208 protein-coding genes, 1 tRNA gene, 3 pseudogenes and 1 riboswitch (2 of these 213 only partly in view) are annotated in these 230,686 nt (G+C 56.1%); of the genes and pseudogenes, 107 read left to right on the top strand and 105 right to left on the bottom strand.

Translation table 11 applies throughout. The features are described 5' to 3' along the window. Positions 1-142, bottom strand: partial view of a winged helix-turn-helix domain-containing protein gene (locus ACO6TI_RS17680; protein WP_029066470.1) — the 5' end (the start) only. Its footprint begins 242 nt before the window's first position; 142 of the gene's 384 nt are visible here — the first part of the coding sequence; the start codon lies at positions 140-142; the stop codon falls past the left edge of the window. Positions 143-1,158: 1,016 nt separating this feature from the next. Here ACO6TI_RS17680 and ACO6TI_RS17675 point away from each other — a divergent pair. Further along, positions 1,159-1,890, top strand: coding sequence for a VPLPA-CTERM sorting domain-containing protein (locus tag ACO6TI_RS17675; protein WP_422382994.1), 732 nt, complete (start codon positions 1,159-1,161; stop codon positions 1,888-1,890). 497 nt (positions 1,891-2,387) lie between these two features. Here the strand turns inward: ACO6TI_RS17675 and puuE are convergent, their stop codons facing one another. Next, positions 2,388-3,308, bottom strand: coding sequence for an allantoinase PuuE (puuE, locus tag ACO6TI_RS17670; protein ID WP_422382993.1), 921 nt, complete (start codon positions 3,306-3,308; stop codon positions 2,388-2,390). 181 nt (positions 3,309-3,489) lie between these two features. Between puuE and ACO6TI_RS17665 the strand changes: the two genes are divergently transcribed. Further along, on the top strand, positions 3,490-3,639 hold the full coding sequence (locus tag ACO6TI_RS17665) for a hypothetical protein (RefSeq protein ID WP_158705682.1): 150 nt from the start codon (positions 3,490-3,492) through the stop codon (positions 3,637-3,639). Positions 3,640-3,690: 51 nt separating this feature from the next. Here ACO6TI_RS17665 and ACO6TI_RS17660 read toward each other — a convergent pair whose 3' ends face one another. After that, positions 3,691-4,047 carry a hypothetical protein gene (locus ACO6TI_RS17660; protein ID WP_104705109.1) on the bottom strand — a complete coding sequence of 119 codons (357 nt, stop codon included), beginning with the start codon at positions 4,045-4,047 and terminating at the stop codon, positions 3,691-3,693. Between the two features lie 321 nt (positions 4,048-4,368). Between ACO6TI_RS17660 and ACO6TI_RS17655 the strand changes: the two genes are divergently transcribed. The 5 genes from ACO6TI_RS17655 to ACO6TI_RS17635 all read left to right on the top strand — a co-directional run bounded on the left by ACO6TI_RS17655 (position 4,369) and on the right by ACO6TI_RS17635 (position 12,163). Continuing rightward, entirely contained in the window at positions 4,369-4,920 is a 552-nt protein-coding gene (locus tag ACO6TI_RS17655) for a PadR family transcriptional regulator (RefSeq protein ID WP_055118654.1), read from the top strand. A 24-nt stretch (positions 4,921-4,944) separates the two neighbouring features. Beyond that, positions 4,945-6,048 carry an efflux RND transporter periplasmic adaptor subunit gene (locus tag ACO6TI_RS17650; protein WP_055118656.1) on the top strand — a complete coding sequence of 368 codons (1,104 nt, stop codon included), beginning with the start codon at positions 4,945-4,947 and terminating at the stop codon, positions 6,046-6,048. Next, positions 6,045-10,004: an efflux RND transporter permease subunit gene (locus tag ACO6TI_RS17645; protein ID WP_281927122.1), complete on the top strand. Its 3,960-nt coding sequence runs from the start codon at positions 6,045-6,047 to the stop codon at positions 10,002-10,004. Before ACO6TI_RS17650 ends, ACO6TI_RS17645 begins: the two co-directional genes overlap by 4 nt. 153 nt (positions 10,005-10,157) lie before the next feature. Continuing rightward, the gene (locus ACO6TI_RS17640) at positions 10,158-11,066 is read left to right on the top strand and encodes a fatty acid desaturase family protein (protein WP_422382992.1); all 909 of its coding nucleotides are present in this window, start codon (positions 10,158-10,160) and stop codon (positions 11,064-11,066) included. Positions 11,067-11,212: 146 nt separating this feature from the next. Next, a complete protein-coding gene (locus tag ACO6TI_RS17635; protein WP_196878676.1) occupies positions 11,213-12,163 on the top strand; it encodes a GNAT family N-acetyltransferase in 951 nt (316 codons plus the stop codon). Positions 12,164-12,297: 134 nt separating this feature from the next. Here ACO6TI_RS17635 and ACO6TI_RS17630 read toward each other — a convergent pair whose 3' ends face one another. The 5 genes from ACO6TI_RS17630 to ACO6TI_RS17610 all read right to left on the bottom strand — a co-directional run bounded on the left by ACO6TI_RS17630 (position 12,298) and on the right by ACO6TI_RS17610 (position 16,653). Further along, complete coding sequence (locus tag ACO6TI_RS17630; protein ID WP_348317897.1) at positions 12,298-12,672, bottom strand: DUF805 domain-containing protein; 375 nt, start codon at positions 12,670-12,672, stop codon at positions 12,298-12,300. A 206-nt stretch (positions 12,673-12,878) separates the two neighbouring features. Beyond that, positions 12,879-13,628, bottom strand: a complete 750-nt coding sequence (locus ACO6TI_RS17625; RefSeq protein WP_108872708.1) for an SDR family oxidoreductase — start codon at positions 13,626-13,628, stop codon at positions 12,879-12,881. An 84-nt stretch (positions 13,629-13,712) separates the two neighbouring features. After that, complete coding sequence (locus tag ACO6TI_RS17620; RefSeq protein ID WP_082442850.1) at positions 13,713-14,519, bottom strand: CDP-alcohol phosphatidyltransferase family protein; 807 nt, start codon at positions 14,517-14,519, stop codon at positions 13,713-13,715. Positions 14,520-14,593: 74 nt separating this feature from the next. Beyond that, complete coding sequence (locus tag ACO6TI_RS17615) at positions 14,594-15,298, bottom strand: phosphatidylserine decarboxylase (RefSeq protein ID WP_422382991.1); 705 nt, start codon at positions 15,296-15,298, stop codon at positions 14,594-14,596. A 443-nt stretch (positions 15,299-15,741) separates the two neighbouring features. Next, a complete protein-coding gene (locus ACO6TI_RS17610) occupies positions 15,742-16,653 on the bottom strand; it encodes a LysR family transcriptional regulator (protein WP_108872710.1) in 912 nt (303 codons plus the stop codon). Between the two features lie 96 nt (positions 16,654-16,749). Here ACO6TI_RS17610 and ACO6TI_RS17605 point away from each other — a divergent pair, with 96 nt between their 5' ends. Further along, positions 16,750-16,941 carry a hypothetical protein gene (locus ACO6TI_RS17605; RefSeq protein WP_055118675.1) on the top strand — a complete coding sequence of 64 codons (192 nt, stop codon included), beginning with the start codon at positions 16,750-16,752 and terminating at the stop codon, positions 16,939-16,941. Between the two features lie 154 nt (positions 16,942-17,095). Continuing rightward, a riboswitch (FMN riboswitch) is annotated at positions 17,096-17,239 on the top strand. Positions 17,240-17,313: 74 nt separating this feature from the next. After that, positions 17,314-17,748, top strand: coding sequence for a 6,7-dimethyl-8-ribityllumazine synthase (locus ACO6TI_RS17600; protein WP_055118677.1), 435 nt, complete (start codon positions 17,314-17,316; stop codon positions 17,746-17,748). 45 nt (positions 17,749-17,793) lie between these two features. On the opposite strand, the gene ACO6TI_RS17595 is transcribed toward ACO6TI_RS17600, so the two are convergent. The 3 genes from ACO6TI_RS17595 to ACO6TI_RS17585 all read right to left on the bottom strand — a co-directional run bounded on the left by ACO6TI_RS17595 (position 17,794) and on the right by ACO6TI_RS17585 (position 22,127). Then, a complete protein-coding gene (locus ACO6TI_RS17595) occupies positions 17,794-19,746 on the bottom strand; it encodes an ABCB family ABC transporter ATP-binding protein/permease (protein WP_104705101.1) in 1,953 nt (650 codons plus the stop codon). A gap of 37 nt (positions 19,747-19,783) precedes the next feature. Further along, the gene (locus tag ACO6TI_RS17590) at positions 19,784-20,167 is read right to left on the bottom strand and encodes an ArsR/SmtB family transcription factor (protein ID WP_422382990.1); all 384 of its coding nucleotides are present in this window, start codon (positions 20,165-20,167) and stop codon (positions 19,784-19,786) included. A 139-nt stretch (positions 20,168-20,306) separates the two neighbouring features. Then, on the bottom strand, positions 20,307-22,127 hold the full coding sequence (locus ACO6TI_RS17585) for a LysM peptidoglycan-binding domain-containing protein (RefSeq protein WP_422382989.1): 1,821 nt from the start codon (positions 22,125-22,127) through the stop codon (positions 20,307-20,309). Positions 22,128-22,305: 178 nt separating this feature from the next. Here ACO6TI_RS17585 and ACO6TI_RS17580 point away from each other — a divergent pair, with 178 nt between their 5' ends. After that, positions 22,306-22,941, top strand: a complete 636-nt coding sequence (locus tag ACO6TI_RS17580; protein WP_235808857.1) for a TIGR00730 family Rossman fold protein — start codon at positions 22,306-22,308, stop codon at positions 22,939-22,941. Positions 22,942-23,100: 159 nt separating this feature from the next. Next, a complete protein-coding gene (locus tag ACO6TI_RS17575; protein ID WP_104705100.1) occupies positions 23,101-24,354 on the top strand; it encodes a GGDEF domain-containing response regulator in 1,254 nt (417 codons plus the stop codon). Between the two features lie 18 nt (positions 24,355-24,372). On the opposite strand, the gene rarD is transcribed toward ACO6TI_RS17575, so the two are convergent. Genes rarD through cysS form a run of 4 tightly spaced genes read right to left on the bottom strand, consistent with a single transcriptional unit; the run spans position 24,373 to position 28,859 of the window. Then, positions 24,373-25,284 (bottom strand): EamA family transporter RarD, encoded by a 912-nt coding sequence (gene rarD / locus ACO6TI_RS17570; RefSeq protein WP_196892883.1) that lies wholly within the window; start codon positions 25,282-25,284, stop codon positions 24,373-24,375. A gap of 23 nt (positions 25,285-25,307) precedes the next feature. Continuing rightward, positions 25,308-26,903, bottom strand: coding sequence for a citramalate synthase (gene cimA / locus ACO6TI_RS17565; protein WP_422382988.1), 1,596 nt, complete (start codon positions 26,901-26,903; stop codon positions 25,308-25,310). A gap of 55 nt (positions 26,904-26,958) precedes the next feature. Next, complete coding sequence (locus ACO6TI_RS17560; protein WP_422382987.1) at positions 26,959-27,447, bottom strand: GFA family protein; 489 nt, start codon at positions 27,445-27,447, stop codon at positions 26,959-26,961. Continuing rightward, a complete protein-coding gene (gene cysS / locus ACO6TI_RS17555; RefSeq protein WP_196998597.1) occupies positions 27,444-28,859 on the bottom strand; it encodes a cysteine--tRNA ligase in 1,416 nt (471 codons plus the stop codon). Before cysS ends, ACO6TI_RS17560 begins: the two co-directional genes overlap by 4 nt. Positions 28,860-29,133: 274 nt before the next feature. On the opposite strand from cysS, the gene ACO6TI_RS17550 reads away from it, so the two are divergent. The 3 genes from ACO6TI_RS17550 to ACO6TI_RS17540 all read left to right on the top strand — a co-directional run bounded on the left by ACO6TI_RS17550 (position 29,134) and on the right by ACO6TI_RS17540 (position 31,546). Further along, positions 29,134-30,801, top strand: coding sequence for a L,D-transpeptidase family protein (locus ACO6TI_RS17550; protein ID WP_422382986.1), 1,668 nt, complete (start codon positions 29,134-29,136; stop codon positions 30,799-30,801). Between the two features lie 140 nt (positions 30,802-30,941). Further along, a complete protein-coding gene (locus tag ACO6TI_RS17545; protein ID WP_029066496.1) occupies positions 30,942-31,130 on the top strand; it encodes a hypothetical protein in 189 nt (62 codons plus the stop codon). 74 nt (positions 31,131-31,204) lie between these two features. After that, complete coding sequence (locus ACO6TI_RS17540) at positions 31,205-31,546, top strand: ArsR/SmtB family transcription factor (RefSeq protein ID WP_422382985.1); 342 nt, start codon at positions 31,205-31,207, stop codon at positions 31,544-31,546. Positions 31,547-31,582: 36 nt separating this feature from the next. Here ACO6TI_RS17540 and ACO6TI_RS17535 read toward each other — a convergent pair whose 3' ends face one another. After that, positions 31,583-32,098, bottom strand: coding sequence for a CreA family protein (locus ACO6TI_RS17535; protein WP_055118692.1), 516 nt, complete (start codon positions 32,096-32,098; stop codon positions 31,583-31,585). 154 nt (positions 32,099-32,252) lie between these two features. Next, complete coding sequence (locus tag ACO6TI_RS17530; protein WP_104705140.1) at positions 32,253-33,479, bottom strand: MBL fold metallo-hydrolase; 1,227 nt, start codon at positions 33,477-33,479, stop codon at positions 32,253-32,255. Between the two features lie 632 nt (positions 33,480-34,111). On the opposite strand from ACO6TI_RS17530, the gene ACO6TI_RS17525 reads away from it, so the two are divergent. Together ACO6TI_RS17525 and ACO6TI_RS17520 are read left to right on the top strand one after the other, a co-directional pair. Then, a complete protein-coding gene (locus tag ACO6TI_RS17525; RefSeq protein ID WP_055118695.1) occupies positions 34,112-34,612 on the top strand; it encodes a MarR family winged helix-turn-helix transcriptional regulator in 501 nt (166 codons plus the stop codon). Between the two features lie 426 nt (positions 34,613-35,038). Continuing rightward, a complete protein-coding gene (locus ACO6TI_RS17520; protein ID WP_350185971.1) occupies positions 35,039-36,091 on the top strand; it encodes a DUF2865 domain-containing protein in 1,053 nt (350 codons plus the stop codon). On the opposite strand, the gene gltX is transcribed toward ACO6TI_RS17520, so the two are convergent. The 6 genes from gltX to ACO6TI_RS17490 all read right to left on the bottom strand — a co-directional run bounded on the left by gltX (position 36,054) and on the right by ACO6TI_RS17490 (position 44,307). Beyond that, entirely contained in the window at positions 36,054-37,415 is a 1,362-nt protein-coding gene (gene gltX / locus ACO6TI_RS17515) for a glutamate--tRNA ligase (RefSeq protein ID WP_422382984.1), read from the bottom strand. The genes ACO6TI_RS17520 and gltX overlap by 38 nt on opposite strands. Before the next feature lie 55 nt (positions 37,416-37,470). Continuing rightward, positions 37,471-38,685 (bottom strand): MFS transporter, encoded by a 1,215-nt coding sequence (locus ACO6TI_RS17510; RefSeq protein ID WP_055118700.1) that lies wholly within the window; start codon positions 38,683-38,685, stop codon positions 37,471-37,473. A gap of 60 nt (positions 38,686-38,745) precedes the next feature. Beyond that, positions 38,746-40,413 carry an NAD+ synthase gene (locus ACO6TI_RS17505; protein ID WP_422382983.1) on the bottom strand — a complete coding sequence of 556 codons (1,668 nt, stop codon included), beginning with the start codon at positions 40,411-40,413 and terminating at the stop codon, positions 38,746-38,748. A gap of 262 nt (positions 40,414-40,675) precedes the next feature. Beyond that, entirely contained in the window at positions 40,676-42,010 is a 1,335-nt protein-coding gene (locus ACO6TI_RS17500; RefSeq protein ID WP_422382982.1) for a flavin monoamine oxidase family protein, read from the bottom strand. Between the two features lie 216 nt (positions 42,011-42,226). Next, complete coding sequence (locus ACO6TI_RS17495) at positions 42,227-42,760, bottom strand: response regulator (protein WP_208992810.1); 534 nt, start codon at positions 42,758-42,760, stop codon at positions 42,227-42,229. A gap of 164 nt (positions 42,761-42,924) precedes the next feature. After that, entirely contained in the window at positions 42,925-44,307 is a 1,383-nt protein-coding gene (locus ACO6TI_RS17490) for a class II 3-deoxy-7-phosphoheptulonate synthase (protein WP_055118702.1), read from the bottom strand. A 274-nt stretch (positions 44,308-44,581) separates the two neighbouring features. Here ACO6TI_RS17490 and ACO6TI_RS17485 point away from each other — a divergent pair, with 274 nt between their 5' ends. Then, a complete protein-coding gene (locus ACO6TI_RS17485; RefSeq protein ID WP_029066505.1) occupies positions 44,582-45,313 on the top strand; it encodes a VIT1/CCC1 transporter family protein in 732 nt (243 codons plus the stop codon). Between the two features lie 25 nt (positions 45,314-45,338). On the opposite strand, the gene ACO6TI_RS17480 is transcribed toward ACO6TI_RS17485, so the two are convergent. Continuing rightward, complete coding sequence (locus ACO6TI_RS17480) at positions 45,339-45,932, bottom strand: gamma-glutamylcyclotransferase family protein (RefSeq protein ID WP_055119056.1); 594 nt, start codon at positions 45,930-45,932, stop codon at positions 45,339-45,341. Positions 45,933-46,025: 93 nt separating this feature from the next. On the opposite strand from ACO6TI_RS17480, the gene ACO6TI_RS17475 reads away from it, so the two are divergent. From ACO6TI_RS17475 to ACO6TI_RS17465, 3 genes are all read left to right on the top strand, one after another. Next, the gene (locus tag ACO6TI_RS17475; protein WP_422382981.1) at positions 46,026-47,219 is read left to right on the top strand and encodes an aminotransferase class V-fold PLP-dependent enzyme; all 1,194 of its coding nucleotides are present in this window, start codon (positions 46,026-46,028) and stop codon (positions 47,217-47,219) included. Positions 47,220-47,304: 85 nt separating this feature from the next. Then, positions 47,305-48,843, top strand: coding sequence for a diguanylate cyclase domain-containing protein (locus ACO6TI_RS17470; protein WP_422382980.1), 1,539 nt, complete (start codon positions 47,305-47,307; stop codon positions 48,841-48,843). A gap of 201 nt (positions 48,844-49,044) precedes the next feature. Then, positions 49,045-50,589, top strand: a complete 1,545-nt coding sequence (locus ACO6TI_RS17465; RefSeq protein WP_422382979.1) for a diguanylate cyclase domain-containing protein — start codon at positions 49,045-49,047, stop codon at positions 50,587-50,589. 57 nt (positions 50,590-50,646) lie between these two features. Here the strand turns inward: ACO6TI_RS17465 and gor are convergent, their stop codons facing one another. The 3 genes from gor to rpiA form a co-directional block, all read right to left on the bottom strand. After that, the gene (gene gor, locus ACO6TI_RS17460; protein ID WP_055118711.1) at positions 50,647-52,023 is read right to left on the bottom strand and encodes a glutathione-disulfide reductase; all 1,377 of its coding nucleotides are present in this window, start codon (positions 52,021-52,023) and stop codon (positions 50,647-50,649) included. Between the two features lie 218 nt (positions 52,024-52,241). Beyond that, complete coding sequence (locus tag ACO6TI_RS17455; RefSeq protein ID WP_209003842.1) at positions 52,242-52,757, bottom strand: DUF2059 domain-containing protein; 516 nt, start codon at positions 52,755-52,757, stop codon at positions 52,242-52,244. A gap of 56 nt (positions 52,758-52,813) precedes the next feature. Beyond that, complete coding sequence (gene rpiA, locus ACO6TI_RS17450; protein ID WP_422382978.1) at positions 52,814-53,506, bottom strand: ribose-5-phosphate isomerase RpiA; 693 nt, start codon at positions 53,504-53,506, stop codon at positions 52,814-52,816. A gap of 222 nt (positions 53,507-53,728) precedes the next feature. On the opposite strand from rpiA, the gene ACO6TI_RS17445 reads away from it, so the two are divergent. From ACO6TI_RS17445 to ACO6TI_RS17430, 4 genes are all read left to right on the top strand, one after another. Further along, positions 53,729-55,513: a methyl-accepting chemotaxis protein gene (locus tag ACO6TI_RS17445; protein WP_422382977.1), complete on the top strand. Its 1,785-nt coding sequence runs from the start codon at positions 53,729-53,731 to the stop codon at positions 55,511-55,513. A 94-nt stretch (positions 55,514-55,607) separates the two neighbouring features. After that, positions 55,608-56,279: a phosphoglycolate phosphatase gene (gph, locus tag ACO6TI_RS17440; RefSeq protein ID WP_196892935.1), complete on the top strand. Its 672-nt coding sequence runs from the start codon at positions 55,608-55,610 to the stop codon at positions 56,277-56,279. A gap of 543 nt (positions 56,280-56,822) precedes the next feature. Then, complete coding sequence (locus ACO6TI_RS17435) at positions 56,823-57,302, top strand: toxin-activating lysine-acyltransferase (protein WP_422382976.1); 480 nt, start codon at positions 56,823-56,825, stop codon at positions 57,300-57,302. Between the two features lie 56 nt (positions 57,303-57,358). After that, positions 57,359-60,514, top strand: a complete 3,156-nt coding sequence (locus tag ACO6TI_RS17430) for a calcium-binding protein (RefSeq protein ID WP_422382975.1) — start codon at positions 57,359-57,361, stop codon at positions 60,512-60,514. 155 nt (positions 60,515-60,669) lie between these two features. Here the strand turns inward: ACO6TI_RS17430 and ACO6TI_RS17425 are convergent, their stop codons facing one another. The 3 genes and pseudogenes from ACO6TI_RS17425 to ACO6TI_RS17415 all read right to left on the bottom strand — a co-directional run bounded on the left by ACO6TI_RS17425 (position 60,670) and on the right by ACO6TI_RS17415 (position 65,212). Beyond that, positions 60,670-62,631 (bottom strand): DUF4139 domain-containing protein, encoded by a 1,962-nt coding sequence (locus ACO6TI_RS17425; protein WP_196899108.1) that lies wholly within the window; start codon positions 62,629-62,631, stop codon positions 60,670-60,672. 286 nt (positions 62,632-62,917) lie between these two features. After that, a complete protein-coding gene (locus tag ACO6TI_RS17420; RefSeq protein WP_144436148.1) occupies positions 62,918-63,808 on the bottom strand; it encodes a hypothetical protein in 891 nt (296 codons plus the stop codon). Positions 63,809-64,405: 597 nt separating this feature from the next. Continuing rightward, positions 64,406-65,212 (bottom strand): annotated as a pseudogene (locus tag ACO6TI_RS17415) (ATP-grasp domain-containing protein). A gap of 265 nt (positions 65,213-65,477) precedes the next feature. Between ACO6TI_RS17415 and ACO6TI_RS17410 the strand changes: the two are divergent. Continuing rightward, positions 65,478-67,328 (top strand): tetratricopeptide repeat protein, encoded by a 1,851-nt coding sequence (locus ACO6TI_RS17410; RefSeq protein ID WP_422382974.1) that lies wholly within the window; start codon positions 65,478-65,480, stop codon positions 67,326-67,328. Between the two features lie 22 nt (positions 67,329-67,350). On the opposite strand, the gene ACO6TI_RS17405 is transcribed toward ACO6TI_RS17410, so the two are convergent. The 6 genes from ACO6TI_RS17405 to ACO6TI_RS17380 form a co-directional block, all read right to left on the bottom strand. Continuing rightward, positions 67,351-68,235, bottom strand: coding sequence for a class I SAM-dependent methyltransferase (locus tag ACO6TI_RS17405; protein WP_104705077.1), 885 nt, complete (start codon positions 68,233-68,235; stop codon positions 67,351-67,353). A 36-nt stretch (positions 68,236-68,271) separates the two neighbouring features. Further along, entirely contained in the window at positions 68,272-69,456 is a 1,185-nt protein-coding gene (locus ACO6TI_RS17400; RefSeq protein ID WP_422382973.1) for a cytidylyltransferase domain-containing protein, read from the bottom strand. Between the two features lie 32 nt (positions 69,457-69,488). Then, positions 69,489-70,238: a class I SAM-dependent methyltransferase gene (locus ACO6TI_RS17395; RefSeq protein WP_104705075.1), complete on the bottom strand. Its 750-nt coding sequence runs from the start codon at positions 70,236-70,238 to the stop codon at positions 69,489-69,491. 75 nt (positions 70,239-70,313) lie between these two features. After that, positions 70,314-71,177 (bottom strand): N-acetylneuraminate synthase family protein, encoded by an 864-nt coding sequence (locus ACO6TI_RS17390; RefSeq protein ID WP_055119059.1) that lies wholly within the window; start codon positions 71,175-71,177, stop codon positions 70,314-70,316. A 244-nt stretch (positions 71,178-71,421) separates the two neighbouring features. Further along, on the bottom strand, positions 71,422-72,234 hold the full coding sequence (locus ACO6TI_RS17385; RefSeq protein ID WP_029062334.1) for a ferredoxin--NADP reductase: 813 nt from the start codon (positions 72,232-72,234) through the stop codon (positions 71,422-71,424). A gap of 179 nt (positions 72,235-72,413) precedes the next feature. Then, entirely contained in the window at positions 72,414-73,154 is a 741-nt protein-coding gene (locus tag ACO6TI_RS17380) for a TylF/MycF/NovP-related O-methyltransferase (protein WP_422382972.1), read from the bottom strand. Positions 73,155-73,492: 338 nt separating this feature from the next. On the opposite strand from ACO6TI_RS17380, the gene ACO6TI_RS17375 reads away from it, so the two are divergent. Further along, a complete protein-coding gene (locus tag ACO6TI_RS17375; protein ID WP_055118741.1) occupies positions 73,493-74,527 on the top strand; it encodes a GlxA family transcriptional regulator in 1,035 nt (344 codons plus the stop codon). A gap of 178 nt (positions 74,528-74,705) precedes the next feature. Here ACO6TI_RS17375 and ACO6TI_RS17370 read toward each other — a convergent pair whose 3' ends face one another. Together ACO6TI_RS17370 and ACO6TI_RS17365 are read right to left on the bottom strand one after the other, a co-directional pair. Next, positions 74,706-75,365 (bottom strand): transglycosylase domain-containing protein, encoded by a 660-nt coding sequence (locus ACO6TI_RS17370; protein ID WP_422382971.1) that lies wholly within the window; start codon positions 75,363-75,365, stop codon positions 74,706-74,708. 31 nt (positions 75,366-75,396) lie between these two features. Further along, positions 75,397-75,534, bottom strand: a complete 138-nt coding sequence (locus ACO6TI_RS17365) for a hypothetical protein (RefSeq protein ID WP_196998576.1) — start codon at positions 75,532-75,534, stop codon at positions 75,397-75,399. Between the two features lie 65 nt (positions 75,535-75,599). Between ACO6TI_RS17365 and ACO6TI_RS17360 the strand changes: the two are divergent. Then, a pseudogene (locus tag ACO6TI_RS17360) lies at positions 75,600-75,968 on the top strand (transposase); the annotation flags it as partial. A gap of 23 nt (positions 75,969-75,991) precedes the next feature. On the opposite strand, the gene ACO6TI_RS17355 reads toward ACO6TI_RS17360, so the two are convergent. After that, positions 75,992-76,759, bottom strand: coding sequence for a sulfite exporter TauE/SafE family protein (locus ACO6TI_RS17355; protein WP_055118746.1), 768 nt, complete (start codon positions 76,757-76,759; stop codon positions 75,992-75,994). 429 nt (positions 76,760-77,188) lie between these two features. Beyond that, the gene (locus tag ACO6TI_RS17350; RefSeq protein ID WP_422382970.1) at positions 77,189-77,755 is read right to left on the bottom strand and encodes a cysteine hydrolase family protein; all 567 of its coding nucleotides are present in this window, start codon (positions 77,753-77,755) and stop codon (positions 77,189-77,191) included. A 76-nt stretch (positions 77,756-77,831) separates the two neighbouring features. Here ACO6TI_RS17350 and ACO6TI_RS17345 point away from each other — a divergent pair, with 76 nt between their 5' ends. The 5 genes and pseudogenes from ACO6TI_RS17345 (at position 77,832) to ACO6TI_RS17325 (ending at position 82,899) form a co-directional block, all read left to right on the top strand. Further along, a complete protein-coding gene (locus ACO6TI_RS17345; protein ID WP_422382969.1) occupies positions 77,832-78,803 on the top strand; it encodes a GlxA family transcriptional regulator in 972 nt (323 codons plus the stop codon). Positions 78,804-78,981: 178 nt separating this feature from the next. Continuing rightward, on the top strand, positions 78,982-80,211 hold the full coding sequence (locus tag ACO6TI_RS17340; RefSeq protein ID WP_422382968.1) for a winged helix-turn-helix domain-containing protein: 1,230 nt from the start codon (positions 78,982-78,984) through the stop codon (positions 80,209-80,211). Between the two features lie 201 nt (positions 80,212-80,412). Then, a complete protein-coding gene (locus ACO6TI_RS17335) occupies positions 80,413-81,126 on the top strand; it encodes an SMI1/KNR4 family protein (protein WP_422382967.1) in 714 nt (237 codons plus the stop codon). 166 nt (positions 81,127-81,292) lie between these two features. Continuing rightward, positions 81,293-82,058: pseudogene (locus ACO6TI_RS17330) on the top strand (IS5 family transposase). Between the two features lie 115 nt (positions 82,059-82,173). Continuing rightward, positions 82,174-82,899, top strand: coding sequence for a hypothetical protein (locus ACO6TI_RS17325; protein WP_422382966.1), 726 nt, complete (start codon positions 82,174-82,176; stop codon positions 82,897-82,899). Between the two features lie 326 nt (positions 82,900-83,225). Here ACO6TI_RS17325 and tdh read toward each other — a convergent pair whose 3' ends face one another. The 4 genes from tdh to ACO6TI_RS17305 all read right to left on the bottom strand — a co-directional run bounded on the left by tdh (position 83,226) and on the right by ACO6TI_RS17305 (position 87,089). Next, complete coding sequence (gene tdh, locus ACO6TI_RS17320; RefSeq protein WP_196878807.1) at positions 83,226-84,263, bottom strand: L-threonine 3-dehydrogenase; 1,038 nt, start codon at positions 84,261-84,263, stop codon at positions 83,226-83,228. Continuing rightward, on the bottom strand, positions 84,263-85,219 hold the full coding sequence (locus ACO6TI_RS17315) for a PLP-dependent cysteine synthase family protein (RefSeq protein WP_196892968.1): 957 nt from the start codon (positions 85,217-85,219) through the stop codon (positions 84,263-84,265). The genes tdh and ACO6TI_RS17315 overlap by 1 nt, the downstream gene beginning before the upstream one ends. After that, positions 85,216-86,403 (bottom strand): glycine C-acetyltransferase, encoded by a 1,188-nt coding sequence (locus tag ACO6TI_RS17310; RefSeq protein WP_422382965.1) that lies wholly within the window; start codon positions 86,401-86,403, stop codon positions 85,216-85,218. Before ACO6TI_RS17310 ends, ACO6TI_RS17315 begins: the two co-directional genes overlap by 4 nt. Before the next feature lie 125 nt (positions 86,404-86,528). Then, positions 86,529-87,089, bottom strand: coding sequence for a helix-turn-helix domain-containing protein (locus tag ACO6TI_RS17305; RefSeq protein ID WP_029062348.1), 561 nt, complete (start codon positions 87,087-87,089; stop codon positions 86,529-86,531). Positions 87,090-87,605: 516 nt separating this feature from the next. Here ACO6TI_RS17305 and ACO6TI_RS17300 point away from each other — a divergent pair. Further along, the gene (locus ACO6TI_RS17300) at positions 87,606-89,276 is read left to right on the top strand and encodes a formate--tetrahydrofolate ligase (protein WP_422382964.1); all 1,671 of its coding nucleotides are present in this window, start codon (positions 87,606-87,608) and stop codon (positions 89,274-89,276) included. Between the two features lie 74 nt (positions 89,277-89,350). Here the strand turns inward: ACO6TI_RS17300 and ACO6TI_RS17295 are convergent, their stop codons facing one another. Further along, positions 89,351-89,746 (bottom strand): hypothetical protein, encoded by a 396-nt coding sequence (locus ACO6TI_RS17295; RefSeq protein WP_422382963.1) that lies wholly within the window; start codon positions 89,744-89,746, stop codon positions 89,351-89,353. A 58-nt stretch (positions 89,747-89,804) separates the two neighbouring features. Further along, positions 89,805-90,383, bottom strand: coding sequence for a hypothetical protein (locus ACO6TI_RS17290; RefSeq protein WP_196998570.1), 579 nt, complete (start codon positions 90,381-90,383; stop codon positions 89,805-89,807). A gap of 209 nt (positions 90,384-90,592) precedes the next feature. On the opposite strand from ACO6TI_RS17290, the gene ACO6TI_RS17285 reads away from it, so the two are divergent. The 6 genes from ACO6TI_RS17285 (at position 90,593) to ACO6TI_RS17260 (ending at position 96,427) form a co-directional block, all read left to right on the top strand. Next, positions 90,593-91,297 carry a corrinoid protein gene (locus ACO6TI_RS17285; RefSeq protein WP_055118764.1) on the top strand — a complete coding sequence of 235 codons (705 nt, stop codon included), beginning with the start codon at positions 90,593-90,595 and terminating at the stop codon, positions 91,295-91,297. Between the two features lie 25 nt (positions 91,298-91,322). Further along, positions 91,323-91,970: a DUF1638 domain-containing protein gene (locus tag ACO6TI_RS17280; protein WP_196998569.1), complete on the top strand. Its 648-nt coding sequence runs from the start codon at positions 91,323-91,325 to the stop codon at positions 91,968-91,970. 103 nt (positions 91,971-92,073) lie between these two features. Next, positions 92,074-92,376, top strand: coding sequence for a virulence factor (locus ACO6TI_RS17275; RefSeq protein ID WP_055118768.1), 303 nt, complete (start codon positions 92,074-92,076; stop codon positions 92,374-92,376). Then, positions 92,369-93,259 (top strand): methylenetetrahydrofolate reductase, encoded by an 891-nt coding sequence (locus ACO6TI_RS17270; protein ID WP_055118770.1) that lies wholly within the window; start codon positions 92,369-92,371, stop codon positions 93,257-93,259. Before ACO6TI_RS17275 ends, ACO6TI_RS17270 begins: the two co-directional genes overlap by 8 nt. Continuing rightward, complete coding sequence (locus ACO6TI_RS17265) at positions 93,260-94,216, top strand: methyltetrahydrofolate cobalamin methyltransferase (protein WP_196914810.1); 957 nt, start codon at positions 93,260-93,262, stop codon at positions 94,214-94,216. It abuts the gene before it with no gap. Between the two features lie 177 nt (positions 94,217-94,393). Beyond that, positions 94,394-96,427, top strand: coding sequence for an ASKHA domain-containing protein (locus ACO6TI_RS17260; protein WP_422382962.1), 2,034 nt, complete (start codon positions 94,394-94,396; stop codon positions 96,425-96,427). Between the two features lie 67 nt (positions 96,428-96,494). Here ACO6TI_RS17260 and ACO6TI_RS17255 read toward each other — a convergent pair whose 3' ends face one another. The 3 genes from ACO6TI_RS17255 to ACO6TI_RS17245 all read right to left on the bottom strand — a co-directional run bounded on the left by ACO6TI_RS17255 (position 96,495) and on the right by ACO6TI_RS17245 (position 99,942). Beyond that, positions 96,495-97,730 carry an APC family permease gene (locus ACO6TI_RS17255; RefSeq protein ID WP_422382961.1) on the bottom strand — a complete coding sequence of 412 codons (1,236 nt, stop codon included), beginning with the start codon at positions 97,728-97,730 and terminating at the stop codon, positions 96,495-96,497. A gap of 96 nt (positions 97,731-97,826) precedes the next feature. Continuing rightward, positions 97,827-98,900 (bottom strand): thioesterase domain-containing protein, encoded by a 1,074-nt coding sequence (locus ACO6TI_RS17250; protein WP_422382960.1) that lies wholly within the window; start codon positions 98,898-98,900, stop codon positions 97,827-97,829. Between the two features lie 268 nt (positions 98,901-99,168). Further along, entirely contained in the window at positions 99,169-99,942 is a 774-nt protein-coding gene (locus ACO6TI_RS17245) for a DUF1194 domain-containing protein (protein WP_321205662.1), read from the bottom strand. Positions 99,943-100,155: 213 nt separating this feature from the next. On the opposite strand from ACO6TI_RS17245, the gene ACO6TI_RS17240 reads away from it, so the two are divergent. Then, entirely contained in the window at positions 100,156-100,977 is an 822-nt protein-coding gene (locus tag ACO6TI_RS17240; RefSeq protein WP_422382959.1) for an enoyl-CoA hydratase, read from the top strand. A 40-nt stretch (positions 100,978-101,017) separates the two neighbouring features. After that, positions 101,018-101,503, top strand: coding sequence for a DUF3052 family protein (locus ACO6TI_RS17235; RefSeq protein WP_422382958.1), 486 nt, complete (start codon positions 101,018-101,020; stop codon positions 101,501-101,503). Here ACO6TI_RS17235 and ACO6TI_RS17230 read toward each other — a convergent pair. After that, on the bottom strand, positions 101,485-102,348 hold the full coding sequence (locus ACO6TI_RS17230; RefSeq protein ID WP_422382957.1) for an AraC family transcriptional regulator: 864 nt from the start codon (positions 102,346-102,348) through the stop codon (positions 101,485-101,487). The two genes, ACO6TI_RS17235 and ACO6TI_RS17230, sit on opposite strands and share 19 nt — an antisense overlap. 185 nt (positions 102,349-102,533) lie before the next feature. Between ACO6TI_RS17230 and ACO6TI_RS17225 the strand changes: the two genes are divergently transcribed. After that, positions 102,534-103,064 carry a CoA-binding protein gene (locus tag ACO6TI_RS17225; RefSeq protein WP_422382956.1) on the top strand — a complete coding sequence of 177 codons (531 nt, stop codon included), beginning with the start codon at positions 102,534-102,536 and terminating at the stop codon, positions 103,062-103,064. 148 nt (positions 103,065-103,212) lie between these two features. Then, positions 103,213-104,493 carry an O-acetylhomoserine aminocarboxypropyltransferase gene (locus ACO6TI_RS17220; protein WP_055118785.1) on the top strand — a complete coding sequence of 427 codons (1,281 nt, stop codon included), beginning with the start codon at positions 103,213-103,215 and terminating at the stop codon, positions 104,491-104,493. 52 nt (positions 104,494-104,545) lie between these two features. Here the strand turns inward: ACO6TI_RS17220 and ACO6TI_RS17215 are convergent, their stop codons facing one another. Then, positions 104,546-105,646 (bottom strand): COX15/CtaA family protein, encoded by a 1,101-nt coding sequence (locus tag ACO6TI_RS17215; RefSeq protein WP_196892992.1) that lies wholly within the window; start codon positions 105,644-105,646, stop codon positions 104,546-104,548. A gap of 148 nt (positions 105,647-105,794) precedes the next feature. Between ACO6TI_RS17215 and ACO6TI_RS17210 the strand changes: the two genes are divergently transcribed. Beyond that, entirely contained in the window at positions 105,795-106,010 is a 216-nt protein-coding gene (locus ACO6TI_RS17210; RefSeq protein ID WP_055118790.1) for a DUF2842 domain-containing protein, read from the top strand. Here the strand turns inward: ACO6TI_RS17210 and ACO6TI_RS17205 are convergent. After that, positions 105,970-107,004: a polysaccharide deacetylase family protein gene (locus ACO6TI_RS17205; protein WP_208992812.1), complete on the bottom strand. Its 1,035-nt coding sequence runs from the start codon at positions 107,002-107,004 to the stop codon at positions 105,970-105,972. The two genes, ACO6TI_RS17210 and ACO6TI_RS17205, sit on opposite strands and share 41 nt — an antisense overlap. Positions 107,005-107,213: 209 nt before the next feature. Here ACO6TI_RS17205 and ACO6TI_RS17200 point away from each other — a divergent pair, with 209 nt between their 5' ends. Then, positions 107,214-108,422 carry a GNAT family N-acetyltransferase gene (locus tag ACO6TI_RS17200; RefSeq protein WP_422382955.1) on the top strand — a complete coding sequence of 403 codons (1,209 nt, stop codon included), beginning with the start codon at positions 107,214-107,216 and terminating at the stop codon, positions 108,420-108,422. A 66-nt stretch (positions 108,423-108,488) separates the two neighbouring features. On the opposite strand, the gene ACO6TI_RS17195 is transcribed toward ACO6TI_RS17200, so the two are convergent. Beyond that, positions 108,489-110,969, bottom strand: a complete 2,481-nt coding sequence (locus tag ACO6TI_RS17195) for a succinoglycan transporter (protein WP_422382954.1) — start codon at positions 110,967-110,969, stop codon at positions 108,489-108,491. Positions 110,970-111,165: 196 nt separating this feature from the next. On the opposite strand from ACO6TI_RS17195, the gene ACO6TI_RS17190 reads away from it, so the two are divergent. From ACO6TI_RS17190 to ACO6TI_RS17155, 8 genes are all read left to right on the top strand, one after another. Next, entirely contained in the window at positions 111,166-111,723 is a 558-nt protein-coding gene (locus ACO6TI_RS17190; protein ID WP_055118797.1) for a polysaccharide biosynthesis/export family protein, read from the top strand. Between the two features lie 105 nt (positions 111,724-111,828). Beyond that, entirely contained in the window at positions 111,829-113,058 is a 1,230-nt protein-coding gene (locus ACO6TI_RS17185) for a glycosyltransferase (protein ID WP_422382953.1), read from the top strand. After that, a complete protein-coding gene (locus ACO6TI_RS17180) occupies positions 113,058-114,665 on the top strand; it encodes an undecaprenyl-phosphate glucose phosphotransferase (protein WP_055118802.1) in 1,608 nt (535 codons plus the stop codon). Before ACO6TI_RS17185 ends, ACO6TI_RS17180 begins: the two co-directional genes overlap by 1 nt. After that, positions 114,662-115,942: an O-antigen ligase family protein gene (locus ACO6TI_RS17175; protein WP_209003797.1), complete on the top strand. Its 1,281-nt coding sequence runs from the start codon at positions 114,662-114,664 to the stop codon at positions 115,940-115,942. Before ACO6TI_RS17180 ends, ACO6TI_RS17175 begins: the two co-directional genes overlap by 4 nt. Before the next feature lie 54 nt (positions 115,943-115,996). Next, positions 115,997-116,073 (top strand) — tRNA-Pro (locus ACO6TI_RS17170). Positions 116,074-116,166: 93 nt separating this feature from the next. Then, positions 116,167-116,844, top strand: coding sequence for a hypothetical protein (locus tag ACO6TI_RS17165; RefSeq protein WP_422382952.1), 678 nt, complete (start codon positions 116,167-116,169; stop codon positions 116,842-116,844). 355 nt (positions 116,845-117,199) lie between these two features. Next, positions 117,200-117,640: a hypothetical protein gene (locus tag ACO6TI_RS17160; protein WP_196893002.1), complete on the top strand. Its 441-nt coding sequence runs from the start codon at positions 117,200-117,202 to the stop codon at positions 117,638-117,640. A 98-nt stretch (positions 117,641-117,738) separates the two neighbouring features. After that, on the top strand, positions 117,739-119,592 hold the full coding sequence (locus ACO6TI_RS17155) for an adenylate/guanylate cyclase domain-containing protein (protein ID WP_422385316.1): 1,854 nt from the start codon (positions 117,739-117,741) through the stop codon (positions 119,590-119,592). A 799-nt stretch (positions 119,593-120,391) separates the two neighbouring features. On the opposite strand, the gene ACO6TI_RS17150 is transcribed toward ACO6TI_RS17155, so the two are convergent. Then, positions 120,392-121,003: a PEP-CTERM sorting domain-containing protein gene (locus ACO6TI_RS17150; protein WP_055118813.1), complete on the bottom strand. Its 612-nt coding sequence runs from the start codon at positions 121,001-121,003 to the stop codon at positions 120,392-120,394. Positions 121,004-121,480: 477 nt separating this feature from the next. On the opposite strand from ACO6TI_RS17150, the gene ACO6TI_RS17145 reads away from it, so the two are divergent. Genes ACO6TI_RS17145 through ACO6TI_RS17135 form a run of 3 tightly spaced genes read left to right on the top strand, consistent with a single transcriptional unit; the run spans position 121,481 to position 122,429 of the window. After that, complete coding sequence (locus ACO6TI_RS17145; protein ID WP_196878731.1) at positions 121,481-121,690, top strand: hypothetical protein; 210 nt, start codon at positions 121,481-121,483, stop codon at positions 121,688-121,690. Between the two features lie 4 nt (positions 121,691-121,694). Further along, positions 121,695-121,907, top strand: coding sequence for a hypothetical protein (locus ACO6TI_RS17140; RefSeq protein WP_144436152.1), 213 nt, complete (start codon positions 121,695-121,697; stop codon positions 121,905-121,907). 9 nt (positions 121,908-121,916) lie between these two features. After that, entirely contained in the window at positions 121,917-122,429 is a 513-nt protein-coding gene (locus tag ACO6TI_RS17135) for a hypothetical protein (protein WP_104704611.1), read from the top strand. On the opposite strand, the gene ACO6TI_RS17130 is transcribed toward ACO6TI_RS17135, so the two are convergent. Together ACO6TI_RS17130 and ACO6TI_RS17125 are read right to left on the bottom strand one after the other, a co-directional pair. Then, complete coding sequence (locus ACO6TI_RS17130) at positions 122,350-123,060, bottom strand: hypothetical protein (protein WP_144436153.1); 711 nt, start codon at positions 123,058-123,060, stop codon at positions 122,350-122,352. The two genes, ACO6TI_RS17135 and ACO6TI_RS17130, sit on opposite strands and share 80 nt — an antisense overlap. A gap of 526 nt (positions 123,061-123,586) precedes the next feature. Then, complete coding sequence (locus ACO6TI_RS17125) at positions 123,587-123,775, bottom strand: hypothetical protein (RefSeq protein ID WP_196893008.1); 189 nt, start codon at positions 123,773-123,775, stop codon at positions 123,587-123,589. A gap of 271 nt (positions 123,776-124,046) precedes the next feature. Here ACO6TI_RS17125 and ACO6TI_RS17120 point away from each other — a divergent pair, with 271 nt between their 5' ends. The 4 genes from ACO6TI_RS17120 (at position 124,047) to ACO6TI_RS17105 (ending at position 129,560) form a co-directional block, all read left to right on the top strand. Beyond that, a complete protein-coding gene (locus ACO6TI_RS17120) occupies positions 124,047-125,282 on the top strand; it encodes a cytochrome P450 (protein ID WP_422382951.1) in 1,236 nt (411 codons plus the stop codon). 47 nt (positions 125,283-125,329) lie between these two features. Beyond that, positions 125,330-126,529: a glycerophosphodiester phosphodiesterase family protein gene (locus ACO6TI_RS17115; RefSeq protein WP_422382950.1), complete on the top strand. Its 1,200-nt coding sequence runs from the start codon at positions 125,330-125,332 to the stop codon at positions 126,527-126,529. Positions 126,530-126,673: 144 nt separating this feature from the next. Next, entirely contained in the window at positions 126,674-127,972 is a 1,299-nt protein-coding gene (locus ACO6TI_RS17110; protein WP_422382949.1) for a hypothetical protein, read from the top strand. A gap of 202 nt (positions 127,973-128,174) precedes the next feature. After that, positions 128,175-129,560 carry a hypothetical protein gene (locus tag ACO6TI_RS17105; protein ID WP_422382948.1) on the top strand — a complete coding sequence of 462 codons (1,386 nt, stop codon included), beginning with the start codon at positions 128,175-128,177 and terminating at the stop codon, positions 129,558-129,560. 13 nt (positions 129,561-129,573) lie between these two features. Here the strand turns inward: ACO6TI_RS17105 and ACO6TI_RS17100 are convergent, their stop codons facing one another. From ACO6TI_RS17100 to ACO6TI_RS17075, 6 genes are all read right to left on the bottom strand, one after another. Further along, entirely contained in the window at positions 129,574-130,161 is a 588-nt protein-coding gene (locus ACO6TI_RS17100) for a MerR family transcriptional regulator (RefSeq protein WP_196893019.1), read from the bottom strand. Positions 130,162-130,171: 10 nt separating this feature from the next. Next, positions 130,172-130,486, bottom strand: coding sequence for an integration host factor subunit alpha (locus tag ACO6TI_RS17095; protein WP_023003819.1), 315 nt, complete (start codon positions 130,484-130,486; stop codon positions 130,172-130,174). Between the two features lie 143 nt (positions 130,487-130,629). Further along, entirely contained in the window at positions 130,630-131,607 is a 978-nt protein-coding gene (locus tag ACO6TI_RS17090) for a beta-ketoacyl-ACP synthase III (protein WP_055118831.1), read from the bottom strand. Beyond that, positions 131,604-132,668 carry a phosphate acyltransferase PlsX gene (gene plsX, locus ACO6TI_RS17085; protein WP_055118833.1) on the bottom strand — a complete coding sequence of 355 codons (1,065 nt, stop codon included), beginning with the start codon at positions 132,666-132,668 and terminating at the stop codon, positions 131,604-131,606. Before plsX ends, ACO6TI_RS17090 begins: the two co-directional genes overlap by 4 nt. A gap of 214 nt (positions 132,669-132,882) precedes the next feature. Then, entirely contained in the window at positions 132,883-133,455 is a 573-nt protein-coding gene (locus tag ACO6TI_RS17080; protein ID WP_196899052.1) for a DUF177 domain-containing protein, read from the bottom strand. Between the two features lie 30 nt (positions 133,456-133,485). Further along, the gene (locus tag ACO6TI_RS17075) at positions 133,486-134,034 is read right to left on the bottom strand and encodes a ubiquinol-cytochrome C chaperone family protein (RefSeq protein ID WP_055119068.1); all 549 of its coding nucleotides are present in this window, start codon (positions 134,032-134,034) and stop codon (positions 133,486-133,488) included. A gap of 114 nt (positions 134,035-134,148) precedes the next feature. Here ACO6TI_RS17075 and ACO6TI_RS17070 point away from each other — a divergent pair, with 114 nt between their 5' ends. The 6 genes from ACO6TI_RS17070 (at position 134,149) to ACO6TI_RS17045 (ending at position 139,909) form a co-directional block, all read left to right on the top strand. Beyond that, a complete protein-coding gene (locus ACO6TI_RS17070; RefSeq protein WP_029062388.1) occupies positions 134,149-134,586 on the top strand; it encodes an outer membrane protein assembly factor BamE in 438 nt (145 codons plus the stop codon). 138 nt (positions 134,587-134,724) lie between these two features. After that, a complete protein-coding gene (locus ACO6TI_RS17065) occupies positions 134,725-135,432 on the top strand; it encodes a class I SAM-dependent methyltransferase (protein ID WP_348317994.1) in 708 nt (235 codons plus the stop codon). A gap of 203 nt (positions 135,433-135,635) precedes the next feature. Further along, a complete protein-coding gene (locus ACO6TI_RS17060; RefSeq protein ID WP_422382947.1) occupies positions 135,636-137,270 on the top strand; it encodes an LIC_10190 family membrane protein in 1,635 nt (544 codons plus the stop codon). A gap of 16 nt (positions 137,271-137,286) precedes the next feature. After that, a complete protein-coding gene (locus ACO6TI_RS17055; RefSeq protein WP_196893027.1) occupies positions 137,287-138,231 on the top strand; it encodes a GDP-mannose 4,6-dehydratase in 945 nt (314 codons plus the stop codon). A 5-nt stretch (positions 138,232-138,236) separates the two neighbouring features. Then, the gene (locus tag ACO6TI_RS17050) at positions 138,237-139,214 is read left to right on the top strand and encodes a glycosyltransferase (protein ID WP_196893029.1); all 978 of its coding nucleotides are present in this window, start codon (positions 138,237-138,239) and stop codon (positions 139,212-139,214) included. Between the two features lie 77 nt (positions 139,215-139,291). Then, on the top strand, positions 139,292-139,909 hold the full coding sequence (locus ACO6TI_RS17045) for a hypothetical protein (protein ID WP_196899046.1): 618 nt from the start codon (positions 139,292-139,294) through the stop codon (positions 139,907-139,909). A 129-nt stretch (positions 139,910-140,038) separates the two neighbouring features. Here the strand turns inward: ACO6TI_RS17045 and ACO6TI_RS17040 are convergent, their stop codons facing one another. From ACO6TI_RS17040 to ACO6TI_RS16965, 16 genes are all read right to left on the bottom strand, one after another. Continuing rightward, a complete protein-coding gene (locus ACO6TI_RS17040; protein ID WP_104704459.1) occupies positions 140,039-142,177 on the bottom strand; it encodes a sodium-translocating pyrophosphatase in 2,139 nt (712 codons plus the stop codon). Positions 142,178-142,394: 217 nt separating this feature from the next. Beyond that, complete coding sequence (locus ACO6TI_RS17035; RefSeq protein ID WP_422382946.1) at positions 142,395-143,618, bottom strand: MFS transporter; 1,224 nt, start codon at positions 143,616-143,618, stop codon at positions 142,395-142,397. A gap of 118 nt (positions 143,619-143,736) precedes the next feature. After that, entirely contained in the window at positions 143,737-144,735 is a 999-nt protein-coding gene (gene thiL, locus ACO6TI_RS17030) for a thiamine-phosphate kinase (protein WP_422382945.1), read from the bottom strand. Between the two features lie 2 nt (positions 144,736-144,737). Continuing rightward, positions 144,738-145,256 carry a transcription antitermination factor NusB gene (nusB, locus tag ACO6TI_RS17025; RefSeq protein ID WP_055118851.1) on the bottom strand — a complete coding sequence of 173 codons (519 nt, stop codon included), beginning with the start codon at positions 145,254-145,256 and terminating at the stop codon, positions 144,738-144,740. Positions 145,257-145,261: 5 nt separating this feature from the next. Next, positions 145,262-145,711 (bottom strand): 6,7-dimethyl-8-ribityllumazine synthase, encoded by a 450-nt coding sequence (gene ribH, locus ACO6TI_RS17020; protein WP_055118854.1) that lies wholly within the window; start codon positions 145,709-145,711, stop codon positions 145,262-145,264. 148 nt (positions 145,712-145,859) lie between these two features. Next, complete coding sequence (locus tag ACO6TI_RS17015; RefSeq protein ID WP_350186055.1) at positions 145,860-146,471, bottom strand: riboflavin synthase; 612 nt, start codon at positions 146,469-146,471, stop codon at positions 145,860-145,862. 1 nt (position 146,472) lies between these two features. Continuing rightward, positions 146,473-147,597, bottom strand: a complete 1,125-nt coding sequence (ribD, locus tag ACO6TI_RS17010; protein ID WP_422382944.1) for a bifunctional diaminohydroxyphosphoribosylaminopyrimidine deaminase/5-amino-6-(5-phosphoribosylamino)uracil reductase RibD — start codon at positions 147,595-147,597, stop codon at positions 146,473-146,475. Positions 147,598-147,616: 19 nt separating this feature from the next. Then, positions 147,617-148,093, bottom strand: a complete 477-nt coding sequence (nrdR, locus tag ACO6TI_RS17005; protein WP_029062401.1) for a transcriptional regulator NrdR — start codon at positions 148,091-148,093, stop codon at positions 147,617-147,619. A 28-nt stretch (positions 148,094-148,121) separates the two neighbouring features. After that, the gene (gene glyA / locus ACO6TI_RS17000) at positions 148,122-149,429 is read right to left on the bottom strand and encodes a serine hydroxymethyltransferase (RefSeq protein WP_422382943.1); all 1,308 of its coding nucleotides are present in this window, start codon (positions 149,427-149,429) and stop codon (positions 148,122-148,124) included. Positions 149,430-149,631: 202 nt separating this feature from the next. Further along, complete coding sequence (locus tag ACO6TI_RS16995; RefSeq protein WP_055118862.1) at positions 149,632-149,859, bottom strand: DUF6898 family protein; 228 nt, start codon at positions 149,857-149,859, stop codon at positions 149,632-149,634. A 98-nt stretch (positions 149,860-149,957) separates the two neighbouring features. Continuing rightward, positions 149,958-151,184: a L,D-transpeptidase family protein gene (locus ACO6TI_RS16990; RefSeq protein WP_055118864.1), complete on the bottom strand. Its 1,227-nt coding sequence runs from the start codon at positions 151,182-151,184 to the stop codon at positions 149,958-149,960. A gap of 452 nt (positions 151,185-151,636) precedes the next feature. Then, a complete protein-coding gene (gene ldtR, locus ACO6TI_RS16985) occupies positions 151,637-152,152 on the bottom strand; it encodes a transcriptional regulator LdtR (RefSeq protein WP_029062405.1) in 516 nt (171 codons plus the stop codon). Positions 152,153-152,308: 156 nt separating this feature from the next. Next, complete coding sequence (gene mmsB / locus ACO6TI_RS16980) at positions 152,309-153,199, bottom strand: 3-hydroxyisobutyrate dehydrogenase (protein WP_108872824.1); 891 nt, start codon at positions 153,197-153,199, stop codon at positions 152,309-152,311. A 98-nt stretch (positions 153,200-153,297) separates the two neighbouring features. Next, positions 153,298-153,717, bottom strand: a complete 420-nt coding sequence (locus ACO6TI_RS16975; RefSeq protein ID WP_029062407.1) for a DUF6163 family protein — start codon at positions 153,715-153,717, stop codon at positions 153,298-153,300. Positions 153,718-153,735: 18 nt separating this feature from the next. Then, the gene (locus ACO6TI_RS16970) at positions 153,736-154,770 is read right to left on the bottom strand and encodes an enoyl-CoA hydratase/isomerase family protein (RefSeq protein ID WP_108872825.1); all 1,035 of its coding nucleotides are present in this window, start codon (positions 154,768-154,770) and stop codon (positions 153,736-153,738) included. A 54-nt stretch (positions 154,771-154,824) separates the two neighbouring features. Then, positions 154,825-155,964 (bottom strand): acyl-CoA dehydrogenase family protein, encoded by a 1,140-nt coding sequence (locus tag ACO6TI_RS16965; RefSeq protein ID WP_350185267.1) that lies wholly within the window; start codon positions 155,962-155,964, stop codon positions 154,825-154,827. A 271-nt stretch (positions 155,965-156,235) separates the two neighbouring features. Here ACO6TI_RS16965 and hemB point away from each other — a divergent pair, with 271 nt between their 5' ends. Together hemB and ACO6TI_RS16955 are read left to right on the top strand one after the other, a co-directional pair. Continuing rightward, the gene (gene hemB / locus ACO6TI_RS16960) at positions 156,236-157,231 is read left to right on the top strand and encodes a porphobilinogen synthase (RefSeq protein ID WP_235808861.1); all 996 of its coding nucleotides are present in this window, start codon (positions 156,236-156,238) and stop codon (positions 157,229-157,231) included. 226 nt (positions 157,232-157,457) lie between these two features. Further along, a complete protein-coding gene (locus ACO6TI_RS16955) occupies positions 157,458-157,964 on the top strand; it encodes an RDD family protein (protein ID WP_082442810.1) in 507 nt (168 codons plus the stop codon). Positions 157,965-158,037: 73 nt separating this feature from the next. On the opposite strand, the gene ACO6TI_RS16950 is transcribed toward ACO6TI_RS16955, so the two are convergent. Next, positions 158,038-158,523 carry a TspO/MBR family protein gene (locus ACO6TI_RS16950; RefSeq protein WP_422382942.1) on the bottom strand — a complete coding sequence of 162 codons (486 nt, stop codon included), beginning with the start codon at positions 158,521-158,523 and terminating at the stop codon, positions 158,038-158,040. 276 nt (positions 158,524-158,799) lie between these two features. On the opposite strand from ACO6TI_RS16950, the gene ACO6TI_RS16945 reads away from it, so the two are divergent. The 7 genes from ACO6TI_RS16945 to ACO6TI_RS16915 all read left to right on the top strand — a co-directional run bounded on the left by ACO6TI_RS16945 (position 158,800) and on the right by ACO6TI_RS16915 (position 165,835). Beyond that, positions 158,800-159,951, top strand: a complete 1,152-nt coding sequence (locus tag ACO6TI_RS16945) for an ABC transporter substrate-binding protein (protein ID WP_051644765.1) — start codon at positions 158,800-158,802, stop codon at positions 159,949-159,951. A 62-nt stretch (positions 159,952-160,013) separates the two neighbouring features. Continuing rightward, positions 160,014-161,087 carry a FecCD family ABC transporter permease gene (locus tag ACO6TI_RS16940; protein WP_055119073.1) on the top strand — a complete coding sequence of 358 codons (1,074 nt, stop codon included), beginning with the start codon at positions 160,014-160,016 and terminating at the stop codon, positions 161,085-161,087. Beyond that, positions 161,084-161,857, top strand: a complete 774-nt coding sequence (locus ACO6TI_RS16935) for an ATP-binding cassette domain-containing protein (protein ID WP_104704469.1) — start codon at positions 161,084-161,086, stop codon at positions 161,855-161,857. Before ACO6TI_RS16940 ends, ACO6TI_RS16935 begins: the two co-directional genes overlap by 4 nt. Beyond that, positions 161,841-162,314 carry a pseudoazurin gene (locus ACO6TI_RS16930; RefSeq protein ID WP_422382941.1) on the top strand — a complete coding sequence of 158 codons (474 nt, stop codon included), beginning with the start codon at positions 161,841-161,843 and terminating at the stop codon, positions 162,312-162,314. The genes ACO6TI_RS16935 and ACO6TI_RS16930 overlap by 17 nt, the downstream gene beginning before the upstream one ends. Positions 162,315-162,322: 8 nt before the next feature. Next, the gene (locus ACO6TI_RS16925; protein WP_422382940.1) at positions 162,323-163,003 is read left to right on the top strand and encodes a class I SAM-dependent methyltransferase; all 681 of its coding nucleotides are present in this window, start codon (positions 162,323-162,325) and stop codon (positions 163,001-163,003) included. Positions 163,004-163,197: 194 nt separating this feature from the next. Beyond that, complete coding sequence (locus ACO6TI_RS16920) at positions 163,198-165,033, top strand: SLC13 family permease (RefSeq protein WP_055118883.1); 1,836 nt, start codon at positions 163,198-163,200, stop codon at positions 165,031-165,033. Between the two features lie 31 nt (positions 165,034-165,064). Then, complete coding sequence (locus ACO6TI_RS16915) at positions 165,065-165,835, top strand: arginyltransferase (protein WP_055118885.1); 771 nt, start codon at positions 165,065-165,067, stop codon at positions 165,833-165,835. 19 nt (positions 165,836-165,854) lie between these two features. On the opposite strand, the gene ACO6TI_RS16910 is transcribed toward ACO6TI_RS16915, so the two are convergent. Further along, entirely contained in the window at positions 165,855-166,520 is a 666-nt protein-coding gene (locus ACO6TI_RS16910; RefSeq protein WP_196998539.1) for a uracil-DNA glycosylase, read from the bottom strand. A gap of 9 nt (positions 166,521-166,529) precedes the next feature. Next, the gene (locus ACO6TI_RS16905) at positions 166,530-167,120 is read right to left on the bottom strand and encodes an NYN domain-containing protein (protein ID WP_029062418.1); all 591 of its coding nucleotides are present in this window, start codon (positions 167,118-167,120) and stop codon (positions 166,530-166,532) included. A gap of 378 nt (positions 167,121-167,498) precedes the next feature. Here ACO6TI_RS16905 and rpoZ point away from each other — a divergent pair, with 378 nt between their 5' ends. From rpoZ to recO, 9 genes are all read left to right on the top strand, one after another. Then, entirely contained in the window at positions 167,499-167,900 is a 402-nt protein-coding gene (rpoZ, locus tag ACO6TI_RS16900; RefSeq protein WP_055118889.1) for a DNA-directed RNA polymerase subunit omega, read from the top strand. A gap of 108 nt (positions 167,901-168,008) precedes the next feature. Further along, positions 168,009-170,255 (top strand): RelA/SpoT family protein, encoded by a 2,247-nt coding sequence (locus tag ACO6TI_RS16895; protein ID WP_104704473.1) that lies wholly within the window; start codon positions 168,009-168,011, stop codon positions 170,253-170,255. Positions 170,256-170,282: 27 nt separating this feature from the next. Beyond that, positions 170,283-170,864 (top strand): orotate phosphoribosyltransferase, encoded by a 582-nt coding sequence (pyrE, locus tag ACO6TI_RS16890; protein WP_055118894.1) that lies wholly within the window; start codon positions 170,283-170,285, stop codon positions 170,862-170,864. Between the two features lie 34 nt (positions 170,865-170,898). Next, positions 170,899-171,501, top strand: coding sequence for a DUF2062 domain-containing protein (locus ACO6TI_RS16885; RefSeq protein ID WP_055118896.1), 603 nt, complete (start codon positions 170,899-170,901; stop codon positions 171,499-171,501). A gap of 61 nt (positions 171,502-171,562) precedes the next feature. After that, positions 171,563-171,859: a hypothetical protein gene (locus ACO6TI_RS16880; protein WP_422382939.1), complete on the top strand. Its 297-nt coding sequence runs from the start codon at positions 171,563-171,565 to the stop codon at positions 171,857-171,859. Positions 171,860-171,973: 114 nt separating this feature from the next. Next, on the top strand, positions 171,974-172,726 hold the full coding sequence (lepB, locus tag ACO6TI_RS16875) for a signal peptidase I (protein ID WP_029062424.1): 753 nt from the start codon (positions 171,974-171,976) through the stop codon (positions 172,724-172,726). Between the two features lie 49 nt (positions 172,727-172,775). Further along, complete coding sequence (gene rnc / locus ACO6TI_RS16870; RefSeq protein WP_055118901.1) at positions 172,776-173,483, top strand: ribonuclease III; 708 nt, start codon at positions 172,776-172,778, stop codon at positions 173,481-173,483. A 109-nt stretch (positions 173,484-173,592) separates the two neighbouring features. Beyond that, positions 173,593-174,492, top strand: coding sequence for a GTPase Era (gene era, locus ACO6TI_RS16865; protein ID WP_196893276.1), 900 nt, complete (start codon positions 173,593-173,595; stop codon positions 174,490-174,492). A gap of 58 nt (positions 174,493-174,550) precedes the next feature. After that, positions 174,551-175,312: a DNA repair protein RecO gene (gene recO, locus ACO6TI_RS16860; RefSeq protein WP_055118903.1), complete on the top strand. Its 762-nt coding sequence runs from the start codon at positions 174,551-174,553 to the stop codon at positions 175,310-175,312. 3 nt (positions 175,313-175,315) lie between these two features. Here the strand turns inward: recO and lepB (ACO6TI_RS16855) are convergent, their stop codons facing one another. Next, entirely contained in the window at positions 175,316-175,927 is a 612-nt protein-coding gene (gene lepB / locus ACO6TI_RS16855; protein WP_208992813.1) for a signal peptidase I, read from the bottom strand. A gap of 391 nt (positions 175,928-176,318) precedes the next feature. On the opposite strand from lepB (ACO6TI_RS16855), the gene parC reads away from it, so the two are divergent. After that, on the top strand, positions 176,319-178,571 hold the full coding sequence (parC, locus tag ACO6TI_RS16850; protein WP_055118906.1) for a DNA topoisomerase IV subunit A: 2,253 nt from the start codon (positions 176,319-176,321) through the stop codon (positions 178,569-178,571). A 233-nt stretch (positions 178,572-178,804) separates the two neighbouring features. Here the strand turns inward: parC and ACO6TI_RS16845 are convergent, their stop codons facing one another. After that, positions 178,805-179,716, bottom strand: coding sequence for an AraC family transcriptional regulator (locus ACO6TI_RS16845; RefSeq protein ID WP_422382938.1), 912 nt, complete (start codon positions 179,714-179,716; stop codon positions 178,805-178,807). Here ACO6TI_RS16845 and ACO6TI_RS16840 point away from each other — a divergent pair. The 3 genes from ACO6TI_RS16840 (at position 179,715) to ACO6TI_RS16830 (ending at position 181,835) form a co-directional block, all read left to right on the top strand. Then, positions 179,715-180,122: a DUF2000 family protein gene (locus ACO6TI_RS16840; protein WP_029062431.1), complete on the top strand. Its 408-nt coding sequence runs from the start codon at positions 179,715-179,717 to the stop codon at positions 180,120-180,122. The two genes, ACO6TI_RS16845 and ACO6TI_RS16840, sit on opposite strands and share 2 nt — an antisense overlap. 94 nt (positions 180,123-180,216) lie before the next feature. Further along, positions 180,217-181,380, top strand: coding sequence for an iron-containing alcohol dehydrogenase (locus tag ACO6TI_RS16835; RefSeq protein ID WP_422382937.1), 1,164 nt, complete (start codon positions 180,217-180,219; stop codon positions 181,378-181,380). Continuing rightward, a complete protein-coding gene (locus ACO6TI_RS16830) occupies positions 181,377-181,835 on the top strand; it encodes an acyl-CoA thioesterase (RefSeq protein WP_055118912.1) in 459 nt (152 codons plus the stop codon). The genes ACO6TI_RS16835 and ACO6TI_RS16830 overlap by 4 nt, the downstream gene beginning before the upstream one ends. Before the next feature lie 186 nt (positions 181,836-182,021). On the opposite strand, the gene smpB is transcribed toward ACO6TI_RS16830, so the two are convergent. Both smpB and dapA read right to left on the bottom strand, forming a co-directional pair. Beyond that, positions 182,022-182,501 (bottom strand): SsrA-binding protein SmpB, encoded by a 480-nt coding sequence (gene smpB / locus ACO6TI_RS16825; RefSeq protein ID WP_029062434.1) that lies wholly within the window; start codon positions 182,499-182,501, stop codon positions 182,022-182,024. Between the two features lie 31 nt (positions 182,502-182,532). Continuing rightward, positions 182,533-183,411 (bottom strand): 4-hydroxy-tetrahydrodipicolinate synthase, encoded by an 879-nt coding sequence (gene dapA / locus ACO6TI_RS16820; RefSeq protein ID WP_108872836.1) that lies wholly within the window; start codon positions 183,409-183,411, stop codon positions 182,533-182,535. A 267-nt stretch (positions 183,412-183,678) separates the two neighbouring features. On the opposite strand from dapA, the gene ACO6TI_RS16815 reads away from it, so the two are divergent. Further along, the gene (locus ACO6TI_RS16815; protein WP_282045713.1) at positions 183,679-184,599 is read left to right on the top strand and encodes an alpha/beta fold hydrolase; all 921 of its coding nucleotides are present in this window, start codon (positions 183,679-183,681) and stop codon (positions 184,597-184,599) included. Positions 184,600-184,777: 178 nt separating this feature from the next. On the opposite strand, the gene ACO6TI_RS16810 is transcribed toward ACO6TI_RS16815, so the two are convergent. The 11 genes from ACO6TI_RS16810 to phnC all read right to left on the bottom strand — a co-directional run bounded on the left by ACO6TI_RS16810 (position 184,778) and on the right by phnC (position 202,863). Then, complete coding sequence (locus ACO6TI_RS16810) at positions 184,778-185,959, bottom strand: porin (protein WP_104704482.1); 1,182 nt, start codon at positions 185,957-185,959, stop codon at positions 184,778-184,780. A gap of 442 nt (positions 185,960-186,401) precedes the next feature. Then, entirely contained in the window at positions 186,402-187,613 is a 1,212-nt protein-coding gene (locus ACO6TI_RS16805; RefSeq protein WP_422382936.1) for a porin, read from the bottom strand. A 666-nt stretch (positions 187,614-188,279) separates the two neighbouring features. Then, positions 188,280-190,364 carry a penicillin-binding protein 1C gene (gene pbpC / locus ACO6TI_RS16800; RefSeq protein WP_422382935.1) on the bottom strand — a complete coding sequence of 695 codons (2,085 nt, stop codon included), beginning with the start codon at positions 190,362-190,364 and terminating at the stop codon, positions 188,280-188,282. A 53-nt stretch (positions 190,365-190,417) separates the two neighbouring features. Next, positions 190,418-195,955 carry an MG2 domain-containing protein gene (locus ACO6TI_RS16795; protein WP_422382934.1) on the bottom strand — a complete coding sequence of 1,846 codons (5,538 nt, stop codon included), beginning with the start codon at positions 195,953-195,955 and terminating at the stop codon, positions 190,418-190,420. A gap of 97 nt (positions 195,956-196,052) precedes the next feature. Then, positions 196,053-196,694, bottom strand: coding sequence for a ParA family partition ATPase (gene parA, locus ACO6TI_RS16790; RefSeq protein WP_422382933.1), 642 nt, complete (start codon positions 196,692-196,694; stop codon positions 196,053-196,055). A gap of 140 nt (positions 196,695-196,834) precedes the next feature. Then, a complete protein-coding gene (locus ACO6TI_RS16785) occupies positions 196,835-198,034 on the bottom strand; it encodes a lytic murein transglycosylase (RefSeq protein WP_422382932.1) in 1,200 nt (399 codons plus the stop codon). A 147-nt stretch (positions 198,035-198,181) separates the two neighbouring features. Beyond that, a complete protein-coding gene (locus ACO6TI_RS16780; protein ID WP_055112504.1) occupies positions 198,182-198,706 on the bottom strand; it encodes a cysteine hydrolase family protein in 525 nt (174 codons plus the stop codon). A gap of 77 nt (positions 198,707-198,783) precedes the next feature. Then, positions 198,784-200,121 (bottom strand): phosphonate ABC transporter, permease protein PhnE, encoded by a 1,338-nt coding sequence (gene phnE, locus ACO6TI_RS16775; protein WP_055112502.1) that lies wholly within the window; start codon positions 200,119-200,121, stop codon positions 198,784-198,786. A gap of 11 nt (positions 200,122-200,132) precedes the next feature. Beyond that, positions 200,133-200,981: a phosphonate ABC transporter, permease protein PhnE gene (phnE, locus tag ACO6TI_RS16770; protein WP_055112500.1), complete on the bottom strand. Its 849-nt coding sequence runs from the start codon at positions 200,979-200,981 to the stop codon at positions 200,133-200,135. Between the two features lie 76 nt (positions 200,982-201,057). Then, on the bottom strand, positions 201,058-201,975 hold the full coding sequence (phnD, locus tag ACO6TI_RS16765) for a phosphonate ABC transporter substrate-binding protein (RefSeq protein ID WP_029065201.1): 918 nt from the start codon (positions 201,973-201,975) through the stop codon (positions 201,058-201,060). Between the two features lie 54 nt (positions 201,976-202,029). After that, complete coding sequence (phnC, locus tag ACO6TI_RS16760) at positions 202,030-202,863, bottom strand: phosphonate ABC transporter ATP-binding protein (RefSeq protein ID WP_055112496.1); 834 nt, start codon at positions 202,861-202,863, stop codon at positions 202,030-202,032. A gap of 397 nt (positions 202,864-203,260) precedes the next feature. Between phnC and ACO6TI_RS16755 the strand changes: the two genes are divergently transcribed. The 6 genes from ACO6TI_RS16755 to ACO6TI_RS16730 all read left to right on the top strand — a co-directional run bounded on the left by ACO6TI_RS16755 (position 203,261) and on the right by ACO6TI_RS16730 (position 206,609). Next, positions 203,261-203,887: a DapH/DapD/GlmU-related protein gene (locus ACO6TI_RS16755; protein WP_055112494.1), complete on the top strand. Its 627-nt coding sequence runs from the start codon at positions 203,261-203,263 to the stop codon at positions 203,885-203,887. A 78-nt stretch (positions 203,888-203,965) separates the two neighbouring features. Continuing rightward, entirely contained in the window at positions 203,966-204,403 is a 438-nt protein-coding gene (locus tag ACO6TI_RS16750) for a GFA family protein (protein ID WP_055112492.1), read from the top strand. Then, the gene (locus ACO6TI_RS16745) at positions 204,400-204,810 is read left to right on the top strand and encodes a VOC family protein (protein WP_422382931.1); all 411 of its coding nucleotides are present in this window, start codon (positions 204,400-204,402) and stop codon (positions 204,808-204,810) included. Before ACO6TI_RS16750 ends, ACO6TI_RS16745 begins: the two co-directional genes overlap by 4 nt. 50 nt (positions 204,811-204,860) lie before the next feature. Beyond that, positions 204,861-205,433 (top strand): helix-turn-helix domain-containing protein, encoded by a 573-nt coding sequence (locus ACO6TI_RS16740; protein ID WP_055112489.1) that lies wholly within the window; start codon positions 204,861-204,863, stop codon positions 205,431-205,433. A gap of 49 nt (positions 205,434-205,482) precedes the next feature. Continuing rightward, on the top strand, positions 205,483-206,103 hold the full coding sequence (locus tag ACO6TI_RS16735; protein ID WP_055404373.1) for an HD domain-containing protein: 621 nt from the start codon (positions 205,483-205,485) through the stop codon (positions 206,101-206,103). A gap of 140 nt (positions 206,104-206,243) precedes the next feature. Then, entirely contained in the window at positions 206,244-206,609 is a 366-nt protein-coding gene (locus tag ACO6TI_RS16730; protein ID WP_055112487.1) for an STAS/SEC14 domain-containing protein, read from the top strand. Positions 206,610-206,622: 13 nt separating this feature from the next. Here the strand turns inward: ACO6TI_RS16730 and ACO6TI_RS16725 are convergent, their stop codons facing one another. Beyond that, complete coding sequence (locus ACO6TI_RS16725) at positions 206,623-207,411, bottom strand: class II glutamine amidotransferase (protein ID WP_055112486.1); 789 nt, start codon at positions 207,409-207,411, stop codon at positions 206,623-206,625. Positions 207,412-207,425: 14 nt separating this feature from the next. Then, the gene (locus tag ACO6TI_RS16720; RefSeq protein WP_422382930.1) at positions 207,426-208,892 is read right to left on the bottom strand and encodes an aminotransferase class V-fold PLP-dependent enzyme; all 1,467 of its coding nucleotides are present in this window, start codon (positions 208,890-208,892) and stop codon (positions 207,426-207,428) included. Positions 208,893-208,996: 104 nt separating this feature from the next. Between ACO6TI_RS16720 and ACO6TI_RS16715 the strand changes: the two genes are divergently transcribed. Continuing rightward, positions 208,997-209,458 carry an Lrp/AsnC family transcriptional regulator gene (locus tag ACO6TI_RS16715; RefSeq protein WP_055112482.1) on the top strand — a complete coding sequence of 154 codons (462 nt, stop codon included), beginning with the start codon at positions 208,997-208,999 and terminating at the stop codon, positions 209,456-209,458. 55 nt (positions 209,459-209,513) lie between these two features. On the opposite strand, the gene ACO6TI_RS16710 is transcribed toward ACO6TI_RS16715, so the two are convergent. The 3 genes from ACO6TI_RS16710 to ACO6TI_RS16700 all read right to left on the bottom strand — a co-directional run bounded on the left by ACO6TI_RS16710 (position 209,514) and on the right by ACO6TI_RS16700 (position 214,818). After that, entirely contained in the window at positions 209,514-212,195 is a 2,682-nt protein-coding gene (locus ACO6TI_RS16710; RefSeq protein WP_104704596.1) for an SH3 domain-containing protein, read from the bottom strand. A 751-nt stretch (positions 212,196-212,946) separates the two neighbouring features. Next, entirely contained in the window at positions 212,947-214,071 is a 1,125-nt protein-coding gene (locus ACO6TI_RS16705) for a Gfo/Idh/MocA family protein (protein ID WP_422382929.1), read from the bottom strand. Between the two features lie 36 nt (positions 214,072-214,107). Further along, on the bottom strand, positions 214,108-214,818 hold the full coding sequence (locus ACO6TI_RS16700) for a GntR family transcriptional regulator (RefSeq protein WP_422382928.1): 711 nt from the start codon (positions 214,816-214,818) through the stop codon (positions 214,108-214,110). A 229-nt stretch (positions 214,819-215,047) separates the two neighbouring features. Between ACO6TI_RS16700 and ACO6TI_RS16695 the strand changes: the two genes are divergently transcribed. From ACO6TI_RS16695 to dctP, 6 genes are read left to right on the top strand one after another with little or no spacing between them, the layout of a single operon-like run. Then, positions 215,048-216,202, top strand: coding sequence for an LLM class flavin-dependent oxidoreductase (locus ACO6TI_RS16695; protein WP_422382927.1), 1,155 nt, complete (start codon positions 215,048-215,050; stop codon positions 216,200-216,202). Then, positions 216,202-217,092 (top strand): aldo/keto reductase, encoded by an 891-nt coding sequence (locus ACO6TI_RS16690; RefSeq protein WP_422382926.1) that lies wholly within the window; start codon positions 216,202-216,204, stop codon positions 217,090-217,092. Before ACO6TI_RS16695 ends, ACO6TI_RS16690 begins: the two co-directional genes overlap by 1 nt. Further along, the gene (locus ACO6TI_RS16685) at positions 217,092-217,607 is read left to right on the top strand and encodes a flavin reductase family protein (RefSeq protein WP_055112471.1); all 516 of its coding nucleotides are present in this window, start codon (positions 217,092-217,094) and stop codon (positions 217,605-217,607) included. The genes ACO6TI_RS16690 and ACO6TI_RS16685 overlap by 1 nt, the downstream gene beginning before the upstream one ends. A 59-nt stretch (positions 217,608-217,666) precedes the next feature. After that, positions 217,667-218,257 (top strand): TRAP transporter small permease, encoded by a 591-nt coding sequence (locus tag ACO6TI_RS16680; protein ID WP_055112469.1) that lies wholly within the window; start codon positions 217,667-217,669, stop codon positions 218,255-218,257. Beyond that, a complete protein-coding gene (locus tag ACO6TI_RS16675) occupies positions 218,257-219,747 on the top strand; it encodes a TRAP transporter large permease (protein ID WP_196878772.1) in 1,491 nt (496 codons plus the stop codon). The genes ACO6TI_RS16680 and ACO6TI_RS16675 overlap by 1 nt, the downstream gene beginning before the upstream one ends. Positions 219,748-219,774: 27 nt before the next feature. Further along, on the top strand, positions 219,775-220,833 hold the full coding sequence (gene dctP, locus ACO6TI_RS16670; protein WP_422382925.1) for a TRAP transporter substrate-binding protein DctP: 1,059 nt from the start codon (positions 219,775-219,777) through the stop codon (positions 220,831-220,833). Between the two features lie 121 nt (positions 220,834-220,954). Here dctP and ACO6TI_RS16665 read toward each other — a convergent pair whose 3' ends face one another. Then, the gene (locus ACO6TI_RS16665; protein WP_235808849.1) at positions 220,955-221,350 is read right to left on the bottom strand and encodes a tetratricopeptide repeat protein; all 396 of its coding nucleotides are present in this window, start codon (positions 221,348-221,350) and stop codon (positions 220,955-220,957) included. Between ACO6TI_RS16665 and ACO6TI_RS16660 the strand changes: the two genes are divergently transcribed. The 3 genes from ACO6TI_RS16660 (at position 221,336) to metG (ending at position 225,808) form a co-directional block, all read left to right on the top strand. After that, complete coding sequence (locus ACO6TI_RS16660; RefSeq protein WP_422382924.1) at positions 221,336-222,760, top strand: cytochrome-c peroxidase; 1,425 nt, start codon at positions 221,336-221,338, stop codon at positions 222,758-222,760. The two genes, ACO6TI_RS16665 and ACO6TI_RS16660, sit on opposite strands and share 15 nt — an antisense overlap. A gap of 11 nt (positions 222,761-222,771) precedes the next feature. After that, positions 222,772-223,788: a YeiH family protein gene (locus ACO6TI_RS16655; RefSeq protein ID WP_422382923.1), complete on the top strand. Its 1,017-nt coding sequence runs from the start codon at positions 222,772-222,774 to the stop codon at positions 223,786-223,788. Positions 223,789-224,287: 499 nt separating this feature from the next. Next, positions 224,288-225,808, top strand: a complete 1,521-nt coding sequence (gene metG / locus ACO6TI_RS16650; RefSeq protein ID WP_108872855.1) for a methionine--tRNA ligase — start codon at positions 224,288-224,290, stop codon at positions 225,806-225,808. Between the two features lie 89 nt (positions 225,809-225,897). Here metG and ACO6TI_RS16645 read toward each other — a convergent pair whose 3' ends face one another. Together ACO6TI_RS16645 and ACO6TI_RS16640 are read right to left on the bottom strand one after the other, a co-directional pair. After that, entirely contained in the window at positions 225,898-226,185 is a 288-nt protein-coding gene (locus ACO6TI_RS16645) for a YciI family protein (RefSeq protein WP_104704502.1), read from the bottom strand. Between the two features lie 33 nt (positions 226,186-226,218). Continuing rightward, positions 226,219-226,821, bottom strand: coding sequence for a TetR/AcrR family transcriptional regulator (locus ACO6TI_RS16640; RefSeq protein WP_108872856.1), 603 nt, complete (start codon positions 226,819-226,821; stop codon positions 226,219-226,221). A gap of 537 nt (positions 226,822-227,358) precedes the next feature. Here ACO6TI_RS16640 and egtB point away from each other — a divergent pair. Then, the gene (gene egtB / locus ACO6TI_RS16635; RefSeq protein ID WP_422382922.1) at positions 227,359-228,624 is read left to right on the top strand and encodes an ergothioneine biosynthesis protein EgtB; all 1,266 of its coding nucleotides are present in this window, start codon (positions 227,359-227,361) and stop codon (positions 228,622-228,624) included. Next, positions 228,621-229,568, top strand: coding sequence for an L-histidine N(alpha)-methyltransferase (gene egtD / locus ACO6TI_RS16630; RefSeq protein ID WP_055112451.1), 948 nt, complete (start codon positions 228,621-228,623; stop codon positions 229,566-229,568). Before egtB ends, egtD begins: the two co-directional genes overlap by 4 nt. Before the next feature lie 256 nt (positions 229,569-229,824). Here egtD and ACO6TI_RS16625 read toward each other — a convergent pair whose 3' ends face one another. Next, positions 229,825-230,686: the 3' end of a GcvT family protein gene (locus ACO6TI_RS16625; protein ID WP_422382921.1), read on the bottom strand. It continues 1,538 nt past the right edge of the window; the window shows 862 of its 2,400 coding nt (coding positions 1,539-2,400); its start codon lies beyond the right edge, outside the window; its stop codon occupies positions 229,825-229,827.

Here is a 230,686-nt window from a genome sequence, read left to right as displayed (position 1 = left end):
TCTGAATGCGAGTGAGGTCCCACTCCGGCGGAAAGATCACCTGCTGATCGGCGATCAAACGCTCCAATTCGGCGATGCGGGCCTCTTTTCGCTCCAACTGCTCGCGCAGGTGAACGATCTCATAGTCAAGAGCAAGGCTCATCTCAGAACCTCCCGCAAGTCAGGGCATCGCATATCTTTTTCTGTTTCGCAGCCATTCGCATATTCAACAGTTCCAGAAACTGTGCCCTGATCCGAATGGTACCCACGATTTAATGTCTGCCGCATGATAGGTTTCATTGAGTTTCGTTCTCTTTTGTCCGTGACAAACGGTAACTCGACACAGGGCGATCTACCGGCACAGAGGTCACGGGTTTCAGTGTTGTTTTCTTTGAGAAGCGCTGTTTTTTCCATTCTGGAGAATTGATGAACGCACGTATCCAACAGCGTCGATACGCCCGTGTTACACCGCGCAGCATCAGCTTTGCAGCTGCGCATTACTGAACAGGTTGACGAGACAGGCAACGATTTGAAAGTCAGGTTATGCGCGTGAACTCTGCGCGCCGGTGTGCTTTCTGCCACCGAACCAGACCCGGGCACCGCAGCTCTGCTCCAATTGCCACGATGCAACTGGAGAGGGTCTTTCCCCCGGCCTCCACCAGGAGGTCTATATGCGTATATGCGGTTCGCCGCATTACGAACAGTTGAGAGGTCCACAGTCTATTTGCCCGACGTCCACCTGGTCCGACATAACCGTTTGAGCGGTCATGTACTGAGTGATCCGGATCAGTCAGAGACCTTTCCGGTGTTACTCCCCCACTGTTTTCAAAACACGTGGATCCGGTCGGCCTTCCCGAAAAAACATCAAAAACCACATAATTTCGGTTCAATTCCGAATTTGAAACCAAGCTGACAATATTTTCATGGTTAAAAATAACATAGCAATTTCAACAAGTCAGGCATCATTCCGCTTGCCACGCCCGGCACTGCGCAACGACAACGTGGCCACCCCCGAGAAGGATAATGGCGAACGAACCTCATTCAAGAAAGATGGCAAGACCGAACAATGCGCATGGCCTCAAACTCATTGTGATCACTAAGGATATTGCCCTGTTACAACCGGTGTGTTAACCATGCGTTGCAATCAAATCCTGATTTCTCACACTGGGGTATTTTACAATGAAGGGCATTCTTATTGGTAGTGCCATACTACTTGCAAGTGTCGGCACCGCCAATGCTGCGCCTGTCGCTTTCGATCTCTCTCTGAGCCCGGGGCAATCGACAAACTACAATGTATTGCCGAATTCGTTTTCACTGACAGTCGATGGCCTCACCGCAACATTCACGGCGGGAGCTTTCACGAACGGTCTTGACAGCAGCGGAGGCAACCGGAACATCTCGAACACATCGGGCGGTTACACGATCGGCGGTCCGAGCAACACCCTTAATCAGGCCAGTGATATCCGGATTGGTCGCTATTATGGTGGCGCAGGCGTTGTAACCCGACCAGGTGAAGAACACTGGGTTGACGGTTCCGGTTGGGATAATTTCGTCACCGCGTCATTCAGCTACATGGGCGAAGCGGTTGATGTGGCCATGACTTCCGTTTCTTTCAGCTTCTTTGGCGGTAACGATGACTTTCGCTGGGGCTACGATCTGAGCGGAGACGGAAGCTACGGAACCGGCGACTTCCTGAGCTACAAAAACGATGCCAACCCGTTTTCCGGTTTCGGCGGTGTTGAAAGCGGCCTGTTCATGATCGGTGCCTTCGACAGCAATGATGAATGGAAGCTGAAATCCATAACGGTGGACTACACGCCGACGACACCTGTTCCCTTGCCTGCTGGTGGATTGCTGCTCATGGGTGGCCTTGGCGCGCTTGTCATTGCACGCAAGTTTCAGAAAGCCTGAGAAACACCAAAAGAATGACATCAGGCAGCCTCCCCGGGGGCTGCCTTTTTTGTGGCTTGCGGCGGTGCTCTGCTCAAACGTCAGCATTGGACTCATCAGTGAATAGCCGGGACTTGGCGCTCCCGTACCGATGGATGGTTGTTCATCGGCCCGCCTGCCCTCGTTTCATATTCCTTGCCGGTTCATGCATCTGTTCGACCCCGGGATTGCTGACAAAAGAACCGGCGAAGGTTCTCCGTCAGAACAATCAATGCTCCGGCGCAGACACGCGCGAATTCGCGTCACTCCGGGTTCGAGGCGCCAATGAACACCTGTAGATTTGTACGTGGCGTCAGCCGTTAAGTATACTTGGCAGTTCGGGTGGGAATTCAATCTTAACGTTAAAATTAACGTCTTGTTTACTTATGCGTCCGGATGCTGTTTCTAGAGATTGTTGCAAGTAGATATTTTCAATACCCCGCGAGCTGCCCGGAAAACGGCTCGTGGGGTTATTTATTTCAAGCACTTTCCGACCGGCCATGATGGGCGTGCCAGTGCCAGGCAATGTCGATACGCCTTGTTACCCAGACATCCGCATGGCTGGCAATGTAGTCAAGGAAACTTGCAAGCGCAGCAGCGCGCCCCGGACGACCGGCCAGCCGGCAATGAAGACCGATGTTGAGCATTTTCGGCGATCCGCGGCGGCCCTCGTCGTAAAGCGTGTCGAACGCATCCTTCAGATAAGTGTAAAACTGGTCTCCGGAGTTGAAACCCTGGACAGACGCGAAGCGCATGTCATTTGTGTCGAGCGCATAGGGAATGACGAGATGATCGCCATTCGGACCATCGACCCAGTATGGGAGATCGTCCGCATAGCTGTCAGAATCGTAGAGAAACCCACCCTCCTCAAGAACCAGTTTCTGGGTCTGCATCGAACAGCGGCCCGTATACCACCCCATCGGGCGGGCACCGGTGACTTCTTCATGAATGGTGATTGCCTGCCGAATCTGCCGGCGCTCTTCGTCTTCTTCCATGTCCGCGTGCTCGACCCATTTCAGACCGTGTGAGGCGATCTCCCAATCGGCCTCTTTCATAGCCGCAACCGCTTCACGATTGCGCATCAGTGCTGTTGCAACACCAAACACCGTTACCGGAAGTGCGCGCTCCGTAAACAAACGCCACAAACGCCAGAACCCTGCACGTGAGCCATACTCGTAGATCGATTCCATGTTCCAGTGACGTTTTCCGGGCCAGGGCTCGGCGCCGACAATTTCCGAGAGAAACGCTTCGGACGCAGGATCACCATGGAGAATGTTGTTCTCGCCGCCTTCCTCGTAATTGAGAACGAACTGAACCGCCAGTCTGGCACCAGCTGGCCACGCGGGATCCGGCGGTGTGCGGCCGTAACCGATCATGTCGCGCGGATAGGAATCGTTCATGCTGCTCTCCAGAGATTGCCAATCATCGGACAAAAGACCGCAACGCTCCACGCCGCGCAAGCTCCGGCCACTCAAAGCGCGCAGAAAAAACCGATGCCTAAAATTTTAGGTATCGGATTATGCACGTTTTAGAGCCTTCCGGATTATTACTGATCCTGCGGAACATTGCTGGGTGGCGATCATGATCGCTAGGACTGATGAAATGAAGCTTTCGTCCGCCGGTTTGCTGTTGCTTCTTGCCGCCGTCGTCATGACGCTGTTTTCCGATGCGGGATCGAGCACTTCGAACGAAGCCAAAGCCAACGTCATGTATCGGGGTCTGGTCGAGTGAAGCCGATTGTTTCGACGACACGCGCCCGATCTTCACCACTTGGCGCGGCTGTCATTCTTGCGATCGGGTGGTGACGCGGACCGGCTGAAGCGCGCTCCCCTTGTCAACTTCCGGCAACCTGAATGCAGTCCCGCCACCGCGGTCTTCTTTTCCAAGCAGCATGATCGCTGAGCCGATGACCACCGAACCCAGCGTGATCACCAGCCCGAATGCCAGCATGAGAACGGGAAGTACAGGATCGTCCGCATTCAACACCAGGCTCCTCAGATTGCCGATATTGCTCCAGAAAATGCCGGCAAGAACCAAAATCGCAATGACAATGCCTGCAGCTCCGTTAATGGCAATGAGACGAAACAAGGGCTCATCGAATAGTCTGACCAATCCGAACGACCTGGTTTTGACCGCCATCGAATTTCTCCCGTTCGTTTCCATTTTGAACTGTTACCAAAGCTAACGCCCGGCAGGAAAACGACAACCTGTCAAATAGGACAGCTCCGACGCGGGTTGAGAACCTCGTTGCCTGACACCAACCAGGTCTGAAATCACTAATCCGGCAAAAAATTGTGCGGCGCACCCTTGATTCATTTCAGCATGATATATATTAGTTCGATATATCGAGCCAACATATACCCCTCGAATGCGATACAGCCGGAGATATCAACCGGGTCTGGGCGCCGGGTGTGGTAGGGCCGAAAATCCGGAAGGACGCTTCCGGGAACGGAGAGACCCATGAGCGTACGCAGCCTGTGCCTCGCAATCCTTTCATTCGGGGATGCGACCGGATACGAGATCCGCAAAGAATCCACGGACGGCCGTTTCAGCTATTTTGAGGATGCGAGTTTCGGATCAATCTACCCGGCGCTGGCGCGGCTTGAATCGGAAGGTCTTGTTACCGTGCGGGAAGAACCGCAAGCCGGAAAACCTGCCCGCAAGGTCTATTCGATCACCGAAGTCGGCCGGGCGGAACTTATCGATTACCTGTGCGAGCCACAGGCACGTGACACATTCAAATCCCCCTTTCTTCTGATCGCCCTGAATGCGGCTCAGCTTCCGCCGGATGTCATCCGACGCGCTCTTGAGCGCCGCAAGGCTCAGGTTCGGGAGGAACTGCAATTGCTGACAGATACGGACAAGGAATGCGGCCATCCTGGATCCAACTGGACCAGGAGCTACGGCATCGCCTGCATGAATTGCACACTCGACTATCTGGAAGAACACGGCGAAGCACTTGTCAAGATCGCTGAAGACGCGGCAAAGCCGGTTTCGGACGCCGCCGAGTAGGCCTGAGTTTCGGAGTATTGACCAATGAAAGTAAAGTTTTCCTATGTTCTGGCAGCATGTCTTGCTGCGGGTATCGGCGTCTGGATGTCGAGTGGAACAGTCGTCGTCGGAGGTGTCGGTGACGGAGAAAACGCTGTGCCACCGCCGGCAGAACGGGTGGCGGAGGGCGCTGACGCCACGTTCCGGGTGCAGGTGCTGAAACTCACGGCGCAGGAACGTCAGGCTGTCCTTGAGGTCAGGGGACGCACCGAAGCGGAAGCCAAGGTTGCCGTCAGATCCGAGACGACCGACGATGTGGTTCGCCGACCTGCCCGTGAAGGCGCGCGCGTGTCTGCCGGGGACATCTTGTGCGAACTGGATCGGGGTACCCGCGAAGCCAGGATACTGGAAGCCAAGGCGCTCATTTCACAGGCTGAACTCGATCACGCCGCTGCAACACAGCTTGCGGACAAAGGGTTCACGTCACAGACCCGTGCTGCGGCAACGCAGGCCGGTCTCGATGCTGCGAAGGCACGTGTAAAGGAAGCGGAACTCGAACTGGAACGCACGATCATCCGCTCACCGATCGACGGGGTGATCGAAAGCCCGATGGCCGAAGTCGGAGCGCAACTTGAAAGTGGCAGCATCTGCGCAACGGTCGTAAATTCCGATCCGATGATCGCCATAGGACAGGTTTCAGAACTCAATGTCGGACAGATTTCGATCGACATGCCAGCTGAAGTCGCACTTGTAACCGGTCAGACGATGGCGGGAAAGGTTCGCTATATTTCCCCGTCTGCGGACCCGGACACACGCACATTCCGCGTCGAAGTCGAGTTGCCGAATGCCGATGGCGCAGCACGTGACGGCGTCACCGCCGTGACCCGCCTGTCTCTTCCGCTCGAAAAGGCGCACAAGATTTCGCCCGCCATCCTGACGCTCAATGATGAAGGCGTTGTCGGAGTGCGTGCGATCGATGATGACAACAAGACCGCATTTTTCCCCGTCAGGGTCCTTGGCGGTGAACAGGACGGACTGTGGGTCGGCGGATTGCCGGAAGATGTCACTGTAATTGTTGTTGGTCAGGAATATGTCGGAGACGGCGAAACCGTTCAGCCAGTCTTTGAAACCGCGGAGCTCGGTAAATGATAAACATGCTTGAAGGCGTCCTGCGGCGTCCCAAGACAGTCTTCGTGTTGATGATAGCGCTCCTGGTTGCCGGGGTCTTCAGCTATATCAACATTCCGAAGGAAGACAGTCCGGACATCGATGTCCCTGTCTTTTATGTCTCCGTCGTCCAGCAAGGGATTTCACCGGAAGATGCCGAACGGCTTCTGGTCCGTCCGATGGAAACGGAATTGCGTGGCCTGGATGGTCTGAAGGAGATCACGGCCGTCGCATCGGAAGGTCATGCCGGTATCGTTCTGGAATTCGACATTTCCTTCGACAAGGACGAGGCTCTTGCCGATGTTCGGGACAAGGTCGACGCAGCAAAGGGCGAACTGCCTGCGGATGCCGAAGAACCGACGATTTCCGAAACCAACTTTGCTCTGGTTCCCACGATCACCATCGCCCTGTCAGGCAATGTGCCTGAACGCACGCTCTACCAGCATGCAAGGCGCCTGAAGGATCTGGTCGAGGCGATTGATACCGTTCGTTCCGCCGATCTCAAGGGTCACCGGGAAGAGCAGCTCGAAGTCCTGATCGATTCACAAAAGCTGGAATCCTACGCGATCACCCAGCAGGAACTCCTGACCTCTCTGTCGAACAACAACCAGCTTGTCCCCGCGGGCTATATCGATGGCGGTCAGGGCCGCTTCAACGTCAAGGTTCCGGGCCTTATCGAGACGGCTCTTGATGTCTATTCGCTGCCGATCAAGCAGGCCGGTGAAGGCGTCGTGACCCTGAGCGATGTGGCCGAAGTCCGCCGCACGTTCAAGGATGCCGATTCCTATACCCGGGTAAACGGCAGCCCTGCCATTGCGCTGGACGTAACCAAGCGTATCGGCACCAACATCATCGAAAACAACCTTGCCATCCGCGCGGTCGTCGATGAAGCGACCAAGGACTGGCCGGAGACGATCCAGGTCGATTACATGATCGACATGTCGTCGAACATTTTTGAGGTGCTGGGGTCCCTGCAATCCTCGATCCTGACGGCGATCTTCCTTGTCATGATCCTGGTTCTGGCCGCGCTCGGAATGCGCTCGGCGCTGCTTGTCGGTCTCGCGATCCCGACCTCGTTCATGGTCGGCTTCCTGATCCTGTCGGGGCTTGGATACACCGTGAACATCATGGTGATGTTTGGCCTCGTGCTGACCGTCGGTATGCTCGTCGACGGCGCAATCGTCATGGTCGAATATGCTGACCGCAAGGTGCATGAAGGCATGGAGGACCGCGAAGCCTATATCCGGGCCGCACGTCTCATGTTCTGGCCGATCGTGTCGTCCACGGCAACAACGCTTGTCGCGTTCCTGCCCATGCTGCTGTGGCCAGGTGTTGCCGGCGAGTTCATGAGCTACCTGCCGATCATGGTCATCATCGTCCTGACAGCGGCGCTGCTGACAGCCATGGTGTTCCTGCCCGTTACCGGTGGCATCTTCGCCATGGTCACGCATTTCATCGAACGGAATGCTGCCGGCGTTCTGGCGTTGGTTTTTGCCGCTCTGGCAATCCTTGCGACCTTGGCGGCTTTCGGCGCCAATCCGGGGGCACCTGGATTTGCAGAGGCGCTAGGTGCTTCACCACTCGCAATACCAACAGCAGCGCTTGCATTTGTTCTAGTTGGTGTCAGCTCGTTCCTTATCCTGCGCCCCTTCGTGCGTTGGAGGCGTGAGCGTGCTGCAAAACAGGGGCAAGTCGAAAACCAGAAACCGGTCAAACAATACCGGTCCGTGACGTTTGTCTCGCTCGCTTTCGAGATGGTTGCCGTCGGGTTTGCGGCCTACTTCGCCTATTTCCTCGCGACCAGCAAACCCGCGATCATCACGGATACGATCGGTTCCGTGTTCGGATATCTCTCCGGACTGGCTCAACCGCTCGCCACCCTTTCGCATCCCATAGCACTTGATACAGGGTTCTATCTTGTGGTTTTCGGATTTGCGATCGTGGCGGTATGGGCGGCTTACAAGACGATATCGCCACTCGTGCATTTGCTTGAATGGGGTTTTGACGAAATCCGCAGGACACTTGGTTTCGGCACGCGGAATGGCGGATCGAAGAGTGACAAGCCGGACGAACTCCGGTTCGACGCGAGCACCGTCAAAGGTCTGACAGGTCTATACGTCCGTCACCTGAAGCTGCTGGCCGGCAATCCGATCGGCAACGTCCTGACGCTCGTCGCTGTTCTCGGCACCTGTGCGTTGATCTTCATGTCATTTTCCTCCAATCCGACCGGTGTCGAGTTCTTCGTGGACGAGGAACCGGATCAGGCCGTGGTCATGGTGTCTGCAAGAGGCAACATGTCCGCAATGGAATCACTGGAGATCGTCAAGCAGGTCGAGGCTGAAGTGCTTCAGACAGCCGGTATCCAGAACGTCATCACGTCTGCGTTCCCACCAGGCGGTGGCAGCGGTCCCCAGTTCATTGGCGGGGTCCAGGACAAGCCGGCTGACGTCATCGGTGAAATGTCGCTTGAGCTGGCAAAATACTGTTGCCGCCGAAATGCCTCGGAAATCTTTGCGGAAATCCGCGACCGGACCGCCTCCATCCCCGGCATCAGGGTCGAGACCCGCAAGATCGAGGGCGGCCCTCCAACCGGCAAGGACCTCCAGCTGGAAGTCAAGTCGACCGACTATGACACGATGGTGGAGCAGGTAGCCCGCATCCGCACCAAACTCGACGAGATGAAGCATCTTCTCGATCAGGAAGACGGTCGGCCCCTGCCCGGCATCGAGTGGCAGATCGAAATCGACCGCGAACAGGCGGGCCGTTATCAGGCCGGGATCGGTTCCGTCGGTAACATGGTTCAGCTCGTCACCAATGGTGTTCTGATCGGAAACTACCGTCCGACAGACTCCGAGGACGAAGTTGATATCCGCGTTCGGCTTCCCGCCGACGAGCGGACGCTCGACCGCTTTGACCAGTTGCGCCTTCAAACACCCCTTGGCCTTGTGCCGATCGCAAACTTCATCGACCGCTCACCTGAGCAGAAAGTCTCGTCGATTACCCGGCGCGACGGTCTTTATTCGATGATGCTGAAGGCGACCGTCGACAAGACCGCGGTGGACGAAGACGGCAAACCTGTCACGGTGGACGCCAAGGTGCAGGAGCTGAACGAATGGCTGGATGCCCAGACCTTCCCGGACAATATCTACCTGCAGTTCCGCGGCGCTGATGAAGATCAAAAGGAGTCGGGTGAATTCCTGATGAAGGCGATGGTGGCATCGCTGTTCCTGATGTTCCTCATCCTGCTCACCCAGTTCAACTCGTTCTACCAGACGTTCCTGACCCTTTCGACTGTCGTCATGTCGGTCATGGGCGTGTTGCTCGGCATGATGCTGACTGGCCAGAAGTTCTCGATCATCATGACCGGGACTGGTGTGGTGGCGCTTGCCGGGATCGTGGTCAACAACGCGATCGTCCTGATCGACACCTATAACCGCTTCCGGCATGACGGTTTCGATCCGCTCGACGCGATCCTGAAGACATCGGGTCAGCGTATCCGTCCGATCCTGCTGACCACGGTCACGACAATTGTCGGTCTGGTGCCGATGGCAACTGCCGTCAACCTGGACTTCTTCACCCAGACCGTCGCGGTTGGCGGTATCACGGCGATCTGGTGGATCCAGCTGTCGACCGCGGTGATTTCCGGCCTCGCCTTCTCCACGATCCTGACGCTGGTCATGATCCCGGTGATGATCGCGGTGCCAAGCACCTGGGCCAATAGCGGCCGGGCTATCTGGGCCATGGTGTCCAGCAGGCCTGCCGAACAGGTCGCAGAGCAGCCGGAACAGGGAGAAGTCGATACCGACCTTGAACAGGATGTCGAGTGGACCGATCCGGACCTCGAAAAGGAACGTCCCGCCGCAAAGGTTGTGTCGATGCCCAAACCGGCGCCTCCCAAGGTCCCGTTGCAGGAAGAACCGCCGCTTGCCGCGGAGTAGAATTCCGGCAGACCCAAATGAAAACAAAAAAGGGCCGTGCATCGCACGGCCCTTTTTTTTTGTCAGGCCAGCTGTGACCGGAAGATCCGAAAATCAAGACTTGCAACGACGAACGGAGCCCTGCACGGTGAAGATGACCGACCAGGGGACCCAATGGATCATCGTGCTTTCATCGCCGGACTGACCGCGTCCCAACGCGCCGGATTGACTGAAAAATCGAATGCAAAAGGGCTGACCGGCCTCGCCCTTCATTTCGGCTTGATTGTCCTGGTTGGCGGTTTGATCGCGGTCGGCGTTCCCGGCTGGCAATTTCTCATGATGGTCCAGGGCATCCTGATCATTTTCCTGTTCACGTTGCTCCATGAAACCATCCACCGGACGGCGTTTCACTCGCCCCTGCTCAACGACCGGGTTGCGAGGCTCTGCGGTTTTTTGATCGTCGTGCCGTCGGACTGGTTCCGTGACTTTCATTTCGCGCACCACCGCCACACACAGGACCCGGATAACGATCCCGAGCTAGCTGGTGGAAAGCCGGATACCGTTTGGGAATACCTTGTTCATGTCAGCGGGTTGCCAACCTGGTGGAGCGAATGGAAAACCCTTTTTGAAAATGCATCCGGGCGCTGCGAAACTTCTTTCGTCCCGGTCAACGGCCGGGACAGGGTCCGGCGTGAAGCGGTTGTCTCGCTCCTGCTCTACGGGTTTCTGGCTCTGGTCTCGATCGTGAGCGGGTTGCACCTGCTGCTTTATGTCTGGGTAATACCCTGTCTTCTCGGCCAACCCTTCCTGCGACTATACCTGCTGGCCGAACATGGACGTTGTCCTTTTGTCGCCAACATGCTGGAAAACAGCCGGACGACCTACACGAACGCGCTTGTGCGAAAACTCGCCTGGAACATGCCCTACCATGCCGAACATCACAGTTATCCAACCGTACCGTTCCACAAGCTGCCCGATCTTCACAGCCTGATCAAAGAGCATCTGAACTCGACGTCTGACGGATACACCGCGTTTCATGCAGACTACCTGACGAACCTGAGGGATGTTTCGAGCAAGTCCTAGCTCATGTCACGCAGGTTCGCTGGTTGCGGGGTACCGTCATTGCCCGGTCAATTTCTGTCCCGCCCATTTTTTGAGAACCAGGGCTCTTGCCAGAAATTGATGTCGGCAATATAGTTGTATGATACAACTTTTATCTCAGGTGATCCATGACAGACGCGTCCCCTTCCCTCGTACAGGACATTCGTGCAGCCTCGCGGCAGCTTGTCAGGGAGTTCGGTTTTCTTGACCGAACAATCGCCGGAACAGATCTTTCAGGCTCCGGCGTCCATGCAATTCTGGAAATCGGGCACCATCCAGGCATCACCGCAAAAGATCTCGCGACCAGGCTAAAGCTCGAGAAATCGACAATCAGCCGCTTGCTCAAGTCGCTGGACCTGCGCGGGGAAATCATCCAGACCCGATCGGAAAAGGATGGCCGGGTCTTTGGTCTGAGCCTGACAAACACCGGTTGGGAGACATTTTCCAGGATCGACAGGTTCGGCAACGATCAGGCCGTCGGCGCACTTGGCCGGATCAGAAACGGCTCGGCCCGCTCCATCGCCGATGCCTTGACTTCCTATGCGGACGCGCTGGCCGGATCGGACGTAATTGACGCATCTCAGACACCTGGACACGACATCGTCGAAGGCTACCAGACCGGCATGATCGGTGACATCGCGGCACTGCATGCGCGCACCCACGGCGTCTTCATCGGCATGGGACCAACCTTTGAAAGTGTCGTCTCCCAGGCCATGGCCGAATTCATGCCCCGCATCGAGAACCCGGTGAACAACAGCTGGAGTATCGTTGAGAACGGCGAGATCATCGGGTCGATCAGCATCGATGGCGAGGACCTTGCAGGCAACATTGCGCACCTGCGCTGGTTCATCCTGTCGGAAAAGCTTCGTGGCCTCGGGTTCGGAAAAAAGCTGCTGCTGAAGGCTATTGACCATTGTGATGCTCATGGATTTGAGGAAATCCATCTCTGGACCCTCAAGGGCCTTGATGCTGCAAGAAATCTCTATGAGCGGAACGGGTTTTTTCTTGCCGACGAATATGTCGGCGACCAATGGGGCAAGTCGGTTACAGAGCAAATGTTCATTCGCAAAAGGCGCTGAAAGGTTTGCGGAAAAAATTTGCTTCCACCGGGGCAGTGCTATCGTTTTCTCATTGATTGCGCCGGTATTTCGGACCGCAGTGCCTCGCGTGAAGCCTCAAAGCGGCCGTTCGCCCGAATATTCTTGTCTGGAACCTATGAGAAAATTTCCGAGTTTACTTTTGGTTTGCCTGGAACGAACAAAAGGACAAAAACAAAAACGAAATTCACGACAGGCACAAGGCCCACGAGTGCCAAGAATGGTGACCAGCGCAAATCCTGTAGCCGCATGATATGAAAACGCTGGCTGAAATACCCGACCAAGAGACCGCAAATCAAAACTACAAGCGCGCCCAGATCGCTGTTACCTGCCTGACTTGAGGCCAAAAAACTGATGCCGATGCCGAAGACCAGCAAGATCAGCAAGCGAACAAAAAATTCCATCCTAGTCAGGTAGCGGTCGCGTGCTGTCGTGAAATACGCAACAACGAAGAGAATGAGTGCGACGGCGATAAACAGGATCTGCAACATGGATTTATTGTCCTTTCCTCGTCTCAAACAAACAATCGATCACAATGTTGAATTGTCATCACTCTGACGGCAGTCAGGAGCAGCCGAATGGTAGTAACCAAATAGATCTGAAGGGTTGGCTTCCACCGATCGGCTGCGCCTGGAGCGCAAAGGATTGCAGTTTACGGGCAAAGAGTATGCCCCGCAAACGACACACCGGCTCGCCGTTATGCCTTTGTGATTGAATTCCCACCATCGCACAACATTGCAGAACCCGTTACGAACGAACCAGCGTCGGACAGGAGAAACAGGGCTGCCCTTGCAATTTCGTCCGGCTCCGCCATTCGCTTCAAGGCATGCAGTCCTGCGATGTATTCATGAAAGGCCGGATCATCGCCGGCCATCTCGGTTTTGGTTCCGCCGGGCAGCAAAGCATTCACCCGAATTTTTTGCGGACCGCACTCCACTGCCAGAACCTGCATCAGGCCAATCAATCCGGCCTTCGAAGCAGCATAGGCAGACATGCCCGGAAAGCCGATCGTGTGACCGACAAATGTCGAGGTGAAGACCATCGATCCACCTCCGGTCGTCTTCATGGCCGGGATCTGATGCCTTGCAGCAAGAAAGGCGCTTGTCAGATTGGTTGCGATGACCTGATTCCAGTTTTCAAGGCTCAACTCCGGAAGCGGCCCCATCTCACCCATCATCCCGGCATTGTTGAAGGCCCCGTCGAGCCTGCCGAAGGTCTCAAGCGTTGCATTTACGGAGGCTTCGGCGAAGTCGGGATCGCAAACGTCTCCGGCAAATATGGCGACACGCCCGGACGCGTCAGGCAACGACGCCCTTACCTCCTCCAGACGTTCCCTGCGCCGTGCAGCAAGGACAAGATTGGCACCTTCCTCTGCAAAAATCTTAGCTGCAGCCGCACCGATCCCGCTGCTCGCGCCCGTAATCAAAATGGTTTTTCCGTGTAACATCTCTGCTTCCTCATGATTGTGAGGCCGCCTAAATGAACCAGAAAACTTCTTCGAAAAACCCGATTTGCGAGGACCGCAATCGCCTCAACCGCCATGATCCTTGTCGCGATCGGCAATGTTGTCGAGATCGGTATCACATTCGTCCCCGTCGTCATCGAGGCTGAGTGTTTCATCAGCCAGGACAAGTTTGCGATGTGCACGCCACGACATGGGGATGGACAGCAGATAGAGAACCGCAGCTCCTGCCAGCATGCGGAACGGATAGCTGACCGTAAGCGCAACGATCAGAACTGCAAGGACAATCAACGGCAAAACGAAATCGCGACGGACCCTGGTGCCGATTGTCTTTCCCGAATAGGTGGGCAACCTGCTGATGACCAGAAATGCAATCGCAATCGTGTAGGCGGCCACGAAGGCGGTATCTGCAAACCAGTGCGGAAACAGGCCCAGAAAATCGAGATACAGCGGGAGAAGAACCGTCAAGGCGCCTGCGGGAGCAGGAACTCCGGTGAAGAACCTGGAAGTCCATGCGGGTTTGCCGGGATCTTCCAGTGCAACATTGAAACGCGCCAAGCGCAACGCCATCGAAATGGCGAAGATCAGCGCTGCAATCCAACCCAGGTTGCCCGCATCCTTGAGCAGCCAGAGATAGAGCATCAATGCCGGAACGACACCGAAATTGACAAAGTCGGAAAGGGAGTCCAGCTCTGCACCAAACTTTGACGTCCCCTTCATCATGCGTGCAACACGCCCGTCGAGACCATCCAGGACCGCAGCAACGAGCACCGCACCGACAGCAAATTCCCAGCGATCGTCAAACGCCATTCGGACGGCTGTCAATCCGGAGCAAAGTGCCAGCAATGTCACCATGTTGGGTACGATCAGGCGCATCGGAACACGGCGGAACCGCGGCGTTCGGCGCTCTCGATTTTCCCCGTTTTCTGGACTGTCCGACACCGCTGACCTCAGCTCACGCGAGTCAAAGGTTGCGCCGGTGCCTGAGGTTGAGTCAGATCGGCCAGAACAGTTTCACCCGCGATCATGGTCTGACCGATCGACACTTTCGGCTGTGTGTCTGCGGGGAAATAGACATCAAGTCGCGAACCGAAACGGATCAGTCCGAAACGTTCCCCGGCAGAGATTGACTCACCTTCGCGAACAAAACACACGATCCGGCGCGCAACCAGTCCGGCAATCTGCACGACGCCGATACGGGTGCCGCCCATCTCGATTACCAGCCCGTTACGCTCATTGTCGTCGCTTGCCTTGTCGAGTTCAGCATTCAAAAACTTGCCTGCGCGATAGGCCACGCGCGAGATCGAGCCTCCCACTGGTGCACGGTTCACATGGCAGTTGAATACATTCATGAAGATGGAAACACGCATCAGCGGCTCAGTGCCGAGTTCCAGCTCTGCAGGCGGGAGGGCGTGTCCGAGAAGGCTGACAACTCCGTCTGCGGGAGAAATCACAAGACCTTCACCAACAGGCGTCACCCTTTTGGGATCGCGGAAGAAATAGCAGATCCAACCAGTCAACAGGAGGCCGATCCAGAACAGCGGGTCGATAAACCAGCCAACAACCAGCGTTGCGACGAGCGAAATTGCTATGAAAGGCCAGCCTTCCCGGTGAATCGGGACCATGGCTTTGGTGACGGAATCGACTATCGACATCAAGACTTTCCGAATTCAGAACGGGAACGGCTCATTCCCGGACAATTGCTGCCCGAAGTCGCGACGAGCCGACACGCACCCGTTGCGCTTCCTTGTTCCTCAGCTTCTAGAGACTTTTTCGGTCCCTGAGAACAGTTATTTCCCAAACGCGTGACTTATTCACTCACTCGAACGCTTCCAACATCCTGATGCAATTGGGCTTGACCTACCCGGTGCACGACACAGGCACAAATATCGCAGTGAAGGAAAAGGCAATGTTGCCGGAGGTCCTTGGTCTATTCGCCTATTCGAAACCACAAGCTTCCATGCTCGTTGCGATCGCTCGGAAGGCCTCGTCGACATTGAGGCAGCCGGATTCCCTCGGCCGACTGGGCGACAACCGAACAACCGATCGCAAGAACCTTGAGCCTTCGTCTCCTAACCGACTCTCGTTCCAGAGTTCTCTATTTTTCCCGGTATTCAGTTTCCCAATAGGCCGGTCTGCCGTATTTCGAGATCAGAAAATCAACCAGTGCGGTGACTTTGGGTGGAATGAACCTGGCGGGCGGATAGACAGCATAAATGTTGCCGGTGCGGGAAATCGGATAGTTCTCCATCACCGCGACAAGATTACCGTCACGAAGGTCCTCCCACACATGTGCCAGCGATTTCACGGTCAGGCCAAGCCCGTAGATGGCCGCGTCATAGGCAAAGTCGCCACTATCTCCGGAGATTACCGGATCCTCGAGATGATAACCGATTTCCCCTTCAGGGCCCTCGAAATACCAGACGGGCATCGGGTCAAAGCCAACACAGTCGTGGTTGCGCAGATCGTCCGGTGTCTTCGGCGCTCCCTTTCTCGCTATGTATTCGGGACTGGCACACAGCACTCTCGGGTTTCCACCCAGCTTTCTTGCAATCAGGCTGGAATCCGGCAACGGCGCTCCCCTGATCGCCATATCGTAACCTTCCGCCACCAGGTCCACGATCCGGTCGGTCATGTCGACTTCCAGCCTGAGTTCCGGATAAAGTTGCCTGAATTCAGGAAGATAAGGCAGAATGTGTTTACGGCCGAAGAATACGTTGAGCGACATGCGCAACATTCCGCGGGGCGTATCTTCCGCGGCGTCGATCAGTGCACGGGCGCGATCCATTTCACCCAGTGCGTTGCTGGTATGGCGCAAAAAGACCTGACCGGCCTCTGTCAGTCCCGTGCGCCTGGTTGTGCGGGCAACCAGTTGGGAACCGAGTTCCTTTTCCAGGTTGCTCAGGCGACTGCTGGCAGCTGAGGGAGACAAGCCGAATTCCCGGCCAGCCGCAGACAGGCTGCCGAGTTCAGCCACACGTTTGAAAAATTTCAGATCGTCAAGTCGCATTATTCGAAACTTTCGAAAGATATGTTCCAGATTACCCCAATTCTTCGAAACCTTGCAATATGAGAAAACAGGCTCACGAAACGAAAGGAGCCTGTCATGATGCATACTGGAGACATCTACGAAGAACGTGCCCGGACCGCCCGGCATCGGGAGTTGCGCGCTTTTGCAAGCGCCCTGTCGGGACTTCTCTTTCACGTTATTCCGGGCAGAAAAACCAAAAGAGTTGCCGGGTTCAGTTCCGCGGAACCTGCGAATGACCGGGTCTCGAACCGACGGCATGCCGCCTGATGGGGGCCTGCTCCACCCGGATACCGGATTGCCTGCCCAACCGACTTGTCCAGTCAACCTCACCGGAAGTGACAACACTGGTGCAAATAAACAAAACGTAAGACCATTTTTCTCATTCGGCGCTTGCCTTGAGACCTGCTGCCTGCCAGAAGAGCAGCATTCTCAGGGCGGGGTGGAAGTCCCCACCGGCGGTAAGCAGTGTGCTGCAAGCCCGCGAGCGCCTTCCATTCGGAAGGGTCAAGCAGATCAGGTGAGAATCCTGAGCCGACGGTCAAAGTCCGGATGAAAGAGAAACTGCGCTCAGACGGCATTCGCCGTCCGTGTCGTATGTGATCGCCTTGGGTGACGTGTCGCGAACCAGGGAGATCATCAATGACACACACCCGATATGCCTTCATCAAAGCCGGATGGCACTCCGATATCGTCGACCAGGCGCTCGTCGGCTTCCAGCAGGTCATCCCCGCGGACAGCATCGACGTGTTTGACGTGCCTGGTGCGTTCGAGATGCCGCTTGCCGCGAAAAATCTTGCGCAAACTGGAAAGTACGCAGCTATCACTGCGGCTGCCCTTGTTGTCGACGGCGGCATTTACCGGCATGATTTCGTCGCTCAGGCGGTGGTCAGCGGTTTGATGCAGGCTGGTCTTGAAACAGATGTTCCGGTCCTGTCTGTTTCGCTGACCCCACACCACTTCCAGGAAACGGATCATCACACGAAAATCTACAGGGAACATTTTGTGCTGAAAGGCCGTGAAGCGGCAGAAGCTGCCCTGAAGATCGGTTCGTTCCGTCAGCAGGTCAACGCCTGACGGATCTTCCGGGGGGTGGCCCAGGCCACCCCTTCCCCAACGCCGTTATTTGGCGGGAATATAGTCCGCAGTCTGACCTCTCGTCACGATCCCCAGATCATCGTTTTCGCGAGCGGCCCGTAACCGCTCTTCCGCTTCGTCGGCTTCACGCTGACGCGCCCACATGGATGCGTAGAGACCGTCCTTGTCCAGCAGCTCGGTATGCGTGCCGCGTTCGGCAATCCGGCCGGCCTCCAGAACAATGATCTGATCCGCATTGACAACCGTCGACAGGCGGTGCGCGATGACAAGAGTAGTCCGGTTTCGCGCCACCTGGTCCAGTGCGGACTGGATTTCGCGCTCCGTGTGCGTGTCGAGCGCAGACGTTGCCTCGTCCAGAATAAGGATCGGCGGCGATTTCAGGATCGTCCGTGCAATCGCGACACGCTGTTTTTCACCACCGGAAAGCTTCAACCCGCGTTCACCGACCTCAGACGCATAACCCTGTGGCAGATTTTCGATGAAGTCGTGGATCTGCGCCATTCGGGCAGCTTCACGAACCTCCTCATCAGTAGCTTCCGGCCGCCCGTAGCGGATGTTGTAGGCGATGGTATCGTTGAAGAGCACCGTGTCCTGCGGCACCATTCCAATGGCATCGCGAACGCTCGCCTGCGTGACGTCTCGCACATCCTGGCCGTCGATTTCCACTGCTCCGTCCGTCACGTCGTAGAACCTAAACAGCAACCGGGAAATGGTCGACTTGCCTGCCCCCGACGGACCGACAATGGCAATCGTCTTTCCGGCCGGCACCTCGAAATTGATGCCCTTCAGGATGTGACGGTCGGCGTCATAGTGAAATTTGACGTCCTTGAAGACAATCTTTCCAGCAACAGCCTTCAGCGGCTCTGCACTCTCCTTGTCCATTATTTCCGCAGGAACAAGCAACAGGTCGAACATGGCTTCTATGTCCGCCAGCCCCTGCCGGATCTCACGATAGAGAAAACCGATGAAATTCAACGGTATGGAGATCTGCATCAAAAGCGCGTTGATCAGGACAAAGTCACCGATATTCTGCTCACCGGTCATCACCGCCTTTGCCGAAAGGGCCATACAGGCGGCCATGCCGAAACCGAGTATTACCGTCTGACCCAGGTTGAGCCAGGCAAGTGATGTCCAGGTTTTTGTCGCGGCCGTTTCGTATTTCGCCATCGAGGCGTCGAAGCGCGAAGCTTCCATTTTTTCGTTGCCGAAATACTTGACCGTCTCGAAATTCAACAGGCTGTCGATTGCCTTGGAATTGGCCTCTGTATCGCTGTCGTTCATCTCCCGGCGAATTTCGATACGCCAGTTTGAACATTTGATGGTGAACCAGACATAGGCAACGATCATCACTGCCACGATCACGACATAGAAGAAACCGAACTGGTACCAGATGACAGCCGCCATGATGGCGAATTCGAATACGGTGGGAACGCCATTCAGGATCGTGAAGCGGACAATCGACTCGATACCCTTGACCCCGCGTTCGATAACCCGGCTGAGACCGCCTGTGCGGCGTGCCAGATGGAATCGCAGGGAAAGCCTGTGCAAGTGCCGGAAAGTCATGATCGCGAGCTGGCGCACGGCATGTTGCCCGACCCGCGCAAAAAGCGCATCGCGCAACTGGTTGAAGGCGACCGCCAGGACACGGGCTGCGTTGTAAGCCAGCACAAGCATGACCGGGGCGACCAGAAAGGAAGGAAGTCCGGCGGTTTCGCCCGTCAATGCGTCGGTTGCCCAGGCAAAGAAATAGGGCGAGAGAACCGTAATGAACTTTGCGATGATCAGGGCGAAAACAGCGAGCAGAACACGACGTTTGAGATCCGGACGATCGGAAGGCCAGATATACGGCCAGAGATTGGAAAGTGTCTCAAATGTGCTCCCCTCGTCCGCGCTGACGACCTTTTGAGAATGGGAACTTTGGCTGCCTGCAGCCGCATCGGCAGAGCCTTGCGGTGAGGTGGCTGATTGATCGGTCAAACGTTATCTCCAGGACCGCGAACGGCAGTCCATTTCTTCAGTCTTTTTTGAGTGGCACCGGCACGGCAGCGTCAGAGGGCAACGGTTTCAGAGAATTGAGATCCTGCCAGAATTCCTTCGAGCAATGCTCCGCCCGCTTCAGTTTCTCGCGGTTCAAGAGATAGTGGCAATTTCGGCCCCGGGCATCGCAGATCAACAGTCCGGCATCCTTGAGTACCTGCAGGTGCTGTGAGACGGTCGACTGAGCCAGGGGAAGATGATTTACGATCTCGCCGCAGCAAGCCTCTTCCTGCGTGGCCAGCTGCTTGATGATTGCAATGCGCGCCGGATGGCCGAGCGCACGAAAGATTGCGGCGAGCTCCTCACAATTCGACAGGCACTTCCTGTTGTCGTTTGTCGACGGACATTCCGTCTCGCTCATCGGCCTGCTCCCACGCTCACGCGTTCGTGTCTTATCGTAGATATGCGATGAATGGATCAAAAAACAAGGGGCTAAAGGAGATCGGCAGGAAACCCGTCAGGGCTCCCTGCCATTTCAACTTCATCGCCCAGACTGCGGCCTAGCCTCTGTTGGCGTTGCCACTGCTCCTGTCCGGCCAGTTCAGATCGCCTTCAGGGGTCAGGAACACCTGCCCGGGATAGATCAGGTCGGGATCTCTTATCTGGTCCTGGTTCGCCTGGTAGATCGTCGTGTAACGAACACCATCACCATAGAGCCGCCGCGAAATGCGCCACAGGTTGTCGCCCTTGCGGATTATGACGACCGGAAGAGACTTCTGGACGTCCGCGCCCTGGCTCCCCTGCCCGCTGCCCGCACCGGTGGCCACGACCTTGGTCAGAACAATCTGCTTGTCCTGTTCCTTTTCGAAGGTCACGGCTGCCCGCGCATCCACAGTGTTACCGTCTTTTGCAATCAGGTCGGCCCTGACTTCCACATTCCCTTCGGCAACATTCTTGGTGCCCTCGACCAGCCATTTGCCGCTGGAATTGACCTTTGCCTCTCCCTGAAAGTCTTCGCCAACATAGACACGAACCGAGGACCCCGGCTTGCCGGTTCCCGCAACGTAGACCTTGTCCGGTTCTGATTCGACCGCTTCAACCGTTACATCCGGCGATGATGCAGGTTGCTGCGAGCCGGTGACGGTGTCAGCAGATGCCGTGCTGGACGACGGTTGCTGAACAGTCCCGCTCCCTACTCCAGCGTCTGTTTCGGTCCGGGTCTGAGCGCTGCCAGCACTCGCAGTTACCGATGTACCTTCCGCTTCCGGCTTTGGTTGCGGGGTGCCGGCGGGATTCGAAGCCTGTGCCCCGCCCTGACCTTCTGCATTTTCCGGTGCTGTTGTCACCGCCTGCCCCGTGCCCGTTACGGATGCCTGCTCCCGGCCCGGTACATTCTCATCAGCCGCCGCGGCCTGGCCTTCGCTCAAGACAGCAACGTCGGTTCCTTCGGCGGTGTCGGAAGAATTCCGAGGCGTCGCAGGTTGCTCTTCGGCTGCCACCTCAACAGATGGTGCCTGTGCGCCTGATCCTGCCTTGACGCTTCCGGCGGTTTGGCCATCGGCACCACCTTCCGATTGAGCAGGCTGCTGCTCGGCAGGCTGCGAAGACCGGGAATCGCCGGTATTGTCCTCCACGGCAGTCTTGGGCAAGGCAGCGATAACGGTATCGTCACCGTCTGCAGTGCGCTTGCTTGTCGTGGCTGTCGCGGACTGGTTTGCAACAGCTTGTGTTTCTGAAGTTGCGTCAGCATCGGCAACCTGTATTTCCGTCTTCGGTTTTTGCAGAATATCAGACGGCCCTTCGGAATCGTTGAGCACGACCAGTGGCTTTTCCTGGCCGTCTTCAGGGACAGATACGGCAAGCCGCTGACCTGACTCCTCGATGGCATCGCCTTTTTCATCATGGACTTCCAGCCCGACGTCATAGTCGCCTGGCTTCAGCGGTTCCTCAAGAATGATTGTCCACTCACCCGCCTCATTGGCGATACTCTTGCCGACAACCTCGCCATTGGCAGTCAAAGCGACGATGGCACCCGCGTCGGAACGTCCCGCCACAACGGTTTCTCCCGTCGGCTCGACCCCGACAACATCAAAACTGGGGCCTTCAACCGGCGCCTGCTCAGTCGCCTGGGGTGTGTCTGTTTGCACGGAAGTTTCCTGCTCCTGCTGGCTGTCGCCAGTCTCAACGCCGATCGGTACGGACGTTGTCTGCTTTTCGACCTTGCCAGTCTTGTCTTCTCCCACCGTTGGTGCAGAAGCGGCTTCAACAGCTTCCTGAGCAGGCGGTAGAAGGGATCCCCGGTAAAAATATGCCGCTGCCAGCGCTGCCACGCCTACCGGCACTGCCACGATCAAAGTCCGGAACATTGTCTGCTTGTTCATTTTTTTCCCGTCAGAAGGCTTGCGAGCGACCCGGTCCATTACGCGGTCAGCTGCAGCATCTGCCCCTGTCACATATTCTTAGTCGCCCATCCATAGCCCCCTTTTGAGAGCACGGCAAGAAATCCGGCTTGAATCCCAAGGGACTTAAAACAGAATGCTTGACCTCATGGCAGTCTGAATGCCACATCTTTGCGTCATGAATACGGTTTCTCAAAATCAACTTACAAGCGTTTGTGTTTACTGCGGCTCCAGCTTTGGCTCGGACCCGGCCCACGAAGCGGCGGCCACACGGCTGGGCCAGATCATCGCGGAGGCGGGTCTGCGTCTTGTTTACGGCGGCGGATCGGTCGGCCTGATGGGCACTGTCGCCAACGCCGCGCTGGAGTCGGGCGGCAAGGTTACAGGCATCATTCCCCGCTTCCTGGAAAAACGGGAAGTCATGCTGGATTCTCTTGAAGATCTTGTCATCACGAACGACATGCACGAACGCAAGCATCTGATGTTTGAAAGGGCTGACGCCTTTATCGCGCTTCCCGGAGGAATAGGTACTCTGGAAGAAGCGGTCGAAATGATGACATGGGCCCAGCTGGGTCAGCACAAGAAACCTGTCCTGCTCGCCAATATCAACGGGTTCTGGTCACCTTTGCTGGAATTGCTCGACCACATGCGGGCGCAGGGATACATTCGGCCGGACACCGAAGTCCCCTATCTTGTGGCGAAGAAGATCGAAGATATTCTACCCATGCTGCAGCAATCGGTTTCCGAAAGGAAAACCGAGCAAGCAGGAAACTTCGCGAAGGTAACGGAACTCTGAGTTTCCAATCGAAGAAAAAGATCATCTACAAGGCACCACCCGGCTGCAGCAAGATTCTGTTTCGAAAAGCAGGTCTTGCAGCAATTGCTGCCTGGCACTCAGAGACCCCGCCACTGGGGTTGCGCGTTCGACCAAAAGCCACCGCCTACGGACCATTCCATGCAAACTACTCTCCTGGTTGAAGATGCATCGTTTTTTGAAAAGGCGATCGTCAAGAAATTGCATGATGTCGGCCGGCACCAGATCATGGTGGCGCGTAGCTACGCCGAGGCGGAAAACTGCCTGAATTTGCCCATTGGTGAACCTGATCTGGCGCTTGTGGACCTGACGCTTCCGGATGCGCCGGACGGTGAAATCGTGGATCTATGTGAAAAGCGAAACATCCCGACGATCGTTTTTACAAGCAGGTTTGACCCGAAGACGCGCAGCAAGATGCTGCAAAAGGGCGTAATCGACTACGTCTTGAAGGATTCTCCAGGCAGCTTGAACTACGTTGCGGACCTGATCCGGCGATTGGCAAAAAACCCGAAAATCGGCATCCTGGTACTGGATGATGCAGGTGTCGAGCGCGAAGCCATTTCGCGGATCGTCATGAAGCATTTGTACAAGGTCTACAAGGCAGCAAGCACCGACGAGGCACTCAAATGCCTGAGTGAAAACAGCGACATCAAGCTGGTGCTTGCCGACTACTTCCTGCCCGGAAAGGATGGCTTTGCCTTTTTGAAAGCCGTCCGCAGATCCCAAAGCGCCGAGCAGGTTGGCATCATCGGCATGTCGGCGGTCACCAACTCGGACAACCGGGTCCGCTTTCTGAAATACGGCGCCGCAGACTTCGTCGACAAACACTGTTCACCCGAAGAGCTGTTGCTCCGGATCTCTCAAAACCTCGACTACATCTACCGCATTGAAGAGCTGAACAACCTTGCAATGCGCGATTCCCTGACAGGGCTCTATAACCGGCGTTACTTGCTGGCAGAGGTTGCGGGCGAAATCAAATCCTGGTCTGGCGCGGATGACGACCGCAACTGGCTTGCACTGTTCGATCTCGATGGCTTCAAAGGTGTAAACGACAATCACGGACATGATTTTGGTGACGCCGTCCTAACGCGTTTTGCAGGAAACCTGACCAGTCTTTCAAAAGAGAACGATATTGTTGCGCGTCTGGGCGGTGACGAATTTTGTGTCGTGCTGCGCGACCAGTCGGAAAGCGAGATGCGAGAACGCTTGTCGGCATTTCTCAATGACGTTGAGAAATCTCCTATCGAGCACAGGGGCCTGTCGATCAACATCAGAACGAGTATCGGCGTTGCGCCTCTGCTGGATGGCGATCTCCATGAAGCTCTCAAGGCCGCGGATCTGAGGCTCTACTCGGCAAAGCGCACAGGGCCCGGTCAACTGGTGACAACGGGGTGAGCCCGCGCGATTGTTGTCTCACGACGCAGCGCGATTGCGATTCCAGCTGTCAAATGTGAAGATCACCAGCGCTCCCCAGATCATCGCAAATGTCAGAAGCCGGGTCGGGTCAAGCGGCTCGCCCCAGATATAGACCGCCATCAGAAAATGCATGGACGGTGCGATATACTGCATGAGCCCCAGCATGAAGAGCGGCAGCCTGCGGGCGGCAGCCGAAAAGCAGACCAGCGGCAGGGCCGTCACGATCCCGGTTCCAACAAGCGCGGCAAGAACGGGAAGATCGTCCAGTACAAGCGCGTCGGCTCCCCAACCGAGACTGAGCACCAGAAAACCTGCCGCAAATGGAAACAGAAGCAGGGTCTCAACGAGCATGCCCGGCGTGGCATTCACCGGTGTAACTTTGCGGACATATCCGTATCCGGCGAATGAAAAGGCAAGGATCAACGAGACCCACGGGACACCTCCCGCCAAAACCGCCTGTACCAGAACGGCCATTGCGGCAATGAAAACTGCTGCTTTCTGGCCGCGGGACAGGCGTTCGTGAAGTACAATCAGTCCGACCAGAATACTCACCAGCGGGTTGATGAAGTAACCAAGCGAAACATCAAGCACCCGCTCCTGCTCAATCGCCCAGACAAACACCAGCCAGTTCACACCAATGAATGCGGCCGAAGTCATCAGTCCCTTGAGAACCTTCGGCTGGCGAAAGGCATCGACAACTTCTTGCCAGCGGCCACGAAAGTAGAGGAAGAGGCCGACGAACAGCACAGACCACACGATACGGTGCGACACGACGATATCGGCCGGAACGGAATCCGTGAGTTTGTAATACGCCGGAAAGAAACCCCACATGCAGTAGGCGGAAAGGCCATAATACAGCCCCTGGCGCAGTTGTGCGCTGGTTTCGGCTTCCGAAACCGGATGGGACATCTGTTCTGCCTTTCTGGCGCGCCTCAGGCCAAGTCGGCTTTCAGCAGTGCAAATGTGATGGAATCGACCAATGCCTGGAACGAGGCATCGACAATATTTGGAGAAACACCGATCGTGAACCAGCGACGCTGTGTCTTTGTGTCGTGGCTTTCAATCAGCACGCGCGTGACAGCACCTGTACCTCCATTCAGGATTCGAACCTTATAGTCAATCAGTTCCAGACCCTCAATTGCCGTCTGGTACTTTCCGAGATCCTTTCGAAGTGCCATGTCGAGCGCATTCACCGGTCCGTTCCCCTCCGCGACCGACATGCGTGTCTCGCCATCGATATCAACCTTCACAACCGCTTCGGAAACTGTGATGAGATCGCCGATCGCGTTAAAGCGGCGCTCAACCATCACCTTGAAGGAATTGACGTCGAAGTAGCGCGGCACCTCTCCAAGTTCCCGCCGCGCCAGCAATTCAAACGACGCGTCGGCAGCCTCATAAGCATAACCTTCCGCCTCTCTTTCCTTCACGAGTGCCAGCAGGCGGTCGAGATTCGGATCGGACTTGTCGACTTCAATCCCGACCCGGGCAAGTTCGCCCATCAGATTGCTTTTGCCTGCCTGATCGGACACGAGAACCCTGCGCTGGTTACCGACAATCTCCGGTGCAACATGTTCATAGGTCTTGGGATCCTTCAGGATCGCCGAGGCGTGAATTCCTGCCTTGGTCGCAAAAGCCGTTTCTCCGACATAGGGAGCCTGCCGGTCCGGAGACCGGTTCAGGATCTCGTCGAATGCATGCGATATCGACGTGACATCCTTGAGCTGCTCCTCGCTTACGCCGATCTCAAAACGGCTTGAAAAGGCGTTTTTGAGCTTCAATGTCGGAATCAGCGTGATCAGGTTGGCATTGCCGCATCGCTCACCAAGTCCATTGAGCGTTCCCTGGATCTGTCGCACGCCGGCATCCACCGCGGCCAGCGAATTGGCGACCGCATGGCCGGTGTCGTCATGGGTGTGAATGCCAAGATGCGCACCCGGCACAACCTCCTGAACCCTGGTGACGATGTGATAGATCTCATCGGGCAGCGTTCCGCCGTTGGTGTCGCACAGGACAACCCAACGCGCTCCCGCCTGATACGCGGTCCGGGCACAATCCAGGGCGTAATCCGGATTGGCCTTGAAGCCGTCGAAAAAATGTTCGCAGTCGATCAGCGCTTCCTTGCCGGCCGCAATCGTGGCGGACACGGTGTCATGGATCGAATCGAGATTTTCCTCGTTGGTACAACCCAGTGCAATCTCGACATGATAGTCCCACGCCTTGGCAACAAAACAACAGGCATCGGACCGGCTGGCAAGAACCTGTTGCAGGCCAGGGTCATTGGACGCTGACCTCCCCACCCGCTTGGTCATGCCGAATGCGGTGAAAAGCGCCTGTTTGGTCCGTTTTTCGCCGAAAAATTCGGTGTCACCCGGATTGGCACCCGGGTATCCGCCTTCGATGTAATCAACGCCCAGCCGTTCCAGCAGTTCCGTAATGACAATCTTCTCGTTTACGGAAAAATCGATGCCGCTTGTCTGTGCACCGTCTCGAAGCGTGGTGTCGAAAAGATAGAGGCGTTCCTTGGTCATTTGGCGTTTCCTACCTGGTAACTGGCCGGGACTTTTGTTCTCATGTTGTGACGATTTACGCAGGTGGCCAATCGTCCGTATCGTGATCCGGGTGCTGATTGGAAATGATGGATTTCAGAAATACCGCCGCATCGCTGTCTTCTTCAGTGCGCCTTTCCGGTATTTCGGGCATCCGGTCGACATAGGGCAGTTTCCCCTCGACACCGTACTGGACCACCGGTACGATCTCGTGCGGATGATCGAAGGCACCAATGGCGATGCCGATATCACCCGGAGCCTCATAAGTGAGCGGTGTTCCACACCTGGCACAGAACCCGCGAGCAACGTGGTTCGAGCTCTGAAAACGTGTCGGTTCACCTCTGGTCCAGACGAGCTCTGCACCATCATGAAGACCAACGAGGGGAGCATACAATGACCCAAAGGCCTTCTGACACATCCGGCAATGACAGATCGAGGCGGTTCCCAGTTGCCCATCAACCCGAAACCGCACTGCCCCGCACTGGCAGCCGCCGACATGCCCGCTTGCAGGTTTGCCCACGGTCATCGCTTTAGCTCCCAGGTCGTGAGGCGTTCGCCAGTTTCTGAGTCTTTGGAATCCTTTAGAAGAATTCCTTGAGATGCCAGTTCAGCCCGGATGCTGTCCGCCTCTGTCCAGTCTTTCGTCTTCAATGCTTCGAGACGGCGGGTCACGGCGGCCTCGACTGCGGTCTCGTCGACACCCGACATATCCGCTTCGACCGGCGCAAGCCCCATCAGGTTGGCGGTCGCAGAATAGGTCGCAAGTCCCGACGGGTCCTTGCCGGCTTCAACCGCCAATGCGTGCAATGCCTGAATAGCCCCGGCCGTATTCATGTCGTCGGCGAGCATTTTGACAACATCGGCATCCGGGGCCGCGGTCGTCTCGACAAGCTTCGGCCATTTCGACAGAAGGTTCTCTGCTTCTTCCAGTTTGCGCACGGAGAAGTCGATCGGCTCGCGGTAATTTGTCATCAACATTGCCAGACGCAGCACCTCACCGGGCCACTTCCGACCACCGAAGTTTTCTGTTTCCAGCAGCTCCTGTATGGTGAAGAAGTTGCCCTCGGACTTGGACATCTTCTTGCCTTCAACCTGCAGGAAGCCGTTGTGAAGCCAGTAATTGGCCATGGTCCGTGTACCATGGGCACAGCGTGACTGGGCAATCTCGTTTTCATGATGCGGGAAGATCAGATCGAGCCCGCCGCCGTGAATATCGAAGACCTGCCCGAGGTGATGCTCACTCATGACGGAGCACTCGATATGCCAGCCTGGCCGCCCCCTTCCCCAGGGGCTTTCCCAACCCGGTTCCTCGTCCGATGACAATTTCCAGAGCACGAAATCGCCGGGGCTTTTCTTGTGCCTGTCGACAGCAACGCGGGCTCCGGCCTTCTGCTCATCGAGTTTGCGTTTCGACAGTCCCCCGTAATCCGGCATCGACGCGGTATCGAACAGCACTTCGCCGCCCGCCTGGTAGGCGTGCCCTTTTTCGATCAGTTGCCCGATCATCTTGACCATGCCGTCAATATGCTGGGTAGCACGTGGTTCGTGATCAGGCTGCAGAACGCCAAGCGCCCTGATATCCTTGTGGAACTGGTCCGCGGTCCTTTGAGTTACCTTTGCGATTGCATCATTCAAAGGCAGGTCAGGGTGATCCCGCAACGCCCTCGCGTTGATCTTGTCGTCGACGTCCGTGATGTTGCGCGCATAGGTCACATGGCCTGGACCGTAAACATGGCGCAGCAACCGATAGAGTACGTCGAAGACGATGACCGGCCGTGCGTTTCCGATATGCGCGAAGTCATAGACCGTCGGTCCGCAGACATAGAGGCGTACGTTCTCATCATCGATGGCCCGGAAGTCTTCCTTTTCCCGGGTCAACGTATTGGTGAACTTCAAGCCCTTGCTCGTGCCGGATCTCAGTGTCTCAGCGGCGCTCATGTCAAACGGTCTCCTGGCCGGCTGACCGGGCGATCCGTCTCAGGGAAAATCATGCCAAGAGGGAACGGCCACAGCCAGCGGTGTCGCTAGCTGCAAATAATGGTGATCGAAATGATGTTCCGTGTGGCCGTCATCATGGCCGCTTTATGGACCGGAACCGCAAACGCGGTCAAGGCTGCATTTGTTCCCCGCTTCCGACAAGGCCACGGTGTGGCGTTGGCGCCTCAGGTCACATCGACTACACTCAATCCGCCGGGAATCAGAGGGGGTTCATATGGTCTTGATGCGTTCCGTTCGTCGTCTTTCTGCCAGGTTCGGGTTGGCAGGTGCTTTCGCCTTTTTCGTTTTCACAACGCCTGCAGCGGTTTTGGCTCAAACGGCAGCGAGCCAGACAGACGCGCCACCAGGAGCAGACCTTGCAGCGACGGAGCCGCAAACTCCGATCGCGATCGCCATCCAGAATGCGATGCCGGCTGATCTCCCGACCGGCCTGCAGCAGTATTACGAACATCGTGTCTTTGCACCGGTCTGGTTCGACCAGACAGGTGTCAATGAGGACGCGCACCTGGCAATTGCCGCAATGGCCGGTGCAAATGAACATGCGCTCAATCCCAATAACTACGGCCCGCTTGAACTGGCCCAGCAGACCGAAACAGCAAAAACGCCCGAGGAATGGGCCCGGTTCGACCTTGAACTTTCGCGTCAGTTCCTGCGCTACGCAACGCATCTGTCGTCAGGGCGTGTGCAGCCGAACAAAATCAACAAGGCCCTGAACCTCTTCCCCGACCGACCGGAGCCGAAATCGTTTTTCGAAAACGCGGAGCAGGCTGTCGATTTCAGCGCGTTCCTCGACAGCCTTCCGCCCCAGTCCGACAACTACGCCAGGCTGAAACGCAGGCTCGCGCAGTACAGGGAAAAGGCGGAGGCTGGCGGTTTCACGTCCGTACCGGACGGCGACGTCCTGAAACCCGGAATGACGGACGCCAGGATCCCGTTCCTGCGCGAGCGACTGATCGAAGAAGATATTCAGATCGCCGCCAACCATTCGGGAGACATCTATGATGGAGACCTGGTTGAGGCGGTAAAGACCTTCCAGGACCACCACGGACTGGCTACCGATGGTGTCATCGGCAAAAACACGCTTGCCCGCCTGAATGTTCCAATTCAGGACAAGCTCATCCAGATGGAACTCAACATGGAACGCCGACGCTGGATGCGGGACGATCTCGGTGATTTCTATGTTTTCGTCAATCTTGCCGACCAGAACCTCAAGGTCGTTCGCGACGGCAAGACGGTCCATACAACGCGTGTTGTTGTCGGAAAGCCCTATCATGCAACGCCGGTTTTTTCAGACCAACTGGAATATGTGGAAATCAACCCGTTCTGGAACGTGCCCTATTCAATCGCGACCAAGGAATACCTCCCAAAACTGAAACAGAACCCGTCAGCGCTCAGCAGCAAGAAAATCCGGGTTTTCCAGGACGGCAGTGAAATCGCCCCCACACGGGTCGCCTGGAACAGCTATTCGGGAGGTAATTTTCCCTTCCGACTGCGCCAGGACCCGGGTGACGGCAATGCACTCGGCCGGATCAAGTTCATGTTCCCGAACGAATTCAACATCTACATTCACGACACTCCGTCCAAATCGCTGTTCTCACGCGCGGAACGTGCCTATAGCCACGGCTGCATCCGCGCATCGAACCCGTTCGCGCTGGCAGACATTCTTCTGGCTGACAACAATTCAACGGCTGGCCACTGGGAACAGATCCGCGACAGCGGTAAACGCACCGTCATAAAGCCCCGTGTACCGGTCGAAGTTCACCTGACCTATCTGACCGCCTGGATGAACAAGGACGGATCAACGCATTTCCGGAAAGATATCTACGACAGGGACGATGTGCTCCTGAAAGCCCTTCGCAGAGCGATGACAGACAATTTGTAAGAACATAAAGCTTTGTAATTTATAAGCTTTCAGAACCGTTAAGTAATCTGAACGGACGCTGAATACGACACTCAGGATGGGTTCAATCCGGTCCACATACTCTCCGGACAGTCGCTAAAGATTGTCATCAGGAGACACCCATGTTGAACCGCCTTTTTGTCGTCCTTTTTCTAGCCCTTATTCTCGGTGGTCCGTTTGCCGCGATCATTGCGATCACAGACGGTACCAAGGCTTTCGGCAGCGAAATGCAGCAGAAAAGCATGTGTCTCGTGACCGGCACGGGGTGCGGCAATGGAAACATCATTGTCACAGTGGCGGGCCGGTTATAAAAGAACTTGCAAATTTCAAGATGAGACCTGCTCACAATCTTGAAGTTTTCCCCGGTGTTTGGCAGAGTTGGATTATGGACTATAAATCTCTTGAAGATAAAGCAGAATCCGCGGCTGACTTTTTAAAGATGATGGCGTCAGCACCGCGTCTGCTCTTGATGTGCCTTGTCCTGGAAGAAGAACGCTGCGTAAGTGAACTTGCCGAGGTAACCGGCATGCGCATGCCGACCGTTTCTCAGCAGCTTGCCTTGCTGCGCGCCCAGGGGCTCGTGTCGACCCGTCGCGAAGGAACGACCATCTATTATCGCTTGGCCAGCGAGCCCGTGAAAGACGTTATGGCCATGCTTTACAAGCATTTCTGTGCCGATGCGGAGAGCCCGGTCGCAAAGCACCTGGAAAAGCTCGACGCAGGCTAGTTAACGCACGCCGAGATCTTTTCAAATCAGTTCAGATCAGTCCGTCACGTAGTCACCGCATTTTGGCGGCTCCTTGTCGCCCCAGGGCATGAGCGGAACGGTCGACGTTGAATTCTTCGGGCTGCCCTCAATCAACTTGTCCGAATAAACCAGATAAACCAGCACATTCCGCTTGGCATCACATCCACGCACGATGCGCATTTTTTTGAACACGAGCGAGCGACGCTGGCGGAACATTTCCTCGCCCTGCTCGAACTCTTCCTTGATTGTCACCGGACCGACCTGACGACAGGCCAGAGAAACGTCAGAAACCTCCTCCGCGACACCGAGCCATCCGGAAACACCGCCCTTTTCCGGGACGGTAAAGTGACAGGAAACACCCTCCACAAGCGGATCGTCGATCGCGTAGGTTGCCAGCTTGTGATCGGGCGTGAGGAGTTTCCAAACGGTAGATTTCTTGAAAATCAGGTCGGGCTCGTCAGCCGACAACGCTGTGCCAGCTCCTAGAACGCAAGCGGCCAGCGCAAGTGCTGCGGCATTGAGAAAACGCATCAAAGAACCTCCAAGTGCTGAATTTCCTGACATGTGGGGATCGCGCCCGGTTGATCAAGCAACCTGAGGACTTCTGCACAAACAAAGCGCGCGCCGTTCGGCGCGCGCAATTCGCAAAGCTGCTCCCGGACATGATCCGTCGCTGTTGTTCGGGCTACCGGACACCTTCCAGCAGTACTTTAGGCTCTTCAAATTCACCTTGATCTGTCAGCGTGTTCTCGAAATCCTGGTCTTCGTCTGCAGTTTCGACAATATCGTCCGCGGACAAATCGAGAATTTCTTCGTCGCCGGGTTCCTCTGCCCCCGGGCCGTCCAACAATGAGGCCGCAAAATCATTGTCGGAAACGAGTTCGCTGACATCCGTTTCGCTCTCAACGACTTCCTCGACTGGCTGCGGACTGATCTCGGCAACGCTCCGTGATGTCTCGACAAAACCTCCAAGGGCGTCCTGAAGATCGGCGCAGCGTTCGCGTGACCAGATTTGCGGCTGATCGAGGCCCAGGGCTTCGTCATAGGCGCGCGCGACATTGAACGGCAGGGACAATTCAAAATCAGCTCTGGATCCGAATTGCGGTTCCAGCGTGTCCTTGACGGCGGCAAACGTGTCCTTGATGCCCAGGCTTTGCTCAACGCATGCAGATGCCGCGTCCCGCAGTGTGGTTACGAAGTCGCGCGTGTTTTCGATTGCCTGAGCGACAGCCGCCACGTCTTTTGCCGACCGACCGCGACCTGGCATGAGCGACGTTGGCCGGAAGGCCATGATCCTGTCGAGCGCTCTCGGCCAATCGGCAAGATGCGCGTCGCCGCAATATGGTGCAGCGTTGGATTGAACGAGATCGCCTGCATAAAGCACACCTGTTTTCGGTACCCAAACGACAAGATCTCCCATCGTATGGCCACGCCCCAGATGCATCACCCGTACATCGAGCCTTCCGAGATCGATCGACATGGACGACGCGACGGTCATGCTCGGCAGGCTGACTGTCATGCCAGCAGGCAACGTGGAAAACAGGGCGGGTTGCCGATCCAGCGATACCAGGATCTCCTCTGCGCCCCGGGTGTCCATCATGCGCCGGGTCAAGTCGGATGCCACTATTTCGCCGGCTTCAAATGCACTTGCGCCAAGCGTGCTGTCGGCGTGAAAGTGGGTCAGCAAAACCTGCTTTACGGGTTTGTCCGTTATGTCTCTGATTTTCTGAAGAACGATTGCAGCAAGGTCGGGTGTCGCCTGGGCATCGACGATCAGGACACCCCGCTCACCGATGATCACACCGGTATTGGAACATCCGTCAGCGCTGAAAGCATAACAACCGCGACCAAGTTCCTCGAGCCTTGCATTTGCTCCGGGGACGACCTCGGCGTTGTTGGAATCGCTTGTCATTGCGGCCTCGCTTTCATGCCAGCTATCTGTTTGACTTCCAGGACCATTCGACTTGCCATACACCAACTTCCTGTTGACCTTAGCGTCTCAGTTTCCGTCTCTGATTCGCAATTTTTCACGCACCAAATCCTTGAATATTGCCTCGTTATCAACAGATAGGTCCGCAATTTACATCACTTCACGACTTCAAAGGCTCAAGCTCTCTGTCAAAATTGCTTTCTCTTCCCGCACGTTTACGAAGTAGCTGTCACTGTCTTTCGCGAACATTTCGAATGGCTATACTTGCCAGAGCTTTTTTTGAGAACACGGATTCACTTGATGAAACCAATTCGGCTGATTTCCGAGGCGCGAAGCGCTTCACGATGCAGGGTATCTGGCAAGCACCACAACGACAGAGAAGGGCTGAATTGTCCCACAAAAGGCCCGGTAGCCACGCCTGCGGACGTCGTTGTGCCCTGCTTGCGGTCAACAGCATCGCTGCACTCCTCGCACCCAACCGGCAATCCGGAAAACCGGGTCGAGCAGCTCCGTATTCACTAAAAAGGCTCTAGTGATACAAAATGGCCGGAAAACGGCATTCGTTGCCGCCAATACGTTTTGGCGGAAGGACGTCCTGAAGGCAGCAAAACCTCATGTCAGAAAACGACACACCAACTACTGTATCGGAATCCAGCGAAACCAAGGACAGACCAGTCCTGAAGCTGAACTGCTTCCTGCCGTATCAGCTCAGTCATCTCGCAGAGACGGTAAGCCGGTCATTTTCAAAGATCTACGCTGAAAAATATGGCATCGGCATCCCCGAATGGCGAGTGATAGCAACGCTTGGCGAATATGAAGTCGTCACGGCGCGCGATGTCAGCTCCTCGACCTCGATGCACAAGACAAAAGTTAGCCGCGCGGTTGCAGCGCTGGAAAAGCGCGGATTTGTGGCACGGGACAAAAACCCTGACGACATGCGTGAACAAACCCTTAGGCTGACGGAGACGGGTATCGCCGTCTACGAGGATATCATTCCAAAGGCCCTGGCTTATTCGGAAGGGCTGCAAGCTGCTCTTACCCCTGGGCAGCAAGAGTTGCTGAACGAGATTTTCAACCGGCTGCATCAAGCCGCTCGCGAGCGCGATATCGAATAGGCAATTCTCCGCGATGCCCCGGCGCATTAACCGAACGTGAGAGCTTTCGTTGCTATTGTGGGATGCAAGAGGGATACTTGACCGACCGTTGTTGACGGTTCGGCGCGGGGACAGCGTTGCAGGGGATGAGCGATGAGGCTTCGAAAAAAAGCCAAGTCAGTCATATTTTCTCAAGCCTTTTGCTTGGTTGCAGCAATTGTGCTGCCGATTGACGCTGCCTATTCGGCAAGCTGCTCCGCATTGAAATCCGAATTGCGAAAACTGGAATCAGCTTCCGGATCCCAAACGCCGGCAGCTCGAAAGTGGTCCTCCGCCAAAAGGCAACAGCAAAAAGCTATTACGGCTGCAACACGCGATGCGCGGCATTTCGGTTGCTCAAATACAAATTCGGCAAAGTGCAGAGATCTCAACGGCAAGATCAAACGCATGAATTCAAATCTGGCCGCGATCGAACGACAATTGGCGAGATCGGGTGGCACATCCTCAAAGAATACGAGAAAAGTGCGGCAGGTTCGAGCTGCGCTTGAGAAACAAAACTGCAATGCCCCGGCCAGATCACGTCAGGCAAGGGTGGAAAAGCCGGTAAACGGCGAAAAGCAGAAGTCGTTTTTCGCCCGTCTGTTCAATTCCGAGCCCAGGGTCGAAGAGGTGGCAGCCAAGACCGGTGACCGGGAAATCGCGTCCGTCAGATCCACGCGCAACACCGGTGCGAGCCCGTTGCGGCTGCCAGCCGGAGGGGCGTTCCGGACACTTTGCGTGCGCACCTGCGACGGATATTATTTTCCCGTCAGCTTTTCGACCGGGAGAAGCCAGTTCGCAAATGACGAGGCACGCTGTTCGGAAATATGCCCGGCGGCTCCAACCGAACTTTATGTTTATCGCAACCCAGGCGGCGACCAGTCCGAGATGATGTCTCTGGCCGGAGTTCCTTATGCCGATCAACCGTTCGCGTTTCGCTACAAGGCCGAATTCGTCGAAGGCTGCAGCTGCCGCCTCTCAAAGAAATCGAAAAACCGGTCTGCATGGTCTGAAGTGGGCACGTCATCGGAAAACCGGGTCTTCTTTTCCGATATCAGCAGCGGGCTTCCGCAACGCGACCGGCAGCCGGCATCGGGCACCACCTTTGAAGAGGCAACACCGGCTGCCTCACCGCTCTCAAGACTGCCGCTCAACAAGACCCAGTTGCCGCCCTATGAAGACCCCGGCACCCTTTTCAACATTGAAAAAGGGTTCGATGTGACGGCTGTCCTGGCATTGGACCAGAACTCCTCCGGAGCCGTCACCGACAATTCGACGTCGGACAAGGTATTGCAGGATGGCTTCCCCCTGCTTTCGCTTCGCACGCAGACGGAAGAGGGATCGGTTGAGACCGTTGCAGCTTCGCCGGTCTTCAAGGTTGACGATCCGGGATTCCGGCCAGCTCCGGAACGTTCCTCCCCGGTCAGGGTAGTCGGTCCAGAATATTTCGTCGCCCAATAAGGGGCAGCATCGCCTTCATATCCGGTCCATGGTCCATTCCGGTGAGCATCCGCCGGAGCGGCATGAAGAGACCACGCCCCTTGCGTCCCGTTTCCGATTTCAGTGCCGACGTCCACGCACTCCACGTTTCGGGCGTTATCTCCCCATCCGGAAGGAAATTGCGAGCTTTGGCGACAAATTCACGGTCTTCGTCTTCGATCCGCGAAACGACCGGCCCCGTCACGATCTGCCAGAAATCCGCAGCATCGTTTACCGTTTCGCAGTTACCGCGGACCGTTTCCCAAAAATCCGCGCCTGCTTCGATGCCCAGGGCGGCCAGTCGATCGCTAACAGCTTCATAGGGCAACTCATGAACCAGGCGAGCGTTCAGGTTCTTGAGTTCCTCGGGATCAAACTTCGCAGACGATCTCGATATGCTCGCAAGATCGAATTTTCCGATCAGCGCATCCATGTCCTGCACAGGTTCGACGGCCTGACTTGTGCCTGTCAGAACGGCGAGCGAGGCAACGGACATCGGTTCCAGACCTGCTTCGCGAAGCGATCCGATTGACAAGGCGCCCTTGCGTTTGGAGAGCCCTTCTCCATCTCGAGTGGTCAGAAGATTGTGGTGGCCGAATATCGGGGCAGCAGCGCCCAGCGCTTCGAAGATGGCGATTTGCACGCCGGTGTTTGCCACGTGATCTTCACCACGGATGACATGGGTGATCCCCATGTCGATGTCGTCGACAATCGACGGCAGGGTATACAGATAGGTTCCATCCGCCCGTATCAGGACCGGATCGGACATTGAAGACAGATCAACGGACTGCTCTCCCCGGCAAAGATCGTTCCAGGTGACATCGGTGCGCTTCGTCTCAAACGGATCCGCGTCGTGATTGGGCAGAATGAAGCGCCAGTGCGGCCTACGGCCTTCGGCCTCGAATGCCGCCCTTTCCTCCGCTGTTTGCTTCAAACCCGCCCGGTCATAGACAGGAGGTCTGCCGAGCGAACGCTGTCGCGACCTGCGCCGATCCAGTTCTTCCGGTGTTTCGTAACAGGGATAGAGCAGACCCGCATCTTTCAGTTTTTGAGAGGCCACGTCGTAGCTCGCAACGCGACGGGACTGACGCTCGATCACATCCGGAATAATGCCGAGCCACCTAAGATCCTTCTCGATCGATTCTGCATATTCCTGTTTCGAGCGCTCCAGATCGGTATCATCGAAACGCAGAACGAAACGTCCGCCTTCTTTCCTGGAAAAGAGCCAGTTGAAGAGTGCAGGACGGCTGTTGCCGATATGAATGTGGCCGGTCGGCGACGGCGCAAAGCGAACAGTTACGGTCATGAGGCTTCAGTTAGCCGCTGGCGGGACGCGCGGCAACCCAAAACTGCCGCCAAATTCAACTATGTTGATCCGACCGGTAGGCGCGCGCGGCCAATGCCAGAACAGCGGCGAAAACGAGACAGTAAATCCCCATTGCCGTCACCTGCGCATCGAACGAGACGCCGATGTCAATCAGCCAGCCGACGAGTCCGGGCCCGGCTGCGGAGGCAAAGACCATGATTGAAAAAGCGACAGCGCGTATCGCTCCCATATGACGCGTGCCATAAACTTCCGGCCAGAAAGCGCCGACAAGTGTGCCATTAAAGCCGTTTCCTATCCCGACCAGTCCCAGAAACACGAATGCGGCAATCTGTGCGTCGACATTTGCCAGAACGAAACAGGCAACGCACAAAGGCATCAGCGTATAGGGAAGCAACTGTCTCGCCGAGAACCTGTCGATCAGTGGCCCGATAATGAGCGATGCAATGACGACGCCGCTTGCCATGAGAAGAAACGCGCTTGCAAAAACTTCCAGAGACCAGCCGCGCAGTTCAACGAGATACACCTGGTGGAACAGGACCGCGGTGCCGATAAAGGCAGGCGCATTGACACCGCAGGACACCAGCCAGAAGCGAGGATCCCGGAGCACCTCTGCGCGTGTCCACTGCCGGCCCTCGGCCTTTGCGGCGGCGACCTCTGCCGTCGAGGGTATCCGGTCCTTTGCCAGAAGTACGAAAAGTACGGGCATGGCGACAAGGATCAGCACCAGCGACGAAACGGTCCAGGCGCCGCGCCAGCCGATAGTTCCACTCAGAATGACGAAGCAGAGCGGAAACAGCGCTTCGGCGGTCGGAAACCCGAGCATTGAAATCGAGACCGCCCTGCCCCGTTGCGCAGAAAACCACCGTCCGGCTGCGGTCACCGAGGTATGTGTCATCATGCCCTGCCCGCACAGACGCAGACCGTAAAAGGCAAACGCAACCATCCAGACTGCAAATGCGTGTGCCAGGGCGAGGCAGAACAATGCAAACCCGGCCATCACTGCCATTGCGATCTTCTGCACCGGATAATGATCAAGGCTCTTTCCGACATATGGCAGGGTTAGCGCACTGCCGAGCGTCGCCACCATGTAAAGCAGACCGAGATCACCGTGGCTCAACCCGAATTCTGCCCGCAGATCGCCGGCCGACAACGAAATGAAAAACGTCTGTCCGAAACCGGAAAACGTCGTCAACAAGTAGCTGGCCGACAGCCAGCGCGCATTGTCGCGCAGGAAAGTAAAGTAGGTCATATGCACGAAGCCGATGGCCCGTAACGGACCTCAAGGGAAGGATGTCGGCTCCGGATTAGTTCAGCTGCGGTCCCGGAACCGATTTGTGATGGGATAGCGGCGATCCTTGCCGAAATTTCGTTCAGTAATCTTGACGCCCGGAGGTGCCTGTCGCCGTTTGTATTCGGCAATATAGAGCAAATGCTCGATCCTGTGAATCAAAGCCCTGTCATGACCGCGCTTTTCGATTTCACTGACGGACATTTCCTCTTCAACGAGACACTCGAGAATATCGTCAAGCACATCATATGGCGGCAGGGAATCCTGATCGGTCTGGTTTTCCCGGAGCTCCGCCGTGGGAACCTTGGTGATGATGTTGGACGGAATTACCTCCCCCCCAGGGCCGAGCATGCCTGCCGGCATGTTTTCGTTGCGCCAGGCGGCAAGATGATACACCTGTGTTTTGTAAAGATCCTTGATCGGATTGTAACCGCCGTTCATGTCGCCATACAGCGTTGCATAACCGACCGACATCTCCGACTTGTTGCCGGTCGTCATGACCATGTGCCCGAACTTGTTGGAAACGGCCATCAAGATGATGCCGCGGGCACGCGACTGAAGATTTTCTTCCGTCGTGTCCTCGTTCGTCCCTTCGAACAATCCGCTCAACGTCGACCTGAAGCCCTCGACCGGTTCTGATATCGGAACCGTATCGTAACGAATTCCGAGTGCCGCAGCGCACTCGGCTGCGTCCTTGATGCTGTCTTCCGACGTATAGCGGTAGGGCAACATGATCGCGTGCACCTTGTCAGGCCCGAGAGCGTCGACCGCCATGGCCGCACAGATCGCGGAATCGATGCCGCCGGACAGTCCGAGCACCACGCCAGGGAAACCGTTCTTCTTGACATAGTCGCCGAGCCCGAGAACACAGGCGCGCCAGTTGGCTTCATCAAGATCAGGAAGCTTGACGGTCTCCCCCTGCTCGCAGATCCAGGTTTCCCCGTCGCGCTTCCAGTCACTGATGCCGAGAGCGGTCTCGAACTGGGGCATCTGGAAGGCAAGCGAGCGATCTCCCTGGAGGGCGAAGGATCCGCCGTCAAATACGAGTTCGTCCTGCCCGCCGAGCTGGTTGCAGTAAACCAGCGGCAAGCCGGTTTGCACAACGCGCGACACCACCACCTGCAGCCGTTCTTCAGCACGATTTTCCCAGTAGGGAGACCCATTGGGCACCAGCAGCAGCTCTGCTCCGGTTTCCTCGAGGCACTCGCATACCTCGTCGTTCCAGATGTCCTCACAGATCGGCAGACCTATCCGGACACCTCGAAAATCAACGGGCCCTGGAAGCGGTCCTGATTCAAAGACCCGTTTTTCATCAAAGACACTGTAATTCGGGAGATCGTACTTGTATCGAACGGCTCTAACCTCGCCCGCGTCCAGCAGGACGACGGCATTGTAGACCTTCTCGTCACTCCCCCGCCACGGGGTACCGATGACCAGCGCTGGACCGCCATCAGCGGTCTCACGGGCAAGTTCCTCGGCAGCATCCATGCACCGGCGAACGAAAGCGCGCTTCAACACGAGATCTTCCGGCAGATATCCGGCGAGAACCAATTCTGATGAGAGGACCAGATCGGCCCCCTCTTCAGCAGCTTTCCGGCGCGCCTTGCGGACGAGGTCCGCGTTGCCTGCGACGTCGCCGACTGTCGGGTTGAGCTGTGCGACAGCCAGTCTGAAGTGATCGGAAATCATGGAAGCAGCACCAGGAAGAGTCATTGTCCCTGATGTAGCCGCAAGATCAAAAGGTTGCAATCACTCAAATCGTATTGTGCCCGTTTCGGACCGGTCAGGTCCGATCGAATACAAGGCGACAAGCCGGGAAACAAAGCCAGATTGCCCCTATCCACCCGAGGGTATTTCGGCCGGACACGGCGTAAAACACGAGAACAACGCTGTTGCGTGTAGCTGTCTCCGTCCCGAACGAGCACCCGTCAGCGAAATGGATGGTCCTGAATCAGGCTTTCAATATGTCGCTTGCGGCCCTGCGACCTGACATCAAGGCTCCGTGCGTCGTGCCGTGATAGTCAAAATTCGTGTGCTCACCCGCCATGAACAATCGACCTGAAATCGGGGTTTCCAACCTTGTGAAGTCTGCAACAGAGCCACCCGTTCGCGGGAAGGAATAGGCGCCGCGAAAATGAGGTTCCTTTGACCAGTGGGTGGTGAGCACCGATTGCGGTGAAGTAACTTCATCGCCCCAAACCGAGCGAAGGACCGCCAGCGCGTCCCTGGTCATGACCTCCTTGCTCATATTGTCGGCAATTGGAGCATACCTGCCGAATGACAAACCAAGCAGGATATTCTCGTCACTGAACGTTCGGTAGTTCAGCCAATAGTTCCAACGTCCCCTGGGCTCTGTCATAACCCCGAAATACTGGGTTTCGGTATCCCAGAACGGCGTTTCAAACTTCAGAGCAATTTTCGTGACACTACCAAAACCGATCCGGTCGATCGACTTCTGAACGTCTTCCGGCAGAGAGGGTTCGAAAACGATGTCGCCCGTTTTCAAAATGCCCAGCGGCACCGCACAAACAACGTAATCTGCCTGCAGCCCGTCAATCTCAACCCCGTTTCCATCGTGGTAAACGCGCGAGACCGGCGTGTTCAGGCGAATATCCAGGTCAGCCGCCAGCGGCGCGATAACCTGATCATAACCTTCGGTCACAATTACATCCGCACCATCAAACGTATCCGATGCAAAGCCGTTTCGCGCAGAAATGTCTTCAATCCCGGCGCCGATATCGAATTCGAAAAACGTCGAAAGGGCCCAAATCCCAAGTGGGTCAGTCAGGATATCAGGTTCGATCTCCCGGAGCAGATCATGGACACTGCGCGTTTCCGAGCGAGCTGGAGAATAAAGCACCGTTTCCAGATGATCGTACATGTCATCGAGGCGAACGTATTCTGCATCGGTCAGCGGTCGTCCAGACAGGTCGAACACCTCGAGGTTGTCGTCGTCCGTTACGAAAGTGCCGACATCAAGGGCATCAGCAAGTCGTTTTACCGGATTATGTTGGCTTGGCCCATGTATCCACCCGGCCCCGAATTCAAATGGAGCGCCCAGGGACATGTCGGTGCGGATGCGGCCGCCCACATAATCGCCGGCCTCCAGCACAATGACTTCGGCACCCCGCTCCTGCAGTTGTTTTGCCGCCGCAAGTCCCGCAAGGCCCGCGCCTATCACGACCGCTTTGGTACCGGTCAGTTTACGCGCAGTTGCGTTGCTCGCGAGGCTTGTCAGAAAAGCCGTGATACCCAGTTTAAGTGCGTTGCGACGTGTGATGATCATCTGGGACCCTGAGCGAATATGCTGCAACAGTGCGTTCCGTCCATAGCATGCAACAATTCACGGGTTCAAAGCCTGCCGGTGGTGGGAAATGATTTTCGTCATGCCAGCGGACTTGCTGACCGCCGCCCAATTTTTTGTTTCCGTTCGTCCCAAACCATCTTCGGGAGGACCGCTTCGGAAACCTCCCGAGCGCACGCGAAGGCGGCCCCTGGCACGTCAGAGCAGTGCGAGCCCCGCTTCGTCGTCGGGTTGGGATTCCGGGGCCAAATTCGATATGTCTGTTATGTTGAGCTTGCGCGCCGGCTTCTGGAAGCCTGGCCCCATGATGCCTTTCGAGCGCCCATGCATTTCCTGGCGTTCCAGGATTTCACCAATATGCCGGTAAAGAATTGCGGGCGCGATCGGTTTGGCAATGAAACCATGGATACCAATTCCGATCGCCTCCAGGATTGTTGCGCGCTTGGCATGAGCCGTGATGACCAGAACAGGCATCGTCGAAATCACGAGATCCCGGTCGCCTCGCAGGATTCTCAGGAATTCGCTTCCACCAAACGGATTCATCACCCAGTCGAGCAGAACGACATCAGGCTTCCTGTCGACAACAAGTTCGAGTGCTTCGGCGCCGTCGCTTGCCTCAAAAACCGATCGGATACCGAATCCGGTCAATACCGAGCGCAAAATGGTGCGCATATGAGGATTGTCTTCCGCAATCAGGCAGGAAGCCCTGGACAGATCCCACTTCTCACGCAATGTCCCATCTCCTCCAAGCGAGCCTTTCTTGTTCACAGGTATGGGGAGCGAGCGTTAAACGAGACTTACCGTCCCGCTGCAATTTTCGTAAAAATTGTCAAAAATACCAAAAAGGGCGGTTCAAGCCGCCCTTTAGGTTAACGTCAAGTAAGCAACGCCGGTCGTTACGCGCTGGCAGCCATTGGCTCTGCCTTCCGGCCATCGCGCTCCTTCTTGAGATTTTCCGCGATGAGAAACGCAAGTTCAAGGGCCTGATCGGCATTCAGGCGCGGATCGCAATACGTATGGTAGCGGTCGCCAAGCTGTTCAGCAGTCAACGCACGGGCACCTCCGGTACATTCCGTCACGTTGCGACCTGTCATCTCCACATGCACGCCGCCTGCATGGGTTCCCTCGGCGCGGTGCACGGCAAAAAACGCTTCGACTTCCTTCAGGATGCGATCGAACGGACGCGTCTTGTAGCCCCCGGCAGTGATTGTGTTGCCGTGCATCGGATCACAGGACCAGATAACGGACTTGCCTTCACGCTCAACCGCCCGCACGAGTTGCGGCAAGTGATCGAACACCTTGTCGGCACCAAAGCGCGCGATCAGGGTCAGGCGACCCGGTTCGTTGTCCGGATTAAGGATGTCGACCAGTTCAAGCAGTCCGTCAGGTGTCAGGGATGGTCCGCACTTCAAGCCGATCGGGTTCTTGACACCGCGGAAGAATTCCACGTGAGCATGGTCCGGCTGGCGTGTCCGGTCACCGATCCAGATCATGTGTCCCGAAGTCGCGTACCAGTCGCCGGAAGTGGAATCAACGCGTGTCAGCGCTTCTTCATACCCCAGAAGCAATGCTTCATGGCTGGTGAAGAAATCCGTTCCGCGCATCTGCGGCACGTTATCGGACTTGATGCCACAGGCGCGCATGAATGCAAGCGACTCTGTAATCCTGTCCGCGAGCTCCTTGTAACGATGCCCCTGCGGGCTGTCGGTAATGAAGCCCAGCATCCACTGGTGTACCTGATCAAGGTTCGCGAAACCGCCCTGCGCGAACGCACGCAGAAGGTTCAGCGTTGCCGCTGACTGGCGATAGGCCATAGCCATGCGGCTCGGATCGGGTATCCGGCTGCCGGAATTGAAATCGATGTCGTTGATGATGTCGCCACGGTAACTCGGCAGCTCGACATCGTCTTTCTTTTCGATGTTCGATGACCGCGGTTTTGCAAATTGACCCGCAATACGCCCGACTTTCACCACCGGCTGGCTCGCTGCATAGGTCAACACGACGGCCATTTGCAGGAAGACGCGGAAAAAGTCCCTGATGTGATCCGGATGATGTTCGGCGAAGCTCTCGGCGCAATCGCCTCCCTGCAGAAGGAAACCGTTGCCCGCGGCGACGTCGGCCAACTGTTGTTTCAGCGCACGCGCCTCACCTGCAAAAACCAGAGGCGGATAAGTCGACAGGCGCTGTTCAACACTCGCCAAAGCCTCTTGATCCGGGTATTCCGGAACCTGCAAGATCGGTTTAGATCTCCAAGAATCCGGGCTCCACTTGTCCGCCATTTATTCTACTCCTACTGGACTCGCGACATCATTCAAACCTGAATGCGCAGTCCGCGACATTTTCATTCGTTTCCATTTGCCGGGTTAAAGCAAACGTGCGGCGTTATACACGCGGTTGGTCCGTTATGCCACAGGGGAATCTGCCAAAATTGCGGTGAACCGTAGAAGACCGATTCCTGACCGTTTGTCGCGTGGAAACCCTGCCTTGACACGGATCATGGCACGGCCGGGCCTTACTGATCACCCTAACGTAGCACAAGAATAGGACAGACCCATGCCAACTCCTAGACTGGAGCACAGCCACAGGCCTGACGACATCGCTTCAAGACTCGCTGTCAAGCCGACCGCGAGTTATCTGCGGGACTGGATATACGGTGGTATCGATGGCGCAGTCACGACCTTTGCGATCGTCGCGGGTGCTGTGGGCGCTGCGCTTTCACCGAAAATCATTCTGATACTGGGTGTTGCAAACCTTCTTGCAGACGGGTTTTCCATGGCGGCTGCAAATTACAGCGGCTCAAAGTCCGAAACGGAGGATTACGCCCGGCTGATGGCCATTGAAGAAAAACACATTGCCGTCGCGCCAGAAGGTGAAAAGGAAGAAATCAGGCAGATATTCAGGTCCAAAGGCTATCAGGGCAGCGACCTTGATGATCTCGTGCGTCTCGTGACATCCAACAGGACCACCTGGATCGAAACGATGATGCAATCCGAATACGGACTGTCGGCAGCGACCAGATCTCCTTTCAAAGCGGCTCTGGCAACCTTTGCCGCGTTTGTCGTTTGCGGCAGCCTGCCTCTTTTGCCCTTCCTGATGGGCCTTGGGGCCTCTGAAATCTACACGACCGCACTTACGGCACTTACATTCTTCCTGATCGGTTCGATCAAGTCGCACTGGTCTACCAAAAACTGGGTCTGGTCAGGACTGGAAACGACCGGCATCGGCCTTTCGGCGGCGGCAATTGCCTATTTTGTCGGTTACCTGCTGCAGGGCTTGATTGCCTGACAAGATCCGGTCCCCTGTTCAGGTCTCACGGCATATCCAGAAATGTGAGGCCGTGCCTTGCGGTCGCCTCGTCAAGGACACTCAGGACCTGTTCGGGCAAGGCAACTGCCCTCGGATAGGCGGGATTTCGCCGGTCCTTGAGAACTGGTACATGCCAGCCTTCAGTCGTGTCCAAAAAGTGCGCAACACCCTCTTCTCCCCAAAACCGGTAGAACCCGGCCAGAACACAATCGAGATAACTTTGCAGGATCGGGTGTGTTTCCGTTCCCCACCGGTAGTGATCCGGCGCTGCGACAAAAACAAACAAGTCTTCCGGGCCGTTCTTCTTTTCAGCATCGCAGCGAAAAGATCCGCCGACCTCTTCCACCTTGCGGTATCGTTTCTCGCGTTTTTCAAGTTCCTTCAGACCTGACCGGGGCTCGCGTACCATCACGCCCCTGATCTCGTTTCCCGGATCTTCCCGAACACTGAGTGCACAGCGGCCCTGACCGTCCGGCCCCATGCCACAGACCCGCCATTCCCTGACCCACCCTTTCAGCGTTCCAGGGGTCGCCACAGCGTCAGCCGGAATGGTGTCAAGATTGACGAGCGAGCCGTATCCAAAATATGTGATCGTCATCGCGTACAGGTCTTTTTTCCTTGGGGAGCCGTCTCGATATCTTTCGTGAGCCCGCATCCCATAACCAAACAAAATTCACATCCGAGGTTTGTCATGATCGTCCCATCCCTTTCCCGACAGGATATTGCGGTTCTGAGGGAAGACACCCCCGGTGTAAGTCAGCTGATCCACTTTAACAACGCCGGAACAGGACTGGCACTCAAGCCGGTTCTCGATGCCGTGAAGCAGCATCTGGACCTGGAAGCACAACTGGGGGGCTATGAGGCAGCGGCTGCAAACAAGCCACGTATGGACACTTTTTATACGAGCCTGGCAGCACTCATCGGCTGCAAGCCGCATTCGATCGCCTACATAGAAAACGCGACGCGTGCCTGGGACATGGCCTTTTACGGAATCGATTTTCGCCAGGGTGACCGGATCGTCACCGGCAGATCCGAATATGTCTCGAACTACCTTGCTTTTCTTCAAATGAAGCAGCGCAAAGGCATAGAGATCGATATCGTGGAAGATGATGCCAGCGGGCAAATCGATCTTGCTGCCCTGAAAGCTGCTGTCGGCAAGAAGACACGCCTGATTGCCCTGACGCATATTCCGACATTCTCGGGTCTGATCAATCCGGCAGAAGACGTCGGAGACATCGCACAGGCCGCCGGTGTTCTTTATCTGCTGGATGCGTGCCAGTCGACCGGTCAAATTCCCCTGAACGTCCACGAGATAGGCTGTCACATGTTGTCCGGCACCGGACGGAAATATCTGCGCGGCCCCAGGGGGACCGGGTTCTTGTATGTCAGTGACAATGTGCTCGATCAGCTCGATCCTCCTTTCATCGACCTGCAATCCGCGAACTGGACTGCCGACAACACCTATGACCTGGTTCCGCATGCCCGGCGATTTGAGACCTGGGAGCGATACGTGGCAGGCCAGATCGGGCTCGGCGTCGCGACGACCTATGCAATCGGGTTCGGAATGGAGCGGATCGGAAACCGGATTTGCGCGCTCGCAGCTCAATTGAGATCCGAACTGTCCGGACAGACCGGCGTCACGCTGCACGACAAGGGAGCGCGCAAAGGTGGAATAGTCACCTTCGCTCTGGCGGGCGAAACTCCATTGCAAACAAAAGCACGGCTTGGCGGGTCCAGGATCAACGTGTCCGTGAGTTCGGCATCGTCGGCCCGGATCGACCTGCCACACAGAGGACTAGATGCCGTGGTCCGGGCATCGGTGCACGCGTTCAACACGGAAAGTGAAATAGAACGTTTCGTTAAGGCTCTCGCCAGTTTGAGTTGACATCTCGCGCCACACCCGGGCTCGACCACCCGGCGTTAAGCTTCCTTTGCTATTTAAGGGACCGGATTACATCGGGGCGGTTATTTTGTTCTGGAACAGGAAAAGCGGCGACATTGCGGGTACCACGGACGGGAGCCGGGCGGCGACGGGGAGACAGATAAAGATCTGGATCTATGGGCTCGCGGCGATGCTGATCGTGCTCTCTACCGCCTCCCTGACCTTCATCGCGCATCTTGCCTGGTCCGAGGCGGACAGGCGTTCACTCGAAGGCGACAAACTCCGTTTCACAACGGCTTTGAAGCAGTATCAGAAACTCATTGCGCTCGACCAGATCGGACTTGCACAGTGGGACGAGACCTTTACGGCGCTGCAACACCCGCTGAACCGGGATTTCATCGAAGATCTCCTGGTTACAGATTTGTGGGAGCAGTTCGATCTCGAGCGAACATTTATTGTCAACGCAGATGGCAGCCTGATCGCACAGGCCATCGAAGACATCACCCTCTTTCCCACCGAGACAACTGCGGCCGATCCAGTTATCAAGCATCTGGCCGACCGGACTCGCGAGAGCTTTGACGCGCGCACGCGCAAGGCAAGCACGGGACTTGCCGATTGGTATTTGCCGCAATCCGTCCTGCTCGAGGTGTCAAACTCGGCATACGCGATCATTGACGGGCAGCCTGCTCTTCTTGTCGCGGTTCCTGTCCTGCCGGACGAAGGTCGCGTCAACTGGACTGAGAACAATCCTGCAGTCCTGATCAATGCAGTCTATTTCGACAATGAATTTCTCGCCGAACTGAACGAAGCCTTGAACTATCGTGATTTTCAGTTCTTTGCCGGGGAACCGGCGAGCAGACATCCGACAAATCATCTGGTCTGGGCTGCTGACGGTTCGGTGCTCGGATACTTCCGGTGGGATCATGAAAAACCCGGCCTGCACATCTGGTTCATGGCGTTGCCGCTCATTGTTCTGATCACGGCCATAATTGCAGTTGTCGCCTTTGCCATTGCCGCGAAAATCAGCCGTCTCTCGACATCACTTGAAGAAAGCGAGCGGAAAAACCACCACTTCGCCAATCACGATGCGCTCACCGGCCTGCCGAACAGGCATCACTTTTCCGACCGCCTCTCCTTTTCGATAGATAATCTCCCCGACAAGGGGTTCGCCCTGTTCGCATGCGACCTGGACCGGTTCAAGCCTATCAACGACACCTTCGGGCACGAAGTGGGAGACAAGGTCCTTTGCCGGGTTGCCGAACGATTTCAGAGCCATTTCGGCAATGACGATGTTGTGTGCCGGATCGGCGGGGACGAATTCATTGTCCTCATGACGAAATATTCGAATCTCGACGAACTGGAAGACCGGGCAAACAAGCTCAGAACCGAGATGTCCGCGCCAATCGAAATCGGCAACGGCGAGACGGTCCAGATCGGCGTGAGCGTCGGCATTGCAACGGCACCGGAATGCGGCACGAACGACAAGGACCTGATCTGGACGGCAGACATGGCGCTCTACCGAGCAAAAGAAAACGGACGAAATGTGGTTGAATTTGCCGTTCCCAGGTATTTGAAAAAGACAGACAGCGACAATCTTGCGGGTTTTCGCGTGCAATCGGGCAAGTAGAAGTTCTTTCGCCCCGATTCGATTCACTGCTATTTTTCACAATGAATAAATCGCTCACTTTTAAGTTATATCGTTAGTAACTACTAATATTTTGTCGAATTAATTACTATCAGAACTCCCTGTTAAGGCTTCACATCTAAAATTCCCGGAGATAACAGCAAGAAACACATAACCAACCGTAGTATTTAAAGAGACTGCAACTTGAGCGAATTCCGGCGTAGGCATAGCGATCAAGCTCCGAAACTTGCCAGACAGCATATTTCGCGTCTCGCGTTCATGCTTGCCGGTCTTCTGATCGCCGTTACGTCGATTTCCCTGATGTTTGTCGGTTTCATCGCCACGCGGGCATCAACGCAACAGACGATCGCCAACGAAGAGCGCCTGTTTCAAAGTGTCGTCTCGGATCGACTGCGCGCGATCGTGCGGGAGCAAATCAGGATAACGTCATCCGACACATCGGTCGAAAACCTGGTGCGAGGCTTCAATCCTGCCTTTGCGCGGCAAAGCTTCGATACGCTCTGGACCGACTACAGGCACGACAAGATCATGTTGATCTCCGGAGACAAAAAGGTCCTCGCGGAGTCCTTCGAAGACTATACGCACATCATCAAGCGGCCCCTGGACGAGACTCCCGAACTCGAGATCATTGTTCAAAAACTGACCGCGAAATACATGCGCAACCGGGTCCGTGTTCCAGGCGGCTTCGGGTATCGTTCGCTCCTTGATATTGATCCGAAGGACTATGCGTTGATGGGATATGTCCGCATCGACGGCAAGCCCGCCATATTCGGCGCAATGCCGGTCATTCCGGACAAGTTTCACACAACGCTTCCAGACGGACCTCCGACGATACTGCTATCCGCGCTCTACATCGACGAAACGCTACAAAAGCAGTTGAACGCTCAACTCGACTTCACTTCCTTTGCATTCATCGACACTGTTTCCGCTGACTATGATGGGCCCATCCATCCCGTCTCGGACCAGACCGACATCCCGCTGGGTGCGTTTCGCTGGGAAAGCGAATCCGCCAGCACATCCATCTGGCCAACGATCATTCCGGTCATCGCCATCTTGAGTGTTGCGCTCGGCGCACTCGCGTTCGGGATTGCCTGGCGCATAGGCCTGCTGACGACCTCTCTTCAGGTGAGTGAGCAACAAAACAGATATCTCGCCCTCCACGACACGCTTTCAGGCCTCGGAAACAGACTGCTGTTCAATCGGGTTCTGGATACGTCGGTAAAGGAACTTCCCGAAAAGCACTTTGCGGTTCTTCATTGTGACCTCGATAAATTCAAGTCCGTGAACGACACTTTCGGGCATGCTGCGGGAGATGAAGTCATAAGGGTGGTGGCGCACCGGATGCAGGAAACAGTGGGCAGACAGGGCCTCGTCTGCCGGATCGGTGGTGACGAGTTCATGGTGATCTACCGCAAGGAAACGGCAAAAACGCAGTTGCAGACGCTATGCCGTACGCTCGTTGCTTCCGCCCAGGAGCCCATTTCATGTGGCGACGGCACAAAGGTAAGCGTCGGCCTCAGCATCGGGATCGCCTGCGCTCCCGAGGATGGTTCCGAAGGGGAGCAGCTTGTCAGCCGATCAGACGCCGCTCTCTACCGGTCCAAAGCCATGGGCCGCAGCCAGTTCACGTTTTTCTCCGACATTCCGACACGGGACGCAGACGAATGCAAATCCTCTGGCCCCGATAAAGCCGGGCACGTGGAAACCTACAGCAAGGCGGCAGGCTAAGCCTGCATCCCATCCGCAGAGATTTGCCGGCAATGGCCGCATTTGCACGGACCGGTTTCAGCCACGCAGTTGTTCTGTCGGCTCACGCATCGTCACAAGTTCTTCGGCTGCTGTCGGGTGAACGGCAATGGTGCGGTCGAAATCCGCCTTGGTCGCACCCATCTGGAGCGTAACACCCAGAATCTGGGCAAGTTCGCCCGCATCAGGACCAACAACGTGCACGCCGAGCACTTTTTGCGTATCGGCATCGACGATCATTTTCATGAGCATCTTCTCATCACGTCCGGACAAGGTGTGTTTCATCGGCCTGAAGCTGGATTTGTAGATGTCCAGGTTTGGTGTGCGTTCCAGCGCCTGTTCCTGGGTCAGTCCCACTGTTCCCATCTCGGGTTGGGAAAAGACTGCCGTGGCGATCAGGCTGTGGTCGACCGTCCAGGGATTGTTGCCAAATACCGTGTCGGCGAATGCGTGCCCCTCACGGATTGCAACCGGGGTCAGGTTCGCACGGTTTGTGACATCACCAACCGCATAGATCGACTCAATGTTCGTTCTAGAATCGGCACTCACCTTGATAGCTCCGATCCGATCAATCTCGACACCGGCCTTTTCCAATCCCAGATCGCTGGTATGGGGATTCCGGCCGATTGCAAACATGATCTGGTCGGCAGCAAGGCTTTTGCCACCCTTGGTATTGCCGGTCAGCGACCCATCGCTTTCCTTCTCAATGGCGGAGAACGCATCACCCAAAATGACCTTGATGCCCTTTTTCTCCATTTCCTGGCGAATTGTGGTTCTCAGATCCATATCGAAGCCGCGCAGGATTTCCTCACCGCGATAAATCAGCGTCGTGTCCGCCCCGAGACCGTTGAAAATACCGGCGAACTCAACGGCAATGTAACCGCCACCGGCAACAATGACCTTGCGCGGAAACTCCGTCATGTGAAAGGCCTCGTTGGAGGTGATCACGTGTTGCATGCCCGGTACGCTGTTGTCGACATTGGGCGACGCACCAACTGCGATCAGAATGTACCTTGCGGTCAATGTCTGGCCGGTCGACAGCAGGCGGACGGTATGTGGATCCTCGAGCACGGCCCGGCTATCGTGGACCTCCACGTTCGTCCGCTCCAGGTTACGGCGGTAGATGCCTTCAAGACGCGTAATTTCCTGATCCTTGGCCGCGACCAGTTTGTCCCAGGAAAAACCACGTTCCCCGACGGACCAGCCGAAACCTTCCGCATCTTCAAATTCTTCGGAAAATTTTGACGCGTAGACAAACAGTTTCTTGGGAACGCAACCCCGGATGACACACGTTCCGCCATACCGGTATTCTTCGGCAATCCCGACACGAGCGCCATGTGTTGCTGCAATGCGTGCGGCCCTAACGCCACCCGATCCGCCGCCAATAACAAAAAGGTCGTAGTCGTAGTCGGTCATTTGTGCCTCTTTTGAAATCACCCGTCATACACCCGGCGGGTTCCCAGCCTGCCCGCACATAAGCGATGTAATTCGCCGTGCAAGCCGTCATCTGAGCCAGCGTTGGCGTTCCATGCCAGGAAAACCAGATATTGGAACGGTTTGGGCCGCTTCCGCGGCCCAAACGCCGGTCAGAATACCAGCTTCAATTCTCTGTGTGGTCCCCGTTATCGGAACGTTTATTCAACCTTGTTTCTCTTTTGCAGTTCCTGCTGGACCATCGTCACCATGTCAGTGGAAAGCTTGTCCTGCCATTCCCGGGCAGCACCCACGGAAAGCTGTGTCACGGCCGGCAGTGCGCTGGTGAGCTTTTGTCCAAGATCAGTGGTGTAGAATTCAGCCAACTGGTTCAGCTCTTCTTCGGTAAAATTGGTTGCCCAGGCCTGATAAACCAGTTTGTTCAGATCAGACCGGGTCGGCGCGAGCTGCAGCGCCACGTCCTGCGTGATTTCGATGATTTCCTCGGCACGAGTCGGTTCCGCCTGAATGAATGCGGTCCGCGTCTGTTCGGCAAGTATCGGCAGGATTTCGTCGAAAGGCTCCAGAACCTTTGTGACTTCGGCCACGTTCTTGGCCGCTGCCATATGGCTTTCGGAAATTGCGTCCTGTGCAATCGCCGCCGATGTAAAAATTCCAACGGCCGACATTACCGCACCCAATACGGCCGCCCGCGGAAGTGCTTTCATAAGTGTCATTTTTCTACTCCTACGCGGCACTCCGGAAATTTCTGCGGAGGCCAAATCCAAAACAGTCAGACAGGCAAGACGGTCTTTACCCCATCCGAGCCCGCCACGTAAGCTTTTGTTGCAAGTCCGATGAACAGACCATGTTCAACAACGCCCGGTATCGCCACGAGCCGGTTAGCCAGAGATTGCGCCTGAGGTATGGCCTCAAGATGCGCATCCAGGATGTAATGGCCACCGTCGGTGACAAAGGGCTGCCCACTGCCCCCTCTCAATTCCAGTTTCTGCGGCAGACCAAGGTCGTCGAATACGCTCAAGACAGCGTTGCTTGTGGCCTGCAGACCGAACGGGACGACCTCAATTGGCAAGGGAAACTGTCCAAGACTTGCCACTTCCTTGCTGCTGTCCGCGATCACGGTCATCTGTCCTGATGCAGCCGCAACGATCTTTTCACGCAACAGCGCGCCACCACCGCCCTTGATCAGAGCGAGTCCGGCATCAAACTCATCCGCTCCGTCGATCGTCAGGTCAAGTTCCGGAAGATTTTCCAGCGTCGTCAGGCGGATACCAAGTCCGGAGGCCAGCTCCCGCGTTCTTTCCGACGTCGGCACACCGATGACGTCCAGTCCCTCTCCCACACGCTTCGCCAGTGCGTGCACGAAGAATTCCGCCGTCGACCCGGTTCCGATGCCAAGCCGCATTCCCGAGGTCACATCATCCGCTGCACGCTCAGCTGCCTGCTGTTTAAAATGATCGCTCATCCACTATTCCTTCAGCCACCACCCCAGCGGATGGGCCGCGGCCGGTTACATATTCCTGATCGCCGGGTGCTTAACATGGCCAGCCTCCGCCGGTCCAGTGGCATTCCCGACTTCCGTGAGGAAACAGCTGGAGAACCGGAATAATGAATTTGTTAACCATGATTTTAGAATGAACTGCGATCTTGAACGCAATTTCCCGAGGTTTGAAAAGCATGGTCTCAAATGAATCTGTTTCGGCGCAAGAAATCCACGCTTGACGAACTGACCGACGCCAGCACCAACCCTGGGGAAGAAACCGGGGCTCAAGCCCCGGCGGACGATGCACGCGAAGGCCCGGACCAGAACAAGTCAGATCAGCTTGAGTTCGTGCTTGATAGTCTGGAAGACGATCTCCAGGTCGCAGCCAGGACAATCAATATTGCCGCGGACAAGGTTCAGGACCGGCTGGTCGGTCAAATGGATACACTTGAGGCAATCCGAAGCGATACTCAATTGCTTTCAGGCCAATCGGCCGTTGCAGATGAAAACGCCTCAAACCTGGCGACATCCATCCGGGAACTGTCAGCCTCCAGCGGCGAGATCGGATCACAGGTCGGTGTTTCCAACCAACTCGCTGATGAAGCGCGTGAAATCGCAGATCAGGCCAATGAAGGCGTACTTGAACTCAAGGGCGCCATTGATGACATTGCAAATGTTGTCAGCCTTATCTCGGACATCGCAAAACAAACAAACCTGCTGGCCTTGAATGCAACCATCGAAGCTGCCCGTGCGGGAGAGGCAGGTAGAGGCTTTTCCGTGGTCGCAAGCGAGGTCAAGGCCCTGTCTGTCGAGACGCAATCGGCAACGGAGCAGATCGTCTCCAATATTGAAAAGCTGAACCTGTCCGCGGAACACAGCCTGGGTTCGGTCAACAGGATCATCGACATAATCGGAAAAATCCGGCCGAGTTTTGCCACTGTCGAAGACGCGGTGCGCTCCCAGGTAAACACGACCAATCTGATCGGTGAACAAGCAAACAAGACCGCTGACTTTGCCCAGGAGGTAGTTCGCAAGGCACAGATAATCACCGAAAGCGCGGTCTCGGCAGAAGAAGGGGGCGCACTGGCCCGCGAATCCGGTGCGCAGATGAGTGCCGCCAGCCGATCGCTTCAGAACCGGTTCACAATGATGATCCGGCAGACGGGACTCGGAAACAGGCGGCAGCACGACCGTCTGCCGGTCAAGATCTCCGGGTCGGTCGCAAACGGCTCCGCGACAGGCCAGATCGAAACTCTGGATATTTCAGAGGGCGGCCTTCTCTTCAAGGCAAACAGTGACCTTGCCCTGAAGCAAAACGACACCGTTCAACTCGAGCTCAATGGACTTGGCAACGTCACCGCGAGACTGGTTGGCGTATCGGACAACGGATTTCACAGCTGTTTCCAGGATCCCGAACCGGCCTTCGAGCAAGCCCTGCGTCGCAAGCTCGCCTCCATTCACGAGAGCCACGCCCGCGAAGTGGACTGTGCACAATCCGGCGCTTCAAGAATAGAAAACACCATGCAGGATCTTGTCTCGCGAAATGTGCTGACCCTGGACGACCTGTTCGACACGGACTATCAACCGATTGAAGGAACGAATCCGCAGCAGGTCTCAACGCGGGCGTTGCAGCATCTGGAAAACGTGCTTCCGGAAATCCAGGAAGACATTCTCGCCAGTGGCACGGAACACGGCATGGCATTTTGTGCCTCTGTCGACCGAAACGGATACCTGCCGGTTCACAATCTGGTCTTTTCCAATCCGCAGCGTCCCGACGATCCTGTCTGGAATACCGCCAATTGCAGGAACAAACGGATATTCGACGATCGTGCCGGTCTCAGTGCGGCACGCAACACGCGGCCCTTCCTTATCCAGTCGTATGCACGGGACATGGGTGGTGGCAATATCGTCTGGATGAAGGAAATCGACGCACCGATCCTCGTCCAGGGCAGGCATTGGGGCGGCTTCCGCACGGCCTATAAACTTTAGGCGTCGTTTGAAGCGCCATCACGTCAGCGCACACTTGCAGTTCCCCTCCATTTCCGGGTACGCAGGAAGTTCATCTCACCGGTTCGAGGGTTTCATGTCAGTTCTTGTATTCGATCTGGATGGCACGCTGGTGTCGTCGATGGAAGATCTTGTCGTCACACTCAATGTCGTCCTGACGGCAAACGGCCACCGTGAAGTCCCCCAGGAAAAGGTCGTCCACATGGTTGGCATGGGCGCCAGGATCCTGTTGCAGCGCGGGCTCGAATTCAACAAAATCGAGTGGACGGACGAGATGGTCGACCCGCTGTTCCGTCACTTTCTGGACCACTACGCCGCCAATATTGCCGTGCATACCAGACCGTTCGAAGGTGTCGAGGCCTCACTGGAAACGTTCAGAAAGCAAGGCTGGAAACTCGCGGTCTGCACCAACAAGGCCGAGCGACTGACCCTTCCGCTCCTGGATGCACTTGATCTTGCGAAATATTTTGATGCTGTCGTCGGCGGTGACACTTATGAACGGTCCAAACCCCATGCGGATCCGGTCCATGGGGCGATAGAGCGCGCGGGTGGTACAGTCGAGGGCTCGATCATGATCGGCGACAGTGGCACAGATATCAACGCAGCCCGCAATGCCGGCATTCCAGTCATTGCAGTCGATTTCGGTTACACGCCTGTCCCCGTTTCCGAACTCGGACCGGACAAGGTGATTTCGCATTTCGACGAACTCGGTGCCGCTATTGAAACGCTTCCAGGCCTCAAGCACTAGAACAAACGGCAATACTCTTGTCACTATTGTGCACTCTCATCTTTATTACATAGAAATCTCGTAAAATATTAACTCGTGATAGAAATCACAATACACTTGAACACTCAGGGATTCATTTGTGCTTTAAGTCACAAACATTCAAAAAAACACTACTTACCACACTCATATTCTGTCGATATCCATTTTTACCAAACCTTTAGTGACGCCCGTCACTACTCGTTAACCAAAACTGCCCCAAGGTCACCTTGTCGCTAGGGAATGCCAACCGGCTGACCTTAAAAGCGACGGGGGCTTTGATTAGCAGTACCGAACATATTCGTCCGGATACTTCCCCTATTTTCAATACCTGGTGGGTCGCCACGGCGATTACATGAATATCAAGGCGATGTTTTCGCCTGAACTGCTTTTGCAAAACGCTAATACTTTGTCAGGTCGACCAACCTGGCTCTGAAAACCGCAACCGATAGATCGGAAAGATCCATCGGAAAGGCGCCGCTCGGCCTGTTTCAGCCAATGCCGGAGCGTCAGATAGTGAGCTAACGGATGCATGACAACACGAATACCAATCTGGAGCCTGGTCTCGATTTCACCGTCCTGGGAGAGAGTCTTGCGCTCATGGCCCAGTGCGATCTTTACAGGTCACGCAGTATCGACCAATTCGGCGCATTGGTTCTTCCACCCATGAAACTGGGACAGTTCCGGATCTGGCGCCGCAAGGGTCTGGCGGTGGCGCTGGCAACCTGGGCCTATCTCGACACGGATACGGAAAAGGCGGTTCTGGAGGACGACACTCCCCTGTCTCCGGACGAATGGTCTTGCGGAACCAATCCGGTTGTCATGGATCTCGTTGCGCCTTTCGGTGACGGCTTCGCCGCTTCAAGAGATCTGGTGCGTACGGTTTTTCCAGGCCTTGCCTTCAAGGCCGTGCGGCGTGCGGCGGACGGCCGTCCGCGCCGCGTCGTCCAATTCGCCGGTTTGAATGCCGACGGACAAAAAGTCAGCCGCTCATCCCGAATCTACTGACTGTTTTTCAAAAAACCTAAATTTAAACAATAGCTTGGACAAAAGGAATTTGACTCATGGGAAGTTCTACAAAATCGATTCATCAGACATACAAACTTTGGGGTATCAGCGTTTACAAGAATGCCGGCAGCGGCAATGACAAACTTTATGGTCACGCTGCAAAGAACCACCTTCTCGGCGGCTCGGGCAATGATACGGTTTACGGATACGGTGGCTGGAACAAGCTTGACGGCGGCAGCGGCAACGACCTCGTCAAGGGTTACGGCGGGTCCAACTATCTTTACGGCGGATCCGGACATGACCGCGTCTACGGATACGGTGCCTACAACTCCATGTCAGGCGGTTCGGGCAACGATTCCATGTACGGTTATGGCGCAAAGAACAAGATGTGGGGTGGTTCCGGCCACGACTACATGAAGGGAACCGGCGCATATAACTACATGAGCGGCGGCGATCACAATGACCGCATTTACGGCCATGGCGCCCGCAACGAAATGTATGGCGGCAATCACAATGACAAGCTCTATGGGTATGGCGCCTCCAACAAGATGGACGGCGGCGCCCACAACGACTCGCTTTATGGCTACGGTGCCCACAACGACATGCAGGGTGGCAGCGGCAACGACTTCCTGGAAGGCTGGGGAGCAGTCAACATCATGCGGGGTGGCAGCGGTAACGACGTTATCAAAGGGCGCGGCGCACTCAACACCATCTATGGCGACAGCGGCAACGACACGATCGAAGCCATTGGCGGCGTCAACAACGTGCATGGCGGCACCGGCGACGACAACATCAAGGGGATCGGCGGAACCAATGTTTTGCGCGGGAATGACGGCAACGACACGATAACGGCCGTTGGCGGCGTCAACACCGTTTTCGGCGATGCAGGCGATGACACGATGATCAGTGCCGGTGGCGTCAATGTCATGTTCGGTGGAACCGGCAACGACAAGATGATTGCCAGCGCCCTTCTGGCGACCAGCCAGAGCGGCGAAGCGGGTGACGACACGATGGTCGCTGTCAGCAACGCCAACCTTCAATGGGGTGGCGACGGCAACGACACCATGGTCGGCATCGGCAACCTCAACATCCAGTCGGGTGGAAATGGCGACGATCTCCTTCTGGCGGCCGGTCAGACCAATGTCCAGCTCGGCCAGGACGGCAAGGACAAGATGTTCGCCGTTGGCAGCCTGAATGTGCAGGTCGGCGGTGACGGTGAGGATCTGGCCGTCGCTGTCGGCAGCACCAATATCCAGTATGGCGGCAACGATGCCGATATCCTGGTCGCCGGTGGTGGCGCCAACATTCAGATCGGCGGCACCGGAAATGACTGGCTGATCGGCGCTGGCAGAGGCAACGTCCAGTTCGGTGCGGAGCTCTGGTCAACGATCCCCGATGGCGTCAGTCTTGCCGGGTTCGATCTCGACGCGGCGAAGGACAAGCTAGCCGATTACGCCAATTCAACCGGCTCCGACGGCACCAACGTCATGCTGGCTGGTGGTGAACTCAACATCCAGCTCGGCGGCGCAGAAACGGACATTGCCATCGGTGCCGGCAAGGGCAACATCCAGGCAGGCGGCGGTGGCAGCGACGTCCTTCTCGGTGGCGGCAAGGGTAACCTGCAGTCCGGTGGCGACGGCACGGACCTGATGATCGGTCTCGGCCGGGTCAACGTCCAGGAAGGCGGCGGTGACACCGATGTCATGATCGCGGTGGGACGCGGCAAGGATGCCGGTGTCCAGCTGCAGTTCGGCGGCGATGCGACCGACTTCATGATCACCCGCGGCGGTGACGGCGAAGCCGACCCGTTCAAGGCCTTCATAGATCACTTTAAGGAAAAGGCTGCCGAAAAGGCGGACGAAAACAAGGACGAGCAAAGCAACGACACGGAAGCGACCTCGACGACGACCGAAAACACCGGTTCCGATGACACCAAAAAGCAGAGCCTCACGGAGAAAATGAAGGAAAACGCCCCTTCGCTGAACCTGCAGTTCGGCGGTGACGGCGGCGACCTCTTCAACACCGGTGGCGATCTGGGCTTCCAGATGGGCGAGGAAGGCAACGATATTTTCCTTGGCGGCGGATCGTTCAACTTCTCCTTCGGTGGCAACGGCGACGACCTGATGATGATGACGGGTGAAAAGACGAACTTCGTCTTCGGTCAGGACGGCGGCGACTGGCTGATCGACACAGGGGCATTCTCGGACTTGTTCTGGTCGGCGGTCTTTCCGCAGCTGCCGGATTTCGGCACGGGCGACAGCTCCGATGCATCTTCCCTGCTGCCCTTCGATCTGTCGTTCGGCGAAACACTGTCAGGCATCAACGACAAGGTGGACAGCGTTAAGGCGTTCCTGGATGAGATGAACCCGCTTGACGACATTGTCGATGCGGTCGGTGACGTCGTCGACGATGCCAAGGAAGCTGTCGAAGACATTCACGACACGATTACCTCCATCTTTGACTATTCCAGCACTCAATATTTTGGCGGCAGTGGCAATGACTTCCTGACCGGAGGCAAGGCCGGTGGCGATGCGATAGGCGGCCAGGGCGACGACACTTACCTCTTCACCTTCGGCTCGACCGGTGAGATGGATGTCGACGAGGCTGGCCTCGACGCAGCGCGTGAACTCGGTGACTTTGTTGGATTGGCCAGCGACAAGCTGGACGCCATCTCCGGTGGCGGTGGCGGCTCCGATGTTCTGGAACTTCGAAACGCCGGCGAAATGGATGCCAGCGATCTTCGGTTCTTTGTTGAAGGCGGCAAAGACCTGGTGATCGAGGGCGATGGCGGCAGCGTCCGGATCAAGAACATGCACGAGGAAGCGACCAAGGTGGAAACCCTTCGTATCGTCGGTGAAAACGGGACGCAGGACATAGATATAGGGTCAGCCTTTGATGACGGACTTTTCGTCTTTACCTGGTCGGATCGTTCGGGAGCAACCGGGATCGAGGCACTCGATGATTTTGAAGAAACCTTCGACGATCCAACAGCCGGCATGATCGATTTCGACGGTTACTTCGGGGCACATAGTGCCGAAAGTTCAACCGAACTCGCCTTCGCAAACGCGTTTGACGGGTGGTTGGACACGATTGTCGATGCAGGTTCCAGCTTGCCTATCGTTGGCGGCACGATCGGCGCGGCAGGTGAGCTCGCCGAAAGCGTCTTCGCCTTCCAGACCCCCGAAGTGCCGGACGAGTTCAGCTTCCTCTGATCAGGGAATTCTCCAAACATCCTTCGCCGGGGAGTTATGTTGCGCGCGCAACTCAACTCCCCGGCGAATGTATTTCGGCTTCACTCGATCGCATGAGCCAGGATGGGTCACGTCTTTCTGGATCGCGACCAACCTGCCGGGCAGGCCTAAGCCCTTCAGAAGTTGTTGATTGCCGTCCCCAATTGCTTGCGCAGTTCGGCAAGGCGTGCTTCGAGCCGCAGAGTTTCCTTGTCGAGCTCCTCGATCCTGGTTTCGGAGTTATCCAGTTTTTGAAGCGAGCGCTTGTAAAGGTCCGACCCGGGAGACAGCGCCGAAAGGTTGGCACGGTGGCGCTGCTGATTGTTGATCTCCTCAGACTTTCCTTCGCGTGAATATTGTATTTGAGACTGTACCTGCGTCCTTTCGGCCTGCATGTCAGCGAGAGCCCTCAGCTTGTCGGCACTCTCCGTGTCAGGTACCCGTCGCACGAGGTTCAACAGGCCGATTTGGTCCGTGTTGAAAAGGGCATGCCTTTCTTCCAGCGTCCGCTCCGCTTCCACGGTTGCCGCAACCGTCTCGCCCATTGGTACAGTGAGTTTCAAGCGGCGGTGCGTTTTGGTGGAATCCAGGTACTCGGGCGATGAAAAGCGCCAGCCTTCCCGGCGGGGATGCTCAATGATAACCTGGCGGTCACCGTCGGGAGCGCCCCTGACGGTGTAGACCGTCTTCGATCTTTCCTCGACGGTTGCTGTCAGTATGCCACCGCTGACCTTGACCGACGTGATCTCCTGTGTCGGTTCGGTTTCCGTTGCCACCCTCACCTTGCGATCGGTCGCGAAACTCGCCATGCGAAGTTCACCGGCCGGCATCCCGTTGATCTGCGCATCGCCGACGTAACCTTCCTTTCTGTCGTAGACGGTCAGGATGCCCTTCGGCAGGCTGGAGTCTGTTTCATTCTTGATCAGGATCGCTGCGATTGGGTGGTCAAGGCCACTCTCGGGTTGGAAGACCGACACGCTCTCGGCCGAAACAACCGCATCGACGATCGGCGCCGAAAGCGTTTCGCCACTTTCCAGGTCAATCGCGTCAGGAAGCGCAAAGAACGCCGTTACTGCGCCTTCTTCCGCTTGTCCGACCTGAGCCTGCGCCATCGCCTCCTCCATTGGTGGTGCAGCGGCATAAGCCACTCGCGCGCGGGCTTCATTGGCTCGCTTCATCAAGGCGTTGCCTGCGAACCCGTCTTGAAACCCCTCGATTGCGCCGCTGTCTGCCCTGGGCACATAGCCGCCGGCAACATCGACGGGCACTTCCGGTCTTTGCCGCCAGTAAAGATCATGCAAGCGCTGTTTCAAGGTGACCGGCGCTCCGGACGACAATTTCACCCGCACATCGTCCCAGTCTTCGCCACTTGCATTTTCAAGCACTGCCCAGGCCTGAAGCCGGGCCTTGTCCTCCGGCAGCATGACAACCCGGTAGGCCGTCTTCCAGATCGGCGTCGGCACGACATAGGAGACGGAGACTTCGCGAGCCCCCTCGCCGGCAACCTTGATCGAGACGGTTCTTGCGCCATCCGACTTGCCGCTTCCGACGGCAGACAAGGCTCTCGAGACTTTCTGCTGGATATCATCGTCGAGAAACCGGATGACCGTGTCCGGTTCCAGATCGACGCCGAGAATGCCGCCATCGCTCAAGATAGACGCCACGCTGACCTGTCCGTCATTGCCCTTGTTCTGCACCGACACGCCCATCACCAGGCCCTCGACCAGGGTGCCCTGCTTTTCCAACTGGACACGTGTTCCCTGCAGTTTTGACAGCAGCCTCGCGGGCGATTGAAGATCTTCGGCGGCAAAGGGCAGGTTCTTGAACGTTTCGGCAAGCGGATTGGGACCCGGCAGAGAAAGGCCTTCGACAACACCCGTTGCATCGTAAACCACGATGCTTTTCAGAATATCGTTCACCTGTTCCAGCGGAACGGTCATCAATATCTCGCCGGTGCTGTCGATTTCCGCCTTGCGGACGATCTCGGCCAGACCGCCGGACGACAATGTAATGCTCGTGATCGGACCGTTTTCTTCCGCTTCGGCAAGGGCGGAAAAGGTGACACACAGAAAGGCAATTGCAGGCAAACGCATAATCATCAAAACACTCCAACGCAGCTATTGGTGGCAGAGCGTCCTTGATAATTGCGGCCATAGTGGGAATGGCCAACAAATGCTGGTCATCGTAACGGTGCCTATGGCTATAACCATTTGGAGCGGCATATCCGAGTAACCCGCAGCCTGGTTTCAAGGGCGATCAGCCCAATGGTGGCAATGCGTTGGTCGCGCAGACGCCCGATGCCTCGTCTCCCGTTGCGCGAACCACCAGGTCGACCGGGGCGTTTCTTTTTGCGAGATCGACAGGTCCCGTCTTCTCGAGCCACGACTAGTAGCTTCGATGAAGTCGCATGCGATCCCATTTGTAGTAGATGCCAATTTCGGTTCCACCCGAAACTCCCGGAATGTCGACCGCAGTCAGGTTTTTCTCCGAATAGTCGATCAGCGCTTCGCCATACAGCGTCTTGGCAAGACCCGGCAGTTCGGTCCGCAGGGCCTCAAAGGCCGGGTCACCACCCTTCGCCCAATCCGCAAGCTTGTCCATTCTCTGCACAACTCTAGAGTTCGTGGCCATGCCTTCTGCCACTTTCTTGATGATGTTCGGAAGGTTGCTTGATGCGATCTTTGCCGCCTTTGGATCAAGGAACGTTTTCCACTTTCCCCCGACACTCAAGGCCCAATCTGTCCCGGTGGACACATGGCCATCAAAGCTGGCCGCTGTCGGAAATCCCGTCGCCAGGACGATCGCCGCGCCGCCAGACACACCCGCAATTGCCCCCAGACGTCCCGAAGAAGTTGATATCACCGCTACCGCCGGGTTTTCGTCACCCACCTTGCACAATATGCCGATAGCAGCCTCGCCCGACACTCCGGCACCAACGCTTGCCTTGAAAAGAAGTCCACCCCAAGCGTGCGCTCTTCCTTTGGCCAGTTGAGGTTTCCAGGAGCTGAAATTACCGTAGACCGTGCCGCCAAAGAAACTCTGGCCGTCTCCCCAACGTGCCTCGAATGCTCCATCCCTGTCCCAGTTTCGGGACAAGCCACAGATCCTCTTTCCAGACCCTGATTCTTTCAGGTTGAATTTCCAACCGTTTACGTCCCCGGTCCAGGCGCCCATACCGGCGCTCGTGAAACGTCGAAACCCTGCCGGAATAGGCCGCACAATTCGCCAGGTTCCGCTGTAGTTGGTGTCCTTGTCTATCTGAAGAACAACCTTCATCTTCGGATTCTGTTTTGATGCCGGGATAATAATATCTATCAGGAACGACATGATTCAGCCTCTGCAATGACTACAAAAAATATCTACAACGGTGACAAGGATTTCTTTTTGCTAACTCGTAAAGCAAATACAGTTTCCCGAAACCAGTTTTACCATCACCACCAGACTGTCTCCGAGCGCATTAGTGTCATACTCACAATGAGACTGCGGCTTGCGTTCCGACCAGTTCGCGGTTCCCGGTCAGCCCCGACACGCCAATCCAGCATTATCCCTTTGCATTCAAGCGTCCGATCCGGTTTTCATGTGAACACACCTCACATCGGCTACGCATGATCTGCGTAATTTCAGAAGTAACTCGTTCGCTACTTTACTATTTTCGTTTTTAATTTCTAATTCGATTCAAATTTCTTCCGAATTTATCGCAAATACCAACTCTCTTCAACGATGGAAGCCTACACAGTGCTGGAGAGAGCTAAAACCAACTCCTGGAGATGCAGAAGGGTTTCCATTCACACACGAAGTTCGTTGGCTCAAATCCGGTCTTGACCTGCAACCGTCCAGCCTGGCAAGTGCGATACGCATCGACGAAAGCCGCATTCAGTCGTCTTCCGGTGTTGCCTCGGTTTTGCCAAGCCCATCAACCACCGAGGCAAGCTTGACCAGATTGGCCGCATAAAACCCCGCCGCGTTGATGCAGTTTGTTTCCAGCAACTTCAGTCCCTGCCCGGTTCTGCAGATGTCGAGCACATAGGCAGGTGAGTAGCCGGCATTGCGGTCCACCATTTCCTGCGCGAATTGCAACGCATCTTCATCAATCTCGTGCCGGTAGACGACCCTTGATCCTTCCTTGTAGAGCGACCAGGTGACTATCGTCCCGTTGATGGCCCATAACCGCCATTCCTTGAGAATACGGACGGGCTCGGTTAACATCAGCAACGTGTCATGGCGCAGCGAGCCGTTCGGGATTTCGTCTTCCTTCAAAGCGATTACATTTTCAGCCATGCGGAGTATTTCGTCCGTTGCCTTCACATTGCCGGGCTCTTCCTTGCTGTCATCAACCGGACGTATGAACCATGACCTTCCATCGTCAGCCAATTGCTCTGGAATGTCGCGAATTGTCAGAAAGAGCGCGTCGGCACCGTTCAGAAAAAAGTGTTGCCAGCTTTTTTCGTGAACGAACGGCCGCAACCGGAAGACGCCCGGCCTGTATCCTCTGGCTTTGGCGTATCGCCAAAGCGTATAGGACCCGAACATGACCACCGCATCCGTAATCGGGATGTCGGGCTCCGGAATGAGATCGCCGACAAAGGGCACGACCTTGTGCTATGAGTACGGAATGCCGAGCCTGTCAAGCGCTTCGGCCAGCTTGTGCGTATCTTCGAATTCCTGCAGCAGCCAATGCATTCCGTTACTCGCCTCTCAGGTAAGCGCGCAAGACGCTCAAGCCAACATCACCGGCCAATGTATTGCCCGCGGCGATTTTGGTGATCTTCCGAGCAATCATCAGAGATAACCAAACCGAGGAAGATAAAACCGATACCAATTCCGGAAATACACAAGTTTCAAAACCACTATCCCCAGACGAATTGAGGATATCAACTCCTCGGACTGCGCGTTGAATGACGGACTGATATGCTCAAAGCCGTGATTCCAAAGGGACTAAGACGAGATGGCAACGCAAACGGCGCCTAATCCGCTCCGCGATAAAATGCTGAAAGGACTTTCCTATCAAAAGTCCGGCGAGATCGAAAAGGCGCAACGCTGCTACAAGCAGGTTTTGAAAAAGGTTCCCAACAACGCCGACGCATTGCATCTGCTCGGAGTAACCTACCGGCAGATGGGTTATCCGAAACGGGCGGTGGAATACATTCAAAAGGCCATCGGTGCCAATGCAAACCAGGCCCCGTTTTATGCCAATCTTGCCCGGGCGATGATGGACATCGGCACGGATCCCGAAAGTCTTCTCGCGGTGTCGAACAAGGCCCTCTCACTCAATCCGAGAGAGAAGGAAGCGCTCAACATCAAGGGAATTGCCCTGACGAAGCTGGCTCAGCCCGAGGAAGCGGAAGAGATCTTTCAGCGTCTGCTCGTCGACCATCCCGATTTCGGCGATGTCTACCGGAACTACGGTATTCTGCTGCGCCAGAACAAGGACTATTCAAAGGCACTGGTGTTCTTCCAGAAGGCCATTCAGCTTGTGCCGGACAATCCGCAAAATTACATCGAACGGTCCCGCTGCCGGCAGGAACTGAAAGACTATGATGTTTCGCAAGAGGAATTGTCCGAGGCGCTGAAACGCTTCCCGAGTAACGCAGACATCAAACACGAGGCAGCCCGGCTTCTTTTCTCGCTCTCCCAGACCCACGTGGGCGTGACCTATGCCGAAGAGGCCGTCGCAGACAATCCCAAGGACTACCACCGCCTGGTAACGCTTGCGGTTCACTATCTCATGCTCGGTCGCGGCCAGCAGGCAATCGACACGTTCCTGAAAGCCAAGAAGCTCGCTCCGGAAGGGGCAGCAGGGATCGACTGGAACCTATCTCTTTCCTATCTGTCCGTCAGCGATCTCGACAACGGCTGGGCACTTCACCGGGCACGGTTCAGCGACAAGATGTCGAGTTCGACTGCCCGCGAATTCAGCGTTCCGGAATGGGATGGCGAAGACCTTTCCGACAAGACCGTGCTGGTCTGGGGCGATCAGGGCCTGGGCGATGCGCTAAAGTGCGGCACCATGCTACCTGACCTTGTCGGGCTTGCAAAAAAAGTGATTGTCGAGCTGTCGCCCAAGGCAGTGCCATTCTACGAGCGATCTTTTCCGGAGATGGTGTTTCGGGTCAAGCTGCCGGACGATGCCGTGTTGCCCGCCGACTACGATGTTACCGCAAATATCACCGATATCGCCCGTATTTTCAGACGGGACATTGAGCAGTTTCACCTCGCCAAATCACCCGTCTATGCGTTCGATCCGGTCCGTGCCCGCGACTATCTCAGCCGTCTTCCCGATGCCGGTGAAAAGCCTGTCATCGGGGTTGCCTGGCGGTCCAAGAACCTTCAGAAATACCGGGCACGATACTATCTTTCTGCGCCTGACTTCGCGCCGGTCATCGAGGCGGAGGACGCGATCTACGTCAACCTTCAGTATCTGGCGGTCCAGAAGGAACTGGAATTCCTGACGGCACGCGCCAGGGGAAGTTTCGTCTCTTTCGAGGATGTGGATCTTTTCGATGACCTTTGCGCGGCGGCCGACCTGACGGCGATCTGTGATCTCGTCGTTTCAGCCAATACCAGCGTTGCCGACATGGCCGGCATTCTCGGTGTCCCCTGTGTCCGGTTCGGCCCCGTGGAGCCGCCGCTATTGCTCGGACAGGCTTCGCCACCCTGGTATCCGAGCATGAAGTATGTCCATGTCGACGAAAGCAAGCCGACGTCGGAGATCCTCCCGGAGATTGTGGGTGTCATGAAGTCCGAATTGCAAGAAGTCTATCCCCAGTCGCGCCGCGAGAGACTGAAGCTCTCCTAGCGGCGCCGCCCGAAGCCATTGATCAGGGTTTTCTTGCGACAGCAACAAGCGTATCCGTTGCGTCAATCTTCCTGAGCGCAGCTTCATAGGCAGAAGAAAGCTCCGGCGTGTCGAGCGCAGACAACACTCCCTTATGACCACCCGGCTGGCCTTCAGCCAGCCACTTCAAATGGTTGGAAAGAGGATACCGCTGAACGCCGTCGATAACGATGTCGGTGAAGCCTGCGAATTTCAGCATACGATGAAGGCTGTCGCGCGTGTGCAGGATCAGGTGTTGGCTCCAGAGTGTGAATTTCCTGAAGGGATCCGATTTGAGCTGGGAGAGGAGGAAATCGTCGGCATGCGGCACCTCGACCACGATAATGCCACCCGATTTAAGGATTGCCGAAAGATCGGCAAGGACCTGAAGAGGATCTGGAATATGTTCCAGTACGTGAAACGCGAAGACAGCGTCCTGCGACGAGGATGCGATCGCCGCTGGATTGTCGAAACAACTGAACCCATCGGACATCAGGGTTTTGATAAAATCCGCCTGTAGTTCCACACCGCTTACCGCCAGTGTGTTTTCGGCAATATTCCTCAAAAACGCTCCTTCACCGCAACCGAATTCCGTAACCGTCTTCCCGGTGTAGAACTGGCTGTAGGCTTCGACGCGGCGGCGCGTATCCTTTTGGAGTTCGAAGTCCCGACTGCCCGCACGCCGGACGGTTTCCTGCCGATAGGCTCCGTCTTCATACGTACTGTCGCCGACATAAAATCCGTCGATATATACAACTCCGGACAAGCTGTCCCGGTAGACCGGCAGTCCCTCCCGATCCCTGGTCGACGTTGCAAACGTCTCACGCGTTTCAAGGCTGGCAAGCCCCAGTCTTTCTAGCGTCTCAAAGATACCGGTTTCAGTTTCCATACGGGTATTCCTCAGAGAAACATGCCGAGCTAACGGTCAGGCTTTGGCGAGCATGCCGCGGGAGATCAGCAATTCGCTGAATTCGTGCACAACGGCAGCCCCTCCAGCACTTTCAAGCACAATCGAGGCGCAGGCCTTCACCTCCGCCGGTGCGTTGCGCGGTGCGGCGCTCAGGCTGCACGCTTTCATGCAGTCGATATCTGCAATGTCTGCACCAATGAACGCCATTTCCGAAAAGCCGATGCCATGTGTCGTACTCCAGTCCGACATGATCTGAAGCTTGTCAAAGGGATGGGACTGATACTCCATGGCAAGCTTTCGCGCGCGCTGCATGGCAAGATTGTTCTCTTCACGGTCGAGCATCAAAAGACGGACATTGCGACCATGCAGGCGGTCCAGTCCAATTTCGTCGTATCGGTTGCAAATAATTGATTCCGTGCCGTCACGATTGACGAAAACCGAGTTGTCCGTGTGAACACCGTCGAAAGAGGTGACCAGCGCGCGCAGGGGTTTGATATGTTCGGGTGCAAGCTCGCCCGTGAACTGCTCGGTCCTGATGAAGGCCTCGGCCATGTCCCAGTCCTGAGAGGTATCGATCTCGATCCAGGTCGAGTCCACCGGCACCAGGATGGTCTTGCCGCAATACCGGTTGCCGGCTTCCAGAAACTCAGGCACGCGCGTGGCATAAACCGCGCCGTTTTCACGGTATCTTGCAGAAATGTCCTGACGTCGAACGCGCGGTTTGCTCGGATCGTGGTTGATGCCGACACCCTCGCCGTTTTCGCCGACTTCCCAGTAAAAGCCGTGGTCATCCACAACCGAAATAGCACTGGTCGCGCCCTTGTTCAAAAGGGCTTCCACCACCTGATCGACGTGATGCGCCTGCGTGAATGGCGCCGTACACTGCAGGAAGACCAGAATGTCGGGCGGTTCGCTTTGAAGTGATGGCTCGTTCCGTAACAGGTGCATCAAAGCCGATTCAGAACTTGCGGTCGGACCAGACAAGTCCAGGGGTCTCATGACGGCCCGGGCACCGTATTTGACAGCGACGTTCAATATGTCATCGGAGTCGCTGGAGACGAAGACGTCCGAGACGAACCTTGAGCCCCTTGCAGCGCGAACCGTTCTGCCCACAAGCGGTATTCCGTTCAAGGGTCTGATGTTCTTTCCAGGAAGTCCAACGGAGCCGCCCCGCGCGGGTATGGCCGCAACAATTTTCACAATTCAACTCCCGGAAACATGAAACCCGGTGGTCAGCCCGGTTTTCGTGCGTAAACGGTCACGAAAGACCCCCAAAATGCAGGTGACACTTCTGCGCTCGCCTGCACCATCGTTTCAAAGGCTGCAACCGAGGCAAACCGCGTTCCAAAAAACGGGTAGTCGACCTGCTCGATACGAAAGCCCTTGTCCCGCAACAGCCGGATCAGGGAATCATCCGTGAAAAGGCTGACATGCGTCGGGTCATGCAACAAGCGGAAACGGTCCCCAAACACTCTGGCTGCTGCACTGGCGAAATTGGGCGTGCCGCAAACAAAATCGCCGCCCGGCTTCAGGATCTCGAATATCGTGTCAACGAAAGGGACTGGCTCGTCGACATGCTCGATCACATGGTTGGCGACAACAACGTCGAAGCTGTCTGGTGAAAACGACCCCGGCTCCAAAACCCCGAGACGCAGGTCCGCATCGCAGCGCTGGCGGCCAATCTCGATTGCAAGTTCAGACGGGTCCAGGCCGAAGCAAGTATTCTTCTCTTCGATCTGCTCAATCAATTCACCCAGCCCGAAACCGATGTCCAGAACGGTACCCGGCGCCCGCGCGTTGACATAGTCGGCAATGTATCGGACATCGGCCTTGCGCATGTCTCTTTCGGATGCCGCATCTCTTACATTCCCGTCCGGGTCCTTCTTCAAGTCCCAATAGTCCTGGGGCAAGGGACGCGCCGGATAGGAGACGTAGTAGTTCTCTCCCCGATACAATTCCAGACAACGGTCGATGATCGACATGCTTGTTTTCAATCGCCCCTTGTTTCGGCTATCCGCGTTGTCCGTCAGATCATGTGCAAGGACAATGTGCCCGTCTCACGCCGCGGACAGCGTGTCATTGCGGCGCAGCTTTTCGGCGATCGGTTTTTCGTCCTCGTAGAAGCGAAGAACGCCATCGCCGCGGACAACCTCGAAACGACGAACCTTTCCAACCAGTTCCGCCATTTCCGCCATTTCAAGCGATGCCTTCTGATCGGACCCCCAGTCGGAGCGGTCGAGCGTCACGTGTCTTTCGACCGAGCAGGCGCCGAGTGTTGCCGCGCAAATGCTCGGCAGGATGCCTTGTTCGTGTCCGGAGAATCCGATTTCCAGGTGTGGGAAGGCTTTTTGAAGCGTCTTGATGCCAAGAAGATTTATCTCTTCATCAAGTGTCGGGTAGGTTGACGTGCAGTGATAGAGACACGCGATTTGGCCACCGGCTTTTTCAATGATATCGACGGACCTGCGGATCATTCCCAGGTCGCTCATTCCGGTCGACACCAGCAAGGGACGTCCGGCGGCGGCACAGTACTCCAGGAACTGCCGATCGGTCACCATGGCAGAGGCGATCTTGATGTAGGGTGTCTCGTAGGCCATCAGAAAATCGACGGATGGTTCATCCCAGGGTGAGGCAAACCAGTCGATCTGAAGGTCCCGCGCCGTGCGGTCAATCGCATCATACTCGGCCCTGCCGAATTCGAGTCCGCGCTTCAGATCACCGTTGGTCGGTCCGAAGACATTTTCTCGGGCCCGGGCCAGTTCTTCGGCCGTGTAGACTATTTCGACGGTTCTCTTTTGAAACTTCACTGCATCGCAGCCAGCCTGTTTTGCCTGGCGGATCATCTCCAGTGCCTTGTCCAGGTCACCGTTATGATTGATGCCGACTTCGGCAATCATGTAGGTTCCATTTTCAGAGATCATGGCATGGCACCTTGTTGTTCGGTCCGTGTCGGATGACGGTCCGTGCCGGACTTCGAATTTCCTAACCAAACTCTTGCCACTGCAAAACAGACCTGTCCACCCGGCAGCCCACATCGGGTGCAGATGCCCTGTGCTTTCTTTGGAAAACCCCAAAATGTACGTGAAAAACGATAAAGGGCTCGCGAGTACCGCAAGCCCTCATTAATTTTCCTTGAAAAAATAATGTTTTGCCGGCGCAGGCGACTCAGCCGACGAAAGCGCGCTCGACGACGAACTCGGCAGGCTTGTTATTTGCGCCTTCCGTCAGACCCGCTTCTTCAAGCAGTGTCTTGGTGTCCTTGATCATGTCCATGGAGCCACAGATCATGCCGCGATCAATCGCCGGATCCAGCGGTGGCACGCCCAGATCCTCGAACAGCTTGCCGGATTTGATCAGATCGGTGATCCGGCCCTGACGCGGAAAGTCTTCGCGGGTGACCGAGGTATAGTGCACCAGCTTGTCCTTTGCGAATTCGCCAATCAGCGGATCGTTGATCGTTTGCTCGACCAGATCCTCGCCATATTTGAGTTCCGCGACTTCGCGGCAGCTGTGCGTCAGGATAACCTGGTCGAACTTCTCGTAAGTGTCCGGATCCCGGATCAGGCTGGCAAACGGGGCGATGCCTGTACCGGTCGAGAACATGTAAACCCGTTTCCCGGGAACAAGCGCATCATTCACCAGCGTTCCGGTCGGTTTCTTCTTCATCAGAACCGCGTCACCGGGTTGTATTTTCTGAAGATGAGACGTCAGCGGACCATCCGGAACCTTTATCGAGAAGAACTCAAGCTCCTCGTCCCAGGCCGGGCTGGCGATCGAGTAAGCCCGATACAACGGCTTTCCGTCGATCATCAGGCCGATCATCACGAATTCTCCGGAGCGGAAGCGGAAGCTCGCCGGTCGGGTCATGCGGAAGCGGAACAGGCGGTCGGTATAATGCTGGACGGCCGTCACTTCTTCCACGAAGGCGCCTGCCGGAGCGGCGGCTTCAAGGTCGGCGGGTTTGGCAAGTACGTTCATTACAGTCGATTTCCGTGGGTCATTTCGCATGAGTAGTTATGCTCCATGTACCCCACAAACTCCTTGACTTGAAGCAACTCAAATCCACAAAACCGCCGCACTGCAAAAAAATCGTTCCAAAATGAGCCTGATTATTGGTGCAACGGCAATCGTTCGCACCCACTCGTGTTCGCCGTTGTTCATTCAACCACAAAATAGCTCACCCAAGGATCATAATAGAATTTTCTCAGCGAAATATTTTCTATTGCAACCTGTTCCTTGAGCGCAATTGTCTCACCCTGCCATTTCTTGCTGTTGATTTCGTCAAGCGCGACAATTCCCCCCTTGGGCACGAGAGGCAGCAAGTGTTTCAGGGCTACCCGTGTGGGCTCATAAATGTCGAAATCGAGATAAAGGAGCGCGACAATGAGGTGCGGGTTGTCTTCAACGAATTGCGGTATCGTGTCGAGTGCGTCCCCCTTGACCAGTTCCATCTTCGGAATGTGGGATACCGCGCGGTTTCCGTCCTGCAATTCGTGCCACGCGCACAGGCTCTCGTAATTCGTGTCGGCGAAATCGCTTTCCGAAACATCGCAGCTGTCTTTCGACGACAAGCTTCTGAACCCCTCGAAAGTATCGAACCCTATGATTTTTCGGTTAAAGTTGAAGGGCTCCAGAATTGTGGACAGGTGATAGTAGAGAAAGAGCGAATTTGCCTTGTGAACGCCGCATTCAACGATCGCCCCCTGCACTTCCAGCACCTTCCTGAAAAGATCGATACGCGTCAGAGAGCTGGTAACGGTCTGCCTCTCCGCATAGACAAAAGGAGCTGCTGCGACATCATGAGAAGGCGTCGAGGACAGCAGCCTGTCCCGTTTCTCCGCATAGGACTTTTCGGTTTCGGACCATTTTGATCCAGTCAATTCGGTCTTGGACTTCATCCGTGCCTCCCCGCGGGACTTTTAAGCGAATCCAGACTTACCAAAGATGCGGGACCCCTCACAGTGGATCTTGAGCGAAACCCCCAGGGCAAGTGCATTCCGTCGCGCTTCCAGGTTCGGCATTCCAGCACCGGATGAGCGATCAACGAGACTTCGTGAACCTTATTTCTTTCTGATTCAACCGCTCAAAACAATGACCGGCGAACCTCTTTGAAAATGACAATTTCGAGAAGTTGCTTGATCATGATCTTTTTTATTTGACAGACAAATAGAAAAAGCAAAAATTACTGGATGCTCAACAACAAAGCATAATAATACCTTCCAATGAGGCAAAGTAAATGTCCGGACGCGCGCACGAAGAAACAGGCCAATCCATAGCATTTGTGCTCATGGACCGGTTCTCTATGAACGCATTCGCCAGCGTCATTGAACCGCTCCGCCTAGCAAATCGACTTCTTGGTCGTGAATTTTACACATGGACAACTTACTCCCTTGATGGGAATTCAGTCATCGCCAGCAACGGCTGTGATGTCCTTGTAAACAAATCTATTCGAGAACTAATCGATGCCGACATTACTCTTTTGTGTACTGGCATTGACGTAGAGCGTCTTCCACTCAACAGCGACCTCGGCAACAAACTTCGCCGCCTGAACGCCATGGGACGAACGTTCGGAGCCATCTGCACAGGCGCCTATCTGCTCGCGCGTTACAATCTTCTCGACGGCCGGCGCTGCACCATTCACTGGGAAAACCTGCGCTCGCTTCGCGAGGAATATCCTGACGTCGAGGTTACGTCCGACATATTCGCGATCGACCGCAATTGCATCACCTGCGCTGGCGGCATGGCCTCGCTCGACATGATGCTGCGCCTGATTGCGATCCAGCACGGCGCCTATCTCGCCCACGAAGTGGCGGAAGTCGCGCTTTACCAGAACATGCGCTCCGGTGAATCGGCTCAACGGCATGACATCGAGGCACGGACCGGCATTTCCAACGCCAAGATCCTGGATGCGATCCGGATCATGGACCTTCATATCGAAGATCCGCTGAGCTGCCAGCAACTCGCCATGACCGTCAACCTGTCCCCGCGCCAGCTGGAGCGCCTGTTCCGCAGGCATTTCAACTGCACACCGGGTCAATATTACCTGCGCCTGCGCCTTGAAACGGCCCGCGACCTCTTGCGCCGGACCAGCCGTCCGGTCCTTGATGTCGCACTCGCCTGCGGGTTCGCCTCCACCTCGCATTTCACCAAGTGTTACAGGGAGCGTTTCCTGTGCACGCCGACGGAAGAGCGACAGTCCTATCAATGGGCGAATACAAGGACGACATCCGGCGTCGGCACGGCCACACCGATGCGGCTGGTGGCGAAATAAACTAGCAATCACAGATCAATCCGGAAAACGCCGCAACTATGCGGCGTTTTTTTTCCGGTCGTCCCCCACGGAGGATACTCATAAACGATTGGAAGTGGATGACCGCTTTCGGCGAGCGCGCCGTCGCCGTCCAATCGACTGCCTAGGGCGCCATAGAGGGACGTATCTGTCCTACGACCTACGACCTACAACCTTCAAGCCATACGTCTGAATTGTCGTTGGCGGCGCACTCTCCCGAAACAAGGCGGCGAATACGATCCGTCCGATCTTGAAGTGCTTCGTCGTCGGTGCCGAGGTTGTAGCGGCCCGGTGAGATTAGGACTGCAAGCAAGGATAGATACTCATCATCCGCTATTGTGTCGGGCGCGGCGCCGTAAACCGCTTCGCTCATACGATGGAACCCTGTGACCCAGCCATCCGGCCCGCGACCCATTTCAAGCGTATCGAGCCAAAGCGCCATGATCTGCTCTTTGCTCAATCGTGTCTCCAGACCGAGTGCGTAACCGGTCTGTCGGATCTTGCCGATCCCGGGTGTAAAATTCTCAAATCCAACCCGCTTGGCAAGCGATTGCGTCACTGTCGTGATACCGGCACCCGCTGTTGTCATATCCACGCCGCTGTGTTGCTCAAAGGCCGGATCTTGGACCACCAGAAGTTGACGGTAACGCTCTTGACCGAGCGATGAGCCGCCCAAATTTTCAGCGAGAAGGCTGTCGGCTCTTGCTTCAAGTTCTTCTGAAGCTGCGAGCGCATCAAAATAGCCATAGGCTCCGTATCCCAGCACCCCCGCGAAAAGCAGCAACACTGCAGCAGCGGTGATCTTAAAGTATCTTCTCATAAAAACATGACCCTAGAGCCGTTCGCATGCTTCAGTTTTTCCACCTGAATTGGGGCGGCGCGATGACGCGGCTCTCGATATCACCGTCTATGTTGGGCTCGAAACGGTCGGTCGATATTGCGGATTTGGTCAGCGTATCGGGAGCAAAGCAGACATTGATCTTTGGCATATCGGCGTGATTCAAGCTCCGAAAAGGAATGTGAGAGTGACTGCACCGAACCCTCTCGCGCCATGATCCATGCTGTTGTCTATGCCAAGGGCCTGCCACTCCGATCGGCACTCAGCGCCGGGAAAGAGCACGAAGGTCTACTCGCAGGAGATCTGCTGACAGAACTTCGTCACAACGGGTTGCTGCCTGCCGACAGAGCGTACGACCTTGATGCAATCAGGCAACTTGCTCGAGAGCTTGGTGCCTGGCCAAACATCCCGCCGAAACGAAATTGCAAAGACCCAATCTGCTTCTGCCCGCATCTCTAACGAGACCGCAATCACGTGGAGCGATTCTTCAATCACATCAGGCATTGCAGACGGATAGTCGCGCGATACGACAAGCTGGCGGCGAACTTCCTTGCCTTCATCAAGCTTGCGGCAATCTGCTTATAGCTGAAATTTTATGGGTCCACGTCCTAGAACAATCGCCAGAGCCCAAGCGGGACCAGATAGACACCGAGCCCGAAAATCGCGATCAGAATCAATCGCCGAAATGCCGTTTCCGAAACCTGGCGCCGGATCCGCTGTCCGAACCAGACTCCCGACAATGCCGGCACGATCAGGACAACGGATGCCAATGCCTCGCGGCCACTCATCAGACCGAAGCCACCGAGTGAAACACCAAGTGCAGTTGTCGAAAGCAGAAACAGAAGCCCCATCGCCTGAATGAGCTCATCCCGGCGTAATCCGAGCGCCTGCAGATACATGACACCCGGCACGGTGAATGCTCCGGTCAGGCCGGAGAAAACACCGTTCAGCAGGCCCGCAACAATCCCGACCGGCATGATGTTCTTCTCCTTGAGCGAGAGAGACAGCCCGGCAAGCATCGGGACGGCGTAGGCAACCATGAGCAAACCCAGGATCAGGTCGGCCGCCCCTTCCGGAACCTGGGTCAGAACGAAGGTTCCGACACCAAGCGCCAGGACGGCAGTTGTCAAAAACGGCCAGAGGCGTGTCACAAGTGGTCGAAGATATCCGCCGGAAAGGCCTTGCCAGGCATTGGTCAGAAAAGCGGGCCACAACACAAGCACCATAGCCTTTTCGACACCCACGAAAACGGTCATCAATCCGAGACCGATGGCAGGCAATCCGAAACCGACAAGCCCCTTGACAAACCCCGCGATGACGAACGCGATGCAGGCGATGGCCAGCAAAAATGGATCCAACCCCAGAATTTCTGTCACACCCGCATTCCATTTCTCAATCTTGTGTCATGTTGTTCGAGCCCGTGTTTTCAAATACCGTTCTAAGTGCCCTTAACTGGCTTGAAACAGTTCCGACATCCGGTCCAAGAACCAGTCGCAAGAAATGCAAGCATGCCCAACTCTGCTGCAAACTCCGTTTTTCCTGCCGAAATCCGGCACGATCCAGCATTGATTTCAATGCCCTGAAACCGAACGTCTGCCGGCGTGAGGGAGAAAAATGCGGGTATCGCGCTTTCATCCCACACTGCCTTGAACGACCACGGCATGCACTGTCCGTACCGCAACGTTACATGATCTCCGTAGCGGCGGAGCCGTGATCTTGCAACAACCGGGTTCCAGGGATCCGGGTTCACCGGTGTCGACAGCCGCATGCGTCCAGGGTGCTGATGCCGACGAAGGGCCTGCGGGTCAGTTCTGCGTTCCGGCGAGGCATTCCGAGGCGAGCAGAACATTTGCATAGCTGGCAGCCAGAGGCGCCATGATGGATGCGTGAACCATGTGAGACGGCACTCTGACACCATTGTGCTCAACATTGGCGGCAGCGCAGGCGTCATGTGCGACCATGACGGCAAAACCCAGATCGACAGCAGCGCGGACCGTGGCGTCAACACACATCTGGCTCATTGCACCACACATTATGACCCGCTCGATCTGATCCCGACGCAAGCAATCTTCCAAGTCTGTGCCAACAAAACTGTTTGGCCTGGTTTTTTCAATGACCGTTTCCGAGATGGACGGTTTCACGCTGTCATGAAGATCCGCACCAGGGGTACCCGGGCGGAAAAAAGGAGCCGCATCGGACGTCATGACATGTTTGACATGAATCACCGTCGTGCCGTTGCTGCGGGCGGCGGAGAGCAACCCTGCCGCTCTTGCAGCTGCCTCGTCCATGTCCGGAAGCGGCATTCTACTATTCTCAATGCTTGGAAAGTAGTCGTTTTGGATATCAATCAAGAGCAGGGCAGATCTGGTCATTTTGTCCTCGTTTCGTCAGTGCGTCCACAACGAGCCATGTTTACGGCGCTTCGCAGCACAGGTACGATTGGCGGATATGACAAAAGAAGTGCGAAATACGCCAACCGTTGCGATCATTGCCTATGAAGGTGCCCAACAGTCCGCCCTGTTCGGATTGGGCGAGATGTTCGATGTGGCGAACCGGCTGGTTGAAAAAGATGCAGAACAAAAGATCAGCCACAAGGTTCTGCCAGCCTCGCTGATCATTGACACCGACAGTGCAGATGCCATCATTTTGCCACCCAACCTGACGGGTGTTCGAGGAGACACAGATCCGCATCTGCACAACTGGATCCAAAAACAACATCTTGCTGGAACGATCGTTTGTTCGGCCTGTGCAGGCAGTTTCTGGCTGGGGCATGCAGGAATTTTGGACGGCCGGCAGGCAACAACCCATTGGGCACTCGAAGCCGAGTTCAGATCGGCTTTTCCGAAAGTGCAACTCCATGCGGAGCATATCCTGCTGGATGACCACGACATCGTAACCGCGGGAGGTGTCATGGCCTGGATTGACCTTGGAGTTCACCTGATCGGTCGCTGGCTGGGTCCAACTGTCGTTTCGCGCACCTGCCGCCAGATGCTTATCGATCCGACAGGCCGGGAACAGCGCAATTATCGGTCCTTTCGCCCGACCACGGCCAGAGACCAGACAATTCGCAGCTTGCAGCTTTGGATGGAGCGAAATGCGGACCGTGATCTGTCCGTTCGTGCGCTGGCCCTTGAAACCGGGCTTTCCGAGCGGTCGTTGCACCGCAAGTTTTCCTCCGAAACAGGATATTCGATAAATCGGTATGTGCAGGAACTCAGGGTGGAAAAGGCAAAAGGATTTCTGGAACTAACAACACTGTCGGTCAGCGAAATATGCTGGAAGGTCGGCTACACTGATGTTTCTGCATTCAATCGCCTGTTCAGGTCAATTTCGGGATTGAGTGCAGGCGCGTATCGAAAACGATTCAGGATTGATCCGCTCCAACGAAAACTTGGCATACGCCCAGTAAAAAACGGCTGACGACGAAACCAGCGCTGAAATCCTGAGCAGCCCGGTGACCCGCCTGGAAATTTTCGTGTGAGGAATTGTAGGTACCCGGCGGATAACAACACGACAGCCCTGGCCTCCGAAAAAAAAAAATTTCGGCCATATCTCTAACCAGATTTCCCTGCCCCAGTGATGCTGATAGTCTTTCGTCATGCCAGATTCCACGCTTCCGCGAGTGTCCAACTCGAAAGCCCGCCGCCTCTTTCTTCACAAACACGGACTTTGCACGCACCCGAAAGGGAGCGGCAAGGGAGAGGATTTGTCGGATGTCATCAACCAGCTTGGCTTCATTCAGGTCGACAGCATCAATACCGTCGCCCGCGCGCATCACATGATCCTCGCGGCCAGACGCCCAGCCTACAAGCAAAAGAACCTGAAAAGGCTTCTTGAGCGTGAACGCCGGTTGTTCGAACACTGGACGCATGATGCCTCTATCATTCCGACCAGTTTTTTCCCCCACTGGCAATTGCGGTTCCAACGGGACAGGGAACGTCTCGTCAACCGCTGGCGGGATTGGCACCAGAATGAATTCGAGGAGAAACTTGACGACGTCCTCAAGAGGATCAGCGATAACGGACCGGTGACATCTGCAACTGTCGGAGAAGATGAAAAACGCAGTTCCGGTGGCTGGTGGGAATGGCATCCGTCCAAGACGGCACTGGAGTTTCTCTGGCGTACGGGAGAATTGTCGGTTTGCCGCCGTAACGGCTTTCAGAAGGTATACGACCTGACCGAACGGGTGATCCCGGAAGCGCACAGGTCTCACCGCCCTGCTCCGGAGGAAACAATTGACTGGGCAGCGCGTTCCGCGCTTGAGCGGCTTGGATTTGCGACCTCTGGCGAAATTGCCGCGTTTTGGGATCTGATCACACCATGGGAAGCAAAAACCTGGTGTCAGGATGCATTGCATAACGGGCAGCTCGTCGAAGCCGAGATCGAGTGTGACGAGGGTTCATTCCGGCGCGTCTTCATGTTTGCAGATACGCTTGGCGATCTTGACAACACACCCGACCCACCGTCCAGGGTTCGTATCCTGTCGCCTTTCGATCCGGCCTTGCGGGATCGCAAGCGCGCCGAAAGGTTGTTCGGTTTCTCGTACCGGATCGAGATCTTTGTTCCCGAACCCAAGCGGCAGTACGGTTACTATGTGTTTCCCGTGATGGAAGGAGACCGGCTTGTCGGCCGCATCGACATGAAATCATTCCGCGACGATGGCTGTCTTCAGGTTCGTGCCTTCTGGCCTGAACGCGGCGTTCGAACCAGCAAGGGACGCCTTGCCCGATTGGAAGCGGAACTCAACCGAATGGCCAGGTTCAGCGACTGCTCGAAGATCAGCTTTGACAAAGACTGGCTGCGCCAAAGCACGCACTCGCCGGCGTAGAAGAGCTCGCACTTGTGTTTAGGGCGTGTACTCGTAAACGGGTGAGCGCCGATGACCGCTTTCGGCGGAACCTCCAAAGGAGATCAACAGAGCACGTGGGTCAGCATTGCGGACGAAGCAGCCGTTGGAGGCAACTGGATTGTCACTGTTGGCCAAGGCTAGTATCCAAGGCCCAGACAGGAGCTATAGTCGGTGGCGCCCTTGAAAGACGAAAAAGTGGCGAAGGTAATCCAAGACCTTGCGCAAGAAATACGCAGTAGATGGGACAGGCTGGGCTATCTAGAAACGGATAATGGTGCATTCGCTACCGGCCATATTCCAAATGTGGCCCCACACGCATATCTGTGTCGATTTTATGCGGGTCTTTCGGATGCTGGGCTTGATGATGCTGAGGCAGAGAGTGAACGATACTTGCCGCAACCCTATCGGGATTTTCTTAGGTCGTTCAACGGCGGGAGCATTATGGGCATCTCGTTGAACGGTGCAACTGGTGGGCAGAACGTCCGGGCTGCTGAAGGTATCGGCCAGCCGATAAGTATCAGATATCAGAATGTTTTCTACACCCGACCAGAGTTCATTCCTGAAAGCCACTTTGGCTTAGGTGCCATGAATGGCCCTCGATACTCGCAAGGCCATCTGTATCTCACGAGCGTTGGCGAAGTTGAACTGATCAATAGTGACCACGATTTGGTCGCTATGAGGTGGCCGTCGTTAACAGAGTTTCTCAATCAAGAAATTGCGAGACAACTGTCGCGGTACGATAACGAAGGCCAGGAAACTGGCGAAGTCGCAAGACTGCCAGGAAATACAGATAATTGGGAAGCATTGGGCAAAGAAACATCAGATAGAAGAAAGAAAGAAAATACAGTTTTGCACAAGACCCTCAGCAAGCTCAGCGCATATTGTAAGAAGTAGTCGCCGACGGTCCTGATGCTGAGTTCGCCCTGCTGAGACACACGGCAATGAGACACAAAGGGCTTTAGGTGGTAGTTCGACCTAGCGGACCATGCCGCAGTGTTTGAGGGCAAGGTAGACATTGACGTTTGGTATCCCGGCGTGATTCAAGCTCCGAAAATGAGCCTTGAACACGAGACACGCCTTTACCGACGCCGAATGGCGGTTGATAGCACCAATCCTTCGTTACAAATCGCAAGGCGTCCCGCGTGTAGATGACAGGCGTGCCCTGAACGGCATTTCCTGGATATCGAGATCGGGAACACCGTGACGTGATCTGCCCGCGCGCTACGGTCCCTACACCACCTGCTGCAATCGCTTCGTGCGATGGTGTTCCGCAGGCGTTTTGATCCGTTTCCTGCCTGCCATCTCGCATCGGGACGATGCCGAGGTGCAAATTGTCGACAGCACGATAATCCGAGCACGTCAGCACGCAAGTTGCATCCAGAATAGCACCAGCGAAAGCTTTGGATGTTCGCGCAGAGGGCCGACGACCAAAATCCACGAGGTTGTCGATGCGAACGGACCGCCACTCCAAGTCATGATTACCGGCGGTTAGCAGCATGACAGTCTGATGGCACATGCTCTATTTGAAGGCCTACCGAGCAGCGGGATGGTTCTCGCAGACAAGGCTTACGACGCGACCGAGATAAGAACATCACGAGTTTGCGTGGAGGCTGGGCGAACATCCCACCGCGCCGGAACCGGCGCGGTCCGATCTGTTTCAATCCCACCTCTACAATCGTCGAAACCACGTTGAACGGTTTTACAACCGGATGAAGCAATGTTGGCGCATCGCTACGCGATATGAGAAACACGCAGCCAACTTCCTTGCCTTCGTCAAGCTCGCTGCCACCCGACTTTGGCTACGCGTTAATGAGTCCGCGGCCTAGGCGGCTCTGACATCGTGTGCCCGTCCAGCACCAACCAGGTGCACGCCCAGGGGCGTGCTTAATCAAATCAACACCAATTCGGAGCAAATTAAATTCCTGAAACCGGAGATTGGCAATGCCGCCTGCAGCCAAAAAGACCGCAGTCCAATGGCCCAAACTCAGCGGCCCGCACATCTGTATGGGCGCAGGGCAGCAGGCCCTTGATCTGGCGCGCAAGGGCCTCTTGAGCGCCGCGGAGATGAGAGGCGGAAGTCTCAGTCAAGCCGAGATAGCGACGGTCTTCGAATTCATCGCCGCTTCGCAGAACCTCTTCGACATTTATCGTTCGAATTACGAAGCATGTGGTCAGATACACAAGAAACAACCCTTTGTCGGCGCGAACAAAGACTTCTTTGCAATGTCCGTCTTGCGCTTCCTCTGTTTCGACATCGTCAGGAAGGTTTTCGACAGACAGATCGCGCGAACGGACGATAATTGGGAAATCGAATTTCTGCACGCGTTCAGCCTGTATATCTGTCAAACGAGCAATGCAGGTTTTGTCGAGGATCTTTCTTCCGCCTATCGCCTGCTTGCGAAGGAGCACGGCAATTCAATCACCGCAGTCACGATTGCAAATGACAAGACCATTCGTGAGATCGTTGCCCGCGCGGCCGATGATTTTCCCTCCGATCATACCGACTTCGTGAACTTCTCGAATGCGGTCAACAAAGCGCTTTCCGACAGGTACAACAATTACGGCCCCTCTCCGATCAAGGTGTCGGAACCGCTTGTCGAAAAGTTCTTTTCTCAGCTCTGGTCGGATTCCAAACGAAATTACTTCCGCCAGATTGCGCTGGGCTGACATCGGACTGACTGACTGTCTTGTTGAGACTCAGGAAAGGCAGATCCGGATCAACTGCCCGGAATTTGATCCGGTTTTCGTAGCCGGAAGTCACCAGGCTGCCGCTGAATGACCGACAGGCAGAATTCGCCCCGGTGACCGACGATCTTCAACTTGCACCGGACTGACAGACTGACGCGTCGCTGTCCGCGCCTCGTGAACCGGTAATATCGGTTCCACGAGGACGAACCTCCGAGGGTTTCCGTCAAAGCGGCCCAAAAGATATCACGTGGAAGTTTCGCTGCCGGCTGCATCAATCATGCCGCAATACCGGGCAACTTTCTTTCTCAGGTCCAGCTCAGGACAACCTTTCCCGCCTCACCCGATTTCATTGCGGCAAAGCCGGCTTCAAAATCGTCGACGGCGAAGCGATGGGTGATCACGTTGCGTACATCCAGTCCATTTTGCAGCATCGCAATCATCTTGTACCAGGTCTCGAAGATCTCGCGCCCGTACACCCCCTTGATCGTGATCGCCTTGAAGACAATCCGTGACCAGTCAACGGGCGATTTTCCAGGCGGAATGCCCAACAACGCAATGCGACCGCCCATGACAAGGTTTTCGACCATCTGATCGAGCGCAGCCTGACTTCCGGACATTTCCAGCCCGACGTCGAAGCCTTCCCGCATTCCGAGTTTCTGTTCGATTCCCTTCAGATCTTCCCTGGCCACGTTTACCGGCACAACATCGACCACCTTTGCGGCCAGGTCCAGCCGCGCCTGGTTGATGTCGGTGATCACAACGTTGCGCGCGCCAACGTGACGGGCAACGGCAGCCGCCATGATGCCGATCGGCCCAGCTCCGGTGACCAGAACATCCTCACCGACAAGATCAAAACTCAGAGCCGTGTGAACCGCGTTTCCGAGCGGATCGAGGATTGCTCCGATTTCATCGTCGATTTCATCTGGCAATGGAACCACGTTGAAGGCAGGCAGACACAGATACTCGGCAAATGCCCCCTGCTCGTTCACACCGATCCCGCGCGTTTCCGGATCGAGATGGAACTTGCCGGCGCGTGACTGGCGGGACTGCTTGCCGATCAGGTGACCTTCTCCCGAACAACGCTGCCCGATCTCGAATTCCGTGACGTTCTTTCCAAGTTCCACGATCTCGCCGGCAAATTCATGACCGGTGATCAGGGGGACAGGCACAGTTTTCGCAGCCCAGTCGTCCCAATTCCAGATATGGATGTCGGTTCCGCAGATACCGGTCTTGTGGATCTTGATCAGAACTTCGTCCGGTCCGATCTCCGGCACCGGTGCCCGGGTCATCCAGAGCCCTTCGCGCGGCTCTAACTTGCTGAGGGCCTTCATCTGGTTGCTCATCATTCGGTCTCCCACAGATCGGTGGAAAGGTATTTCAATCCGCTGTCGCAGATGACGATGGCGACACACCCGCCCTTTTCCGGGCCTTTCAGAAGCTGAACGGCGCCGGCAAGATTTGCTCCGGCAGAGTAGCCCCCGAAGATGCCTTCCATGCGTGCCAGCAGACGGACATGTTTGCGCGCATCCTCGCCGGATACTGACAAATAGCCCGCGAGCGGAACATCGCGCAGGTGGTCGAGGTCATTCATGGCATAACCGCCTCCCTGGATAGGGTGCTCGGGTGATGTGACCGGCGAACCTGACAGGGCTTCCGCACCGGCCGGTTCCACTGCATAGGAATTCACTCCCTTTTGCACCAGGAAGCGGGTCACACCCGCCAGGGTGCCACCGGATCCGGCAAAATCACAAAACGCGGTCACCGTCCCTTCCGACTGTGCCCAGATCTCCGGACCAGTTCCGGTCTCATGCGCTTCCGGGTTGCCGAAATGACCGAACTGATCGGCCCTGAAGGCGTTGCGTTCGGCGGTTATCTCTTTTGCAACCTCATCCACCAACGCCAGATCCGCGCCGGAAACTTCACCCGGACGGCTGTTTTCAGACTGTGGAACGATGACGACTTCAGCCCCGAGAGCTCGCATCATCTTCGCGCGCTCGCTTGAGTTTCCCGCGCTCATGACGGCAACGAACGGATGTCCCAGCACGCCGCAGACAATAGCCAACCCGGTTCCCATGTTGCCGGACGTCAGTTCGACCACTGTCTGCCCGGGGCGCAGCGACCCGTTTTCGCGCGCCGCCGTCACGATCGACCGGGCCGCCCTGTCCTTCTTGGAAAAGCCGGGCAGCAGGTAGTCCAGCTTCGCGATTATCCGCCCGTCCAGATCCAGCGCCCGGCCGATCCTGGAGAGTTCAACCATCGGGGTCTGGCCGATGGTTTCAATGACCGAACCGAAAATCACGACAGGACCCCGGTCGCCTTGCCCGCCTTTGCGAATGCCTCCAGAGCGCGATCCAGATCGTTTCTTGTCAGAGCAGCGTTCATCTGGGTTCGAATTCGCGCCTGCCCACGGGGAACCACCGGAAAAAAGAAACCGGAAACATAGACCCCTTCTTCGAACAAGGCCGCTGCCATTGCCTGTGCCAGCTTCGCTTCGCCAAGCATGACCGGAATGATCGGATGCTCGCCGGGGAGAAGGTCAAAACCGAGAGTTTCCAATCCTTTGCGCCAGTAGTTCGCATTTTCGAAAAGGTTGCGGCGAAGATCGTCACCCTCTTCGACCAGGCGAATTGCTTCCAGCCCGCTCATGACGACGGCCGGCGGGAGTGAATTGGAAAAGAGGTAGGGGCGCGCACGCTGGCGAAGAAGATCGACAACAGGCTGAGGGCCGGCAATGTAGCCTCCGATACCACCGCCAAGCGCCTTGCCGAGCGTGCCTGTCAGAATATCGACATCAACACCAAAATGTGCCGGTGTCCCCTCACCCTTTGGTCCCATGAAGCCGGTAGCATGGCAGTCGTCAACCATGACCAGGGCGTCGTACTTCTGAGCAAGCGCCGTTACTTCCGGCAATTTCGCCAGGTATCCGTCCATGGAAAAAACGCCGTCGGTGGCAATCATGATGTGACGGGCCCCGCCCTCGCGCGCCTCTTTCAGTTTCGCTTCCAGATCCGTCATATCGGAATTTTGATATCGGAAGCGTCTGGCCTTGCACAAGCGGATGCCGTCAATGATCGAGGCATGATTTAGCGCGTCCGATATGATCGCGTCTTCCGGCCCCAGAAGCGGTTCGAACAAGCCTCCATTGGCATCGAAACAAGCAGCGAAAAGAATGGAGTCGTCCTTGCCCAGAAACTGTGCCAGACGCTGTTCCAGCTGACGGTGAATGTCCTGGGTGCCACAGATGAAGCGCACTGACGCCATACCGTAACCCTTGGGTTCCAGCGCCTTGCGCGCCGCTTCTTCAAGCGCCGGATGGTCCGCCAACCCAAGATAGTTGTTGGCGCACAGGTTGATGACCTCACGCCCGCCAACGGTAATCACCCCCCCTTGCGGTGAGGAGATCAGGCGTTCTTTCTTGTAGAGCCCTTCAGCCTCGATTTCCTTCAAGGTTTCGGCGATATGAGACAGAAAGGCATCAGACACGACAGGACTCCGGCAAAATGGAAATTTCATCCATTATACCGGATTTTTTTTCAAATAAAAGACGCTTCTTCCATTATGCCGGAATTCGCACCGCGTGCAGTTCGGATAGTTGCAGGAGTGGCGTCCTAGACGTTCACAACTAACAGGATCGCCCGTGCGGGCCCGCTGACGGCTTCGATGCAATGCGGCACATCGGCGGCGTATCGGGCCGTGTCACCCTTGTCGATGATGCCCTTGGCAACCCCCGAGGTCACTTCAAGACGCCCTTCCTCGGCAATCAGTTGCTCCCGGGTCCCACGCTCGTGCGGCTTGCTGTCCAGTCTGCCACCCTTGGCAAAGATGAGCTCGTAGACCTCCAGCTTTCCGGTGTCCTGTGGCGGCGAGAGTATTCGAATCTTGCATCCGTCGCCGGCACGGTCCAGCGCCGGGGTCTGGTGGTCGTGCAAGATCTCGACCCTGTCTTCCGCAGCTTCTTCCCCCAACAACCCGGCGAAGTCGACATCCAGCGCCCTTGTCAGGTTGAGCAATGTTGCAACGGTTGGATTCGACTCGCCGCGTTCAATCTGACTGACCATCGAGCGGGAAACGCCGGAGAGTTTCTCAACCGCTTCCAGTGACAGGCCTTGCGCACGCCGGGCGTTTTTCAGGCGTTCGGGAAGACGGGATAAGATGTCTGAATCTGTCATGCCGGAATAAGCCCGCGCCTTTGCAAATGAGGTCGAAATGGTGGAGGTGAATTGCCTGGATTCGAGACGCAAGCTCGCAGGAAAGCGTTCGATTTTCAAGTGCGGGCAGCATTGTAGCAGGGCAATTTCATCCCATAGCAAAGCGGCGTCAACGCGGCTTTGATTTGCGACATCAAGCCGCTAGAGCGAACGCCTAACCCGCTTATTGCGTTTTTAAGAGCCGATATTCGACGTGTCTGACACCACTTCAATCTCATTAATGAAGGTATGGCCATGGGCTCACTTCGTCGAATTTCACAATGTGCCGTTTTTTAAATGCCTGTTTCAGGACAGAAACCTGCTGATTCCACAACTGGTTCACCGCACCACTCGGCATCGTCGTTTCCGGAGTGCATCCTGTCGCATTCGGAACACATGCTGCAGTGCGCTCTCACATAGCGTGCCGTCAGTCGCCGGCGGGTACTTTACCTTGCCGGCCCAAGCCAGTTTTCAAGGACACGCCGCGGAGAAAAACCAATGGCAAGCGATATCGAAATTGCCCGTGCAGCCAAGATGAAACCGATCCAGGAGATCGGTGACCGGCTGAACATACCCAATGAATCCCTCCTGCCCTACGGCCGTACAAAAGCAAAGATTTCGGCGGAGTTCATCGAGGGCCTTGGTGGGCGCGAAAACGGCAAATTGATCCTCGTCACCGCGATCAATCCGACACCTGCCGGCGAAGGCAAGACCACGACGACTGTGGGTCTCGGCGACGGTCTCAACAAGATTGGCAAGAACGCCATGATCTGCCTGCGCGAACCGTCCCTGGGACCGTGCTTCGGCATGAAAGGCGGCGCAGCCGGCGGTGGCTATGCGCAGGTCGTCCCCATGGAAGACATCAACCTGCATTTCACGGGTGATTTCCATGCCATCACATCTGCACACAACCTCCTCTCCGCCCTGATCGAGAATCACATCTACTGGGGCAACGAACTCGGCATCGATCAGCGCCGCGTTGTCTGGCGCCGCGTGCTCGACATGAACGACCGTGCGCTGCGTTCGATAGTCTGCTCGCTCGGTGGTGTCGCCAACGGCTTCCCGCGTGAGGGCGGTTTCGACATCACGGTTGCTTCCGAGATCATGGCAATCCTCTGCCTGGCAACAGATCTGGAAGACCTGCAGACACGTCTTGGTGACATTATCGTCGCCTACCGCCGCGACCGCTCGCCGATCCGCGCACGTGACCTGGAAGCCGACGGTGCAATGACCGTGCTTTTGAAGGAAGCGCTGCAGCCGAACCTGGTCCAGACGCTGGAGAACAATCCGGCCTTTATCCATGGTGGTCCGTTCGCCAACATCGCCCATGGCTGCAACTCGGTCGTTGCGACCCAGTCAGCCCTCAAACTTGCAGACTATGTGGTCACGGAAGCCGGTTTCGGCGCTGACCTCGGTGCCGAGAAGTTCTTTGACATCAAGTGCCGCAAGGCCGGCCTTTCACCTGATGCAGTCGTGATCGTCGCCACGATCAAGGCACTGAAGATGAACGGTGGTATCGCCAAGGAAGATCTTGGAACGGAAAACGTCGATGCAGTCGCCAAGGGCTGTGCCAACCTTGGCCGCCATATCGAGAACGTCAAGCAGTTCGGCGTTCCGGCGGTCGTTGCCATCAACCACTTCACTGCTGACACGGAAGCTGAAGTCCAGGCCGTCAAGGACTACTGCGCCGATCTCGGCGTCGATGCGATCCTGGCAACGCACTGGGCCAACGGCTCTCCAGGCACGGAAGAGCTGGCGGTAAGGGTTGCAGAACTTGCTGAAAGCGGTGCGGCCCAGTTTGCTCCGCTTTACGAGGACGGACTTTCCCTGTTTGAAAAGATCGAGACCGTGGCAAAACGGATCTACCGGGCGGACGAGGTTCTTGCGGACAAGTCGGTGCGGGATCAGCTCAAGCGCTGGGAAGCTGATGGCTTCGGCGATTTGCCGGTGTGCATGGCCAAGACGCAATATTCATTCTCCACCGATCCGCAGCTTCGCGGCGCACCGACCGGCCACAGCCTGCCGGTCCGCGAAGTTCGGTTGTCGGCAGGCGCCGGTTTCATTGTCGCGATCTGCGGTGAAATCATGACCATGCCCGGTCTTCCGCGCGTGCCGTCAGCGAACCATATCCGGCTGGATGACAACGGCCAGATCGAAGGCCTGTTCTGATCTGTCCGGACCAGAGCAGTTGATTCGGGCGGGTCAATCGACCCGCCCTTTTCTATTGTGAAGATGATGGGCGGCTAGCACACTTTCATGATTGCCCGAAGCTGTTTTGTAAGGCCGAGTGCTGAAAAACTCACCACGGCCTTCGTCCCGAAGTCTGTTTCGTAAGTGATTTCAAAGCCGTTCGCACTCATCATGCCATCGATAAGGTTTGAGTAGTTCTTGTTGTAATTGTCTATTCTCAGACCGTCTTCGCCGACCAGCACGGTTCGTCCAAAAGCTTCCATCATCAAGTAAGTTCGACCTCTCACGCGCAATTGGGGAATTGTGTCCCGCTTCCAATTCCTGAGACGCACACTGATGTTGACCGAATTCCGTTTCCAGTCTGACCCGCGTATCAGAGCGACACCTGCGGGTGATGCACTGCCTGTGAAACCATCCTCGTGAATGGAGAAGGTCGATATTTCACACATGTCGTCGCTCCGGCTCTTCCAGAGACTCCAGTCTTTCGAGGCCGGTCGCTCTTCCGCATCAAAGTAGAGTTTCTGTGGCCGACGCGGTTCGCGAACGACCTGCAGTGGAATTGTCTTCGCCTTTTCGAACAACTCGGAATTCACGTAACCGTTGACGGTCAAACCAAATCTGCCCTGAATCCGCTTCAAGATTGCGGTGATCTTCACAACCCAAGTTCAGGTTCTCGAAAGCCGATTTGGCATTGTTGCCTGCCATGTGAGCACTCTGGCTCGATCGTCCTGCAGCACTGCGCAGCACCTCGACCTGGTCGCTGGTTAAAAACCCCGTTGCCGCGGCTCCGATTGCCCTTTGAAACTCCGCAACTGCATGGATTGTGCCTTTTCGCAATAGAAAATCCGGTATTTCAAGATCTTCGTTCGCATAGCCGAGCTGCCGCAAGGCGCGATAGACCTCTTGCTTTTCTTCCAGACCCAGCCCGAAGCCGGAAAAGGCCTGGCGCGCACGCCCAATTTCTTTTGCTTCAATCTGTTGAGCTTCGATCGGTTCTGCTTCCGGCGTATTCACCTCGGCGTGAACATGGAGTTCCGAATACCCAAAGAGAAAAAATACGAGCATTGCCAGATACGTCGATCTCATTCCTTAAATCCGATTTTGATACAAGACACGCTGAACACAACTCTTAATAGTGAAGTTTCCGGCAATCAACAAAGCTGTTCAACTCACGATCAACTCTTCGGCTGTCGCGTAAGCGACTAGCCGTGTCGCATTGGAGATATCGGCGAATCTGCCTTAAGGCATAACATTTTAGGTAGATTAGAGTTACTTGCGCCCAGTTGGAGCTGCCCATGTCCGATGAAGAAGATATCGATCTCGCGTCTCTCTCCGACGACGAGCTTGTCGAGCAGATGCATGACGACCTATATGACGGCCTTCAGGACGAGATCCTCGAAGCCGTGAACATTCTCCTTGAGCGCGGCTGGGTGCCTTATGACGTCCTGACCAAGGCACTCGTTGAAGGCATGCGGATCGTAGGCGTCGATTTCCGGGACGGTATCCTGTTCGTACCGGAAGTTCTGCTGTCGGCCAATGCGATGAAGGCCGGAATGAGCATCCTGCGCCCGTTGCTTGCTGAAACCGGTGCACCGAAAGTCGGCAAGATGGTCATCGGAACGGTGAAGGGCGATATTCATGATATCGGCAAGAACCTCGTCTCCATGATGATGGAAGGCGCCGGCTTCGAAGTCATCGATATCGGCATCAACAACCCGGTCGAGAATTACCTGGCCGCGCTCGAAGAGCACCAGCCGGAAATCCTGGGCATGTCCGCCCTTCTGACCACCACCATGCCTTACATGAAAGTCGTGATCGACGAGATGAAGGCGAAAGGCATCCGTGACGACTACATCGTGCTTGTCGGCGGTGCACCGCTGAACGAGGAATTCGGTGAAGCTGTGGGAGCGGACGGGTATTGCCGCGATGCAGCCGTCGCGGTGGAAATGGCAAAAGACCTGATCGCCCGCCGTCACAACCAACTCGCCTCCAAAGGCTGAGACGGTGTTTGAAGGGGCTGCCGACATGCATACCGGCGAGCCTCTTTTTCCGTTCGAGACAGATCAGGACGCAAACAACAAGATCGGCCGCGTCCTGATCATCGCTTGCGGTGCGCTCGCACGTGAGATTGTCGCCATTCGTGATCTGAATGGCCTCGACCATATCGACCTCACCTGCCTGCCGGCCAAGCTGCACAACACACCGGACAAGATACCCGACGAGGTCCGTCGCGCTATTCTGCTGAACCAGGACGTTTATTCCGAAATCCTCATCGGCTACGGCGACTGTGGAACCGGTGGCCTTCTTGACAAGGTGCTGGAGGAAACCGGCGCCAAACGCATCGAAGGAGCGCACTGCTACGCGTTCTTTTCCGGCCTTGAAGAATTCGAAAAAATTTCAGAGGAAGAACTCGGCACATTTTATCTGACCGATTTCCTTGCACGCCACTTCCAGACAATGGTCATCGAACCGCTCGGTCTCGACTGGCATCCGCATCTCAGGGACATGTATTTCGCCCACTACAAGCGGCTCGTCTATCTCGCACAGACGGACAATCCGAAACTTGAAACAGCTGCCCGCGAGGCCGCCGAGAGGCTCCAGCTGGAATTTGAAATCCGCCGAACAGGATACGGGATGCTTTCGACCTTTCTCGGCGGCACGAACGAACCTTGATACGGCTCATTGGACAGGTCGGTTTTCAGCACGCTCATGCCGCTATCAGGCGACCTGAAAATAGTGACTTCCGGCAAACATGCTCTCAGAGGAAAGAGAGAAAATGGCGCAGAAAATTTTCGTTTTTTGGCGTGATATCCCGGCGCAGATCCTGGTGAAAAAGGGACGCAAGTCGGCGCGCCGAGAATTGCCTGCCATGTTCATGGAGGCCATTGATGCCTGTGCCATGCGCGTCGGAGCCAAGGACAGCGAAGCTTACATGGCCGAATGGCGCCGAAGCGATCCCGTCGAGGTCTCTGACGACCTGGAGACGGAGGCGGAAACGGCATTGAGCGAATTGCTCGCCGCCTATCCGAAAGACCGATTGAAAACCCTTCTTGCAAGTGGAGGCACCGAGAATGACTGAGCAGCGCCTGTTGGCCAATGGGCGCCTCGCCGCCTCCACCGAGATGTCACCGAAACAGGTGGTCGAAAAATCCGAGGTTCTGGTGAACATTCCCACCGGCACACAGGTTTATGTGACCGACCTGGGCAACGCTTCGGAAGACATGATTGTCCAGGCGACGCGCACGCTGACGGACCGCAATCTCATTGCCGTGCCGCACATGGCCGCGCGTCGCTATCCGTCTCTCGAGGCTTTCGAACGCAGGATCACACGCCTGACACAGGAAGGTGGTGCGACCGAAGTACTGGCGATTGCCGGCGAAGCTGAAAAGGCCGGTCCGCTGACCTCGTCGGTTGCCCTGCTTGAGACCGGTCTGTTCGACAAACTCGGCATCCGGAAAATTGCGGTCGCAGGTCATCCTGAAGGCGCTCCCGACATCAAGCCGGATGCAATCAGGTCCTTCTTGATGCGCAAACACGAACTGGCTGCCGAAAGCGATGCGGACTTCCGGATCGTGACGCAGTTCGGCTTCGACCCGCACCGCGTCAGCCTCTGGCTGGACGAGCTGCGTGATTGGGGAAATGCCTTCCCCGTTCACATTGGCGTCGCAGGGCCGGCCAAGATGACGACACTTCTGAAATACGCCGCGTTTGCGGGTGTCGAAAACTCTCTGAACTTTCTGAAGAAACGCGGTGGTGCGGTGGTCTCCATGCTGGCCGGGTACGATCCGAACACAATGGTGGAGCCACTGGAGACACGTGTCACCAGCCAACCGGGAGCACAGCTCGAGCAGATCCACGTCTATCCTTTTGGTGGGATCCAGAAAACCGCGGACTGGCTGCACGGCCGCGGGAGCTGGTCCTTTCAACCCTCATCATCCCTGACTGCCAACGAGAGCGCCTAAATGACACGCACAGTCGTCGCATCCGCCACAAAGGAAATCATCATCGGTTTCGACCAACCGTTCTGCGTAATCGGCGAGCGGATCAATCCGACCGGACGCAAGAAACTGGCGGCCGAGATGGTTGAGGGCAACTTCGAAACGGTGAAGGCCGATGCCCTGGCACAGGTCGCCGCCGGCGCCACAATGCTTGACATCAACGCGGGAGTGACCGCTGTCAACCCGAACGAAACCGAGCCCCCGCTTCTGGTTAAAACCCTTGAGATAGTTCAAGGACTTACAGACATTCCTTTGTCTATCGATTCATCCGTAACCGAAGCCATCAAGGCCGGTCTTGAAACGGCCAAGGGCCGTCCGCTGGTAAATTCGGTGACAGGTGAGGAAGAAAAGCTCGAGGCAATCCTGCCGCTGATCAAGAAATACGATGTTCCCGTGGTTGCCATTTCGAACGACGAAACGGGTATTTCGGAAGATCCGGATGTCCGCTTCGCGGTAGCCAAGAAGATCGTGGAACGTGCCGCCGATTTCGGCATCCCTGCGCACGATATTGTCGTCGACCCACTCGTCATGCCGATCGGTGCCATGGGAACGGCCGGACTCCAGGTCTTCAAGCTGTTGCGTCGTCTACGCGACGAGTTGAAGGTCAACACGACTTGCGGCCTGTCCAACGTTTCCTTCGGCCTGCCGCACCGGCACGGCATCAACGCCGGCTTCATCCCGATGGTAATCGGTGCCGGCATGACGTCGGCAATTATGAACCCGTGCCGCCCGCAGGAAATGGAAGCGGTTCGTGCCGCCAACGTGCTGAACGGGACTGACCCGAACTGCCAGGAATGGATCATGACATACCGGGATCACAAGCCAGCCGCCGCAGGTGCAACGGCAGCACCGGCGGAAGGTGGTGCCCCTTCCGGTGGACGCCGGAGAGGAGGCCGTGCAGCGCGGCTTTCTGCAGGCTGAAGGGTTCGATACAAATCGGGACGGCTTCACTGTCCTGCCTGAAACAGCTGAAACGCCTCAATCCCCTTCCCCTTTTTCCGGGGAGGGGTTTTGTGCTCAGTGACCACGATATGCAGGAGATGTCCAAGACGGACGTTTTGAACTGCCGGATGTCCCAGACAGATATTTGAAGCGCTCATGACCGAAGACAGCAAAACAGCAAAAGTCGTTTTCCAGCCAAGTGGCCGGCGAGGTACATTTACCGTCGGAACTCCGCTTCTGGATGCGGCCCGGTCCCTGGGTGTCTATGTCGAATCCGTCTGTGGCGGGCGCGGTATTTGCGGTCGCTGCCAGGTGGCCGTCTCGGAAGGCACTTTTGCCAAGGAGAACCTGACAAGCGTCGCCGATAACCTTGAAGGTGCGACAGAGGCGGAAACACGTTACGCGACCCTGCGCAATCTGCCTGCCGACCGGCGCCTGTCCTGCCAGGCAAGGATTCTGGGCGACCTGGTCATCGACATCCCGACGGATGCTCAGACAAATCGCCAGGTGGTGCGCAAACGCGCCGAGGCCAAGCATATCGACGCTGACAGCGCCGTTACGCTCGTGACGGTCTCGATCGTCGAACCGGACATGGAAACGCCGCGCGGGGATATCGACCGTCTGCGGGAAGCGATTGCAGCAGAAACCGGAATTGGCGATCTCATAGTTGATCCGCTGCTGTTGCCCCGAGTGCAAACTATCTTGCGGTCCGGGAAATGGACCGTAACTGCGGCAGTTTATGTCGATGCGTCCATTCAACCGACTGTCACCGCACTGTGGCCGGGGAAAAAAAACGCCGTTTACGGCCTTGCCGTCGATATCGGTTCGACAACCATCGCTGCCCATCTGTGCAACCTCAGGAATGGCCGCACCGTCTCGTCTGCCGGAACTTCCAATCCGCAGATCCGGTTCGGTGAAGACCTTATGTCACGGGTGTCCTATGTGCAGATGAACCCCTCCAAGCTTCCCGATCTGACCAAAGCAGTGCGTGATGCCATCAACTCGCTGATCGGCAAGCTTGTTGGAGATGTCGGCGCTGAACGGTCAGATGTTATGGACGCAACGTTCGTCGGCAACCCGGTGATGCACCATCTCTTTCTCGGCATCGATCCGGTTGAGCTTGGTGGCGCCCCGTTTGCGCTGGCTGCTTCCGACGCAATGGTGTTGCCTGCCCGCGACCTCGATCTGGAACTCAATCCGGGTGCGCGCGTCTACATGTTGCCGTGTATTGCCGGTCATGTCGGTGCGGATGCCGCTGCCGCAACGCTCTCCGAAAGTCCTTACAGCCACGACGAGATCACGCTGCTTGTCGACGTCGGTACGAATGCCGAGATCGTTCTCGGAAACAAGGACCGGTTGCTGGCAGCCTCCTCACCGACCGGTCCGGCATTTGAAGGAGCCGAAATCTCATCGGGTCAACGCGCCGCTCCCGGTGCGATTGAACGCCTTCGCATCGACAAGGAAACACTTGAACCCCGTTTCAAGGTGATCGGCGTTGACGAATGGTCGGACGAGGAAGGATTTTCGGAAAAAATAGACAGTGTCGGTGTCACAGGCATCTGCGGCTCGGGCATTATCGAAGCTGTCGCAGAGATGTATCTTGCCGGACTGATCACCGAGAATGGTGTCATCGATGGGTCCATGGCCGAGCGAACACAGCGCATCAGGTCCAATGGACGTACCTTTTCCTATGTCATCGCAGACGAGAACATCGAGATTTCGATCCTGCAGACGGATATCCGTGCCATCCAGCTGGCGAAAGGTGCGCTCTACGCCGGTGTGAAACTTCTTCAGGACAAGCTCGGCACTTACGCGCTGGAGCGAATTCGCCTTGCAGGTGCATTCGGCAGCTATATCGATCCCAAATACGCGATGATCCTCGGCCTCATTCCCGATTGCCCGCTCGAAGGCGTTTCCGGGGTTGGCAATGCAGCCGGAACGGGAGCGCGCATGGCATTGTTGAATCGGGGACACAGGCGCGAAATCGAACAAACGGTTCGTGACATCGAGAAGATCGAGACTGCCCTGGAACCGAAATTCCAGGAACATTTCGTCAATGCCATGGCGCTGCCGAACAAGGTTGACCAATTCCCGAACCTCAGGTCCGCAATCGAATTGCCCGAGAGCAAGGAACAGCCAACCACCGATGCCTCAGGGGGTGAGCGACGCCGTCGGCGTCGCAGGGGATAGGCAACTGTACCCGGCTCGAATGAGGTGACCCTTTGCGTGCGTCTTGTGAACTGACAGTATCCGAAACTCAGTGCCCGCCCGCCAACCCGGCACCGAGCTGAAATGCGGCGATGCTCACGCAAAGAACGGCGCCAGCCAGCCCCCACCAGCGGCGGCGGTAAAGAACCCCCGTGCCGTCCCGCCTGCCGAGCAGAAACAGAGACAGGTTCACAAGTGCGAAAACGCCCAGTGTGACCAGACTTGTTGTTGCCGCAAGACGGACGAGCGGGAATGCCAGTGCCAGCACAAGAATGACGCTCGCGACAAGCATCGTGGCTCTGGCAGGTGTCTGTCTCAGCGGATCAACGATCGAAAGCCACTTTGGAGCCAAGCCTTCGTTGGCCATTCCGTAAAGAACGCGACTTGCCATGACGATCTGGACGAGAATGCCGTTGATCATGGCAATCGATGCAGCGGCGGCGACAGGTTTGCCCGACAATCCGGAAACCGACTCGAAAAGCTGGGCCAGGGGCGCAGCCGACGAAACGATTGCCTGTCGATCCGCCGCCAGTGCCGCGATGACGGCCAGCAGGACATAGATGACAAGCGTAATGCCCAAAGTCAGGTAAATCGACCGGGGAACAGTCTGTTCCGGCTGAACTGTTTCCTCGCACATGTTGATAATGTCTTCGAAACCGATGAAAGCAAAAAACGCCAGCACACCGCTGGACAAAACACCGGTCAGGATCGCAGCGTTCATGCTCGGGGTCATCGTTGTAACGACGTTGCCGGGGTCACCGAGCAGCGGAAGACCGAAGAAAACCACGACAAGCAGCGTTCCCAGTTCGAGTACGGTTACTGCCGCGGCAAAGAACACGCTTTCACGGACACCGTACCAGGCGATCGCGGACAAAGCCCCGATTACCAGCACAACAAGCAATAGTTGGGGTACCGGCAGCAATTCTCGAAGATAACCGGCAAAAGCGATGGAAATAACCGCGCTGGAAACAATTCCGGTAACGACAACACCGTAACCGGCCAGGCGCGCGAAGAAGCTACCCAGGCCCTGATTGACGAAAACGGCTTCTCCGCCTGCGCGCGGATATCGCCGGATCAATGCTGCATATGAAACACCGGTGACCCCGGCAATCAGTCCTGCCAGCAGGAACGCAAGCGGGGCGCGATCTCCTGCGAGCGCCAGCACTTCACCAATGAGCGCAAAGATGCCTGCACCTATCGTGACGCCGACACCGTAAAACACCAGCCACGGCAAGGTGATAGTGCGTTTCAGATGCTGACGAGATTTTCCGGTTTCATCTGCCATCCATCCATTCTGCGTGAGCTTCTCGCGACAGCCAATAGGGCGATACACGTACCTGGATGTTCACGAGGTCCCAAAGGCCCGCGCCCGCGAACTGAATCAGGCAACCAGTTTCCTGCTACCGGAATTTGTCAGTCTTCGGCTGATGTCGTGACCGATCGCTTCTCCGTTTCGACCAACAATCGAGCTCAGATGGTTACCACGAACATCGACCCATTCGGCATTCGGCAAAAAACGATTCCAGATCAGGTACGGATCACAGTCGTGCAAAGATGCACTGCTTGCGCGGTAAAAGACGAGGTCGCCGTCGTACCGCTTTGGACTGTAGAGCCCCTTCATGCGCAGCAGTTGCCGTCCGGAAGCCAAGTATCGCGGTGTATGATCGTAACACCATTCAGGTGCGAATTCGGGGTAGATGACGGCTTTCGGGCTCACGAAACGGAACACAAACAGTTTCAGTTTCTGAAGGACCAATCGATGTAATGGAACGGGTTGCCTGGCCGTCTCTTCTGCCCCGCGCTTTCTCGAGAACCTGCGCCTTGAAGCCAACCTCCGGAGCCGCCTGCGCACCCGTTTCAGGATCATCCCTACCCAGACCCTGGCCGGCCAGGTATGCTCGCTTTGCGGCGTATCGATCAGTCCCAGGAAGCGTATGTTTTGCCCGTTTTCCCGAAGTTTTCTGGCGACTTCCAACGCTAGCAGCCCTCCAAACGAATACCCGAGCAGACTAACGCCTTCATCGATACCGGATTTCCGCAACTCGCTGCAACTGGCCTCAACTTCATGAGCGATTGTTGCTGGAGATGAACAGGGCAAGTCAAAATCCGACATGCACATTCCGTAGATCGCACCGTTGTGCGAGATCCCTTCAATGATGCTCTTGATTTCAAGAAAGCAGCTGACACCGCCTGCATAGATGACCAGCGGGTTCTGCCTGTCGCCTTTTCGGAGCTCCAGCAACTTTGGAACATTGCAGTGGTCGCCCCTGTCGATCGCCTTCGACAGATCCGAAATCGTCTTCCATCGATAGAAGGCGTTGACGTTGATCTCAATTCCGAATTCGTCGAATACACTTCGGATGAAAGTCAGCAGTTTGTTGATATTGAGTTGTTTGTTGACGTGTTCATCGCGACCGACCGGCCCACCAACGGCCTTGGAAACATGTTCCAACAATCTGTCTTCCAGACAAGAAGAGCCTTGCATTTCTGAAACCGGTTTTCCGGACATGTTATCAGCGTCAGTGAGTTAAAACTTAGATTGATGCGTGTATCTGAACCAGACTCTAGTCAGAAACTCGTCAAATTACTGTAAATCTCACCAATGAATCGCTGATTTTCAGTTGCATTGCGCCGGTATGTTTCGAAGTGTGTTGAAGGTACCTGATGCTCGAGAAAAGCACTGTTTGCCACTGTCTGACATCGTTTTGCGCAGTCACAAATCTTCAGGGATCCCAGAAGAACTGTTCTCGCAGCTGCTGCCAGATTTTCTCGCCAACGAGACAATCGTATGGTTCTTCAAGCGTAAACTGAACAGGCTGCACCAATGGATTGTCCGGCACATAGCCGCCGATTTCCAGAATGAGCTTCCGCCTGACCGCGTCCGGAAACTGCGCCCATTCCGTGACCGGAATGACAAAACTTGCCGGGCCACCGGTCACGCAGCGATGGTAATAGACGTCAAGATCCGGAATGTTGAACTGTGATCCCGGGCCACCGGTCGTCATCAGCGGCAGTCCGTTGATCGTTATGCCGCTTTCCACCGCAACATCACGGGCAAGCGTTACGGGAGACCCGTGATTGTTCGGGCCATCGCCGGATATATCAATGACATGGCGGTCCGCTTCGTATGGCACCTCCTCCAGCAATTCGGCCGCATGCTTGATTGCTCCTGAAATAGAGGTTCGGCGCTGACTGTAGGATTCCTGCTTCAGAATACGGTCGGCAAAGTCCCGGGCATCTTCCGGCCCTTCGATCAGGGACCAATCGACAGTTACCCTGACGTAGTTGTCGTTGGCCCATTCAAACATCATCAAGGCGATTTTCCCGTGCGCACCGAGTTCGATTGCCCGCACGACATCAGAACTGGCAACCGCGGCGGCGTAGCCCCGACGCTGGATCCTGAGTTCTTCCGGCGACATCGATCGAGAGACATCGACGGCAAGAACAAGCGCGACGTCGACCTTTTCCTGTGCAGATGCGAGTGTCTGTGTCGCCACAAAAGTGACTAACGCGCACATAAAAGACAGCTGATGAAGTGGCCTCCACATGCGGGAAGGATACCCGAATACACAAAAACCGGAAGCGTGCCGGTTTCCAGGGGCGATAAACCATCTGTGAGGACGGAAGCCGACGTCGTTCAACAGCCCCTTTCGCAGAAACGACCGGTTCAGTTATAAGACCACTGCAAACAGATTTTTCAGGAAATGGACATGTCCGAAACAGTTGCCAACGATCAAGTCGAAAAACCGATGCTCGGAACACTCCTCCACGGGGGGGTCTACCGGATCGTCATGCAGAGGCCGGAACGGATGAACGCGCTGTCGAGCGAAATGATGTCGGCGCTTTCTGGAGAGCTCTCCAGGGCCGCAGAAGACCCTGCGGTCCGGGTTATTCTCATTGGCTCGGAAGGCAAGGTATTCTGCGCAGGCCATGACCTGAAGGAACTGACCGCAGCACGCGCTGAGAGCGACGGAGGCAAGGCGACTTACGAGCGGATCATGCGTCAATGCTCAGATCTGATGCAGCAGATCGTTCGTCTGCCGAAGCCGGTGATCGCGGTCGTGACCGGGGTCGCAACGGCGGCCGGCTGCCAGCTTGTTGCGTCCTGCGACCTAGCCATCGCAACTGACACGGCGACCTTCTGCACGCCAGGTGTCAATATCGGACTCTTCTGCTCAACACCCATGGTTGCCCTTTCGCGCAATGTCGCACCGAAACAGGCGATGGAAATGCTTCTCACAGGCGAAAGTATCGATGCTTCCACTGCCAAGGAATTCGGCCTGATCAACAGGATCATACCTGCGGACTACCTTGACCAGGTCGTCCAGAAATACGCCGAGGTGATCGCCTCCAAATCCGCTCGAACGCTGAAAATCGGTAAAGAGGCCTTCTATCGCCAACTCGAGATGCCGTTGTCGGATGCCTATGATTTCGCCGCCCAGACAATGGTCGACAACATGTTGGCGCGGGACGCAGAGGAAGGCATTTCAGCGTTCCTGCAAAAGCGCAAACCGGAATGGACGGATAGTTGACCAACTTTCTCCGTTTCACCTCCATTCACGAAAATCTTGAATGACACAGACCGGATATTCAGGCCGTCCCCTGTCGAGAAAACTGGGTTTGAAACCGGGCATGACCTGCTGGCGGGCCGAAATGCCGGAGGACATTGCCGATTTACTGAACGCGCAGGAACCAGGACAACTTGTCATGGCGTCCCCTGCCCCGATGCTTGATTGCGCACATGTTTTCGTTCGCGAAAAAGACGTGCTTTCTATCCATCTTGCTGACCTCAGAGATCTGCTTGCGCCCGATGGCATGATTTGGGTTTCCTGGCCCAAAAAGTCCAGCAAGATGCCGACAACCGTTACAGAAGACGTGATCCGTGACATTTGCCTGCCGATGGGGCTTGTCGATGTAAAAGTTTGCGCGGTCGATACGGTCTGGTCCGGGCTCAAGCTCGTGATCCGCAAGGAACTGCGCGCGGAGCAGAAGAAGAAGCTGGCCGTCCAGGCCAGCCGCTCAGCCGGGAACCAGTCAGGTCAGAGCAACGGCAAATAAATTTCAGAAACCGTTTCGTGCTCCGGGACATCCGGGAAAAACTTCAGGCGTTTTACGAACAGCGGGAAGTCGCGCAACTGTTCCCCACTTTGCGGAAGCCAGTCCCGATAGAGGAACCTGATCGCGTTTTCCGCAAAGTCGAGTGATCCCATATGCGACAGGACGGCACACCGTCCTCCGGGGATTATGGACGATCTGATGCCATAGCCGTTTTCGGGGACCGGACCGGCGACTTCGCAGCAAAACCCGAAGCGGTAGTCGCAGGGAGCAACCGCTTTCGGGTCATCATACAGAATGTTGAACGTTGCATGTTCCACCGGTGGCAGGTTGTTCTCCCTGCGCCAGGATATGAAACGCTGGACGGACCTCGAAAGCCCCGACTGCGGTCCCCTGTGCTCAAGTATGGCGATCCGGGTCTCCGGGAATTCCCGGACGTTGACGTTGTCAGGATCAGGTGTATCTGTCGGCATGAACCGGCCTTTCAACTCTGTAAGTGGATTGAAGGTTTCCTGCCAGATGTCCCAATTTGGATTTGCCCTGAAGTCAGATGGAGTTTGTCCGAACGCGCGTTTGAAGGCCCTGGAAAAGCTTTCAAGGTTCTCATATCCAGCGTCATAGGCGATGTCGGTGACCGGTTCCTCCGATCTGTAGACAAGTTGGTTCCCAGCACGTTTCATGAGCAAGTGACGTCGATATTCGGCGACACTCATGCCCAGGAAAGCCGAAAACTGACGCTGGAAATGAAATCGTGAAAATGCGGCTGCCTCGGCAAGCCTTGTGATGTTCAAGGGCCGATCCAGGGAATGATCAATTTCATCGAGCACCCTCCCAAATCTTCGCTGCATGTCGCACTTCACTGTTCTCGTTCCATTCGAACTCATCTGGCAGGCTCCTGCCTAGAATGCCCGCACGTCTTCCGCCTGACCGTGAATGCTCTTTCGAAACTGTGACTGGATAGCGCATCTGAAAGGCTTGCAGGCCGGACCCGTTTCGCATTGGATAGCGCGGCACTGACGAGGGTCCTCATTTCATGAATCACGACGACTATTCCGACGCCTACATCAAGGGCATCCTGGACGAGGTGAATACGGTTGCCATGATCGGTGCAAGCGCCAACACCGTGCGCCCATCGTATTTTGTACTGAAGTACCTCTTGTCAAAGGGATACGACGTCTGGCCGATCAATCCGGGTCAGGCCGGGAAGGAAATCCTGGGGCAAACCGCCTATGGATCGCTCGATGCCCTTCCGGACACCCCGGACATGGTCGACATATTCCGAAATTCCGAAGCTGCCGCCCAGATCATCGACCAGATCCTGGAAGGCGGTAAGCTGCCGAAGGTGATCTGGATGCAACTCATCGTCCGCCATGATGAGGCTGCTCGGCGTGCGGAAGACGCCGGAATCAAGGTTGTCATGAACCGTTGCCCGAAGATTGAATATGGCAGGCTTTCAGGCGAAATCGGCTGGGCAGGTGTCAATTCCAAAACACTTTCGTCGAAACGTCCTACGCTCAAATCCGGTTTTCAGCATCGCGGTCTGACCGGTAAAACGAGAGGGTAAGAGAGCTGACCCCGGTCGTGACAGCCGACATTTCACTTAACCCGTTGACATCGATATTCTAATGAGCGCGGCCAAATAGAAAAATCCTGCTTTGACCTCGCCCCTGCCTTCGGTCAAACTGCCCGCAATTCCAACAGGGAGGTGATTTATGAGCGATAATATTCCCGGGTTTTCCACGCTGGCCATTCATGCAGGCGCAGCACCCGATCCGTCCACGGGCGCGCGCGCCACACCAATTTACCAGACCACATCCTTTGTCTTCGACGATGTCGACCATGCGGCCTCCCTGTTCGGTCTGCAGGCCTTCGGTAACATCTACACGCGAATCACCAATCCGACGACCGCCGTTCTGGAAGAACGCGTCGCGGCTCTGGAGGGCGGCACCGCAGCTCTCGCGACGGCGTCCGGGCACTCTGCCCAGCTTCTTTGCTTCCACACCATGATGAAGCCCGGCGACAACATCGTCGCGGCAAACAAGCTTTACGGCGGCTCCATCAACCAGCTCAATCACTCCTTCAAGAGCTTTGGCTGGAGCGTGAAATGGGCCGATCCGGACGATCTCAACACGTTCGAAGCCGCGATAGACGACAATACCAAGGCGATCTTTATCGAGAGCCTCGCCAATCCCGGCGGTATCGTCATGGATATCGAAGCAATCTCCAGGCTCGCCAAGGCCAAGGGCATTCCGCTGGTCGTCGACAACACGATGGCAACACCGTATCTGTGCCGGCCGATCGAACACGGCGCCGATATCGTTCTTCATTCGCTGACCAAATTCATGGGGGGGCACGGCAACTCCATGGGCGGCATCATCGTCGACGGCGGAAGCTTCGACTGGTCGGCAGGTGGCAGGTATCCTCTCCTGTCCGAGCCGCGCCCGGAGTATCAGGGCATCGTCTTGCATGAGACTTTCGGCAATTTCGCATTTGCGATCGCCTGCCGGGTTCTGGGCCTGCGCGATCTCGGCCCTGCCATTTCGCCGTTCAATTCCTTCATGATCCTGACGGGTATCGAAACACTGCCGCTCCGCATGCAGCGGCACTCGGATAACGCCAAGAAGGTAGCCCTTCATCTTTCGGGACACGACAAGGTCAAGTGGGTGTCGTACGCGGCGCTGCCGGAAGACAGGCACCATGCCCTTCAGCAGAAATACATGCCAAAGGGCGCCGGTGCGGTGTTCACATTCGGCGTTGAAGGCGGCTATGACGCAGGCGTTGCGCTGGTGTCGAAAGTGGAACTGTTCTCGCATCTTGCCAATATCGGCGACACGCGCAGCCTTATCATTCACCCGGCCTCGACGACGCACCGCCAGCTCACCGACGAGCAGAAAACCGCGGCCGGTGCGGGACCGGACGTTGTCCGGCTTTCTGTCGGGCTCGAAGAAGTGGAAGACATCATTGCCGATCTTGATCAGGCGCTGTCCGGCTGATCACGCGTGCGCCATGAAAACGAATGCCCGCCACAGGCGGGCATTTTTTTGACTAGCCCCGGATCGGGAAGGCGCCCTTCAGCACGGCAAGGTGATCGACGGCCGCAGCCAGGACAATGACCGCAAAACCCTGGTGAACCAACGCGACAGACAGCGGAACGTGCCAGACCAGGGTCAGGACGCCGAATACCGCCTGGAGGAAAATGAAGGCGCCGATGTGAGCTCCGGCACGCCGGAGTTCCCTGCGCTGGCTCGCCCTGAATGTTGCCCACGTCAGCCATAGTCCGAGGGCGACCAGCAGATAGGCCGTTATCCTGTGCTGAAACTGGACCGTCAGGACGTTTTCGAAGAAGTTCAGCCAGACGGGTTTCATCATCAGAAGACCACCTGGAACGAGTTGACCGTCCATCAAGGGCCAGGTGTTGAACGTCAGCCCGGCGTTGAGGCCAGCGACCAGTCCGCCCAGGAATATCTGAACAATGACGACACCCAGAACCAGTTTGCTGAGCACACCCAGGCGGGTTTGTTCGCCCGGCACCGGATCTTTCAGGGGAGATAATCGACGTGCCAGCCAGAAAAGATAGGCGAAGATTATCAGCGCTAGCGTCAGATGCACCGCAAGGCGATACTGGCTGACATCGACACGATCGACCAGTCCGGAAGCTACCATCCACCAGCCGACAAATCCCTGCAGCCCCCCCAGCGCGAGCGCCGTCAGGAGACGTGGTTTCAGCCAGGGTTCGACACGCCCCGCCGCCCAGAAGACAACCATCGGAACAAAAAAGGCAACGCCGATAAAGCGCCCCAGAAGCCTGTGCCCCCACTCCCACCAGAATATGAATTTGAATTCATCAAGGCTCATACCCTTGTTGATGAGCTGGTATTCGGGGATCTGCCGGTACTTTTCGAGCTCTTCTTCCCATTCCACTTCGCTGAGAGGCGGGATCACCCCATGGATTGGCTTCCATTCGGTAATCGAGAGGCCGGATTCCGTTAGGCGGGTCGCGCCGCCGACAACGACCATTACGAGGATCAGCAGACAGACGAAATAGAGCCACCAGCGGATCATGGCCCTGCTGCGCCTGATCCGTTCCAGTTTCGCCGGCAGGATCTGTGTGTCCCCTGCCCTTGCACTGTCTGCAAATGCGTTCATGAAGCCATTCCGGTTATACCCGCAGTCGATTTGACCTTTGGTCTGCGGAGATATAGGTGCAGGAACAACACGGCAAGCGGTCTGAGACATTTTGTGTCAATCGGTGTCCCGTGCCGCGTTGGTCACTAAAAAACGGAAACTCGCTGCGATGGTTCCCTCGTTTCGCAAATTCATTGGAATGGTGCTTCTGGTCGTCTTTGTTGTCGTCTACGCGTTCACGGCAATGGTGATCGGTGACCTGACCCTGCAACAGTCATCAAATCTGGTGCGGTTTGCCTATTTCGCGATCGCGGGACTGCTTTGGGTCATCCCCGCTGGTGCAATTATCTGGTGGATGGAAAAAAGCGGGAAAAACCGGACCTGACACCAAATCCGGAGGCTGCCCATCGAGCTGCCCGGTAGAGCGCAAAAGGCGCGCCGGTCAGATATTGATCGACGATCGCCGGATCCTGAAACCGGCCGTTCAGCGAGACCCGAGGAAGCATCATCGGGTCTCGAGCGTTGACCGATTGCAAAACGCCGGGAAGCGTCGTAACCGATGAAGAAAAGCCGATATCACGAAGAATGTCGGCATCGCGCAGGCTGACCGCATGAGACTTGCCATAGGGATAAGCGAAGTGCTTTTGCCGGCGCCCCAGTTCCTTCTCCAGAAGTTTCATGCCCTTGGTGACGTCGGCACGTGCAGATGAACTGTCTAGTCTCGCCAGGGCGTAATGACTGTGGGTATGTGCCCCGATGGTTACCAGCGGATCGGATGCCAACTCGCGCACTTCATCCCAGTTCATCATCTGTGCATCTGCCAGCGCAGCCAGATCAACACCGTATTTTTCCGACAATGCCCTGACGATTTTTCTTTGATCCAGTTCGCCAACTTCCAGTGTCAGATAGTCAACGATGCGCTCGAAACAGGTATTCTTTTCGGCAGTGGTGCTGCAGGAAATACCGTTTTGTTCGCCGGCCTGCGTGAACACGACTTCTTCGTTTTCCGCAATAATCTCCTCAAGTGCGAGCCACCAGAGTTCTGTTGTCCGTTCAACCAGGCCAGTCGTCACGAAAACCGTGAACGGAGCCTGCAACTCCTTCAAGATGGGATAAGCAACTTCAAGATTGTCCCGGTAACCGTCGTCGAACGTCAGCACCGCGTATCGATGATGCCCGTATCCCGATTTCAGAAGATCAACCGCCTCGTCCAGAGAAATGATCTCATAGCCATTGGCACGGATGCGCTCGACAGCCAGGCGCAGGAATTCGGGCGTGATTTCCAGATGCGCATTGGGCTGAAAGTCGCCGGTTCGCGCCGGGCGCACGTGGTGCATCATGAACACCGCGCCGCATCCCTGGGTCAGAGGCGCCATCATGCGTCCGATCCCGGATCCCTTCAGAACCCTGAATGCACGCGAAACTGCTTTCTGACGTATGCCCATTCGGCCGCAATGCCCACTCATAAACTATGCACCAGTAAGGCACGTATTCTTTAACAATTGTTGCTAAGTCTATCGGGACAAAAACATCTCGGCCAGCACAACCATGAGCTTTTGTCGATGATCGTTTAAAATGGATTACCCGAATGTCACCGACAGCCGCAACCGCTTTGAAACCAGCACCGGACACCGAACCGACGCCAGATGCGGCATCGCTCGACTTCTCGATCCACTCAGATTTGCAGGAAGCGGCAGCGGAGTGGCGAGAGCTCATTTCCTCTGGTTTCGGCAACCCGTATCAGTCTCCTGAATGGCTCGACGCATGGATCAAAACGCTGGGTGCCGAACGCCATGTCGAGCCTGTCGTCGTGGTCGGGCGGTTCGGGGACAAACCGGTCGTGGTTTTGCCCTTTGGCCTGGAACGGGCAGCAGGAACGACATCGCTTTCCTTCCTCGGACATGAACATGGCAATCAGAACACCGGCATCTGGGATCCGCGGTTTTATGCGGAGGTCCCGGACGTGCAGATTGCCGCGTTGCTGAAAGATGTCTGCCACAGACACCAAGCAGACATGCTGGTCTTGCAGAATGTTCCTGAAGACTGGAAAGGACGGAAACACCCTCTCGTCCTTGCGGTGGCAACACCCAGTCCAAGCCCCATTTTCGTGCGCAACCTGTCGGCGGACTTCGACACGCTCTTCCGGGACACACACAGCAAATCCTCGCGAAAGAACCTCCTCAGAAAACAAAGGCATCTGCAGTCGGTCGACGGCTACAAGGTGATCAAGGCCGAGAGCGAACAGGATTTGAGACGTGCGCTTGATGCGTTTCTGGAACAGCGTTCCACGCGGGCGCGGGAAGCAGGCATCCCAAATGTCTTTTCGTCCCGGACCGCGCGGCGCTTTCTCGAAATGGTTCTCGGACTGGAAGCCGGCAATGAAACGTCAGCGCCACTGGATCTCTGGTTTCTGGAAGCTGATGGTAAAATTCGCTCCACCTATCTGTGCGTACGACATGGCGGAACTGTTTACGCCTATAGCAACAGTGTCGCTCACGACGAGTTGTTGGCGAACAGTCCGGGTCTGGTCCTGATCAAGGAGATCATCGAGCAGGCCTGTGCTGACGAGGGAATTTCCGTTCTCGACCTCGGACTTGGTGAGGAACGCTATAAAACAGCCTGGGCCGAACCGGTTCTTCTCAAGGACAGCCGCCTTGCAATGTCATTCAGGGGAAGCATCAGGAAAAACGCTGAAACGCTTCGTCTTCAGGCAAAGACCGCTGTCAGGAATTCCAAGGTCCTGTGGCCGCTGGTCAAACGGTTACGCAAATGGACATCGTCGGTCAGTCAATCCTGACCATGTCGCAGTGTCCTGACCCGGATCGATTTCAGGCTCCACAATCTCCGAAATGCATATAGCGGATCAGGCCGCGTGACCATCGCCGTTTCGGCGCGGATCCGGGCTCGTTTCACCGGCAATCAACACCTCGACGTGGGCCCCGGTATTGTGCGCAAGAAGATTGGCTGCACTTTGAAGTTCATGACTGTGGTCCGGGGCACTTGCGGCAATGAACACGCGGTCGGCAAAACTCAGCATCCTCGCGCTGGCAAGCGAACCGTCGATTGCTCCCAGATCGACCACGACCGCATCATATGTCGATCTGATGGCATCAAGCGCAAGCTTGAAACGATCTGAATTGACCATGCTGTCCGTTATCTCGTACCTGCCGGCCTCGATGATGTGGGCCTTGGACACAGCATCCTTGTAAACGACCTTAGCAAAGGGCATGCGCCCAGACACCACGTCAGAAAATCCTTCGGCAGCCCGGTCATTGGATTGATCCGGGAATACTTCCACAACCAGCGAAGTCCGCCCGTTTTTCGCGGCCTTGCGAACGAGATCGAATGCCAGATCATGAGACAGTGCTTCGTCGTCGACACTCAGAACAACTATACGTCCCCTCACATCTATGTCGCGCGAGAACGCTGCCTTGTAGCTTTTCTTGCCGGAAACGCTCGCCAGCCGCTCCCGTGAAAGCTCCGGTTTCCTTTCCCGTTTTTCACCGCGTTCGATGTCCGGTTCAGGCTCTGGCTTGACGTCATTCTTGTCTTTTTTGCCGCGCAGGCTGTCAATCCAGTCGGGAGCAACGTCCTGGTCATAGCCCCTGTCTGAACTCTTCCGTCCGGGTACGTCGGCCTGACGTTCTTGATCGTCTCTTGCAGGCAGTTCTTCAAAATCCGGTTCCGGCCGGATTTCTTCGATTTTTGACAAACCTTCTACTGGCGCTTCGAACGTTCCACCAGGGCTCCGGACATTTGGCCCAAAGCCATAGTTTGCAGAAGACAGGCCATAACCTTGGTTCCAGCCCAGCGGTTCCCGCGATGTGACAGCTCCGCTGACTGTTTGTGGGCCAGTAGCACTGCCGGGAAAGGCCTCTGACAGGCTTTCATCAGGTTTTCTGCCTTTCACCGGCGCGGTGCCACCACGGTCTGCGTTGACGTGATAAAGTGCCTCGCCGGACAGGAATGCGCGCATAAGGACAAAGGCACATCCGAGAATGAAAGTCGCAAGAGCTGCGATGATCGTGCTCGGGATGATTTTGGGAGAATAGGGCTCCAAAGGAACGCTCGCCCGGGAAATTATCCTCGCATCAGCAGGCAGAACCTGAGCTCGCAGACGCGAATCCGCTTCCTGAAAGCTCAACATGAGCTGATCAAGCTGGGCGGCCTTTGCATTTGCTTCGCGCTCCAGTTCGCTCAATCGGGCCTGATCTGCATTGCTTCTGGCCGCAGCAACCTTCAGCTCGTCAAGTCGCGCTTCCAGGGCAAGTGCCTGTTGATTGGCAACCTTCGCGTCGCTCTCCAGTCCCTGCAAGATCTTGCTGGCTTCCGACCGGATCTGGCGGTCGTAGTCCGCCAACTGCGATTGCAGCGACCGCAATTGCGGATGGTTCGGCAACAAGGTGATCGACAATTCTGCAATATTCGACTGGATTTCGACCTGGCGCTCCCGAAGCCGCTGAATCAGCGTGGAATTGAGAACGTCACTGGCTGTCTCCAGCGACCCGCCCGAGTTCAACAGTTCCCGCAGCAGATCCGCCTTGGCCTGCGACTCCGCTTTCGACGCCTGCGCCGCCGAATAGTCACTGCTTGTTTCGGCAAGCTGCTGCTGGCTCAAAGGAATGTTGTCCGCGCCAATCAGGAGATCCGCACGTGCGCGAAAATCTGCCACCGCCTGCCTTGCAGCCTGGACTTCCTTGCGCAATTCGGCAATCTGCGGCTCGAGCGCGGCCGACGCCAGTTCCGTCGATTGCCGCTTGGCGCTTGATTGCAGCGAAAGGTATTCATCCACGATCGTGTTGGCGACTTTCGCAGCCAGAACAGGATTTTGTGCGGAATAACCTACGGAAATCACACGTGATCCATCGACCTGGAAGATATCCAGATTTTCGTAAAAATGCTTGAGAACCCGCTCTTCCACGCTGTTGCCAGCCGCGTTGCTTTTCAAGCCGATGCTTGTCAGCAGGTTTCCGATCAAGGAACCATTGCCGTTTGCATCGAATTCGGGAATTGCGGCCAGATCCAGTTTCTTGGCGACACGGCGCGCCAGATCTGCGGACATCAGCAACTGAACCTGGCTGGCAACGCCCTCCTGGTCGAGCACCGCCCTTTCCTCTTCGATTCCACGTGACGCACCGGAAAAGGTGTTGTCGGTGATTTCGATCTGAACGCTTGCTTCACTCTTGTATTTAGGAGCAACGAATTGCAGCCCCAGGAAAACGGCAGCGGCAACAATCAGAGTGAGCGGCAGCAGCCAGCCCAGCGAACGGCCAATGGTCCGAAGCAGCCCGCCAAGGTCCAATGCCATGTCATCTTCGGGATATGTCTGCCGCTCTGCATTCATTGCGTTTAATCTCCACGTTCCGGCAAACTATGTCGAATTAGGGTAAGCGATCGGTTAAACCACGCGCAATTGCATGTTCTCTTGCGTTAATAATTTCCCCAGCGGTCTCCGACACACCGTATCGACAGGAAAAGTCTCTTCACCCTCAATTAACCATAACACGCGATGCTGTCCGGGAATTGTAGGAGAGTCGACGATGCGAAGGAGAGCGCTTCTTGTCCTGGGCTTGTGCCTGGGCCTTGCTGCGTGCAGTGGATACAGACAGCCCCCAACAGCGTTTCATGAAACGCTGACGGAACCATATCGTCTGGATTCGAGCGACCGGCTGCGCATCATTGTGTTTGGCCAGGAAGACCTTTCCAACACCTATGTTGTTGATCAAGCAGGTTATATTTCCTTTCCATTGATTGGCAGCGTTGCCGCCAGAGGCCAGACACAACAGGGTCTGGCCGCCGAGATTGGTGCCAAATTACGGCAAGGATATATCCGCAATCCGGATGTCTCGGTGGAAGTTGATACCTACCGGCCGATCTTCATCATGGGCGAGGTGCAAAGTGCGGGCCAATACAACTATGTTGCCGGCATGACCGTCCAGAACGCAATCGCCACCGCCGGCGGTTTCAGCTCCAGGGCACAGCAATCCAGCGTCGACATCACCCGCCAGATTAATGGTGAAATTCTAAACGGCCGTGTTCCCATTTCGGACCCGATCCGGCCCGGTGACACGATTTACGTCCGGGAACGCTACTTCTAGAGATCCGCAAATTAACGTAGGACTCATCTCCGTTTGTTAGGGTGCAGCCTCAATGCCTCACGGGTTCAACAAGAAACCCGGGGGTAAAAACAGGGAAATTGCACCATGACAACGACCCCCTTGCGGATCGTGCATTGTGTCCGTTCGCCTATCGGTGGCATTTTTCGCCATATTCGCGATCTGGCGACCGCACAGTCGGAAGCAGGACACAATGTCGGAGTGATCTGCGACAGCAGTACGGGCAGTGAATACGACAACAGGCTTGTTGAGGAACTGAGGCCACACCTTTCTCTTGGTCTGGCACGCTTTCCAATGCAACGTCAGCTGACCTTTCAGGATTTGTCCGCGACACTGGCACTTTACCGTCATGTCCGCGACCTCAAGCCGGATGTCCTGCACGGGCACGGAGCCAAGGGGGGCGCGTATGCCCGCCTGATCGGCACAACGTTGAGATTGCGCGGAAACATGGTCTCGCGGGTCTATTGTCCGCATGGTGGCAGCCTGCATTATGACCCCAACCGTTTCGAAGGCCGCGTCTACCACCTGCTGGAGGGGATTCTCAGTCGCCTGACGGACGGGATCGTTTTCGTGTCCGACTATGAGGCAGCCGCCTATGAAAGCAAGGTCGGACGCCCCAAAGCCCAAACGCGCATGGTCTATAACGGCTTGACCCCGGAGGAGTTCAACCCGCTCGAGGTGGGCACGGACGCCGCTGACTTTCTCTATATCGGCATGCTGCGCGATCTGAAGGGACCGGACCTCTTTATCGAGGCGCTTTACAATATCCGTCTGAAGACCGGCACCGCCCCGAGCGCGCATATTGTCGGTGAAGGGCCGGACGAAGCCAGATATCACAAGATGGTCGCCTCTCTCGGCCTAGAAAAAGCGATCTCCTTTCACGGCGCCCTTCCCGCCCGCGAAGCATTCAAACTCGCCAAAACCGTCGTCGTTCCCTCGCGGGCAGAAGCGATGCCCTACATTATTCTGGAAACCGTCGCAGCCCAGCGTCCGCTCATCGCAACCCGCGTCGGCGGCGTACCGGAAATCTTCGGCCGCTATGCCGATCGCCTGATCGAACCAGGTCATATCGGCAAGCTCACGGTTGCCATGGAGACTGCACTTACTGCTCCGGAAAGAATGAGTTCGGATGCCAAAGAGCTGCGCAGTTGTCTGGCGGAAACATTCTCGGTCGAGCTCATGAGCGATCGCATCACGACGCTTTACCAGGAGCTAAGGGGTCTCGCACCTGGAGAACCCTCCACTGCGGGAGCAAACAAGGCCACCAGCTCCCGTCCGCGAACCCAGTCCGTTTACGCCAGATCGAGCAACCGATAATGAACACCCCAGCTTTCAAGTCTGCAGAGATCGCCGAGCAACACCCGGTTGACGATCAGCAGCCCGATCTGCGGCAGAACCTGGAAAGACAGTTCAGGCACAGCGTCGATGATGCCATCGGACCACAGAATTTCCACACGTTGCCGTCGGCCAGCAGCGGTCTGTCTGCCGGAGCGCTACAGCTGGCTCAGAGCCTGGGTGGCAAAGGCGTATCGGTTCCTGTCCTGACGGGTTTCGTGCGATTGGCAGATATTCTTTTGATCGTTGCAGGCGCAGCGCTTGCGACGGTAAGCGGGGGTGAACCTTTCGCCGCTGGCTGGGCTCATGTCTTTTCGACATGCGCAGCAGTTCTGGTCACGCTTGCATTCTTCCAGGCCGCCGATGTCTACCAGGTCACGGTGATGCGCCAGGGGCTGTCACAGCTGGGCCGTGTGGCTGCCGGCTGGACACTGGTGTTTGCCATGTTCGCACTTCTGCGCTCGACGACCGGGATCGGTACCGGACTTTCGGATGCCTGGATCGGCTCCTGGTTCGCGCTGGGACTTGCGGGTCTGTGCCTGTCACGATTTGCGGTTTATTCGCTCGTCCGAAACTGGATGAATACCGGCCGCCTGGAACGGCGGGCCATCATCGTCGGCGGCGGGACTGCTGCTGCGGAACTCATTCACGAGCTGGAAGCACAACCGGACAACGACATCCGCATCTGCGGGATATTCGACGACCGGTCCAACGACCGCTCTCCACCTGTGGTCGCCGGCTATCCAAAACTTGGAAACATCAGCGCACTGGTCGAATTCGCACGGCTTGCCCGCATCGACATGCTGATCGTCTGCATTCCACTTCGCGCCGAGAAAAGGGTGCTGGAACTTCTGAAGAAACTCTGGATCCTGCCCGTCGACATCCGGCTTTCCGCCCATACCGACAAGGTAAGATTCCGCAATCGCGGTGCCTCCCTCATCGGAACCGTTCCGTTCGTTGATGTCGTTGAAAAACCGATAGCCGACTGGGACATGGTCGCGAAACGGATCTTTGATCTGGTTTTCGCTTCGCTCGCGATCGTCACGCTGTTTCCCGTGATGATCGCCGCCGCGATCGCAATCAAGCTCGACAGCAAGGGACCGGTCCTCTTCCGGCAGAAACGATACGGCTTCAACAACGAAATCATCGACGTCCTGAAGTTCCGGTCGATGTACACGGACATGTCGGATCCCGACGCCAAGCAGGTCGTCACCAAGGGTGATCCGCGCGTGACAAAAGTGGGCCGGTTCATCCGCAAGACTTCCATCGATGAATTGCCGCAACTCTTCAACGTCCTGGCCGGGAGCCTTTCGCTGGTCGGGCCCCGCCCTCATGCGGTCAACGCCCACACGGACAACGCGACCTGGGACGATGTGGTCGATGGCTATTTCGCGCGTCACAAGGTCAAGCCGGGTGTCACCGGGTGGGCGCAGATCAACGGCTGGAGAGGCGAAGTCGACACTCCGGAAAAGATCCAGAAACGTGTGGAATGCGATGTCTACTACATCGAGAACTGGTCCATCCTGTTCGATCTCAGGATCCTGTTCCTGACGCCCTTTCGCCTCCTCAACACGGAAAATGCCTATTGAGTGTCGCCGGCGGACATCCCGGCGATGTGCTGCGCGCACATGCGCCGATCGGTCTGCCGGTCAAAAGTCTTGGCAACGGCGCGCTCTGGCTGGCAGCCTTTCTCTCCGGATTCGTGATCGAGGAGCCGGCTCCCTATGAACTCTACATGGCGCTTCTGTGTGTGGTCTGGCTGGCCTGCGGCCTGAGGCTTCGCCGGGAATTCGGGCCGCTGATCATCTGCCTGATGCTGTTTGTCACCGGCGGCCTTGCCTCCGTTCCACTGGCCAACGAGTTTGGCGAGGCGGCCATGTATATCGCGGTGACCGGATTTCTTGCCATCACCTCGATATTCTATGCAGCGATCCTGGCAGACGATCCCGGACGATTCCGCATCATTCAGAACGGCTACACGATCAGTGCGGTCTTTGTCTCCGCCATCGGAATCGCGGGGTATTTTCACCTCTTTCCGGGTGCAGAGTATTTCACGCTTTACGACAGGGCCCGCGGCACGTTCCAGGATCCGAATGTCTTCGGACCGTTTCTGGTTCTGCCTGCCCTGCTGCTGATCCAGACCTTGCTGCGAAATTCTGTCCTGAAAAACCTTCACCTTCTTTTGCCTCTGACGGTCCTGTTGCTTGGAATATTTCTGAGCTTTTCCAGAGGTGCCTGGGGGGTGCTCTTTGCCGGCGTGCTTGTCGTCTATTTCCTTGCCCTGGTGACGGAGCAAAGCAACCGGCGCCGGACGCGTCTGGTAATGTTGGGGATTGCCGGCGTGCTGGCCGTGTTCGCACTGCTGGCAGCGGCGCTGTCAATCGACACGGTCGCGGCGATGTTCGAGCAGCGCGCGCGCCTGGTTCAGGACTACGACAGTTCGCGCCTTGGCCGTTTCGCACGCTATGCGCTCGGCTTTCAGCTAGTCATGGAACACCCGCTCGGGCTCGGACCACTTGGCTTTCGCAACTACTTCCCCGAAGATACCCACAACGTTTATCTCAAGGGGTTCACGACCTACGGCTGGTTGGGCGGGACCGCCTATATCGCGCTGGCGCTCTGGACAATCTGCGCGATGGTTCCACTTCTGTTCAAGTCCCGTCCGTGGACCGCCTTCACACAGAGCGTTTTTGCCGTTCTTGTCGCTCACCTGATCCTGTCTGCCATCATCGACACGGACCGCTGGCGTCACATGTACATGCTCTACGGTCTTGCCTGGGGGATGATTGCCACCGACAGGATCGAACGACGACGCTTTCGCCTTTCCGGGATCAAATATCAAAAAGGACGGGCAAGTGCCGATTAAGCACACAACAAGCCGCTTGCGCTCTCAAGACGAACAAGCTAGGTAGGACCCGTTCGGGCAGTAGCGCAGCCTGGTAGCGCACTTCACTGGGGGTGAAGGGGTCGTCGGTTCAAATCCGGCCTGCCCGACCACGAATTCTGCAGTCTTGATCCTGCAAGTTTCTCCTTGACACGTTTGGCATGTTAAAAATATCAATCCCTGATTGAAGAACAGGGGCAATGCAAATGCGTTTACAGGGACTAGTTATTGGTGCTGCACTTTCCATCATGGCTTTTGGAGCACAGGCGGCGCCGGTCACTTTTCAATTCACCGCCAGCGTGACCAAAGTCACGAATGACATAGGCCTATTGGGAGCCTTGAGCGCCGGTGATATCCTGACGGGGATATTTTCGGTCGATCCATCGGACACACCCTCAAGCACTTTCGGAGACTCGAGCACCTATAGCTCTCCGAACGCTTCTCTTTCGGCGACCGTGTCGGGTATTACAATTTCAAGAAAAATAGACCAAATTTCCGTAACTAACGATTCTCCAACGGTCTATGACAGGCTTGATCTGTCGGGTGGCGGAAACGATGATTCCGCCACGGGACTGGGATATGGCTCATCAAGCCTGTCAGTCCTTTTTCAGAACCAGACAAATCCGGACATGCTCACGTCCCAGTCTATCCCTTCGGACTTTTCTTTTTCGGATTTCGACGACAAGAGAAACCTCGCACTGTTCTACTTTACAGGGTTCCGCACACCGGGCGACTTCACTGCGTGGGATGGTATTAATGCCCATATAACTTCGCTTGAACGCGTCGCTCCCGTCCCGCTCCCTGCCGGACTGCCGCTGCTGGCCGCAGGTGTCGGGCTATTCGGCCTTGTTGGATGGCGCCGACAACGGGTATCCGGGAATTAACGCGCCTAGATGAAGACCTTGGAACCCACTCGTCGTTTTTTCACGAAGAGCGGGTTTTGACAGCACCAGTCTGCTCGTCAAAAGCAATTTTTCATTTATGCCGCGCATGTGGAACCCGTGATTACAGCGTTTTACGGGAGAAAATCCAGTTTCGACACCAACAACAAATATCGGCTAAACGCCAACGCCTGCCCTGCCAACCGCAATATTTTGGGTTGCCAAGGTTTTCTCAGTCATCGATGACAATGACGCACACCGCATCGCAGGCAACGACTATTTCGTGCAGCGCATTGTTGGAAGGATGTAAGGTGTTGTTGCGGTACTTCGACCGCGATCTGAATAAAGCCGCGAGATCTTGAAGACACTCGTTTCGATCAGCGATCTTACTCTCTCACCCCTGCCCGGCGACCAACCGTGCTCGGCAATAAGCCGTTGCGGAACGTCCTGGACGATCCCAGGCATTGTTCTCGAGGGAGCCTGGTCATTTGGAAGCGAGGTTCTGGTCAGTACAACGGAAGACATTCCTTATGAAGAAGCGCTGCATTTCTGTCTTCTTGGCGCAGACGGCAAGATTCTGGATCAAATACGGCTGGGCGGCATCTATCAGACAGGTATGTTCGCCCTTCTGAAGACCGGATCCGCAACGATCAGATTTCGGTTTTTCAACCATGCAGCCCATGAGCTTACCGTGAGCGAACAACCTGTCTGGCGGATGCCATTCTTCGGCGACCCCAAGGGGGTCGGTCGCTCCGTCGGCTTTTCAAAACGTCTTTTGGTAGATCGCTCCGAAACCTGAGCCCGCCGTTTCCGCGGTTGCCAAAAACCACTCATGCCAATAGGTTCTTCTTTGCGCACAATAATTTAGCGCGCGCCGCGGGGCGATGTTTGGTGGCGATGAAAGTAAAATCCAGATTTCCGATCACAATCAGCCTGTTCACCGTGACGTTGAGCGTGGCCCTGGCCCTTGCTGCGACAATCATATCCTATACCCATTTTGCCAACCGGACCGCAGCCCTGACGGCTGGGCGCGAGCTTATGGAACGGTCCGCCGAGGTCGTCCGCCTGCGTACCGGGTCGCTGATCGCACCGATCGACGCCATCGCACAATACTCCGGAGACTGGCTGGACGTGACTGCCGTTCCAATAGCCAGCGGCCACCCCGCCCGCAAGCGTCTGATCTCGTTCCTGTCCGCCATGCCGCAGATTGCGAATATCTATATCGGTTACGATGACGGCAGCAACTACCTGATCGGCGCGGCCCGCACGCGGTCCGAAGACCAGCTGAAAGAAAAAGGCGCACCGCAGGAAACGTCCGTTCTTGAACAGATAATACTGCGCGGTAACAGAAAGAGACCCATCCGCATCGAGCGATTTCTGGACGAATACGGCGACACGCTGTCGTCAAATTCCAGTTACGAAATTTCATATGATCCAAGGGAACGGCCCTGGTACCAACTGGCGCTCGAAAGCCCGCACGTGGCGCGCACCGACGTTTATATTTTCGCAGGCTCCAAGGAGCCCGGTTTCACGGTGAGCAAGCGGCACGCAAATGGTGTCGTGGGTGTCGACATCACGCTTGCCGACATCGACCTGTTTCTCGATTCCGAACCCCAGGCGGAGGCAGGAGTGCTTGCGATCATCAACGAGGACGGCACACTTCTGGCAAACTCGTCAATCGGCGACGGCAGCATGTCGGGAGATGACCGAAAGGCGGCCCTGTCAGCGCTTCGCAAGCAGGCTCTCAACCCCGACCACGACAAGGTCAGGACGATCGATGTGAACGGTCATCCCTGGATCACACACCTGTCTGCCATCGAACTCGGTGCCGGTACGCAGGAAAATCTGGCGATCGCCCTTCCCCTCCGGGAAGTTGTCGGCGACATCACCCGCGCGTCTCAGCGTACAATCGCAGTGTCCGTCTTCATTGCGCTTTGCAGCATCCCGCTGGTCTGGCTCGTCTCCCGGTCGCTGTCACGTCCGCTCAAGGTTCTTGCTGCGGGCACGCAGCGGATCCGGAACTTCGATCTCGATCAGCCTTTTCCGCGATCCTCGATCATTGACGAAATCTTCAAGCTGGAAACCGCGCTGGATCAGATGCGCACGTCGCTTCAGACTTTCGGCAGATATGTGCCGAACGCCCTGGTGCATCAGATGATCGAGCGCCAGGAAACGCCGGAGCCAGGCGGCGAAAGGCGTGACATCACGGTTCTGTTCATGGATCTGGAGAACTTCACCGCCATGTCTTCCCGGCTTCAGCCAGAGGAAGTCATGAACCGCATGTCCCGATACTTTGAAATTGTCACGCAGACCCTCCTGGCGCATGACGCAACCATCGACAAGTATATAGGCGATGCCGTCATGGCGTTCTGGAACGCGCCGAACAGCGTCGAAGACCACCCGGCAAAGGCGTGCCGGGCGGCTCTTGCCGTTATCGAGGCCTGCAAGGCCGAAACAGACTCATGGTCCGGCGAAGGACTGCCGCAGGTGCGAACCCGAATTGGTTTGCACACAGGAGATGCCATTGTTGGCAATGTCGGCAGCTCGGACCGATTGAACTACACAGCGCTTGGCGACACGGTCAACCTTGCTTCCAGGCTTGAGGCACACAACCGGCAAACCAAAACCAGCATCCTGATCAGCCCGGATCTCGCCAGACTCGTTGAAGGAGCCTTTTCCATCAGGTCGGTCGGTGAAGCGAAGATCAAGGGTTACGACAAAGCTGTGAGCGTCTTCGAACTCAGATCATGAAGTCAGCAGCCGGACCGTCACTCCGAAAACAATGCCTTCAGACAGAAAATCTTTTTGCTTTTCTTCAGATTTTTGTTCGCGTCCCGAGATGAACGATACAGCTTCCGCCGAAGCCAAGGAAGCTGGGGGTGGTTATGCGCCAACCCGTCTTTAACAAGCAGGTAATGTGCGATGTACCGGTTCATGTGTTTCCTTCCGAGAAGAAAGACAATGCACAGAGCGCAGCTTTTCAACAATTTCAGGATTTGAAGGCAAAGACCATGTTTTCGAGCCCAGCCAAGTGCCCGGAAAGGCAAAAAAAGAAAGCCTCGCAAATCCGGTTTCAATAGATTTGCGAGGCCAGTCAGGTTGCAAAGGCTACGCAACCATGCGCCTCCATAACGTAGGGGAACACAGCTGTAAATGACGGCGATGAGCATTCCGGTACGGAAGGAAAAAGTATGCGAACAAACCACATCCAACCGCTCGTGCCAGGGTTCTTTTTTCCAGTCAAACCCGAGTGTTTTCAGTAGACACGAGACGGCGCTTCACTTGAGCTTCACGATGCAAGTATCTGTGCACAAGTGTCTTTCAGGTCGATTTCGACGCAATTAATTGGCCCCTTTGCATGGGTTTCGGACTATCGCGCGAAATATAGCACCTCATGCAACCTTGAGAAAAAATCAACTTTCGCCGCTCAGATCCGCCAATCGGTGAAAACGGTCTGCAGCATCTCCATAAACGGCAAATCCAACACAAACGAAAACCCGCCCGCAACGTTGGCAGCGGACGGGCTCAAAACCAGGTTCAGAGTGTTGCGTCAGGCTTCTTCGCGTCGGCGCCATCCAAAGAAGCCGAGGACCGCGAGACCCGCGCCCAACAGCGGGAGCGCCGCAGGAACAGGCACCGGTGTCACACGAACGGCGTCGAGGTCAAACCCGCCGGTCGACCTGCCCCGCGTCGGAGACGTATCCAGAATACGGACGGTATTGAATGTCCCTGCAAGTCCGATCGGAACCATGCCGCCGCCCTGAGCAGCCGCGTTAGAAATGCTACCGATAGAAGTGAAATCAATGCCATCACCTACGAATACTTCCACCGATTCCGGCCAGCTCGAAACAGTTCCGAAAGTGACTTCGAACAATTTGACGCTCGTGTCGAACACCGCGCCGAAAGTAAGATCGATGTAGCTACCGAAACCGATTTCGAAAAAACTATCGTCGGCAGCGCCGAGCGCGTTCAAGGCATTGCCGCGATTGTTTGAAGTACCGCGCGCCGCATTCTTGTCGTAGGTGATCGTCGTGGCATAGCCATCAGCGAAGCCACCTGTGCCAACTGTTTCCCAATCAGGAGTGACGGGCGCAGCTGATACAGCCAACGTGCTCACAAGGAACAATGTGGCCGTCAGGGTGGAGCGTGCATATCCAAACATCAAATTTCTCAATCTTTATCGTAACTTAATTGAAGCAGTTGTCCGCATTGCTGGTAGCGTGTTCGTTGCAATTGTGTCAATAGCGTTCATGCATTCTTAACCGTGGCTGACAGCCTTTCCAATGTTCTGGTTAATACAGGAAGACCTTGCCGATTGTCAGGAACGACGACGGACAACCAGGGCTGAGGCCCACATCGTCCGCCAGTTGGAACCCAGGCAGTGTTCGTGTCCGGGTGTCGTCACCGCCGTTCAAATTCCATCATCTTCGCCAGGACATGCAGCTACTCCAAGCTGTGACTTGAAATTTTTCAAGCTTGCACCACAATATGGAAACGGTGTTTCAACAGGCAGCTTCCCGCACGGGCATTTGCAGTGACCGCCTTGAAAACAATTGTTAGTTTTCCTGATGCATTAATTGCCGCGACCATAAGCTACGTGCAATCGGCGCGGCGAGACTGTAACTGGACCGGGAAACATATGTCACCGATAGAAGACCTGCGTGATGAACTGATCGGGAAATATGCGCGCATAGCGAACACGGTGCAGGCATATTTCAGCGACGACGATCTGCTGATCGACCTGCGCAAGCAGCTCGATACGCTGTTGAAAAGCAGAAACGAGTCGCTTTCGATGGAAGTATACACGCTCGTTGTTTTGCGCGCCTTTCGAACACTCCGGGGGGCGTGAAGGTTTGACCGATCTGCAAACGTTCCTGGACAATGAGGCGGAAGCCTATGCGGACATGTTCGAAGGTGGATATGTTATCAGGGGATTTATACGATCGATCATAGAAGGATATGATGGGAAATCGGATTGGCGGGAGTTTACTCCCGAAGAACGTAGCGAGATTATTCTGAACTGCCACAGGATAGTGGAACTCCTGCGGCAGGCCGAAGAAGGATGAGGAAGGAAGATGCACATCAAGCGCGTTGACCCAGCCAACATGACAGGACTGGCTGGTCAGCACATACAGGAACTTGATGCATATCTGCGGCAGACAGACGGCGCGTTCCGTCCGGACATGCCGCAATTCAATCGCGTTGTCTTTACGTCGATCAAGGCAAGTGGCGACCATATCCCGCAAATCGGTTACGTCGGCAAAAACAGCTATATCAAGGAAGTGATGGAGGGTCAGTTCGGCAGCGACTTCGCTTCCGCCATCCGAAATCAGGACCCTCAGTTCGATCAGGCAGTCGCCGGTGGTTTCGCCAGGGCTGCCCAGGGTGACCGTGTCTTTGAACTGGTCGAAATGGAAGTCACACCGCCAGGAGCACTCACGAATATCCCGGTCAGCTACTACCGCCTGATTGAGCGGCTCTGGCTGGGTACGCCTCAACCGGTACTGGTCAATCTAACTCTTCCAACGTCAGCCCAGTTCCATGAGCATCTATTTTTGCTAGATAGAGCACATCTGACGGCCAATTGAAAAGGAACATGTCATCCTGCTTCCGGTCGGCCGGCGGGTTCACCCATCTTGTTGCATAAGGATAACGGTGAAACGCGCCGTAAACATCTCCAAGCGATTTTCGAATCCTGTCGGCCCGCGCCAGTCCCACGCAAACCGCGGCATCCTTCCAGGTTGCCAGACCGAGGTAAAGGTTCATCCTGGCAATGAGTGCAAGCCGTTCAAGCGACACTTTCGCCGACCCGAAGCCCGATACATTCAGCGCGTCGCCTGAGTATATGACCTTGCCCTGGATCTCTTCCATCGGCGGGCAGACCCAGGAATGGTCGACCTTATACGCGTCCCCGTAGATCCTGGACAGTTGCAGGCGGTGGTATTCAAGGTAGTTCATACCACCTGTGTCAAAGAGCTGACTGCAATAGAAGGAAACAGGTTCCTCGCCCGCAAACGCGACGTGGCAGAAACCGTTGTGGCCGTTGAAATCAAAAAACCTTGTCTGAAAAAACGGGGTTACATCCTTGCCGCAGGCTTCCAGCGTCGGAACCACTTCACGGAAGTCGCGCAGCACACGGACAGAACACCCAAGCGCATAGAGCCTGGTTCGACAGGCGGAATACGCATTGAACAAAATAGAAACGTCTTCAGGTCCCAAGGAACCCCCCATTACGCCACGTCGAAAGTCCGAATAGATGCGGTCAGTGAGAAATGAACTGGATGATCTTCCTACCGGTCACCGGCGAAACCCTAACTCCTGAAACCTATCAATCCGGCGATTTGGCTATTCCAGGCACCACGCGATCACTATTATTCGCTATCAGTTATTTTGCCTAGAAAAAATCGTACAATTTACCATAAATTGGAGCTTAACTGGATAACAGAACCCCACCAATTCCAGTAAAATTTTAATTAAAGTTTGAACAAATGGCCGCCGGTGAGTACGCAGATTGAAAAATGTGCCTTACACAACCTTCTCAACCTGTAATATACTATATTTGATTGTATTTTTGGATGTATTTGAGCGGAACGGTTAACCGACCAATCAGTGTAACTGGTTCGCATCGTTCGTTCTTTTTAACGTTGCTGGGAAATTACTGGCGAAAGCAAGCCGGTTCAGGCCTTCGCTTCAAACCGTCAGGTGTCAGAAGCCGCAACAATTGTGACAGCCAAAACGAAGAACGTTATGCGGCGCGAACGCTTGTGTGTTTCACTTTTCCAATGAACTCGGACAGCCAGGCAATCTCCCTGAAGTAGACTTCCATGCTAAGGGACGCAAGTTCCATAAGCAGTTTTTGCGGGTCAGGATTTTCGAACCCGGTTTGCTGAAGAAAGATCTCGTATTCCTTCCTGTAAGCCTCTGGTATCCGCATTCCCGCCTCGTAGACTCCGTTCGTTCCGTCACGGCGGAGCGCTCGGCGCCGCCTAAAGACATCGTCGGAGATTTCCGTTTCCTTTGGGTATCGTCATTCTTCTCCTTTCCTCGCTATCCCCAACTCAACATCGCCAAAATTCGAAAATTGCTGAAAAAAGCAGGAAACCGACCATTTGTCGCACCGTCCCCCTTGCGCTTGACGCGGTAAATCTTCGACGCTGACAGGAATCACAATTCCAGACGAACCAACGTCCCGCAACGAGCCCTTCATGAGCCAGTCCACAGCCCCTTCGTTCAATCCCCTGTCGGATTCATTCGCGCAAGACCCGCACCCCTTCTACGCGGCATTGCGGGCGCAACCGGGACTGACATATTTTGAAAATTTCGATGTCTGGCTGGCAGCCCGGTTCGAAGACGTTTCGCAAATCGTCATGCACGACAAGATGGTCCGTTCCATGGAGCAAATTGCGAGCGCGGAAGAAATCGATATCCAGAAACGGGCAGGCAATTGGCACGACATGCCGCATCATGCCCGCTTCGTACAGTTTTCCCTGCTCGACAGCGACGGGGAAATCCACGACAGACTGCGCAAGCAGGTTTTCAAGCTGTTCACACCCGTGATGGTCAACAAGCTACGCAGTGAAATCCAGGCTTATGTCGAAAACCTTGTAGAAGGCCTGTCTGACAGGCCGGTCATCGATTTCGTGGAGGATCTGGCCGCCCATGTCCCCGGGCACATTATCGGCCGCATTCTGGGTGTACCCGACGAGGACTGTCCGCAATTGCGTATCTGGTCAGAAAACATCGTCCAGTTCTTCGACATCGACCGCTCCGACGAGCGCAAGGAACTTGCCGAACGAAACACAACAGAATTCTATCACTATCTTCTTCAACTAAAGGCAAAGCGGGAAACGGAACCGCGTGACGACCTCCTCTCCACGATGATCGAGGCGGAACGTCAGGGCCACATGAACCACGACGAATTCTTCTCAACGGCGATGCTGATACTGATGGCGGGCCACGGGTCAACGATCGACGTTCTGGGGAGCGGCATGCATGCACTTTTGAAGTTCCCCACTCAAATGCAAAGGCTGCGGGAGGATCCCGGTCTCATGAAGACTGCCGTCCAGGAGATGTTCCGCTATGAATCTCCCCTGCCCTTCTTCCACCGCTACTGCACGGAAGACGTTGAGATCTCCGGCCAGTTGTTTCCACGGGGTACGAAGTTCGGTGTTCTTTATGGTTCAGCTAACAGGGACCCCAAACAGTTTCCGGACGCTGATCTGTTCGACGTCGGGCGTTCCCCCAACTGGCACATAGCTTTTGGGCGCGGCGCGCATTTCTGCCTGGGCAATCATCTGGCCCGGCTTGACATGGATATCATTTTCTCGACCCTGTTGAAGCGGTTCAAGATGATCGAGCTGTGCGAAGAACCTGTCAAATACAAGCACGGGCTGTCTGTGAGAGGCCCCGAAAAACTTCGGATCTCCTGGCAAGCAGCCTGATCTGCCCTATCTACCTAACGCTATCCCACAAATCATACGGATCTCCAATGCGGCATCTGACAATTGTTTTCGGTACTTTCCTGATCGCTTTTCCAACGGCACTTCATGCAGACGCAATCGAGCTGGGGCCGCGTCCCGCCTGGCTGGTCAGCCAGATGGCAGACAGCGATCTGAAGGACAAACTGAAAAGCTGCATCGGCCAACCGACAAAGCGCACATTGTTTTCCATCAGCCATCGAGGCGCACCGCTCCAGTTTCCCGAACATACCGAGGAAGGCTATCGTGCAGGTGCGTTGATGGGTGCCGGCATATTAGAATGCGATGTAACCTTCACCAAAGACAAGGAACTGGTTTGCCGCCACTCCCAGAACGACCTTCACACGACAACAAATGTTCTTGCAACGGACCTGGCTGCAAACTGCACGGCGGCTTTCACTCCGGCCAGCGGGGGCAGCCCGGCATCGGCAGAATGCCGCACGTCCGATCTGACGCTCGACGAATTCAAGTCCCTGCGCGGCAAGATGGACAGCGCCGACAAGACCGCGCAGAGCGTCGAGGATTATCTGAATGGAACGGCTCCCTGGCGGACCGAGCTTTACGGCCTGACCGGCACCTTGCTGACACACGCGGAGTCAATTGCCCTCTTCAAGGACCTCGGCGTCAAGTTCACACCGGAACTGAAAGCACCGAAGGTTGCAATGCCCTATGAAGGATTCACCCAATCCGACTATGCCCAGAAGCTGATCGAAGACTACAAGGCAGCGGGCATACCGGCAGAAGACGTCTTTCCGCAATCCTTCAACCTTCAGGATGTTCGCTACTGGATTGAAAATGAACCGGAATTCGGCAAGCAGGCTATCTATCTGGACGGCCGGCGTGATCTCAATCCCATGGACCCATCGACATTTTCACCATCGATGGCGGAATTGAAGGAAATGGGCGTGAATTATCTCGCGCCGCCGCTCTTTGTTCTGCTTGCGCTGGAAGACGGAAAGATCGTGCCCTCTCCTTATGCAAAAGCTGCAAAGGCTGCCGGACTAGACCTGATTACCTGGACGCTTGAACGCTCCGGGCCTCTTGATGCCGGTGGTGGCTGGTACTATCAGACCATAGGTGACGTGATCGACGGAGACGGAAGAATGCTCGAGGTGGTCGATGTCCTTGCAAAAGACGTCGGTGTAAAGGGGATCTTCTCCGACTGGCCCGCAACGACAAGCTTTTATGCCTCCTGCATGGGTTTGCCCTGAGGTTATTCCTTAAGAGCCTTCGAACACTCGGTTCTGCCCTGGAAGCCGGGCATGAATGTACCCGCACGCTGGAGTTGATAATCATTCCTTCACCAACTCCGACTACGTTCAGGAAAGTGTCTACGTCAAACGTGATCTAGCAAATTGAAAACCTTTCCACTTCACAGCGTCGATTGTCAGTTGCTTTACAGGGATCACGAGCCACTGCAGGGTTCAGAACTCGAAGAGCTTGTCCGCCAGTCGGCTGAAATGCTCGGTCTGCATCCTGACGGAAGTCAGCTCATCTCGATGAGTGCGGATCACGACATCCAGATGATGTGCGGCAACCTCAAGGTTCTGGTTACGCAAAGCCTTCCCCTAGAGGAGAAAGCACATCTCAAAGAGGCTGCCCGGTTCCAGATTGCGCAAGATGCCATCAGGCAAGGTCTCGAGCTCACAGATAACTGCCGGGCAGTAACGAGCATTTCGGTCCGCAAGGGAATGCTGGCGGATGTTGAGTTTCCGGAAGGAATGGCACGGCTGCATGGACCTGAAATCCAGTCCTTTGCCAACGCAAAGGAAACCGTAACGGCAATGAACCTTGCCAAGGTTATCTCGGTAAACCTGCTGCGCAAGACACCTGCGCTTGCCGTTTTCTGGGCTCCGAACCAGCATTTTCTGCCGCCGCAGACATTTTCCGAACTGGCAATTTCGGATGAGCCGACGATGCTCTACATCAGGCCGCACATTTATTCTCCGATTCAGGAAGTATCGGAAAAACGGTTGATTGGCGTCTCGGCTGCCGGATCCGAGTATATTCTTGGTTTCAAGGTAGGCTTCGAACCAAGCAGGTTGCCTGTCCAGTTCATGGTTCAGAACCTCATGGTGTTCGCCTCCTTCTGTCTCCAACGCGGCAGTGTTCTGCCTGACGGAGACGTTTTCGGAAAAAGCGAAAAGGAAAAAATCAGACTTGATTACCAGGAGACGAGCGAAGGCGAGCCTGACAAGATAGTCCTGGCAGTTCAATCGTCAGCAGAACTCGGGATCGTCGGAGAAGAGCGTCCTACGATCTATCATGCCTATAATGAAGACGGTGAACGTCTCTCCTCGACGGTTACCGATGTCGATGTTAGTGACCTTGACCCTGACGACCCGGTTGATGCGGCAATTCTGGAACGCCTTGCAGAACTCAAGAAGGCAACTCCACCGCCAGAAAATCGGAAGACCGCGTCAGACACCGCCCCACCCAAAGAGCCCGTCGAGACACCTTCAGCCTCGCCTGTCGACGAGATGCAACCGATAACGCCCCCACGCCACAGCACGGACCCTGCTCCAAGGCGTGCGTCCATGGAGGAACTGCGAAGCCTTGCGCGCCAGCATCAGGTCTCACGGGAAGAAACAGCGGAACGCAAAGGGAGAAAAGGCTTATTCGGGAAGATTTTTGGAAAAAAATCCGGCGAGTAAGGTATCTACATCCAGATACGCGACGCTTTGCTTGAAGACGAAATTGACTTAAATATTTGTTCTTACTTCAGGTTTTTTCAAAGTACGTTTAGCGCGCCGGCAACATTGTTGACTTGTGATCTTGCCCGAGCGCCGAGATCAGCTCGCTTAGCATTGCTAATCACTTCTTCATCCGTATCGTTTACGTTCGCTGAAGATTGAAATGAGATTTGTGGTCAATAAATTGAAGATACACCCTCTAGCGAGCGTAGACAGTCAACTCTTGTACCGGTCGTTTCAACCTCTGGACGGCAATTCGGTCTTTGAGGCCATCATCGACGCCGCGAAGTCCATCGGACTTGCAATGGATGGTGAACGGTTGGAAACGACCACGGAACACGACCTTTCCGTGCGGATCGGTGACCTTCTGGTGTCTGTGACGCAATCGATTCCGTTTTCCGAAGATGACTACCTCCAGGTCGCCCTCGATACATTTTCGTTCGAGAACTCCCTGAACGGAATCCCCTCGGTTGACGAGGCTGTCACGGCCTGTACGCACGTGTCGGTGCAAAAGGATACTCCGTCCACCGAAAGGACAGAGGCGAGTGTTTCCAACCTGACGGATCTGGATCTGGCGACGTTCAGCGATAGCGGGGAAGCTTTGCGCGCGATGGAGCTAGCCAAGTCACTTGCTTTGCTTCTTTCGAAAAAGTCGGAGCCCGATGCCATATTTTGGGGTCCCAGTACATTTCTTCTGGATCCCGGTAAGTTCAAACAGCTGGCCGCGTCAAGAAATCCGCTTTTGCTTTACCTGCACTGTCACGTCTACACAAAAGAGGATTCGGCGACCGACCAAAAGCTCGTCGGTGTCATCGCGTCCGGCGCGCAATGGCTTATCGGCAGAAGTGTCGAATTTAAACCGGCCTCGCTCCCGGCAGAGTATCTGGTCGAAAAAGTCTATGATTTTGTCGCCTATTCGCTCAAGAACGAAAAAACCGCCGACAATGGCGATGTTTTCGGCAAGGACGACAGCGAAAAGGTAGCGATCTTGGCACACCAGTCCGATGGGCACGGACCGGACAAGATCGAATTGAAAGTGGTCCATAATCCCGAATTTGGAATCTCCCGAGAAATTGCTCACGAGACCGATCATCCGCAAGACTTCGACCGGGAACTGACCGGTGCGCCGCGCAGCAATGAAGAAGATCCTGAACTGAACCCCAATGATCCTGTCGACGCGGCTATTCTGGAGAGGCTCGCGGAAATTAATGCGGAAGAACCCGAAATTGCCCGGGAGCCCGCTAATGAGACGAGGGTTGTTTCCTCGCCAGGCGTGTCAATTCCTGCAACTTCGCCAGAACCTGAAGCCCCTGTTGCCACTGTTCAGGACGAAGAAACACCTGAACCGGCGGCTGTAACGGAACCAACACAGGGCTTACCGGTGGAAGAGCAGCGGCCTGTGCGCAAAGCCAGGCCTGCCGCTCAACGAATGTCCATGGCAGAGCTGAGAGATTTTGCGAAGGAAGCCCAGGTTCCGCAGCCCGACAGGGACGTTTCGCACAAGAAGCGCGGTTTTATCGGCAAGATTTTCAGCAAGAAATCGGGTTGAACGGGCGACTGTGTCAGCGCGCCTGATCGAGTGTACGTTTGCACTCAAGCAATTCGAACAAGGTCGCCTGCAAACGGCGTATGTCTTCCCGTGTGACCGAAGACTGCTCGGCACTCGCACTCGGTGTCGGCTTCTCACCACGCAGCCTGTTGAGAATGTTCAATCCACCCGCTGAAGACTGGGGAACAGCCTCATGTCCAGTCTCGGGCAGAACACCGTTGGGCAAAGCCTCCGCCTCAACACCCATTGACTCATGGGCATCAACGACCCGCGGACTCTCTTCGATTTGCGGTTTCGTCACCACTTGCAGAGGCGATGCGTCCGCGCGCCAGATCTGCATGACAAATCGTTGTCCCTGCTCCTTCAGGATCCGCTGCACCCCCTTGATGGTATAGCCTTCGCCATACAGCAGGTGCCGGATCCCCTTGAGCAACTCAACGTCATCGGGCCGGTAGTACCGCCGTCCGCCACCCCGCTTGAGCGGTTTTATCTGGGAAAACCGTGTTTCCCAGAAACGCAGCACGTGTTGCGGCAAGTCCAGATCGTCTGCGACTTCGCTGATCGTTCGAAAGGCGTCCGGGCTTTTGTCGTGTGAGTTCATCCGGTCTTAGTTATTTGCTCGCCTGTCCTGTCAGCGCATCATTGATCCGCTGCTTCAATACGTTCGATGGTTTGAACACCATCACGCGGCGCGGCGAAATCGGTACTTCCTCGCCGGTCTTCGGGTTGCGGCCTATTCGCTCTCCCTTCGAGCGGACCACAAATGAACCGAAGCTTGATAATTTTACCGATTCTCCGGTGACAAGACAGTCTGAAATTTCAGAAAGTACACGTTCGACCAATTCAGATGACTCGGTCCGTGACAGGCCTACTTTTTGATAAACGGCTTCACACAGATCCGCACGGGTAATAGTCCGATTGCCCATAACCCCTCCCCAACGACGCCAGTGATCTGGCTGATTTTGCAAGAAAACTTCAACGCAAGGCCCTACGGTATTGCCTCACGGCTGGTCGGTCAACCGGAACTCGAGATCAAGACGAGATTTGTCAATTATTGCAGATTGCTCTCTTACCAGCGCAGCAGGACCGATCCCCAGGTAAATCCGCCGCCCATTGCCTCCAGCATCAAGAGATCGTTCTTTTTGACACGTCCGTCTCTTACAGCCGAATCAAGAGCGAGAGGGATCGAAGCTGCCGAGGTGTTTCCATGCGACTGTACAGTCGTGACAACTTTTTCCGGAGCAATGCCGAGTTTTCTGGCGCTGGCATCGATAATACGCTTGTTCGCCTGATGTGGAATGAACCAATCCAGATCATCCGATGTCAATCCGGTGGCTTCGTAGGCATCTTCGATCACATCCGTAATCATGCCCACTGCATGCTTGAACACCTCGCGGCCTTCCATGCGCAGGTGACCGACCGTCTGGGTTGTCGACGGACCACCGTCGACATAGAGCTTTTCCTTGTGCCTGCCGTCGGACCGCAGGTGCGAGGTCAGAATCCCGCGGTCATCATTGGTGCCTGCGCATTCGGTCCGTTCCAGAACAACAGCTCCTGCCCCGTCCCCGAAGAGCACGCAGGTTGTCCGATCCTCCCAGTCCAGTATGCGTGAGAAGGTTTCCGCGCCGATCACCAGGCAACGCTTGGACAGACCGGATCGGATATAGGCATCCGCCGTTGTCATGGCATAGACAAATCCGGAGCAGACGGCCTGCACGTCGAATGCAAATCCGTGTGTGATCCCCAGTTTCGCCTGAACCGTAACCGACGTCGCCGGAAAGGTATTGTCCGGCGTCGCCGTGGCCAGAATGATCGTATCTATGTCGGAAGCTTCCCGACCCGCGCTTTCCAGCGCTCTACGAGCGGCCTCAAGCGCAAGATCAGATGTGAACTGGCCTTCACCGGCAATATGACGCTGTTCGATACCGGTGCGCTGAACGATCCATTCGTCCGACGTATCGACCATCTTTGCAAGATCGCCGTTGGTCAGAATTTTCTCCGGCAGAAAGCTGCCGCAACCGGTCACGGTAGAACGGATTACGCTCACAAATCACCTTCCGTTGTCGGCGCATCTTCTGCGAAGCGGCCGCGATGGTAATGCACAAGATCCTGAGCGATCTTGTGGGTCAGTTCGTTCTTCACCATGTCATATGCCAGATCAATAGCAGAGGCATAGCCTTCAGCATCCGTTCCGCCATGACTCTTGATCACAATGCCGTTCAGCCCCAGGAACACACCGCCGTTGACCTTACGCGGGTCCATTTTTTCACGCAGCAGATCAAAGGCTCCCTTGGCGAACAGGTAGCCGATTCTGGACATAAAGGTCCGATTCATGGCCGAACGCAAGTAACTGCCAATTTGCTTGGCGGTTCCCTCAGCCGTTTTCAGGGCAATATTGCCCGCAAACCCTTCCGTCACGACGACATCGACAGTTCCCTTGCCCAGGTCATCGCCTTCAACAAATCCTGCGTAGTCGAGTGAACGCAGAGGTGTTTCTCTGAGAAGCCGTCCGGCGGTGCGGACTTCCTCCAGTCCCTTGACCTCTTCGACACCGATATTGAGCAGTCCAACACTCGGGCGCTGCACACCAAAAAGCGCGCGTGCCATCGCGCCGCCGAGGATCGCAAAGTCTATGAGCTGCTGCGCATCCGCACCGATCGTGGCCCCGACATCGAGCACAACCGATTCTCCGCGCGTCGTCGGCCAGATCGCGGCGATCGCGGGCCGTTCGATATTTGCCATTGTCCGTAGGCAGAATTTCGACATCGCCATCAGGGCGCCAGTGTTGCCGGCCGAGACAGCAACCAACGCGTCGCCTGACTTTACCGCCTCAATGGACCGCCACATGCTGGAGCGCCAACGTCCCTGGCGAAGTGCCTGGCTGGGCTTGGTGTCCATCGCGATCGAAACATCACAATGGTGCAGCACGGAGGCATCCTTCACCCGCGGATACTGTTCCAGCAGGGGGCGAATGACGTTTTCATTGCCGTACAGAAGGAAACGAATCTCCGGATGGCGGACAAGCGCAATCTCTGCCCCGGGAATGACAACATCGGCCCCGTTATCGCCGCCCATGGCATCCAAGGAAATCGGAATTGTTTTCGCCATTCAGAAGGTCTTTTAACGTTTCGCAAACTAGGACGGTACCGGTAGGCGCACCCAACAGAATGACGCCCTATCAACAGGTGCCCGGATCGGGCGCGAACATAACGGTTTTGGTCGGAGTGACAACCGTTTTCATGAACTCTTACAGAACTGGCGTTGAAAACCCGTACCGAAAACAGTTTTCATCGACCCGCCTCTTATCCTCAGAGCCATAATGTCAGTCTTCCTTGTGACTTTTTAAAGTCTCCAGGGCCGCGAACGGTGACGGTTTTTTTTCCGTTTCTTCCTGTGCAGTCTCTTCCAATTCGTCGCCGCGTTCGAATTCAACACCGGGTTTGCGAGGAAAAGTGTCCAGAGAAAGCGCGAGTTCTTCGCAGATGAGTGCACCAAGGTCCAGCACACCATCAATGATCACGTCAGGTGGATCAAGCGATTCCAGGTCGATTTCGATTTCTCCCTCGTCGTTCAGGTCCCTGATCCTGCGAGGTTTGCTCGAAACCGGTTCAAACGTCCGATCGACCTTGATAGACAGGCTGCTGTCGAATGCTTCAAGCGAAACACAGCAAGTTTGCGATAGTTCGGCATCGATCGATCCGACAACACGCATGCCTTCCTTGCGATAAGGCTTCAGCGTGAATTCAGCCTTCAATCCCCTGATATCCAGGATGTCATATGCGCTGGCAATCGCACGCAGGCTTTCGGCATCGGGCTCGATCACAAGTGCTTCGTCCTTGTCGACAACGCGGTTGGCGTTGACGGCATAGGAATAGGGAAAAGTTTCTGTCGCCATGGTTCTTCTTTCTTTTGATCTTTCCTGGCCTCAGACTTGAATGTTTGAAAAGTCTTCGGGTGCGGGCCAACCCAGTTTGCCGACGGTAAGTTCCCCGGCAGGCTGATCTGCCAACTTCTTTGCCGCTGCGAGCGTGTAAAGGGCGAGACGCTTCTGGGCGACCGGTTCCGGATTGTCCGGGTAGAGATTGCGCCCGAGCGCTGCAGCCAACTCATTCACGTCGGCGTTTTCTATCGCGGGAATGTAGGCATCCGCCCGACCGTAAAAAGCCTCACCCATCACCTTCACCTTTTTGGGAACACGGGTGTCACTGACCCCCATCTCCCGAAGAGACGCGTCCATGTCCTGAAAAAACAGATCGAACACTTCCTGCGTGAACTCCGCGATCTTAGGGCCTTCGCTGCGCATGCGCCGGAAATAGAGCACCGCGTGCACTACGATAAGATCGAACCTGCCATCGATCGTATCGGGTACCAGAAAGTCTGTATAAAATGCCGGTTGCCGTGCTTGAGCCACGATTTCACAATAAACCTTGTGTCCGGCTTCACGAGACCGGCGGCGGAATAGGCCTAATACCATGACCGTCTCCATTTAACTCAGGTGTTGCCTTGTGCCCTATCCCACGATAGTGACTTTGCCAAGCAACGAAATTCAAAAGCAGCCAGATCGTTCTGGCCAAACGGGACTTCTTAGATGAACTTCAAGGCGAGCGCCCTGATCCTTCCGCTTCTGGCCACGCTACCGCTCGGCGGCTGTTTTACATCGACCTATACACACGGTCATGTTGTCACGACATCCATGCTGAACCAGGTACAGGTCGGATCCAGCCGTGAACAGGTGGAACTCGTGCTTGGTTCACCTTCGACGACATCCAGCCTGAGCGGTGATGCCTATTATTACATTTCGCAAAAAACCGCGACGACCGCTTTCCTTGCGCCGGATATCGTCGAGCAAAGGGTTGTGGCCATCTATTTCGATGATGACGGTTTCGTTCAGGACATCGGCAACTATACGCTTGAAGACGGAAAAATCGTCGATATCGTGACCCGGAAAACCCGGACGGGCGGTGCGGATTACGGCTTCCTGACACAGATTTTGCGCGGAGCGACCAATCCTGGCCTTGGACTCTGATACGTTCTCCAGTAGAGAATCAGTATTGCGCGTTCATTCCACCGCAGACGCACCCATAAAATCGCCAATTGCACCAAAGCAATTCTGGTGCAATTGAGAAACTCGACTACATCGTCGCCTTTCAGTCGGATCGTTGTATTGCAAACCAAAGAGAAAACCGTCTACTCCGGCATAGAAGAGTTAGTGGCAATCGACAGATCCATGCCGCGCTACAACAGCTTCATCGCCGAAACGATAACCCGTAGCCTGAAACCCGGAACAAGGCCGGTCGATTTTGGCGCCGGCATCGGCACCTTGTCCGACTTGATTGTCGCCAAAACCGGCATCAAACCGACTTGTGTTGAAGTTGACCCCACATGCAGACAAGTCTTGCAGTCAAAAGGATACCGAACATTCGACAATATTGCCGATGCTGGAAAGTTCGATTTTGTATTCAGCTCAAACGTTCTTGAACATATTGAAAACGATCAGGAAATACTGAAACTCATCTTCAACAGCCTCGAAAAGGACGGGCGGATTGTCCTCTATCTTCCCGCGTTCCAAATCTTGTTTTCCAAACTCGATGCAAGCGTCGGGCACTACAGGCGGTATGACAAAAAGGCGCTTGTCACCAAGCTGACAAATGCCGGCTTTGAAGTGGAGGAGGTTTCCTACGCGGATTGTCTTGGTTTTTTCATCAGTTTGATTTTTCGTTTTTTCGGATACTCGTCCGACAAGGGCCTGGCTTCTCCGGGGAGACTTGAAACTTACGACAAGTACATTTTCCCCGTGAGCAAGGGAATTGACTCATTGGGCATCAAACACTTTTTTGGCAAAAACATTTTTGTTCGCGCGAAAAAGTCCTGAAGCCCAATAGAGACGATCCTGTGTGAAACACCAGCAACCGACGGCCTGCAGATCGATCAGATGCAAGTCTTCCGGAAATTGTCAGCGCATTGTTTTTCAAGCGCAACTCACGTGTAAAACGATATACGGGCGTTCAATATAAGTTGTCAGATCAGTGTGACGACTGTAACTAGTCAGCACAATTCAACAAAACAGCGTCTCAAATGCTTCTCGATATCATTTTGTTTCCGCTTTTCGCGGCAACCATTTCAATAATCGGTATCGGTTTTTGGGAATGCGTTCGAAAAGTCTCGGCGGTCGCTCCTGCGCCAATACCAGGCTTCTTGTTTCCGCTGCTTGGAGCGTTTGCGATCGGGTTTGTCGCGCTGGTGATCAATTTTTTCAGCGGCGTTGCGAACGCCTATTCGTTCGGAGTGATCACGGCGTTTTTTGTCTATGGCTGCTGCCTGATCAACAGGGACGTTGCCAAATCACTTGGGTTGATTTGTGTCTTGGCGGCTCTGTGCACTCCTTTGGCGGCAGACATGCAGGCTGGCCCGGATGCCGGCCTTTATCATTTGGCGCACCAAAGGTGGATCCGAGATCACGAAATCATTTTCGGTTTTGCCCATCTTCACGCAAGATATGGTTTCAGCTCTTTCCTTGAGTACACCAACGCTCTCCTCTGGATCGGAGAGACGTTCAAATTCCTCTCCTACATGTCTGCACTTTTCTTTGTCTCACTCCTTTGCTTTGTTTTTTACGCGATAAACTCAAGAAACAACATCCTCAAGATGTTCGCGTTTTATCTTGCTATCGGCATGATAATTTATGACAACTACTTCATTTGGAAATACGGTTACGCAGACAGCGCTGCAGGCGTGGCATTCGCACTGTCGATTGCAGTTGGACTTTACGTTCTTGTTCTGGACGAACAGCATAAAGAGAGCCGAAACTCGCTGCTGCTCGCATTCTTTATCCTGTCTGCCATGGCGGTCGCGCTCAAGGTCAGCAGTATACTTGCAGCCATATGGGCATTTTTTGTCTTCCTCGTTCTGCTCCATCGCAGACTGCTTTCGTTCAAACAGGTCCTGGGCGTGGTCGCCTTTCCCGCTGTCTTCACTTTGCTATGGCTGCTTCGCGGTGTGTTCACGACGGGCTGCCTCCTGTTTCCCGCGTCATGGAGTTGTCTGGACCTGCCGTGGGACAGCAAGGCCCAGGCACTTGAATACAGCAACGCCGTGACCGCCTGGGCAAGACACCCCCATACCGGTTTTTCCTCGCTCGACAGCTGGTCATGGCTCTCCGACTACTGGCTGGCAGCCAACTTGGAATTCTTGATTTTCTTCGGCGTTGCGGTCGTCATCACACTTGTCGTGGCAGCGGTGCTTCGACGTTTCTTTGAAACCGAAAGACTTGCCGCTTTTCAGGCCATCGTCCTTGCCGGCATTGTCTTTGCCGCGCTGGCACTCTGGTTCCTGAAAGCTCCGACCGAAAGATTTGGCATTGGTGTCCTGATGATCGTGGCTCCAACGATAGCCCTGACGCTGTTTGGCGCTCCTGTGATCAAAAACGGATTTCCCACCAAGGCAATAGGCGTGTTGCTGATCATCCTCATGGCGAACAATCAGGGCGGCTTTTCGATCAAGGGCCTGTCAAGATTTCACATCCTGACCGTGCCGCAGGATGAACTTGTTGAACACCCGGTTTTTGGGGTACACGGCAAGACCCCCGACGATCTGTGCTGGGCGGCGCCAAACTGCATTCTATCCGATCCACCTGCCCCCAAAACACGGTCAGGCTATCTGTTCTTTGAACAGCAGGATACTCAGGATGGCCAAACCGGTCTGCCGGACTGAAGCAAGGACGAAAAGAATGAAGATTGCCAACCGCAAGAGAGTGCTCGTTACCGGCGGCTCGGGGTTTCTGGGTTCTCATTTATGCGAACGTCTTCTTCGCGAGGGTTCCGACGTCCTGTGCATCGACAACCTCTACAGCAGCACGAAAGACAACATCGTACATCTGCTCTCGAACCCGAATTTCGAGTTTCAAAGACATGATGTGACGTTTCCTGTCTATCTCGAAGTCGACGAGATCTACAATCTCGCCTGTCCGGCCTCTCCAATTCACTATCAGCGAGATCCCGTGCAGACGACAAAAACCAGCGTTCACGGCGCCATCAACATGCTGGGGCTCGCAAAACGGACCAAGGCGCGTATTTTTCAGGCGTCGACAAGTGAAGTCTACGGTGACCCGGAAGTGCATCCCCAGACCGAAGACTACTGGGGCCGTGTCAACCCGATTGGCGTTCGCTCCTGTTATGACGAGGGCAAACGCTGCGCGGAAACACTCTTCTTCGACTATCACCGTCAACATGGGCTTGAGATCAAGGTGGCCCGGATCTTCAACACATATGGCCCGCGCATGCATCCGAACGATGGCAGGGTTGTCAGCAATTTTATCGTACAGGCGCTCCAGGGAAACGACATCACCATTTATGGTGATGGTCTGCAGACCCGCAGTTTCTGTTACGTCGACGACCTGATTGACGGTTTTGTCAGCCTGATGTCGTCACCAAGGGACCTGACGGGCCCCGTCAATCTTGGAAACCCATCCGAATTCACCATTCGCGAACTCGCGGAGACCGTGATTGAGCTTGTCGGGGGTGCGTCCAGACTGGTTTTCCGCCCACTCCCGCACGATGACCCGAAACAAAGGCAACCGGATATCTCGATCGCAAAAGAACAGCTTGACTGGACCCCGCAAATCCCGCTCAAAGAGGGACTGAAGAATACAATCGCCTATTTCAGGGATTTGTAAGCCCAATGATCCCTTCCGACACACGCATCGTCATCGTTACTCCGGTTTATGAAGACTTCGAGGCAAGCAGCCGGCTGTTCAAGGAGTTGCAGGCCGAACTTGGAGATAGCGTCTATATTGTCGCGGTCGACGACGGTTCGGTCAGGCAACCGCTCGATACATCCGGCCTTGACGAGGCTGGAGCAAGAGGCGCCGTTCTCAAACTCAGGAGAAATGTCGGGCACCAGAAGGCAATTGCAATTGGCCTCGGTTATGTTTCGACGCATGTTCACGCCGGTCAGTCCATTGTCGTAATGGACTCCGATGGCGAGGACCTTCCTGCCTCAATTCCGCAATTGCTCAAAAGTCTTCAACCCGAACAGGTCGATGTAGTTGTTGCCCGCCGAAAGAGCCGGGTAGAAACACTTCGCTTCAAGACGTTTTATGCGATCTACAAACGCCTGTTCCGCGTCGTGACGGGCAGAACCATCAGTTTTGGCAACTTCATGGCGATGAAATCCGCCGGCGTCAGACGACTGTCGGCCATGCCTGAACTGTCGATCCATGTTGCATCCGCGGTTCTTGCCTCGAAATTGCGCATTGACACCTGTCCGCTCGATCGTGGCCCCAGATACGCGGGTCAATCGAAAATGAATTTCGTCGGCCTGGCCCTGCACGGGTTCAAGGGGATGATGGTCTTTGCGGAAGACGTGCTGGTGCGTGTCGGCATCGCTTCCGCGATCGTCGCCATCCTGTCCGTGCTTGGCGGCATGACTGCCGTCATGCTCAAGACTATCGGTTATTCGACACCGGGCTGGTTTTCCGTCGCGCTGGGTATCCTGGTGTTGATGTTCATGCAGACCGGCGTTCTTTCGTTGATGACCCTCATGCTCACTGGCGTCGTGCGAAGTGGTACGGTGACATCCGAACTCGACTACAGAGATTTCATCGAAAAGGTGCTGTTCAGCGCAAAGGCCGACACCAAGCTCGAAGCTGCCTCCTGACCAACGCCTCTCGTTCACGATATCCTCGCAGGGTCGGCTGGGTCGCGAACGCTCAAAATCAAAAGGTAAGTGCACACGTGAAACTCGTTTCCAGCATAATAGCGACGGTGATGTTCATCGCGCTGCTTCTTGTCACCTACTGCATACACATCTGGTATTTCCCGGTAAACGTCGTCTTCTACGCCTCGATTACCGACGCCTTTATCGCAGCAATCCTTGCAGCTGCGGTCCTGTTCTTCACGGGCTTGTTCTCCAGGCTTGGAGGCTTTGAAAAAAGTCAGCTGGTCGCGATCTGGCTACTTGGCGGATACGCATTCGCGATATCCATCCCGACCGTAATAGACCGCTCGCTTTCCTTCTACATTCTGGAAAAGCTCGAACAGCGTGGCGGAGCAATTCTTGTCGACCGGTTCGAAGACGTGTTCACGAAGGAATTCATAGATGAACACCGGCTGGTCGATGTTCGCCTTACCGAACAGCAGCAATCGGGAACTGTCGAGATCGTCGACGGCTGTGCGATCCTGACTGACCGGGGACGCGCCATTGTCGCGTTCAGCAGCTACTTCCGGCTGAACCTGTTGCCGCAGCGCCGATTGCTCAACGGAGAGTATACGGACGACCTGACAAATCCCTTCAGGGAGAGCATCGAGGCTCCAGACTACTCATGTGGCCCATCGCTCGACAATAGCAACTAGAGCGCTCTCATTTCACGCAACACCTATCGGCACAAACAAAAAAGGCGCGGCAATCGGTTTTCCAACCAATTGCCGCGCCAATTTTTCAACTTTTTCGTGCCAGGGCCGTATCTGGCCCGGACAGCCGCGTCAGTGCGCCAGAATGGCCAGCAACAGCAGCGCCATGATGTTGGTGATCTTGATCATCGGGTTCACCGCGGGTCCGGCTGTGTCCTTGTAGGGATCACCAACCGTGTCACCGGTCACCGACGCCTTGTGCGCCTCGCTGCCCTTCTGATGGGTCACGCCATCCTTGTCGGTAAATCCGTCCTCAAAGGATTTCTTGGCATTGTCCCAGGCACCGCCGCCTGCCGTCATCGAGATGGCCACGAAAAGGCCCGTCACGATCACGCCGAGAAGCATCGCACCCAATGCCGCGAACGCATCAGCCGGTGTCGCCACCGCACGCACGACGAAGAAGACGAAAATCGGTGACAGGACCGGAAGCAGCGACGGAATGATCATCTCACGGATCGCCGCTTTCGTAAGCATGTCGACAGCCCGGCCATAGTCTGGCCGTTCCGTTCCCTCCATGATGCCCGGCTTCTCCTTGAACTGGCGACGGACTTCTTCCACCACCGCTCCGGCGGCACGGCCGACGGCCGTCATGGAAATACCGCCGAAGAGATAGGGCAGCAATCCACCGAAGAGCAATCCGGCCACAACATAGGGGTTGGACAGGGTGAACAGCGTATCGACGTTGATACCTGCAAAGATCGAGCCTTCGACAGCTGTGCTGGAGAAGTATCTCAGATCCTCCGTGTAGGCGGCGAACAGAACCAGAGCGCCAAGTCCGGCAGAACCGATTGCGTAGCCCTTGGTGACCGCCTTGGTCGTGTTGCCGACTGCATCGAGGGCATCGGTTGTCGTGCGCACTTCAGCCGGAAGATCAGCCATTTCGGCAATGCCACCGGCATTGTCGGTGACCGGACCAAAAGCGTCGAGTGCAACGACCATGCCCGCCAGCGCCAACATGGTGGTCACCGCAATGGCAATGCCGAACAGTCCTGCAAAGCTGTAGGTAACAAGAATGCCGGCGATAATGATGATCGCCGGGAGCGCTGTTGCTTCAAGCGAAACCGCAAGACCCTGGATCACATTGGTGCCATGACCGGTGACGGAGGCCTGGGCAATCGATCTCACAGGACGGTATTCAGTACCTGTGTAGTACTCTGTCACCCAGATAATCAGACCCGTAACGATCAGGCCAGCCACACCGCAGACAAAGAGATCAAATCCGGTGAAGGTTGTTCCGCCGGATGTTGTGTACTCCGTTCCGGCACCGAGCCAGCCGAAGACGATGATTGCCAGGGCAACCGCCGACAACACTGCCGTTGCGATAAAGCCCTTGTAGAGCGCTCCCATGATCGAATTGTTCGCGCCGAGCTTGACGAAGAACGTTCCGATAATGGAGGTGACAACGCAGCTCGCCCCGATCAGCATCGGCAAAAGCATCAGTTCCAGCGCCTGGGCGCCGGTGAAGAAGATCGACGCAAGAACCATTGTCGCAACGACGGTCACCGCGTAGGTTTCGAATAGATCGGCAGCCATGCCGGCACAGTCACCGACATTGTCGCCGACATTGTCCGCGATCGTTGCCGGATTGCGCGGGTCATCTTCAGGGATCCCCGCTTCGACCTTGCCGACGAGATCCCCGCCTACATCCGCGCCCTTGGTGAAAATACCGCCACCGAGACGTGCAAAGATGGAGATCAAGGAGGCACCGAAGCCAAGAGCGACCAGCGCATCAATGACGGTCCGGTCAGTGGATTCGTAACCCATCATTCCGGTCAGAACCGCGTAATAGACCGCAACGCCCAGAAGAGCGAGGCCTGCAACCAGAAGACCGGTGACGGCACCGGACTTGAAGGCAATTTCCAGTCCCGCACCAAGGCTCTGACTGGCGGCCTGTGCGGTGCGAACATTCGCGCGGACCGATACCATCATGCCGATGTATCCGGCGGCACCTGAGAGGATGGCTCCGATGGCAAAACCGATTGCCGCAGGCCCGGAGAGCAATATCCAGACGAGCACAAAAACGACGGCACCAACGATGGCGATCGTCGTATATTGCCTGTTGAGATAGGCGCTGGCCCCTTCCTGAATCGCTTCCGCAATTTCCTGCATACGGGCATTGCCCGCGTCCGCCGCCATGACGGATTGGATTGCCCATGCGCCATACGCAATGGACAAGAGGCCACAAACAACGATGATGACAAGCTCGATCATACTTCCTCCCAGGGCTGCGGCGAGCTGTTTTTATTGTTGTTTTCCCGCCAAACTGCACCTCACGCAATTTCCTCAGCGTGAGGAGAGCACACGATATCAACAAAGCAGAGCGCTTCGTCAAGCTCTCATATGGTTTAATTCAGCTCTTCCGTTACGGTAAAAAATGGTGCAGCGCGGTATTTTTGCTGCACTGACGAAATGGAATTCCAAAGAATCTTTAAGCGGTTGTAACTGCTTTCCTTTCACTCAGCACCAGCCAGACAAGCAATCCGATGCAAATGACAACAAAAGGAAAAACCAGCACATTTACCGTTCCCCAACCGAAAGCATTCAGCAGTGCTCCCGATGAAAACGAGGCAGCAGCAACGAATCCGAAGACCAGAAAATCGTTGACCGCCTGCACCAGATTGCGCTCTTCGGGCCGGTAAGTGTCGGTCAGCATCGCCGTTGCACCGATGAAACCGAAGTTCCAGCCAAGTCCCAGCAGAACAAGTGCGGTCCAGAAATGTGCCAATTCGATCCCCATCAGTGCCACGATCGAACAGCCTGCAAGCAGCGCCAGTCCGATGGAAACGATGCGTTCCTTGCCGAAGCGGGCAATCAGGTTTCCGGTGAAGAAACTCGGTCCGAACATGGCGAGCACGTGCCACTGGATCCCGAGCGCCGCGTCGGTTTCGGTAAGGCCGCAGGCAATCATGGCGAGCGGTGTTGCCGTCATGACCAGGCTCATGAGCGCGTAGGAGCAGATCCCGCAGGCTGCCGCGACAATAAACCTTGGCTGCGCCATGATTTGCAGCAGCGGGCGGCCACCGGCATGCGACCTGTTCCGGCGCGGCGGCTTGGGGATCTTGATGAAGGCAAGCAAGAAGAGCGCGCTGAGGCCGAGGCCTGCCTGCGCAAGATAGGTGCCGGCAAACAGGATCGGCGCAAACATGTCCTTTGTTGCGATCACCGTCTGCGGCCCGACGACACCCGCCAGAACGCCTCCGGCCAGAACCCAGGAAATGGCTTTCGGCTTGAAGGCATCACTTGCTGTATCTGCAGCGGCAAACCGGTACTGCTGAACGAACGCGCCGGCAAAGCCACCTATTGAGCAGGCCAGTGCAAACAAAAGGAAATTGTCGCGAAAGACGGCAAATGATGCCAGCAGGCCGGACAGCACGCCGAGAACTGCGGCTCCCGTGAACCCGGCCCTGCGGCCGAACCTGCGCATGATCATGCCCGCCGGTATCGTACCGAACGCAGTGCCTAGAACCATGGTTGATACAGGCAGGGTTGCGAGTGACTTGTCCGCATCGAGCATCATGTAGCCGATAAGCGGCCCCGTCGCGATCACGATGGAAGCCGATGCTCCGCCGAGTGCCTGTGCCAATGCCAGAAGCACGGCATTTCGTTTTGCCAGGCGATCATCGACAAAGGGTTCCGTCGTTGCGGTCGTCATTTTTCAGATCTCGGGATTGGCCGGTTGCGGCTCAAGATGAAGTGGAGACAACCGGTATCACGACTGGAGCGTTTCGTAAAACCCCGGGTCAGAACGATCTCAAAGCCGGAAAAAGCCGTCAGAAATGGCGGAAGCCGGACCCGCTCTCAAGTTTCATGGGGCGCCCGTTTTCAACGAGATTCACCTTGCCGGCGCTGCTCGTAACCACCCCAATCGCGGTGACAGGACAACCGGAATCCGCTGCTTTTTCTGCAAATTCCGACGCAACAGCAGACGGCACCGACGCAAGTATCTCATAGTCATCGCCGCCATTCAGACACTGGGCAAAGACATCCGGCACCGTCTTTTTCATCCGTTGCAGTGCTGAGGATATCGGGACACTTGACATTTCGATTTCAAACCCGACCCCGGAAGCCCGTGCCATGTGACTGCAATCGGCGAACAGGCCGTCAGAAACGTCCATGGCTGCAGTGGCATATCTGGTGAGCAGGCCGGAAAGGGCTGTCCTTGGCCGCGGCAATAGATACCTGTCCAGAATGTGACGCTCTTCTGCCCCGTCAAGCGATGCGATGCCGCAAAAACTATCGTCGAGCCGCGCCTTCAGGCCGGCGGCGGCGTCTCCGATGGTTCCCGAAACGAAAACCAAATCACCCGCATTCGCACCGGACCGACGTACTGTCTTGCCGGCTTCGGCTTCCCCAATGGCGGTGATCGATATCTGAAGGCCGTTTCCCGACCGGATGGTGTCGCCACCGAGCAGCTGGACATTGTAGGCTGACTGATCGGCGGTCAGACCCGAGCAGAACCGCCCCAGCCAATTCGCCGTCCAGTCGGACGGCAAGGCAAGACCCAACAGATATCCCCGTGGCCTGGCGCCTTTTGCCGCAAGATCGGAAAGGTTGACCCTCAACGCTTTTGCGGCGATTGCCTCAGGCGCGTCATGTGCGAAGAAATGAACGCCGGATGCAAGCACATCCTTCGTCAGGACAAGATCATAACCGGGTCTGGGAGAAAGTACGGCGGCATCGTCCGTCAACCCAAGGCTGCCCGGATCCTTCGCAAGCGGCGCGAAGTATGTCCTGATGAGTTCAAATTCTCCCGGCCGGTCGTCCGCCATGATCAGGAGGCGCCGTCCGCCTTGCCGGTATCGAACTCGGCGTTGCGCAACTCGTGAGCAAGCCTGTCCAGCACACCGTTCACGAGGCCCGGCTCATCATTTTCAAAGAATGCCTTCGCCACGTCAATGTACTCGGAAATGATGACTTTCGCCGGCACATCCTTGCGGCGCAGCAGCTCATAGGATCCAGAGCGCAGGATTGCGCGCAACAAGCTATCGATACGTTTCAGCGGCCAATCTTCGGTCAGTGCGGTGTGGATGAAAGGGTCCAGAAACTTCTGGTCCTCGACCACACCGGCGAGGATCTGCTTGAACCACTGTTCGTCGGCATCACGGTATTGCGCGCCATCAATCTCCTTGCCGAGACGAAAGGCGGTAAATTCGCTCACGACGTTTGCGAGCGATGCACCGCCCACGTCCATCTGATAAAGCGCCTGAACCGCAGCAAGGCGCGCAACGCCGCGCTTGTTGGCGGGGCGCACAGTCTTAGCCGGATTTTCCGGGTCGGCCTTTCCGGTCATTTTTCTTATACTCCAAGCCGTTCGCGCAGTGCGATCATGTCAAGGGCAGCCCTGGCTGCCGCCCCACCCTTGTTCTTGTCACCGACTTTCGCACGTGCCCACGCCTGCTCATCGTTTTCCACTGTCAGGATGCCATTTCCCACAGCAAGATCCGCATCGACAATGAGGTCCATGATTACCCGGTTCGATTCATTTGCCACGATGTCGTAGTGCGTCGTCTCGCCTCGGATCACAACTCCAAGCAATACGAAACCATCATATAGAATACCGTCGTTTTCCATCGCGGTCATTGTCATGGACAGGGCGGCCGGGATTTCGAGAACACCAGGCACCGCAATCCGATCGCAACTGGCGCCGGCGGCCTCGATTTCCTTGATCGCACCTTCTACCAATGCATCGGCAAGGTCGTCATAAAAACGGGCTTCAATGATCAGCAGTTTGGGAGCAGCGCTCATGGGTCATGTTTCCATTAGAGGGGCCGCGACAGGAACCACGTCCATCCCGGTTTGTCCAGTGTCAATCGTGCAGGGCTGCCAGAACCGGACAGCATCAGTGCTTCCGGCTGTCTATACCATTGACGCCGTCAAATACCCCGGGTCGGCCCTAGTCGGTCTTCGAGAATTCCGCAAGACGAGCAGCATACCGGGCCATCATATCCACTTCCAGATTGATTCTGTCACCGAGATGGCGATCGGACCAGGTGGTCACTTCCAGCGTGTGAGGGATCAAAAACACGGAAAACAGAATGCCGCTCACCTCATTGACGGTCAGCGAGGTACCGTCCAGCGCAATCGACCCTTTTTTTGCAATAAACCGTGCGGTTTCCCTCGGGGCTTCGAACTGGAAGTAAACCGAGTCCGGATGATCTTCGCGTTTAACCACTGTGGCGATACCGTCGACATGCCCGAGCACCAAATGACCACCAAGTTCCGCACCCAGGGTCAAGGATCGCTCCAGATTGATCCTCTGACCTGCACGCCAGTCCGAGACCGTCGTCAATGCCAGGGTTTCGGCGGCCGATTCGACATCAAACCAGTTTCCGTCATCACTGTTCGACTTTGCCGTTACCGTGTGACAAACACCTCCACAGGAGATCGAGGCCCCGATATCGAACGTGTCCGCGTCGTAAGACGTGCGAATTCGTGTCCGCTTGCCGGCCGGTATGTTCTCGACCGATAGAATTTCGCCTAGATCGGTCACAATCCCGGTAAACATGTCAGGCTCCTCGACGTCTGAGATAAATGTAACGATCAGCATTGAAACTGCCGGCGTCCATACGATCGAATTTGGGATCGGAAAATACATCCGCAAGAGCAAGGCCATGCAATGCGGGTATTCCCTCGTCGCCGATCTCCAGATCACCGGTCACCACACACAGGTCATCGACCAGATCCGCCTCCAGGAATGAAGACGCCATGCGAGCGCCTCCTTCAACCATAACGCTGGTGATTCCCCGTGTCGCGAGCGCGCTCAGAATGACGGCTGGCGCGATGGAACAATCTCCGGCAGGCACTCGAATGACGTTGACCCCCGCCGCGACAAGAACCTCGACATTTTCGGGATCGGCATCGTTTCCACAAACAAGCCAGACAGGAACATCAACGCAGGTCCGCACCAATTTTGATGCGACCGGAAGGCGGGCACAACGGTCAACGATCACCCTGACGGGCGAACGTTCGTGCAGCCCCGGCAATCTGCATGTCAGTTGCGGATCATCGGCCAGTGCCGTTCCGGATCCGACAAGAATGGCATCATGTTCCGCCCGAAACCCGTGAACCTTGCGCATGGACAGCGGACCCGAGATCTTGACCTGCCCCTCACCTGTGCGTCCGATATAGCCGTCTCTTGAGACCGCCAATTTCAGGAACACATGAGGGCGCTGCTTGAGCTGTCTCAGCGTGAAGCCGTGATAAAGAGGCTTGATTTCGCGTTCGCGCACGCCAACCGTAACGTCGATCCCGGCATCGCGGAGCATGCCGACACCCCTGCCGGCAACGCGCGGGTTGGGGTCTAGCATGCCGACCACCACACGTCCCACGCCGGCTTCGATCAGTGCCAGAGAACACGGCGGTGTCCGGCCATAGTGCGAACAAGGCTCCAGCGTCACGTAACAGGTCGCATCCTTTGCCAGATCGCCTGCTTGGCGGAGCGCATTCACCTCCGCGTGGGCCATGCCCGGGCGGGAAGTAACTCCCCTGCCGACCAGCACCGATCCATTCTCGCCCTGTCGGACTATCAACGCGGCAACCGACGGATTGGGCCAAACCCGCCCAAGTCCGCGCCGCGCCAACCGTTCGGCAGCGGCCATGAAACGCATATCAATCGTATTTTCGGAAATCATCTATGATCTACAAGAAACGTTACTGGTCATCCGGAACAGCGTTTTCAGAATCGCTGAGCTCGTCGAGAAGCGCCTCGAAATCCTTGGCTTCACGAAAGTTCTTATAGACGGACGCGAAACGCACATAAGCGACGTCGTCGATACCCTTCAAACCTTCCATCACGTGATTGCCGATTGTTTCCGCCGTAATTTCGCTCTCGCCCGAGCTTTCGAGCTGACGCACGATTCCGCTCACCATGCGCTCAATGCGATCTGGATCGACGGGCCGCTTTCGCACGGCGATCTGAACGGATCGCATGAGTTTTTCACGATCGAACGGAACTCTTCGCCCGGATCGCTTCAGAACCATCAGTTCGCGCAGCTGTACCCGCTCGAATGTCGTGAAACGACCGCCACAGGTATTGCAGATCCTGCGGCGGCGAATGGCGGTGTTGTCCTCGGTAGGCCGGGAATCCTTGACCTGGGTTTCCTCGCCCCCGCAAAACGGACATCTCATTTATCAAAGCTCCTGACCGAGCCGGCTGTTATCCCCCGTAGATCGGGAACCTGGCTGTCAGTGCTTCTACCTTGGCTTTGACGGCTGCTTCAACCGCCGCGTTGCCCTCTTCACTGTTTGCGGCCTTCAATCCGTCCAACACTTCCGTGATCAGCGCGGCAACTTCCCGGAATTCGGCCACGCCGAACCCGCGCGTGGTCGCCGCCGGAGTACCCAGCCGGATGCCGGATGTCACAAATGGCTTTTCCGGATCAAACGGAATTCCGTTCTTGTTACAGGTGATGTTGGCACGCCCCAAAGCCTTTTCAGCAACCTTGCCGGTTGCATTCTTCGGACGCAGGTCAACCAGCATCAGGTGATTGTCCGTACCGCCTGAAACGATATCGAGACCCTGTTCCTTCAATGCTTCGGACAAAGCCTTGGCGTTTTCGGCAACAGCACGTGCATAGGCCTTGAAATCAGGTTGAAGCGCTTCCTTGAAGGCTACGGCCTTGGCGGCAATCACGTGCATCAGCGGGCCACCCTGCAATCCGGGAAAAACCGCCGAGTTCATCTTTTTGGCAATCGTTTCGTCGTTGGACAGGATCAGACCACCGCGCGGGCCACGCAGGGACTTGTGCGTGGTGCTGGTAACGACATGCGCATGCGGAACCGGGGACGGATGGACACCTCCGGCCACGAGACCGGCGATATGGGCCATGTCGACCATCAGGTAGGCACCGATACTGTCGGCAATTTCGCGAAACTTTTTCCAGTCCCAGATACGGGAATATGCCGTGCCACCGGCGAGAATGAGCTTTGGCTTGTGTTCCTGTGCGAGGCGCTCGACCTCTTCCATGTCGAGTAGATGATCGTCTTCACGCACACCGTAGGAGACAACGTTGAACCACTTTCCAGACATGTTTACAGGCGAACCGTGCGTAAGGTGGCCACCGGAATTCAGGTCGAGACCCATGAAGGTGTCCCCGGGCTGCAAAAGCGCCAGGAACACCGCCTGGTTCATCTGGCTGCCCGAATTCGGCTGAACATTTGCAAACTGGCAACCGAACAGTTCCTTGGCACGTTCAATGGCGAGTGTCTCGGCGACGTCGGCAAACTCGCAACCACCGTAGTAGCGTTTGCCTGGATAGCCTTCTGCGTATTTGTTCGTGAAAATCGACCCCTGGGCTTCGAGAACGGCGCGGGAGACAATGTTTTCCGACGCAATCAGCTCGATTTCGTGCTGCTGTCGGCCGAGTTCCTGTTGAATGGTGCCAAATATGTCTGCATCGGCTTCAGCAAGACTGCGGGTGAAGAAACCGGAAGGGGTCTGTCCGGTGCTTTCCATCAAAGACATCGCTCGATCCTTGTTTTCGTATGCGAGGAACCTGGCCCCGGCATCGCGTCAGGTAGAGACACTCATTGCCCGTCGGCCGACATGGCGCGAGGAATTAGCACAGGCCCCCCGGCGAACCAAGGGGCATACCGACGCGGCCAGTTGGGAAAACGACGCACAAAGGCCCGTAACAAAATTTTTGCCAACGAAAAAAACAACCGGATCAGTAAAGTGTCGGGTCCTTCGCTGCACTCGAAGAGGCGGCAATCTGCTCGATCCGACGCTGCAACTTGCGAACGGCAACACGCTTCAGGTCTTCCTGAGCTGCCGAAGCCGGCCCGAAGGTGGAGACTTCAATACCGGTTGCAGCATCGATCGCAGTTACTTTGACCTGATGGCCGATCGGGTGAAACTCCAGATAGATTTCGCCCGCGCGCGGATTGCGACTCATCCAGACTCTCCAGATTGGATTTAGCCCAAAAAAGACACGAAACGCCGACCTGATCAAGGCCGGCGTATCGGTGTGTTCCATGCCCAGGCAGTTTTGCCCTAGAGGCGAGCCTGCGTTTCCGTGCCGGAAAGATCATCGCGATCATAAATGTCATCGCGGAAATGCACGACGCCATCCGAATTCGCCCAGGCAGTCACGTAGGTCATGTAAAGCGGGACGGATTTTTTCAGCTTTACATCTTCGCGTTCGCCGGTGCGGATGACGCTGTCAACGCGACTACGGTCCCAATCAGGCGTCGTCGACTGCAACATCCAGGTCACAAGTTCACGTACGTTCTGTACACGAACGCACCCGGAGGAGTGGAAACGCTGACTTTCACCAAAGAGTGTCTTTGACGGCGTATCGTGCAAATAAACCTGGTGTTTGTTGTGAAAATTGATACGCACCGAGCCCAACGAATTTTCCGCGCCCGGATCCTGTGTGAAGCGATACTGTGTCGCCTCGTCCGTGTTCCAGTCGATCTGCTGCCAGGCCAGCTCGTTGCCGCTCCAGTCGAAAATCCGGATATTGTTCTTTGAAAGGTACTCCGGGTCCTCTTTCATCTTGGGGATCAGGTCCTTGCGGATGATCGATACCGGAACCGTCCAATACGGATTGAAGTTGAGTTCGTAGATCTTGCTGTTCAGGATAGGTGTCTGCCGGTCGATCTTGCCAACAACGGCGGTGTGGCGCGAGCGAACCCGTCCGCTTTCAACGGCCTCGATTTCAGCAGCCGGAATATTGACCATCACATAGCGATCGCCAAGGAATCCGGACATGGACCGCATGCGCACAATATTCGTCTCGAGCTGCCCAAGACGCACATGGGCCGGGACGTTCAGGGCCTGCACCGTGTCATCGCCCATGACCCCGTCCGGGATCAGGCCATGACGCAGCTGGAAACGGCGAAGTGCGGCATCGACATAAGAGTCAAAGGCATCGGAAAGACCTGCTTGCTGTTCCAGATCTCCGGAGACGATCAACCTGCGGCGCAGTTCCACGACACGCGGATCCTTGGCACCAATGCGAAGCGCTTTGCCACCTCCGGTCACCGTACCCCAGCCACCGGCCTGAACTATGCGCTGATAGCGGTCGATCGCGATAGCAATATAGTCGGCTGTTTCAGGCGATAGGGTTGGCGCTGAAGAGTTGACTTCGGTAATGTTTTCCGTGGCGATATCGAAGTTGTCAGCCCACTCGACATTCTGGCGGTTCTGCTGCAGAGACTGCAGTGCAGTTTGTGCCTGTCCTTGAACACCGCTTGCCAGCAATGTGCCAATTCCCATCGCACACACGCTCAATAATGACTTGCGGGCGCCCCAATTCTGGAGACACTTTTTTCCGGACCGACCGGCTTCAAGGTGCATCGCCAACCTCATTTGCTGTGCCTAATGCTTTCGGTTCTGCTGGTATTTTCAATCGGACTTCCAAAATTTCGGTCCGGCTGACTTTTCCAAATCGAATTTCTAAATGACGGGAGTTAACAAATCGCTTGAATCTTTAACCATATCGCCGTCTGAAGCGCCGCACAAAGCCATTCCTTTGTGACCACAAGATGTCAGTGACCAAGCGACCGGCACAAATCCCGGGCTTCAGGGCCGTTTCGGCCGAACGGAGCTTCCACTACTGGTATGAAGAAAATCAAAAAGGATGAAACGCAATTTTGCGTGAGGAGCTCAAAAAAAGAAAAAGCACCGCCCGATGGGCGGTGCTTTTGTCATCTGGATTTGTCGCAAAATCAAAGACGGTAGAGAATCTGGTCTGTCCAGAACCGCTCGAGGCGGCGCAGCGACTTGTTGAGAACAACGAAGTCCTCCGGACCAATCTCGCCGACCTGCTGGACGGACAGGATGTGGCGCTCGTAGAGATCGTTGACGATCGTTGCGACTTCCTGGCCCTTGTCCGTGAGACTCACGCGGACTGACCGGCGGTCCATGCGGGAACGCTGATGGTGGATGTAACCGGTTTCGACCAGTTTCTTCAGGTTATAGGACACGTTCGATCCAAGATAGTAGCCACGGGTCCGCAGCTCACCGGCGGTCAGCTCTGCGTCACCGATATTGAACAGCAACAATGCCTGCACGCTGTTGACATCGGAACGGCCCATGCGATCGAACTCATCCTTGATGACGTCCAGAAGACGCCGATGCAGCCTTTCGACAAGAGTCAGGGCTTCGAGGTAAAGTGGCTTGATTTCCACTTCTTCCGCTTCGCCCGGTGAAACAGCGTCGACTGCCCTACTTGCGGTGATCATGTGATTGCGCCTCTTATAGTACCTGTTGTTGGGCGGATATTTTCCCGCCTTGATACGCAATCTAGCCGAGTGTTTCTAAAATCCGCTTAAGAGACACGCTGAATCATTCGTTAACAGTTGAAGGGCATTTTCGGCACCCGATTCAGACTTTGTTAATCATGATCCGCGCAGGAAGTTCACGATCCCCGAGAAGTCCTTTTCGTTGCCACCGGTGTTACAGAACAGAGCGTAAAGCGCTGCAGCTTCCGCACCCAGCGGCGTGGCTGCGCCAGATGTATTGGCCGCTTCCTGTGCCAGTTTGAGGTCCTTGAGCATCATGGCCGCCGCAAATCCCGGCTCGTAGTCCCTGTTGGCGGGCGACGACGGGAGCGGTCCGGGCACCGGGCAATAGGAAGTCAGCGACCAGCACTGGCCTGACGCTGTCGACGAAATATCGAACAGCTTCTGCGCGTCCAGGCCGAGTTTTTCAGCAAGCACGAAGGCCTCGCTCACGCCGATCATCGATATGCCCAGGATCATGTTGTTGCATATCTTCGCGGCTTGACCATTGCCGGCTCCGCCCGCATGGACGATCGTTTTGCCCATGATGTCCAGGAAAGGTCCGGCGGCTGCAAATGCTTCATCGCTGCCGCCAACCATGAAGGTGAGCGTTCCGGCGGTTGCCCCGCCAACACCGCCTGAAACAGGGGCATCGACCATCGGCATGTTCATGTCAGCTGCAGCTGCGCTGACAACGCGAGCGCTTTCGACATCAATGGTGGAGGAGTCAATCAACAGCGTGCCGGCTTTGGCGTTCTGCAGAATACCGCCCTCCCCCTGGTAGATCTGGCGGACATGTTTTCCTGCCGGCAGCATCGTGACAATGACATCTGAAGCAGCGGCAAGGTCGGAAACAGCGTCCGCTTTCTCGCCTCCGGCCTCGACATGCGCGGAAAGGGCTGCGTCCGACAGATCAAATCCGAGAACCCTGTGTCCCGCCTTGACCAGATTGACGGCCATCGGGCCACCCATGTTTCCAAGGCCAATGAAGCCGACTGTGCTCGCCATGTTCGTTCTCCCAGATGAATTTGGTATTGAATGTGAATCTGTTGGCGGTGATCGCTGAAGCGATGATTCAGCTTGTCGGAAACCGACAGGCCTCGTCTTCAGCCTGGTGCCGCACGGTTTTCCCTGTGCATGAGATAAGCCAGCGCGACATAGACCGCGATCGTAGCCAGATAAAAGGAGATCTCATAAGGACGACGGCCATAAAGATCGGAAAAGGCGGTGTGCATGACAATCTGGCAAATGCACCGGAAGATCCACATGACCGTTCCCCAGGATACGGTCAGCCAGAGACCTGTCGCCGCGACCAGGTCGAGAACGGCAAAAAAGACGGTCGCTCCCTGTAGTGCGACCGGCATGTCCCAGAAGAAATGGCCGCGCCATTCCACAATGCCGATAATGCGCGCCCAATAGATAACCCCGCCGCCGATCAGGATGATCGCTATGCAGCGCAAATACAGGATCAGAATCGTGCTCCAGGGTGGGCGGGCATCGATAAGGTCCTGAAAGCTTGTGATCATGGCCGGTCCGGTTGCGCGTTAAAGAGGAAGATCTCCGTCAGACGGTTCCTCGAAATACGACGCCAGCGACGCGCTGTCCACTTGTCCCAGTTGGTTAGGAGTCCATTTCGGGGCCTGATCCTTGTCAACAACAACCGCACGAATACCTTCGAAGAAGTCGTCACCATGGAGGATCCGTGAAACGATCCGGTACTCGAGCTTCATGCATTCATTGAAGGTCAATTGCGCCCCGCGCCGCATCTGCTCAAAGGCAATCAGAACGCTCGTCGGGGATTTCTGACGGATCGCGTCCGCGGTTTTGCTGGAAAACTCCTCATCCGCGGCGTCGAGCCTGTTCAGAATCTCCGTCACCGACGACGCTGAAAAGGCATGCTCGACAAGGGCTTCGTTCCGCTGCAAGACGCCGGTCTCCGGCGCGACGAGATACGGCCGAAGCGCCGCGCCGATGTCATTGGCCGTTTCCAGCGACGTCTCCAGATCGGGAAGACTGTCTTCTGAAACCGCGTGCGTCAGCACGCCCGAGGCAAGAGCGTCGGCCTGTTTGAGCCGGCTTGCACTCAATGCGCAATAGATGCCCATCTTTTTGGGCATGCGTGGCAGGAAATAGGTACCTCCCACATCGGGGAAGAAACCGATCGCGGTTTCAGGCATGGAAAAGAGCGTCTTCTCGGTGCCTATCCGGTGACTGCCGTGAACGGAAACGCCCACGCCTCCTCCCATGACGATCCCGTTGATCAGTGCGATATAGGGCTTCGGATAGGCCTTGATCGTGGCGTTCAGGGTGTACTCGTCCCGAAAGAACGGCTTGAGGCTCTCTACGTCGCCCGCCATCCGTGTGTCGTAGATGCTTCGGATATCGCCACCGGCGCAAAACGCCTTGCCACCCGCCCCCTTGATGACAATGTGCGCGACGGACGGATCACCGGCCCAGCGCTGCAACTGATCCGCAAGCGCCTTCACCTTTGCATGGGTCAATGCATTGAGAGCCTGCGGCCTGTTCAACGTTACGAACCCGGCTTTGCCGCGAACTTCAAAGAGGATTTCGTCACTCATGCGGACGCCTTGTCAAATGAGAGTCGTTTCAAGGGTTAAGTCGGGGAAATTCAATCAGTCCTTCAATAGCTGCCTGGCTATGATCAGGCGCATGATTTCATTGGTGCCTTCCAGAATCTGGTGCACGCGGACATCTCGGAAAAAACGCTCGATGGGATAGTCGCGCAGATATCCGTACCCCCCATGAAGCTGGAGTGCCTCGTTGACGACCTTGAAGCCCGTGTCCGTTGCCAGGCGTTTGGCCATCGCGGCAAGCCTGGTTGCCTCGTGGGTCTTGCCATCCACAGCAACAGCAGCCTTGTGCAAAAGCAGGCGTGCAGCTTCGAGTTCGGTCGCCATGTCGGCAAGACGGAACTGAAGAGCCTGAAAATCGGCAATCGGCCTGCCGAACTGCTTGCGTTCCCGCGTGTAGCCAAGAGCATGTTCCAGACAGGCCTGAGCCGCGCCGATCGAACACGCTCCAATATTGAGCCGTCCGCCATCAAGTGCCGACATGGCGATCTTGAAGCCCTGGCCTTCCTCGCCAACGAGGTTTGACTTTGGTACGCGACAATCCTGAAAATTCACTTGCGCGGTCGGCTGGCTCTTCCAGCCAAGTTTGATTTCGTTCGCACCGAAACTCAGTCCGGGCGTTCCCTTCTCCACCAGCAGGCATGAAACACCGGATGGACCATCGCCACCCGTGCGCACCATTACCGCATAGAGATCGCTGACGCCTCCGCCTGAGATGAAGGCCTTGGAGCCGTTGAGCACATAATGATCACCGTCGTCCTTCGCACTCGTGCGAAGACTGGCGGCATCGGACCCGGACCCGGGCTCAGTCAGGCAGTAACTCGTCAAGAGCTCCATCGTGCAGAGCCTTGCCAGGAACTTCTGCCGCAAGTCTTCGGATCCGAATGTGTCGATGATCCAGGCCACCATGTTGTGGATCGACAGGTAGGCCGCCGTGGAAGTGCAGCCTTTCGAGAGTTCCTCGAAAATCAAGGCCGCATCGAGACGAGAGAGAGCCGAGCCGCCCACGTCCTCCTTTACATATATGCCACCGAACCCGAGTTCGGCCGCCTTGCGCAGGGTCGGAATCGGAAAGATGCTGTCTTCATCCCAGTGCCGGGCGTTAGGGGCGAGCTCATCGCGGGAAAAACCCGCGGCCATATCCTGAAAGGCGCGCTGATCTTCGTTTGGTGAAAAGTCCACGTTTATCCTCCCAAAGGCGCAGGTGCGCCGAGTCGTTGAAGGCAAGTTGCCGTACCTGCATTGCGGCTGCACTAAAACATATTTGACGCAAACGTCAAACAATCTCTTTTTTGTTTTTATTTTCAGTTATTTTACAGAATGTTGGAGTGCGTCAATCTGCGTGATAGATTGGCGTTTCACTTCCTTCAGAATACAAGTCAACATTCAAAAAACCGAGCTCGCAGTTTCCATGTCGTCCAAACCGCCCCTTCCGCCGATCACATCCGACCATATGGATACGCTGCTCGCCGGCACCAGAATGCGCCGTAACAGGCAGAGCGACTGGTCGCGCCGGCTCGTGTGCGAAAACACATTGACCGTCAATGACCTGATCTGGCCGATCTTTCTCGTCGACGGCGAGAATGTGCGTCAGCCAGTCGCTTCAATGCCGGACGTATTCCGTCTTTCCGTCGATGAAGCCGTTCGCGAGGCAACGCAAGCCGCGGACCTTGGCATTCCGGCTCTCGCCCTGTTTCCCTATACCGATCCCGACCTGCGTGATGACACGGGTTCGGAAGCCCTGAATTCTGAAAATCTGACCTGCCGGGCTCTGCGCGCTATTAAGGCGGAAGGCCTGAATGTCGGTCTGATGACCGACGTCGCGCTCGACCCCTATACAAGCCACGGCCATGACGGGTTGATGGAGGGTGAAACGATCCTCAATGACGAAACAGTCGACCAGCTGTGCAGGCAGGCACTGGTCCAAGCCGACGCCGGGTCGGACGTTATCGCGCCTTCCGACATGATGGACGGCCGGATTGGTGCCATCCGGCAATCCCTTGACAGTCAGAATTTCCGCAACACGCAGATCATGGCGTATTCCGCAAAATACGCCTCCGCCTTTTATGGCCCTTTCCGGGACGCTGTCGGGTCTTCCGGGACCCTGAGGGGAGACAAGCGGACGTATCAGATGGATCCGGCGAACACCGACGAAGCCCTGCGCGAAGCTGAACTCGACATCGCCGAGGGTGCCGACATGGTGATGGTCAAGCCCGGCCTTCCGTATCTCGACATCGTTCGGCGCATCAAGGACGAATTCCAGGTCCCGACTTATGCCTACCAGGTCTCCGGAGAATACGCGATGATCAAGGCGGCGAGTGCCAATGGCTGGCTTGACGGTGACAGGGCGATGCTGGAAAGCCTCCTGGCATTCAAACGTGCAGGTGCCGACGGGATCCTGACCTATTTTGCGCCAAAGGTCGCGGAGATGCTGGCTCAAGGAAAATAGCAATCCTCTGTTCAGTCCAGACCTTGCAGTTAGTTGGCGCAGGCTGAAATGGCGGTGGTTTCCCAGGTCACATCCATACCAATACACATCACGTCGAGCGGATCTTCCGTCCAAATGGCCACCCCCGACTTGATCCGGGACTGCCTCTATTGCGCGCATGCCGGGAATTTGCGTTTTCAATGTTCAATCCCCACATGTGCGTCATCACATTTTTGGGAGCATGTTAATGTCCGCAGAAACCTCCGCCGACTATGTCCGTCAGGACGTCTTTGATCCTGTTCGCCACCCGGAACTGTTTTCCGGAGTGCGCAGCCGGCGAATATTTGCGTTCTTCATCGACGTGATCGTGATCGCCCTCCTGACCTTCGGCGCCGGCATCCTGGTATTTTTCCTTGGCGTCTTCACGCTCGGCCTCGGCTTTCTGCTTTACGGCATCCTGCCGGCAGCCGTCGCCCTGCTCTATGTGGCTTTCACGCTTGGCGGACCGCTGGCTTCCACTTTCGGAATGCGTGCCATGGGGCTGGAAATGCGCCTCTGGTACGGTGCCAAACCCTATCCGCTTCTTGCTTCAGTGCATGCGCTTCTGTTCTGGTTTTCCGTTTCGCTGTTGACGCCGCTCGTGCTTTTGGTGTCGCTCTTTTCGGACCGCAAGCGTCTACTGCATGACATGATCCTCGGAGTGGTCGTGATCAACTCTGCCTATCACCAGCAGTATTTTTACGAGCAGGAGTAGAGTGCTGCCCTCTGCAAGCAGACCGTGTCCGGGCAACGCCTGGCCCATTGCTTGCGCGCACTATCGATGAATTTCAATTCAGCAACGCCAGAGAAAAATTTAGCAAACCCGCGAACCCGACCCAGAGTGCGTAGGGGAGGAAGAGCGCCGCAGAAACACGGTCCGCACGCCAGTTTTTTCCTACAAACAGAACAATCAATATCAGCATCGCCGCGATCACGGCAAAGGCGGCCCACGTCAGGTGAAAAACAAAAAAGACCGGTGACCAGATCCAGTTCAGTGCCATCTGTCCGTACCAGAATTTCATGGCCATTGACCGAGGTGCTCTCAGAAAGGTCCGCCAACCGGCAACGGCAATGAACACGTACAGAACCGTCCAGACCGGAGCAAAGATCCAGTTCGGCGGGTTGAAAACCGGTTTCTCGAGTTCCTGATACCAACTGCCCGGTGCAGACTGGGTTCCAACAAAAATTCCCATACCGATGACAACGACAAGAAACAGCGCGAGCAACGCTGTTGATCGCGGTTGGCGGGGCTGGGTTGGATCGTCGATGGTCATATTAGGGCACACCAGGTTGCATTTGGTCCCAAACTGTCATGTCCCCGGCACCTTTTCCAGAACCGTGTCGCTGTTGATGAGAACCGATTCATATCCCTTGAATTGAAATCGGGTGAAAACACCTGACCGCTTCCGAAATCGAATGCGGAATATCGCCCTGTTTTCACCGCTCTATCGCGTTACCGCGTCTAATCACCGAAAAACCTGAATATTAGAGTCGACTTTAAATTTCAGATTTGGTATTGCTGCGACGCAATCTAACTATTGGAAAACGCTATGTCTTTCTTCAAACGCGTAGGCGCACTCACGTGCGTGTTCGTGGCCGGTAGCCTGTTGGCTGCTCACTCCACAACCGCTCAAGCGGAAGCTCTTACCTTCACCGATATTGCTGGCCGGGAAGTCACCCTGCCGGAGATGCCGGACAAGATCATTCTCGGCGAAGGCCGAATGATGTACGGGATCGCACCGCTCATCGAAGGCAATCCGTTCGAGAAGATCGTCGGCTGGAAAAGTGACCTGGTCCAGTACGATCCGGATGCGTTCCGCAAGTACCAGGGCGTATTCCCGGACGATACGGCGCGGATGATCGACTTCGGCAATCCTTATGCTGGTGATTTTTCCATTGAAGCCGTGCTGGAGGCGGAAACAGACCTGGTGTTGCTTGATGTCGGCAACCTCTTCAAGGCCGAAGAAACAGGCCTCATCGAAAAGCTCGGCAATGCCGGTGTTCAGGTCGCCTTTATCGATTTCCGCCGCAACGCCACGGAGAATGCAGTGCCTTCGATGCTGATCCTCGGCCGGATTTTCGGCGAGGAAAAACGCGCTGCAGAATTTATCGATTTCTACATCGCGCAGATGCGCAAGGTAACGAATATTGTCGACACGATCCCGGCCGAAGACCGCCCGCTTGTCGTCGTTGAAAATGCCGCCGGATGGCAGACCGATTTCTGCTGCCGGTCATTCGGCCCCTATAATTACGGCCGTTTCGTCGAACTCGCCGGAGGCAAGAACTACGGGTCCACGCTTGCCAATGCCTATTCCGTTGATCTGAACCTGGAAGGCATCATCGAAGCGGATCCCGATGTTGTGTTCGGCACAGGTGCAAACTGGAAAGAAGCCCGTCCGGAAGTCACCTCGACACTGCTTGGCTACGACGGCGATCCGGAAGTGAACGGCGACCGCCTTTCTGCGCTTGCCGCCCGCCCTGGTTTCGCTGATTTGCGTGCCGTGAAGGAAGGCCGATTCCACTCGATCTATCACCAGTTCTACAATTCACCGTATCACTTCGTGGCAGTCCAGGTCCTGGCGAAATGGCTGCATCCGGAGGATTTTGAAGATCTTGATCCGGAGGCAACCTTCAAGGAACTGCACGGCAGGTTCCTTCCTTATGAGCCTTCCGGTCAATTCTGGATCTCCCTGAACAACTAGAACCGACACACCCGATGGCCCCGCAATATCTGATTGCGGGGCCTGTTTTTCATGGAATTTTCATGTCTGACGGAACCTTGCTAACATCAGAGGCGTTGTCACTTGTACGTGCCTACAAACGACGCAGCATGCGCCGTGTTACCCTCGTAATTCTTGCCTTTTTTTGCCTTGCCGTCCTGGTCGTCATCGATGTCACCACCGGCCCGGCCGATCTGACAATCTGGCGAACGATTGAAGTGATCTTCGATCGCGCCAGCGCCACTCCCAAAGAAGACGTCATCATCTGGCAACTGCGCCTTCCGGTCGCCATCATGGCCGTCGCAGTGGGCGCAATGCTCGGCGTCGCCGGCGCAGAAATGCAGACGATCCTCAACAATCCGCTCGCCGATCCGTTTACGCTTGGGCTGAGTTCTGCAGCCGGATTCGGCGCTGCCCTTGCCATCGTGCTCGGCTGGTCTGTGATCCCGGGTGTTGGAGGACTGTTCGTTTCGGTGAACGCGTTTGTATTCGCGATGATTACGTCCTGCGCCTTGTTCCTGTTTACCAGATTGCGCGGCGTCACTCCGGAAGCCATGATCCTTGTCGGAATCGCAATGCTGTTCACTTTCAACGCGTTGCTGGCCTTTCTGCAATACGGCGCTTCGGAAATTCAACTCGCGCAGCTGATTTTCTGGCAATTGGGTTCCCTTGCCCGTGCCACGTGGTCAAAGGTTGGCATCTGCTTCCTGATCCTTGTACTCACCCTGCCCTGGTTCATGAACCGCTCCTGGGCATTGACCGCGCTGCGCATGGGCGAGGACAAGGCAGCCGCGCTGGGCGTCAATGTCTCCATATTGCGGATCGGAGTGCTTGCCGGCGTTTCTCTGCTTTCCGCCGTCGCGGTCTCCTTTGTTGGGGCCATTGCCTTCGTCGGTCTCGTCGGACCGCACATAGCACGCATGATCGTTGGTGAAGACCAGCGCGGTTTTCTGCCGTTGTCCGCCTTGTGCGGCGCCCTCATTCTCTCCGGCACGTCAATAGCATCGAAGGCAATCACGCCTGGTATCGTCTACCCGATCGGCATGATCACCTCGCTGATTGGCATTCCTTTCTTCATTCTGCTCATTCTCGGGCAGAGAAAGAGGCACTGGCAATGAGTGCGCTGTCTGCCGAGAACATCAGCTTCTCTTATGGTTCGAGACAAATTTTCGACGCCATCGCCTTCGAACCGATTGTCCCCGGACAGCTTACCGCTCTCATCGGGCCAAATGCGGCCGGCAAATCTACCCTGTTTCGTCTGATTGCAGGGCTTTTGCCCCTCCAGTCAGGCAAGGTCCACCTCGGCAATATCGACCTCGACAGCCTTTCGACTCGTGCGAGGCTTAAGCGTGTGTGTTTCATGCCGCAGTTTTTTACCGCGAATGCGGCTCTTACCGTCTTCGATGTAGTCATGATGGCGCACAAACAGTTGAAGGGTTGGCGCGTCAGCGATGCAGACATGATTGCGGTCGGTACGGCTCTGCATGAGGCCGGCATCGGTCATCTGGCCGAAGCCTATGTGAGCGAGCTCTCCGGAGGGCAGTCGCAACTGGTTTCGGTAACGCAAGCGCTGATCCGGAATTCGGATGTCTACCTGTTTGACGAGCCGACATCCGCACTCGACCTGCGCCACCAACTGGACGTGTTAGGTCAGATAAAGTCGGCGGTCGTCCGGCGCGGTGCCGTCGGTGTCGTCGCGCTTCACGATCTCAATCTGGCTGCTCGTTTCGCGGACAATCTGATCCTGCTCGGTGAAGGCCGAATTCTGGCACAGGGTTCACCCAGGCAGGTGCTGCGCGCGAATGCGATTGCCAAGACTTACGGGGTTGCGATCGAGACTTCACAGGGGCCCAGAGAGGAACTCATCGTCCATGCTTACGCGTCGTAATTTCATGTTTTCCGTGGCTGCAATGGCGGGCACCGGGTCTGCACTGGCCTGCCCGGCTCCAGCGTCGGTCGGTAGTGCGCACAGCGTCCTGATGCTAAATGCGGCTTGTGGGGATCCTGACACGCCGAATGTGTTTGAACCCGCGATTCTAAGGATCAAACCCGGTGACAGTGTCACGTTCGTCCCGACTGACGCAGGCCACAATTCTGCATCGAAACGCGGAATGATCCCGAACGGTGCGGACGCCTGGAACGGAGCAATGGACACAAATCTGACAGTCGAATTTCCGATACCGGGCATTTACGGGCACATCTGCCTGCCACACTACGAATGGGGAATGGTGGGTCTGATCGTGGTTGGAAATGATCTGTCGAATCTGCATTCCGTGAAAAAGGTCAGGCACCCGGGCAGCGCGCGCAAAGTCTTTCGTTCGCTCCTGAAAGAGCTTGAAGCATAGGAATTGTCGTGAGCGAGAATCTGATTGATACCTGGTCGAAACGTGATGCTGAAGAAGACAGCATGACAACAGAACACGCCTGGATCTGGCGAGAAATGATTGCAGCGGTCGGCGAGACTGATTTCACCAACGCAAAAGTTCTCGATTTCGGCTGCAATCAGGGTGGATTTCTGAGACTGCTTTATGACCTTCGTCGCTATGCCGCTGCCGTTGGAGTGGATATCGCACAGAACGCTATTGCGCGCGCCGAAGCTCAAAAGGGCGATCGGCCCATCACCTATCGCGCCACAGACCGATTGTCGGATATCGGAGACGGTTTTGACATCGCTTTCAGTCACGAAGTCATCTACCTCATCGAAGATCTTGAGCGGCACGCCGACGACATCAGGAAGGTTTTGAAACCGGGAGGGGATTATTATGCGGTCACCTGCTGTCACAGTGACAGTCCGCTCTGGCACTCCTGGCGACCCAAAATTCAGGAGTTTTCAAACGTTCCGGTCCCAAATCACAGTGTGTCGGATATTGCCGAGGCCTTTCGGCACGCCGGGTTTCAGGTGTCGGTTCAGCGATTTCTGGCAAGCGCCTTCGTGCCTCTCGGCGGCGCGAGTGACTATTTTCCGACGGATGTCGACCGCATTGAGACTTACAGTCGCTGGAAGCTCATGTTCCAGTTCACATCAGGCGCCTAGAAAGACACTGTTCGAATTCTGTCAGGGTGCCCCTGACGCCAGACATGCCGTCCTTCGCCAGTATTTTTTCCAACCTTATGTTGGCAAGAGCCAATCCAACGCGTATCAGACGCAAACACTATCATAAGCTCTTTCAATGAGCGGACCGCCTGTTTTAAACTGTGCGTTCGTCAAGACTGGCATTGGGCAGGTGAATGCACTCAGTTGATATTGCGATGGCGCTGACCTTTCTGGTGATCGCGTCGACCGTTATCCTGTACGCCTTGGAGCGCTATCCGATTGAAACGGTCGCTCTGGGGTCAGTGACCGCGTTCATTGTCATTTTTTCTGTTCTTCCGGTCGAAACACCTGACGGCAAGGCCGTAACCACCGCCGATTTTCTCACCGGGTTCGCAAATCCCGCGCTGGTCACCGTGATCTGCCTGCTGATCATCGGCCAGGGACTGTTCCAGACGGATGCGCTGGAAGGGCCGGCAAAGGCAATCGTGAGGATGACACGCGGCCGCTCGGCGTTTGCGACCATTCCGATACTGCTCGCTGTGGCCGTTCTCAGCGCCTTCCTGAACAACACTCCCGTTGTCGTCATGTTCCTGCCGATCCTGACCGCAGTTGCCGCCACGGTCGGGCAGTCGCCTTCCCGTGTCCTGATGCCGCTGTCGTTCATTGCGATTCTCGGTGGCATGATCACGCTGATCGGGTCGTCCACCAACCTTCTGGTCGCCAACTACGCCGCGCAGACCTCCGATCTCAGGCTGACCTTCTTCAGTTTCACGCCGATCGGTCTGATCGTGGCGAGCGCCGGAGCGGTCTATGTGTTCTTCGTCATGCCGTATCTGATGACCACACGGAAAACCATGGCAGAGGAATTCCAACCAACTTCGGGCAAGCAGTTCATTGCCCAGATCGAAATCACATACGGACATCCCCTTGTCGGGGTCGAGGCTGTCTCGGGCATGTTCCCCAATCTGAAGGACATGACCGTCCGACTGGTTCAACGCGGGCAAAAACCCATCCTGCCACCGTTCGAAAACGTGGTTCTGTCGCCGGGGGACACGGTCATCGTCGCAGCGACACGGAACGCGCTTGCAAACGCGCTGGCGCGCCGCCAGCCTCTGATGGAGACCGACGCGGAAAACAGTAGCGCCGGACGAGATCAGCAGCCGGTTCAGCCTGGCTCCATCAGCCTTGCCGAGGTGGTTGTCGCGCCCGCGTCCAGACTGATGGGCAGAACTTTGCCGCAATCGGGGTTTTATGCCGACACAGGCTGTCTCGTCATGGGCATTCAGAGACGCAGTCGCATGCCGCGCATGGCAATGAACGACATCCGGCTTGAAGCGGGAGACGTTCTGCTGGTCGCCGGAAATGAAGACGAGATCGGACGCCTGCGTGGCAACAGGGACGTCCTTCTTCTGGACTGGTCAACAACGGAGGTGCCGCGCCGGCGTTACGCGCCACGAGCACTGGCCATTTTCGCATGTGTGGTCATTCTGGCCGCTACCGGACTGGTCCCGATCGTATCGGCTGCCATCGGCGGCACATTTGCGATGATTGCGTCTGGTTGCCTCAACATTCGCCAGGCCATGCGGGCGATCGACAGCCGGATCTTCATGCTCGTCGGCGCATCGCTTGCCGCGGCAGTCGCGCTGGAAGCGACGGGGGGTGCAACCGCAATTGCCACAGGGCTCGTTTACGTGCTGCAAGGGGCATCGGCAGCGACAATTTTGTCGGCACTTTTCTTCATCGTCATGGTACTGACGAACTTTCTTTCCAACAATGCAGCCGCCGTTCTGTTCACTCCAATCGCCATCAACCTGGCTAACCAGATCGGACAACCGCCGGAAGCATTTGTGGTCTGCCTGATCATCGCGGCCAATACTTCCTTCGCAACACCGGTGGGCTATCAGACCAACCTGATCGTCATGGGTCCGGGTCACTACAGATTTAGCGACTTCATCCGGGCTGGAGCACCGCTTGCGCTTATTTTATGGTTGACCTTCTCGTTGGTCGCGCCATGGTATTACGGGATGTAGAACAAGATTTGAGGTATCTCGGGACAACACGGTGACACGCCACCCAACAGACCATCCGCAATTCTATCTTACCGCGCCTGCGCCCTGCCCTTATCTGGACGGCAAGCAGGAGCGTAAGGTGTTCACGCATCTGGTGGGACATGGTGCCCCGGCCCTCAACGAGGTTCTGACGCAGGGCGGTTTCCGGCGCAGTCAGAACATTGCCTACCGCCCGGCATGCGAACAGTGCCAGGCGTGCGTTTCCGTTCGGGTCCGTGTCAACGATTTCAAATGGAGCAAATCGTTCAAACGTGTCTGGAAAACCGGTTCAGAGCTGATCGGTGCACGGCTCCCGGCCAGCCCTTCTGCGGAACAATACGATCTGTTCAGGGACTATCTGCAGGAACGTCATGAAGACGGCGGCATGACTGAAATGAGCGTTCTCGATTACGCGATGATGGTCGAGGATACCCATGTCGAAACGTTGGTGATCGAGTATCGCCGAAGGGGACCAGACAGTTTCGTTACCGGAACCGGCGACGGCCCTCTGCTTGGCGTTGCGCTCAGTGATCAACTGTCCGACGGGCTTTCCATGGTCTATTCCTTTTACGACCCCAATTACACCGACACGGCGCTCGGCACCTACATGATCCTGGATCACATCGAACGCGCACGCAAAATGCGCCTTCCCTATGTCTATCTCGGGTACTGGGTCGGAGGATCAGCGAAGATGGCCTACAAGGCGCGCTTCAGACCTCAAGAGCATCTCGGCCCCAACGGCTGGACCATCGCAGACACCGAGGCAACGAACTCTGAAACCTGACCAGTCTGCAGACCGGTTGTCAGGCCTCGGGAATATGAGTGCGGATCTGGTCGAAAACCGACCGGAACATGTCTTCGGTCAGACGGCCGGTGTTGGTGTTGTATCTGGAGCAATGATAGCTGTCGAAAAGCGACATATCATGTCCCGGGAGGTCATGTTCCGCGCAATGAGCGAACGGAAAACTGGCGCGTCGCAATTCAAGGGCGGACAGGAAGGTCTCATGCGCGATCCGGCCAAGCGCAAGCACTGCGCGGATGGACGGATTGGCGGCCAACGTGGACAGCAGATAGGGCCTGCAGGTCCTGATCTCCGGTCCTGTTGGCTTGTTCTGAGGAGGAAGGCAGCGGACTGCATTGGTGATCATTGCGTCGCAAAGTGTCAGCCCGTCATCTGACCGTGCCAGATAAGTGCCTCGTGCAAATCCGTATTCAAGCAAGGTTTGATAAAGAAGATCGCCGGCATAGTCCCCGGTGAAAGGCCGTCCCGTACAATTGGCCCCTTTCATGCCGGGGGCCAGACCTATGATGAGCAGCCGCGGTGCTTTTGACGTAAATGAAGCCACCGGGGCATTGTGCCAATCAGGATGCACCGCCCGCAGTTCTTCGCGAAACGCCACCAGACGCGGACAGTCCGGACAATCCATGGGTGGATCGACCGGACCGGTATTTCCTTCAAGTCCAGACATCAGGGGAACTCAGTAGTCGTCCTCGTCGTCGTGGTCCATCTGCGGTGCCATTTGCGGGCGCACCGGACGCTCCGACGGATCCCGGCCGATCTTGTTGGCAAGACTTGCCAGATCAATAAAATGATCCGCCTGACGGCGAAGATCGTCGGCAATCATGGGCGGCTGGGTTTTCAAGGTGGACACCACGCTGACTTTGCGCCCCTTGCGTTGAAGCGCCTCTACCAGCGATCTGAAATCGCCATCACCCGAAAACAGAACGATATGGTCAACTGTTTCAACAAGTTCCATGGCATCGACAGCAAGTTCGATATCCATGTTGCCTTTGACTTTCCGTCTTCCGGCACTGTCGACGAATTCTTTTACCGGCTTGGTAATAACCTTGTAGCCGTTGTAATCCAGCCAATCTATAAGTGGCCGAATGGACGAGTATTCCTGATCCTCGATCAGCGCAGTATAATAATACGCGCGCAAAAGATATGCCTGTCCCTGGAACTCCTTCAACAGCCGTTTATAGTCGATATCAAAACCGATCGCCTTGGCCGTCGAATACAAGTTGGCTCCGTCAATGAACAAAGCAACTTTTTCTCGAGCGTCAAACATATTAGATGAAACCTTTCCGAGTTAAATGCGTCTTCAAGGAGAGTCACCAACGGTCCGGCACCCGCAGCCGCAGTCGTTCATGTCTACCAATAAGGTCAACGCATTTTTGCTGAGATGACACCTACCGCACATTGCCGCTTCACTCAGCTTATTGTTTTGTTTTTCCCACCGACCCTGTTGATTCTTGTAGGTCCGCTGTAGTGCCCTACACTATAATATTGGACCGCCGCAACGCAAAAGCGAGTGGAGCTAAGAAAAATCGATAAAAACCCTGCTAAAAGTGACGTTTTCCTCCCAAATCCGACAAGGGGTTGCTTTTTCGAATAGTGATCTCTATACGCTGTTTTTTCAAGTTCATTTAGCCTATGGAGACGTCGAATGGCGCGCGTGACCGTCGAGGACTGCATCGACAAGGTCGAAAACCGGTTTGAGCTGGTGCTGCTTGCTGCGCATCGCGCTCGCATGATCTCTAGCGGTTCGCCGCTGACAATTGATCGCGACAATGACAAGAATCCCGTCGTTGCGCTGCGCGAGATCGCCGAGCAGACCGTCAGCCCGGAAGACATGAAAGAAGACCTGATCCACTCGCTTCAGAAGTTCGTGGAAGTGGACGAACCCGAGACAGAGGCTGTGCCGGTTGTTCCGTCCGCCAATCAGCATCAGGTGACCCAGGTCAACAACGTGGACGACGGTGCGGTGGAATTCGACCGCATGTCCGAGGAAGATCTGTTGCGCGGTCTGGAAGGTCTGGTTCCGCCGGAGCGGACCGACGACGTCTGATTTTTCGTCCAGTTCCCGCCTGAATTGCGGATGTTTTCCCGCGTTGTTTCAGGCGGATTTTCTTTATCCGACTGATATCTCAGCCGGTTTTCTGGGTCGGTTGCGGCCATGATGCGTCAATATGAACTCGTTGAACGAGTTACGCGTTACAATCCGGAAGCTGACGAAGCCTTGCTCAACAAGGCTTATGTCTATGCCATGCAAAAGCACGGCTCACAGATGCGGGCATCCGGCGACCCCTATTTTTCACATCCCCTCGAAGTCGCTGCGATCCTGACCGATCTTCGGCTGGATGACGCAACCATCGCAGTCGCCCTTCTTCATGACACCATCGAAGATACGGACGCGACCCGGGCTGAAATCGACTCCCTGTTCGGTGAGGAGATCGGCAAGCTGGTCGAGGGCCTGACGAAGATCAAGCGACTTGATCTGGTCTCTCAAAAGGCCAAGCAGGCAGAAAACTTCCGCAAGCTGTTGCTCGCCATCGCGGACGATGTGCGTGTCCTGCTGGTCAAACTTGCAGACCGGTTGCACAACATGCGCACCCTGCAGCACATGCCGCAGCACAAGCGCGGCCGGATTGCCGAAGAAACGATGGAAATCTATGCCCCGCTCGCCGGACGCATGGGCATGCACGACATGCGTGAGGAGCTGGAAGACATCTCCTTTCATATCCTCAACCCGGAAGCCTACGAAACCATCACGGACCGGCTTGCGGATCTGCGGGAGAAAAACCGGGACCTGATTGCCGACATTGAAACGACGCTGACCGAACGCCTCAGCGAACGCGGCATGGCGGCCGAGGTCACGGGACGCGAAAAACGCCCCTATTCGATCTTTCGTAAAATGCAGCGCAAGGCCATTGGATTTGAGCAACTCTCCGACATTTACGGTTTCCGTGTAACGGTCGGAACCGTCGAAGCCTGCTATCGCGTCCTCGGCGTGATCCATACGACCTGGCCAACGGTTCCCGGGCGCTTCAAGGATTACATCTCCACGCCGAAGCAGAATGACTACAAGTCAATCCACACAACAATCGTCGGCCCTTCACGACAGCGGGTTGAGCTGCAAATCCGGACAATTTCCATGGACCGGGTCGCAGAATACGGCATTGCAGCCCACGCGCTTTACAAGGATGGCGAGTTCGGCGGCAGGAATATTGCGCGCCATACGGAAGACTGCCGTGCCTTTGAATGGCTGCGCCGCACCACGGAACTGCTGGCGCAGGGCGATACGCCTGAAGAATTTCTTGAGAACACCAAGCTGGAACTGTTCCACGATCAGGTGTTCTGTTTCACACCGAAAGGCCGGTTGATCGCCCTTCCGCGCGGCGCAACCCCGATCGATTTCGCTTACGCGGTTCACACCGGCATCGGCAACACCTGTGTCGGCTGCAAGATCAACGGCAAGATCATGCCGCTCGTGACAGAGCTTCACAACGGCGACGAGGTGGAAATTATCCGCTCGCCCGCCCAGACACCTCCTCCGGCCTGGGAAGCGATCGCAGTGACCGGCAAGGCCCGCGCCGCGATCAGGCGCGCGACCCGCGAATCCGTCCGCAAACAATATGGCGCTCTGGGTGAACACATTCTGATGCGGGCGTTCGCACGCGCGGACAAGGCGTTTTCAGAAGATCTTCTTGAAGCGGTTCTGGGCAGACACCATCAGTCGAGCGTCGCCGACCTGATGGCCGCCGTCGGCAGGGGCGATCTCAGTGCGCAAGCTGTCTTGAAGTCGACCCATCCGGACTATCAGGACGAGAGGGTTGCGATATCCGGTCCGCCAATGGAAGAAGGCTGGTTCGGCCTGAAGCAGGGTCACGGTCTGAAGTTCCGGATCCCTCCCGGTGACCTGGAAGACGGCAAATCCCGGTCAGACCAGGAAACCGATCTCGGCGAAGGTCCTGCCCTGCCCATCCGTGGATTGTCAGGTGACATTCCGGTCAGTTTCGCTCCCGATGGCGGTGCCGTTCCCGGAGATCGGATTGTCGGCATCTTGATCCCTTCGGACGGACTGACCATCTATCCGATACAATCGCCGTCGCTCAAGGAATTCGATGACCAGACCGAACGTTGGGTGGACGTGCGTTGGGACATTGATATCAACAACCCGGAGCGTTTTCCGGCGCGCCTGGATATTTCGGCTGCAAACGAGCCCGGCTCTCTGGCTGCAATTGCACAGGTCATTGGCGAGAACAGCGGAAATATCGATAATGTGAAGATGGTCCAAAGGGCCTCTGACTTCCACCAAATGATCATTGACCTGGAGGTCTGGGACCTGAAACACCTGAACCGCATTATCAATCAATTGCGTTCAAAGCCGAATGTTTCAAGCGTCAACCGGGTCAACGGATAAGATGCAGATTAACAGGGATCCTGATTCATGAACCGCGACGAAGTGTTGTCCTTATTCCGCGAAGCCGGCGCAATCCTGGAAGGGCATTTTATCCTGACATCAGGACTGCGCAGCCCCGTCTTTCTTCAAAAGGCACGGGTATTCATGTATCCGGACAAGACCGAAAAACTTTGCAAGGCATTGGCAGACAAAATCCGGGATGCCGGTCTTGATGATGTCGACTACATCATCTCCCCTGCGCTCGGCGGTCTGATTCCCGGGTATGAAACGGCACGTCATCTGGGTGTCCCGGCCATGTGGGTCGAACGCGAAGACGGCGAATTCCGGCTCCGCCGCTTCGATCTTCCCAAAGGGGCAAGAGTGATTGTCGTTGAGGATATAGTAACGACAGGTCTATCGAGCCGGGAAACGGTAACCTCGTTGAAAGCTCTTGGTGCTGAAGTCCTTGGCGTGGCCTGCCTGATCGACCGGTCCGGTGGCGAAGCTGACGCGTCGGTTCCGATCATCGCACTGGCCGAATACAAGGTACCGGCTTACGAGCCGGATAACCTGCCACCCGAACTGGCAGCTCTTCCGGCCATAAAACCGGGAAGCCGCGGCCTGAGCTGAACAAGAACGACCTGACAGGACAAGAAACCAATTCATGCTGTTCCAACGCAGAAATAGACCATCGCGCATCGAGCGCCTGCGCGTTGCGGTCTGGCCCCGGAACAGCTGGGCCCGCTCAACGAGATATTTCGGCAAACGGGTCCTCAGACTTACCGCAACCCCGCATGCTATTGCAGTCGGATTTGCTGCCGGTGCCTTTGCGTCTTGTACGCCCCTGGTCGGGTTCCACTTTCTGACGGCGTTCGGCGCTGCTTACATTGTGCGCGGAAACATGATTGCCGCCGCGCTCGGAACGTCAATCGGCAATCCCCTCACGTTTCCGTTCATCTGGGCGTTCACTTTCAAGATCGGCCAGTGGATCCTGCATGGAAGAGCTCCGAAAGCGGATCCGCATCAGGTTCACCAGAGGTTTCAGGAAGGTCTGTTCGAAAAGTCTTTCGATGCCCTCTGGCCCATGCTCAAGCCAATGTTTATCGGAGCAGTTCCTCTCGGTCTTGTTGTCGGCACGCTTTCATATGTCATCGTGTACAAGAGTGTGGAAGTCTATCAACGCCGCAGGCGCCAGACACTGGCAAACACCGACAAAACTCCTTATTCCGCACCTGCTTCAACCGTTGAAGAAGACGGCAATGGTTGAGTTTTCCCAAAACCTGCCCAAATAAAGCGTCGCAGACACTTCAAAGACGGATCAAAGACTGATGATCTTGGGAATCGGCGGCGACCTGATCGATATTCGTCGGATCGAAAAAACCCTGAAACGGATCGGCGACCGTTTCACAAACAGGGTCTTTACCGAAATTGAACGGACCAGGTCCGACAGACGCACCGAGCGGGCTGCGTCCAACGCCAAGCGTCTTGCTGCCATGACACCGAGTGGTTTCCGGACCACAATCGATCTGACCTTCCCGGACAAATTCCCGCTCGCGCAGGCATTTTCCGTCATTTCCGCCTGGCCGTCCCGCTGGCCAGAACTCCCATCAACAGGTTCTGCATGAACAGCGACTTTGACGGTGTTCGTCGCATTGCTTCCGCCGACGTGAACCGTTAAGAGTTCCGCTCGGGTACGGCCACGAGAATCTGAACCGCCAACAATTGCTTCAAGGGATATTATGAGCGTGTCTGAAAACAAGAAAGAAACGGACGGCGGTCTTTACGAGACTGTGAAGGTCGTAGTTCAGGCACTGCTTCTTGCCCTTATTGTGCGGACGTTCCTTTTCCAGCCATTCAACATTCCCTCCGGATCCATGAAGGATACGTTGCTGATCGGCGACTATCTGTTCGTCTCCAAATACAGCTATGGCTATTCGCGCTATTCGTTTCCATTCGGGATTGTTCCGTTTTCAGGAAGGATCTGGTCCGAGGAACCCGAGCGTGGTGACGTAGCGGTGTTCAAATTGCCGACAGACACCTCAATCGATTACATCAAGCGTGTGATAGGTTTGCCGGGCGATACGATCCAGGTTCTGGAAGGCGTGGTCCATATCAATGGAGAGCCCGTCAAGCGGGAGCAAATCGATGACTATATCGAGACTTCACCATCCGGTGCAGTCCGCCGCGTTCCCCGCTTCCGTGAAACCCTGCCAAACGGTGTTTCTTACGACACGCTCGAACTGACGACACGCGGGCAATTGGACAATACGCGTGAATATGAAGTGCCGGAAGGTCACTTCTTCATGATGGGCGATAACCGGGACAACTCGATTGACAGCCGGGTTCTGGCCAAAGTCGGATATGTGCCACTTGAAAATTTCATGGGACGCGCCGAAATTCTGTTCTTCTCGGTTGGTGACGGTAAGCCGGCGTGGCACATCTGGAGCTGGCCATGGACAGTGCGCTGGGATCGCATCGGCAGAACGCTCTGAGGAATAGCCGAGTGGAGGCCCGACTGCCCCATGGCCAAAAGCAGGCTGCATGACACAAAAGCCAAAACAAAATGCGGTATCGGCGCTCAAGGCGGCCTTGCAGTACGAGTTCAGGGATCTTGAGCTTCTCAGGGTTGCCCTGACACACGCAAGTGCCCTTGCCCCGTCAGAAACAGTATCAGGTAGCTATCAACGGCTCGAATTCCTTGGCGACCGTGTGCTCGGCCTTGCAATTGCTTCCATGCTGCACTTGCATTTTCCAAAGGCGGATGAAGGAGAGCTCGCTCGGCGATTCAACCACATGGTCAAACGCGAAACCTGCGCCGAAATCGCGCAAGAGCTCGGCGTCGGCGATGCCATGCGGATCGGACTAGCGGAAGCGCAGACCGGCGGCCGAAAAAAGACGGCACTGCTGGCCGATATCTGTGAGGCCGTAATTGCCGCCATTTACCTCGACGGCGGCTTTGAGGCGGCTGCGGACTTTGTAAAGCGCCTTTGGGAACCGCGTATGTTATCGTGGACGGGCCCGTTGCGCGATGCCAAGACCACGCTGCAGGAATGGGCTCAATCGAAGAGCCTGCCGACGCCACATTACGAAGTCACTGGGCGCGACGGCCCGGACCACGAACCCAGCTTTACCGTCTCGGTGATCGTGCGGGGGCTGGCGTCCGGCGAGGGCAAGGGCGGCTCGAAGCGTATCGCGGAACAGAACGCCGCTGAAGCAGTCTTGCGCCGGGAAGGCGTCTGGAAGGAATAACAGTATTTTGAGCGACGAGAACGACACAGGCGAACCGATTGACGAGGATGAAGGGTTTGTGCCGCCGAAAGGCCGGTTCGACATTCCCTTGCCTGAACCGCTTGCCCAGATGCCTAGCGACACGAAGGCCGGGTTCATAGCGTTGATCGGCGCTCCCAACGCGGGCAAGTCGACCCTGATCAATCAACTCGTCGGCACCAAGGTTTCGATTGTCACGCACAAGGTGCAGACAACACGCTCGATCGTACGCGGTGTCGCGATGCACGGCTCTGCGCAACTGGTCTTCATCGACACACCGGGAATTTTCAAGCCGAAGCGCCGTCTCGACCGGGCAATGGTCGACACTGCCTGGGGCGGCGCCCGCGACGCCGACCTGATCGCTCTGCTCATCGATGCGCGCAAGGGGATCGATGAGGAAGTTGAAAACATTCTCAAGCGCCTCAAGAGCCAGTCCGCGCCCAAGGTTCTGATCCTCAACAAGACCGATGTCGCAAAGCGGGAAAAGCTTCTGCAGCTTGCGCAAAGGGCCAACGAATATCTGGAATTCGAGGAAACATTCATGGTCTCGGCCCTTACCGGAGACGGTATCGCGACCATACTCGATCACTTCGCCTCGAAGGTACCTGAAGGACCTTGGCTCTACCCGGACGACCAGCCGTCCGACCTGCCGCTGCGTATTCTGGCCGCTGAAATCACCCGGGAAAAACTGTTCGAACGCCTGCATCAGGAACTGCCCTATATCTCAACGGTGGAAACCGAACAGTGGCAGACACGCAAGGATGGGTCCGCACGCATCGAACAGACCATCTATGTTGAACGGAGCAGTCAGAAAAGCATTGTTCTGGGCAAGGGCGGGCAGACGATCAAGGCAATCTCAAAGGCTGCCCGGGAAGAACTCTCCGACATCATCGAGACCCCCGTGCATCTGTTTCTTTTCGTGAAAGTGCGCGAAAACTGGGCCGACGATCCCGAACGCTACCGGGAGATGGGTCTCGAATTTCCGAAGTGATTGAGGGTAAGGTCGAATCCAGTCTTGAATCGGCCAAATCTAGCGCAGGGTATTGGACTTGGAGTGGACCAGCCGCGGCGTGGTACTGACCACACGCAAGCACGGCGAAAACGACATCATTCTGGAGGCCCTGACCCTCGATCATGGCCGGCACCTGGGCCTTGTCCGGGGTGGCCGCTCCCAACGCAACCGGCCCTTTCTGCAACCCGGCAACGAACTGGATCTGACCTGGAAAGCGCGCCTGCCGGATCACCTCGGGCATTTCCAGCTCGAAGCGCAGACACTGCGTGCCGGCGAACTCATGACGACAGCGATCGGCCTCGCCAGTCTGCAGCATCTCGCATTCCTTTTGCGATTATTGCCGGAACGGCACCCCTACCCGCATCTTTACGACGCCCTGAACGTGGTTCTGGAGCATCTTGACGAACCCGATGCCGCAGCCGCTCTGCTGATCCGTTTCGAACTGGAACTGTTGCGGGACCTTGGAACCGGCCTTGATCTGGAGGCTTGCGCCGCGACGGGCCAGAAGGATGACCTGGTCTATGTCTCGCCCAAATCCGCGCGTGCGGTCAGCCGGGAGGCCGGCAAGCCCTATCACGACAAGCTACTTCCCCTGCCCTCGTTTCTTGTCGATGGCCAGCGCCAGGCAGGAAGTGAGCTGACATGGACCGATGTCACGCAAGGCTTTGAGCTGACAAGCTTCTTCGTATCTCGCCATTTACGGGAGCGTGATGGTACCGACGGTGGCACACGCGAGCAGGTCATGAGCGCCCTGGAACGACGGTATCGCGAGAGTTTTCCCTGGAATTTCCTAGATTAGACATCAGTCATTCATGTGCGGTTTCAGCGAGCGCCAGACGATATCGTTTGTTTTTCCTGAAACGTATACGGTTGTTGCTCTCCCGATCAGATTTTCAGCGGGAACAAAACCAACGCGGGTCAAAACCCGACTGTCTACGGAATTGTCCCGATTGTCACCCATCAAGAAGTAGTGACCAAGCGGAACTTTGTATTCCCGCGTATTGTCCAACTGTCCCTGTTTCGTCAGGTCAAGCGTTTCATAGGACACCCCATTTGGGAGGGTTTCACGAAAGCGGGGAACGTGCCGAACCGCTCCCGATGAAGACATCCCGATATAGTCGTCGATACGTTCCCGTTTGATCGGCTTTCCGTCAATATGAACAACACCATCCAGAACCTGGATTGTGTCACCGGGCAAGCCGACTACGCGTTTGACATAGACAATCGTGAAGTCACTTGGCAATTTGAAAACCACGATGTCACCCTGATGCACTCTGAAGTTTGGAAGGTATTCAGGGCTGTAGGCGCTCGCGAGATCCCTGTAAAATTCTGCAATCGGCAACCGTACCAAAAAGCGGTCACCGATCTCCAGGGTCGGCAGCATGCTGCCAGAGGAACTGCTGAAAGACTTCATCCGGCTAGCGGTATCACCCAGCCAAGCGTTTCCAATTTCCCCACCGGCAACTGCAAACATAAACAGAAACGGCAGGCCAAACGAAAACAGTTTATGTTTCAAATTTCCCACTCATTGCTGCGATGAAAACCCTCAGTTTCTTCTCAAACTACAAGCCTAGGAAGAAATTCTCGAAAACTCCCAAGGGAAGCTGACATGTTCACCTCTTGCGAGCAACCGGACTTTTCGCTTCCTTCGAGTGCGGGATCTCGTGAGTTTGAGGCCGATCGAATTCGTTCACGTGTTCAAACAGCTTGTGACCATGTTAAAAACCGTTGAAAATCTGCGGTTTCGCACGCCAAATCGGCTCGGGCGAATTGCGCGGGCCATGGGAAACAGATAGCAAACAGACATGGGAAAAGAGACGACACCACCACCGAGCGGCATTGAGGGGATCAACCTTCGCGATGCGCTGGAAGAACGTTACCTGGCCTATGCGCTGTCAACCATCATGCACAGGGCCTTGCCGGATGTCCGTGATGGCCTGAAGCCGGTTCACAGGCGCCTGCTCTATGCGATGCGACTTTTGAAACTGGATCCAGGCGCAGGCTTCAAGAAATGCGCGCGTGTGGTCGGCGATGTCATCGGTAAATACCATCCTCACGGAGACCAGGCCGTCTATGACGCCCTGGTGCGTCTCGCCCAGGACTTTGCCCAACGCTATCCATTGATCGACGGTCAGGGCAATTTCGGCAATGTCGACGGCGACAATGCTGCTGCCATGCGGTACACCGAAGCGCGCATGACCGACACGGCCAAGCGACTGCTCGACGGACTTGACGAAAATGCCGTCGATTTCCGGGAAACCTATGACGGCGAAGACAAGGAACCGATTGTCCTGCCGGGCGGATTCCCGAACCTCCTGGGCAACGGCTCCTCAGGCATCGCCGTCGGCATGGCAACATCGATCCCGCCGCACAACGCCTTTGAGCTCTGCCAGGCATGCCTGCACCTGATCAAGAATCCGAAGGCGGAAGTTGACGAACTGCTGGAGCATATCAAGGGACCGGATTTTCCGACCGGTGGCCTGCTTGTCTCCGACCAGGGCTCCATCCGCGAAGCATATGCGACCGGACGTGGCAGTTTCCGCGTGCGTGCACGCTGGGAGGTTGAGGATCTTGGCCGCGGGCAATGGGCGATCGTTGTCACTGAAATTCCGTACCAGGTTCAAAAGTCGCGCCTGATCGAAAAGATTGCCGAACTGCTGACAGCCCGGAAACTGCCATTGCTCGACGACGTTCGCGATGAATCTGCCGAGGATATCCGCGTCGTTCTGGTTCCGCGCTCGCGCAATGTCGACGCAAATATCCTGATGGAGTCCCTGTTCAAGCTGACCGACCTGGAAAACCGGTTCTCCTTGAACATGAACGTTCTTTCCATGGGCAAGGTGCCCATGGTGATGGGCGTGAAACAGGTGCTGCGCGAATGGCTCGATCACCGCAAGGTTGTTCTGGTCCGCCGCTCCGAGCACAGACTTGGCCAGATCAACCATCGACTCGAGGTTCTGGAAGGCTATTTGATCGCCTACCTCAATCTGGACGAGGTGATCCGGATCATCCGTGAGGAAGACGATGCCAAGGCCGAACTGATCAGGACCTTTGAACTGACCGACGTCCAGGCGGAAGCCATTCTCAACATGCGCCTGAGATCCCTGCGCAAACTTGAGGAACTTGAGATCCGCAAGGAGCACGGAAAACTCACCGACGAAAAGGACGAGCTCACGAAACTTCTCGGCTCAGACGCCCGTCAATGGACCCGAATTTCCAAGGAAATTGTTGACATTTCCAAGGTCTATGGACCTGAAACGGAAATCGGCAGACGGCGCACCGACAAGTCGGAGGCTCCGGAAGCGGACCTGGTCGACATTCAGCAGGCGATGATCGAAAAGGAACCGATAACCGTCATCATCTCGGAAAAAGGCTGGATCCGTGCCCTCAAAGGGCATCAGAGCGATTTGTCATCCCTGACCTTCAAACAGGGCGACAAGCTGAAACTGTCTTTCCATGCCGAGACGACAGACAAGATCCTCGTGTTCTCGACCGGAGGCAAGTTCTTCACCCTCGGAGCTGATCGTTTGCCGGGTGGGCGCGGACACGGCGAACCGATCCGTCTCATGGTCGAGATGGACGAAGCGCAGGATGTGGTGAATGCCTTCGTTCACAAACCTGGGCGAAAGCTTCTTTTGTCCAACAACGAGGCGCGCGGTTTTGTCGTCAGCGAGGATGATGTCATTGCAAACACCCGCAAGGGCAAGCAGGTGCTCAACCTGACGGCCCCGGCGGAAGCAGCCCTTTGTGTCGATGCCACTGGAGATCAGGTGGCGATCATCGGCGAAAACCGGAAATTGCTGGTTTTCCCACTTGCTCAGATCGCGCAAATGGGCAGGGGCCGCGGCGTGCGGCTGCAGCGTTACAGGGACGGAAATGTGTCCGACATCAGGGTTTTCTCCGGCGAAGAGGGACTTACCTGGATCAACAGTTCAGGACGCAGCTTTACCCGTTCGCTGGAAGAACTTACCGATTGGCGCGGAGACAGGGGCCAGGCCGGGCGCCTGCCGCCGACCGGCTTCCCGCGTTCAAACAAGTTCGGTCCCGGCAAACTCTAGCGCGCATCGAGGGAATGTCGGATCGCTTACGCGCATTTTTCTGCTGATCAGTCGGTTTGTGCCCACGACAAACGGAAGCCGCCACAATCAGCGGGAGAAAGGACTGGCTAGGGCCTTCGGATGCCGGAAAACACGGCATCGTCTTTCGTGACACAGCTTGCCGAGTGAACAGCATTCAGGCACCAAACGATTCGACATTCATTGGATGCGCTCCAGGTATCTGAAGCCTGCAGTTAAGAAAGACCGTTGGTGGCGGTTAACTGCCGCCACATACCGGGTGTCATCCCAAATGCCCGTTTGAAGTGTCTCGTCATGTGACTTTGATCGGAAAAGCCACTTTCCACCGCCGCTTCCACAAGTGTTTTTCCCAGAACAAGCAGGCGTTTCACGGTTTCGAGCCGACGCATCACCAGATACCGGTGCGGGCTTGTTCCGAATACTCTTTTGAACTGCCTCGACAAGGTGAAGCGGTCGAGGTTCGTCATCCCTTCCAAATCACCTACCCGGACCTGTTCCTTATGACTTTCCCTGAGAAACTCGGCGCAGTTTCTGAGCGAAGGCAAGTCGATCGCCTGTCTGTTTCCCAAATCGGATCCGCCAAATTTGCTCAGACACTGTGAGAGTTCGGCAAGCAGATGACTGCGTTTCAATTCTCCCATCTCATGGTCGATGTCTTCAAGGCCCTCCGAAAGGCTCCGCCTGAAGACCGGGTCCGCCAAGACCGGTGTATCGACAAACGGCAAACCCATTGTTCCTGAACGCCCAAGTGCGGTTTGCACGTCCTCCGGCTGGATATAGATCATGCGGTATCGCAGCCCACGTTCAGTCCCTGCCCCACCATCATGAAGCTCGTCGGGATGAATCACGATTATCTGCCCGGGCAACGATGCGCGTGCCTCGCCGCGATATCTGAAAGTCTGCACACCGTTGAGCGTCAGACCGATCGCATAGGTGTCATGTCTGTGAGGGTTGAACCCGTTACCGCGGAACCTTGCCTCGATCCGCTCAACACCCTCCTCCGCAGGCGCCATGCGGATTGCATCAGTTCGTTCGCCGCACAAACGTTCAAGACCATCTGCTTCGATTGCCTCTAGGTTCTTGCAGACCTTCGTTTCTCGAATCCCCCTGGTGGAGTTTTCACCCATGTTTGCTACCAAATTCGTCGTTGTTGTACGGGATGACCTGGCCGTGTGGCAGAAACTAAACGTAACTGCATTTCTTTCAACAGGCATTGCGTCCGCGACCCCCGGGATTATCGGAGAGAACTACCGCGACGCTGCAGGCAACAGCTATCACCCGATGAGTGTTCAGCCGATCATTGTTCTTGGCGCCGATGAAGCTCTTCTGAAAAAGATCCATGCCCGATCTCTCCAGCGCGGCGTCCGGACGAGCCTTTATGTCGAAGAGATGTTTTCGACCGGACATGATGCCGCCAACCGGGAGGTATTCGGGAAATACACTCCCGAAGAGGCAAGTGTCGTCGGCCTGGCGCTTCATGCCGACCGGAAAACTGCCGACAGGATCACCAAGGGTGCACGCATGCATCCCTGATCAAAAGGCCAACCGCCCGATTCATGACGACTTCCCCCTCGACGGATCGTTTTCCAGCAGGCAATCTGTCTGTCTGGAAAAAATCGGGGAAGACATGACCGGTTCGTTCACATTCAACACCAGCCCACGCATCATTCTTGAAAATGGTGCGGCGTCGAAGATTGATCAACTGGCTGCACATTGCCTTGGTCCGCGCCCGTTTATCGTGACGGATCCCATCATCCTGTCGCTGGGACTACTCTCGCCGGCGGAGGCCATGCTGAAGGCATGCGGTTATGATTTTGGCCATTTCACAGACGTCGCAGCCGATCCGCCTCGATCACTCGTCGAAGCCGCAGCTGAAGCTGCAATGTCGCACGGAGCGACTTCCGTCATCGGTTTCGGAGGCGGGTCTTCCCTTGACGTTGCGAAGCTCGTCGCACTGCTTGCGAAAAGCAACGAAAACCTCGACGACGCGTGGGGCATTGGAAATGCAAAAGGTCCGCGCCTACCTCTCGTGCTTGTTCCGACAACAGCAGGAACGGGTTCGGAAGTCACTCCTATCTCAATCGTCACCGTTGGCGAGGAAGAAAAACGCGGTGTTGTCTCGCCGCTCCTGCTGCCTGACATTGCCATTCTTGACCCGTCCCTGACACTCGGGCTTCCTGCTGCCGTAACGGCCGCAACCGGTATTGATGCCATGGTCCATGCGATCGAGGCCTATGCATCCAAGTCGGCAAACAACAATCCTGTCTCAAGATCGCTGGCGATTGAAGCACTGCGCCTACTTGGGGCCAATATCGAGACGGCAGTCTTTTCACCCGGAAATGTCAACGCAAGAAGCGCAATGCTTGCCGGCTCAATGATGGCGGGAATGGCTTTTGCAAACTCTCCGGTTGCTGCGGTCCACGCGCTGGCCTATCCGCTCGGCGGCATTTTCCATATCCCGCATGGATTGTCGAACGCGCTTGTTCTGCCGCATGTCCTGAGATTCAACAACAGCGTCGCTGCAGACACTTATTCCGAAATCGCAACTGCGCTGTTTCCAGACCTGTCAGAGACTTCAGACGCAGCAGACCGTGCCGAGGCATTTGCGCAAAGACTGGCGGAACTTTCGTCGAAAATCGGATTGCAAACCCGGCTAAGCGACGTCGGCATCACGGAAAGCAATCTGCCCAAACTGGCGCAAAGCGCGATGATGCAGACCCGTCTTCTGGTCAATAATCCACGCGAACTGACGGAAACGGATGCTCTCGAAATTTACAAAGCCGCTTTATGAACTCCACAAGTTATCCACAGGCCGTGCGCCAACGCCCACTTTCAAGATCAGACTTCAAGGCGTTTCGGGATATCCCCACGCGGTGGATGGATGTGGACATCTACGGGCATGTCAACAACGTGCAATACCTGAGCTTTTTCGATACGGCCGTAAACGGCTGGTATGTCGCAAACGGTCTCCTGGATCCACGGACGAGCCCTGAAGTCTTTCTCGTTGTCGAAACAGGATGTCACTACTTCGCCGAGTTGACATTCCCTTCTGTCGTTTCCGCAGGCCTGAAAATTGAAAAACTCGGCTCCAGCTCTATCGTCTTCCGTGTCGGTTTGTTTGCCGGCGAAGAGCCGGAAACTGCGGCCCACGGCCGGTTCGTTCATGTTCTTGTGGATCGAAAAACCAGGCGCCCCATGCCCATTTCCGAAAACGCCCGGGGCATCTTATCAAGTTTGATGACGTAGGAAATCCAATCTTGCAGGGCCATTGATTATCCAGAGCCTGTTCTCAGGTAATCCACGGGAAAAGCCAAGGACAGTCCATTCGCGTCTGCACAACTAACTCACAGACGATCCACACGTTATCCGCAACTTTTCAACAGGCTGGGAAATCGAGCACATGGCCGGTTGTCAACATGTGGAAAACAACTCTCAACCCAAGTTCTTCATAAGGCGGGATTTCTCGCGCTGCCAGTCCCGTCTCTTTTCGGTTTCGCGTTTGTCATGCAGCTTTTTCCCCCGCGCAAGGGCGATTTCGAGCTTTGCCCGGCCTTGCTCGTTAAAATAAAGCTTGAGTGGCACAATTGTCTTGCCGTCCTTCTGCACGGCACCGGCAAGCTTGCCGATTTCACGTTTGTGCAGAAGAAGTTTTCTGGGGCGCCGGGGTTCGTGATTGAACCTGTTGGCCTGGAGATACTCGGGTATGTAGACGTTGTAGATCCAGATCTCACCGGCGTATTCAGCCGCGTAGGATTCGGCAATATTCGCCTTGCCGGTGCGCAGGGATTTCACTTCCGTGCCCTTCAGCTCGATCCCCGCTTCCAGCGTATCCTCGATTTCATAGTTGAATCGGGCTTTCCGGTTGTCCGAAATGATTTTTCTTCCCGGATCGCCGCCTTTTTTCGAAGCCATTCTCGTCCTTCAGGGGCAATCCCCCGCAAATTCAGTTGATCAGACCGGCATGTGCCATCGCATCTCGAATTTCGACTTTTGTCGGTTCGGTTACCGGCACGAGCGGCAGGCGAAGCTCTTCCTCGATCTTGTTCAGGAGCGAAAGAGCGTATTTCGCACCGGTTGGGCTCGGCTCCAGGAAAAGGGCGCGGTGCAACGGCGCCAAACGGTCCTGGTACTCAAGTGCTTTTGCAAAATCGCCAGCAAGCGTCGCGGCCTGGAATTCGGCACACAGGCGCGGGGCAACATTTGCTGTCACTGATATACAGCCGACACCACCATGTGCGTTGAACGCAAGGGCCGAAATGTCTTCGCCGGAAAGCTGAATGAATTCCGAACCGCACAAATGACGCTGACGGCTGGCCTTCGCCAGGTCGGCAGTCGCATCCTTGACACCCTTGATATTTGCGCAACTCTCAAACAGTTCCGCCATTGTCTCCGGTGTCATGTCGATTACGGATCGGCCGGGAATGTTGTAGATGATGATGGGCAAGCCAACTGAATCGTTGATGGCCTTGAAGTGTGCCTTGAGGCCCGCCTGATTTGGCTTGTTGTAGTAGGGTGTTACAACGAGCAAACCGTCCGCCCCTGCCTTTTCGGCATGTTGGGCAAAATCAATCGCCTCGACCGTGTTATTCGATCCTGCGCCGGCAATGACGGGCACGCGGCCAGCCGCAGCTTCAACACATAGTTCGATTACCCGCTTATGCTCATCGTGACCAAGGGTCGGGCTTTCGCCAGTGGTTCCAACAGGAACCAAGCCGTTCGACCCTTCGGCTATCTGCCAATCCACAAATTCCTGAAACCGTTTCTCATCGAGCGCTCCGTCCTTGAACGGGGTAATCAGCGCTGGAATGGAGCCTTTGAACATCTCGGTTTCCTCTTGGATGACTCTGGTGTTTACGATGAACGGAATTCGACCGGTCTCAATGGACGCGCAACATACTCACCTGCTGCAAAAGGGGCAATGCTTGCTTGGCGTTTCCTGCTGTTCCATGGTGTTTTCCTTGGCCGAATGCGCCCTTTAAGCGACACATTCAACGATCCTGAGGCTCTCACACCTGTCTCTCCTGTTGGCGGTCTTCCAAAAATCGGTACTATCTTTTGAAAATCGAGATGAGAACGTTTGGAGATTTTCATGGTCACTGCGCCACAAGAAGCGCAATCGAACGCCGTGCCTGCCACCCCCGAACCTATTGACTTCACGTGGCGGAGTTCCGACGGCCTTCAGTTGTACGGGCAGGATTGGCGTCCCACCGACACCGCTCCGGGCAACACCAAACCGCCGATTCTCTGCTTGCCTGGTCTCTCTCGAAATTCCCGTGATTTCAATGACATCGCACAATTTCTTCAATCAAAACATTATCGCGTAGTTGCTCTTGATTATCGTGGAAGAGGAAAAAGCGATTGGGACAAAGACTGGAGGAACTATGCCCTTCCGGTAGAAGAAAACGATATTGCTCTTGCGATCGAGGAACTCGGCCTGGGTCGTTTTGCCGTGCTTGGAACATCGCGCGGCGGACTGCATGCGCTTGCCATGACGTTTCGATTTCCGGCGGACCGCATGGCTGGCGTAATCTTCAATGATATTGGGCCTCACATCGAGATGAAGGCAATTCACCGGATCGCCGCAACACTCGGTCGCAATATGAAAACCAATTCCATGGATGAAGTTGCCCGGAACCTGGAGCGGACGATCGGCCAACAGTTTCCGTCATTTGGCCGAAAAGAATGGCTTAAACTAGCAGGACAACTGGCATCGGAACACGATGGCGAATTTGTCATGGACTATGACCCTGCCCTGGCGCATCAACTCGCAAGTCTCGATGACGCGACGCCGGCGCCTGATCTTTGGCCGCTTTACGAAAGACTTACAGATCGCCCGGTTTTCATTCTTCACGGTGAACATTCGGACCTTTTGAGCCACGAAACCTGCGAGCGAATGCTCCAGATGCATCCCAGTGCGCAACTCCAGACAATTCAGGGACAAGGCCATGCGCCGGTCCTTTGGGAATCCGATACTCATGAAGCCATTGGAAGTTTTCTGAAAAGACTCTGATTGGCAGTATCAAATGGCACTTTTCAGCGACCACGGGTCAGAACCTGCCTTCATTTGACCGCGCGGGCCTCGAAATCGCCGAATATTGTGTTGACCCGATCCGAAAACTCAAAAAAAATCAAAAGAAAAACCCGGCGTTTCCGCCGGGTTTTCCATCAAACCTCTTGAGGAGGATTGATTAGAAAGTGCGCTGCATACGAACACCGAACAGCAGTTCGTCGAAGTCGTTGCTAGCGTTTCCACCAGTGCCGTCGATCGAGTTGTTGGCGTAACCAACGTCAGCACCCATGACGAAACCGGAGACCGGCTCCCACTGTACCGAACCGTCGATTGCCCAGCGGTCAACGTTGCCGATGGCAGCAGAGCTGTCCATGTCAACATGTGCCCAAGATCCGTCAGCTGCCAGACCGATGGTCGGGGTAGCCTGGATGTACACACCAGCAGACAGTGAGTAACCGGAGTTGGTGTCCCCATCAGGTGCATAGTCAGCAACGCCGGTCAGGCCGGTGATGCCGTTACCGATGTACTTCAGAGCGCCGTCAGCATAGAAACCCTGGAAGAAGATGTTGGAACCGGAGTTTGCGAACGGCAGGTTGAAGTTCGCACCAGCGCCGATTGCCCAGCCGAGGCTGTCTTCGGAACCAGAAGCATTCGTGCTGTTGAATGCCGCGTCAGGATAAACCTGATGGATGGCACCGGAAAGCTGTGCGGAACCCCAACCCTGGGATACGCCGAGAGCAGCAACGAAATCAGGCATACGCGTTCCGCCGTAAGCGCCAACTTCGTGACCGGAACGATCTTCGATTGCGAGCGTTGCGGAGAAGCCGTTGCCGAATGCAGCGGTGTAAGCGATCTGGTTGACCGTGGTATCAGCCCAGTCACGTGTGACAACACCCATGAACACCTGACCGGTGTAGGTGTTGAAGTTAGATCCGAGGTAACCAGCTGTCAGGCCGCCCCACTGGATGTAACCAGAGTCCAGCTTGAAGCCGCTGGCGCCGTTGGTGATGTCCATGCGCAGACCGACATAAGCACGCAGGGTGCCGAATTCAGTAGCGTTACGAGCATCGAGGTATGCGTAACCGCGTGTCAGCCAGGAATAACCATCGGAATCACGGCTGGCCCAAGCACCAGGTGTGTTGTCATCGTCCAGAACGTTGTTGACAACGAACTGTGTACGAAGACGACCACCAACACGCAGGCAGGTTTCTGTGCCCGGGATGTAGTAGAAGCGTGAACCGTAAGCGTCACAGACGCGAACGTAGTCGACCGGCTCCGGAGCAACCGGAAGATCGGCTGCCTGGGCGGTGGTAGCGGTAGCAGCAGCTGCTACGCCGAGCATCAAGCTCTTGAGTTTCATATCTGACCTCCAATCAGTCATATCAATCGGCACTCAATCAGAAGCGCCACTTGTCCCCGCGAATTTTTTCTGCGTTTGCTTCCGACCGGAGGTTGGATGTCCGAGGCATGCAAACCAGTGCGGCTCGAAGCCGCTCGCAACATGACCATACGCATCCGCTTTCCCGGTTCAACATCGAATGTGCTCTGCCCCCGCTCCGGGAGCTGTTTTCAAAAACCGGTGTTGCGCGAATGTCACAAAATCAGGGTGGATCTTTAGAAACTGTTAGGAAATGAGCGCCCTAGCGACGCTTTGAAGGCCTGAAACAACAATAATCAAGGCTGAATGGTCAGCGAGAATCGCCGCCTTTATAAATGGGGACGGCCCGGCAGATTGGAGCCTGCCGGGCCGCATGACTGACTGGAGTTCAAAGTCACTCAGTCAGCTAACTAATCACGGATGATTAGAAAGTGCGCTGCATACGAACACCGAAGAGGAGTTCGTCGAGATCGTTGACGCTCTGACCGGAAATGTCAGCGCTTGTGTTGGAGTAACCAATGTCGGCACCCATGACGAAACCGGAGACCGGCTCCCACTGTACCGAACCGTCGATTGCCCAACGATCGATGTCTGCGTCGGTAGTGCCGACAAAGTCATTCTGGTCAACGTGTGCATAAGAACCGTCAACTGCCAGACCGATGGTCGGGGTTGCCTGAATGTACACACCAGCAGACAGGGAGTAACCAGTGCTCTTGTCGCCGTTTCCGCCGTAGTCGGCCACGGAGCCAAGCGTCGTACCGGTGCTGCTGACAACGGAAACGCCAGTGATGCCGTTACCGATGTACTTCAGAGCGCCGTCAGCATAGAAACCCTGGAAGAAGATGTTGGAACCGGAGTTTGCGAACGGCAGGTTGACGTTCACACCAGCGCCGATTGCCCAGCCGAGGCTGTCTTCATCGCCAGAAGCATTTGTGCTGTTGAATGCCGCATCAGGATAAACCTGGTGAAGAGCACCGGAGAGCTGTGCGGAACCCCAACCCTGGGATACGCCGAGAGCAGCAACGAAATCAGGCATACGTGTTCCGCCGTAAGCGCCAACTTCGTGACCGGAACGATCTTCGACAGCAAGCGTTGCGGAGAAACCGTTGCCGAATGCAGCGGTGTAAGCGATCTGGTTGACCGTGGTATCAGCCCAGTCACGTGTGACAACACCCATGAACACCTGACCGGTGTAGGTGTTGAAGTTAGATCCGAGGTAACCAGCTGTCAGGCCGCCCCACTGGATGTAACCGGAGTCCAGCTTGAAGCCGCTGGCGCCGTTGGTGATGTCCATGCGCAGACCGACATAAGCACGCAGGGTGCCGAATTCAGTAGCGTTACGAGCATCGAGGTATGCGTAACCGCGTGTCAGCCAAGAATAGCCTTCAGAATCACGGTCCGACCAGTTGCCACGCCCATCATTGTCAAGAACGTTGTTGACAACGAACTGTGTACGAAGACGACCACCAACACGCAGGCAGGTTTCTGTGCCCGGGATGTAGTAGAAGCGCGAACCGTAAGCGTCACAGACGCGAACGTAGTCGACCGGCTCCGGAGCAACCGGAAGATCGGCTGCCTGGGCGGTGGTAGCGGTAGCAGCAGCTGCTACGCCGAGCATCAAGCCCTTGAGTTTCATTTCTGACCTCCAAAAGTCAATTTCAATTCAGAGCCTTGAACTACCGGATTTTCGGCCTGCCGGGCTCTGTCCCCGCGATTTCTCGGAAAAACAGACCAAAACAACGTTACGTGATCCATTTCTACTGACGATTACTCGCCGTCGCACCAATGTTAAAACCAAATTTGCGCTCAACCGGCAAGCGCAAAACAACTCCAGAGCTCACAACCGGTACGCGCTGTGCCTTTTCTGCAACATTGTTTTTACTGGTTTTTTCCTGATTGTATATGAAAATCGAAATAGATTTTCTCATATTAAACCCTGGCTGCACGTATCCAATCAACCATTGAATGTAAAATCTGCGGTTGAATTTCAAGAATCAACAAAATAATCAATTCATATAAATAATTGCAAAATAGTTGTTTGAATCTAAAAAATACAATCTATTAAATTTTTACATGTATAAACTCTATTTTTATCTGACAATACTTTAAGTGAAAAAAATGACTCTGAGTCAGATTAAGTATTCACGTATAACGCGAGTTGCAAGTAGCAAAAAATACACTCCTTTTCTCGATCCGGCACCTGGCGCCAAATCCGCTTCCAACCAAGCAGCAGGCACGAAAATGCAGAGGACGCGTCGAATCGAGTCTCGAATTTTCGATAAAATCTTTTTAATACAATGACTTATTTGATCTTCACGGAAACGCTTGCGCTTTTCCCGCTGGCATCCTTGACCGTCACATTTGCAAATCCGGGTGACTCCGGCTGCCAGATCAGTTGTCGTTGAGTAGAATCGGTTTGGAACGGGGCTCCGTTGACAAGAACCGCATAGGGTGCAACGCCACCTTTGAATTTGACAACGAGCGGTTGGGAAAATTGCCGTCCTTCTTCCGACGGCTTCAGCCCCAGGTGCAGTTCCGCACCATCCGGTGGATACGAAATCAGCAGTCTGTCTTCCTGGTGGGATACACTCCGATTTCCAGATGTTCTGGCATATTGGAGCGGTAGCGGTACATCTCCGGCAAGTGCGGCAGCGACATCAGGCGGGTGTGGAGGAAATGGCACGCGTGCTGTACCCAGTTTTTGAAAGACTTCAAAAAGAATCGGTACAGAAGTCTTTTGTCCTGTCTGCCCCGGCACCGGTGATCCGTCTGGCCGTCCGACCCATACGGCGGCAACGTATTTTCCGTCGAACCCGAGCGCCCACGCATCACGATATCCATATGAAGTCCCGGTCTTGTAGGCAATATGCTGAGTCTCGGAGCCTTGAAGCTGTGGCATCCCGACCAGAATGTCGCTCACCATGACTGCCGCCTTTGCCGAAAGCACCTTCTGAGATTGCTGTTGCGGCCCCTGCGGAAGACATGACACCCGGCAATGCCTGAATTCGACCGGTTGGCCGCCCCGCGCCAGGGCTCCGTAAGCCTGCGCAAGGTCCTTCAGCGACAAACCCAGTCCACCGAGACTGATCGCCAATCCCGCTGGCTTGCCTTTTTCCAGAACCGGCCGGGCGCCCGCCCGTTTCAAACGCGCCAGCAGCCGCGCTGGTCCAACTGCTTCCAGTAACTGGACAGCCGGCGTGTTCAGGGAAAGCTGCAAAGCCTCCCGCAGTGTCACCGTCCCCTGGTAAGCGCGGTCGAAATTGGTTGGCTGATAACCCGCTATATTGGTCGGTCGATCCCTGATCAGGCTTTGCGGGACCCCAACGCCTTCTTCAAATGCAAGCCCGTAGATGAATGGCTTCAGCGTCGAACCGGGTGAACGCACTGCCCGGGTCATGTCGATATGACCCAATCGCGCTTCGTCCAACAGGTCCGGTGCGCCGAGCCGAGCCACAATTTCACCGCTTCGGTGGTCCGCCACGATGATTGCCAGGGAAACCGGCACCGGAAAGCTGTTGGCGCGCGTTCGTGCGAGTGCTTCCAGAGCCGACTGCAGGTCCTTGTCGATCGTCAGGTGATGTACAGCCCGCTTTGGAGCCATGATTCGCGCGTGGCGGCTTTCATGGGCAGCAATCAGCGGCATATTGTTGCGCCGTGTCCGCACGGGTTCCGCAGAGGCCGAAGCAGCTTCGGCCGGTGAAATGACGCCAGCGACAACTGCTCTGGCAAGAACCCTGTTGCGTGCTTTTCGGGCCCGGTCAGGAAAGCGGTCCGGCCGACGAGCTTCCGGGCTTTGAGGCAGCGCAACCAGAAGCGCGGCCTCGGCCACCGTCAAGCGCCCTGGCTCCTTGCCGAACCAGGTCAGGCTTGCCGCACGGACCCCTTCCAGGTTGCCGCCGAAGGGTGCTCTCAACACGTAAAGCCGGAGAATGTCCTCCTTGGAATAAGTCTGTTCGAGCTTCACGGCCTTCAGGACCTGCTCATACTTGCGCCGAGCACTTCTTGTCGGTGCTTCATCCAAAAGCCGTGCGACCTGCATTGTCAGCGTCGAACCACCGGAAACGATGCGGCCGTGCCGAACACCCTGCAAAATGGACCGGATCAGGGCGCGCGCATCAACGCCGTCATGCTCAAAGAACCGTTTGTCTTCGAAGGAAAGCAGCATCTGAACATAGAGTGGATCGATCTCGTCAAGCTCAACCGGTAGCCGCCATTTCTCATCGCGACTGGTAAACGCCCTGAGCAAACGATCTTCACGGTCAAGAACGACGACCGAAAGCGGCAACTCGGAGATTTGTGGTGGCGGCGCAAGGGCCTTGAAGTCAGAGAGTACTTTCCAGCTTCCAGCTCCCAGGAATGTGCAAAGGCAAACTCCGGCGATCGCCATCGATCGCCGGTTTCCTTGCCAGAACTGCCTCAACCGGATTGCCATTTCCAGTGTTACCGGGTCGGGCCCAGAACGTTGAAGCGGCCAGTTTCCGTGATCGCACGACGGTCAGGCCGGTACATGTCCTCAACCGAGGCCGGTGGATGAGCGAATGCGCCGGGTATCGCTGCACGTGCCAGATACGCAAACGTCAGTTCCTGGCCACCCTGCCGGGTCTGATCAACGGCAACCTCGAACCTGTCATCGTAAAAGGCAGCATGCTGCGGGGAGTCTATGGTTGACAGGAAGGAAAGCCCCCCAAGGTCACCGGAGCGCACCAGTCTCGGATTGTCGATGACGAGACCTGCCGGCAACCGGTCGACAACCATCAGCCGTCCTGGCTGATCTGTCAGTGCACGCACGGTGAGAACAACGGCGAGACGTGTATTGACCGGGACTGCCGACGGATCCACCAGATTGCCGTCCAGATCGTAGATCCGGCGCTCGACTGAGTAATCCTTGCCGCCGGCCGGCTCCGGTGTAACCGGCTGCCCGACAACAGAAACGAGAAGATCTGTCGCTGCCGCGCCGTTATTTGACACCTGAACCGGCACTCCTTCCAGTTCGCTGCCACTGAGCGCCCATGCCAGTCGGCCTGGGGTTTCTGCGCCGCCGACTGATATCCGGGCTTCGTCCGCTGACTCGTTTAGTGCCTGCGCCGCAAGAAGCAGCCACGCCATGTCCTGTGTTGATCGGTTCGACGTTCTGCTCTGCGCAGCCTTCAACCTGTCAATCGCGTCTTCTTCCAGCTGCGTTCCGGCCGAGGCAGAAACGATGTAGTCTGTTACGCCCGCGCTGTCGCGCAACGAAGAACCATAGTCACTGCGGTAGGTCTGGTTCTTTTCCCGAGGCAAAGCATTGAGAGCTGCGGTAAATCCGGTTGCGGCCCGTTCCCTCTCGCCGTAAAGCGCAAGTCCTGCGGCAACCTGCGCCTTGGCAAGCGGTGTCGCAAAGCTTTGCAGCTTCGCATCCAGGTAGTAGCGCAGATCACCCATCGACGCGCGACCGTTTCTTGCAAGCACATACAGCGCGTAGGCAATTCCCTCACCACCGTCCTGAAAGTCGGATGCATAGGCCATCCGGTTCTCCAGATTGTCCAGTGCCGTGGTAAACGCGAGGTCCGGGACCCGGTATCCCTTCTCCCGGGCACGGGTCAGGAAGTCGGTCACATAGGCGTCTAGCCAGGTGTCGCCATCGCCAAAGCTGTTCCAAAGGCCAAATTCACCTGAAGAGGACTGGTTGGCGAGCACAGCCGAAATGGCCTTGACCACCCGACCCCTGATCGCGTCGTCACTGCCAAGCCCGGCCGCTTCGGCGACTTCGCTCAAATAAAGCAACGGCAAGGCCCGGCTCGTGGTCTGCTCGGTGCAGCCGTATGGATACCGGTCGAGCGCGGCCAACAGGCCGGCAACGTCAATGCTGGCAGCACCGCCCGCCGTGAGCGTGACATCAACGGTTTGCGCCCTCAATCCGTCGAAACTGTCAGCGCTCAGGCTCAGGTTGTCTCCGGATGCGAGCTGGAAAGACGACCTTCGCACGACATTGGGTTGCGTGTCCCTGATCTCAAGCCCGATTCGCTTGACGGTGCTCTCACCGTCCGGACCCGTAAGCGACGCAACGACTTCACTGTCTGATGGATCGGAACCGGCGCTGACCGGCAGCAGTGCGAGAACCTTCTTGCCCTTTTCAATCTCGAATGAACGAACTTGCCTTGGAGCATTGTCGATCGACAACCCTTCACCAGCAGTGACCTCCAGTTCATAGGTTCCGGTCTCACCGTCCACATTGTCGATTTCGATCGCGAGACGCGAACTGTCCCCGGGAGCGAGGAACGCGGGTGCACTTGCCGTCATCACGACGGGCGACCTGACTTCCACTTCCTGATCGGCATGGCCTACGCCGTCAGGCGTCCAGGCAACGGCCATCAACTTGAGTGCACCATTGAAGGCTGGAACATCGAACAAAACCGTCGCATTTCCATCTGAATCGACGTTCACGAGCCCCGAAAACAGAGCGACCGGCTCCTCGTCGGGCGGCGGGGAATCAAGTCTGAGTGACATGGCATCACCGCCGGACCGGATCCTTCCCAAAGTACCGGCCATCCGGTCGATCAGCTGTCCGTAAAGATCCCTGATATCCGTTCCGAGCCGGCGCTGGCCAAAATACCAGGCATCCGGGTCCGGTGTCTTGAAATTTGTCAGATTCAAAATGCCGACATCAACGGCGGCGACAGTCAGATAGGCCTCGGTACCAGGCTGAAGATTGGCAAGCCTGACGGGAACCTCAAGCGTGGTTTCCGGCAGGATCCGTCCCGGTGCAGACAACTCGACATCAATCACGCGATCGCCCGGATCCACCTTGAGCCAGGACAGGCCGATTGCCCGCGAGGGCATGCGTTTCTGGTCGATATCCATGGGGCGGTAGAGGCTCGCGGTGACGTAAGCACCCGCCCCCCATTCGTCGCTGACGGGAAGCTCGATTTCGGTCTCTTCAGCAGACACTTCAATGGTGCGGCTCGCAAGAAGACCACCCGAGACAACGTTCACCACCGCAATCCCGGCCATCTGCGGCTTCAGCCGCAACTTCGCCGTCTCACCAGGCCGATAGCTTGCCTTGTCCAGTCCGACGTCGAGATAGTCCGGCGTTTCGGATGAGGCGTCCGCGGAGTACCAGCCAGCATTGAACGAAACACTTGTCGAAGTCTGAAGCGAACCCCTCCCCTTTACATCGAGCCTGTATTCACCCCATTCCACCGGCAGGGACAGTTCGGCGGGTTTCGCCGCTTCAATGCTCACTTCACCGCTGGCCACCCGCTCTGATGTGGTTATCGGCTCAAAGGACCAGCGTCCGTCAAGACGGTACCACTGGTATCTCCGGCTGACCTTGGAAAGTGTCCATGACAAGTCGTCCGCGTCCAGCTGCTTGCCGTCCGCACCGATGACAATCAGGGAAAAGGCAGCAGGTCCGCCCTCATCAACACCGCCATCGAATGCCGGTCTGATGCCGATACGTGGCCCATCCAGGGCAACCGGCAGGTCAAGATCGCGTTCGACATAGCGTCCACCCGCCTCGACCAGACGTGCAACCAGTTCAGCGTCATACAGGGTCGTTGTCTCGGGCAGGGTCGGCAGGGTCACGTCAAAAGAGAGTTTGCCATTCTCGTCCGTTTTCAGACCTGATGGGATCGCGCCGCGCTGGGAATAGGTCTCTTCATTCTCCAGTCCGAACAGATACCCCTGATAGGCCTTGAGCGTGCGAACGGGGCGCACGATGACATCGCCTTCCAGAGTCTGGCCGCTGGCGGGAGAACCGTAGAGAAACTTCGCCTCCAGCGTAATCGATGTCGGAGATGTCCGACTGAAGGCTGTCGCTCGGGTTTCCAGCTCGAAATCGACCCTTTCAGGTCGATAATCTTCCACAAGGAAAGTCTCCTGCGCGAGCGCTCCTCCCTTGGGATCGGCGAATACCTGCCAGGACCAGATCCCCTGTTGCACGGACCCGCCAAGATCGAGATCCTGCAAATGACCACCAAGACCGCTATCGGTCACGGTATAACGGGCATGTTCCACGCCGTCGGGACGGCTGAAAACGAATGTCAGCGGAAAGTCTTCCTGTGCCATTGCCTTCGAATTGCGAAGGAGAGCCTGGGCGTGAACCGTTTCGCCGGCCTTGTAGATTCCACGGTCAGTCCAGGCAAAGACATCCAGTGGTCCCGGGGCAGGCCTGCCTTCAACCCCGCGGTCGGAAAGATCGAATGCGGGTTTGCGCAGATCGAGGAACGAATAGTCGCCCTCCCCGGTTTCGGCGATGAGAACTCCCGGTGCAGATCCACCGCGACCACGCGTCAGGCCGGCTGCAAACTCGGCGAATCCCTCCGCGTTTGTCGTGGTCTCACCGAGCACTTCATTGTTCACTGCCAGGAGCCTGACGGTAACGCCATCGAGCGCTTTTGCTGTTGAGAGAGAACGGATATTCGCTGCAATGCCGCTGTCGCCTGCAAGTGCGGTCAGTCCGAGGTCCGACACCAGGAACCACTGTGTGGCAAGTGTGCCCCAACGGTTCTGCAAATCGAGTTTGGAGCGCGCCGTCATGGCATAGACACCGGGCTTCAGTTCGATCCCGGTTTCGGAAACGGGGAACGCCGTGGTGACGTCCTGGTTCAGCGTGTTTTCGGTTTCGAGAATTCCGGACCAGACCTTTTCGCCAAGCTCGTCCTCGATCTGATCTGCCTGCCACGAATCGAGCTGACGCAGGAAACGGTTGTCGCGCAGAACGTCCGCGACAGACCGGTTACCGACGCGATAGATCGCAGTTTCAACCTCGGTGCTGTTTACCGACACGATCGGAATGGTTGGATTGCCACCTGAGGGGAGAACGTAAGAGCGGCTGAGGAAATGGACCGATGGCGCACGATCCTTCACGTAGATCGACAATTCAGCCGTCTTTTCAAGCTTTTCGTCATCGGCAGCCGGCAAGCCACTGCGGGCTGTGACCTGATAGCGGGCTCCGTGCTCCAGACCGTCGGCACAGATCTGGTTCCCCTCGGTTTCGACCGAGACCGAGCCGGAACCCTTGACCCTGACATAAGGCCCGAGGTCTTCACCCAGAGGAAGCTTTTGCGAAAAGGTCAGACAGATTCTGGGAGAGACGCTGTTCGAATCAACCTGATGATCGACGATACGAAAGCCATGCTGTGCAACAAGGCCGTCGTAGCGGCGACGCAGGTCCGGATTTTCCTCGAGAGCGAGTGAAGCGCGCAGTGCCTTGATCGCCGGTTTGAATTCGTTGCGGCGTTCAAGCGCCCGTCCGAGCAGATCAAGTGCAAATGCCCTCTCCTGCGAATTGATCGCCTTCAGATAGGCATTGATGGCAGCGGATACCGCGTTTTTCTGCTTGGTTTCCCGTTCCTGCCAGTTGTCCGAATTTTGAAGCAGCAATGCTGCTGTCAGGCTTGTCCAGTCGTTGAAGTCGCCAGGTTCCAGAACGATCAACTGGACAAAGTCCGCCTCGGCGAGCGCTCCATTGCGATTGTTCAGCGCTGCAATCCCGTTGCGGCGTAGCTGTTCCACCGTTTGTGCCGTCGAGCGGCCGGAATTGGCGATGCTTTGCGTGTAGGTTGCCGCAGTTTCCAATTGCGAACCGGGCAGAAACGCCAGTTCCGCTTTCCTGTCCGCGCTCAGATCTGCGCGTGGCGCCCTGACTTCAACCACCCTGCCTGCAATGGCGCCAGCGAAACTCTGGAGTTCGCCGAAATCCGATTTCAAAAAACACCAGCCGGCCGACGTGTTGAATGTAAAGGCGCGGCACTGATTGTCAGTCAGACAGGCCGCCTTGCAGCCCTCCAGATCAACATCCTTCACGGTTCGGTAGTCACTTCCGAAGAAGTCGGCGTCATCGATCGTCACGATGCGCCGGTCCTGCGCACCTGCAGGCATTGCCAGTATGGCAGCCGCTCCTGCAACCAGAATCGGACGGAAAATCTTTGATTTTCGGCTGTTCCGATGCGCTGTTTTTGAATAAACGGATTTGAAAACTTTGGAAAAAAGAAACATGGCCTGTCCTCCCGGACCGATAATTTCCCCTATCAAGGCATCGGAACGTGACTAGGACAAGACAAAAATTTGCCCGTTTCGACCTCGAAGGGATCGATCAGTCAATCCGGCCGACCAGTTCATCAATGAGCAACACGATTTCCTGAGCGGCTTTGCTTGAAGGTGCTTCTTCGGTAACGGCAAGCCCCTTGCCCATCGCCGAGGCAAAAACGGTCCTGTTGCCCAGGCGGGAATTCAACGCATCATAGCCTGACGCAGCGATCGCATCGGCCATTTCACCGGTGAGTGATGCGCGCGGTGGAACACGGTTCAACACCAGCAAAGCCGGTGTACTCTCGCGCGCAGCGAGATCGATTGTCTGAGAGGTCGCCCAAAGATCCACAGGTGTCGGCTGGACTGGCACAATGACAAAGTCCGCCGCGTCTATAGCCGGTTTGGCATCTGTATCGGTTTTCGGTGCCGTATCAACAACGACATAACCATGTGATCTTGCCAAGGATCGGGCTTCACGCCGCGCGCCCCACCCCGATGCCGTCCGGAACTCAAGGCCGGTGCCGGCCTCTCCCAGATTTTCTTCACGTGCCTCGAACCAGGTACCAAGGGAGCCTTGAGGGTCAACGTCCAGAATCGCGACGGGCTCGCCTGATCGACCGGCAAGGGCAACCGCCAGATGTGCCGCCAGAGTTGTTTTCCCTGACCCGCCCTTTTGTTGGGCTACAGTCAATATTCGACCGGACATCGCAATCCTCCTGGAAACAACCGGTATATTGCGATGCCATTTTTCGCAGCGCAACAAAACAATGCTGCAATACGAAATATTCCCCTGTCGATTGCAAAGACCGACCTGTTTTGCAAGCAAAGAATGCCGGTCCTGCGTCCTTACTTGCCACCTAGAGAATTATAGACATTCCAGGACGGTCGCCCGGTAACAGGCAGCCCATATTTGGCTTCGGCCTTTCTGATCCCGGCCCGCGTAAGCGGCCCGACCTTGCCGTCCGGTTCGCCTACATTGAAGCCATTCCTGTTGAGGAGCTTCTGCAATTCCAGCCGCTGCACCCTGGAAAGACCCGGATTGTCTGTCGGCCACGGTGTCTTGAAAGGATCGCCATCCGACACGAGTTCGGACAGGAGCGCAATCGCCAGGCCGTAGGAGGTCGATGCATTATAGGAGCGAAGCGCGTTGAAATTCCGCGTTACCAGAAAACCCGGTCCGTTCGCACCGGCCGGGCGGATCAGTGCGGCCTCGGTCTTGCCGGAGATGTTTCCGCCATCGATCTTCTTCAAGCCCCGTTGACCCCAGGTTGACAGGGACGCCCGTTTCTTGAGACCGGCAGGGCCTGAGTATCCAGCGGGAACCTTGACCTCATAACCCCATGCGCGGCTGTCGCGCCAACCGGCATTTTTCAGGAAATTTGCCGTCGAAGCCAAGGCGTCGGGGACGGAATTGACAAGATCCTTGCGTCCGTCGCCGTCGAAATCAACAGCAAGACTGTTGTAGGTGCTGGGCATGAACTGCGTCTGCCCGAAGGCACCAGCCCAGGACCCCTGGAAGTCACTGGCCGGTACGTCACCGCGCGACGCAATCTGCAAGGTCTTGATCAATTCGCCGCGGAAATATTTCTGGCGGCGCTTCCCCGCGCAAACCAGGTTCGCGAGAGCATGGGGTGTATAGAAATCCCCCTTGAACTGACCGAAGTCGCTCTCAATTCCCCAGACAGCAAGAACGATATGACGATCGACGCCGTAGCGTTTTTCGATGTCGGTCAGGGTCTTGCGGTGTTTTTTCAGGTTCTTTTTGCCGTCCTTGATACGTTCGGCGTCGACAAGGAAGGCCATGTAGTCCCAGATTTCAGTCTTGTATTCCGGCTGGGATGTCGAAAACCGGATGACCTTTTCGTCGAAGGAAGCCCCCTTGAGCATCCGCTCCGCGATTTCAGGTCGAACCCCGGCGGAAACGGCCTGCTTTTTGAGCGCCGAAACACAGCTTTCAATGGCGAACGCTGCGCCGGTCATCGACCCGGCAAAAATCCCGGATCCGAGAACCACTGCAATAAGTTTCTTCCAGCCGCCTTGCTGCATCAGCCCCTCCACGTGCGTTGAATCATCCGCCGATCGTCGTGACCATGGCACGACGGAAATGCGGCGAAAAAGGGTTCTGAGAGAACTTAACCACATACAACGGCTGCCTGTCGCCGCAATCAGGGAAAATCCAGCGCACCGCAGCGGTCATGATCCATCGAAAAAACTGGTGCCGGACTGATCGGCCCAGACATTGTCTTTCCCGATCAGACGGCGCAATGCCACAAGTCCTGCCGCGTGCCCATCGGGCCCACCTCCTGATGCGCAGGCCCATTCCAGCACGACGGGTTTGAGGGAGACTTCAAAGAGTGCCGTGGCAGACGTCAGCACACAGATTTCCGTATCGATACCGCAAAGATGAACTTCCGAGAGACTGTTGAGATGAACCCACCGCAAAAGTTCAAACGAGACGGCCGAGTATTGTGGCTTGTCAAAAACGAAAGCTTCTCGTGACGGCTTGAATGCAAGTTCCGTTTCATTTGTGCCTGGCAGGAAACGGTTCCAACCCAGAAAGCAGCGATGAGGCGAGTTGACGTTGTTCAAGAACCTCGATGCCGCGACATGGCGATAGTCGTTCTGCACCTTCTCTACAATGCGAGGGATATGCGACGTCCCGGGTGCAACAAAGCCCCTTTGGACGTCAACAATCAGCAATCCGATGTGATCCAGCATGGTTTTTGCCTCCTGCAGGTCAAGCGGACCATAGGGGGCAAAAAAGCGCAACTGCCGCGCTTTTCTGTTTTCGCGGCTTATCTTCCTTCAATCAGCTTGCGGCGCAGCCAGCTTGAGGTCTGGTCCATCACGATCACGACGACGATTGTCAGAATGATGATGTAACTGGTGTTTTCCCAGTCACGCGAGGTCTTCATGGTCTCGACCAGCATCAGGCCGATCCCCCCGGCCCCGAGGGCACCGATCACGGTGGCCGAGCGTGTATTCGATTCAAGGTAGTAGAGCACCTGGGAAACGAAGACCGGCAGGATCTGCGGGATCACGCCAAAGCGGTATCTCTGGATCTGGCTGGCGCCGGTTGCCCTGACACCTTCGACCTGCTTGTTGTCTATGTTTTCCAGCGCTTCGGAAAAAAGCTTGCCGAGGGAACCGGTATCGGTGAAGGCAATCGCGAGTGCGCCGGTAAGCGGACCGAGACCGAAGGCACGAATGAAGATCAAGGACCAGATCAGCATGTCGATGCCGCGCAGGAAGTCGAACAGTCGGCGCGTTCCGAAGCGCAAGAACCTGGACGGCGTGAAATTCCGGGCGGCAAGAAAGGCCAGGGGCAGGCCGAACAGGGCTGCGGTGATCGTGCCGAGCACAGCCATCATGATCGTCTCGAAGAGGGCCACAAAGACCTCGCCATGCTGCCAGTCCGGATTTTCCAGAAAATCATGCATGATAAGCGACATGTTGGACCTGTTCGGATCCAGGCGCTCATTGGAGAGCGCTATTGCCCAAAGCTGGCTGAAGGACATGCCGTGGAGTTCGGAGTGAAACGGAAACCAGAAATTCTCCCAGCCCCCGAAATAGTTATGCACTTCAATTTTGGTCCGCGTAACCTGCACGCGGCGATCCAGCGTGGGTCTGGCATCGAGCTTTTTCGGGTTGTCCTTCAGCCAGTCGGGTACCGGACCGGCGGGAAGCTCGGTCTCGACACCACTGTTGGTCGCCGTGACCTTGATCGTACCATAGTCAGGAACGGTAAATTCCATCACCTTGCCGGCGATAGTGACCCCGTAGCCCTCGCCAAGATCGATCACGGCGTCGGTGCCGTCGACTTCAACCCATTCGGGCAAGTCTTCCTGTGAATAGGTTGCGCGACGTTCCCCTTCAATGGCGACTTCCATGATGTCGCGGCGCAGAAACTTGGTCACGTGAACCTTGTAGGCGACGGAATCGGTCGCAAGGATCGCCGCGCGCTCGGGCTGTGCCTTGGCAAGCAGGTTCGGCACATTGAAGGCAAACCAGGTGTAGGTCAGATATGCTAGGATCGCCAACGGTGCACCGACCGTGATCCAGGCTCTGCGACGTACATTCCTGAAGACCATATCCCGATTGAAGACCGGCTCATTGAGTGTGTCGATTGCCATCTCAGTTCTCCTCAATGAGCGCGACTGGCGCCGACAAGCTTGCCGCGCAGGAAGGAAGAAACCTGGTCAATCAGCATGATGGTGAGAAACAAAAGCACGAAGATTGCTGCTGTTTCGTCGCCTGCCCCCTTGCCCCAGCCGATTGTCCGGCGCAGTTCCTGGCCGATACCGCCGGCACCGACAAACCCCAGAATGGCAGACGCGCGGACGTTGATTTCAAGCCGCAACAGGAAATAGCTGAGATAGTTCGGCGCGACCTGCGGCATGACCGCAAACCGGATCCGCTGAAGCCAGCTGGCGCCGCAGGCAGACAGGCCTTCTATCGGCTTTCGGTCGATGTTTTCATTGACCTCGGAAAACAGTTTGCCGAGTGCCCCCGCTGTGTGGAAGGCAACTGCGATCATTGCCGGAACCGGGCTGGATCCGAGAACGAAGATCAGGAAAAGGGCAATGATCAGTTCCGGAAAGGCCCGCATAATGTCCATCATGCGCCGGACGACCGGGATGAGCGGGCCCCAGCTGTCGACGTTGCGGGTGGACGCCATCGCCAGAATAACCGCCATGGCGCCACCCAGAAGGGTCGCAACCCCGGCAATATTCAGCGTCTCCAGCATCGCAGGTACGTACTGAATGATCAGGCCGAAGAAGGCAGGCCCGGCCTGCCACGCTTCCACAACGATTTCGCCCGGATAGTCAAAGAACTTGGAAAGGCCTTGCAGGAATCCTCCGGAATTCATCTCGTTTGATTTCGAGTATCCGGAAACCAGCACCGCCGCTACCAGCAAAATTCCCATGAGAGAATAGAGCTGACGGCGTTTGCGCATGGACAGGATTTCCTGTTCGAGAGCGGCAACAGCCATTACCAATGTCCTTTGAAGCAGATCGCAAGAAAACGCGGGCCGAAATGCGGCCCGCGTTCCGGTTCGGACGAACCGATCAGTTTTTGTTTTTCGCCTTACGGGCTTCAACAATGTTGACGTAAGCCTCGTGAGTGATCGGCATGAAACCCTTGGTCTCGCCGGCAGCGATGTTGTAGGCGCAATCCGGATCGATGGAATTCAAGGACGCGACAAGGCCGGTCATCTTGATCTTGACGTCTTCCGGCAGCTTCTTGGAAAGAACAATCGGGCCTTCCGGAATCACCGGGGATTGCCAGATCTTGCGCAGTTCGGTCATGTCGACAAGACCGGCATCAGAGGCCTTGCGCAGGGCACCGGAGTTGTAGCCGTCTTCCCACTCGCCGAGGCCGTCAGCCCAGGTCACGCCGGCGTCGATATCGCCGTTGGAAACAGCAACAATGGTCTGCTCATGGCCACCGGTGAAGACCACGTCGCCGAAATATTCGCCGGCAGACATGGAGTAGCCTTCCTGCGGAATGGCGATGGAGGGGATCAGGTAGCCTGAAGTCGAGTTCGGATCGCCGAAGCCGAAGACCTTGCCCTTCATGTCATCCAACGAGTTGATCTCGCTGTCGTTGCGCGCAAAGCCGATGGAATAGTAGCCGTAGCCGCCATCCACGTTCACCTTGACCAGAACCGGATCCACAGCTTCCGGATCGGTAATGAAGACCTTCGCATAGCCGGAAGCGCCGAGCCAAGCCATGTCGAGATTGCCGCCGAGCAGACCTTCGATCACACCATTATAGTCGGCTGGTGCGAACAGTTTGACCGGAACACCAAGCAGGTCAGCGGTTTTTTGTTCCAGGCATTCGTAAGCACGCAGGCGGTCAGAAGCGTTTTCACCACCCAGAATACCGATGCGGAATTCCGTGATTTCTTCTGCTCCAGCAACTGAAGCGTTCAGAGCGATCATGCTGACAGCAGCAAGCGCAGCAATTTTGGAAACGATTTTCATTTGGGACACTCCCCGGGATCTGAAACTGATGACGTTTATCTGTGCGCAGGCGGATTAACCTGCCGCTGCCGCCGGGGTCATCGCACCGACGGATTCTCTTGTGCCGGTATTTCCGGCATCAATGGCTGTGGAAGTGGCGGCCTCGTTGAAGCTTTCGTCCGCGCCGTAAATTTCACGAGCAGCGGTAGTCGTGAGTTCTTCCGGCTTCCCATCAAAAACGATGAAACCGTCACGCATGCCGATCACCCGATCGCAATAGGAACGCGCCGTGTCGAGCGTATGCAGGTTGCAGATGACAACCTTGTTGTCGCGCTCATGAATTTGCCGAAGCGCGTCCATGACGATTTTCGCATTCATGGGATCGAGAGAGGCTATCGGCTCATCTGCAAGGATCATGTGGGGGCCTTGCATCAGCGCGCGGGCAATCGCTACCCGTTGCTGTTGCCCACCGGACAATTCTTCGGCACGTTTCGTTGCCTCCTGCACAATACCGAGGCGATCGAGAGCCTGGAGCGCATCCGCGACATCCGCTTCGCCGAAGATATTGAAAAGGCTCTTCAACGTGCCGTGGCCATTCAGCCGGCCCAGCATCACGTTGGTCGCGACGTCAAGGCGGGGAACAAGATTGAACTGCTGGAAGACCATGGCGCAATCGCGCTGCCAACGGCGCATCATCGCGCCTCGAAGGCGAAGTATGTCACGTCCCTCGAACAGGATTTTTCCTGAAGTCGCAGGTGTGAGCCGATTGATCATTCGCAGCAGTGTCGATTTACCGGCACCCGACCGACCGATTATGCCGACCATCTGCGGTTCGTCGATATTAAAACTGACCTTGTTGACCGCAGTCCGAGACCCGAAAGTCTTGGTGACATTCTGAAACTGAATCACGCGCCAGCCCTGTTCTTTTTCGATTGATAACGCTGGGCGACATGAGCCATCCGTCGATTACAGAAAGATGACGAGTTCTTGACAGTGAGGCTAAGAATTTACGTCAGTTCAATGACATGGATCTTTCGATCCTTGTTCCGGCTTTGCCGGTTAAGTGAATTCAATACGTTCTTACCGATCCTTAGCGCGATCGATTTACAGCTCATGAGCGCTGAACGGTTCGGCCTGATTTCGAGATGCTGTTTACGGGATTGTCCGATTTTTGTGGTTTTCCACGATGTTCAACAGGCAAAATTAGCGGCTGCCGTCATGACAACGTCATGAAAGCTTCACGCACACAGACTCTGTGCTCGCTAAAAGGCACTCGCCTGGAAGGTCAGCACTTGAAGGAGGTCCGATGTCCGCACCCACGCAAAAACCCTCGCTCACGGAAAGCCCGAATGTTCACCGGGACGCCAACATCATGAATTGCGAACTCGGCATCTGGACGGAGGTCGGCGCGCGAACCGACATGCGTGAGAGCCGGATGGACGACTACTCCTACATCGTACAGGACGGCGACGTCATCTGGACAAGCATCGGCAAGTTCTGCTCGATTGCACGTCGCGTGCGGCTCAATCCCGGAAACCATGCGACCTGGCGCGCTTCCCAACACCATTTCACCTACCGGGCGGCCGCCTATGGTCTTGGTGATGACGACGCCGAGTTCTTTCAGTGGCGCAAGGACGACTGGGTGACCATCGGAAACGACGTCTGGATTGGTCACAACGTCACCGTGCTTGCCGGCGTCACCATCGGAACGGGTGCCATCGTGGCTGCAGGTGCGGTGGTCGCGCGGGACGTTCCCCCATATACGGTGGTTGGCGGTGTGGCCGCCAAACCGATCAAGCGCCGTTTCACCGAAAATCAGGAAGACGCTTTGATGGAGATTTCATGGTGGGACTGGAGCCATGAGCAACTACGCGAACGTTTGCCGGATTTCCGCAACTTGCCGATCGATGCCTTTATTGAAAAATATCGATAGGTGTCTTCGACAACACCCCTATTGAACGCATCCAGCTCGAGTGCTTTGCTGCAGGTCGAAACGCGTTGGAGGCGATAGATGGTGAAACGAACGGCATCGTGCAGATGCGGACAGCTGAGCGCCGTGTGTGAAGGCGAACCGGTACGCATCTCCGCCTGCCATTGTCTTGAATGCCAGAAACGGACCGGCAGCGTGTTTGCCGTTCAGGCACGATGGCCGGACGAGCATGTCACGCTTTCGGGCAAGTTTTCAGAATGGCAACGGGATTGCGACAGCGGGCACACGGCCACTTATCGCTTTTGCCCCACCTGCGGGTCGACCCTCGCCTTTGTGATCGAAGGCTGGCCAGGCGTGACGGCTATCCCGGTCGGAGCGTTTGCCGATCCGGATTTTCCAAGTCCGCGTTTTTCGGTATATGAGCACCGCAAGCATCAGTGGGTCACGGTTCCGGGCGAGAATGTCGAGCATTCTTCCGATCCCTCGATCGCCTTCACACAAGGCGAACTCAAAAAATGAACGAAGCAGAGCAGACCGGTTCGCGGTGTGTCGAGACCCCGATTGCCGCCAGTCTCCATCGCATCATCCTTTACGTACGAGACGTGGATATCAGTACCTCGTTCTATGCATTCTTCTTTGGTTTCAAAGCCATCAGGACACCAACCGACCGGTTGACCGAACTGGTGCCGGAAAATGGCGGTGCGCACTTGCTGCTTCACAAGGCAGGCAAAGCGCAAAAGCTCGGCCAGGCTGCGGTCAAGCTTGTGTTCGATGTGGAGAACGTTGCAGCCTTTCATGAAAGTGCCTCGAACAAGGGATTGAAGTTCGGTTCCATTCACCAGGCAGACGGATATGAATTTGCAAATGCAAAGGATCCTGACGGCAACTCGGTTCAGGTGTCCAGCAGGGCATTCAAGTCAACCTGAATGCGAGCTGCCGCCTCCCCCTGCGCGGCATTTGGCGCTACAATCGAAGCATGACTATTGATACAGCCGTTCTTCAATCGAGCCTGGGCCCTTCACTCAGAAGGTGGCGCGTGCTCAACCGGGTCAAGCAGCATGCACTTGCGGAAGACCTGGGCGTTTCCCAAAGCAGGATTTCACGTTGGGAAAGTGGACGGTCCGAGCCCGACGACCGCGCCCGGCGGAAAATCACGCGTCTATTGCGTGCTCGTCCGGAAACCGCGTCAGATCGTGCTCTTCTGGACCTTGTCACGCAGGCCTCGACGCCTGTGCACCTTGTCTGCGACCTGACTCACCGGCTTCTTGCCGCGTCACCGAAACGCGTGCGGCTTTGGCACGTGCCTGTCTCGGAGCTGATGGACAGGCCCTTATGGCAATTTGCTTCCGAGAGCATTCGCCGTATCGAGCACCAGTTGGAGGACAAAGGCTGGTTCGAACCCTGCGGCGTCGACATTGTCTACCGCACGGAACGCGCGGAATTCACCGAACTGACAATACCGGAAAGCGATATCCGGATTTCGCGACTTGCCCTGTCAGACGGACGATTTGCGCGCCTCGTACGGGATGAGCCAAAGGCACCTGCATAAATTATTCAGACTGTCGAAAAGCTGCAGCGGGAACGTTATCATCGACACCATGTCGCTATCAGATCCCGAGATGCCAGCTGCGGCCATGCAGCCTCAACGACTGACCGGACTCCTGACCTTTCTCCAGGAGGCAGAAAGGTTGAAAGACACACTGCGGTCCGGCTCAACGCGCCAGGGCCGTCCGGAAAGCACGGCGGAACATAGCTGGCGGCTTGCACTCATGGTTCTTCTGTTTGAAAGGGAACTTGCGGGAGTCGACTTGTCGAGGCTAATGAAACTGTGCCTGATACACGACCTCGGTGAAGCAATTTCCGGGGACGTTCCGGCACCGCTGCAACGCGATGGCGATGATCGGGAGAAGCGGGAAAGAGCCGATTTTCAGACGCTTTGCGCCAGCCTGCCAGCAGACGTTTCACGAGATTTTCTTGTCCTGTGGGACGAATACGCTCAGGCTGAAACGCTCGAGGCGCGTCTTGCCAAGGCATTCGACAAGCTGGAAACCATTAAGCAGCACCACCTGATGCCGCCCCAAAGCGTTGAATTTCATGAGTTCAACCTGACATACGGACGCGAGCGCACGGATGTATTTCCCCTGACGCGGCAAATCCGCGATATCGTGGACGAAAATACGCTTCAGATTTTATCGGAGTTAAGGAAAAGTGCCGACTGAACCCGGAACGCATCTTTTCGGCGAAGCAATCACATACCCCCGGGTGTGGACCGGCCTGGTAGGCTTGATCACCTTTCCCGGATTGCACTAGGATTTTCCTCCTGCAGCGGAAATGCCCGCTCACTTCGGAGGATGCACCCATGTATACGATCCTGCCCCGCAGCAATGGCCCGGTTCTCGGCGTCGAAATCTCCGGCAAAGTCGATATCGAGCAGGAAACGGAATTGATTGCAAAGGCCGAAGAGATGATCGAAGCCTTTGACAAGATCAGTATCCTGGTAGTCCTCGGCGAGCATGTCGGCATTTCCTTCGAGGCAGCCGCGTCGGACATCAAGTGGGTGCTTACTCACATGAAACACCTTCACAAGGTTGGGATCGTGGCTGATGGCAAGCTTATGGCAGCCCTTGTCGCGATTGACGCGACATTCGCCAAGATGGTCGGTATCCAGGAAAAGCACTTCGACAGGGACGAGATAGAAACGGCCTGGCACTGGATCGAAAGCTGAACGCCAATTGAGCTCACGCGTGTGCGAGTTCTTCCTCGCTGAGGAAGGCTACCACTTCCACTGCGCCGTCACTTACCTTGATCATGTGGCCCTGCGGGACTTCAACCCAGCAATTTCTCGCTTCGTCCAGGGGCTCTGAAACGACCATGATGCCGTCTTCAAATTGCCGGTAATAGAGCGTCGGTGCAAACTTGTCCGACGCGTAGCGCGCTGCATAGAGCGTTGTTCCGTCAGACCAGGCCGATGCAAATCGCATGTGAGGCGCAACGCCCGAATACCGTGACAGGGCTTCCGCCTCGCGAACAGCCCTGGCCATGGCGGCCCGCGGATGCAAATTAAGACCATAAGCCAGCGCGACCAGAAACAGGCATTCGCTGTCCGTGCCACCCATGCGATGCCCGTAAAGGTCGTCCGGGATCATATTGTCCAGCCGGCGGCGAACCTTTTCATATCCACCGACCTGACCGTTGTGCATGAACGTCCAGCGCTCATGTGTAAACGGATGACAGTTGTCGCGTGTCGTCGCCGTCCCGGTCGAGGCACGCACATGCGCCAGAAAATGTCTTGAGCGGATATGCCGCGCGATCTGCAGGAGGTTGGGGTCCGACCAGGCCGGCCGCACGTCCTTGTAAAGGCATGGTGTCTCCCGATCTCCGTACCATGCGACGCCGAAGCCATCGGCATTGACTGCCGTTTTGCAGGACAAGGCATTGCGACTCTGATCGATCAGGGAATGCTCCGGATCGCAGATGACTTCTTCCAGATATCTCGGAGCTCCGCTCCAGGCTGCCCAGCGGCACATATCAGCTACTTTCGTTATGCGGCATCGCGAGCGGCATTGAACCGCGCGGTGGTTTCGTCACAAGTATAACGGTCTGCGATCGGATATGGCGCACGCGCCAGATGATCTACCGCAGTTATGATCTTATCCGCCTTTTCGCTGGTGAGCAGAACCGAAAAATTCAGCCGGGTCCATCCGGGCTTCTTCAGTTCCTCGCCGGACAGGATCCCCTGCCGGAGAATTTCGGACTCAGAGCGCTCAATACCGAGCAGACGGTGTGCGTAAGGTCCTGCGCAGGCGCAGCCGCCGCGCGCCTGGATACCGTAGGCGTCCGACAGCATGCGTGTCACGAGCTGCTGGTGAATGTATCCGCCCCGTTCAAGGTCCCGCATCCTGAAGGAGAAAACCGGCAGGATATGGCGGGCACCCTGGTTGCCCATGATCTCGATTGCAGGGTTTTCCTGCCACTTGGACAGCGCTTTTTCGCGCCACGCTGCGTTGCGCGCGTCCATGACGTCCTGACCTATGGCTTCCTTCACCAGAAATGCGAGCGCTGCACGTATGTCACCGATCACGTTCGGTGTTCCAGCCTCTTCGCGCGCCGCGATATCCGGTGTGTAGTCGTGCCCCCAGGGCGAGACAAATCGAACCGTTCCGCCACCTGGAAAAACCGGAGCATCCATTCTCACGGCAGACTTGCGCACAATCATGACACCGGATGCGGCAGGACCACCGATGAACTTGTGAGGCGATACGACAACTGCATCCTTTTGGGCATCCGAACCAGCGTGCATGTCGATCGGAAGGTAGGGTCCGGAACCGGCACAGTCCCAGACGCTCAAGGCCCCATGTTTCCTGAGGAGACGCGTCACAGCAATATCGTCGGTCACGATGCCCGTCACATTGGACATCATCGAGAACGCACCGACGGTGAGCCTCTCCGCCCCCGCTGCTTGCAAGACGATTTCCAGTTCGTCCAGGTCCGGGCCACCGGTGTCAGCCTCCCCTATCTCGATCACTTCCGCGCCACTTTCACGCCAGGGCAGAATGTCGGAATGATGCTCGTAGGGTCCAAGGACGACGAGGGGATTTTTCCCCTGCCGTGCCGCCGCATCGACACCAAGGAGATGAACAAGCCGGTTCAATCCTGCCGTGGCACCAGAACCACAAAACACCGTGGCATATGTTCCGTCCGCGCCGCAGATACGGGCGATCTCCGATCTCGCCGCTTCGCGCATCCGCGTCATGGCACTGCCGCAATAGGAGGCCTCGGTATGGCTGTTGGCATAGACGGGAAGAACTTTCTCCAGAACAAAATCCTCGATCTGACGCAGGGCCCTGCCCGAAGCCACGTAATCGGCGTAGATCATCTCGTGTTCACCCATGGGACCGGACACGTTTGTCCCTTCCCCGATCAGACCGGCCCTCAGGCGCTCTAACAGGTCAGGGCAATCAAGTGACCTGTTGAATTGATCAATCGCCGTTCCGGTTTTTTGTGTCATTTGTCTCTCCAGGATCCTATCCGGAGATCATATGACCAATCATGATTGGTATTCTTCACCTGATACTTTTGATTTTTTCATGTTTTTGTGTCATTTGATCGAAAATGAAAGAAAATCTCGATCAAATAGACAGATCACTGCTGCGTGCGCTTCAACGGGATGCACGTTTGTCGCAACGCGAATTGGCAGAAACTGTCGGCCTTTCCCAAAATGCCTGCTGGCGGCGGCTCAAGACACTTTACGAAGGTGGATTGATTGAGGGACACACGATCAGGCTGGACCCGGCACGCCTTGGTCTCAACCTCACCGTCTTTGTCATGATCCGAACAAGACATCACTCCAAGGACTGGCTCGCGACATTCCGGAAGGAAGTCTCGGCCATTCCCAACGTAATAGATTTTTACCGGATTGCTGGCGATTACGACTACATGCTGAAAGTCGTGGCCGAGGACATGAATGCCTTTGATCGCGTTTATCAGCGGCTGATCGAAAAAGTCGATCTGGACACAGTCACCTCCTACATGACCATGGAGGCGATCGCGGACGCCCGCGATCTGCCGATTTAGCGAAGCGGTGAAGTGGTGTTGGCACCTCTGTCACATTGCCTGACACCGCACGACCTTAACGCCTGCGGTGACCACCACCCCTGCGCTGCCCGCCGCCGCCGCCGCCACGATTCGGCCGTGCCTGTTGTGGCCGGGCCTGCTGTGGACGGTTTCGCTGGACATTCCGCTGACGGTTGACCTGCCGGTTTCCGGAGGTCCGGGCCTTCCGGTCCCTGTTCAGGTGCGCCGGCGCCTGTCTTGTCTGCTTGGCTGGACGTGTCGCCGGTCTTTGCGTATTCGGGCGCTGCGCAGCTGGCCTTTGTGCCGGTTTTTGTGCATTCGGCCGTTGCGCAGCCGGCAAGTTGGTCGGACGTTCGCCCGCCGGACGGTTCACATTGGGGCGCTGGCCTGCCGGGCGATTTTGCGGGCGCTGCAAATTGCCCTGCCCGGCATTCGGCCGGTTCTGCAGGCGATCGCCTGCCGGACGGTTGGCAATCGCTGCTCCGGCGCCGGCTCCAATTGCCGCGCCGGCACCAACATCTCCCAGACGGTTTTGAATGTTCTCCCTCGACGGCGCAGCAACTTCACCCCAGCGCCCGCCTTCGAACTTCTGCCAGTTCTCGCCATCACGCCGGTAGACCGACCCGTCACGCCCTGCAAATACGTCACCCCTGCGGTCGAGACTGCCGACGCGGCCGAGATTGCCGTCTTCTTTCCACCTCTTGGCGGCTCCTGCCTGTATATCCCGCGTGCGCGACCATTGTGGTCCGGACACCACCGCTCCCCCCCAGGAGCCATAGATACCGCGCGCGCCACCGGCGACGATCCGGTTGCCGGTGCGGGGATTATAGGCGGTGATGAAGCCGGCGCTGCCGCGCGGACCGCTGATAGCCGCTCCGCGGATGTATCCACCGGTGCGGGGATTGTAGATGCCGCCACCCGCGATGCCGCGCCGGGGTCCGTAGGCATATCCGTAGCGGCCGTAGACGCCGCGAACAGGGTTGTAGAAAGCTCCGATGCCGTAGGTAACCGGGCGCCGGAAATAGATCGGCCGGTAACCCGGACGGTACCACGGCCGGTAATACCAGCCCGTGCCGTAGACAAAGACGCCCCAGGCAAGGAAACCGGTCAGGTATCCCATCGTGTAGCCGTACCAGACGGCATTCGGTTCACTCTCGTAAACCCGGACATACGTCACGTTGTAGACCGGTGAAGACGGCGGGATGGTGTAGATCTCATCCGGAACGGCGGTCGCGACAACAAAGGGTCCTTCCGGGCTGTCGCCCACGAACCAGACACCGTCCTGAAGAACATAGTACTTGGCGCCGACCTGGATGACCTGGTCATTGGTGTTGACCGCATAAGACATGGATGTGCCGTCGATCGACTGGAATTCCGGGTCTCCTGCATACGCAATATCTGCACTGACAGAACCGACTTCCACGCGTGCCGTCGTCGGAATGCTCGCCTTTAAGCGCGCCTGCGAGGCTTCAGATGTTCCCGGAATGGAAGACCGAACCGAGTAGTAGGGCGCATTTTCGGGAATATTCTGGAAATCGGACGGCATGTCAGGTGTCGTGAATTCCCAGGGCCCGTCCAGTGAAGCCGATTTGAACCAGCGTCCCGAAACCAGAATGTACCAGGTCGAAGTTGTTTTCAGGAAAAACACGTCGCTGTCCGTGTTCGATGCCCATTCGAGATCGGTACCTTCGACCGGTTCCAGTTTCGGCTCCCCTTCAAAAACAATCATCTCGGCCGGTTTGTCGGAATAGATCACCTTGGGCGCCGTGTTGTCTGCAAACGCCTGCGGCGGAATGGCTGCACGGGTTTCCGACCAGTTGTCGTCATCGGGAAGTTTCGTGATCAGGTCCGGTAATTCGGACACGATTTCCCAGCCGGCGGAAACATCCTTGGTCTTCAGCCAGGACTTCTCGTCTCGCAGGTAAAATTCCTCGGTTTCGTCAATCTTGAGTATGTCCCAGTTGGTATTGACGACGAAACTCAGCCCCTGATCACCCTTGACCGGTGCCATGATGGGCGCACCCTCGGTCTGAACCAGGATAGCAGGCTCGGTCGATATGAATATGGGCGGTGCTTCCGCATTCAATCCCTTCACGTCTTCCATGCGCTTGTATTCCGCCAGACCGGCCGTGATCCTGTCCTCTTTCACGGTAATCGTTCCCGTCGGCATGATCTTTCCGACCTGAAGCGTCAGATCCGTCAGGGAGGTCCTGTCGAGTGAAGAGAAATCCAGCTGCGTGACCTGTATGTCGCTGACCTCGACTTCACCCTGTGCCGGATCGGCGAGCGTGCTCCCGCTGACACCGATCACGCCAAATACCGGCTGAGCTTCCTTGTCCTTGACATATTCGGCGGCAATCAGCGCCTTGAGCGTCTTGAAGTTGTCCCACTCGGTAAATTGCGGCTGGTAGAGGATCAGGGTCGCACCGCCGTCGGTTTCAAAAGACCGCGGCCATCCCGTCGTCTGCTCCGCTTCAGACAGTTGAAGATACTGACCGCTGATAAAACCGTTTTGACCATTGAAACTCACGGAGCACCAGGCCCCGGTGTCGTCGCAGTTCTCCAGTTCAACCTGGGATCCGTTCGGCACGGTCCCGAGCGACCCAAAGCCGGTTCCAGGTCCCTGCCGGAAATTCACATTTGCCGTCGTCACCGCTGGTGCGGCGAACGCGCCGTTCACGAATACGGTTTGAATGATCAATGCTGAAGACAAAATCACGGAAATAGTCTTGCGCATCAGGCCCTCCCAAAGGCGGAAAATGCATTTGTTTACAACACCAGCTGCGCCCTTTGACCACATGGCCAGATTTTGCAACCCAACAACCGGAGCACGAACTTGCGCCGCACATTTTCAGTGTGCCCAGCGTCACAGGCATGGAAAACGACGCCGCGTTAGTTCTGTCCTCACAGCACCATGACACAGATTTTGTAGAGCTGTAAGGCCCGGAGGTTTTGACAATGTTTCCACTTAGTCGCGCGATGAGAGTTTGCTTGAGCGGTGCAGGTTTTGCCCTGTTTGCAGCCCTCTTTGTGCCGTCTTCCGCGTCGGCGGAAGTTTTTCACTGCGAAAGCACGCGCACGCCGAACGGTAGCTCGAAATACTGTAATTTCCTGCTTTTCGATTCGAATTTCAGCCGCCATCGTCAGGTAGTTGTTGCCCAGGGAGCCCGGCGAAACATCGCAATAAACGGACGCTACGACGTCTTCTGCGTGCTCGTGCAAGACCACAGCGGCGTGCCCAACAACATTGCGCTGAGGACGAAGCAATGCCGAAAGTCGCACAGCGGTCGGAATTACCAGGTCGCGATAAAAAAATACAATTTGCGCCGGGGACGCGACGGCTTCAGCACCAATGCACCTCAGATCGTCCGACCGGTGGATCGCTGGTAGGAAAAAGGCCGGGGCGGCATCAGCCGCACCGGTAACAGGATTGCAAGGATTTGGTCTCCCGCGAAGTCGGCAATCGTCTTTCTGCTAAAAACGCCGGATCAGCAGGCAACCGAGGAAAGACCGGGAGAGGACAAGATCACGGCCTGCCCAGAGCGCGCGGATTGTTGGGCCGCGAGCCCCATTTCAACAGCGCGTCTGCCATCTTCCAGACTGACTTCGGGCGTTTCAATTTCGCCGCGCACCAGTGCCAGGAAGCGCTCATGCTGATAGTAGGTCGAGCCGTTGTGATCACCGGCGTCCAGAAGTGCCGGATCGACCGGAATATCCAGACTGCGCGGACCTTTCGGACTACGGGGCGACACGACCAGCTGTGCGACTGGAGGATCTCCGAGGTCCTCGGGCCAGAACCGGCCAGGTCCGGGCACAAAGGCCTCGATCTTGCCTTCCGGACCGACCGCGACAACCTCTTCCTGATATTTGGCACCTTCCGCGAACATGCAAAGATCCAGCAGCGCACGGGATCCGTTCTCGAAATCGACAATCACGAAACCATTGTCGAGTATGTCCGGCCGCTCGCCGTCATATACTTCATCCTTGTGATTGGCATCCTGACCCGCTGACGCCATCACGCGGACAGGTTCCGACTTCATGATCAGACGCATCAGATCGAAGAAATGGCAGCATTTTTCAACAAAAGTGCCGCCTGAATACCGATTGAACCTGTTCCAGGCGCCCACCTTGTCCAGAAACGGGAACCTGTGCTCGCGGATGGTCAGCATCTTGATGCCGCCCGTGACTTCCCCGGTCCTGGCGATCAGTGCCGCAATCGCGGGCATATAGCGATACTCCATCGCCACCCATATCGGTGCCGGATATGTTGCCTTGAATGTCTCCAGTTCGGCCTGCTCCCTGGGATCGGTAAAGAGCGGCTTTTCCACGAGCAAGGTCAAAGGCCTTTTCTGACGGATTTCCTGCATTTGCGGAACATGGCAATGGTTCGGACTGGCAATAAGGATGCAGTCCAACTCATCTACGTCCAGCAATTCGGAGACCGAACCCACGAAATTTGCAGCCGGTGCGATTTCCGCTGCCGCTTCAGCCATATGCGTGTCCGGTTCAAAAATGACCGTGACTTCGGTGTCTGGCAGCAGAGCGATATTGCGCAGATGCTCCTGCCCCATCATTCCACATCCGATCACACCGTATCTTACCTTCGCAGGCATTTATGTCTCCTTTTGCGGCCGGTTTCTGCGACCAGCCTATTTCAACCGCTGTACGTAATGTGCCCTGCCCGTGTCGAACCAGGTGCGTGAATATTCGACGGATTCGGGTCGGTCCGCCCAACTGAACCTTTCGATGAAGCCCGTGAGCGTGCCGGGTTTCAGAGTGAATTCTTCCGGCGCCCAGTCAGGCACCTTGCCGATCGTAACGCGGTCTTCCGCACGCACGATCCAAAAGCCGAGATGCTTTTGATAGAACCTGTAGAGCGAGTCCGAAAGCAGGTCCCGTTTTACAAATCCGGCATCTCCGTCAAGCCAGATTTCCTCGACCGCGATTATGGTCTCGTTGAGATACCGGAGCCGGCGGATCCGGGTGCCTTCCCTGCTGGTGCCGAAAGCCGGCAGGTCTTCCGGCTTGCGCGTACGCACAGCGTTCAGGATGTCGGCCCGGGGCAACCCGCCACCGGAAAGCAATTCCAGCCGGAACATCGCATAGATGCTCTCCTGCGTGCCGCCTTGCCGTATGTAGTTTCCCGAACCCTGAATGCGCTCGAGTAAGCCCTTTTCCGTAAGATCGGCAAGCGCCTTGCGCAGTGTTCCGATCGAGATACCCAACTCGTCAGCCATGTCGCGCTCAGGCGGAAGCCGCTCGCCGTCAATCAGGCGTCCCGCCGCAATATCCCTGATCAAAAGCTCACTGATCTGCAGATAAAGCGGCAGTGCATTTGAGGACTGCGACGTGGATTGCATGGTGGTCGGCGCTCTGTTTATTAAAATTGATACACTATTGATTTACATCAATGCGGATGATAAGCAAGAAGAAATCGACGGTAAAGTGAAGCTGTTCGAAATCAAATGAAACCTCGCCCATCGAATGCTCGGTCGCAGATGCTGCGGGTTTGAAAATACTGAATGACTAACAATGGGTTGAGCACATGATCGCTTCGGGAATGGCGCTGGATGCTCAGGGGAGTTTTTTATGACAGTTGTCCCAGTGACATCGCCGGATCTCGACGCAGCGGAAGTATCCTGGTTCGCTGCCTTGTGTTCTGACGACTATCAATTCCTGGGCGTCCCGGAAGGCCAATTGCGCTCATCCTGGGACCATTGCTCGACGATCGTCAAAACGGCGGAACAAGAAGGATTTCGCAATATCCTGTGCCCATCTTCCTACCAGGTGGGTCAGGACACGTTGTCGTTCGTCGCCGGTTGCGCACCGATCACCGACAAGATCAACCTTCTTGCAGCCGTTCGCTGCGGTGAAATGCAGCCGATCATGCTTGCCCGTACGATCGCAACGCTCGACCACATGCTGAAAGGCCGCCTTACGGTCAATATCATTTCCTCTGATTTTCCGGGCGAACAGGCCGACAGCGGCTATCGTTACCAGCGTTCACGCGAGGTCGTCGAAGTCCTGAAACAAGCCTGGACACGAGACGAGATCAACTATGAAGGCGAGATCTACAACTTTACGGGCCTGACCACCGACCCGGTGAGACCGTATCAGACCGGCGGTCCACTCCTTTATTTCGGAGGTTATTCGCCAGCCGCTCTGGAGCTGTGCGGTCAGCACTGCGACGTCTACCTGATGTGGCCCGAGAAGATTGAAGAACTCGAAGGACGCATGAAGGCTGTCAACACGGTCGCGGAAAAATACGACCGGACGCTGGATTATGGTCTGCGTGTCCACATGATCGTGCGTGACACCGAAAAGGAAGCGCAGGAATACGCCGACTACATTGTCTCGAAACTTGACGACGATCAGGGCACGGCCATCCGCGAGCGCGCGCTCGACGCGAAATCGCTCGGCGTGAGCCACCAGGCCAAAAACCGCGATGTTGCCGACGAGTTCGGTTACATCGAACCCAACCTCTGGACTGGCGTCGGCCGGGCCCGCTCCGGTTGCGGGGCTGCTCTTGTCGGCTCGACCGATCAGGTCATGTCCAAGATCGAGGCTTACCAGAAGTTGGGCATCAGAGCCTTCATCTTCTCCGGCTATCCGCATCTGGAAGAAGCGCGGCATTTCGGCAAGCGCGTGCTGCCGAACCTCAAGACCTGTTCGCTTCCCCACGCTTATGGCCGGGTTCCGGCCGAAACACCTGCAACCCCGCTTGGCAATGGAGTCCGCCGCTAATGCAGCGCGTATCGCTTACAGAATCCCTGGAATTTTCCCGCCTCATCTACGGCATGTGGCGGCTCGGTGACGATGCGGACACGACCCCGGCCTACGTGGAACGGAAAATCCAGCTGTGTCTCGATCAGGGGATCACCACGTTCGATCAGGCGGATATCTATGGCGGGTACACTGCGGAAGCGGTTCTCGGCGGTGCGCTCAAAGCCAATCCGGCCCTGCGCAACAAGATGGAGATCGTCACCAAGTGTGACATCGTCGCTCCCGTCGGTCGCCATGAGCAGGCAACGGTGAAGTATTACGACACCTCCCGGCAGCATATCGAGAAGTCGGTCGAAACGTCGCTGAGCGACATGGGGATCGACACAATAGATCTGCTTCTCATTCACAGACCCGACCCCCTCATGGATCACCATGAGACCGGCGCCGTGCTGGATGACCTGGTCAAGAGCGGCAAGGTCCGGAATGTCGGCGTGTCGAACTTCCGCCCGTGGGACTGGGACCTGTTGCAGTCGGGAATGTCCAACAGGCTCGTGACCAACCAGATCGAGGTCTCGCTGGCTGAAATCACGCCGTTTACAAACGGAGACATTGCCTTTCACCAGCGCCTGGGCACGAATCTGATGGCCTGGTCCCCGCTTGGGGGCGGGGCACTGATCTCCGAAACCGGCAAGCTTGGCGCGGTCATGGACGACGTAGCTGCCGGCTTCAATGTCGACCGGTCTGCCGTCGCCATCGCGTTCCTGCTTACCCATCCGGCAACCCTTCTGCCGGTTCTGGGAACAAACAATCCTGACCGTATCGCAAAGATTTCAGATGCACTGAAAGTCTCGCTTGATCGTGAAACCTGGTACCGGCTCTACGAAGCCGCCCTTGGAAATGAGGTACCCTGATGACCATGCAAAATGCCAATCATCCTGTTACCTTCGCACCGCACACGGACAACACCCGTTTGCTGCGCGACGCGTTCGGCCGATTTGCAACCGGCGTGACTGTCGTCACCACCGGATCGGATGACGGGCCGGTCGGCATCACGGCGAACAGCTTTTCGTCCGTATCGCTCGATCCGCCACTCGTGTTGTGGATGCCGGACAAGGGTTCGCGCCGTTTCCGCTACTTCGAAACCGCCGAAAACTACGCCATCCACGTTCTCAGCCATCACCAGGCTGAAGTGTGCAACGGCTTTGTACGCAATGCGAATGCCTTCGACCAGTTGCCGCACAGGATTGACGAAAACGGCGTGCCGTTGCTCGAGCACTGCCTCGCACGCTTCGAATGCAAACGGTTTGCCGCTTATGAAGGCGGCGATCACCTGATTGTTCTGGGACAGGTCATGCAGGCAGAAATGCGTCATGGGGAGGCGCTGACCTTTTTCGCAGGCAAACTTGGACAAATCGCTCCGAAATGAGAGCAAACGGCAGGACGGGAACCGCCCTGCCGACAGGAAGTAATTAGGGAGGAGCCCGAATGGGGGCATTGCTGGCGGTCCTTGCACCGCTCGCCTTTGTCAATTCGCAGCTATTGCGGATCGGCAGAGCGATAGGCATCGTAGCCGTGGCCTTGATGGTCGTTGCGATCCTGATTCAGGTCGTATTCCGCTATGTATTCAACAACGCGTTGCCCTGGCCAGACGAGGCAGCGCGTTTTTGCATGTTGTGGATGACGGGCCTGATGGCACCAACGGCGTTCCGTCGCGGCGGCTTCGTCGCCATCGACATGCTTGGCCACGCACTTCCTCAGGCTCTGGGCAAGCTGCTTTCCCTGCTCTTGCTCATCGTGTCGCTCCTCGTCCTTGCGATCGCGGTACAGATCGGCTTTGCCGAAGTCACCGGCTTTGGCGGCAAGTTTGCGACAGCGTCACTCTACGTTCCGGGAAATATTACACTGACCGAATGGATCCGTGTGCCCAGAAGCTGGATGATGATGTCCTTGCTCGTCGGTGTCGTTCTGCTGACCCTCGTCAATGTCGAACTCATCTTGCGCAATCTCATTTCTCTTATTGGCGGCAATGACCGACTGCCGGCCATACCCGATGCTGACATGGCGGGAGCGGACTGATGCTTATATGGTTTCTTCCTGTTTTTCTCCTGTTCCTGATGATCGGACTACCGGTCTTTTTCGGCTTGCTGGCGGCTCCCGGCATCCTGCTTTGGCTGAATGGCCAGGAACGCGACATCACGCTGCTCTACCGTAACGTCTACAACGGCATGGACAGTTTTCCTCTCATGGCGATTCCGTTCTTCATGCTCGCAGGCGAGCTGATGAACAAGGGCGGGATCACGACCCGCCTGGTAGAATTCAGCCAGGCACTCATGGGCCACCTGCGCGGCGGCCTTGCACATGTGAATATCCTGTCGTCGATGCTGTTTGCCGGTCTTTCCGGTTCGGCAGTCGCCGACACGTCCGCACTTGGCTCCATGCTTATTCCAGCGATGGAAAAACAGGGGTACACGCGCCGGTTCGCAGCAGCGGTAACAGCAGCGTCGTCTGTTATCGGTCCTATCATCCCGCCGTCCGGCATCATGATCATCTATGCCTATGTCATGGGCGAAAGTGTTGCCGCCCTCTTCCTGGCCGGTATTGTCCCCGGCGTCATGGTCGGCATCGGCCTGATGCTGGTTGTCCGACTGATGGCTGACAAGTACGATCTGCCCAAGGCCCAGCGGATCGTCAATCCCGGTCAGAAAATGGCTCCGGTCGAATACTGGGTGTCGTTCGCATTGCTCAGGATCAATCTCGCATCGCTCCTGCTGGCGCTTGCATTCGGCATTCTCAGTCAGACCTCTCTGGACGTGTCGGGTATCACGACTTTCGTCCTGTTTGTCGCCCTGATTGGAATGTCGCATCTGCTATTGATGGGTCTGCGCGGCGCAGTGTCCGAAGATTTCCGGATGGTCTGCAAAAAAGCCGTCGTGCCTTTGCAGACACCGATCATCATTCTGGGCGGCATCCTGATCGGTGTCTTCACGCCGACGGAAGCGGCCGCCGTCGCAGTAGCCTATGCGCTGATCATCGGCTTTTTCGTCTTGCACTCCATCAAGGTGAAGGAAGTTCCCGGCATCCTGAACAGGGCTGGCATCACGTCGGCAGTGGTTCTTCTTCTTGTCGGCGCTGCAATGGCCTTCAAGACCGTCGTCAGCCTTAGCCATGCTCCTGAAATCATGGCCGACTTCGTACTTTCGCTTTCCGACAACCCGCTGATCCTGCTGTTCCTGATCAACCTGCTCCTGTTCATTGTCGGAATGTTTCTCGATGCGGGGCCAGCGATCATCATCCTCGGACCGATCCTCGGGCCCATTTTCACATCGATGGGAGTGGATTCGATCCACTTTGCCATCATCATGAGCGTGAACCTGACCATCGGTCTTGCCACGCCGCCAATGGGCCTGGTGCTATTTGTCGCCGCCTCGGTTTCAAAGGAACGGGTTGAAACCATTGCCAAAGCCATTCTGCCGTTTCTGGCGGTAGAAATCGCGGTGATCTTCCTGATCACCTACATACCGGCACTTTCGATGACGATCCCTCGATGGACCGGATTTGCCAACTGATCTTGAGCTTAATATGGGAGGTACCTGATGCTCAAATCTGCTCTGAAAACACTCACCGTCGCGGCGATGCTCGCCGGTTCTTCGCTGAGTGCCGTTGCTGCCGACTATACGCTGCGTGCAACCGCCAATTCCAACGAGAATGACGAAGACTATCATGGTCTCGTTGTTTTCAAGAACTTTGTCGAGTCCGCTTCCAACGGAGCGATCGAGGTCGAACTCTTCATCGGCACACAGCTCTGCTCGAATGGTGCTGAATGCCTGCAGGGCGTTGCCGGTGGTGCGATTGACATCTACATCTCCACATCAGGCGGAGCCTCCGGCATCTTCCCTTATGTTCAGGTTCTCGACCTGCCTTACATGATGGCCGACGACCGGATCGCCGAACATGTCCTGTCCGGCAACTTCACGCGTACCTTGCGCAACATGGCGCTGGAAGATAGCGACAACACGATCCGTCTGATGACGGTTGGCAACACCGGCGGCTGGCGGAACTTTGCCAACACAAAGCGCCGTGTCGCCAATCCGGCCGACATGGAAGGCCTGAAGATCCGTACCGTTGTGGCTGACCTGCCGCAGGAACTGGTCAAGGCACTTGGCGCCTCTCCGACGCCAATCCCGTGGCCGGAGCTGTTCACATCATTCCAGACCGGTGTTGTTGAAGGTTCCAAGAACGGCATCACCGACATCATGAGCATGAAGTTCCCCGATGCCGGCCTGCAGTATGTGACGCTCGATGGCCACGCCTACATGGGTGCCCTCTGGTGGATGAGCAACGAACGGTTCCTTGCCATGCCGGAAGACATGCGCCGGGTCGTGGTCGATGGCTTCTATCATCTGCAACAGGCTACCTTTGCATCGCCAAAGCGTGAATCCATCGAAAAATATGAAGAGTTCGTTGCCGGCGGCGGCGATCTTTATGTTCCAACGCCGGAACAGAAAGCCGCTTTCAAGGAAGCAGCCGCACCGGTCTACGACTGGTTCAAGGACAATGTCGCACGCGGCGGCGAGATCTTCGGCGCACTGGAAGAAGCCGTTCAGGAAGCTGAAACCTCCGTCAACGGTGCGCGTGACGCCGACCTGAACTAAGCTGTTCTTCAATCAGACACGTCCGGCCAATTGCCGGACGTGTCAATTTTCGAGTTCGCCTCCACAACTCCGGAAAGACAACAAGCCGATTTTCGGATCCGGGGTTGCAAATGAGCAGGATTTACCGGAACGGGTACATCCAGACCTTGTAGTCATCGACCAGAACATGCGCCTTTTCAATTTCCTCTTTGGTCATTTTCTTCACGACTTCCTCAAGCGAGATCGCCGCATCGGGATCTCCTCCGATGGCGGAAAGCGTGTACCACATGTAAGCGCGAACAAGATCCGGCGCAGGCATTCCCCGGCCGACCTCGTAATACCAGCCGATACCGGATTGCGCGCCCGGATGCCCCTTCATGGCGCTTCTGAGATACCACTCGAAAGCGCGCTGATCGTCCCGCTCCACGCCGAGACCCATTGCATACATGACGCCGATCAGTTCCTCGGCATCCGCGTTGCCGGAACGTGCGGCGGGCCAAAGTTCCTTCCTGGCCTCCTCAAATTGTCCGGCCTCCATCAGATCGCGCGCGTTCTCGATTTCAGCCTGGGCAGGGCCCGCAGCCAGGAAAAGCCCAATCACGGCGGCTTTCAGCATTTTCGTCATTTTTTCCGGTCGTTCTTTCTTGGTGTTCTTCTGGCAGCACCAGCTCATTCCGCGGAGCTGCCCTCCCCGCTGACTGACGATGATTTCATCGCCTTCGACAGGAAACAGGCGGCCCTCGGTCAGCTTCTCTTTTACGACAGGATCCTTTCCGGGAACAGGAATATTGCCTGTTCGACATGTCATCATCCGGTCCTTGGAACAGGAGACGGCCTTTCCCTCGGCATTGGCGAAGGCGGAGAAGGCCTCGGACCGAACCGGACCGCACTTGTCGACGACAACCGAATTAAGAAAAGGATTCCGCGAAATGCGCCAGGCCTCTGGAATCTCGGGGCAAAAGAGCTTCACACGCTTTTCCACGACGGCCGTCTTTCCATTTCCGACGACTATGAAAACGGCTTCAACTCACCGGCGGAGGAATGGCTTCCCGAGGGCCTGAACAGCCTTCTTGCGGCCCAGGCGATTTTTCCGCTTGTTGCCCAGTTCGAAATGGCCGGCAATCCGAAAGAAAACGAGATCGCGGGCGCTGTTCACAACCGGATAGACGCCTCCTGGCCAATCCTTGCCAAGCGGGTTCGCGTCATTCCCGAATACGGCAAGATGTTTGTCGAGGCGTTCGATCACATCGATGAGCCTGGGCAAGTTTCGATTGCCGAGATCGGAAATGCACTTGCAGCCTTCCAGGCGATCGAATGGACGAGTTTTGACAGTCCGTTCGACCAGTATCTTTCCGGCAGGAAGACCGCGCTGACAGATGCGCAAGAGCGCGGCATGGGTCTCTTTTACGGAAAGGGCAATTGCTCCAGCTGCCATTCCGGCAAACTCATGAGTGACCAGGAGTTTCACGCAATCGGCCTGCCCCCTTTCGGACCCGGCCGGACGCGGCGTTTCGATCCAATGGTGCGGGATGTCGGCCGCATGGGCGAAAGCGACAGACTGGAAGATGCCTATCGTTTCCGCACACCGATGCTGCGCAATGTCGAGCTGACATCGCCTTATGGCCACAACGGCGCCTACCCGACGCTCGAAGGTATTGTTCGCCACCATCTCGACCCGGACGGAATGCTGGCAAAATGGCAACCGAAAACAGCTGCACTTCCCGACGCACCGTGGCTGGAACCAATCGATTTCGTGGTCTATAAGGATCAGCGTGAAATGGCCAGGCAGGCCCGGCTTCGGGATGTCGAGCGGATTTCACTTTCCGATCAGGAAGTTTCCGATCTCGTCGCGTTTCTCAAGGCGCTCACCGGTACGTCTTCGGTTTCTTCTCCTTCCTTCGGCATCCCCGATAGAGTTCCCAGCGGGCTTCCAGTCGACAGACCCTAAACAGGACAAACATGATCGAAACTTTGAAGACCCGGGCAAACCAGCTTTTTCCCGGTATCGCCATCGCCGGGCTTGTGGCCATTTCGGCTCAGTTTCTGAATGAGCACTACGGCGCACCTGCCATGTTGATGGCGATCCTGCTGGGCATGCCTTTGAATTTCCTCTCGGACGAACAGCGTACCTCGGAAGGCATTGCCTTTGCTGCAAGAACACTCCTGCGGGTCGGCGTTGCGCTTCTGGGCGTGCGCATCAGTATCGAGATGGTGCAGGCACTCGGCCTGCCCTTTCTGCTTCTTGTCATCCTCGGTGTTCTGGCGACCATCGTCTTTTCGCTGATGATCGGAAACCTTTTTGGCAAGGACCGGCTCTTCGCCTTCCTTTCCGGCGGCGCGGTCGCCATTTGCGGAGCATCCGCGGCGATGGCGATCGGCTCGATCCTGCCAAAACGACAGCATGCGGAACGAGACCTCGCCTTCACGGTAATCACCGTGACGGTCCTGTCCACACTGGCCATGATCGTCTACCCGATTCTGACAAGCAATCTCGGACTTTCCGTTGATGCCACCAGCGTGTTTCTCGGCGGCACCATTCACGACGTTGCCCAGGTGGTGGGTGCCGGATTTTCCGTGTCTGAAGAAACGGGAGATCTGTCCACGCTTGTAAAACTCATCCGCGTGACCCTGCTGGCGCCCATTGTGCTGGTCGCTGCCCTGATCCTGCGCGGCAGCGCTGAGCCAGGTGCAAGCCGTCCGCCGCTGATGCCTGTCTTCGTACTTGCTTTCCTGATCCTTGCAGCCTTCAATTCCTTCGGCCTGGTTCCGGAAACCGCAAAGGACCTTGCGGGCCAGATTTCCCGTTGGGCGCTGCTTGCCGCGATTGCCGCCGTTGGCATGAAGACCTCGATCCCGAAACTCCTGGAAGTCGGCGGCCCTGCAATCTGGATGGTGGTGTCCCAGACTGTATTCCTGGCACTGTTCGTGCTCGCGGGGATATGGGTGATCGGGTGGGCTATTTCCTCAGCGCCCTAACCGCAGCAGAGCGAAGATTTGGAATTGTGAGTGACATAGCCCCTTGAATCAGCTTTCAAGCAAGGCGGTTACTGGATCCCTGCTTTCGCAGGGATGACAAGGGATGTGAGGACATTTGCGCTTCTTGCTTTTCCCAGGCGATTGTCTTCCGGACACAGCGGAGCGGAGATCCGGGACCCAGTACACCACAGCGTTTCGGATTTCAGCCGGAGGTCTGCGGTTGTTGGTTCCCAAACGGAGCAAATGCCCGCGAAAACGGGTAAAGGGATGACGAGGGAGCACTTTGCCACTCCCTCACTCAAGACCTGCGTGTCTGGTCTGAACATTGCCAATCGCGCCGGAAACCCCACATTGAGGTCAGAAACCCGAAGCGGGGCTTTCCTTGATCCCTTGAGTGTGAAATATAGCTGCGGTCCCCTTCCCGGGAGCGCATCAGCTATCATGCCGCATATGTTTATATGCGTTTTGCTCGTGATACAGAAAATTCGAAAGCGTTTGGATGAAAAGCTACATCACAACCCCGATCTATTACGTCAACGGTTCTCCACATATCGGTCATGCTTTCACGTCCATCATGGCCGATATCCTGAAGCGCAACCGCCAGGCACTGGGTTATGAACTGATGCTGTCGACGGGCGTGGACGAGCACGGCCAGAAGAACCAGGAAGCCGCGCAGGAACTGGGTATGCCGGTCGAGGAATATCTCGACATGCGCTGCGCGGAGTTTCGCGACGTTTTCGAAAAACTCGGTGTCGAATTCGACTATTTCGTCCGCACAAGCCGCGAAGGCCACAAGAAAGCCGTCGCGGAGATGGAGCAGCGCATCTTCGACAAGGGACTGATCGTCAAGAAGCAGTATACGGGCACCTACTGCAAGGGCTGCGAGGAGTTCAAGAAGGAGAGCGACCTCACAGAGGACGGACAGTGTCCGCTGCATCCGACCATGCAGGTCGAGCAGACGGACGAAACCAATTACTTTTTGAAAATGGAACCGTTCCGTGAACAGCTCCTGAAACACATCGACGACAATCCGGATTTCGTCCAACCCGAGTCGTTCAGGAACGAGCTGAAGAAAATGCTGGCCGAACCGCTGGAGGATCTGTGCATCTCCCGGCCGAAATCCCGTGTGACCCTCGGCGTGGAATTACCCTTCGACACGGACTTCGTCACCTATGTCTGGTTTGACGCCCTGGCCAACTACCTGACCAATATCGGCTGGCCGGAAGATGGCTACCAGAACTGGTGGGCGGAGTGCGAGCACATGATCGGCAAGGATATCCTCAAGCCGCACGGTGTCTACTGGCCCCTGATGCTGATGGCCGCTGATCTGCCGCTGCCGAAAAAGCTCTCGGTGCACAGCCACTGGGTCGGCGCCGGCGGGGTCAAGATGTCCAAATCCATCGGCAACACAGTCGATCCGATCGAGGTCATGGACAAGCTCGGCGTTGACGCGTTGCGCTGGTATCTCGCCCGCCACATGCGTGCGGACAGCGACAGCCAGATTTCGGTCGAGCTGATTGCGCAGACTTACGAGAGCGAGCTCAACAACAAGCTTGGCAACCTGCTTTCTCGCGGTGCCAAGTTCGCCAGAAAGAACTTCGACGGAAAACTTCCGGTCAAGGGTCCTCTCACGGCAGAAGACGAGGCTTTGCGTCAAACGGTGCTTGATGCGACCGCAGGCATGGGTGAATGGATAGATCTCGCCGACATTCCGGCGCGGATGCAGTCCATCATCAATGCGGCGGCCGAGATGAACAACTATTTCGACAAGCAGGCTCCCTGGACGCTCTTCAAGTCCGAAGAGACCAAGGACCGCGCGCGAGATGTCGTCTATGTCGGTCTCGATTGCCTGCGTATCGTGATGGAAGCGTTGCAGCAGGTGATCCCGGTGTCGGCCGGCAAGGCCCTTGCCACGCTGAACGTCACCGACATTGCCCGTCCATGGAAACCGGAGCTGGACAGGCTACCGGGCGGCAGTGAACTGGACGAAATCGAGCCGCTTTTTCCGCGGGTTCAGTAAGGCCCCACCCGACAACATGTAAAAGCGCCCCTGCGGGCGCTTTACTTTTTTTGATCAAGGCCGATATCCAGCTTCAGTCGCTCAAGACCTTACGCCGCCAGAAACTCCAACCGCTCGTCCAGCCGCGCGGGCGTGATTTCCAGAATTTCGGCACTCACCACGCCTTCGGAAACGAATGGATCTTCTCCGACGAAGGCTTCGATTTCCTCTCGGGTCGTGTTGTGAGCGATGATGCCGCCACCCATGTTCGGCTGCAGGCTGCCAACCATCAGAAACAGGCCCTGATCGAAGCCGTCTTTGATCCATGCCTTGTGCCCGTCCATCAGGTCACCGGCACGTGCCTTGTTGTCAGAAAACTTCAGCGTCACGATAAACATTTCATTCTCCCTTGAAACAGAATTGAAGCTCTTTCAGATGCCGGCCGGACCGGGTTGCCGAAGACTGGAACTCGGTGACACCCGTCCGACCCAGTCGAGGATCTGATCCACTTCCCGCCGAACGAAGTCTTCATCCCTGAAAGCCTGCGCCAGTGTTGCAACCCCCTGGCTCCAGCTGAGGACATGAAGCGCCTGAGCCTCGGCGTCAGCTTCGCTGTCAAGTTCCGAAAACTGGCGGGTCAGCCAGTCGCGGAACAATCCCATGATGCGGTTGGCGTTGCCGCTGGAAGCGTGCTCAAGCTTGGCAAGTTCCATCGTCAGCGTCCCGACAGGGCAGCCATAGGCAAATATTTTCGTCTGATTGACGATGAGTATCCGCACGAAACAGGCAATTCGCTCTGCCGGGTTCCCGGACATCTTGTCCCAGTTTCGCAGCATGTCTTCCCGGTCGGACAAACGCTTTTCGATGACCGCGTCGAGGATCTCATCCTTGGTTTTGAAGTGGTAATAGAAGTTTCCGCGCGAAATGCTGACCGATTTCGCGATATCGGCGAACGAGGTTTCGCCAAATCCCTGCGCGTAGAACAGCTCATCCGCCGCATCAATGATCTGCTGCCTGGTGGAGCTGGATTTCATTTTGATTTTCCCGGCACATTTTTCATGTTTGATGTCAATCTAGGACAATTGACCTATTTTTAGTTAGGACAATTGTCCCAAAATGTCAATCAAGTGCGAAACGAGACCGGCAAAGACCTGTTTGCAACACAATTTAGAGACACCCTGTCTGCACATCTCATGGTTGGTGCGCACAACCCCTCACACGTTTGTGAAGTCAACTTCCCAACAATCCTGACAGGCAGCTGTCAGGAACAATTTCCTACTTTCAGCACCATCAAAAGCCGGATGACTCGTTCTGAAGGCGCGAACTTCTGACTGAAAATCAATGAATTGCGGATTAACTACCATGAAACCGGACGTTATGCTTTTTTTCAATCACATGGTGACTTTTGTCACCAAACTATTCTTTCACAGCTGCATGGCGCGTTTTTGCACCGGCATGGTGCAAATCCCAACGTTGGAATTCACGATCCGTCACTTACGTAGAGGCCGCTTGGTGGCAGTCACAGGGCCGGCTCGAGGCGTCAAAGCCGTTGCCTGCGTGGAGGGAAACATATGACCTACCTGGATGAGCGGAGCGAACCGTCTTCCGCTTCGGAACTCCTGGATCTATTTTACGCAACACGAACGCAAACGGAAAAGCTAACCGCCCCACTCAATGACGAAGACCTGGGTCTTCAATCCATGGAAGACGCCAGTCCGCCCAAGTGGCACCTGGCGCATACGACCTGGTTCTTCGAGGAATTCATCCTGAAACCATTCCTGCCCGGTTACCAGCCAAAGGACGACCGTTTCGCAGTTCTCTTCAACTCCTACTATGTTCAGGCCGGCCCCAGACACACACGCTCACGGCGTGGCTTGTTGTCCCGCCCGACGGTCACGGAAGTCCTTTCCTATCGGGCGCATGTCGAAGATGCATTGCGGGACGGTCTTTCGCGCGGCGGATTCACTCTTGACCCTGACAGGCTGGACGCACTGGTTACACTGGGGTGTCACCATGAAATGCAGCACCAGGAACTGTTGATTACCGACCTCCTGCACGCCCTTTCCTTCAATCCGCTGCTACCGGCCTACATTCCCTCGCAACCCGGCGCCGTTACCGCCATACGAGAGCAAGACTGGACATTGCATGAAGGCGGGCTCGTTGAAATCGGCCATGATGGCGACGGCTTTGCCTATGACTGCGAAGGACCGCGGCACAAGGTCTGGCTGGAACCGTACAAGCTTGCCGACCGCCTGGTAACAAACGGCGACTGGATCGCCTTCATGAATGACGGCGGATATGAAACCCAGACGCTCTGGTTGATGGAAGGCTGGGCGGTTCGCGAAAAGAACGGCTGGGATTCTCCCCTCTACTGGTGGCAACAGGACGGCCAATGGTGGACCTACACGCTGCAAGGTCCGCGTCCCGTCGATCTGTCTGCTCCCGTGGTCCATGTCAGCTATTACGAGGCCGATGCCTTCGCCCGCTGGAGCGGTCATCGGCTGCCGACAGAAGCGGAATGGGAAGCGGCGGCCGAAGCGACTGAAATCGAAGGTAACTTTCTGGAAAACGGCACACACATACCGCAGGGGCGCCACGCAAGCCTCTGGGGAGATGTCTGGCAGTGGACCAGCAGCGCCTTTTCTCCCTATCCGGGCTTCTCGCCTCCCGATGGCGCCATCGGGGAATACAACGGCAAATTCATGGTGAACCAGATGGTGCTGCGGGGCGGGTCCTGTGCAACCCCGAAGCTTCAGATGCGTTCTTCTTATCGAACCTTTTTCTATCCACAGCAGCGCTGGCAAATGCTGGGGCTCAGACTGGCGGCAGATCAATGACCAAACATGTTCCCCCTGTAAGAGCCGACAAAACCTTCAGGTCCGACGTCCTTGCCGGCCTGAAAGCGGCGCGCAAATCCGTCAGCAGCAAATGGCTTTATGATGATGTCGGCTCGCATCTGTTCGAAGCCATAACCGAACTGGACGCCTATTATCCGACCCGAACCGAACTTGGCATCCTGGAGACTGAAATCCGCCAATATTCGCGGCTGCCGGGAGCCCGGGGCGCAATGGTCGAACTCGGCAGCGGCTCCAGCCGGAAGACGAACCTGCTTCTCGGCGCCTTTCCAGACCTTTCGGTCTATATGCCGGTCGATATTTCCGCCAACCATCTGAAAGACGCTGCCGAACGCGTTCGCCGGGCCTACCCGTCACTGGCCGTGATCCCGGTCGCGGCCGATTTCACGCAGCCTCTCGGCAAACTGCCTTTGCTGCCCGAACTTCCCGTGCTGGTCTTTTTTCCCGGCTCGACAATCGGCAATTTCGAACGCGCCGAAGCCACGGCTCTTTTGCGGTCTCTCCGCGAGGCCATGCCTGGTGCAACGATGATTGTCGGCGTTGACCGTCCGAAGGAAGAAGAGGTGCTCCTGGAAGCATATGACGACCCTGCCGGAGTGACTGCGGCCTTCAACCTCAATCTCCTGCAACGGATAAACCGGGAATGCGGGGCAGATTTCGAACTCAATGCCTTTGCACACAAGGCTATATGGAACGCGGATGAGAGCCGGATCGAAATGCACCTGGAAAGCCTGACCGAACAGTCGGTCACGATCGGCGCGGATACCATCGCTTTCCAGAAGCACGAAACGATCCACACCGAAAATTCCCACAAATACGACGAAGAGGCTTTTTCAGAGATTGCGAACCAGAGCGGTTGGAGGGTCCTGGATCAACATTGCGATGCGCAATCCTGGTTCTCCGTCTACATCCTTCAGTCCGGATAAAGCTGATCAGGCGACCACTGCCCGGATCAACCTGACTGGTTGGCTTCGGGCAGGTTCCATCCCGATCAGTGACCGGCGATCGCAAGACGCAGGGCAAGCCCGGTGCAAACGCCAGGAGAAACCACGAAACCGGCAACCCGGCCCTGAAAAGCCGATTGGGTCAAAACGAGTTTGGCGTCCGATCCAGACGCAACCCCGGATACGACCGAAGCGACAAGGAAAGTTCAAGTCCAGGAAGGATCGAATTTGTTTGAAGTCAAGACGGCCGCATGCGACTGCCCTGAGGATCGAACAGCGGACCAATGGTGACAGTTGCCTTGAACAATGACCCGGCAATGTCGACATCGACCTCAGATCCGGACTCTAGCGACCTCTCCACGTGCGCCAGGGCAATCGGCCGTCCGATACGGTAGCCGTAAGCACATGTCGTCGTTTGCCCCAAAACCTCCCCTTCGAGCAGCAAAGGCTCGTGTCCGAGCGGAACCGCAGCCTCGTCCTCGAACGCGAGTGAAACCACCTTCGATACGCCACCACCTGCCTTGTGTTTCGCGATGGCGTCAGCGCCGATGAAACCACCCGACTTCCGGGTCATTGCATCAAGACCGGCCTCCACCGGTGTCACATCGCTGTCAAGTTCGTGTCCCATCGCGCAGAACCCTTTCTCGACACGCATCGATGTCTGTGCAAACAAGCCCGCCGGTTCGGCACCGGCATTCGTCAGCGCCGCGTAGATTGACCTGGCGTTTTCAGACCGGCAGGTTATCTCCCACCCCGCTTCCCCGACATAGGACAACCTTGCAGCCCGCACATGATGACCTGCGATATGTGCTTCGGCGTGTTTGAAGTACCCGATATCGTTGAGTTCGGGCGCGCCGACTTCTGCCGCAATACGGGCACTCTCCGGTCCCATGAGACCAAGAACGGCGTAGGTTTGGGTAGTGTCGGTGAGTGACACATCGAAGTCCGCGGAGTGTCTCCGGAGCCAGGCCAGGTCCTTCCTGATCGCGTTGGTTCCGACAAAGAGACGATAATGGGCATCCGAAAGGCGCTGAACGGTAATGTCGCTTTCGAATGTGCCGCGTTCGTTGAGGATCGCGGTATAGATGACCGACCCCGCA

The sequence above is a fragment of the Roseibium album genome, from assembly GCF_965233825.1.
GTDB lineage: Bacteria > Pseudomonadota > Alphaproteobacteria > Rhizobiales > Stappiaceae > Roseibium > Roseibium album.
This window is presented reverse-complemented; position numbering and strand designations above follow the sequence as displayed.

Coding starts and splice junctions, on each gene's coding strand:
- ACO6TI_RS17015 (WP_350186055.1), bottom strand. CDS start 146,471: ATGTTTACCGGGATTGTGACCGATCTAGGCGAAATTCTATCGGTCGAG.
- ACO6TI_RS17430 (WP_422382975.1), top strand. CDS start 57,359: ATGGGAAGTTCTACAAAATCGATTCATCAGACATACAAACTTTGGGGT.
- ACO6TI_RS16680 (WP_055112469.1), top strand. CDS start 217,667: ATGGGGGCATTGCTGGCGGTCCTTGCACCGCTCGCCTTTGTCAATTCG.
- ACO6TI_RS17620 (WP_082442850.1), bottom strand. CDS start 14,519: ATGCGCCTGATCGTACCCAACATGGTGACATTGCTGGCACTTTGCTCC.
- ACO6TI_RS16675 (WP_196878772.1), top strand. CDS start 218,257: ATGCTTATATGGTTTCTTCCTGTTTTTCTCCTGTTCCTGATGATCGGA.
- ACO6TI_RS16685 (WP_055112471.1), top strand. CDS start 217,092: ATGACCATGCAAAATGCCAATCATCCTGTTACCTTCGCACCGCACACG.
- ACO6TI_RS17520 (WP_350185971.1), top strand. CDS start 35,039: ATGAATTCAAATCTGGCCGCGATCGAACGACAATTGGCGAGATCGGGT.
- ACO6TI_RS17425 (WP_196899108.1), bottom strand. CDS start 62,631: ATGATTATGCGTTTGCCTGCAATTGCCTTTCTGTGTGTCACCTTTTCC.
- ACO6TI_RS17510 (WP_055118700.1), bottom strand. CDS start 38,685: ATGACCTACTTTACTTTCCTGCGCGACAATGCGCGCTGGCTGTCGGCC.
- ACO6TI_RS16665 (WP_235808849.1), bottom strand. CDS start 221,350: ATGGAGGCCGGACAATTTGAGGAGGCCAGGAAGGAACTTTGGCCCGCC.
- ACO6TI_RS17240 (WP_422382959.1), top strand. CDS start 100,156: ATGTCCGAAACAGTTGCCAACGATCAAGTCGAAAAACCGATGCTCGGA.
- ACO6TI_RS17395 (WP_104705075.1), bottom strand. CDS start 70,238: ATGTCGATCATCGACCGTTGTCTGGAATTGTATCGGGGAGAGAACTAC.
- ACO6TI_RS16830 (WP_055118912.1), top strand. CDS start 181,377: ATGAACTCCACAAGTTATCCACAGGCCGTGCGCCAACGCCCACTTTCA.
- ACO6TI_RS17635 (WP_196878676.1), top strand. CDS start 11,213: ATGACAGACGCGTCCCCTTCCCTCGTACAGGACATTCGTGCAGCCTCG.
- ACO6TI_RS17255 (WP_422382961.1), bottom strand. CDS start 97,730: ATGGCAGATGAAACCGGAAAATCTCGTCAGCATCTGAAACGCACTATC.
- ACO6TI_RS17525 (WP_055118695.1), top strand. CDS start 34,112: ATGTCAGAAAACGACACACCAACTACTGTATCGGAATCCAGCGAAACC.
- ACO6TI_RS17500 (WP_422382982.1), bottom strand. CDS start 42,010: ATGATCATCACACGTCGCAACGCACTTAAACTGGGTATCACGGCTTTT.
- ACO6TI_RS17295 (WP_422382963.1), bottom strand. CDS start 89,746: ATGTGTGAAATATCGACCTTCTCCATTCACGAGGATGGTTTCACAGGC.
- ACO6TI_RS16945 (WP_051644765.1), top strand. CDS start 158,800: ATGTCTTTCTTCAAACGCGTAGGCGCACTCACGTGCGTGTTCGTGGCC.
- ACO6TI_RS17165 (WP_422382952.1), top strand. CDS start 116,167: ATGCGTTTACAGGGACTAGTTATTGGTGCTGCACTTTCCATCATGGCT.
- mmsB (WP_108872824.1), bottom strand. CDS start 153,199: ATGGCGAGCACAGTCGGCTTCATTGGCCTTGGAAACATGGGTGGCCCG.
- ACO6TI_RS16920 (WP_055118883.1), top strand. CDS start 163,198: ATGCACTCAGTTGATATTGCGATGGCGCTGACCTTTCTGGTGATCGCG.
- rnc (WP_055118901.1), top strand. CDS start 172,776: ATGACACAAAAGCCAAAACAAAATGCGGTATCGGCGCTCAAGGCGGCC.
- ACO6TI_RS17610 (WP_108872710.1), bottom strand. CDS start 16,653: ATGCGACTTGACGATCTGAAATTTTTCAAACGTGTGGCTGAACTCGGC.
- ACO6TI_RS17410 (WP_422382974.1), top strand. CDS start 65,478: ATGGCAACGCAAACGGCGCCTAATCCGCTCCGCGATAAAATGCTGAAA.
- ACO6TI_RS17125 (WP_196893008.1), bottom strand. CDS start 123,775: ATGCGGATACCAGAGGCTTACAGGAAGGAATACGAGATCTTTCTTCAG.
- ACO6TI_RS17305 (WP_029062348.1), bottom strand. CDS start 87,089: ATGACAGATTCAGACATCTTATCCCGTCTTCCCGAACGCCTGAAAAAC.
- plsX (WP_055118833.1), bottom strand. CDS start 132,668: ATGGCGAAAACAATTCCGATTTCCTTGGATGCCATGGGCGGCGATAAC.
- ACO6TI_RS17155 (WP_422385316.1), top strand. CDS start 117,739: ATGAAAGTAAAATCCAGATTTCCGATCACAATCAGCCTGTTCACCGTG.
- rpiA (WP_422382978.1), bottom strand. CDS start 53,506: ATGAGCGATCATTTTAAACAGCAGGCAGCTGAGCGTGCAGCGGATGAT.
- ACO6TI_RS17225 (WP_422382956.1), top strand. CDS start 102,534: ATGAATCACGACGACTATTCCGACGCCTACATCAAGGGCATCCTGGAC.
- ACO6TI_RS16730 (WP_055112487.1), top strand. CDS start 206,244: ATGTATACGATCCTGCCCCGCAGCAATGGCCCGGTTCTCGGCGTCGAA.
- parA (WP_422382933.1), bottom strand. CDS start 196,694: ATGTCCGGTCGAATATTGACTGTAGCCCAACAAAAGGGCGGGTCAGGG.
- ACO6TI_RS17540 (WP_422382985.1), top strand. CDS start 31,205: ATGGACTATAAATCTCTTGAAGATAAAGCAGAATCCGCGGCTGACTTT.
- thiL (WP_422382945.1), bottom strand. CDS start 144,735: ATGGCGGACGACCGGCCGGGAGAATTTGAACTCATCAGGACATACTTC.
- ACO6TI_RS17205 (WP_208992812.1), bottom strand. CDS start 107,004: ATGATGGCGCCTCTGACCCAGGGATGCGGCGCGGTGTTCATGATGCAC.
- parC (WP_055118906.1), top strand. CDS start 176,319: ATGGGAAAAGAGACGACACCACCACCGAGCGGCATTGAGGGGATCAAC.
- ACO6TI_RS17300 (WP_422382964.1), top strand. CDS start 87,606: ATGGCAAGCGATATCGAAATTGCCCGTGCAGCCAAGATGAAACCGATC.
- phnE (WP_055112502.1), bottom strand. CDS start 200,121: ATGGCAATCGACACACTCAATGAGCCGGTCTTCAATCGGGATATGGTC.
- ACO6TI_RS17530 (WP_104705140.1), bottom strand. CDS start 33,479: ATGACAAGCGATTCCAACAACGCCGAGGTCGTCCCCGGAGCAAATGCA.
- ACO6TI_RS17590 (WP_422382990.1), bottom strand. CDS start 20,167: ATGAGCGAGACGGAATGTCCGTCGACAAACGACAACAGGAAGTGCCTG.
- ACO6TI_RS16895 (WP_104704473.1), top strand. CDS start 168,009: ATGATGCGTCAATATGAACTCGTTGAACGAGTTACGCGTTACAATCCG.
- ACO6TI_RS16975 (WP_029062407.1), bottom strand. CDS start 153,717: ATGATCACAAGCTTTCAGGACCTTATCGATGCCCGCCCACCCTGGAGC.
- ACO6TI_RS17190 (WP_055118797.1), top strand. CDS start 111,166: ATGCGAAGGAGAGCGCTTCTTGTCCTGGGCTTGTGCCTGGGCCTTGCT.
- era (WP_196893276.1), top strand. CDS start 173,593: ATGCCTAGCGACACGAAGGCCGGGTTCATAGCGTTGATCGGCGCTCCC.
- ACO6TI_RS17625 (WP_108872708.1), bottom strand. CDS start 13,628: ATGTTACACGGAAAAACCATTTTGATTACGGGCGCGAGCAGCGGGATC.
- ACO6TI_RS16780 (WP_055112504.1), bottom strand. CDS start 198,706: ATGCTGGATCACATCGGATTGCTGATTGTTGACGTCCAAAGGGGCTTT.
- ACO6TI_RS16910 (WP_196998539.1), bottom strand. CDS start 166,520: ATGTCTGGACTTGAAGGAAATACCGGTCCGGTCGATCCACCCATGGAT.
- ACO6TI_RS17665 (WP_158705682.1), top strand. CDS start 3,490: ATGATCGCTAGGACTGATGAAATGAAGCTTTCGTCCGCCGGTTTGCTG.
- ACO6TI_RS17650 (WP_055118656.1), top strand. CDS start 4,945: ATGAAAGTAAAGTTTTCCTATGTTCTGGCAGCATGTCTTGCTGCGGGT.
- ACO6TI_RS17660 (WP_104705109.1), bottom strand. CDS start 4,047: ATGGCGGTCAAAACCAGGTCGTTCGGATTGGTCAGACTATTCGATGAG.
- ACO6TI_RS17260 (WP_422382962.1), top strand. CDS start 94,394: ATGACCGAAGACAGCAAAACAGCAAAAGTCGTTTTCCAGCCAAGTGGC.
- ACO6TI_RS17035 (WP_422382946.1), bottom strand. CDS start 143,618: ATGACGACCGCAACGACGGAACCCTTTGTCGATGATCGCCTGGCAAAA.
- ACO6TI_RS17655 (WP_055118654.1), top strand. CDS start 4,369: ATGAGCGTACGCAGCCTGTGCCTCGCAATCCTTTCATTCGGGGATGCG.
- ACO6TI_RS17235 (WP_422382958.1), top strand. CDS start 101,018: ATGACACAGACCGGATATTCAGGCCGTCCCCTGTCGAGAAAACTGGGT.
- ACO6TI_RS17060 (WP_422382947.1), top strand. CDS start 135,636: ATGCTTCTCGATATCATTTTGTTTCCGCTTTTCGCGGCAACCATTTCA.
- ACO6TI_RS17605 (WP_055118675.1), top strand. CDS start 16,750: ATGATGCATACTGGAGACATCTACGAAGAACGTGCCCGGACCGCCCGG.
- ACO6TI_RS16785 (WP_422382932.1), bottom strand. CDS start 198,034: ATGCAGCAAGGCGGCTGGAAGAAACTTATTGCAGTGGTTCTCGGATCC.
- ACO6TI_RS16930 (WP_422382941.1), top strand. CDS start 161,841: ATGCTTACGCGTCGTAATTTCATGTTTTCCGTGGCTGCAATGGCGGGC.
- cimA (WP_422382988.1), bottom strand. CDS start 26,903: ATGACCAAGGAACGCCTCTATCTTTTCGACACCACGCTTCGAGACGGT.
- ACO6TI_RS16700 (WP_422382928.1), bottom strand. CDS start 214,818: ATGCAATCCACGTCGCAGTCCTCAAATGCACTGCCGCTTTATCTGCAG.
- ACO6TI_RS17095 (WP_023003819.1), bottom strand. CDS start 130,486: ATGGGCAATCGGACTATTACCCGTGCGGATCTGTGTGAAGCCGTTTAT.
- ACO6TI_RS16725 (WP_055112486.1), bottom strand. CDS start 207,411: ATGTGCCGCTGGGCAGCCTGGAGCGGAGCTCCGAGATATCTGGAAGAA.
- phnD (WP_029065201.1), bottom strand. CDS start 201,975: ATGAAAATCGTTTCCAAAATTGCTGCGCTTGCTGCTGTCAGCATGATC.
- ACO6TI_RS17615 (WP_422382991.1), bottom strand. CDS start 15,298: ATGTCGATAGTCGATTCCGTCACCAAAGCCATGGTCCCGATTCACCGG.
- ACO6TI_RS17100 (WP_196893019.1), bottom strand. CDS start 130,161: ATGAACTCACACGACAAAAGCCCGGACGCCTTTCGAACGATCAGCGAA.
- ACO6TI_RS16715 (WP_055112482.1), top strand. CDS start 208,997: ATGAAAGAAAATCTCGATCAAATAGACAGATCACTGCTGCGTGCGCTT.
- ACO6TI_RS17475 (WP_422382981.1), top strand. CDS start 46,026: ATGATCGTCCCATCCCTTTCCCGACAGGATATTGCGGTTCTGAGGGAA.
- ACO6TI_RS17285 (WP_055118764.1), top strand. CDS start 90,593: ATGTCCGATGAAGAAGATATCGATCTCGCGTCTCTCTCCGACGACGAG.
- ACO6TI_RS17185 (WP_422382953.1), top strand. CDS start 111,829: ATGACAACGACCCCCTTGCGGATCGTGCATTGTGTCCGTTCGCCTATC.
- ACO6TI_RS16950 (WP_422382942.1), bottom strand. CDS start 158,523: ATGACCATCGACGATCCAACCCAGCCCCGCCAACCGCGATCAACAGCG.
- ACO6TI_RS17195 (WP_422382954.1), bottom strand. CDS start 110,969: ATGAATGCAGAGCGGCAGACATATCCCGAAGATGACATGGCATTGGAC.
- ACO6TI_RS17420 (WP_144436148.1), bottom strand. CDS start 63,808: ATGAAGGTTGTTCTTCAGATAGACAAGGACACCAACTACAGCGGAACC.
- gltX (WP_422382984.1), bottom strand. CDS start 37,415: ATGACCGTAACTGTTCGCTTTGCGCCGTCGCCGACCGGCCACATTCAT.
- lepB (WP_208992813.1), bottom strand. CDS start 175,927: ATGAAGTCTTTCAGCAGTTCCTCTGGCAGCATGCTGCCGACCCTGGAG.
- ACO6TI_RS17550 (WP_422382986.1), top strand. CDS start 29,134: ATGGTCTTGATGCGTTCCGTTCGTCGTCTTTCTGCCAGGTTCGGGTTG.
- ACO6TI_RS17575 (WP_104705100.1), top strand. CDS start 23,101: ATGCAAACTACTCTCCTGGTTGAAGATGCATCGTTTTTTGAAAAGGCG.
- egtD (WP_055112451.1), top strand. CDS start 228,621: ATGACCAAACATGTTCCCCCTGTAAGAGCCGACAAAACCTTCAGGTCC.
- ACO6TI_RS16695 (WP_422382927.1), top strand. CDS start 215,048: ATGACAGTTGTCCCAGTGACATCGCCGGATCTCGACGCAGCGGAAGTA.
- ACO6TI_RS16755 (WP_055112494.1), top strand. CDS start 203,261: ATGTCCGCACCCACGCAAAAACCCTCGCTCACGGAAAGCCCGAATGTT.
- ACO6TI_RS17585 (WP_422382989.1), bottom strand. CDS start 22,127: ATGAACAAGCAGACAATGTTCCGGACTTTGATCGTGGCAGTGCCGGTA.
- ACO6TI_RS17055 (WP_196893027.1), top strand. CDS start 137,287: ATGAAGATTGCCAACCGCAAGAGAGTGCTCGTTACCGGCGGCTCGGGG.
- ACO6TI_RS16710 (WP_104704596.1), bottom strand. CDS start 212,195: ATGCGCAAGACTATTTCCGTGATTTTGTCTTCAGCATTGATCATTCAA.
- ACO6TI_RS17445 (WP_422382977.1), top strand. CDS start 53,729: ATGAATCTGTTTCGGCGCAAGAAATCCACGCTTGACGAACTGACCGAC.
- pbpC (WP_422382935.1), bottom strand. CDS start 190,364: ATGGCGATCGCCGGAGTTTGCCTTTGCACATTCCTGGGAGCTGGAAGC.
- ACO6TI_RS17115 (WP_422382950.1), top strand. CDS start 125,330: ATGCGGCATCTGACAATTGTTTTCGGTACTTTCCTGATCGCTTTTCCA.
- ribH (WP_055118854.1), bottom strand. CDS start 145,711: ATGAGCGCTGCTCCCAAACTGCTGATCATTGAAGCCCGTTTTTATGAC.
- ACO6TI_RS17350 (WP_422382970.1), bottom strand. CDS start 77,755: ATGACCAGATCTGCCCTGCTCTTGATTGATATCCAAAACGACTACTTT.
- ACO6TI_RS17535 (WP_055118692.1), bottom strand. CDS start 32,098: ATGCGTTTTCTCAATGCCGCAGCACTTGCGCTGGCCGCTTGCGTTCTA.
- ACO6TI_RS17545 (WP_029066496.1), top strand. CDS start 30,942: ATGTTGAACCGCCTTTTTGTCGTCCTTTTTCTAGCCCTTATTCTCGGT.
- puuE (WP_422382993.1), bottom strand. CDS start 3,308: ATGAACGATTCCTATCCGCGCGACATGATCGGTTACGGCCGCACACCG.
- ACO6TI_RS17105 (WP_422382948.1), top strand. CDS start 128,175: ATGAGATTTGTGGTCAATAAATTGAAGATACACCCTCTAGCGAGCGTA.
- ACO6TI_RS16740 (WP_055112489.1), top strand. CDS start 204,861: ATGACTATTGATACAGCCGTTCTTCAATCGAGCCTGGGCCCTTCACTC.
- ldtR (WP_029062405.1), bottom strand. CDS start 152,152: ATGATCACCGCAAGTAGGGCAGTCGACGCTGTTTCACCGGGCGAAGCG.
- ACO6TI_RS17040 (WP_104704459.1), bottom strand. CDS start 142,177: ATGATCGAGCTTGTCATCATCGTTGTTTGTGGCCTCTTGTCCATTGCG.
- ACO6TI_RS16640 (WP_108872856.1), bottom strand. CDS start 226,821: ATGAAATCCAGCTCCACCAGGCAGCAGATCATTGATGCGGCGGATGAG.
- ACO6TI_RS16645 (WP_104704502.1), bottom strand. CDS start 226,185: ATGTTTATCGTGACGCTGAAGTTTTCTGACAACAAGGCACGTGCCGGT.
- ACO6TI_RS17580 (WP_235808857.1), top strand. CDS start 22,306: ATGCCACATCTTTGCGTCATGAATACGGTTTCTCAAAATCAACTTACA.
- ACO6TI_RS16705 (WP_422382929.1), bottom strand. CDS start 214,071: ATGCCTGCGAAGGTAAGATACGGTGTGATCGGATGTGGAATGATGGGG.
- ACO6TI_RS17230 (WP_422382957.1), bottom strand. CDS start 102,348: ATGCAGCGAAGATTTGGGAGGGTGCTCGATGAAATTGATCATTCCCTG.
- ACO6TI_RS17600 (WP_055118677.1), top strand. CDS start 17,314: ATGACACACACCCGATATGCCTTCATCAAAGCCGGATGGCACTCCGAT.
- ACO6TI_RS16995 (WP_055118862.1), bottom strand. CDS start 149,859: ATGAGTCGCAATCCGCGCGCGGGCGAAATCTATCTGGAGTTTCACCCG.
- ACO6TI_RS16905 (WP_029062418.1), bottom strand. CDS start 167,120: ATGTTTGACGCTCGAGAAAAAGTTGCTTTGTTCATTGACGGAGCCAAC.
- ACO6TI_RS17630 (WP_348317897.1), bottom strand. CDS start 12,672: ATGTTGCAGATCCTGTTTATCGCCGTCGCACTCATTCTCTTCGTTGTT.
- gor (WP_055118711.1), bottom strand. CDS start 52,023: ATGACCGACTACGACTACGACCTTTTTGTTATTGGCGGCGGATCGGGT.
- ACO6TI_RS16745 (WP_422382931.1), top strand. CDS start 204,400: ATGAACGAAGCAGAGCAGACCGGTTCGCGGTGTGTCGAGACCCCGATT.
- ACO6TI_RS17280 (WP_196998569.1), top strand. CDS start 91,323: ATGCATACCGGCGAGCCTCTTTTTCCGTTCGAGACAGATCAGGACGCA.
- ACO6TI_RS17145 (WP_196878731.1), top strand. CDS start 121,481: ATGTCACCGATAGAAGACCTGCGTGATGAACTGATCGGGAAATATGCG.
- ACO6TI_RS16735 (WP_055404373.1), top strand. CDS start 205,483: ATGTCGCTATCAGATCCCGAGATGCCAGCTGCGGCCATGCAGCCTCAA.
- glyA (WP_422382943.1), bottom strand. CDS start 149,429: ATGTCTTTGATGGAAAGCACCGGACAGACCCCTTCCGGTTTCTTCACC.
- ACO6TI_RS16885 (WP_055118896.1), top strand. CDS start 170,899: ATGCTGTTCCAACGCAGAAATAGACCATCGCGCATCGAGCGCCTGCGC.
- ACO6TI_RS17180 (WP_055118802.1), top strand. CDS start 113,058: ATGAACACCCCAGCTTTCAAGTCTGCAGAGATCGCCGAGCAACACCCG.
- dapA (WP_108872836.1), bottom strand. CDS start 183,411: ATGTTCAAAGGCTCCATTCCAGCGCTGATTACCCCGTTCAAGGACGGA.
- cysS (WP_196998597.1), bottom strand. CDS start 28,859: ATGAGCGCCGCTGAGACACTGAGATCCGGCACGAGCAAGGGCTTGAAG.
- ACO6TI_RS17455 (WP_209003842.1), bottom strand. CDS start 52,757: ATGACACTTATGAAAGCACTTCCGCGGGCGGCCGTATTGGGTGCGGTA.
- ACO6TI_RS16815 (WP_282045713.1), top strand. CDS start 183,679: ATGGTCACTGCGCCACAAGAAGCGCAATCGAACGCCGTGCCTGCCACC.
- ACO6TI_RS16955 (WP_082442810.1), top strand. CDS start 157,458: ATGTCCGCAGAAACCTCCGCCGACTATGTCCGTCAGGACGTCTTTGAT.
- ACO6TI_RS17120 (WP_422382951.1), top strand. CDS start 124,047: ATGAGCCAGTCCACAGCCCCTTCGTTCAATCCCCTGTCGGATTCATTC.
- ACO6TI_RS17200 (WP_422382955.1), top strand. CDS start 107,214: ATGTCACCGACAGCCGCAACCGCTTTGAAACCAGCACCGGACACCGAA.
- nrdR (WP_029062401.1), bottom strand. CDS start 148,093: ATGAGATGTCCGTTTTGCGGGGGCGAGGAAACCCAGGTCAAGGATTCC.
- ACO6TI_RS16690 (WP_422382926.1), top strand. CDS start 216,202: ATGCAGCGCGTATCGCTTACAGAATCCCTGGAATTTTCCCGCCTCATC.
- ACO6TI_RS17490 (WP_055118702.1), bottom strand. CDS start 44,307: ATGGCGGACAAGTGGAGCCCGGATTCTTGGAGATCTAAACCGATCTTG.
- egtB (WP_422382922.1), top strand. CDS start 227,359: ATGACCTACCTGGATGAGCGGAGCGAACCGTCTTCCGCTTCGGAACTC.
- tdh (WP_196878807.1), bottom strand. CDS start 84,263: ATGAGCAACCAGATGAAGGCCCTCAGCAAGTTAGAGCCGCGCGAAGGG.
- ACO6TI_RS17270 (WP_055118770.1), top strand. CDS start 92,369: ATGACTGAGCAGCGCCTGTTGGCCAATGGGCGCCTCGCCGCCTCCACC.
- nusB (WP_055118851.1), bottom strand. CDS start 145,256: ATGACCGGAAAGGCCGACCCGGAAAATCCGGCTAAGACTGTGCGCCCC.
- pyrE (WP_055118894.1), top strand. CDS start 170,283: ATGAACCGCGACGAAGTGTTGTCCTTATTCCGCGAAGCCGGCGCAATC.
- ACO6TI_RS17340 (WP_422382968.1), top strand. CDS start 78,982: ATGCCAGATTCCACGCTTCCGCGAGTGTCCAACTCGAAAGCCCGCCGC.
- ACO6TI_RS17080 (WP_196899052.1), bottom strand. CDS start 133,455: ATGGCGACAGAAACTTTTCCCTATTCCTATGCCGTCAACGCCAACCGC.
- ACO6TI_RS17275 (WP_055118768.1), top strand. CDS start 92,074: ATGGCGCAGAAAATTTTCGTTTTTTGGCGTGATATCCCGGCGCAGATC.
- ACO6TI_RS17290 (WP_196998570.1), bottom strand. CDS start 90,383: ATGAGATCGACGTATCTGGCAATGCTCGTATTTTTTCTCTTTGGGTAT.
- ACO6TI_RS17560 (WP_422382987.1), bottom strand. CDS start 27,447: ATGACCGTGGGCAAACCTGCAAGCGGGCATGTCGGCGGCTGCCAGTGC.
- ACO6TI_RS17380 (WP_422382972.1), bottom strand. CDS start 73,154: ATGAAGTCCAAGACCGAATTGACTGGATCAAAATGGTCCGAAACCGAA.
- metG (WP_108872855.1), top strand. CDS start 224,288: ATGAAAAGCTACATCACAACCCCGATCTATTACGTCAACGGTTCTCCA.
- ACO6TI_RS17345 (WP_422382969.1), top strand. CDS start 77,832: ATGACAAAAGAAGTGCGAAATACGCCAACCGTTGCGATCATTGCCTAT.
- ACO6TI_RS16940 (WP_055119073.1), top strand. CDS start 160,014: ATGTCTGACGGAACCTTGCTAACATCAGAGGCGTTGTCACTTGTACGT.
- gph (WP_196892935.1), top strand. CDS start 55,608: ATGTCAGTTCTTGTATTCGATCTGGATGGCACGCTGGTGTCGTCGATG.
- dctP (WP_422382925.1), top strand. CDS start 219,775: ATGCTCAAATCTGCTCTGAAAACACTCACCGTCGCGGCGATGCTCGCC.
- ACO6TI_RS17375 (WP_055118741.1), top strand. CDS start 73,493: ATGTCCGGACGCGCGCACGAAGAAACAGGCCAATCCATAGCATTTGTG.
- ACO6TI_RS17070 (WP_029062388.1), top strand. CDS start 134,149: ATGAACTTCAAGGCGAGCGCCCTGATCCTTCCGCTTCTGGCCACGCTA.
- ACO6TI_RS16720 (WP_422382930.1), bottom strand. CDS start 208,892: ATGACACAAAAAACCGGAACGGCGATTGATCAATTCAACAGGTCACTT.
- lepB (WP_029062424.1), top strand. CDS start 171,974: ATGAGCGTGTCTGAAAACAAGAAAGAAACGGACGGCGGTCTTTACGAG.
- rarD (WP_196892883.1), bottom strand. CDS start 25,284: ATGTCCCATCCGGTTTCGGAAGCCGAAACCAGCGCACAACTGCGCCAG.
- hemB (WP_235808861.1), top strand. CDS start 156,236: ATGGATACGCTGCTCGCCGGCACCAGAATGCGCCGTAACAGGCAGAGC.
- ACO6TI_RS17150 (WP_055118813.1), bottom strand. CDS start 121,003: ATGTTTGGATATGCACGCTCCACCCTGACGGCCACATTGTTCCTTGTG.
- ACO6TI_RS16935 (WP_104704469.1), top strand. CDS start 161,084: ATGAGTGCGCTGTCTGCCGAGAACATCAGCTTCTCTTATGGTTCGAGA.
- ACO6TI_RS17265 (WP_196914810.1), top strand. CDS start 93,260: ATGACACGCACAGTCGTCGCATCCGCCACAAAGGAAATCATCATCGGT.
- ACO6TI_RS17480 (WP_055119056.1), bottom strand. CDS start 45,932: ATGACGATCACATATTTTGGATACGGCTCGCTCGTCAATCTTGACACC.
- ACO6TI_RS17135 (WP_104704611.1), top strand. CDS start 121,917: ATGCACATCAAGCGCGTTGACCCAGCCAACATGACAGGACTGGCTGGT.
- ACO6TI_RS17370 (WP_422382971.1), bottom strand. CDS start 75,365: ATGAGAAGATACTTTAAGATCACCGCTGCTGCAGTGTTGCTGCTTTTC.
- ribD (WP_422382944.1), bottom strand. CDS start 147,597: ATGATTTCCGAAAATACGATTGATATGCGTTTCATGGCCGCTGCCGAA.
- ACO6TI_RS16810 (WP_104704482.1), bottom strand. CDS start 185,959: ATGAAACTCAAGAGCTTGATGCTCGGCGTAGCAGCTGCTGCTACCGCT.
- ACO6TI_RS16795 (WP_422382934.1), bottom strand. CDS start 195,955: ATGTTTCTTTTTTCCAAAGTTTTCAAATCCGTTTATTCAAAAACAGCG.
- ACO6TI_RS17405 (WP_104705077.1), bottom strand. CDS start 68,235: ATGGAAACTGAAACCGGTATCTTTGAGACGCTAGAAAGACTGGGGCTT.
- smpB (WP_029062434.1), bottom strand. CDS start 182,501: ATGGCTTCGAAAAAAGGCGGCGATCCGGGAAGAAAAATCATTTCGGAC.
- ACO6TI_RS16750 (WP_055112492.1), top strand. CDS start 203,966: ATGGTGAAACGAACGGCATCGTGCAGATGCGGACAGCTGAGCGCCGTG.
- ACO6TI_RS16840 (WP_029062431.1), top strand. CDS start 179,715: ATGTTTGCTACCAAATTCGTCGTTGTTGTACGGGATGACCTGGCCGTG.
- phnE (WP_055112500.1), bottom strand. CDS start 200,981: ATGGCTGTTGCCGCTCTCGAACAGGAAATCCTGTCCATGCGCAAACGC.
- ACO6TI_RS16655 (WP_422382923.1), top strand. CDS start 222,772: ATGATCGAAACTTTGAAGACCCGGGCAAACCAGCTTTTTCCCGGTATC.
- ACO6TI_RS16970 (WP_108872825.1), bottom strand. CDS start 154,770: ATGAGTGACGAAATCCTCTTTGAAGTTCGCGGCAAAGCCGGGTTCGTA.
- ACO6TI_RS17640 (WP_422382992.1), top strand. CDS start 10,158: ATGGATCATCGTGCTTTCATCGCCGGACTGACCGCGTCCCAACGCGCC.
- ACO6TI_RS17675 (WP_422382994.1), top strand. CDS start 1,159: ATGAAGGGCATTCTTATTGGTAGTGCCATACTACTTGCAAGTGTCGGC.
- ACO6TI_RS16845 (WP_422382938.1), bottom strand. CDS start 179,716: ATGGGTGAAAACTCCACCAGGGGGATTCGAGAAACGAAGGTCTGCAAG.
- ACO6TI_RS17220 (WP_055118785.1), top strand. CDS start 103,213: ATGAGCGATAATATTCCCGGGTTTTCCACGCTGGCCATTCATGCAGGC.
- ACO6TI_RS16835 (WP_422382937.1), top strand. CDS start 180,217: ATGACCGGTTCGTTCACATTCAACACCAGCCCACGCATCATTCTTGAA.
- rpoZ (WP_055118889.1), top strand. CDS start 167,499: ATGGCGCGCGTGACCGTCGAGGACTGCATCGACAAGGTCGAAAACCGG.
- ACO6TI_RS17215 (WP_196892992.1), bottom strand. CDS start 105,646: ATGAACGCATTTGCAGACAGTGCAAGGGCAGGGGACACACAGATCCTG.
- ACO6TI_RS17325 (WP_422382966.1), top strand. CDS start 82,174: ATGCCGCCTGCAGCCAAAAAGACCGCAGTCCAATGGCCCAAACTCAGC.
- ACO6TI_RS16880 (WP_422382939.1), top strand. CDS start 171,563: ATGATCTTGGGAATCGGCGGCGACCTGATCGATATTCGTCGGATCGAA.
- ACO6TI_RS17210 (WP_055118790.1), top strand. CDS start 105,795: ATGGTTCCCTCGTTTCGCAAATTCATTGGAATGGTGCTTCTGGTCGTC.
- ACO6TI_RS17385 (WP_029062334.1), bottom strand. CDS start 72,234: ATGAACGTACTTGCCAAACCCGCCGACCTTGAAGCCGCCGCTCCGGCA.
- ACO6TI_RS17365 (WP_196998576.1), bottom strand. CDS start 75,534: ATGCCAAAGATCAATGTCTGCTTTGCTCCCGATACGCTGACCAAATCC.
- ACO6TI_RS16805 (WP_422382936.1), bottom strand. CDS start 187,613: ATGAAACTCAAGGGCTTGATGCTCGGCGTAGCAGCTGCTGCTACCGCT.
- ACO6TI_RS17505 (WP_422382983.1), bottom strand. CDS start 40,413: ATGATTTCCGATCACTTCAGACTGGCTGTCGCACAGCTCAACCCGACA.
- ACO6TI_RS17050 (WP_196893029.1), top strand. CDS start 138,237: ATGATCCCTTCCGACACACGCATCGTCATCGTTACTCCGGTTTATGAA.
- ACO6TI_RS17645 (WP_281927122.1), top strand. CDS start 6,045: ATGATAAACATGCTTGAAGGCGTCCTGCGGCGTCCCAAGACAGTCTTC.
- ACO6TI_RS17390 (WP_055119059.1), bottom strand. CDS start 71,177: ATGATCTCTGAAAATGGAACCTACATGATTGCCGAAGTCGGCATCAAT.
- ACO6TI_RS17075 (WP_055119068.1), bottom strand. CDS start 134,034: ATGGTATTAGGCCTATTCCGCCGCCGGTCTCGTGAAGCCGGACACAAG.
- ACO6TI_RS16990 (WP_055118864.1), bottom strand. CDS start 151,184: ATGGGAATTGGCACATTGCTGGCAAGCGGTGTTCAAGGACAGGCACAA.
- ACO6TI_RS17435 (WP_422382976.1), top strand. CDS start 56,823: ATGCATGACAACACGAATACCAATCTGGAGCCTGGTCTCGATTTCACC.
- ACO6TI_RS17485 (WP_029066505.1), top strand. CDS start 44,582: ATGCCAACTCCTAGACTGGAGCACAGCCACAGGCCTGACGACATCGCT.